Source organism: Amycolatopsis sp. CA-128772, from assembly GCF_002904295.1.
GTDB lineage: Bacteria > Actinomycetota > Actinomycetes > Mycobacteriales > Pseudonocardiaceae > Amycolatopsis.
Map to the genome: position 1 here is coordinate 1 of NZ_PPHG01000098.1, position 176,748 is coordinate 176,748.

At 72.7% G+C, this 176,748-nt stretch carries 178 protein-coding genes and 3 pseudogenes; 112 read left to right on the plus strand and 69 right to left on the minus strand.

Annotated features, from left to right (window positions below; all coding sequences use genetic code 11):
• Positions 1 to 289: 289 nt before the first annotated feature.
• The 4 genes from C2L59_RS45110 (at position 290) to C2L59_RS45125 (ending at position 5,457) form a co-directional block, all read left to right on the plus strand.
• Positions 290 to 1,972, plus strand: coding sequence for a sulfatase (locus tag C2L59_RS45110; protein WP_103355737.1), 1,683 nt, complete (start codon positions 290 to 292; stop codon positions 1,970 to 1,972).
• 118 nt (positions 1,973 to 2,090) lie between these two features.
• The gene (locus C2L59_RS45115) at positions 2,091 to 3,332 is read left to right on the plus strand and encodes a diguanylate cyclase (RefSeq protein ID WP_103355738.1); all 1,242 of its coding nucleotides are present in this window, start codon (positions 2,091 to 2,093) and stop codon (positions 3,330 to 3,332) included.
• Positions 3,333 to 3,678: 346 nt separating this feature from the next.
• A complete protein-coding gene (locus tag C2L59_RS45120; RefSeq protein ID WP_103355739.1) occupies positions 3,679 to 4,806 on the plus strand; it encodes a S1 family peptidase in 1,128 nt (375 codons plus the stop codon).
• A gap of 99 nt (positions 4,807 to 4,905) precedes the next feature.
• A complete protein-coding gene (locus C2L59_RS45125) occupies positions 4,906 to 5,457 on the plus strand; it encodes a dihydrofolate reductase family protein (RefSeq protein ID WP_103355740.1) in 552 nt (183 codons plus the stop codon).
• Between the two features lie 9 nt (positions 5,458 to 5,466).
• Here C2L59_RS45125 and C2L59_RS45130 read toward each other — a convergent pair whose 3' ends face one another.
• Positions 5,467 to 6,303 (minus strand): hypothetical protein, encoded by an 837-nt coding sequence (locus C2L59_RS45130; protein ID WP_233224052.1) that lies wholly within the window; start codon positions 6,301 to 6,303, stop codon positions 5,467 to 5,469.
• 185 nt (positions 6,304 to 6,488) lie between these two features.
• Between C2L59_RS45130 and C2L59_RS45135 the strand changes: the two genes are divergently transcribed.
• Genes C2L59_RS45135 through C2L59_RS50150 form a run of 6 tightly spaced genes read left to right on the plus strand, consistent with a single transcriptional unit; the run spans position 6,489 to position 9,367 of the window.
• Positions 6,489 to 7,070 (plus strand): RNA polymerase sigma factor, encoded by a 582-nt coding sequence (locus C2L59_RS45135; protein WP_103355741.1) that lies wholly within the window; start codon positions 6,489 to 6,491, stop codon positions 7,068 to 7,070.
• Positions 7,067 to 7,759 (plus strand): Rieske (2Fe-2S) protein, encoded by a 693-nt coding sequence (locus C2L59_RS45140; protein ID WP_103355742.1) that lies wholly within the window; start codon positions 7,067 to 7,069, stop codon positions 7,757 to 7,759. The genes C2L59_RS45135 and C2L59_RS45140 overlap by 4 nt, the downstream gene beginning before the upstream one ends.
• Before the next feature lie 38 nt (positions 7,760 to 7,797).
• Entirely contained in the window at positions 7,798 to 8,064 is a 267-nt protein-coding gene (locus C2L59_RS45145) for a hypothetical protein (RefSeq protein WP_103355743.1), read from the plus strand.
• A complete protein-coding gene (locus tag C2L59_RS49645) occupies positions 8,061 to 8,528 on the plus strand; it encodes a metallophosphoesterase (RefSeq protein WP_233224053.1) in 468 nt (155 codons plus the stop codon). The genes C2L59_RS45145 and C2L59_RS49645 overlap by 4 nt, the downstream gene beginning before the upstream one ends.
• Before the next feature lie 21 nt (positions 8,529 to 8,549).
• Positions 8,550 to 8,999 (plus strand): metallophosphoesterase, encoded by a 450-nt coding sequence (locus C2L59_RS49650; protein WP_233224054.1) that lies wholly within the window; start codon positions 8,550 to 8,552, stop codon positions 8,997 to 8,999.
• A complete protein-coding gene (locus C2L59_RS50150) occupies positions 8,996 to 9,367 on the plus strand; it encodes a hypothetical protein (protein ID WP_103355744.1) in 372 nt (123 codons plus the stop codon). Before C2L59_RS49650 ends, C2L59_RS50150 begins: the two co-directional genes overlap by 4 nt.
• A gap of 9 nt (positions 9,368 to 9,376) precedes the next feature.
• On the opposite strand, the gene C2L59_RS45160 is transcribed toward C2L59_RS50150, so the two are convergent.
• The 3 genes from C2L59_RS45160 to C2L59_RS45170 all read right to left on the minus strand — a co-directional run bounded on the left by C2L59_RS45160 (position 9,377) and on the right by C2L59_RS45170 (position 11,627).
• Complete coding sequence (locus C2L59_RS45160; protein ID WP_103355745.1) at positions 9,377 to 10,159, minus strand: crotonase/enoyl-CoA hydratase family protein; 783 nt, start codon at positions 10,157 to 10,159, stop codon at positions 9,377 to 9,379.
• Positions 10,160 to 10,550: 391 nt separating this feature from the next.
• Positions 10,551 to 11,003 carry a winged helix-turn-helix domain-containing protein gene (locus C2L59_RS45165; protein WP_103355746.1) on the minus strand — a complete coding sequence of 151 codons (453 nt, stop codon included), beginning with the start codon at positions 11,001 to 11,003 and terminating at the stop codon, positions 10,551 to 10,553.
• Between the two features lie 84 nt (positions 11,004 to 11,087).
• A complete protein-coding gene (locus C2L59_RS45170) occupies positions 11,088 to 11,627 on the minus strand; it encodes a CGNR zinc finger domain-containing protein (RefSeq protein WP_103355747.1) in 540 nt (179 codons plus the stop codon).
• 124 nt (positions 11,628 to 11,751) lie between these two features.
• Here C2L59_RS45170 and C2L59_RS45175 point away from each other — a divergent pair, with 124 nt between their 5' ends.
• The 3 genes from C2L59_RS45175 to C2L59_RS47290 are packed head-to-tail and all read left to right on the plus strand — an operon-like array spanning position 11,752 to position 13,597.
• Complete coding sequence (locus C2L59_RS45175) at positions 11,752 to 12,387, plus strand: AzlC family ABC transporter permease (RefSeq protein ID WP_233224055.1); 636 nt, start codon at positions 11,752 to 11,754, stop codon at positions 12,385 to 12,387.
• Positions 12,384 to 12,704, plus strand: a complete 321-nt coding sequence (locus tag C2L59_RS45180; RefSeq protein WP_103355875.1) for an AzlD domain-containing protein — start codon at positions 12,384 to 12,386, stop codon at positions 12,702 to 12,704. Before C2L59_RS45175 ends, C2L59_RS45180 begins: the two co-directional genes overlap by 4 nt.
• 11 nt (positions 12,705 to 12,715) lie before the next feature.
• On the plus strand, positions 12,716 to 13,597 hold the full coding sequence (locus C2L59_RS47290; protein WP_146060529.1) for a hypothetical protein: 882 nt from the start codon (positions 12,716 to 12,718) through the stop codon (positions 13,595 to 13,597).
• Between the two features lie 241 nt (positions 13,598 to 13,838).
• Here C2L59_RS47290 and C2L59_RS45185 read toward each other — a convergent pair whose 3' ends face one another.
• The gene (locus C2L59_RS45185) at positions 13,839 to 14,528 is read right to left on the minus strand and encodes an NEW3 domain-containing protein (RefSeq protein WP_233224056.1); all 690 of its coding nucleotides are present in this window, start codon (positions 14,526 to 14,528) and stop codon (positions 13,839 to 13,841) included.
• Between the two features lie 20 nt (positions 14,529 to 14,548).
• Positions 14,549 to 15,211, minus strand: coding sequence for a TetR/AcrR family transcriptional regulator (locus C2L59_RS45190; protein ID WP_103355749.1), 663 nt, complete (start codon positions 15,209 to 15,211; stop codon positions 14,549 to 14,551).
• Positions 15,212 to 15,290: 79 nt separating this feature from the next.
• Between C2L59_RS45190 and C2L59_RS45195 the strand changes: the two genes are divergently transcribed.
• Entirely contained in the window at positions 15,291 to 16,094 is an 804-nt protein-coding gene (locus C2L59_RS45195) for an SDR family NAD(P)-dependent oxidoreductase (protein WP_103355750.1), read from the plus strand.
• Between the two features lie 3 nt (positions 16,095 to 16,097).
• Here C2L59_RS45195 and C2L59_RS45200 read toward each other — a convergent pair whose 3' ends face one another.
• The 4 genes from C2L59_RS45200 to C2L59_RS45215 form a co-directional block, all read right to left on the minus strand.
• On the minus strand, positions 16,098 to 16,727 hold the full coding sequence (locus C2L59_RS45200; RefSeq protein ID WP_103355751.1) for a Scr1 family TA system antitoxin-like transcriptional regulator: 630 nt from the start codon (positions 16,725 to 16,727) through the stop codon (positions 16,098 to 16,100).
• Positions 16,724 to 16,954 carry a hypothetical protein gene (locus tag C2L59_RS45205; RefSeq protein WP_103355752.1) on the minus strand — a complete coding sequence of 77 codons (231 nt, stop codon included), beginning with the start codon at positions 16,952 to 16,954 and terminating at the stop codon, positions 16,724 to 16,726. Before C2L59_RS45205 ends, C2L59_RS45200 begins: the two co-directional genes overlap by 4 nt.
• 305 nt (positions 16,955 to 17,259) lie before the next feature.
• On the minus strand, positions 17,260 to 17,793 hold the full coding sequence (locus C2L59_RS45210) for a helix-turn-helix transcriptional regulator (RefSeq protein WP_103355753.1): 534 nt from the start codon (positions 17,791 to 17,793) through the stop codon (positions 17,260 to 17,262).
• Positions 17,790 to 18,122 (minus strand): hypothetical protein, encoded by a 333-nt coding sequence (locus C2L59_RS45215; RefSeq protein WP_103355754.1) that lies wholly within the window; start codon positions 18,120 to 18,122, stop codon positions 17,790 to 17,792. Before C2L59_RS45215 ends, C2L59_RS45210 begins: the two co-directional genes overlap by 4 nt.
• A 168-nt stretch (positions 18,123 to 18,290) precedes the next feature.
• On the opposite strand from C2L59_RS45215, the gene C2L59_RS45220 reads away from it, so the two are divergent.
• Together C2L59_RS45220 and C2L59_RS45225 are read left to right on the plus strand one after the other, a co-directional pair.
• Complete coding sequence (locus tag C2L59_RS45220; RefSeq protein WP_233224057.1) at positions 18,291 to 19,151, plus strand: helix-turn-helix transcriptional regulator; 861 nt, start codon at positions 18,291 to 18,293, stop codon at positions 19,149 to 19,151.
• 21 nt (positions 19,152 to 19,172) lie between these two features.
• On the plus strand, positions 19,173 to 19,364 hold the full coding sequence (locus tag C2L59_RS45225) for a DUF397 domain-containing protein (protein WP_103355755.1): 192 nt from the start codon (positions 19,173 to 19,175) through the stop codon (positions 19,362 to 19,364).
• Positions 19,365 to 19,412: 48 nt separating this feature from the next.
• Here the strand turns inward: C2L59_RS45225 and C2L59_RS45230 are convergent, their stop codons facing one another.
• The gene (locus C2L59_RS45230) at positions 19,413 to 19,835 is read right to left on the minus strand and encodes a YkvA family protein (RefSeq protein ID WP_103355756.1); all 423 of its coding nucleotides are present in this window, start codon (positions 19,833 to 19,835) and stop codon (positions 19,413 to 19,415) included.
• A gap of 358 nt (positions 19,836 to 20,193) precedes the next feature.
• Between C2L59_RS45230 and C2L59_RS45235 the strand changes: the two genes are divergently transcribed.
• Positions 20,194 to 20,553, plus strand: a complete 360-nt coding sequence (locus C2L59_RS45235) for an STAS domain-containing protein (RefSeq protein ID WP_233224059.1) — start codon at positions 20,194 to 20,196, stop codon at positions 20,551 to 20,553.
• A 24-nt stretch (positions 20,554 to 20,577) separates the two neighbouring features.
• Here C2L59_RS45235 and C2L59_RS45240 read toward each other — a convergent pair whose 3' ends face one another.
• Complete coding sequence (locus C2L59_RS45240; RefSeq protein WP_103355758.1) at positions 20,578 to 21,192, minus strand: SDR family oxidoreductase; 615 nt, start codon at positions 21,190 to 21,192, stop codon at positions 20,578 to 20,580.
• On the opposite strand from C2L59_RS45240, the gene C2L59_RS45245 reads away from it, so the two are divergent.
• The 4 genes from C2L59_RS45245 to C2L59_RS45260 all read left to right on the plus strand — a co-directional run bounded on the left by C2L59_RS45245 (position 21,135) and on the right by C2L59_RS45260 (position 24,556).
• The gene (locus C2L59_RS45245) at positions 21,135 to 21,704 is read left to right on the plus strand and encodes a TetR family transcriptional regulator (RefSeq protein WP_103355759.1); all 570 of its coding nucleotides are present in this window, start codon (positions 21,135 to 21,137) and stop codon (positions 21,702 to 21,704) included. The genes C2L59_RS45240 and C2L59_RS45245 overlap by 58 nt on opposite strands.
• Positions 21,705 to 21,801: 97 nt before the next feature.
• The gene (locus C2L59_RS45250; protein WP_103355760.1) at positions 21,802 to 22,527 is read left to right on the plus strand and encodes a (Fe-S)-binding protein; all 726 of its coding nucleotides are present in this window, start codon (positions 21,802 to 21,804) and stop codon (positions 22,525 to 22,527) included.
• Positions 22,528 to 22,544: 17 nt separating this feature from the next.
• Positions 22,545 to 23,993, plus strand: a complete 1,449-nt coding sequence (locus C2L59_RS45255) for a lactate utilization protein B (protein WP_103355877.1) — start codon at positions 22,545 to 22,547, stop codon at positions 23,991 to 23,993.
• Positions 23,990 to 24,556 (plus strand): LUD domain-containing protein, encoded by a 567-nt coding sequence (locus tag C2L59_RS45260; protein WP_103355878.1) that lies wholly within the window; start codon positions 23,990 to 23,992, stop codon positions 24,554 to 24,556. The genes C2L59_RS45255 and C2L59_RS45260 overlap by 4 nt, the downstream gene beginning before the upstream one ends.
• A gap of 11 nt (positions 24,557 to 24,567) precedes the next feature.
• Here the strand turns inward: C2L59_RS45260 and C2L59_RS45265 are convergent, their stop codons facing one another.
• Complete coding sequence (locus C2L59_RS45265) at positions 24,568 to 25,785, minus strand: hypothetical protein (RefSeq protein ID WP_146060530.1); 1,218 nt, start codon at positions 25,783 to 25,785, stop codon at positions 24,568 to 24,570.
• A gap of 891 nt (positions 25,786 to 26,676) precedes the next feature.
• Positions 26,677 to 27,294 (minus strand): TetR/AcrR family transcriptional regulator, encoded by a 618-nt coding sequence (locus tag C2L59_RS45270; protein ID WP_103355762.1) that lies wholly within the window; start codon positions 27,292 to 27,294, stop codon positions 26,677 to 26,679.
• Between the two features lie 116 nt (positions 27,295 to 27,410).
• On the opposite strand from C2L59_RS45270, the gene C2L59_RS45275 reads away from it, so the two are divergent.
• From C2L59_RS45275 to C2L59_RS45285, 3 genes are read left to right on the plus strand one after another with little or no spacing between them, the layout of a single operon-like run.
• Positions 27,411 to 28,943, plus strand: coding sequence for a long-chain fatty acid--CoA ligase (locus C2L59_RS45275; protein WP_103355763.1), 1,533 nt, complete (start codon positions 27,411 to 27,413; stop codon positions 28,941 to 28,943).
• An 11-nt stretch (positions 28,944 to 28,954) separates the two neighbouring features.
• Entirely contained in the window at positions 28,955 to 29,947 is a 993-nt protein-coding gene (locus tag C2L59_RS45280; RefSeq protein ID WP_103355764.1) for an LLM class flavin-dependent oxidoreductase, read from the plus strand.
• A gap of 11 nt (positions 29,948 to 29,958) precedes the next feature.
• Positions 29,959 to 30,714 (plus strand): SDR family NAD(P)-dependent oxidoreductase, encoded by a 756-nt coding sequence (locus C2L59_RS45285; protein WP_103355879.1) that lies wholly within the window; start codon positions 29,959 to 29,961, stop codon positions 30,712 to 30,714.
• A gap of 50 nt (positions 30,715 to 30,764) precedes the next feature.
• Here the strand turns inward: C2L59_RS45285 and C2L59_RS45290 are convergent, their stop codons facing one another.
• On the minus strand, positions 30,765 to 31,802 hold the full coding sequence (locus C2L59_RS45290; protein WP_103355765.1) for an aldo/keto reductase: 1,038 nt from the start codon (positions 31,800 to 31,802) through the stop codon (positions 30,765 to 30,767).
• Positions 31,803 to 31,867: 65 nt separating this feature from the next.
• The gene (locus tag C2L59_RS45295) at positions 31,868 to 32,326 is read right to left on the minus strand and encodes a VOC family protein (RefSeq protein ID WP_103355766.1); all 459 of its coding nucleotides are present in this window, start codon (positions 32,324 to 32,326) and stop codon (positions 31,868 to 31,870) included.
• Positions 32,327 to 32,435: 109 nt separating this feature from the next.
• On the opposite strand from C2L59_RS45295, the gene C2L59_RS45300 reads away from it, so the two are divergent.
• Positions 32,436 to 33,407: a YafY family protein gene (locus C2L59_RS45300; RefSeq protein ID WP_103355767.1), complete on the plus strand. Its 972-nt coding sequence runs from the start codon at positions 32,436 to 32,438 to the stop codon at positions 33,405 to 33,407.
• A gap of 21 nt (positions 33,408 to 33,428) precedes the next feature.
• Here the strand turns inward: C2L59_RS45300 and C2L59_RS45305 are convergent, their stop codons facing one another.
• Positions 33,429 to 34,289: a LysR family transcriptional regulator gene (locus C2L59_RS45305; protein ID WP_103355768.1), complete on the minus strand. Its 861-nt coding sequence runs from the start codon at positions 34,287 to 34,289 to the stop codon at positions 33,429 to 33,431.
• An 89-nt stretch (positions 34,290 to 34,378) separates the two neighbouring features.
• Here C2L59_RS45305 and C2L59_RS45310 point away from each other — a divergent pair, with 89 nt between their 5' ends.
• On the plus strand, positions 34,379 to 35,221 hold the full coding sequence (locus C2L59_RS45310; RefSeq protein WP_103355769.1) for a TIGR03620 family F420-dependent LLM class oxidoreductase: 843 nt from the start codon (positions 34,379 to 34,381) through the stop codon (positions 35,219 to 35,221).
• Between the two features lie 59 nt (positions 35,222 to 35,280).
• Here the strand turns inward: C2L59_RS45310 and C2L59_RS45315 are convergent, their stop codons facing one another.
• Positions 35,281 to 36,261 carry a PaaX family transcriptional regulator C-terminal domain-containing protein gene (locus C2L59_RS45315; RefSeq protein ID WP_103355770.1) on the minus strand — a complete coding sequence of 327 codons (981 nt, stop codon included), beginning with the start codon at positions 36,259 to 36,261 and terminating at the stop codon, positions 35,281 to 35,283.
• A 202-nt stretch (positions 36,262 to 36,463) separates the two neighbouring features.
• On the opposite strand from C2L59_RS45315, the gene C2L59_RS45320 reads away from it, so the two are divergent.
• The 10 genes from C2L59_RS45320 to C2L59_RS49660 are packed head-to-tail and all read left to right on the plus strand — an operon-like array spanning position 36,464 to position 45,991.
• Positions 36,464 to 37,381 (plus strand): transporter substrate-binding domain-containing protein, encoded by a 918-nt coding sequence (locus C2L59_RS45320; protein ID WP_103355771.1) that lies wholly within the window; start codon positions 36,464 to 36,466, stop codon positions 37,379 to 37,381.
• Entirely contained in the window at positions 37,378 to 38,253 is an 876-nt protein-coding gene (locus C2L59_RS45325; protein WP_103355772.1) for an amino acid ABC transporter permease, read from the plus strand. Before C2L59_RS45320 ends, C2L59_RS45325 begins: the two co-directional genes overlap by 4 nt.
• On the plus strand, positions 38,250 to 39,035 hold the full coding sequence (locus C2L59_RS45330; protein WP_103355773.1) for an amino acid ABC transporter ATP-binding protein: 786 nt from the start codon (positions 38,250 to 38,252) through the stop codon (positions 39,033 to 39,035). Before C2L59_RS45325 ends, C2L59_RS45330 begins: the two co-directional genes overlap by 4 nt.
• Positions 39,032 to 40,171 carry a CapA family protein gene (locus C2L59_RS45335; protein ID WP_103355774.1) on the plus strand — a complete coding sequence of 380 codons (1,140 nt, stop codon included), beginning with the start codon at positions 39,032 to 39,034 and terminating at the stop codon, positions 40,169 to 40,171. The genes C2L59_RS45330 and C2L59_RS45335 overlap by 4 nt, the downstream gene beginning before the upstream one ends.
• Positions 40,168 to 41,406, plus strand: coding sequence for a CaiB/BaiF CoA-transferase family protein (locus tag C2L59_RS45340; RefSeq protein ID WP_103355775.1), 1,239 nt, complete (start codon positions 40,168 to 40,170; stop codon positions 41,404 to 41,406). The genes C2L59_RS45335 and C2L59_RS45340 overlap by 4 nt, the downstream gene beginning before the upstream one ends.
• Positions 41,403 to 42,410, plus strand: a complete 1,008-nt coding sequence (locus C2L59_RS45345; RefSeq protein ID WP_103355776.1) for a 2-hydroxyacyl-CoA dehydratase family protein — start codon at positions 41,403 to 41,405, stop codon at positions 42,408 to 42,410. The genes C2L59_RS45340 and C2L59_RS45345 overlap by 4 nt, the downstream gene beginning before the upstream one ends.
• A complete protein-coding gene (locus C2L59_RS45350; protein WP_103355777.1) occupies positions 42,407 to 43,630 on the plus strand; it encodes a 2-hydroxyacyl-CoA dehydratase family protein in 1,224 nt (407 codons plus the stop codon). The genes C2L59_RS45345 and C2L59_RS45350 overlap by 4 nt, the downstream gene beginning before the upstream one ends.
• 19 nt (positions 43,631 to 43,649) lie before the next feature.
• Positions 43,650 to 44,594, plus strand: a complete 945-nt coding sequence (locus C2L59_RS45355) for a hypothetical protein (RefSeq protein ID WP_103355778.1) — start codon at positions 43,650 to 43,652, stop codon at positions 44,592 to 44,594.
• Positions 44,595 to 44,606: 12 nt separating this feature from the next.
• Complete coding sequence (locus tag C2L59_RS45360; RefSeq protein ID WP_233224061.1) at positions 44,607 to 45,845, plus strand: alpha/beta fold hydrolase; 1,239 nt, start codon at positions 44,607 to 44,609, stop codon at positions 45,843 to 45,845.
• Complete coding sequence (locus C2L59_RS49660) at positions 45,839 to 45,991, plus strand: hypothetical protein (protein WP_233224062.1); 153 nt, start codon at positions 45,839 to 45,841, stop codon at positions 45,989 to 45,991. Before C2L59_RS45360 ends, C2L59_RS49660 begins: the two co-directional genes overlap by 7 nt.
• 15 nt (positions 45,992 to 46,006) lie before the next feature.
• Here C2L59_RS49660 and C2L59_RS45365 read toward each other — a convergent pair whose 3' ends face one another.
• Both C2L59_RS45365 and C2L59_RS45370 read right to left on the minus strand, forming a co-directional pair.
• The gene (locus C2L59_RS45365) at positions 46,007 to 46,387 is read right to left on the minus strand and encodes a MerR family transcriptional regulator (protein ID WP_103355779.1); all 381 of its coding nucleotides are present in this window, start codon (positions 46,385 to 46,387) and stop codon (positions 46,007 to 46,009) included.
• Positions 46,388 to 46,888: 501 nt separating this feature from the next.
• Entirely contained in the window at positions 46,889 to 47,659 is a 771-nt protein-coding gene (locus tag C2L59_RS45370) for an isocitrate lyase/phosphoenolpyruvate mutase family protein (RefSeq protein WP_103355780.1), read from the minus strand.
• Positions 47,660 to 47,834: 175 nt separating this feature from the next.
• Here C2L59_RS45370 and C2L59_RS45375 point away from each other — a divergent pair, with 175 nt between their 5' ends.
• From C2L59_RS45375 to C2L59_RS45385, 3 genes are read left to right on the plus strand one after another with little or no spacing between them, the layout of a single operon-like run.
• Positions 47,835 to 48,551: a dihydrofolate reductase family protein gene (locus C2L59_RS45375; RefSeq protein WP_103355781.1), complete on the plus strand. Its 717-nt coding sequence runs from the start codon at positions 47,835 to 47,837 to the stop codon at positions 48,549 to 48,551.
• Between the two features lie 23 nt (positions 48,552 to 48,574).
• Positions 48,575 to 48,928, plus strand: coding sequence for a YciI family protein (locus tag C2L59_RS45380; RefSeq protein WP_233224088.1), 354 nt, complete (start codon positions 48,575 to 48,577; stop codon positions 48,926 to 48,928).
• Positions 48,925 to 50,130 (plus strand): RNA polymerase sigma factor, encoded by a 1,206-nt coding sequence (locus C2L59_RS45385; protein WP_103355783.1) that lies wholly within the window; start codon positions 48,925 to 48,927, stop codon positions 50,128 to 50,130. The genes C2L59_RS45380 and C2L59_RS45385 overlap by 4 nt, the downstream gene beginning before the upstream one ends.
• Positions 50,131 to 50,548: 418 nt before the next feature.
• Here the strand turns inward: C2L59_RS45385 and C2L59_RS45395 are convergent, their stop codons facing one another.
• Positions 50,549 to 50,755: a hypothetical protein gene (locus tag C2L59_RS45395; RefSeq protein ID WP_103355784.1), complete on the minus strand. Its 207-nt coding sequence runs from the start codon at positions 50,753 to 50,755 to the stop codon at positions 50,549 to 50,551.
• 202 nt (positions 50,756 to 50,957) lie between these two features.
• Here C2L59_RS45395 and C2L59_RS45400 point away from each other — a divergent pair, with 202 nt between their 5' ends.
• From C2L59_RS45400 to C2L59_RS45415, 4 genes are all read left to right on the plus strand, one after another.
• Positions 50,958 to 51,314 (plus strand): hypothetical protein, encoded by a 357-nt coding sequence (locus tag C2L59_RS45400; RefSeq protein WP_103355785.1) that lies wholly within the window; start codon positions 50,958 to 50,960, stop codon positions 51,312 to 51,314.
• A gap of 101 nt (positions 51,315 to 51,415) precedes the next feature.
• Positions 51,416 to 51,649 carry a phosphopantetheine-binding protein gene (locus tag C2L59_RS45405; protein WP_233224063.1) on the plus strand — a complete coding sequence of 78 codons (234 nt, stop codon included), beginning with the start codon at positions 51,416 to 51,418 and terminating at the stop codon, positions 51,647 to 51,649.
• Entirely contained in the window at positions 51,646 to 52,872 is a 1,227-nt protein-coding gene (locus C2L59_RS45410; protein ID WP_103355787.1) for a beta-ketoacyl synthase, read from the plus strand. Before C2L59_RS45405 ends, C2L59_RS45410 begins: the two co-directional genes overlap by 4 nt.
• 11 nt (positions 52,873 to 52,883) lie before the next feature.
• Positions 52,884 to 53,744 (plus strand): alpha/beta fold hydrolase, encoded by an 861-nt coding sequence (locus C2L59_RS45415; RefSeq protein WP_103355788.1) that lies wholly within the window; start codon positions 52,884 to 52,886, stop codon positions 53,742 to 53,744.
• Here the strand turns inward: C2L59_RS45415 and C2L59_RS45420 are convergent.
• Positions 53,698 to 54,366 (minus strand): GntR family transcriptional regulator, encoded by a 669-nt coding sequence (locus C2L59_RS45420; RefSeq protein ID WP_103355880.1) that lies wholly within the window; start codon positions 54,364 to 54,366, stop codon positions 53,698 to 53,700. The genes C2L59_RS45415 and C2L59_RS45420 overlap by 47 nt on opposite strands.
• Positions 54,367 to 54,394: 28 nt before the next feature.
• Between C2L59_RS45420 and C2L59_RS45425 the strand changes: the two genes are divergently transcribed.
• The 3 genes from C2L59_RS45425 to C2L59_RS45435 all read left to right on the plus strand — a co-directional run bounded on the left by C2L59_RS45425 (position 54,395) and on the right by C2L59_RS45435 (position 56,439).
• On the plus strand, positions 54,395 to 55,381 hold the full coding sequence (locus tag C2L59_RS45425; RefSeq protein ID WP_103355789.1) for a YbhB/YbcL family Raf kinase inhibitor-like protein: 987 nt from the start codon (positions 54,395 to 54,397) through the stop codon (positions 55,379 to 55,381).
• 71 nt (positions 55,382 to 55,452) lie between these two features.
• Positions 55,453 to 56,016 carry a hypothetical protein gene (locus tag C2L59_RS45430; RefSeq protein ID WP_103355790.1) on the plus strand — a complete coding sequence of 188 codons (564 nt, stop codon included), beginning with the start codon at positions 55,453 to 55,455 and terminating at the stop codon, positions 56,014 to 56,016.
• Positions 56,017 to 56,085: 69 nt separating this feature from the next.
• On the plus strand, positions 56,086 to 56,439 hold the full coding sequence (locus C2L59_RS45435) for an STAS domain-containing protein (protein WP_103355791.1): 354 nt from the start codon (positions 56,086 to 56,088) through the stop codon (positions 56,437 to 56,439).
• A gap of 16 nt (positions 56,440 to 56,455) precedes the next feature.
• Here the strand turns inward: C2L59_RS45435 and C2L59_RS45440 are convergent, their stop codons facing one another.
• The 3 genes from C2L59_RS45440 to C2L59_RS45450 form a co-directional block, all read right to left on the minus strand.
• On the minus strand, positions 56,456 to 57,349 hold the full coding sequence (locus C2L59_RS45440; protein WP_233224064.1) for a 1-aminocyclopropane-1-carboxylate deaminase/D-cysteine desulfhydrase: 894 nt from the start codon (positions 57,347 to 57,349) through the stop codon (positions 56,456 to 56,458).
• Positions 57,350 to 57,401: 52 nt separating this feature from the next.
• On the minus strand, positions 57,402 to 57,764 hold the full coding sequence (locus C2L59_RS45445; protein WP_103355792.1) for a BlaI/MecI/CopY family transcriptional regulator: 363 nt from the start codon (positions 57,762 to 57,764) through the stop codon (positions 57,402 to 57,404).
• Between the two features lie 108 nt (positions 57,765 to 57,872).
• Positions 57,873 to 58,925, minus strand: coding sequence for a C40 family peptidase (locus C2L59_RS45450; RefSeq protein ID WP_233224065.1), 1,053 nt, complete (start codon positions 58,923 to 58,925; stop codon positions 57,873 to 57,875).
• Positions 58,926 to 59,218: 293 nt separating this feature from the next.
• Between C2L59_RS45450 and C2L59_RS45455 the strand changes: the two genes are divergently transcribed.
• The 6 genes from C2L59_RS45455 to C2L59_RS45475 all read left to right on the plus strand — a co-directional run bounded on the left by C2L59_RS45455 (position 59,219) and on the right by C2L59_RS45475 (position 65,680).
• Positions 59,219 to 59,614, plus strand: coding sequence for a VOC family protein (locus C2L59_RS45455; RefSeq protein ID WP_103355793.1), 396 nt, complete (start codon positions 59,219 to 59,221; stop codon positions 59,612 to 59,614).
• A gap of 133 nt (positions 59,615 to 59,747) precedes the next feature.
• Positions 59,748 to 59,903, plus strand: coding sequence for a hypothetical protein (locus tag C2L59_RS47670; RefSeq protein ID WP_158263159.1), 156 nt, complete (start codon positions 59,748 to 59,750; stop codon positions 59,901 to 59,903).
• A complete protein-coding gene (locus C2L59_RS45460) occupies positions 59,893 to 60,447 on the plus strand; it encodes an RNA polymerase sigma factor (protein WP_103355794.1) in 555 nt (184 codons plus the stop codon). Before C2L59_RS47670 ends, C2L59_RS45460 begins: the two co-directional genes overlap by 11 nt.
• Positions 60,444 to 62,579 carry a tetratricopeptide repeat protein gene (locus C2L59_RS45465; protein ID WP_103355795.1) on the plus strand — a complete coding sequence of 712 codons (2,136 nt, stop codon included), beginning with the start codon at positions 60,444 to 60,446 and terminating at the stop codon, positions 62,577 to 62,579. The genes C2L59_RS45460 and C2L59_RS45465 overlap by 4 nt, the downstream gene beginning before the upstream one ends.
• Before the next feature lie 31 nt (positions 62,580 to 62,610).
• Complete coding sequence (locus C2L59_RS45470; RefSeq protein WP_103355796.1) at positions 62,611 to 63,438, plus strand: AAC(3) family N-acetyltransferase; 828 nt, start codon at positions 62,611 to 62,613, stop codon at positions 63,436 to 63,438.
• A 139-nt stretch (positions 63,439 to 63,577) separates the two neighbouring features.
• The gene (locus tag C2L59_RS45475) at positions 63,578 to 65,680 is read left to right on the plus strand and encodes a DUF6351 family protein (RefSeq protein ID WP_103355797.1); all 2,103 of its coding nucleotides are present in this window, start codon (positions 63,578 to 63,580) and stop codon (positions 65,678 to 65,680) included.
• 66 nt (positions 65,681 to 65,746) lie between these two features.
• Here the strand turns inward: C2L59_RS45475 and C2L59_RS45480 are convergent, their stop codons facing one another.
• The 3 genes from C2L59_RS45480 to C2L59_RS50540 all read right to left on the minus strand — a co-directional run bounded on the left by C2L59_RS45480 (position 65,747) and on the right by C2L59_RS50540 (position 67,418).
• Positions 65,747 to 66,172 (minus strand): ATP-binding protein, encoded by a 426-nt coding sequence (locus C2L59_RS45480; RefSeq protein ID WP_103355798.1) that lies wholly within the window; start codon positions 66,170 to 66,172, stop codon positions 65,747 to 65,749.
• 111 nt (positions 66,173 to 66,283) lie between these two features.
• Positions 66,284 to 66,448, minus strand: coding sequence for a hypothetical protein (locus tag C2L59_RS49665; protein ID WP_233224066.1), 165 nt, complete (start codon positions 66,446 to 66,448; stop codon positions 66,284 to 66,286).
• A 4-nt stretch (positions 66,449 to 66,452) separates the two neighbouring features.
• Positions 66,453 to 67,418, minus strand: a complete 966-nt coding sequence (locus C2L59_RS50540; protein ID WP_370444842.1) for a class II glutamine amidotransferase — start codon at positions 67,416 to 67,418, stop codon at positions 66,453 to 66,455.
• On the opposite strand from C2L59_RS50540, the gene C2L59_RS45495 reads away from it, so the two are divergent.
• Positions 67,401 to 67,742 (plus strand): VOC family protein, encoded by a 342-nt coding sequence (locus C2L59_RS45495; protein WP_103355799.1) that lies wholly within the window; start codon positions 67,401 to 67,403, stop codon positions 67,740 to 67,742. The two genes, C2L59_RS50540 and C2L59_RS45495, sit on opposite strands and share 18 nt — an antisense overlap.
• An 81-nt stretch (positions 67,743 to 67,823) precedes the next feature.
• Here the strand turns inward: C2L59_RS45495 and C2L59_RS45500 are convergent, their stop codons facing one another.
• The 4 genes from C2L59_RS45500 to C2L59_RS47300 all read right to left on the minus strand — a co-directional run bounded on the left by C2L59_RS45500 (position 67,824) and on the right by C2L59_RS47300 (position 70,347).
• Positions 67,824 to 68,477, minus strand: coding sequence for a hypothetical protein (locus C2L59_RS45500; protein WP_146060531.1), 654 nt, complete (start codon positions 68,475 to 68,477; stop codon positions 67,824 to 67,826).
• 95 nt (positions 68,478 to 68,572) lie between these two features.
• On the minus strand, positions 68,573 to 69,382 hold the full coding sequence (locus C2L59_RS45505) for a tetratricopeptide repeat protein (protein ID WP_146060532.1): 810 nt from the start codon (positions 69,380 to 69,382) through the stop codon (positions 68,573 to 68,575).
• Positions 69,383 to 69,469: 87 nt separating this feature from the next.
• The gene (locus tag C2L59_RS45515; RefSeq protein ID WP_103355803.1) at positions 69,470 to 70,102 is read right to left on the minus strand and encodes a hypothetical protein; all 633 of its coding nucleotides are present in this window, start codon (positions 70,100 to 70,102) and stop codon (positions 69,470 to 69,472) included.
• Positions 70,099 to 70,347 carry a hypothetical protein gene (locus tag C2L59_RS47300; RefSeq protein ID WP_146060533.1) on the minus strand — a complete coding sequence of 83 codons (249 nt, stop codon included), beginning with the start codon at positions 70,345 to 70,347 and terminating at the stop codon, positions 70,099 to 70,101. The genes C2L59_RS45515 and C2L59_RS47300 overlap by 4 nt, the downstream gene beginning before the upstream one ends.
• A gap of 154 nt (positions 70,348 to 70,501) precedes the next feature.
• On the opposite strand from C2L59_RS47300, the gene C2L59_RS45520 reads away from it, so the two are divergent.
• A complete protein-coding gene (locus tag C2L59_RS45520) occupies positions 70,502 to 73,519 on the plus strand; it encodes a DEAD/DEAH box helicase (RefSeq protein ID WP_103355804.1) in 3,018 nt (1,005 codons plus the stop codon).
• The gene (locus tag C2L59_RS45525; RefSeq protein WP_103355805.1) at positions 73,512 to 74,273 is read left to right on the plus strand and encodes a hypothetical protein; all 762 of its coding nucleotides are present in this window, start codon (positions 73,512 to 73,514) and stop codon (positions 74,271 to 74,273) included. Before C2L59_RS45520 ends, C2L59_RS45525 begins: the two co-directional genes overlap by 8 nt.
• On the opposite strand, the gene C2L59_RS45530 is transcribed toward C2L59_RS45525, so the two are convergent.
• A complete protein-coding gene (locus C2L59_RS45530; RefSeq protein WP_233224070.1) occupies positions 74,246 to 75,661 on the minus strand; it encodes a M1 family metallopeptidase in 1,416 nt (471 codons plus the stop codon). The genes C2L59_RS45525 and C2L59_RS45530 overlap by 28 nt on opposite strands.
• Before the next feature lie 89 nt (positions 75,662 to 75,750).
• Positions 75,751 to 76,170, minus strand: a complete 420-nt coding sequence (locus C2L59_RS45535; RefSeq protein WP_146060534.1) for a hypothetical protein — start codon at positions 76,168 to 76,170, stop codon at positions 75,751 to 75,753.
• Between the two features lie 82 nt (positions 76,171 to 76,252).
• Here C2L59_RS45535 and C2L59_RS45540 point away from each other — a divergent pair, with 82 nt between their 5' ends.
• The 4 genes and pseudogenes from C2L59_RS45540 to C2L59_RS50545 all read left to right on the plus strand — a co-directional run.
• Positions 76,253 to 76,855, plus strand: coding sequence for a TetR/AcrR family transcriptional regulator (locus tag C2L59_RS45540; RefSeq protein ID WP_103355807.1), 603 nt, complete (start codon positions 76,253 to 76,255; stop codon positions 76,853 to 76,855).
• 9 nt (positions 76,856 to 76,864) lie between these two features.
• On the plus strand, positions 76,865 to 77,998 hold the full coding sequence (locus tag C2L59_RS45545) for an epoxide hydrolase family protein (RefSeq protein ID WP_199199778.1): 1,134 nt from the start codon (positions 76,865 to 76,867) through the stop codon (positions 77,996 to 77,998).
• 73 nt (positions 77,999 to 78,071) lie between these two features.
• Positions 78,072 to 78,641 carry a carboxymuconolactone decarboxylase family protein gene (locus tag C2L59_RS45550; RefSeq protein ID WP_103355808.1) on the plus strand — a complete coding sequence of 190 codons (570 nt, stop codon included), beginning with the start codon at positions 78,072 to 78,074 and terminating at the stop codon, positions 78,639 to 78,641.
• Positions 78,634 to 79,407 (plus strand): annotated as a pseudogene (locus C2L59_RS50545) (helix-turn-helix domain-containing protein); the annotation flags it as partial. The gene C2L59_RS45550 and the pseudogene C2L59_RS50545, both read left to right, overlap by 8 nt.
• 72 nt (positions 79,408 to 79,479) lie before the next feature.
• On the opposite strand, the gene C2L59_RS50550 reads toward C2L59_RS50545, so the two are convergent.
• From C2L59_RS50550 to C2L59_RS45575, 4 genes are read right to left on the minus strand one after another with little or no spacing between them, the layout of a single operon-like run.
• Positions 79,480 to 79,887, minus strand: coding sequence for a VOC family protein (locus C2L59_RS50550; RefSeq protein ID WP_370444846.1), 408 nt, complete (start codon positions 79,885 to 79,887; stop codon positions 79,480 to 79,482).
• 11 nt (positions 79,888 to 79,898) lie between these two features.
• Positions 79,899 to 80,756 carry a hypothetical protein gene (locus tag C2L59_RS45565; protein ID WP_103355809.1) on the minus strand — a complete coding sequence of 286 codons (858 nt, stop codon included), beginning with the start codon at positions 80,754 to 80,756 and terminating at the stop codon, positions 79,899 to 79,901.
• Positions 80,753 to 81,964 (minus strand): RNA polymerase sigma factor, encoded by a 1,212-nt coding sequence (locus C2L59_RS45570; RefSeq protein ID WP_103355810.1) that lies wholly within the window; start codon positions 81,962 to 81,964, stop codon positions 80,753 to 80,755. Before C2L59_RS45570 ends, C2L59_RS45565 begins: the two co-directional genes overlap by 4 nt.
• Positions 81,961 to 82,329: a YciI family protein gene (locus C2L59_RS45575; protein ID WP_103355811.1), complete on the minus strand. Its 369-nt coding sequence runs from the start codon at positions 82,327 to 82,329 to the stop codon at positions 81,961 to 81,963. The genes C2L59_RS45570 and C2L59_RS45575 overlap by 4 nt, the downstream gene beginning before the upstream one ends.
• 162 nt (positions 82,330 to 82,491) lie before the next feature.
• On the opposite strand from C2L59_RS45575, the gene C2L59_RS45580 reads away from it, so the two are divergent.
• The gene (locus C2L59_RS45580) at positions 82,492 to 83,274 is read left to right on the plus strand and encodes a Calx-beta domain-containing protein (protein WP_233224072.1); all 783 of its coding nucleotides are present in this window, start codon (positions 82,492 to 82,494) and stop codon (positions 83,272 to 83,274) included.
• Here C2L59_RS45580 and C2L59_RS45585 read toward each other — a convergent pair.
• A complete protein-coding gene (locus tag C2L59_RS45585; RefSeq protein ID WP_103355886.1) occupies positions 83,258 to 86,236 on the minus strand; it encodes a BTAD domain-containing putative transcriptional regulator in 2,979 nt (992 codons plus the stop codon). The two genes, C2L59_RS45580 and C2L59_RS45585, sit on opposite strands and share 17 nt — an antisense overlap.
• A 191-nt stretch (positions 86,237 to 86,427) precedes the next feature.
• Here C2L59_RS45585 and C2L59_RS45595 point away from each other — a divergent pair, with 191 nt between their 5' ends.
• The gene (locus C2L59_RS45595; protein WP_233224074.1) at positions 86,428 to 88,065 is read left to right on the plus strand and encodes a vWA domain-containing protein; all 1,638 of its coding nucleotides are present in this window, start codon (positions 86,428 to 86,430) and stop codon (positions 88,063 to 88,065) included.
• A 15-nt stretch (positions 88,066 to 88,080) separates the two neighbouring features.
• On the opposite strand, the gene C2L59_RS49675 is transcribed toward C2L59_RS45595, so the two are convergent.
• Complete coding sequence (locus C2L59_RS49675) at positions 88,081 to 88,548, minus strand: hypothetical protein (RefSeq protein WP_233224075.1); 468 nt, start codon at positions 88,546 to 88,548, stop codon at positions 88,081 to 88,083.
• A 604-nt stretch (positions 88,549 to 89,152) separates the two neighbouring features.
• A complete protein-coding gene (locus C2L59_RS45610; protein ID WP_103355889.1) occupies positions 89,153 to 90,226 on the minus strand; it encodes a helix-turn-helix domain-containing protein in 1,074 nt (357 codons plus the stop codon).
• Between the two features lie 198 nt (positions 90,227 to 90,424).
• On the opposite strand from C2L59_RS45610, the gene C2L59_RS45615 reads away from it, so the two are divergent.
• The 8 genes from C2L59_RS45615 (at position 90,425) to C2L59_RS45650 (ending at position 101,898) form a co-directional block, all read left to right on the plus strand.
• Complete coding sequence (locus C2L59_RS45615; protein ID WP_233224076.1) at positions 90,425 to 92,695, plus strand: LuxR C-terminal-related transcriptional regulator; 2,271 nt, start codon at positions 90,425 to 90,427, stop codon at positions 92,693 to 92,695.
• A gap of 165 nt (positions 92,696 to 92,860) precedes the next feature.
• Positions 92,861 to 94,051, plus strand: coding sequence for a serine/threonine-protein kinase (locus C2L59_RS45620; protein WP_103355813.1), 1,191 nt, complete (start codon positions 92,861 to 92,863; stop codon positions 94,049 to 94,051).
• A 72-nt stretch (positions 94,052 to 94,123) separates the two neighbouring features.
• Positions 94,124 to 95,425 carry a hypothetical protein gene (locus C2L59_RS45625; RefSeq protein WP_103355814.1) on the plus strand — a complete coding sequence of 434 codons (1,302 nt, stop codon included), beginning with the start codon at positions 94,124 to 94,126 and terminating at the stop codon, positions 95,423 to 95,425.
• Positions 95,422 to 96,435: a hypothetical protein gene (locus tag C2L59_RS45630; RefSeq protein ID WP_103355815.1), complete on the plus strand. Its 1,014-nt coding sequence runs from the start codon at positions 95,422 to 95,424 to the stop codon at positions 96,433 to 96,435. The genes C2L59_RS45625 and C2L59_RS45630 overlap by 4 nt, the downstream gene beginning before the upstream one ends.
• Before the next feature lies 1 nt (position 96,436).
• Positions 96,437 to 99,463: a tetratricopeptide repeat protein gene (locus tag C2L59_RS45635; protein ID WP_103355816.1), complete on the plus strand. Its 3,027-nt coding sequence runs from the start codon at positions 96,437 to 96,439 to the stop codon at positions 99,461 to 99,463.
• 52 nt (positions 99,464 to 99,515) lie between these two features.
• Positions 99,516 to 100,043, plus strand: a complete 528-nt coding sequence (locus tag C2L59_RS45640; RefSeq protein ID WP_103355817.1) for a hypothetical protein — start codon at positions 99,516 to 99,518, stop codon at positions 100,041 to 100,043.
• Between the two features lie 9 nt (positions 100,044 to 100,052).
• Positions 100,053 to 100,853 (plus strand): DUF3592 domain-containing protein, encoded by an 801-nt coding sequence (locus C2L59_RS45645; RefSeq protein ID WP_103355818.1) that lies wholly within the window; start codon positions 100,053 to 100,055, stop codon positions 100,851 to 100,853.
• 25 nt (positions 100,854 to 100,878) lie between these two features.
• A complete protein-coding gene (locus C2L59_RS45650) occupies positions 100,879 to 101,898 on the plus strand; it encodes a hypothetical protein (RefSeq protein WP_103355819.1) in 1,020 nt (339 codons plus the stop codon).
• 12 nt (positions 101,899 to 101,910) lie between these two features.
• Here the strand turns inward: C2L59_RS45650 and C2L59_RS45655 are convergent, their stop codons facing one another.
• A complete protein-coding gene (locus C2L59_RS45655; protein WP_103355820.1) occupies positions 101,911 to 103,131 on the minus strand; it encodes an alpha/beta fold hydrolase in 1,221 nt (406 codons plus the stop codon).
• 68 nt (positions 103,132 to 103,199) lie between these two features.
• Here C2L59_RS45655 and C2L59_RS45660 point away from each other — a divergent pair, with 68 nt between their 5' ends.
• Complete coding sequence (locus C2L59_RS45660; protein ID WP_233224078.1) at positions 103,200 to 103,823, plus strand: TetR/AcrR family transcriptional regulator; 624 nt, start codon at positions 103,200 to 103,202, stop codon at positions 103,821 to 103,823.
• A gap of 102 nt (positions 103,824 to 103,925) precedes the next feature.
• Positions 103,926 to 104,069, plus strand: a complete 144-nt coding sequence (locus C2L59_RS49680) for a hypothetical protein (RefSeq protein WP_233224090.1) — start codon at positions 103,926 to 103,928, stop codon at positions 104,067 to 104,069.
• A 212-nt stretch (positions 104,070 to 104,281) separates the two neighbouring features.
• On the opposite strand, the pseudogene C2L59_RS50555 reads toward C2L59_RS49680, so the two are convergent.
• Positions 104,282 to 104,698 (minus strand): annotated as a pseudogene (locus C2L59_RS50555) (carboxylesterase family protein); the annotation flags it as partial.
• Between C2L59_RS50555 and C2L59_RS49695 the strand changes: the two are divergent.
• Positions 104,613 to 104,918: a hypothetical protein gene (locus C2L59_RS49695; protein WP_233224091.1), complete on the plus strand. Its 306-nt coding sequence runs from the start codon at positions 104,613 to 104,615 to the stop codon at positions 104,916 to 104,918. The pseudogene C2L59_RS50555 and the gene C2L59_RS49695 sit on opposite strands and share 86 nt — an antisense overlap.
• A gap of 431 nt (positions 104,919 to 105,349) precedes the next feature.
• Here the strand turns inward: C2L59_RS49695 and C2L59_RS45675 are convergent, their stop codons facing one another.
• Positions 105,350 to 106,432: an L-dopachrome tautomerase-related protein gene (locus C2L59_RS45675; RefSeq protein WP_103355891.1), complete on the minus strand. Its 1,083-nt coding sequence runs from the start codon at positions 106,430 to 106,432 to the stop codon at positions 105,350 to 105,352.
• Positions 106,433 to 106,641: 209 nt separating this feature from the next.
• On the opposite strand from C2L59_RS45675, the gene C2L59_RS45680 reads away from it, so the two are divergent.
• The 5 genes from C2L59_RS45680 (at position 106,642) to C2L59_RS45700 (ending at position 112,587) form a co-directional block, all read left to right on the plus strand.
• Complete coding sequence (locus C2L59_RS45680) at positions 106,642 to 107,856, plus strand: zinc-dependent alcohol dehydrogenase (protein ID WP_103355822.1); 1,215 nt, start codon at positions 106,642 to 106,644, stop codon at positions 107,854 to 107,856.
• A gap of 66 nt (positions 107,857 to 107,922) precedes the next feature.
• Positions 107,923 to 108,447: a (2Fe-2S)-binding protein gene (locus C2L59_RS45685; protein WP_199199780.1), complete on the plus strand. Its 525-nt coding sequence runs from the start codon at positions 107,923 to 107,925 to the stop codon at positions 108,445 to 108,447.
• Positions 108,444 to 109,451, plus strand: a complete 1,008-nt coding sequence (locus C2L59_RS45690) for a xanthine dehydrogenase family protein subunit M (RefSeq protein ID WP_103355823.1) — start codon at positions 108,444 to 108,446, stop codon at positions 109,449 to 109,451. Before C2L59_RS45685 ends, C2L59_RS45690 begins: the two co-directional genes overlap by 4 nt.
• Positions 109,448 to 111,538: a xanthine dehydrogenase family protein molybdopterin-binding subunit gene (locus C2L59_RS45695; protein ID WP_103355824.1), complete on the plus strand. Its 2,091-nt coding sequence runs from the start codon at positions 109,448 to 109,450 to the stop codon at positions 111,536 to 111,538. The genes C2L59_RS45690 and C2L59_RS45695 overlap by 4 nt, the downstream gene beginning before the upstream one ends.
• Positions 111,539 to 111,663: 125 nt before the next feature.
• The gene (locus C2L59_RS45700; protein WP_103355825.1) at positions 111,664 to 112,587 is read left to right on the plus strand and encodes an NADP-dependent oxidoreductase; all 924 of its coding nucleotides are present in this window, start codon (positions 111,664 to 111,666) and stop codon (positions 112,585 to 112,587) included.
• Positions 112,588 to 112,617: 30 nt separating this feature from the next.
• Here the strand turns inward: C2L59_RS45700 and C2L59_RS45705 are convergent, their stop codons facing one another.
• Positions 112,618 to 113,472, minus strand: a complete 855-nt coding sequence (locus C2L59_RS45705) for a helix-turn-helix transcriptional regulator (RefSeq protein ID WP_199199793.1) — start codon at positions 113,470 to 113,472, stop codon at positions 112,618 to 112,620.
• A 93-nt stretch (positions 113,473 to 113,565) separates the two neighbouring features.
• Between C2L59_RS45705 and C2L59_RS45710 the strand changes: the two genes are divergently transcribed.
• The gene (locus C2L59_RS45710) at positions 113,566 to 114,522 is read left to right on the plus strand and encodes an SDR family NAD(P)-dependent oxidoreductase (protein ID WP_103355826.1); all 957 of its coding nucleotides are present in this window, start codon (positions 113,566 to 113,568) and stop codon (positions 114,520 to 114,522) included.
• A 57-nt stretch (positions 114,523 to 114,579) separates the two neighbouring features.
• Positions 114,580 to 114,960, plus strand: a complete 381-nt coding sequence (locus C2L59_RS45715) for a VOC family protein (RefSeq protein ID WP_199199782.1) — start codon at positions 114,580 to 114,582, stop codon at positions 114,958 to 114,960.
• A 27-nt stretch (positions 114,961 to 114,987) separates the two neighbouring features.
• Here the strand turns inward: C2L59_RS45715 and C2L59_RS50560 are convergent.
• Positions 114,988 to 115,119, minus strand: a pseudogene (locus C2L59_RS50560) (GMC oxidoreductase); the annotation flags it as partial.
• Positions 115,120 to 115,124: 5 nt separating this feature from the next.
• On the opposite strand from C2L59_RS50560, the gene C2L59_RS50005 reads away from it, so the two are divergent.
• On the plus strand, positions 115,125 to 115,259 hold the full coding sequence (locus C2L59_RS50005) for a hypothetical protein (RefSeq protein ID WP_255410373.1): 135 nt from the start codon (positions 115,125 to 115,127) through the stop codon (positions 115,257 to 115,259).
• Between the two features lie 37 nt (positions 115,260 to 115,296).
• Here C2L59_RS50005 and C2L59_RS45720 read toward each other — a convergent pair whose 3' ends face one another.
• Positions 115,297 to 115,629 carry a helix-turn-helix domain-containing protein gene (locus C2L59_RS45720; protein WP_103355827.1) on the minus strand — a complete coding sequence of 111 codons (333 nt, stop codon included), beginning with the start codon at positions 115,627 to 115,629 and terminating at the stop codon, positions 115,297 to 115,299.
• A 400-nt stretch (positions 115,630 to 116,029) separates the two neighbouring features.
• Between C2L59_RS45720 and C2L59_RS45725 the strand changes: the two genes are divergently transcribed.
• Entirely contained in the window at positions 116,030 to 116,479 is a 450-nt protein-coding gene (locus C2L59_RS45725; RefSeq protein WP_103355828.1) for an ATP-binding protein, read from the plus strand.
• 15 nt (positions 116,480 to 116,494) lie between these two features.
• Here the strand turns inward: C2L59_RS45725 and C2L59_RS45730 are convergent, their stop codons facing one another.
• Positions 116,495 to 117,340, minus strand: a complete 846-nt coding sequence (locus C2L59_RS45730) for a class I adenylate-forming enzyme family protein (protein ID WP_233224079.1) — start codon at positions 117,338 to 117,340, stop codon at positions 116,495 to 116,497.
• Positions 117,341 to 117,500: 160 nt separating this feature from the next.
• Positions 117,501 to 117,821, minus strand: coding sequence for a hypothetical protein (locus C2L59_RS45735; RefSeq protein WP_370444844.1), 321 nt, complete (start codon positions 117,819 to 117,821; stop codon positions 117,501 to 117,503).
• Between the two features lie 351 nt (positions 117,822 to 118,172).
• Here C2L59_RS45735 and C2L59_RS45740 point away from each other — a divergent pair, with 351 nt between their 5' ends.
• Positions 118,173 to 120,839, plus strand: a complete 2,667-nt coding sequence (locus tag C2L59_RS45740; RefSeq protein ID WP_103355831.1) for a SpoIIE family protein phosphatase — start codon at positions 118,173 to 118,175, stop codon at positions 120,837 to 120,839.
• Between the two features lie 15 nt (positions 120,840 to 120,854).
• Here C2L59_RS45740 and C2L59_RS50160 read toward each other — a convergent pair whose 3' ends face one another.
• From C2L59_RS50160 to C2L59_RS45755, 4 genes are all read right to left on the minus strand, one after another.
• A complete protein-coding gene (locus C2L59_RS50160) occupies positions 120,855 to 122,993 on the minus strand; it encodes an FUSC family protein (protein WP_103355832.1) in 2,139 nt (712 codons plus the stop codon).
• Positions 122,994 to 123,329: 336 nt separating this feature from the next.
• Positions 123,330 to 123,563 (minus strand): hypothetical protein, encoded by a 234-nt coding sequence (locus C2L59_RS47315; protein WP_146060535.1) that lies wholly within the window; start codon positions 123,561 to 123,563, stop codon positions 123,330 to 123,332.
• A gap of 645 nt (positions 123,564 to 124,208) precedes the next feature.
• Complete coding sequence (locus C2L59_RS45750) at positions 124,209 to 125,447, minus strand: ROK family transcriptional regulator (RefSeq protein WP_199199783.1); 1,239 nt, start codon at positions 125,445 to 125,447, stop codon at positions 124,209 to 124,211.
• Positions 125,438 to 126,070 (minus strand): TetR/AcrR family transcriptional regulator, encoded by a 633-nt coding sequence (locus C2L59_RS45755; protein ID WP_103355834.1) that lies wholly within the window; start codon positions 126,068 to 126,070, stop codon positions 125,438 to 125,440. The genes C2L59_RS45750 and C2L59_RS45755 overlap by 10 nt, the downstream gene beginning before the upstream one ends.
• Positions 126,071 to 126,208: 138 nt before the next feature.
• Here C2L59_RS45755 and C2L59_RS45760 point away from each other — a divergent pair, with 138 nt between their 5' ends.
• Both C2L59_RS45760 and C2L59_RS45765 read left to right on the plus strand, forming a co-directional pair.
• Positions 126,209 to 126,970: an SDR family oxidoreductase gene (locus tag C2L59_RS45760; RefSeq protein ID WP_233224080.1), complete on the plus strand. Its 762-nt coding sequence runs from the start codon at positions 126,209 to 126,211 to the stop codon at positions 126,968 to 126,970.
• Positions 126,971 to 127,102: 132 nt separating this feature from the next.
• Entirely contained in the window at positions 127,103 to 127,636 is a 534-nt protein-coding gene (locus tag C2L59_RS45765; RefSeq protein ID WP_233224081.1) for a TetR family transcriptional regulator, read from the plus strand.
• A 1-nt stretch (position 127,637) separates the two neighbouring features.
• Here C2L59_RS45765 and C2L59_RS45770 read toward each other — a convergent pair whose 3' ends face one another.
• The gene (locus tag C2L59_RS45770; protein WP_103355837.1) at positions 127,638 to 128,558 is read right to left on the minus strand and encodes a LysR family transcriptional regulator; all 921 of its coding nucleotides are present in this window, start codon (positions 128,556 to 128,558) and stop codon (positions 127,638 to 127,640) included.
• A gap of 122 nt (positions 128,559 to 128,680) precedes the next feature.
• On the opposite strand from C2L59_RS45770, the gene C2L59_RS45775 reads away from it, so the two are divergent.
• Together C2L59_RS45775 and C2L59_RS45780 are read left to right on the plus strand one after the other, a co-directional pair.
• Positions 128,681 to 129,388 (plus strand): SDR family NAD(P)-dependent oxidoreductase, encoded by a 708-nt coding sequence (locus C2L59_RS45775; protein WP_103355838.1) that lies wholly within the window; start codon positions 128,681 to 128,683, stop codon positions 129,386 to 129,388.
• 4 nt (positions 129,389 to 129,392) lie between these two features.
• Entirely contained in the window at positions 129,393 to 129,740 is a 348-nt protein-coding gene (locus tag C2L59_RS45780; protein ID WP_103355839.1) for an SgcJ/EcaC family oxidoreductase, read from the plus strand.
• Positions 129,741 to 129,762: 22 nt separating this feature from the next.
• Here C2L59_RS45780 and C2L59_RS45785 read toward each other — a convergent pair whose 3' ends face one another.
• From C2L59_RS45785 to C2L59_RS47675, 3 genes are all read right to left on the minus strand, one after another.
• A complete protein-coding gene (locus C2L59_RS45785) occupies positions 129,763 to 130,563 on the minus strand; it encodes a methyltransferase domain-containing protein (RefSeq protein WP_103355840.1) in 801 nt (266 codons plus the stop codon).
• A gap of 103 nt (positions 130,564 to 130,666) precedes the next feature.
• Positions 130,667 to 131,617, minus strand: a complete 951-nt coding sequence (locus tag C2L59_RS45790; protein ID WP_103355841.1) for a Leg1-related protein — start codon at positions 131,615 to 131,617, stop codon at positions 130,667 to 130,669.
• A gap of 135 nt (positions 131,618 to 131,752) precedes the next feature.
• Positions 131,753 to 131,929, minus strand: coding sequence for a hypothetical protein (locus tag C2L59_RS47675; RefSeq protein ID WP_158263160.1), 177 nt, complete (start codon positions 131,927 to 131,929; stop codon positions 131,753 to 131,755).
• Positions 131,930 to 132,220: 291 nt separating this feature from the next.
• Between C2L59_RS47675 and C2L59_RS45800 the strand changes: the two genes are divergently transcribed.
• From C2L59_RS45800 to C2L59_RS45815, 4 genes are all read left to right on the plus strand, one after another.
• Positions 132,221 to 134,005, plus strand: a complete 1,785-nt coding sequence (locus C2L59_RS45800; RefSeq protein ID WP_158263161.1) for a serine/threonine-protein kinase — start codon at positions 132,221 to 132,223, stop codon at positions 134,003 to 134,005.
• A gap of 77 nt (positions 134,006 to 134,082) precedes the next feature.
• Positions 134,083 to 134,487, plus strand: a complete 405-nt coding sequence (locus tag C2L59_RS45805; RefSeq protein WP_146060536.1) for a hypothetical protein — start codon at positions 134,083 to 134,085, stop codon at positions 134,485 to 134,487.
• Complete coding sequence (locus C2L59_RS45810; RefSeq protein WP_233224082.1) at positions 134,484 to 135,275, plus strand: FHA domain-containing protein; 792 nt, start codon at positions 134,484 to 134,486, stop codon at positions 135,273 to 135,275. The genes C2L59_RS45805 and C2L59_RS45810 overlap by 4 nt, the downstream gene beginning before the upstream one ends.
• A 1-nt stretch (position 135,276) precedes the next feature.
• A complete protein-coding gene (locus C2L59_RS45815) occupies positions 135,277 to 135,525 on the plus strand; it encodes a hypothetical protein (RefSeq protein ID WP_103355845.1) in 249 nt (82 codons plus the stop codon).
• Here C2L59_RS45815 and C2L59_RS47680 read toward each other — a convergent pair.
• Positions 135,500 to 135,958: a hypothetical protein gene (locus C2L59_RS47680; protein ID WP_158263163.1), complete on the minus strand. Its 459-nt coding sequence runs from the start codon at positions 135,956 to 135,958 to the stop codon at positions 135,500 to 135,502. The two genes, C2L59_RS45815 and C2L59_RS47680, sit on opposite strands and share 26 nt — an antisense overlap.
• Here C2L59_RS47680 and C2L59_RS45825 point away from each other — a divergent pair.
• Positions 135,933 to 136,709, plus strand: coding sequence for a hypothetical protein (locus C2L59_RS45825; protein ID WP_233224083.1), 777 nt, complete (start codon positions 135,933 to 135,935; stop codon positions 136,707 to 136,709). The genes C2L59_RS47680 and C2L59_RS45825 overlap by 26 nt on opposite strands.
• A gap of 20 nt (positions 136,710 to 136,729) precedes the next feature.
• Here the strand turns inward: C2L59_RS45825 and C2L59_RS45830 are convergent, their stop codons facing one another.
• Both C2L59_RS45830 and C2L59_RS45835 read right to left on the minus strand, forming a co-directional pair.
• Positions 136,730 to 136,969, minus strand: coding sequence for a hypothetical protein (locus C2L59_RS45830; protein ID WP_146060537.1), 240 nt, complete (start codon positions 136,967 to 136,969; stop codon positions 136,730 to 136,732).
• Between the two features lie 59 nt (positions 136,970 to 137,028).
• Positions 137,029 to 137,610 carry a DinB family protein gene (locus C2L59_RS45835; RefSeq protein ID WP_103355849.1) on the minus strand — a complete coding sequence of 194 codons (582 nt, stop codon included), beginning with the start codon at positions 137,608 to 137,610 and terminating at the stop codon, positions 137,029 to 137,031.
• An 89-nt stretch (positions 137,611 to 137,699) separates the two neighbouring features.
• Between C2L59_RS45835 and C2L59_RS48400 the strand changes: the two genes are divergently transcribed.
• The 3 genes from C2L59_RS48400 to C2L59_RS45850 all read left to right on the plus strand — a co-directional run bounded on the left by C2L59_RS48400 (position 137,700) and on the right by C2L59_RS45850 (position 140,844).
• Positions 137,700 to 138,629: a helix-turn-helix domain-containing protein gene (locus tag C2L59_RS48400; protein ID WP_199199785.1), complete on the plus strand. Its 930-nt coding sequence runs from the start codon at positions 137,700 to 137,702 to the stop codon at positions 138,627 to 138,629.
• A gap of 86 nt (positions 138,630 to 138,715) precedes the next feature.
• Positions 138,716 to 139,408, plus strand: a complete 693-nt coding sequence (locus tag C2L59_RS45845) for a response regulator transcription factor (RefSeq protein WP_103355897.1) — start codon at positions 138,716 to 138,718, stop codon at positions 139,406 to 139,408.
• Positions 139,405 to 140,844, plus strand: a complete 1,440-nt coding sequence (locus C2L59_RS45850; RefSeq protein WP_103355850.1) for a HAMP domain-containing sensor histidine kinase — start codon at positions 139,405 to 139,407, stop codon at positions 140,842 to 140,844. The genes C2L59_RS45845 and C2L59_RS45850 overlap by 4 nt, the downstream gene beginning before the upstream one ends.
• 86 nt (positions 140,845 to 140,930) lie before the next feature.
• Here C2L59_RS45850 and C2L59_RS45855 read toward each other — a convergent pair whose 3' ends face one another.
• Positions 140,931 to 143,066 (minus strand): MMPL family transporter, encoded by a 2,136-nt coding sequence (locus tag C2L59_RS45855; RefSeq protein WP_103355851.1) that lies wholly within the window; start codon positions 143,064 to 143,066, stop codon positions 140,931 to 140,933.
• Positions 143,067 to 143,245: 179 nt separating this feature from the next.
• Here C2L59_RS45855 and C2L59_RS45860 point away from each other — a divergent pair, with 179 nt between their 5' ends.
• Complete coding sequence (locus tag C2L59_RS45860) at positions 143,246 to 144,451, plus strand: monooxygenase (RefSeq protein WP_103355852.1); 1,206 nt, start codon at positions 143,246 to 143,248, stop codon at positions 144,449 to 144,451.
• A gap of 17 nt (positions 144,452 to 144,468) precedes the next feature.
• Positions 144,469 to 145,422: a TQO small subunit DoxD gene (locus C2L59_RS45865; RefSeq protein ID WP_103355853.1), complete on the plus strand. Its 954-nt coding sequence runs from the start codon at positions 144,469 to 144,471 to the stop codon at positions 145,420 to 145,422.
• Here C2L59_RS45865 and C2L59_RS45870 read toward each other — a convergent pair.
• Positions 145,409 to 146,098, minus strand: coding sequence for a response regulator transcription factor (locus C2L59_RS45870; protein ID WP_103355854.1), 690 nt, complete (start codon positions 146,096 to 146,098; stop codon positions 145,409 to 145,411). The two genes, C2L59_RS45865 and C2L59_RS45870, sit on opposite strands and share 14 nt — an antisense overlap.
• Before the next feature lie 1,013 nt (positions 146,099 to 147,111).
• Positions 147,112 to 147,714, minus strand: coding sequence for a TetR/AcrR family transcriptional regulator (locus C2L59_RS45880; protein ID WP_103355855.1), 603 nt, complete (start codon positions 147,712 to 147,714; stop codon positions 147,112 to 147,114).
• 87 nt (positions 147,715 to 147,801) lie between these two features.
• Between C2L59_RS45880 and C2L59_RS45885 the strand changes: the two genes are divergently transcribed.
• The 3 genes from C2L59_RS45885 (at position 147,802) to C2L59_RS45895 (ending at position 151,468) form a co-directional block, all read left to right on the plus strand.
• A complete protein-coding gene (locus C2L59_RS45885) occupies positions 147,802 to 148,530 on the plus strand; it encodes an SDR family NAD(P)-dependent oxidoreductase (protein WP_103355856.1) in 729 nt (242 codons plus the stop codon).
• A gap of 380 nt (positions 148,531 to 148,910) precedes the next feature.
• A complete protein-coding gene (locus C2L59_RS45890) occupies positions 148,911 to 150,284 on the plus strand; it encodes a glutamate decarboxylase (protein ID WP_103355857.1) in 1,374 nt (457 codons plus the stop codon).
• Positions 150,285 to 150,286: 2 nt separating this feature from the next.
• Positions 150,287 to 151,468, plus strand: a complete 1,182-nt coding sequence (locus tag C2L59_RS45895; RefSeq protein ID WP_103355858.1) for a cytochrome P450 — start codon at positions 150,287 to 150,289, stop codon at positions 151,466 to 151,468.
• A 72-nt stretch (positions 151,469 to 151,540) separates the two neighbouring features.
• Here C2L59_RS45895 and C2L59_RS45900 read toward each other — a convergent pair whose 3' ends face one another.
• Complete coding sequence (locus C2L59_RS45900; protein WP_146060539.1) at positions 151,541 to 156,511, minus strand: tetratricopeptide repeat protein; 4,971 nt, start codon at positions 156,509 to 156,511, stop codon at positions 151,541 to 151,543.
• Between the two features lies 1 nt (position 156,512).
• Between C2L59_RS45900 and C2L59_RS47325 the strand changes: the two genes are divergently transcribed.
• Positions 156,513 to 156,890, plus strand: a complete 378-nt coding sequence (locus C2L59_RS47325) for a hypothetical protein (RefSeq protein ID WP_146060540.1) — start codon at positions 156,513 to 156,515, stop codon at positions 156,888 to 156,890.
• A gap of 107 nt (positions 156,891 to 156,997) precedes the next feature.
• Here C2L59_RS47325 and C2L59_RS45905 read toward each other — a convergent pair whose 3' ends face one another.
• The gene (locus C2L59_RS45905; RefSeq protein WP_233224085.1) at positions 156,998 to 158,188 is read right to left on the minus strand and encodes an amidohydrolase family protein; all 1,191 of its coding nucleotides are present in this window, start codon (positions 158,186 to 158,188) and stop codon (positions 156,998 to 157,000) included.
• 307 nt (positions 158,189 to 158,495) lie between these two features.
• Here C2L59_RS45905 and hutH point away from each other — a divergent pair, with 307 nt between their 5' ends.
• Genes hutH through C2L59_RS45920 form a run of 3 tightly spaced genes read left to right on the plus strand, consistent with a single transcriptional unit; the run spans position 158,496 to position 161,775 of the window.
• On the plus strand, positions 158,496 to 160,103 hold the full coding sequence (hutH, locus tag C2L59_RS45910; RefSeq protein WP_233224087.1) for a histidine ammonia-lyase: 1,608 nt from the start codon (positions 158,496 to 158,498) through the stop codon (positions 160,101 to 160,103).
• Positions 160,100 to 161,293, plus strand: a complete 1,194-nt coding sequence (locus tag C2L59_RS45915; protein WP_103355861.1) for a glutamate--cysteine ligase — start codon at positions 160,100 to 160,102, stop codon at positions 161,291 to 161,293. Before hutH ends, C2L59_RS45915 begins: the two co-directional genes overlap by 4 nt.
• Entirely contained in the window at positions 161,290 to 161,775 is a 486-nt protein-coding gene (locus C2L59_RS45920; protein ID WP_103355862.1) for a phenolic acid decarboxylase, read from the plus strand. The genes C2L59_RS45915 and C2L59_RS45920 overlap by 4 nt, the downstream gene beginning before the upstream one ends.
• 799 nt (positions 161,776 to 162,574) lie before the next feature.
• Here C2L59_RS45920 and C2L59_RS45925 read toward each other — a convergent pair.
• Positions 162,575 to 163,288 carry a hypothetical protein gene (locus C2L59_RS45925; RefSeq protein ID WP_103355863.1) on the minus strand — a complete coding sequence of 238 codons (714 nt, stop codon included), beginning with the start codon at positions 163,286 to 163,288 and terminating at the stop codon, positions 162,575 to 162,577.
• Positions 163,289 to 163,388: 100 nt separating this feature from the next.
• Here C2L59_RS45925 and C2L59_RS45930 point away from each other — a divergent pair, with 100 nt between their 5' ends.
• The 5 genes from C2L59_RS45930 to C2L59_RS45950 all read left to right on the plus strand — a co-directional run bounded on the left by C2L59_RS45930 (position 163,389) and on the right by C2L59_RS45950 (position 168,593).
• Positions 163,389 to 164,015, plus strand: a complete 627-nt coding sequence (locus C2L59_RS45930) for a TetR family transcriptional regulator (RefSeq protein ID WP_103355864.1) — start codon at positions 163,389 to 163,391, stop codon at positions 164,013 to 164,015.
• Positions 164,016 to 164,307: 292 nt separating this feature from the next.
• Positions 164,308 to 165,480 (plus strand): MFS transporter, encoded by a 1,173-nt coding sequence (locus tag C2L59_RS45935; protein WP_158263164.1) that lies wholly within the window; start codon positions 164,308 to 164,310, stop codon positions 165,478 to 165,480.
• A complete protein-coding gene (locus C2L59_RS45940) occupies positions 165,477 to 166,766 on the plus strand; it encodes a radical SAM protein (protein ID WP_103355866.1) in 1,290 nt (429 codons plus the stop codon). Before C2L59_RS45935 ends, C2L59_RS45940 begins: the two co-directional genes overlap by 4 nt.
• Positions 166,763 to 167,377 carry a uracil phosphoribosyltransferase gene (locus C2L59_RS45945; protein WP_103355867.1) on the plus strand — a complete coding sequence of 205 codons (615 nt, stop codon included), beginning with the start codon at positions 166,763 to 166,765 and terminating at the stop codon, positions 167,375 to 167,377. The genes C2L59_RS45940 and C2L59_RS45945 overlap by 4 nt, the downstream gene beginning before the upstream one ends.
• Entirely contained in the window at positions 167,370 to 168,593 is a 1,224-nt protein-coding gene (locus C2L59_RS45950) for an amidohydrolase family protein (RefSeq protein WP_103355868.1), read from the plus strand. Before C2L59_RS45945 ends, C2L59_RS45950 begins: the two co-directional genes overlap by 8 nt.
• 15 nt (positions 168,594 to 168,608) lie before the next feature.
• Here the strand turns inward: C2L59_RS45950 and C2L59_RS45955 are convergent, their stop codons facing one another.
• The 3 genes from C2L59_RS45955 to C2L59_RS45965 form a co-directional block, all read right to left on the minus strand.
• Entirely contained in the window at positions 168,609 to 169,415 is an 807-nt protein-coding gene (locus C2L59_RS45955; protein WP_158263165.1) for an inositol monophosphatase family protein, read from the minus strand.
• A 169-nt stretch (positions 169,416 to 169,584) separates the two neighbouring features.
• Entirely contained in the window at positions 169,585 to 170,700 is a 1,116-nt protein-coding gene (locus C2L59_RS45960) for an FHA domain-containing serine/threonine-protein kinase (RefSeq protein WP_103355870.1), read from the minus strand.
• A gap of 1 nt (position 170,701) precedes the next feature.
• A complete protein-coding gene (locus C2L59_RS45965) occupies positions 170,702 to 171,343 on the minus strand; it encodes an SAVMC3_10250 family protein (RefSeq protein WP_103355871.1) in 642 nt (213 codons plus the stop codon).
• A 133-nt stretch (positions 171,344 to 171,476) separates the two neighbouring features.
• Between C2L59_RS45965 and C2L59_RS45970 the strand changes: the two genes are divergently transcribed.
• The 4 genes from C2L59_RS45970 to C2L59_RS45980 form a co-directional block, all read left to right on the plus strand.
• Positions 171,477 to 172,106 carry a hypothetical protein gene (locus tag C2L59_RS45970; RefSeq protein ID WP_103355872.1) on the plus strand — a complete coding sequence of 210 codons (630 nt, stop codon included), beginning with the start codon at positions 171,477 to 171,479 and terminating at the stop codon, positions 172,104 to 172,106.
• Between the two features lie 2 nt (positions 172,107 to 172,108).
• The gene (locus tag C2L59_RS45975) at positions 172,109 to 175,405 is read left to right on the plus strand and encodes a protein kinase (RefSeq protein ID WP_103355873.1); all 3,297 of its coding nucleotides are present in this window, start codon (positions 172,109 to 172,111) and stop codon (positions 175,403 to 175,405) included.
• Positions 175,402 to 175,761, plus strand: a complete 360-nt coding sequence (locus C2L59_RS47685; protein ID WP_158263167.1) for a hypothetical protein — start codon at positions 175,402 to 175,404, stop codon at positions 175,759 to 175,761. The genes C2L59_RS45975 and C2L59_RS47685 overlap by 4 nt, the downstream gene beginning before the upstream one ends.
• Before the next feature lie 346 nt (positions 175,762 to 176,107).
• The coding region (locus tag C2L59_RS45980) for a fasciclin domain-containing protein (protein WP_103355874.1) at positions 176,108 to 176,748 on the plus strand (641 nt) is incomplete at its 3' end.

The window sequence follows — 176,748 nt, forward strand, 5'->3', positions numbered from 1 at the left end:
CCGCCTTACGCACGCCCCCGCCACTGGCCCCGGCAACGCGGAGGAACTGCTCGGGTTGGTTGCCGGTGTTGCCCCGGGCCGTGAAGGCGGCCGCGCCGAAGAACTGCCCGGCGTAGTCACCCGCGTCGCCCGGGGCAGTGAGCCCGGCCGTCCGGATCGTCCGTGAATGCACCACCAGCAGCGAGGCGCGTGAACCGCGCGGTGCCCCACGCCGTATACCGGGTGAGGATCGCCGGCCCTGCCGCACGGGCCGCGGTCGCCGCCGCGAACCGACTACGTGAGGCCCCGCATGCTCCGACGAACCGGCTCGACCGTTCCGGCCGTGACCCTGCCCGACTTCGGCCTGCCGCGGCTTGCCCGGCGGCACGCCGTCGCCGGGTGGGTGCTCACCGGGCTTGCCGCGCTGCTCGTGCTCTTCGCCCTGCTCGCGCCGGATGACCTCACCGGCCTGTCCGCCGCGGCGTTCGTGCGCGTGCCGGTCGAGGGGCTGCTCGTCGCCGCCGTGGTGCTCGTCCTGCCGCCGCGGCCGCGGCGGGTCGTCGCGGTGGCCGCCGGGCTGGTGCTCGGGCTGCTCGTCGTGCTGAAAGCCCTCGACACCGGGTTCTACGCCACCCTCGAGAAGCCGTTCGACCCGATCTACGACTGGAGCTTCTTCCACGCCGGCGTCGAGTTCCTCGCCGGGCAGATCGGGGACGCGGCGGCGCTGGCCGTGCTCGCCGGCGCCGGGCTGGTCGCGGTGGCCGTCGTGGTGCTCATGGTGCTCGCGATGCTGCGGCTGAGCCGGGTCGCCGCCGGGCGGCGGACCGGGGCGACCCGGGTCGTGGCCGTGCTCGGGGTGGTCTGGATCGTCTCCTCGGTCTTCGGCGTGGAAATCGCGCCGGGCCAGCCCCTCGCCGCGCAAAGCGCCGCGGCGCTGGCCTACGGCGACCTCCGTCAGGTGGGCGCCGACCTGCGGGATCAGCGGCCCTTCGGCGAGGTGGCCGCGGAAGACGCGTTCCGCGCCACCCCGGGCGGGCAGCTGCTGAACGGGCTGCGCGGCAAGAACGTCGTGCTGACCTTCGTCGAGAGCTACGGCCGGGTCGCGCTCGACGACCCCGGCTTCGCGCCCAAGATCGGCGCCACGCTCGACGCGGGCACCGCCGAGCTGCGTGCCGCCGGCATCGGCGCCAAAAGCGCGTTCCTCTCCTCCTCGACGTTCGGCGGCGGCAGCTGGCTCGCGCACTCCACCGTGCAGTCGGGGATGTGGATCACCAACCAGCAGCGCTACAACGACCTGCTCGCCGGCGACCGGCTGACGCTCGGCGGGGCGTTCCAGCGGGCGGGCTGGCGGACCGTCTGGGACGTGCCCGCGCACACCAAGGACTGGCCGGAAGGGCAGCGGTTCTACCACCCGGACGGCTACTACGACGCCCACCACGTCGGCTACCGGGGCCCGGGGTTCGCCTACGCCACCATGCCCGACCAGTTCACGCTCTCGGTGCTGCAGCGCACCGAGCTCGCGAAGGCGACGCCGCAGCGGCCGGTGATGGCCGAGGTCGACCTCGTTTCCAGCCACGCGCCGTGGTCGCCGCGGCCCTGGCTGGTCGACTGGAACCAGGTCGGCGACGGCTCGGTCTTCGCGCCGATGCCCGCGGCGGGCGAAGCGCCGGAGTCGGTCTGGAAGGACCCCGCGAAAATCCGGGACGCCTACCGGGACGCCACCGACTACTCCCTCAAAACGCTGATTTCGTTCGTGCAGCACTACGGCGGTGACGATCTCGTACTGGTGTTCCTCGGCGACCACCAGCCGCCGGTGGTCACCCCGCAGGGCGCGGTGCACGACGTGCCGATCACCATTGTGGCCAAGGATCCGCGGGTGCTGGACCGGATTTCCGGCTGGGGCTGGCAGGACGGCCTGCACCCCGGCGCGCAGGCGCCGGTCTGGAAGATGGACTCCTTCCGCGACCGGTTCCTCACCGCGTTCGCCCACTGACCGTCCACTTCGGACACCCTCGCCGCCGGGGCCCGGGGCTTCCGCCGGCCGCCCGGTGCGCCTATCGTGGGAGGGCCGGGCGGGGGAGCCCGGCCGATCCACGGACACGGGAGGGTAAGTGGATCAGCAGGGGGAGTTCACCGCCGTGCACCCGTCCGGAGGCACCCGGCTGCGCACCGCGCCGCCCGGCGTCCTGCCGTACTACCTGGTGCTGGAGGCCGCCGCCGTCGCGCTGCCGTTCCTCGTCCCGTCGACGGCGCCGACGGCCCGGGAATGGCTGTCCTTCGCGATCCTGCTGGGGTCGGCCGTCGCCCAGGCGGAGCTGTCGGCCCAGGCCGAGCGGATGCAGCGGTTCCTGGCCCGCAACCCGCACGTCAGCCTGAGCTCGGTCTGGATCTTCGCCGCGGCATTGGTGATGCCGCCCGGGCTCGCCGCCGTGCTGACCGTGCTGATCTACGTGCACGCGTGGCTGCGGACGGCCGACGTGCCCGGGGTGCGGCCGTACCGGGTGACCTGCTCGGTGGCCACCTGCGTGGTGACCGCCTTCGCCGCCTGGGCCGTCGCCGACGTCTTCGGCACCGGTGCGGGCGCGCCGGGGGTGGCGGAGACGGTCGCCGCCGGGCTGACGTTCTTCCTGGTCAACACGCTGCTGGTGATGATCGGGTTCAAGCTGCACGAGCCGTCCCGGCCCTGGCTGTCGCTCGCGGGGTCGGTGCCGGAGAACGTGCTCGACGCGGCCACGCTGTGCTTCGGGGGCGTCGCCGCGGTGCTGCTCACCGCGCAGCCGTGGCTGGTGGCGCTGCTGGTGCTGCCGCTCGTGCTGCTGCGCCGCGGCGAACTCGGGCGGCAGCTGGCCCTGCGGGCGCGCGACCACACGACCGGGCTGCTCACCATCGCGGAGTGGCGGGCGCGGGCGGAGGCCGAGCTGGAGCGGGCGCGGCGCACCGGCGGCGCGTGCGGGATCCTGATGATCGACCTGGACCACTTCAAGCGCGTCAACGACACCCACGGCCACCTCGCGGGCGACGACGTGCTGCGCGCGGTCGCCCGGGCCGTCCGCGGCGAGGTGCGGATCTACGACGCGGTCGGCCGGTTCGGCGGCGAGGAGTTCGTGGTGCTGCTGCCCGGCATCGGGCCGGGCCATGCGGCGGCGGTCGCCGAGCGGATCCGCGACGCGGTGGCGGGCCTGGTCGTCGAAACGGCCCACGGCCCCGGCCGCATCGACGGGCTGTCGGTGTCGATCGGGGTGGCGGTGCACCCGGCGGCCGGCCACGGTGTGGACCAGGTGCTCGGGGCCGCGGACAAGGCCGTGTACGAGGCGAAGAACACCGGGCGGAACCGGGTCTGCGTGCGCCGGTGAAGCACGCGCCATCCGGCCGGGGTGGCCGGATGCGCGCCCGCGGCGGTGGGACGGACGGGCACGCCGGTTGCCCGGCAGACTCCCGTTCGGCGCACGGCCGCCGGGCCCGTGTTGTACTTGGTTCAGACCTTTGGCGGCGCGCCGCGCGCGGGCCGGCGCCCGGCTGGTCCTCTTTCGTGTGCGCGCGGCAAACCCTTGTGCGCCAACGCCTTCTCGTGATCACTCTACATCGGACAGTCGGTCCGGACTTCCGGACAGAAGACCGGACAAACCTGGACCAGCCGGGATTCCGCCCGCACACTCGGCGGACGGTGTGTTTCTTTCCCCCGGCCTTGGAGGAGTTCCCATGCGTCGAAGAATCGCCCTGGCCCTCGGCGGCGCCGCCGTCCTCACGGCGTCCCTCGCCTCCGCTTCCCTGAGCCCCGCCGCCGCGCAGGCGTCACCCGGGCTGATCGCCGCCATGCAGCGGGACTTCGGGCTGACCGCCGCGCAGGCGTCGACCCGGCTGACCCAGGAAATGAGCGCCACGAGGGTGCTGCCGGCCGCGCAGCGCGCCGCCGGGGCCGCCTTCGGCGGGGCGTGGTTCGATCCCGCGCTCGGCAAGCTCGTCGTCGGCGTGACCGACCCGGCCGCGGCCGGGGCCGTCCGGCAGGCCGGCGCCGAGCCGGCCACCGCCCGGATCAGCGCGGCGAAGCTCGACGCCACCAAAGCCGCGATCGACGCCGCCGCCAAGGCGGTCCCCGCGCCGGCGGCGGTCAGCGGCTGGCGCACCGACCCGCGGGCCGGCAGCGTCGTGGTCACCGTGGCGCCGGGCGCGCACGGCGCCGACGTCGACGCTTTCCTGGCCCGGGCGGCGAAAGCCGGCCCGGTCACGGTGGCGACCGCACCGGCCGCCGAGCCCTTCTCGGCCGGCACCGTCGGCGGCGATCCGTACTACATCAACGGGAACGTCCGCTGCTCGATCGGGTTCTCCGTGCAGGGCGGGTTCGTCAGCGCCGGGCACTGCGGCGGGGCCGGCAGCTCGGTCGCCGGCTGGGACGGCTCGTGGATGGGCACCTTCGCCGGCTCTTCCTTCCCCGGCAACGACTATTCGTTCATCCGCATCGGCGGCGGCTGGTGGACCGCGCCGGTCGTGCTCGGCTGGGGCACGGTGAGCGACGCGCTCGTCCGCGGCTCCTGGGTCGCGCCGGTCGGCACGTCGGTGTGCCGCTCGGGCTCGACCACGCACTGGCACTGCGGCACCGTGCTGGGGCAGAACGAGACGGTCAACTACGCCCAGGGCGCGGTCTACCAGATGACCCGGACGAACGTCTGCGCCGAGCCCGGCGACTCCGGCGGCTCGTTCATCACCGGTGACCAGGCCCAGGGCGTCACCTCCGGCGGGTGGGGCAACTGCAGCTCCGGCGGGGAGACCTGGTTCCAGCCGGTGAACGAAATCCTGCAGACCTACGGCCTCTCGCTCGTCACGGCGTGAGGCGGACCGGCGGCGGTGCGATGAATCCGGCGGCCGCCGCCGGTAGGTACCGGTGTCCACCGCGCCGCCCGGCGCGGTGCGGGAACACCGGGAGCGGACATGAGCGTGATCGTGGTCGAATTCATCACCCTGGACGGCGTCGTCGACGACCCCGACGGGTCCGCCGGCACGGCCACCGGCGGCTGGGCGTTCCGGCACGGGCGGGAGGCGGTCTCCGGGGACAAGTTCGGGCTCGGGCCCCTGCTGGAGACCGGGACCCTGCTGTTCGGCCGGGCCACCTGGGAGCTGTTCGCGAAGCTGTGGCCGGGCCGGTCGGGCGAGTTCGCCGACCGGCTCAACGCGATGCCGAAGCTGGTGGCCTCGCGCACCCTCACCGACGTCGGCGCCTGGCAGAACTCGGCGTTGCTGCACGGCGACCTCGTCGAGGCGGTGTCCCGCGAGGAGCGCGACGTCATCGTCATCGGCTCGATCGGGATCGCGCAGACCCTCGGCCGGCACGACCTGGTCGACGAGTACCGCCTGCTGGTGTTCCCCAGCGCGGTCGGCGAAGGCCGGCGGCTCTTCGACGGCGCGGCCGCCGACCTGCAGCTCGTGTCGAGCACGCCGGTCGGCGCCGGGGTGCTGGGCACCTACCGGCGCAGCCGCGCGTGACGGCCGGCGTCACGACCGCAGGACGAACGCGGCGACGTCGTGGCCGAGCTGCCGCCCGGCTTCGGTGACCGGCCGCCAGATCCGGTTGTGGTACTTGGCGTCGTAGAAGGCGATCACGGCGTCGGCGAAGCTCAGGTTGAGCCGCGCGAACACCCGGGCCGCGACGAGCAGGCCGCTGCCCGACCCACCGACGACGGCCTGGGCGATCTCGTTCCAGTAGTGCCAGATCGGCGCGGCCCAGAACCGCGCCTGCACGGTCTCGTCGGCGGTGCGGGTGGTGCTGGTGTCGCGCCCCGCCGCGGCCACCTCGTCCAGGGCGTTCGCGTACCGGGCGCTGCTCAGCGCGGGGTACGGGCCGGGCCGGAACTGCCCGGCCCGGCCGAGCACGAACGGCGTCACGGCGGCCCAGTGGGTGAACGCGGCAGGGGCGAACGCGGGCGGCGTCGGCCGGTACTGCCCGGGGGCGGTGCCCGGCGGCAGCGCCGGGGGAGCGGCGGCCGAGCCGTCGCCCGCCCGCAGGCCCAGCAGCAGCCGGGCGACCAGCCGCCCGGCCCGGACACCGGCGTCCCGCGCGGCGGCCGGCGTCACCCCGGCGAGCTGGCTCGCCGGCAGGCTCGCCGGCTCGTCGGCCCGGGTGGGGTAGAGCGTGGCCAGCACCTCGTGGGCGGCCTGGGCCGCGGCCGCCGCGGCCGCCTCGGGCGCCGCGCGCCCGGGCACGTCGACGGTGAACAGGGAGGGCCGCCCGGTGCCGGTGGTCGCGACGACGGCGTCGTGGATCGCCGCGTGCAGCAGGGCGAAGCTGCGGGTGGGGTGCACGGTCGCCGGCTGCAGCCCGGCCGTGCGCACGATGGCCAGCAGCTTCCGGTTCCAGGCGTACTGCGCCGATCGTCACGAATCCGACCACAGCCACGGCCGCATGGCTTCGGAGGAACAGGCACGTCTCGGGGGCGGGCGGCCTGCTTTCGGCCGGATTCGTAACCCGGGCGCGTATCCCTCGGAGGCGGGAAAAGTCGGTGGGGAGAAGGCGGGCGGTGCCGGTGGCACAGCGGTTCCGGCGCAGGCGCGCCGAACAGGACGAAGCGGGCGCGGCACCGCGCCCGCGGCTGCACGCGGTCGGGGCGGACGTCTACCCGGACTGGGGGGCGGTCTACCGCGACAACGTCGCCCGCGTGTACCGGCTGATGTTCTCGAAGGTCGGCAACCGGCCGGACGCCGAGGACCTCACCACCGAGGTCTTCCTGACCGCGTTGCGGCCGTTGCGCGTCTCGGCGAGCGTGGGCGAGGTGCGCGCGTACCTGCTGGCCACCGCGCGGACCGTGCTGGCCGGGCACTGGCGACGCACGCTCGGCCGGGAGATCACCACCCTGGACGAAGAGCGTGACGTCGCCGCTTTCGAAGCGGAGACGGTGGATCCCGGCATCCTGGTCCGCGCCGAAGCGATCCTCGCGCTCCTGCCGGAGCGGTACGGGCGGATCCTGCGGCTGCGGTTCCTGCAGGCCTGTTCGCTGAAGGAAGCGGCAGAGCAGCTGGGCACCACCGTGGGCAACGCGAAGGTGCTGCAGCACCGGGCGCTGCGGCAGGCGGCCCAGCTGGCGGAAGGGATGGAGACGTGAGCACTCGAGGCGTCCGCCGGTTCGTGAAGGACCTTTTGCGGCGGCGACGGCCGCGCCCGTTCGCGGCCGGTCCGGGCGACGAGGCCGAGCTGCGGACCGCGGTGCTGCTGCGCGCGGCCCGGCCCGGGGGTGCGGCGGCGAGCGAGGAGTTCGTCGCCGGGCTGCACCGCCGGCTGGCCGAGGAACTCGGCGAACCCGCGCCCGCACCGGGCGGCAACCGCCGCCGGTTCATCCAGGTGTCCTCGGCCGCCGCGGTGGCGGCCGCCGCGGGCGCCGGCGTCGAATACCTGGTGACGTCGGAGGCCGAACCGGCCGCGACGCCGCCGGCACCGCCTCCGGAGGAGACGACGCTGCGGCCGGGGAACGGCGAGTGGCGGGCCGTCGTCGCGGCGCACGACCTGCCCGAGGGCGGGGCGCGGCCGTTCGACTTCGGGGCGGTGGCCGGGTTCGTGCACCGGTCCGGCGGGCAGGTGCAGGCGGTCTCGGCGACCTGCACGCACCTCGGGTGCCGGCTGAGCCTGGACGCGCCGGCGCGGCGGCTGAACTGCCCGTGCCACCGGACGTCGTTCGCCGCCGACGGCGTGGTGCTGACGCACCAGCTGCCGGTGACGCCGCCGCCGTTGCCGCACCTGGTGGTGCGCGAAGCCGGGGGAGTGGTCGAAGTGCTGGTTCCGCCCGCCGGGGCGTAACCCCCGCGCGTATTCCAGTCGTGAGGATTTCCGTTGCGGTGAAACACTTCCTGCTCGTGGGTGCGGCGGCGCTGGCGCTCACGGCCTGTACCGCGCAACCGCCGCCCGCGGCGCCGCCGTCGTCGTCGATGCCCGGCATGTCGAGCATGGCGCCGCCGTCGTCGTCCGTGGCCGAGAACGCCACCTCGAACGCCCACCCTCCAAACCGGACAGTCCTGTTCGTACACGTTCACCACCCCGGTACGTTCGGATACCTGTGCACCATCCACCCGTTCATGACCGCCACCGTGACGGTGACGCCGTGACCGAAGAGGACCACAGCCTTGAAGGGATGACCCGGCGCCGGCTGCTGCGCCACACCGCGTGGTTCGGCGCCGCGGTGGTCCTGACGGCCGCCGGCGGCGAGGTGATCAGCCGGATCGCCACCCCGGGCGAGGCCGTCGCCGCCGACGACCCGAACGCGCTGCGGTTCGTCCAGACCAGCGACAGCCACCTCGGGTTCAAGGGCCCGGCGAACACCGCCGTCGAGCAGTCGTTCTCCCGGGCGCTGACGCAGATCAACGGGCTCGGTCACCGGCCGGACTTCGTGCTGCACACCGGCGACCTGACCCACCTGTCCACGCCGGCCCAGTTCGACCAGGTCAAGCAGATGCTGGGCACGCTGGACACCGGGCACGTCTCCACCGTGCCCGGCGAACACGACCCGGTCGACGACGCCGGGCAGAAGTACCGGCAGGCGTTCGGGGCCGGCACCGCGGGCGACGGCTGATACAGCTTCGACGTCAAGGGCGTGCACTTCATCGCGCTGGTCAACACCCTCAGCCTGGAAAAGCTCGGCCACCTGCGGCCGGATCAGCTGGAGTTCGTCCGCAAGGACGTCGCCAAGCTCGGCTCGGACACCCCGATCGTGGTGTTCAGCCACATCCCGCTGTTCACGATGTACCCGGCGTGGGGCTGGGGCACCGACGACGCCACCCAGGCGCTGTCGTACCTGCGCCGGTTCTCGTCGGTGACCTGCCTCAACGGGCACATGCACCAGCTGTTCACGAAGACCGAAGGGAACATCACCTTCCGCAGCGCGACGACGACGGCCTACCCGCCGCCGCAGCCGGGCACCCGGCCGGCGCCGACCCCGGTGACGCTGCCCGCCGGCCGGCTCGCCGACGCGCTGGGCATCCGCGAGGTGACCTACCGGCCCGGGCAGCCGGGCCTGGCGGTGAAGGATGTGAAGCCGGCATGAACCTCGTCCTCCGGATCGCGACGGCGGTCTGCCTCGCGCTCAGCGGCTTCCTCCACGCGCAGCTGTACGTCGGCGGGTACCGGGTGATCCCGGTGATCGGGCCGGCGTTCCTGCTGCAGGCGGCCGGGTCGATGGTGGTGGCGCTCCTGCTGCCGGCGGGCGGCCCGCTCCTGCTGCGGCCGGCGGCCGCGGGTCTCGCGGCGGGTGCGCTGGCGGGCTTCGCGTTGTCGCGGACGAGCGGGTTGTTCGGATTCGCCGAGCGGGGTTTCCAGCCCGCGCCCCAGGCGTTGCTCAGCGTCCTGGCCGAGGTGGCCGTCCTGGTCCTGGTGGCGTTCGCGTGGTACCGGGTGCGGCAGGCGCGCCGCTGAACTCCGGCGTCACGCGGGGTCTTCGAACCGCCCGTGCCGGCCCGCGCCGGCGGCGAACCGGGCCGCACCGGAAACGCCCTCGCGCTCGACGATCGGCACGCCGGCCGCGCCCTCGGCGCGCAACGCCTCGGTCAGCGGGAGGTCGAGCCCCGCGTAGGTCGACGCCCGGTCGGCGAGGACGCACTCGAAGGGGAACGCGGCGATCCGCGCGGCGAGCTCCAGGGCGGCGGGGACGGCCTGGCCGGGCTCGACCACGCGGTTGGCCAGGCCGATCGCCAGGGCCTCCTCGGCGTCGACCGGCCGGCCGGTGAGGATCAGGTCCAGGGCCCGGCCCAGGCCGACCACCCGGGGCAGCCGGGCCGTGCCGCCATCGATCAGCGGCACGCCCCACCGGCGGCAGAACACCCCGAACACCGCGTCCCGCTCGGCCACCCGCAGGTCGGCGAGCAGGGCCAGCTCCAGCCCGCCCGCGACGGCGTGGCCGCTGACGGCCGCGATCAGCGGTTTGCTCAGGTTCAGCCGGGTCGGCCCCATCGGGCCGGCCCCGCTGCCGTCGCGGGTCAGCTCGTTGCGGCGGTCCGGGTCGCCGGCCGCGGTCAGGTCCGCCCCGGCGCAGAACGTGCCGCCGGCCCCGGCGAGCACGGCCACCCGCTGGCTCGGGTCGGCCTCGAACGCCAGGAAGGCGTCCCGCAGCTCGCCGGCCATCCGCCCGTCGACCGCGTTGCGCCGGTCCGGGCGGTCCAGCCAGATCACCGTGGTGGTCCCGGCCGTCTCGACACGCACGTCGTCCATCGGTCCTCCGCGATCAGGTGGGTCCAGCCGGGTCAGCATCCCCGACCCTAACGACCCGACCCTCCCGGTACGCGAGCCGACCGTCCCGGCCCGCGAGATACCCCTCCCATCACGCGAGTCCCGGCCCGGATCACGCGAGTTCCGGCCCGGATCACGCGAGTTCCGGCCCGGATCACGCGAGTTCCGGCCCGGATCACGCGAGTCCCGCGTACCGGACGGGACTGGCGAACTCGCGTACCCAGACGGACGACTCGCGTACCTGGAGGGTCGGTTCGCGTGGTCCGGCGCGCATCCGTGTGTCTGGAGGGGCATCACTCGTGATCCGGGGGCGTCTCGCGTGATTGGCGGGGCGACACGCCTGCGGCCGGCGTCCACTGTGGACGGTCGCCGGTCAGGCCAGGACCACCGGCGCCGAGCTTTCGAAGCGGTAGCCGACGCCGCGGACCGTCGTGATCGGGTCCAGGTGCGGGGCGAGCTTGGCCCGCAGCTTCCGGACGTGGACGTCGACCGTCCGGTCGTTGCCGTCCTGGCGGGGCCAGAGCGCGTTCTTCAGGCTGGTGCGGGTGAAGACGCGGTCCGGGTGCCGGCGCAGGAAGTGCAGCAGGTCGAATTCCAGCCGCGTCAGGCGGAGCGGGCGGCCGAGCAGGAGCACGCGCCGGGACCCGGGTTCGATGCGCAGCACCGGGTCCGGCACCAGCCTCAGGTGCGGGGCGGCGCGGACGACGTCGACGCTCGCCAGCCCGTCGAGCGCCGTGGCGAGGCGGGCGGCGATGAGCGCGGCGTCCCCGGTGCGGCTGGTGAGGTCGATCCGGATGCTCACCTGGACTGCCTCGGCGGTCGTCATGCCCGCGATTCTGCGGGGTGGGCCGCCCGGGTGCGTAATGCTCCCGGCGGGCGGAACGACTTGACGCTGCGCCGGCCGCCCGGGTCACCCCGTGGTGGCCGCCCGGCGGGCGCGGTAGGCGCGCATCTTGTGCCGGGCGCCGCACACGGACGTCTCGCACCAGCGGCTCACCACGTTGGGGGAGCGGTCGTAGAACGCCCACCGGCAGTCTTCCGCGGCGCACGTCTTCAGCCGGCGCAGCGATCCGTCGAGGCCGGCCGTGAGCACCGCGGTGAGCACCCGGGTGATGGCCGCGTCCAGTGCGGTGGTGTCGTCGCCGGTGAACTCCACGAGCGGGCCCGCCTGCAGGAGCGGGCGGGTGCCGGTCCGCGCCAGCTCGCCGTTGAGGGTGCTCACCCCGCCCGCGGCGCCGCCCAGCAGCTGCCGCAGCGCCTCCCGGAACCGGCGGACGCGGGTGAGGTCGGCCTGGGTCGGCCGGGCCGGGCACGGCAGGCCTTCGGCGGCGGCCCACGCCACCAAGCCCGCCGGGGTGGTCAGGTCGTCCCGGTCCTCCAGCAGTTCGCTGGTGTTGACCAGGCTCTGGACCACCGCGAGCGGAGGCGGGGCGGCCGGACGCGGAGTCATGCGCCTACGTTACCAACAGCATCCTCTGCTGGTTGCTACGCGGTTTGGCGGCGGAAATCCCGGGTAAGTCTTCGTTACCAGCAAATCGTACTGTTGGTAACGTCGACGCCGGGAGGTGGTCATCGTGGTCGTGCGTCCGGTGCTGCCGGTGGCCGCCGCCGACCTGGCGGACGGCATGGCGTTCGGCGCGCTCGCCGCGTCGGCCGGGATGGGCGTGCTGGCCCCGGTGGCGATGTCGCTGCTGGTGTTCTCGGGCAGCGCCCAGTACGGCGCCGTGGCCGTCATCGCGCAGCACGGCTCGGTCTGGGCCGTGGTCGTCGCGGCGGCCGCGCTCAACGCGCGTTACCTGCTGATGGGCACCACGATCGCCCCCGCACTGACCGGCTCCTTCTGGTCGCGCGCGGGGACGGCCATGCTGATCACCGACGGCTCCTGGGCCCTCGCCCACCGCGGAGACGGACGGTACGACCTGCGAACCCTGCGCCTGGCGGGCGCCCTGTGCCTGTGCGGCTGGACCGCGGGAACGGCGTCGGGCGCGGCCCTCGGCGACGTCATCGGCGACCCGGGAAGGCTCGGTCTCGACGCGGCTTATCCGGTGTTCTTCCTCGGCCTGCTGCGGTCGCACCTGAAGAACGCGCGCGCGTGGGGTTTGGCGGCCCTCGGCGCCGTCACCGCGGCGGCGCTGGTGTTCTGGGCCCCGCCGGGGATCCCGGTGCTGGTGGCGGGCGCCGCGGGCGCTGCGTGGGGGGCCCGGCGATGACGTACCAATGGACGATCGTGCTGGCCCTGGGCGTCACCGCGCTCACGTTGCGGGTGGTGGTACCCCTGGCCGCGGGCGGCCGGGAGCTGCCGGCTTGGCTGCGCAGGGCGCTGACGTGCGCGACCCCGGCGCTCATCGCAGGGTTGGTGATCACGCTGTTGTGGCCGGCTTCGGGTGACGTGGGATCGGCGCGGACGGTCACCGCGCTGGCGGGGGTGGGTGCCGGGGTGCTTCTGCTGGCCTGCAAGCGGTCGATCCTGACGGCGATGGTGGGTGCCGCGATCGTGACGGCTGTGCTGCGGCTGTTTTTCACCTGAAGCTCCGGAAGATGTTGAGCATCTGCGGGGAACCGCGCGGTCTCGTCCGGGTAGCGCCGGTTGACGGCGCTGAGGCCGAACGCGGTCAGCCACGCGGCGGACCCGGTCAGCAGGGGAACGTCGGCGGCCGGCGGGAGGACGTGGAAGCGCCACTGCAGCAGGGCGCCGGCCAGCGGGGCGACGCTGATGGCCGCCGTCGTGGCCAGGCGTTTCGCCGTGGCGATGAGGTAGCGCTCACGGGTGGTTTCGTCCGGCAGCACCAGCGCGGCGCACAGGATTTCGACCGACTGCCCGGCGTGCCGGCAGCGACGCTTGAGCTGGGTGGCGGCGAGCGGGCTGCGGGTGGACATCGTGCGCCACAGCCCGTGCTGAAGGATGCGGGCGACTTGGTGCGTGTGGGTGACGAGCTGGTGCCTGGTGTCCGGCTGCAGGAACCCCTTCCGGTCCTGCGCGAGTTCGATGCAGCGGAACAGGGTGTTCACCGCCTGCGCGGTCGGGTGACGCCGGATCCGGCGCCGGCCGCTCGTCCACGCGACGATCGGCGCCAGCAGGAGGAACCCGGTCAAGAAGAACGAGAACAGGAGGACGGCCAGCGTCCCCGCGAAGACGCCGAGGTTTTCGGGGACGTGCCCGACGATCGCGTGGACCGGCCCCGTGCGCTCGAGTTCGCCGTACACGATCAACCCCGCGGACGACTCCACCGCGACGACGATGAGGATCATGACGAGCACCCCGGCCTTCGGGAAGCGTTGCGACACCCACGCGAGCAGCAGCAGCGGTGGCGACGCGAGGAGGTAGAACACGAGCGCAACGCGCGGTACCGCACCACATCCAGCTCGACCGCCATGCCCAGCTCGGCGACGACCCCGAGGACGACGTCCTGCCGGTCGTAACCCTCCTGCACGGCGGGCCGGAATTCCACCGCCCGGCCCGGCGGGTCCTGGCTCAGCCACCACTCCCGTACCCGCCGGCGTGCCGCTTTCCGCCATGATCGGGCCAGCAGGCGGACGCGGTGCCACCGGGTGCGTTCATCCTCGGCCACGGTCGTGAGTCGTATCCCGCACCCGCATTGCTACGGCCCGGGCCCGCGGTTGTCGCAGCCGGCCGCAACCAGCGGCGACACCCGCAAGAACCTCAGCAGCTGAGGTACGGCGACAACCAGTCACCCCGATCCCCGGCCGACCCGTCGCTCGCATCGTCCACCGCGAGCAATCCGTTGCTGTACGGCGGGTTCGGCGCCGGCAGCAACGGCGACTCCGCCGACACGGCCAGCGTCCGGGCGCCGGCATTCGTCGTGTACGTGACCGTTGCCGGCATCTCGAACGGCTGCGTCGCCGTCGAAATCGGGTGCAGCGTCACCGCCGTCTCCCCCGTGGTGCCCGGGTTGACGGTCGGGGCCGATGCTTCGGTGGCGCTGTCGAACTGCCACTCCGGCGGCGCCGTCAGCTGCAGGTGGGCGCCGGTGATCGGGGTCGAACCGGCGTTGGTGAAGCGGACCGTCGCCGTCAGCGGCCGGGACGGGGGGACCGGGTCGGGCAGCTCCACCGTCAGGGACGTCCGCGGTGCGGCCGTGACGCTCGCCGGCCACCCGCGCAGGACCGTCGCGGCGTGCCGGCCCACCGTTGCGCCCAGGGCGCCGGTCGTCTCGGTTTCCTCGCCCGTCCACAGGTCGCGGACGCGGTAGCCGGGGGCCGGCGTCCGCCACCGACGTCGTGATCGGGGCGGCCAGGTCGCCGCGGTTGAACAGGACCAGCACGGCCGAGCCGTCGGATCGGCCTGGCGGTCGGCCGGGTTCAGGTAGCTGAAGGTGAATGTGCCCGGCATGTTCCGGCCGCCGGGACAGGTCAAGGCGGGCAGATTTCCCCTGCCGCAGCCCCCGCGCGGGCCAGGCCGGCTTCGGCGAAAGCGAGCACTTCGTCGACGAGGTGGGAAAGATCGCTCGTCGCCGACTGGGCCTTGGCCTGGCCTTCGCGTGTCACGTAGATCTCGCGCAGGCCCGTGACCACGGTGACGGCGGCGAGGCGGGGGAGCAGTGCGTCCGCGGGCAGGCCCATGTCCTCGCCGATCCCGGCGGCCACCAGGAGTTCGAGGTCGCGGTAACCGGCGCGGGCGCGGCCGCGGAGGTCGTCGTCGGCCATCAGCAGCCGCGCGCGGAGGGCGCGGCGCTGCCAGATGTGCGCGGGGTCCGCGCCCGATTCGCGGTCGCGTTCGTCGAGTTCGCGCATGGTCTCGTGCATCCAGTCGCGGACCACGTCGAAGGTGCTCCGCGGCTTTCGCTCGCGCAGCCGCGCTCCGAGGGAGTCCGGGGTGAACGGGTCGTCGGCGAACAGCAGGTCGTCCTTGGCCGGGAAGTGCAGCGTGACCGTCCGGGTCGCGACGTCGGCCCGCGCGGCGATCTGCGCGATCGTCGTTTCCCGGTAGCCCTGGCTCGCGAAGAGGTCCAGCGCCGCTTCCTGGACGCGGGAGCGGGTCTGGGCCTTCTTGCGCTCACGGCGGCCGTCACTCATGCCCGACACTCTAGCATCCGACGCATTAATGCAGTCCATGCTACTGTTAGCTCAGAAGGTAGAGAGAAAGGGTTGTGCAGTGACGAAGAACTGGCTGATCACCGGGACCTCGAAGGGCTTCGGCCGGGAGTGGACGGAAGCGGCCCTCGCCCGCGGTGACCGCGTCGCGGCCACCGCGCGGGACGTCGGCAGCCTGCGTCCGCTCGCCGAGGAGTACGGCGACGCGGTGCTGCCGCTGCCGCTGGACGTCACCGACCGCGCCGCCGCCGTCGAAGCGGTGGAGCGGGCGGCGGCCGCGTTCGGGTCGCTGGACGTGCTGGTCAACAACGCCGGCTACGGGCACTTCGGGATGGTCGAGGAACTCACCGAGGCCGAGGTCCGCGCGGAGCTCGAGACGAACTTCTTCGGCACGCTCTGGCTGACCCAGGCGGCCCTGCCGATCATGCGCCGGCAGGGCCGCGGCCGGATCATCCAGGTCACCAGCGAAGGCGGCGTCCGCGCGTTCCCCGGCATCGGCGCCTACCACGCGTCGAAGTGGGCCGTGGAAGGGCTTTCCCAGTCCCTGCGGCAGGAGGTCGCGGCGTTCGGGATCGACGTGATCTGCCTGGAACCCGGCCCGTACCGCACGGACTTCGGCGGCGGCAGCGTCCGGCAGAGCGCACCGGACCCGGCCTACGACGCGGTGCGCGACGCCACCCGGATCGAGTGGGACCTCGGCGATCCCCGGGCGACCCGGGCGCCGATGCTGGAGCTCGCGGACACCGACGACCCGCCGCAGCGGATCTTCTTCGGCAAGTCGTTCGCCGCGGTCGAAGCCGAATACCAGGACCGGCTGGCCGGCTGGCGCAAGTGGGAACCGGTCGCCCTGGCCGCGTTCGGCTGACCGCTACGGCGCCGGCCGCAGGGCTTTCCGTTGCAGCCGCCCGAAAGTGGCCCGGTAACGCTCGACCGTGCGCGGGTCGCCGAGGTGGATCCGGGTGTGTTCGTGCCGGAAGACCACCGTGCACGTGCCGGACGCCAGTTCGAAGATCCGGAAGCCGTGGCTCGTGCCGGTGCCGTCCGGGACGACCTGGACCGTGACGTGGTCCGGCCGCGGGCGGTCGCCGGCCGTCCGCCAGGCCGCTTCGCTCACCAGGAGGGTGTGCCGGCAGCCCGGCAGGACCTCCGGGACGTCCTGCGGGGCCCACTCCCACCCGCGGATCGCGTGCCGCTCGTACAGCTGCTGCAGGCTGTCCGCGTCCGGGCCGAGGTCCTCGATGTACCCCGGCTGCTCGCTCTGGCGGTGCAGGTGCATCAGCTGCCGGTAGTCGGCCGGTTTCGCCTGCAGGTGACCGAGGATGAACGCGGCCGCCTCGGGCGGCGGGCGGCGGGTGCCCAGTTCCCAGGCCGACAGGTCGGCGGCGGCCAGGCCCAGCTTGCGGGCCAGGACGCGCAGGCCCAGGCCCCGCGCGGTGCGCAGGTCGCGGAGCCCGTGGCCGAGCAGGATCGACGCCGGGCGCCAAGGGGGTTTCGTCATGCGGTTTCCCGGTTCGTGGTGAAGAGGGGGCGGGGTGCTGCGACGATTCCGGCGTCGACGTCGTCCGCGTGCGAGCGGAGCAGGTCGGCCAGGTCTTCGGCGTGGTCGGCGAACGCGCGTTGCTCGTCCGGGCTCGCCGTGGCGTCGGCGAGCCGGGTGGTGAGCACGACGAGCCGGGTCTGGGTGGCCCGGAGGAGGTCGACGAGGTCGTGCGTGGCGCGGGGCATGGCACCTCCGGGTGGGACGGGACTGTCCGGAACGGACAGCCGGCGTAGGCCGCGAAGAACTCGGCACAGGAGCACGAACTCCGGGTGCTCGGCGAGCCGCAGGTCGGTTTCCGACGGCCACGCCGGACGGGTCCGGGCGGGCGCGGACGTGACCGAGGGGAGTGACCCGCGTCGGTGACAACCGGCCGCGAGCGGGCACCCGTTCGCTACCGTGGCCGGGCCGGGTCCAGCAGCGCCCGGCACCGGCGGCTTCCTCCCCGCGCGTGGTTTCCCTCCAGTCTCCACACCGGCGGGGAGGGAGCCGCTCACCGCGGCAGCCCGCGGACATGGGCGAACGATTCGTCGTAACACCGCCGGATCACCTCCCCGGGATCGAGGCCGAGTGCGTGGCCGACGATGGCGAACGCGACGAGCGGGATGGCCCGGCTGCCGCGTTCCCAGTGCCCGAGGATCGCCGGGCTGTAGCCGACGCCGCCGGCGGACACGACCTGGGCCCGCGACCAGCCGCGCAGGGTCCGCGCGGCGAGCAGTTCCGCGCCGAGGGCGGCCCGGAACTGCCGGGTCGACATGGCGACCACGGTGCCGCGCGGGGCGTGCAGGGTGGTGGCCCGGGCCGGGTGCGTCCGTCCCGGCGGGAGGGTGCCGGTCTCCTGGAAACCCCGGACCCAGCGCCGGATCGTCGTCGGGGAGACGTTCGCGCGGGCGGCCGCGTCGGCCTGGGACCGGCCGTCGTACCAGGTGCGGACGGCGGTGGCGCGGACGCGCCGGCCGCGGTCGGCGTCCCGGGCGGCGGTGGCCAGGGCGCGGCGCTGGCGGTCCGAGAGCGTGGGGCGGGTCATGGCGTTTCCTCGCCGGGCCAGCCCAGGACGGTGAACAGGACCTCGTCGGGGGCGCCGGCGATCGGGCCGCGCAGCGGGGTGGCGCCGTGGCGGCCCCAGTCGCCGGGGGCGAAGCGGGCGCCGATGGCGTGCATCGGGTCCAGGGCGGCTTCGATGACCACGACGTCATCGTGGGTGGCGGTGGTGTGCCGGCCGAGGAGTTCGGCAGGGGCGGGCGAGCCGGGCGGGCGGGCCCGCCACGTCCAGCCCCGTTCGCCGGCGACGGCGATGGCGCCGCTCGCCCGTTCCCACGCCGCGGGCACCTGGCCCCACGCATCCGGGGTGTTCATCCGGTCCCTCCCGAGGTGGCTCGTCCGCGATCGGAAGCCAGCGTCAAGCAAAATTGCACGCCATGCAAGCCGGGAGAGCTGTAAATTTACAGAGTCAGTCGATCGGGTGACGGCGCAAGTTGTCGCGGCTGACGTAGGCTCGGCGGCGATTCGAGGGAGAGGAGCACCGTGCCCGACGAGGCGAAGGCGAAGACTTCCGGCGTCCGCATGCGGCGGATCGCCCGCACCATCCTGGCGTGGCGGCTGGAGAGCGGTCAGGACCAGGTCGAGGTCGCGAAGGCGGTCGGCTGGTCGAACGCGAAGCAGTCGCGCATCGAGACGGCCAAGCTGCCGATCACACCGGCCGACGTGATGACGCTGGCCCTGCACTTCGCCCGGCCGCCGGACGAGCGGGACGCCCTGTTCCGCGACGCCCAGACCGCGCACAGCGCACGCTGGCTGGAGCAGATCTCGGCCGACGCGTTCGCCGCGGACGTGCGCGAGTACGTGGCCCTCGAGTCCGAGGCCACCGAGGCGCGGATCTTCAAGGTGGATGTCGTACCCGGGCTGCTGCAGACCGCCGACTACGCCAGGGTCATCGACACGACGGTCGCATCGGATGGCGGGCTGTCGGAGGAGCGGGTCCAAGCCCGCATCCGGCGGCAGGCCCGGCTGACGGACGATTTACCGCTGGCCGTGCGGTGCGTGCTGACCGAGGCAGTGCTGCGGATCCAGGTGGGTGGCCGTGAAACCTGGCTCGGGCAGCTGCGCCGGATCGCCGAGCTCATGGAGCTGCCGAACATCGACATCAGGTTCCTGACGAGCGAGCGCGGCGCGTACTACGCGATGGGCTATCCCTTCAGCATCTTGAGCTTCGACGACAACGAGCCGGAGATCGGCTACATCGAACTGCTGCGAACCGGGGTGTACCTGGAGCAGGAAGCCGAAGTCCGCCCGTACGTCGACGCATTCGGCAGGCTGTGGGAGTCGGCGGAGGACGCTGACCGGTCCCGAGCCCTGCTCCTGGGGATAATCGGAGCCGCCGGATGACCAAAAGACTGGAGACCCGACGTGGACGACACGCGGCTGCCGGAGGCAGTGTGGCGGAAGAGTAGTTACAGCGGCGGAGGCGGCAACGAGTGCGTCGAGGTGGCCATCCTCGACCGTGGCGCGGCGGTCCGCGACTCGAAGGATCCGCGGGGCGGGTTCTTCGCCGTGCCGGACGCGAGCTGGTCGGCGTTCCTGGCCGCCGTCGCGAAGTAGCCGAAAGCGGGCGGGTGCCGGGGCTGGCCGGCGCTCGCCCGCCGACGTTCACGCCGGGGTGGCGCCGATCCCGGTCAGGCGGGCCAGGGCCGCGAACCCGTCGTCGGTGCCGGGCCAGTGGGCGCGGACGGCGTCGAGCCCGGCGCGGCGGACGACGCCGCGCAGGACGGCGGTGACGATGATGGCGTCGTCGGCGTAGCCGAGGACGGGGATGAAGTCCGGCACCAGGTCGATGGGCAGCGCGAGGTAGGCCAGCAGCAGCCCGAGCCGGACGCGGACGCCGCGGGGGAGCGTCCTGTCGGCGGCCAGGCGCCGGATGAGGCGCAGGACGTCGGGCAGCAGCCGCAGCGCTTCCCGCAGGAGCCCGCCGCGCGGCCGGACGACGACCAGCGCGACGACGAGCACCAGCCACGCCGGCAGCAGGGCGGCGCCGACGCCGATGAGCAGGTCCCCCCAGAACGAGCCGGTCACGGGCGCCGCACCGCCGCGGAGCTCCGGCGTGCCGCCCAGCCGGCGGCGTCCGGTTCGGGAGTCATCCCCCGATCGTCCACGAAGGGCACCGGATCGTGTCGCCCGGCCCGGTGCCCGGGGGTTGAACGGCGCGGCGAGTGGGCAGTAGCTCAACTGCCGGGGCCCGCCCGGCATCGGCGTCGCGGCTTCCCGCCGGGGCGCTGCGGTTGAGACCACCAGCCGCCGACCGGATCCGAGCTGCCCGCGGGGCAGCCGGCCGCACGGGAGGCGCGGTGGACCCCGGCCTCCCGTCCCGACGAGGAGGCCCTTGATGCTTGCGACGCCCGGCGAGGTAACCGAAGTACCCCACGTTCTCCCGGTGCGGACGCGCGTCACCGTCACCGCCGGCCCCGGGCACACCGCCGTCACCGTGACCGGGGACCTCGACCTGGCGGTCACCGCGTCGCTGCACGAACAGCTGGAAGCCGAACTGCGCGGGACACCGGCCGCGCTCGTCCTCGACCTGACCGGCGTCACCTTCTGTTCCGCCGGGGCGCTGGCCGTGCTGCTCGACGTCGTCACCACCGCCCACGCGCGCGGCATCCCGTGCGCGATCGTCGCCACCGACCGCGCGGTGCTGCGGCCGGTCCGGGTGCTGCAGCTCGACCGCGTCCTGCCGCTGCACCGCGACCGCGCCGAGGCCGAGGACTGGCTTTCCCTGGTGCGCCGGCTGCGCTGACGCCGGCTGCCCGGTCCGCGCGGCTCAGCGGGTGAGGAAGCCGCCGTCGACGAAGAGGTCGTGCCCGTTCATCCCGCCGTTGCCGAGCAGGAAGTCGGTCGCGTCGGCGATCTCCGCCATCGTGACCAGGCGCCCGATCGGGGTGCGGCCGGCCTGCGGGCCGAGGTCGGCGTCGCGCCAGCGGGGGCTGTCGCCGACCAGGCCCGGATGCAGGGCGTTGACCCGGTGCGGCGCGAGCTCGACGGCCAGGGTCTTCACCAGGCCGGTGATCGCGCTGGTGAAGGTGGTGATCACGGTCGAACCCGGGTACGGCCGTTCCTTGGCCAAGCCGCCGGAGAGGACGACCGAGGCCGCCGGGGTGAAGCGCCCGCTCAGCACTCTGACGGCTTCGGTGTAGCCGACCAGCTTGGTGGTCACCGCCGTGACGGCGGCGGCGACGTCGAAGTCCCGCAGGGTGTTCGGGTGCTGGTGGCTGGCGGTGATCACCAGGTGGTCGAGCGGCGGCACGTCCGCGGCCGCGGCGGCGATGGTCTCCGGCCGGGACAGGTCCAGGCCGAGGCCGGTGGCCCCGATCTCCCGCCATGACCCGACGACCCCATCGCCGTGACCCGGAAGGCCATCGCCAGGCCGTCCTGGCAGCCGCCCGCGCGAGCTTCGGTGAGCGCGGCTTCGCCCGGGCGACGGTGCGGGACATCGCTTCGCGCGCCGGCGTCACCCACGGCCTGGTCCTGCGGCAGTTCAGGTCGAAGGAGCAGCTGTTCCTGGCCGCCGTGCCGGGCCACCGGGAGCTCGACGCGGTGATCGCGGGGGATCCGGCCACGCTGCCCGAGCGCGTGGCGCGCGCGTACGTCGAGCGGATGGAGGCCGACGCGGCCGTCGACCCGCTCGTGGTGCTGTTGCGCAGCATCGCGTCGGACCGGCAGGCGGCCGCCAAGCTGTACGCCGCGATGGAGGCGAGCAGCATCCGGGCCTACGGGGAGGTCCTGGAGGGAGAGGACGTCGCGGCCCGGGTGGCGTTGCTGGGGGCGCAGCTGATCGGGGTGACGGTCAACCGGTACATCGCGCGGACCGGGCCGCTCGCGGAGATGGCCGCACCCGCCCTGGCCGGGCACCTGGCCCGCGTGCTGCGCGGGATCCTCTTCAGCACTTGAAACGTAACAATCTGTCGTTGACGAGTTTGTCGACGGCATAGTACGGTCACCGGACCGGAGTTTTGAAACCTTTTAATCGGAGAACGGGGGTGCGCGCGTGAAGGTCGCCGTGCTCGTCACCTGCATCAACGACGCGCTGTTCCCCGACACCGGCAAGGCCGTGTTCCGGCTGCTGCGCCGGCTCGGTGTGGACGCCGAGTTCCCGGTGGCGCAGACCTGCTGCGGCCAGCCCATGGTCAACACCGGCTACCTCGACGAGGCCGTGCCGGTGGTCCGCGCGTTCACCGACGCCTTCGCCGGGTACGACCACGTCGTGACGCCGTCGGGTTCGTGCGCGGGTTCGGCCCGGCACCAGCACGCCCTCGTCGCGCGGCGCGCGGGCGAGCCGCGGCTGGCCGAAACCGGGACGAAGGTCCACGAGCTCAGCGAATTCCTCGTCGACGTGCTCGGCGTGACCGACGTCGGCGCCGCCTTCCCGCACCGCGTCACCTACCACCCGACCTGCCATTCGCTGCGCATGCTCGGCGTCGGGGACAAGCCGCTGCGGCTGCTGCGGGCGGTCCGCGGGATCGACCTCGTCGAGCTGCCCGCCGCCGGCGAATGCTGCGGCTTCGGCGGCACCTTCGCCGTGAAGAACGCCGAGACGTCCACCGCCATGGGCGCCGACAAGGCCCGGCACGTCCGCGAAACCGGGGCGGAAGTGCTCGTCGCGGGCGACAACTCCTGCCTGCTGCACGTCGGCGGCCTGCTGTCGCGGCAGCGGTCCGGCGTGCGCGTACTGCACCTGGCCGACGTGCTGGCCTCGACCGAGGAGGACGCGTGAGCGCCACGTTCGTCGGCATGCCCGCTTTCCCGGCCGCCGCCCGGGAAGCGCTGGCCGACACGCAGCTGCGGCGCAACCTCGCCCACGCGACCGGCACCATCCGGGCCAAGCGCGCGGCCGTCGTGGGCGAGGTCGCCGAGTGGGAGGAACTGCGGCTGGCGGGCGCCGCGATCAAGGACAACACCCTGCGCCGCCTCGACGAGCACCTGCTGACCCTCGAAGCGGCGCTGCAGGCGCGGGGCGCGACCGTGCACTGGGCGCGGGACGCCCGGGAAGCCTGCGCCGTCGTCGCCGGCATCGCGCGCGGCCACGGCGTCGACGAGGTCGTCAAGGTCAAGTCGATGGTGACACAGGAGATCGGGCTCAACGAGGCCCTCGCCGAGCACGGCGTCACCGCGTGGGAGACCGACCTCGCCGAACTGATCGTGCAGCTCGGCGACGACCTGCCCAGCCACATCCTGGTGCCGGCGATCCACCGCAACCGCGCGGAGATCCGGGAGATCTTCCGCCGCGAGATGGCCGGGGCGGGCCGGCCGGCCCCCGACGGGCTGACCGACGACCCGGCCGAGCTGGCCGGCGCCGCGCGGCTGCACCTGCGCGAGAAGTTCCTGCGGGCGAGGATGGCCGTCTCCGGCGCGAACTTCGCCGTCGCCGAGAGCGGCACCCTGGTCGTCGTCGAGTCCGAGGGCAACGGCCGGATGTGCCTGACCCTGCCCGAGGTGCTCGTGTCCGTGGTGGGCATCGAAAAGGTCGTCCCGACGTGGGCCGACCTCGACGTGTTCCTCCAGCTGCTGCCGCGGTCGAGCACGGGGGAGCGGATGAACCCGTACACCTCGACGTGGTCGGGCGTGACGCCGGGCGACGGTCCGCAGGAGGTGCACGTGGTGCTGCTGGACAACGGCCGCACCCGCGCGCTCGCCGACGAGGTCGGCCGGCAGGCGCTGCGCTGCATCCGCTGTTCGGCGTGCCTGAACGTCTGCCCGGTCTACGAACGGACGGGCGGGCACGCCTACGGCTCGGTCTACCCGGGGCCGATCGGCGCGATCCTCAACCCGCTGCTCAAGGGCGTCGGCGTCGACGAGCAGACCGACTCGCTGCCGTACGCGTCCAGCCTGTGCGGTGCCTGCTTCGAGGCGTGCCCGGTACGCATCGACATCCCGGAAGTCCTGGTGCACCTGCGGTCGCGGGTGGTCGACGCGCACCGCGGCGGACCGCCGAAACCCGAGGCGCTGGCGATGAAAACGGCGTCCTGGGTGCTCTCGGACGCCCGGCGGCTGGGGTTCGCCGAACGCGGGCTGGGTGTCGCGAACCGGGCGCTGACCCGGTTCGGCCGCGGGCTGCTCCCGGGCGGCCGCCGCGCGCTGTCCCGGCTGCCGTGGCCCGGTTCACTGTGGACGAACGCCCGCGACCTGCCGGCCCCGCCGCGCGAATCGTTCCGGGCCTGGTGGCGGCGGGCCGGGAAGTGACCGCGCGCGAGGAGATCCTGGCGGCGGTCCGTGGTGCGCTGCGGGAGGCGGACCGGACCGAAGCGGTGGTGCCGCGCGGCTACCGGTCGGTGGTCGCGGACATCGACCTGTTCGCCGAGCGCGTGGTCGGCTACCGCGCCACGCTCACGCGCTGCACCGCCGCCGAACTGCCGGCCACCCTCCGATCGGTGCTGGGACCGGCCCGGAAAGTGCTGATACCGGACGGTTTCCCGATCGACGTCGGCGGCCCCCCGAGCACCACGGCGGAGTTCGACGCGGTCGTCACCACGGCGGCCCTGGGCATCGCGGCCACCGGCACGATCGTCCTCGACCACGGCCCCGGCCAGGGCCGGCGGGAGCTGAGCCTGCTGCCGGACGTGCACGTGTGCGTGCTCCGGGCGGACCAGATCGTACCGGGCGTCCCGCAGGCGGTGGCGGCACTGGACCCGGCCCGCCCGCAGACGTGGATCAGCGGCCCGAGCGCCACCAGCGACATCGAGCTGACCCGGGTGGAAGGCGTGCACGGGCCGCGGAACCTGCACGTCATCGTCGTGACGGAGTGAAGCCGAATACGCTAATCCTTCGCTGACGTCGTTGCATTGGCGGCCAGTCGTTCTTGGAAAGTGGCGTGGCGGAATTGGTAAACCGCGCCGACGGTTCGCATGATGCCCCGGCGGCGGGCATCCTCGAGGAATTTGATGATCCTTAACGGCGTTCGGGCTTGCGCGTGCAGCCAAAGGGCCGCGATCCAGATTTGGCCGGAAGAATGAGCCAAGATCGCGCAGGCTATGCCGGCCAAGGTGTAGTACCCGAGGGCGACCGAGCCGCCGAGCAAGCGGTCAGGACCGAAATCAGTGGTCTCCGAGAACGGGTTCCAGTTGGCCATCACGGCCAGTCCGGCCACGCAGCCGAAGATCGTTCCGACGGTCAGGGCATGGAGAGCGTCACCCCGCCAGGTGGCGATGGGGCGAAGGCTGCTGACGTCGGACCGCAACGTGATCCGGGGTACGGCGAGGATGCCAAGGAGAAATAGCAAACCAAATGGCAATGCCACGACAGGCGTCAAGTCCAGTGCAACGACCAACGTCGCGCCGAACGTGATGAGGAGCAGGACGCGGACCGGCCGGCGTTGCATTCGCCCGGAAAGGCGTGTCCGACTGACCAAAGTGGGTTTACCGGAGCCGAACGCTATTCCGAGCGCGGCGACCATGCCTCGGATGAGCTCATGCTCGCCGGTGGTGAAGTACAGTCCGCTGCAGACAACTCCGACGCAGGCTATCGAGAACTCCATGCGCCCCATTTCCGGGAGGCTGGTCAGGCGCCACTGAGTTGCGAGCGTCGTAAATGCTCCGAACGAAATCGCGGCCAACATGGCCCGAAATATATCGAACTCCCAATTTATCTCCGGGGACCAGCTCCAGCCGATCCCGAGCACGCCGGCTGCCGTTGCGGAGATCAGTGCCACCCTCCAGAGGAGGGGGGTGAGTAGCGGTAGCTGCCACCAGCCGAGGACGCCGGTGCTGCGTTTCTCCATATTGGCGGCAAGCCAGCCGAGTGCATGCTGCGCTCCGGGTCGGTGGCTGCTGGATGGAGCCCCTTTGTCGTAGGCGATGTTCGTGAATCGGTCTATGGGACGACCTTCGAAATCAGTGCTGGTGGCCGAGCTCGGTGCGAGCACCCGCGAAACATCGTCCGAGGGCTCGAGGGTGTCACGGAGGAGGGTGATGGCGAGTGGATTCGACAACGCGCGCGAGGCAGCGCCCTCCGGGTGGTTGTGCAGGTCCTCCAGCAACAGGTCCCAGTTTGCCGGGGCCGGCCCGCCAACTCGTCCGGGCGGGACAGTATGACGACTCGTCCATTCGCCTCGGTTCCCAACGCTTCCAGGAGGGCTGCTCGGGAATCAACGGGAACCTCGTCGAGGCCGTCCAAGATCCAGGACAGGGAACCATTGTGCCAAAGGTCGCGTACCACGCGCGAAGGCTGGGTCTGCACTGCGGGGCATGTCTCGCGTAACTGCTTGGTCAGCCAGCTTTCGAGGGACTGTGGATCCCAAGACGATCCGCTCAAGAGGATCGGAACGGGTGTGTGGTTCCGTGCCTGCTCGGTCAGTCCGGCCCTGTGTTCGAGGTCGTCATGGTGCCAGTGCAATGGTATCGGCGCGGGAACAAGGAGCTTGCGCTCGTTCGCGGCGTCTTTCCATTGCGTGTGAATCGCACCGGCCAGCTCGTCGATCATCCGTGTCGACGCCGTCGGTCGGACCGGCCCTTCACTGAGCTGAGGGTGGCGGTCACCATGCCGATCAGCGCCAGAAAAAATTGACCGAAAGTCGCCTCGTCGCCCCGGCTTTCCCGGGGAAGGAAGCGGATCCATACGGCCCACAGGGCAGCTGTTATCACCACCGATACGCCCAGGCGGAAAAGCCACTTGGTGCGACCTGTGCGCATTCGAGCCCTTTCTCGCTCCGCCGCGGCTTGATCTCGCCAAGGCTACTGGTACAGATCGTCGACACGGCAATCTCTGTTACGAGCGCCCGTGTGCCAGCACATTCGCTGGCTGACGTTTGAGATCGGCAGAATCTCGTACGGTTCGGTCAAGATCTGACAGCAAGGGAGATGCAGCCGAACTCGTATCCACAGCCGGCGAGGGGTCGACTGCTTTCGTCGGGCGACCCGGGCGGTGCCCGTCAGCCGACCAGCCGGGGGAACAGCTCCCGCACCCCGCGCCGCAAATCGTCGAGCGCCGCCTCTTCGCCGGCCAGGTGGCGCAGCAATGCCTGCTGGAACAGCCCGTCGAACAACGCGTACGCGTCCGCCGCGGAGCAGGTCGGCTCCGTGCTCCCCAGGGCCGCGTACGCGCTCACGTTGCGCCAGATCATGTCGCGCAGGCTTTCGTCGATCTCCGCGACGTCGTCGCGGAAGGCCGGCTCGAACAGGGACTGGGTGCGCAGGTCGTACCACATGCGGTGCATCAGGGGCGCTTCGCCGAGCGCGGCTGCGAGGCCGTCCGCGCACGCCGTGGCCAGCTCGCCCGGTGTTGCCGCTTCGCCGACGCCGCCCTCGTAGCGCTGCACGCACGCGGCCTTGTAACGCCGTACGCAGTACGTGATCAGCTCGACCTTGTCGGCGAAGTAGTAGTGCAGCAGCCCGTGAGAGAACTTCGTGTGCTCCGCGATCGTGCGCAGGCTGGTGCGGGCGTAGCCGAGGTCGGCCAGGGCCAGGAGCGCCGCGTCGGCCAGTTCCCGGCGGCGGTCCTCGAACTTGTCGGCTGGGGGCCGGCGCTTCACGGCGGGTGCGCTGGTCACGCTCCCGAAGATACCATCGCCGCCGTTTCTGACCAATCGTCCAAGAAAATCTTGACATTCGTCCAAACGGCGGTCATGGTCGTCACCAGCCGCCGGCGAAGTCGGGAGGGACGACGATGTCTCTGTTCTTCTACCTGGAGAAAGGCGCCTCCCTGGATCCCGGGGCGCCCTGCTTGACCCTCGACGGGGAGTCCCGGTCCTACGGCGAGGTCGTCGCGCTCGCCGAGGCCGTCGCCCGGGCGTTGCGGCGCTCGGGCGTCGCCCCGGGGGACAAGGTCGGCATCCTCTCGGCCAACGACCCCACCGCGTTCACCTGCGTCTTCGGCATCTCCCGGGCCGGCGCGGTGTGGTGCCCGATCAACCCGCGCAACGCGGCCGCGGAGAACGCCGAGCTGCTGGACCTGTTCGACTGCACCGCGCTGGTCTTCCAGCCGGCCTTCGACGACCTGGTCGCCCGGATCGCGCCGCGGCTGCCGAAGCTGACCACGCTCGTCCGGCTCGGCGAAGGCGACGCCCTGGCGACCGGGTTCGACGCGTGGCTCGACGCCGCCCGCGACGACCCGCCCGCCGCGGCCGCGCCGCCCGACGACGTCGTCGCCCTCGTCGGGACGGGTGGCACGACCGGCCGGCCCAAGGGCGTCATGCTCACCGACCGCAACCTGGAAGCGATGTCGGCGATCACGCTGATGAGCTACCCCTTCGAAGGCCGCCCGGTCTACCTGGCTCTCGCGCCGCTGACGCACGCGGCCGGCGTGCTGTGCTTCCCGGTGCTGGCCCGCGGCGGCGAGGTCGTGATCATGGCCAAGCCGGACGTCGGGCGGTTCCTGGCGCTGATCGAACGGCACCGCGTCACCCACACCTTCCTGCCGCCGACGCTCATCTACCTGGTCCTCGGCCACGAAGCCCTGGACACCACGGACCTCTCGTCGCTGCAGTGCTTCTGGTACGGCGCGGCCCCGATGTCGACGGCCCGGCTGGCCGAGGCGCTCGACCGGATCGGCCCGATGGCGCAGCTGTTCGGCCAGTCCGAAGCCCCCATGATGATTTCGACGATGTCGCCCGCCGAGCACCGCCGGCCCGACGGGACTGTCCACACTGGACGGCTGGCGTCCGCCGGACGGCCGTCGCCGCTGGTGACGGTGGCGATCCTCGACGGCGACGGAACGGCCGTCCCGCCGGGGGAACGCGGCGAAATCTGCGTGCGCGGCTCGCTGGTGATGGCCGGCTACTACCGCAACCCCGAAGCGACCGCGGAGGCGTCCGCCCACGGCTGGCACCACACCGGTGACATCGGGTTCCTGGACGCCGACGGGTTCCTCCACATCGTCGACCGCGCCAAGGACATGGTCATCACCGGCGGCTTCAACGTCTACTCCGCCGAGGTCGAACAGGCGGTGCTGGCCCACGACGCGGTCCGCGACTGCGCGGTGATCGGCCTGCCCGACGACAAGTGGGGCGAGCGCGTCACCGCCGTCGTCCAGCTGCGGCCCGGCGCCGGGCTGGACCCCGGCGAGCTGATCGCGTTCGTCAAGGACCGCATCGGCAGCGTGAAAGCGCCGAAACAGATCGAAATCTGGCCCGACCTGCCTCGCTCGACCGTCGGCAAGGTGCTCAAGGCCGAAATCCGCACGACCCTCACCGCCGGCTGAAAGGGAACACCATGAAACTCGCGCTGTACCTGCCGAACTTCCGCGACGAGGTGACCGTGCGGGAACTCGAGGACCTCACCGCGCTGGCCGAGGACCTCGACTTCGACTCCGTCTGGACGCTCGACCGGATCATCGTCCCGGAAACGTCGGACACGCAGGAGATGCAGTACTCCTTCGGGATGATCGAGGGGTTCCCCAAGGGGCTCCCGGTGAGCTCGCGGGGCAAGTTCCTCCAGGGCATGCCGCTCATTCCTTGGCTCGCGGCGAAGACGTCGAAGGTGCGGATCGGGATGAGCATCATCGACACGCCCTACCGCTCGCCCGGCGTCCTCGCCGCCGAACTGGCCACCATCGACCACCTGTCGGGCGGCCGGCTCAACGTGGCCGTCGGCTCCGGCTGGATGCCCGAGGAGTTCGCCGCCGCCAGCGCGTCGCACCTCTTCCCCAAGCGGCACAAGCATGTCCGGGAAACCCTGGAGATCATGCAGGGCATCTGGACCAACGACCTGTTCGAGTACCACGGCGAGTTCGCCGACTTCCAGCGCAGCGGGTTCGGCGCGAAGCCGGTGCAGAAACCGCACCCGCCGATCTTCTTCAGCGGCCTCAAGGACGCCAAGCGCTCGGCCGCCCGGATCGCGAAGTACGGCCTGTCCGGCTGGATCGGCATCCAGGACTCGCCCGAGGACATCCGGCGCTGGCGCACCGAGATCCAGCGCGAGCTGGAAGCCCTCGACACCCCGCGTTCGGTGGACGACCTGGAGATCTCCAGCATGATCTGGTTCGTGATCACCGACGGGGACATGGACCAGAGCCCGCTGGGCAAGGGCACCAACCTGCTCGTCGGTTCGCAGGCGCAGATCACCGACCAGCTCAAGCGGTACAAGGACGCCGGGCTGACGATGCCGTTCCTGTGGCCGCCGTTCCAGGACGTCCCGGTGGCGAAGACCCTCGACGACATGAAGCGCCTCACGGAAGAAATCCTGCCCAAGATCGACGCGATGTGAAAGGGACCAGCATGTCCGAACTCGAAGGAAAGCGCGTCTTCGTCACCGGTTCCGGCGCCGGCATCGGCAAGGCGATCGCCGCGTTGTTCACCGAACGCGGCGCCCGCGTGGTGATCAGCGACGTGAACACCCTCGCGGCCAAGCAGACGGCCGACGAGATCGGCGCGGCCGGGGTCGCCAACTGCGACGTCACCGACGAAACCCAGGTGCAGTCGGCGATCCAGCAGGCGGTCGACCTCCTCGGCGGGCTGGACGTCCTGGTGAACAACGCCGGCATCGAGGTGTCGTCCCCGCTGCTGCAGCAGCCCACGGACAGCTTCGACAAGATCTTCGCGGTCAACGTCCGCGGCACGTTCGTGACGATGAAGGCCGCGATCCCGCACCTGGTGGAGTCCCGGGGCAACATCGTCAACATCGCCTCGATCGCCGGCATCGGCGGCAGCCCCCTGCTGGGTTCCTACTGCGCGACGAAGGCGGCGGTGATCCAGCTGACCCGCGTGGCGGCGGTCGAGATGCGCCCGGCGGGCGTCCGGATCAACGCGGTCTGCCCCGGCTTCGCGGACACGGCCATGGTCGAGCGCCTGGTCCCGGACTTCGAGGCGGCGACCCAGGTCCCGTTCGGCGACCTGGTCGCGGCCAAGCAGGGCCGGCTGGGCACGCCGCAGGACATCGCGGAGGTGACGGCGTTCCTGGCCTCGGACCGGGCGAGCTGGGTGACGGGCAGCCACTACGTCCTGGACGGCGGGCTGACGGCATCACTGGTGTGAGGTGCGGGCCGGTCGCCGCCCGGTGGCGGCCGGCCCGCCGGAGCGCGTCGTCACCGGGCTTCCGCCGCGAGCGACGCCGGCGAGCGGCGGCGCAGGTGCGGCCGGGTGAGGTGCGGCGGCACGTAGGCCACGTCGACCGGCCCGAGGTCGGTGCCGGGCGGCACGATCTCGTCGATCCGGTCGAGCACGTCGTCGCCGGCCGTCCGGCCGGCGCCGGCGAGCAGATCCACCAGCTGGTCTTCCGTGCGCGGGCCGATGATCGCCGACGCCACCGCCGGGTGGGCCGTCACGAACGCCAACGCGAGGTGCCGCAACGGGATCCCGGCCTCTTCGGCGAGGGGCAGGAGGGCTTCGACGGCGTCCAGCTTGCGTTCGTCGGTCAGGTGCCGCGGTACCCAGTGCAGGCGCCCGGCCGAGGCCGGCTCGCCGCCGTTCTTGCGGTACCGGCCGGTGAGCAGCCCCATCGACAACGGGCTCCAGACGAGCACCCCGAGGCCGTACCGCTCGCAGACGGGCAGGACCTCGGACTCCGCATTGCGGTCGAGGATCGAGTAGTGCAGCTGTTCGGTCCGGAACCGCGCCAGGCCACGGCGTTCCGCCACCCACTGGGCTTCGACGATCTCCGAGGGCGGCAGGTTGGAGTGCCCGATGGCCCGCACCTTGCCCGCGCGCAGGAGGTCGGTCAGCGCGCTCAGCGGCTCCTCGATGTCGGTGCCGGGTTCGGGGTGGTGGAGCTGGTAGAGGTCGAGGTGGTCGACGCCGAGGCGGCGCAACGACCCTTCGACGGCCGAGACGATCCAGCGCCGCGAGTTGCCGCGGCGGCCGGGGCCCATCGGGCCGTTGCCCTTGGTGGCGAGGACGACGTCGTCGCGGCGGCCGCGCAGGGCCTTCCCGACGATCCGCTCGCTCTCGCCGTCGCCGCCGTAGACGTCGGCGGTGTCGATGGTGGTGATGCCGAGGTCGAGCGCCCGGTGGACGATCCGGACGCACTCGTCCGGATCCGGGTTGCCGTACGGGCCGAACATCATCGTGCCCAGCGTGTAGGCGCTCACCCGGATGCCGGTCCGGCCGAGGGGACGGGTCTGCACAGGAGTCTCCGGTGGTCGGCCGCGGTGGGACGCCCGGGGGCCTCCCACCGCGACGGGGAAGTGGGTCAGCGCGCGGCCGCGACGTCGATGATCCAGGTGACGCCGAAGCGGTCGGTCAGCATCCCGAACGCCGGCGCCCACGGGGCCGGGCCGAACTCCTCGATCACGGTCGCGCCTTCGGCGAGGCCCTTCCACACCGGGGAGATCTCGTCGACGGTCGTGCCGCGGACGGAGAGGAAGAACGGCTCCTTCGTGATCGTGGTGCCGTGCTCGCGGTGGGTCGTCGGCGCGGCGGGGGTGGCCGGGCCGTCGGTGCCGGGGACGTCGTAGGCCATGACGCTGAAGCCGTTGTCCGCGGTGACCTGGCCGAACACGACCTTGCCCGCGTCGGGCAGGTCGGCGGGCATGCCGAAGTCGCCGTAGGTGACGACGGTGGCCTGGCCGCCGAAGACCGACCGGTAGAACTCGAGGGCCGCGCGGGCCTGGCCGGTGAAGTTGAGGTGGGCGACAGCGGTGAGCGACATGGTGTTCCTTCGAGAAGTGATCTCGCCGCCGGGGGGTTCCGGCGACAAAAGCCACGATGTCAGCGGTAGCGGTCAGGGAACGTCCGCTTCTCGTGGCACCATGAAAGCCATGCCGATCGCCTCCTCGACGGCGACTTCGGGTCGTCTGCTCTCGCTGCTGTCCCTGCTGCAGGTCCGCCGGGACTGGCCGGGCGCGCTGCTCGCCGACCGGCTGAGCGTCAGCGAACGGACGGTGCGCCGTGACGTCGACCGGCTGCGGGAGCTCGGCTACCCCGTGCAGGCGGTGAAGGGGCCGGAGGGCGGCTACCGGCTCGAAGCCGGCGGCCGGATGCCGCCGTTGCTGTTCGACGAGGAGCAGGCGGTCGCGCTGGCGGTGGCGCTGCGGATCGCGGTGGGGACCGGCGCGGGCATCGAGGAGGCCGCCGTCCGCGCGCTGGCCACGGTGCGCCAGGTGATGCCGTCCCGGCTGCGGCAGCGCGTCGACCAGCTGGAGATCACCGCGGCCGGCCGCGAAACCCAGGTCGGCACCGACGTCCTGCTCGCGCTGAGCTCGGCCATCCGGGCCACCGAGGAGGTGCGGTTCGACTACGACTCCCCGTCGCGCCCGGCGGAGCCCGGGCCTCCGCGCCGGGTGCAGCCGCACCACCTGGTCGTCCGGACCGGCCGGTGGTACCTGGTCGGCTGGGACGCCGCCCGCGAAGACTGGCGGACCTACCGCGTGGACCGCCTGCGGCTGCGCGTGCCGAACGGCCCGCGGTTCACCCCGGGGGAGGTGCCCGGCGGCGACGTCGGCACGTTCCTCGCCGCCCGGTTCAAGGGCTCCGGCACGGCCGACGCGTGGCCGTGCCGGGGCGAAGTGGTCCTCGACCTGCCGGTCGCCCGGGTCGCGCCGTTCGCCGGGGACGGCGTCGCCGAGGAAGCCGGCCCCGGGAAGACGAGGCTGGTGACCGGTTCCTGGTCGTGGCCGGCCTTGGCGGCGGGCTTGCTGCGGTTCGGCTGCGACATCGAGGTCGTCGGCCCGCCCGCGCTCCGGACGGCTTTCGCCGAGCTGGCCACCCGCGCGGCGCGGGCCGGCAGTTGATCCACAGCGGACGGTGAACGGTCAGTCGCGGAAGGCGGCGACCGCGCATTCGGCGGCGGCGCCGGCGGTGCCCGCGGCGACGACGATGCTGCCGGCGATCGTGATCGCCGGCTCGAGCGGGATGGACCGCACCCGGGTCGAGCGGATCTCGCCGACCTGGTCTTCGGGCAGCACCGTCCAGCTCCGCGGCTCCGAACCGACTTCGACGATCGTGTCCTGGAGCGTTCCGGTCGGGCGGCCCTCCTTCGGGCACAGCCCGGTGTCGCGCAGGGCCGAAACCACGGCGTCGTGCAGCGGCGGGTCGTGCTCGGGGGCGGGGACGCGCAGCGGGTGACCGGCCAGCTCGGCCAGGCCGGCGGCCGGGCGGTCCGCCAGCGGGTGGTGGCGGGAGACCACCGCGAACAGCCGTTCGGTCCAGGCCGGCAGCACCGTGAGCCCGGGCACCGACCGCACGCCACGGGTCAGCGCCAGGTCGAGCTCGCCCTCCCGGAGGGCGTCGAGCCGCGCTTCCACCGGCAGGTCGACCAGCACCACGTCGAACTCCGGCGCCCGCTCGCGGAGGGCGTCGATCCCGCGTTCCAGGCGGGCCGTCAGGCCGGGGGCGGTGCCGATGCGCACGGTCGTCATGACCTCGGTCGCCGCGATCCGCACCTGGCCGGCCGCGGCGAGGGTGGCGCGCGCCGCGTCGAGCACGCGCTCGCCGGCCGCGGTGAGCCGGACCCGCCGCGGCGACCGGTCGAAGAGCCGGACCCCGAGTTCCCGCTCCAGGCGGGCGATCTGCTGGCTGACGGCGGGCTGCGCGACGTGCAGCCGTTCGGCGGCCCGGCCGAAGTGCCGTTCGTCGGCGACGGTGACGAAACACCGCAGCGCGCGCAGCTCCATGGTCCTCACCTCCGACGATAAGCCAAGCTTATCGCAGCACGTGCCGGCTGGGGCTGGTTCCCGCCGCCGGCCGGTGCTGGAGTTCGATCATGACCATCGAACTGGGACCCCTCGGCGCCTACCTGACCGCCGCCGACGCGACCGCGGCGGAGGCCGTCGCCCTGGAAGAAGCCGGATACGGCGCCGTCTGGCTGGCCGCGTCGCCGGCGGCCGACCTCGGCCAGGCCGCGCGGCTGCTCGACGCGACCAGCCGGATCGTGGTGGGCACCAGCGTGCTCAACGTGTGGCAGGCCGACGCGGACGAGGTCGCGGACGCCTACCACCGGATCGCGCGCGAGCACCCCGGCCGGCTCGTCCTCGGCATCGGCGCCGGCCACCGGGAGGTCGACGCCGGCTACACGTCCCCGGTGGCGAAGGTGGCGAGCTACCTGGACACCCTGACCGCGGCCGGCGTGCCCGCCGAGCACGTGCTGCTGGCCGCGCTCGGGCCCCGGATGCTGCGGCTGGCGGCCGACCGCGCCGCGGGCACGCTCACCCTGCAGGTGACGCCCGAGCACACCCGGTTCGCCCGGGACCTGCTCGGACCGGCCAAGCTGGTGGTGCCGGGACACGGTGCGCTGCTCGACACCGACGTCGAACGGGCCCGCGAGACCGGCCGGGCCGCCGTACGCCCCATGCTGGGGATCGCGAACTACGCCGCCAACCTCCGGCGGATCGGCTTCACCGACCAGGACCTCACCGACCCCTTCGGCGACCGGCTGGTCGACGCGCTCGTGCTGCACGGCGACGCGGCCGCCATCGCCGCGGGCATCCGCGCGGAACTGGCGGCGGGGGCCGACCAGGTCGGCGTGCACGCGATGGGCGCGGATCCGCTCGGTCTCCTGCGGGTGCTCTCGCGGGTGGTGGGGGAGGGGCGGGTCCTGCGCTGGTGAGCCGGCCGCGGCCACCGGCCGGCCGCGGGTTGGTGGCGGGCCGGCTGGTGGCGGGCCGGCTACCGGCGCCGGGCGTCATCCAGGCGGCGGGCTTCCGCCGCCTGCTCGAACGGGGTGTCGCCGGCCGGGTGGCGGTCGCCGAGGCCGGCGAACAATGCGGCCACCTTCACCGAGTCGTGGTGGGTGGCCAGTTCCGCCAGGGCGGGGTCGGTGGCCGCCAGCACCTGCCGGAACCGGCGTTCGGCGAGCGGGCCGAGCCGGTCGTAGATCTGCAGGAACACCTTCTGGGCCCGGTCGCGCGCCCAGCCGGCCGGCAGCAGCTCGGCGGGCAGGTCGGGGTCGGTCTCCGGGAACCGGCGCCAGTCCACGCGCAGCTCGGTGCGGGTGCGCAGCGCCTGCGCCGGGCTGATCAGGCCGGCGTCCAGGCCGGTCAGCACGTCCTCGTAGCGCTCGACGAACTGCTCGTACTCCCGGGCGAGCGGGTCCAGGTCGAAAGCCGTGGCCGCCGCGGCGGGCCCGGGGACCTCGGTGGCGCGGAAGACGGTCGCACTGCGCAGTTCCAGCTCGCGCAGCGCCGCGACGGCCGGTTCGGCGAGGTCGTGCGGGCTGATCCAGACCCCGTCGTACAGCGCGGCGAACCGGAGGACCCGCAGCCGGGACCGCAGGGCCGTGCGCAGGCCCCGCTCCTGCTCCGGCACCGAGAAGGTGACCACGGTCCAGAGGCCGTCCCAGCCGGGCGGGGTCGTGCCGAAGGTCAGCATCCGGTGCGTGCGTTCGATGATCACTTCGGAGGTGCGGGCCGGGATGCCGTACGCCGTCGTCCGGCCGCTGCGGGACACGGTCAGCAGACCGCGGGCGGCGAGCCGGCGGATCGCCGCCCGCGCGCTCGCCGCGCTGATGTCGAACTCGCCCAGCAGCTCGACCAGGGCGGCCGACGGGATGTGCTCGTCGCGCCAGTACCAGAAGTCGCCCAGCAGCGAGGTGAGCAGCAGCTGGGGCTCGGCTCCCTGCTGTGCGCGGGGCAGCGGGCCCGTCGTCATCGCGCTCCTGCCTCTTCCGGGGTCGGTCCCGGCGGCCGGTCCGCCGCGGGGGTCCATGGTGGCAGCTGGAGCGCGGTGGCCGGATCGAGGGGTTGAATCACGCGACACATCATGCGACGATCGGCGCCCAGATAGCAACCAATCGTTCTCCCAGGTTTCCGCGCCGCCCGCTCCGGACGGCCCCCCGCAGGAAGAAAACGACATGGGTTCCTCACTTCGTCAATGGCGTCGAAGCGCGCTCGCCGTGGCCGCCGCGGGGCTCGCGGTGGCCGGCTGCACGGTCGACGACGGGGCGGCGTCCGCCCCTTCCGCCGCCGCCCTCACCGCCGTCCCGGCCCTGCACGACCAGCTGCCGCAGGCGGTCAAGGACGCCGGCGTCCTCCGGTTCGCCGGCGACTCGCACCCGCCGTACCGCACCGTCGGCCCGGACGGGAAGACGGTCACCGGCATCGACCACGACTTCCAGCAGGCGCTCGGCCAGCTCCTGGGCGTGCGCACGGAAACCACCATCGTCAGCGGGCTCCCGGCCGCGCTGCAGGGCATGCTCAGCGGCCGGTACGACGCCTTCAACGGGCCGGTCAAGGCGACCGCCGAACGCGAGAAGCAGTTCGACACCGTCACCTGGATGACCACCCGGACGTCCTACGTGGTCCCCGAAGGGTCCGCCGCGGGCATCAAGCAGGCCGCCGACCTGTGCGGCAAGCGCGTCGCGGTGGTCACCGCCAGCGTCGTCGAAGACCAGCTCGCGAAGCTGTCCGCCTACTGTGAGCGCTCACAAAAGGCGGCCGTGCAGGTGATCGGGCTCGACGACACGAACGCCACCCTGCTGGCCGCCAAGTCCGGCCGGGCCGAGGCCGCCGGGATGACCCAGGCCGCCGCGATCGACGTGACCACCCAGCAGAAGGGTCAGTACGAATACGTGACGCAGACCGAAGAACAGGGCGCCACGAAGGACAACCTGGCGCTCTACACGCCGAAGTCCGCCAAGCTCGGCCCGGTGCTGCAGAAGGCGTTCGAGGAACTGTTCCGCAACGGCACCTACACGCGGATCATGCACCAGTGGGGCCTGGACGAAGTGACCGTCCCGCAGCCGGTGTTCGACGCGGCCTCGGCGAAATGACCGCCGTGTCCACAGTGGAGGAGACGACGGCGGCGCACGACGACGTCGCCGGGGCGCGCGGCCGCTTCCGCCCGCTGCGCTGGCTGTTCGTCCTCGCGCTGGCGGTGCTGACCGCGCAGCTGGCCGTCTTCCTGGCCGGCAATTCCCGGTTTCAGTGGGACGTCGTGGCGAAGTACCTGTTCGAGAAGAGCGTCATCGCCGGCCTGGGCACCACCGTGCTGCTGGCGGTCGCGGCGATGGTGCTCGGGTCGCTGGCCGGCGGCGTGGTCGCGGCCATGCAGCTGAGCGGGTTCGCGCCCGCCCGCTGGGTGGCGACGCTGTGGGTGGGCCTGTTCCGCGGCATCCCGCCGCTGGTGCAGCTGATCTTCTGGTTCAACCTCGCCTACCTGCTGCCCCGGCTGTCGCTCGGGATCCCGTTCGGCCCGGTCTTCGGCAGCTGGGACGCCAACACCGTCATCACGCCGCTGACCGCCGCGGTGATCGGGCTGTCGCTGGTGGAATCGGCGTACCTGGCGGAGATCTTCCGCGCCGGGGTGTCGTCGGTCGACCCCGGCCAGCGCGACGCGGCCCGCGCGATGGGCTACCCGCCGGCCCAGACGCTGCTGCGGATCGTGCTGCCGCAGGCGATGCGGGTGATCATCCCGCCCGCGGGCAGCCAGTTCATCAACGTGCTCAAGGGAACGGCGCTGGTGTCGGTGATCGCGATGTCGGACCTGCTGCACTCGGTCCAGGTGATCTACAACCGCACCTACGAGATCGTGCCGATGCTGCTGGTCGCGTGCTTCTGGTACCTCGTCGTCGTCACCGCACTGACGGCCGCGCAACGCCGGCTGGAACGGCACTTCTCCCGCGGCCACCGGAGTGCCCGGTGAGCGCCCCGGTCCTGCGCCTGGAGGGCGTCCGCAAGCAGTTCGGGCCGGTGACCGCGCTGGCCGGCGTCACCCTGACCGTGCAGGAGGGCGAGACGGTCGTGGTGATCGGGCCGTCGGGGTCGGGCAAGTCGACCCTCGTCCGCTGCGCCCACCAGCTCGAACCGCTCGACGGCGGCGCGATGTACCTCGACGGCGAGCTGCTGGGGTACCGGCGCACGCCGGGTGGCCTGCGCGCCCTGACCGAGCGGAAGGTCGCGGGCCAGCGGCGCCGGATGGGCATGGTGTTCCAGCAGTTCAACCTGTTCCCGCAGTTCACCGTGCTGCGCAACGTGACCGACGCGGCCGTCCGCGTCCACGGCCGCGACCGGTCCACAGTGGAGACGGAGGCCCGCGAGCTGCTGGCGCGCATCGGGTTGGCCGGCCGCGAGGACCACTACCCGCGGCAGCTCTCGGGTGGGCAGCAGCAGCGGGTGGCCATCGCCCGGGCCGTCCTGGTCCGGCCGCGGATCATGCTGTTCGACGAACCCACCAGCGCCCTCGACCCGGAGCTGGTGGAGGAGGTCCTGGCGGTGCTGCGGGACCTCGCCGCCGCCGGAACCACCATGGTCGTCGTCACCCACGAGATGGCCTTCGCCCGCGAGGCGGCCGACCGGTGCGTGTTCATGGAGGCGGGCCGGATCGTCGAAGAGGGTCCGCCGGACGAGCTGTTCTCCCGGCCGCGGACCGACCGGCTGCGTGCCTTCCTGTCCCGTCACCTGTCCGAAAAGGAGGGCGTTTCGTGATCACTGTCGGCGCCGTCGGCGACCTCATCCTGGACGAGCCCGGGCCGGAGTCCTTCCTCGCCCCGGCCGCGCCCGTGCTGCGCGGGATGGACCTGGCCATCGGGCACGTCGAAGTGCCGCACTCGACGACGACGGTCCAGCGCAGCACCGACGTCCCGGCGCCCCCGGCCGACCCGGCCGCGCTGAAGGCCGTGGCCGACGCCGGATTCGCCGTCGTCACGCTGGCCGGCAACCACATCTGCGACGCCGGCGACGAAGGGCTGGCCGACACGATCGCGCACGCCCGCGCGGCGGGCATGCGGACGGCCGGGGCCGGCCCGGATCTCGCGCAGGCCCGGCTCCCGGCGATCGTGGAGCGCGGCGGCCTGCGCATCGGCGTGCTGTCCTACAACTGCGTCGGCCCGCGCGACTCGTGGGCCACCTCCCGCAAGCCCGGGTGCGCGTACGTGCACGTGCTGACCCACTACGAACTCGACCACGCCAGCCCGGGCGGGCCGCCGAAGATCTACACCTTCGCCGATCCCGACAGCCTGGAAGCGATGGCGGACGACGTGCGCCGGCTGCGCGCCGAGGCCGACGTCGTACTCGTGTCGCTGCACAAGGGCGTCGGCCACACGCCGGTCGTGGTCGCGATGTACGAAAGCCCGGTCGCCCGCGCGGCGGTCGACGCCGGTGCCGACGCGGTGTTCTCCCACCACCCGCACATCATGCGCGGCATCGAAGTCCACAGAGGACGGCCCATCTTCCACGGGCTCGGCAACTTCGCCACCGTCACCCACGCCTTGACGCCGGGCGCGGGCGTCGGCGCGGACGAGCTGCGGGCGTGGGCCGAACGCCGAACGCAGCTCTACGGCTTCGCGCCCGACCCGGACATGCCGTTCTTCCCGTTCCACCCCGAAAGCCGCAACACCGCCATCGCTTTCTGCCGCTTCGACGGGACCGGGCTGCGCGAAGCCGGTTTCCTCCCCTGCTGGATCGACGACCGGGGCCGTCCGGTGCCGGTCGGCGGGACGCCGGAAGGCGAAGCGGTCACGAAGTACGTCGAGGACATCACCCGCGGAGCCCGGCTCAACGGCCGGTTCACCACCCGCGGCACCGAAGTGCTCGTCGATCTCTCCGAAGGGGTTCCCGCATGACCGACCAGCCACTGGCCGGCCGCACCGTCATCGACTTGACCACCGCGCTCGCCGGACCGTACGCGACGCTGCTGCTCGCCGGGCTCGGGGCGACCGTGATCAAGGTCGAAAACCCGGCCACCGGCGGGGATTCCTCCCGCAACAACGCACCCTACGTCGGCCGCGACGGGCTGAACCTCGCCCGCCGGCACGAAGACGACCTCTCGGTGTCGATGCTGCTGCGCGGCCGCAACAAGCTCAGCGTCACCCTCGACCTGAAGAACCCGCGCTCGCACGCGGTGTTCACCGACCTCGTCCGCGACGCCGACGTGCTGGTCGAGAACTACAGCCCCGGCGTCACCGAACGGCTCGGTATCTCCTACGAGCGGGTCCGCGAGCTCAACCCCCGGCTCGTCTACACCTCGATCAGCGGATTCGGGGCCCAGGGCGGCCCGGGCTCCGGCAAGGCGATGGACTCGATCATCCAGGCGCTGAGCGGCGTGATGATGACCGCCGGCGAACCCGACGAGGGCCCGGTCCGGTCCGGACTGCCGATCGGCGACCTCCTCGCCCCGCTGTTCGCCGTGGTCGGCACAGTGTCGGCCCTGCTGCAGGCCGAGCACACCGGCGAGGGCCAGCACGTGGACGTCTCGATGCTCGGCGCGCTGACCTCGCTGGTCGCCTGCGAGCCGTTCGACGCCTTCGAGGCGGTCGGCCTGCCCCAGCGCACCGGGTCGATGGTGCCGCGGCTGGCGCCGTTCGGGATCCTGCCGGCGGCGGACGGGTACGTCGCGCTCTGCGCGCCGACCGACGCCTTCGCCCACGGCGTGCTCCGGGCGATCGGCCGGCCCGAGCTGGCCGATGACGACCGCTACCGCACGCGGGACCAGCGGGTCCGCGCGGCCGACGAGCTGCACGGGCTCATCCGGGAGTGGTGCCGGGTGCGGCCCCTGGCCGAGATCCTCGCCGCGTTCACCGCCGAAGGCGTGCCGGCCGCCGAAGTCCGCGAGCCGCGCGAGGCCGTCCGCGACCCGCTGGTCCTGGCCCGCGAAGAAGTCGTGCCGCTGCGGCACCCGCGCCACGGCGAGGTCGCCGACCTGGCCGGCACCGGGGTGCCCATCCGGTTCTCCGCCGCCCGCGTCGCCCTCGACCGGCCGGCGCCGGCCCTGGGGGAGCACAACGAGCACGTCTACCGCGAGCTGCTCGGCTACACCGAACAGCAGCTGGCCGACCTGGTGGCGGAGGCGGTGATTTGAGCACCGTCGGGTACGTCGGCGCGGACGTGCCGGTCGAGCTGATCACCGCGGCGGACCTGCGGCCGCTGCGGCTGACCGGGCGGCCCGGCCAGGACAGCGCGGCCGGCGACCGCTACCTCGGTCGCGGGGTGGACCCGGTCGCCCGGTCGATCCTGACGCGGATCCTCGACCGCGACTACGGCCCGCTCGAGGCCATCGTCGTCTCGCGTGACTGCGAAGCCTCATTGCGCCTGTTCTACGCCCTGCGGGAGCTGCACCGCGTCGAGCCGGCGGGGCTGCCGCCGGTGCGCCTGGTGGACGTGCTGCACCTGCCGCACCACACGACCACCCGGTACGTCCACGCGAAGCTCGCGCAGCTGCGCGAGTGGCTGGGACGGTGGCGGCCCATCGGGGACGACGACCTCGCCGCGGCGATCACCGCGCACGACACCCTGCGCCGCTCGCTCGGCCGGCTCGCCGCCCTGCGCCGGGCGAACCGGCTGAGCGGCACGCGGTTCCTCGAGACCGTCGCCGCGACCACCGCGGTGCCGGTCGCGGAGGCCATCGCCCTGGTGGATCGGGCGCTCGCCGACCCCCGCGAAACCGACGGGGTGCGGCTGTTCCTCGCCGGAAGTTCCCACGACCACCCGGCGGTCTACGAATCGTTGGAGCGCAACGGCTTCCTCGTCGCGGGCGAGGACCACGACTGGGGCGAGCAGCTGTTCGCCCGCACCTGCGCGGCGCCGACGGAACTCGCGCTGGCCGAGCGGTACCAGTACAACGGCCCGTCCGCCCCGCGTGCGTCCATCCGCGATCGCGCGGCGCACACTGCCGCGGCGGCCCGTGCCTGCGGGGCGGAAGTCCTTCTCTCCTACGCGCGCGTGCACGACGACGCGCCGCCGTGGGACTTCCCGGAGCAGCGCGCCGCCACCGGGCTGCCCGCGGTGCTGGCCGAGCGGCAGCCGTACGGCGAGCTGACGGCGGAAGCACTGGCGGCGCTGGTCCCGGCGGGAGCGGCGGCATGACCGCCCGGCTGGCGTCGGCGACCACCGCGACCGCCTACCAGCGCGAGTGGTTCGCCCGGATCCGCGACGAGGGTGGCCCGCTGGCGCTGGTCAACGCGGACGCGCCCCAGGAGATCTTCCGGGCGATGGGCATCCCGTACGTGGTCAACCAGTGGTGGGCCTCGATCGTCGCGGCGAAACGGCAGACCCAGCGCTACCTCGGCCTGCTGCGCGACCGCGGCTACCCGGACTACATCGAGCAGTACAGCGCGACCTCGCTGGCGTCCGCGTTCGAAGACGATCCCGCCCAGGCGCCCTGGGGTGGCCTGCCGAAGCCGTCGATCGTGCTCGGCGAGACGACCGGTGACGCGGCCCGCAAGATCTTCGACGTCTGGGACGCGCAACCCGGTGTCACCTACTTCCCGCTGGAAAGCGCGGCCGAGAACGAGGTTCCCGAGCGGTGGTGGGAGCTCATGCCGCACCGCTGGGAGGAGGCCATCGGCCGCGACCGGCTCGACCTGCTGACCGGCGAGCTGACCGGGCTGATCCGCTTCCTCGAGCAGACCACCGGCCGGGTGTTCTCCGAGACGCGGTTCCGCGAGGTGCTGGACCTGGTCAACGAGCAGCAGGAGTGGAACCGCCGCACCCGCGACCTGATCGCCGCCGCCCGGCCCTGCCCGATCGCCGTCACCGACGGCATCCCGAGCGTCATGGTGCCCCAGTGGCACCGCGGGACGGAGTGGGCGCGCGACGCCGCCCGCGCGTTCCACGACGAGGTCCGCGACCGGATCGACGCGGGGGTCGCGGTGTGCCCGGACGAGCGGCTGCGGCTGATGTGGATCGGCCGCGGGCTGTGGTTCGACCTGGACTTCTACCGGCGGTTCCAGGAATCGCACGGCGCGGTCTTCGTGTGGTCGATGTACCTGGCCATCGCGGCGGACGGCTACCTGCGCTACGGCGACGACCCGCTGCGCGCCCTCGCCGCCCGCTTCGCGGCCTTCGGCGACCAGCTCTACACCCCGCCGTGGTCGGCCGAGTGGTACGTCAAGGAAGCCCGCCACCACGGCGTCGACGGCGTCGTCCACCTCGTCTCCGACGACGCGCGCGGCAGCTACTTCACCACCCGGGCCCTGCGTGCCGCGGGGATTCCGGTGCTGGAACTGCACGCGGACAACGTCGACGCCCGCACGGGCGACGACCTGACCGCGCGGATGACCGAGTGGCTCGGCTCCCTGGCCTGACCTCCCCGAAAGGAACTCCATGCGCAACGCCTGGCTCACCCCGGCCCTCGTCGCCGCGGTGACGGCCCTCGTCGCGATCACGGCGGCGGCCGTCCCCGGCGCATCGGGGGCATCCGGCGCATCCGGCGCATCCGGCGTGGAAGCCGCGGCGCCGCCCGCGTCGGCCGTGTTCCACCCGGTCGTCCGCGAAGCCGCGGCCAAGACGGGGAACTACGCCGCCGAGTACACCGTCTACCGGCCCGCGGACCTCGACACCGTGCGCGGCCGCCTGCCGCTCGTCGTGTTCGGCAACGGCGCGTGCCGGCACACCAGCAACGACGAACTGCTGACCCTCGAGACGCTGCTCGCCGCGCACGGCTTCGTCGTGGTGGCCGTCGGCGGGTTCGACGAGCCCGCCCTGACCGAGAACGGCAGCCCCGAGCCAACGGTGATCACCGACGCAATTACCTGGGCCGAGCGCGAAAACGCCCGCCGGGGGAGCGCACTGCGGAACAAGCTCGACACCCGGCGGACCGGCGTCGCCGGCCATTCGTGCGGCGGCCTCGAAGCCCTCGTCGCCGGCGTGGACCCCCGGGTGCAGTCGGTGCTGTCGCTGGACAGCGGGTTCTTCGCCGACGGCACCCTCGGCTACGGCCGGGAAAACCTGCGGAACCTGCACACGCCGGTCCTGTTCGCCGACGGCGGCCCGGCCGACGTCGCCTACGCCAACAGCGGCGAAAACTACGACCTCGTCACCGTCCCCGCGGTGCGCGCGACCAACGCGGCCGCCGGCCACACCGGCTTCGTCTACGGCCAGCGTGACGGCGACCCCGACCCGAGCGTCCGCGAAGAGGCGGTGCGGGTCCTGGTCGCCTGGTTCGACTTCACCCTCAACGGCAACCGCACCGCGCGCGGCTACTTCCTCGGCACGGGCTGCGGATTGTGCGGCACGCCGGGCTGGACCGTCACGAGCAAGAACTTCTGACAGGAGCGATTCATGCGAACCGGGATCACCGTTCTGGCCGCGGTCGCGGTCCTCTCCGCGGGCGTGCCCGCGACCGCCCGCGCGGCGGACGCCGGCAAGCCGTGCCCGGCCCCGGTCACGGCCGCGCGGTGCACCGACGGGCAGCTGGCCGACGGCACGCCGTACACCTTCGCGAAACCCGCCCGGTGGAACGGGACCGTGCTGGTGGACCTCGACTTCGCCGCCGGCGGCCTGTCGAGCGCACTCACCGCGAGCCTCCTGGACCGCGGCTACGCGGCCGGCGGCACCACGCGCACGATCAGCAGCTGGAACATCGCGCGGGCCATCGACAACCAGGCCGAAGCACTCGGCCGCTTCGAAGCCGCGTTCGGCCGCGCCCGGTACGCGATCGCCGAAGGCCGCTCGATGGGCGGCATGGTCGCCGCCGGCGTGGCGCAGGTGCACCCCGGCCGCTTCGCCGCGGCGATCCCGATGTGCGGCGGTCTCGGCGGCGCGGTGGGCCAGTGGAACCAGAAGCTCGACACCGTGTTCACGCTGAAGACGCTGCTGTTCCCCGGCTCGGCGCTGCCGGTGACCGGCATCCCGGCCGACGTCCCGGGAACCCAGCAGCGGTGGCTCACGGCAGCGGCGTCGGCCCAGAACACCGCGGCGGGCCGGGCCCGTATCGCGCTGGCGGCGGCGATCGGCCAGCTGCCGGCCTGGGGGCTGGCCCCGGACGGCTCGGCCACCCCGGTCCCGGACGACCGCGACACCGCCGGCGTCGAGCAGGGCATGTACCTCGCCCTGGCGGGTGGCCCGTTGCCCTACCTCGGGCAGGCGGTCAGCAGCCGGCGGACGATCGAGCAGCTGTCGGGCGGGAACCCGTCGTGGAACACCGGCGTCGACTACGCGCGCCAGTTCGCCTCGGCTTCACCGAGCGAGCAGAACGCGGTGCGCGAGCTGTACGCGCGTGCGGGCCTGGATCTGCGCGCCGACTTCGCCCGGCTCGCGGCCGAACCCCGCGTGAGGGCCGATCTCGCGGCCGTCCGGTACCTGGAGCGGGGCATCGTGTTCACCGGCGACCTGCGGATCCCGGTGCTGACGGTCAACGGCACCGGCGACCAGATCTCCACGGTGGCCCAGCAGCAGTCCTACGGCTCCCTGGTCCGCAGCGCGGGCAACGCGTCCTGCTCCGGCAGACGTACGTCGAAACCGCGGGCCACTGCACGTACACGACAGGCGAACAGCAGGCGGCCGTCGACCGCGTGCTGACGCGCCTGCGCACCGGCCACTGGCCGGACACCGCGCCCCGCACGATGAACTCCCTGGCGGCCGCGGCCGACGGCGTCCCGGGCCGCTACCTGCCCTACACCCCGCCGCGGTTCAACCGGATGTACCCGGAGCGGAGCCACCGGTAGCCGGCTCCGGCCGCGTCACGACGCCTGGGCCGGCGTCCGGAGGGTGGCGCGGTGGGCGCGGTTGACGGCGATGAGCTGGTCCAGGGAGTCGCGCGTCCGGATCAGCTCGGCGATGTGGCCGGTGAGCCGGTCGCGTTCCCGGGCCATCCGCTCCGCCGCCGCGTCGGAGGTGTCCTCGCCGGGCGAATCGACGCAGGGGAGCAGGTCGGCGATGGTGCGGCTGGACAGCCCGGCGGCGAACATGCGCTGGATGAAGCCGACCCGCTCGGTCTCGGCGGCGGTGTAGTGCCGCTGCCCGCTGGGACTGCGGGTGCTCGTGAGCAGGCCCTGCTGCTCGTAGTAGCGCAACGACCGGACGCTCGCCCCGGTCTGTGCCGCCAGCTCGCCGATCCGCACGCGACCTCCCCGGTGCCACTTTCCTCTGACCCTGATGTCGGATTCTAGGGTGGGCCCCGCTCAGCTGGATCGCCCGGCGTAGGCCCCGGGCTGCTCCCAGGCCGCGAAGTGGCCGCCGACCGGGTGGTCGGCATGGGGAGCGGCTCTTCGGAAGCCTTGCCGGCCAAATCCTCGATCCGGGTTCAGCTCCCGACTGGGGGTGTCCTGGCGGCGTTCCTGGCGTTCGAAGTCGTGGCCGCCTCGTCGGGGGTGCTGGCGGGCCGGCCGGCCATCGCCTGTCCGGCGGCTCACGGCTTAGCTCTCTTCGGGCGCGGCCTCGGGCTCCGGCTTCGGCGTGCTCCGGCGGAGGTCCGCTTCGGTCCGGATCTGGGTGCGGTTCGGGTTGGCGACCAAGCTGGGGTTGTCGTTCACGTTTCGTCCTTTCGACGATCCGGGGTTACCCACGGCCCGGCCCGCCGAACAGTGACCCGCGGCACCGCCCGGCGGAGCTCGCCGGCTGTGTCAGTTGAGCTTGCGGGTGTCGGCCGGCAGCCCGCCGCCGGCGTAGACGTCTTCGGCCAGCTTCGCCAACGCCGTCAGGGCGACGTTCTGGCTCCACGGGCCGTAGGAGACGCGCGAGACGCCGAGTTCCTGCGCGCGGGCCAGGGGGATCGAGCCGGGGATGCCGATGAGGTTGACCTTGCGCTCGCCGAGTTCCCCGACGAGCCGCGCGACCTGGTGCTCGTCCAGCTTGCCGGGCACGAAGAAGTTGGACGCGCCCGCGTCGAGGTAGGCGCGGCCGCGGGTGATGGCTTCGGTGAGGGCGGTTTCCGGGTCGGTCCTGATGAAGGCGTCGGTGCGGGCGTTGAGGACGAAGTCGACCCCGGCCGCCTGGGCGGCCGCGACGGCGGCTTCGACGGCCTTGACGGCTTCGCCCAACGGCTTCATCCGGTCTTCGAGGTTGGCGCCGACCGCGCCGGCCTCGATGGCCCTGGCCACGGTGCCGCCGGGGTCGCCGTAGCCGGCTTCGAGGTCGGCGGTGACCGGCAGGTCGCCGGCGTTGCGCACGATGAGCGCGACCTCGGCGATCATCTCGTCGCGGGGGATCTTCTCGCCGTCCGGGTAACCGCGCGAGGCGGCGATGCCGTGGCTGGGGGTGGCGAGCGCCTTGGTACCGGGCGTTTCGGCGACGACTTTGGCGGTGATGGCGTCCCAGACGTTGACGACGAGCAGCAACTCGGGGGCGGCGTGCAGTTGCTGCAGGAGCCGGGCCTTTTCGGCGGTCGAGATCATGCTGTCCAATGTAGGTGGCGCAGCGGATCTTCGCCGCGGCCTCCCGCCTGGTGGCCGTGCGCGCTGAGGCGGCCGAAACTTTTTCCCCGCCGCATGTCGAGAACCCGTCGACGGCTCCGACTGAAGGACATCGGCGACCGCACCGAGGCCGCCGCCACCAGGAGGACCACGAACCATGACCAAGGTGACCGCCCAGATGTCGGTGTCCCTCGACGGCTTCTACACCGGGCCGCGGGGCTCCCGGGACGTGACCGGCTGGATGCAAGGGCCCGAAGCGCCCGGGTTCTTCCGGGTGACCCGGTGGGCCGTCGACGCCATGGCCTGGCGAGAGCGGCAGGGCTTCGCCGGCGGGGAACCTTCCGTCGACTCCGAAATCGTCGCCGAGACCTTCGCCGCCGCCGGGGCCTACGTGATGGGCCGGCGGATGTTCGATGCCGGCGAGGTGCCGTGGGGCGAAGAGCCGCCGTTCCAAGCTCCGGTGTTCGTCGTCACCCACCGTCCGCGGGAGGTTCTCGAACGCCGGGGTGGTACCTCCTTCACCTTCGTCACCGAGGGCGTCGGGCGGGCCGTCGAACTGGCGCGGGCCGCCGCCGGGGACAAGGATGTCGCCGTTGCCGGGGGTGGGGAGGTGCTGCAGCAGGTGCTGGCCGCCGGGCTGCTCGACCAGCTCGAACTGCACGTCGCCCCGGTGCTGCTGGGCGACGGCCAGCGGCTGTTCGGCACCGGCCTCGACCTCGGCGCCGACGACGGCATCGAGCTCGTCCCCGTCCGGGTGGTCGACACGCCCGGCGTCACCCACCTCCGCTATACCGTCACCGGGCGGTCGAAGCTGGTGCTGGACGATCGCGGCGCGAGCGGCGACCTGGTCGGGCCGGCCACGACCGGGCAGTGAGAGAGGAACGTCCCGTGAAGTACATGCTGCTGATCTACGGCAACGAGGAAGCCTTCACCTCCATCGGGGCGGAGGCCCTCGCCGAAGTCATCCGCGAGACCGACGCGCTCAACCAGGAGCTGTTCGAGTCGGGTGAGCTGGTCGGTGCCTACGGGGTCGCCGACGACGTGAACACCAAGATGGTCCGGGTCACCGGCGGCACGCCGGTGATCACCGACGGGCCCTACGCCGAGGCCAAGGAGTTCCTGGGCAGCTTCATGATCATCGACTGCGACGGCATGGACCGCGCCCTGGAGATCGCGGCTCGCGCCCCGTCGGCGCGCTACTGGGGCGTCGAGGTCCGGCCGCTGATGCACGAGGCCGACGTCGCGCCGTGACCGGCTGGCAGGCCGTCCGGCGGCTGGTCCCCGAGGTGCTCGGCGTGCTGGTGCGCCGCTACGGCCGGTTCGACGCCTGCGAGGACGCCGTCCAGGAGGCGCTGGTCGCGGCGGCGGCCCAGTGGCCGGTGGACGGGTGGCCGGAGAACCCCCGGGCGTGGCTGGTGACGGTGGCTTCGCGCCGCCTCGCCGACCAGGTGCGCAGCGACGCGGCCCGCCGCCGGCGGGAGGAGGCGGATGCCCTCCGCACTCCGCCCGCCGGCGGCGAGGCCGAGGCCGGGGACGACACCCTGACGCTGCTGTTCCTCTGCTGCCACCCGGCGCTCACGCCGTCGTCGCAGGTCGCGCTGACGCTGCGGGCCGTCGGCGGCCTGTCGACCGCGGAGATCGCCCGGGCGTTCCTCGTGCCCGAGGCGACCATGGCCCAGCGCATCACCCGGGCCAAGCACCGCATCAAGGCCGCCGGAGCCGCCTTCGAGCTGCCGCCCCCGGCCGAGCAGGCGGCCCGGCTCGGCGTCGTGCTCCAGGTCGTCTACCTCGTCTTCAACGAGGGCTACACGGCCACGTCGGGGACGCGGCTGGTGCGGGCCGAGCTGGCGGCGGAGGCCATCCGGCTGGCCCGTGAGCTGCACCGGCTGGTCCCCGGCGACGGCGAGGTGGCCGGGCTCCTGGCCCTGCTGCTGCTGACCGACGCCCGCCGCCCGGCCCGCACGGCCCCGGACGGGTCGCTGGTGCCGCTGAGCGAGCAGGACCGGACGCGCTGGGACACCGCGGCCATCGAAGAGGGCGTGGCCCTGGTGACCGGCGCCCTGAAGGCGGGCCCGGTCGGCCCGTACCAGCTCCAGGCCGCGATCGCCGCCGTCCACGACGAAGCGCCCACCGCCGCCGCCACCGATTGGCCGCAGATCCTGGCCCTCTACACGGTCCTTGAGCGCGTCGCCCCGAACCCGGCGGTGACGCTCAACCGCGCGGTGGCGGTGGCCGAGGTCCGCGGACCGGCCGCGGGACTGGCCCTGCTCGACACGCTCTCGGCCGACGAGCGCCTCACCGCGTCCCACCACCTCGTGTCGGTGCGGGCCCACCTGCAGGAGATGGCGGGCGACCGCGACGCGGCGCGCGCCGGCTACCAGGCGGCCGCCCGGCGCACCACCAGCGAACCCGAGCGGCGCCACCTGCTGACCCGCGCCGCGCGCCTGGGGTGAGGCGGCCGGCTACTGGGCGACGTAGCCCCGCCGGTCGCCTTCGGCCGATACCCCGCGGCCGGCTGGCGCATGATGCCCGTGTGGCCCAGGGAATACCGGCTCGGCCGCGGCCACCCGCACAGGCCGTGCGGCTCGTTCCCGGCGGGGGGATCCTGGCCGGCACCGCACCGTCCTCTGCGGACAACACATACACGACCCGGTCGTAGCGTCCGGACAGCCAGAGCTGCGTGCCGTCGGCGGTCACGTTGCCCATGTCCGGGCTGCCGCCGCCCGGGATGTGCCACCGTCACCGGCGCGCCCGTGTAGGCGTCGAGCACGCTGACGCTTCCGGGCCGACGACGAGCACCGCGACCCCGCCGGCCTCCGCGGCCGCGACCTCGTCCGGGGCCGGGGATGCGGTGCCCCGCACCAGAACGGCCTAGGCCCGCGCCGCGGCGGCGAGCGCGACGGCCGCGCCGACGGACTCCGCGCCCACCGCGAGGTAGACGTCCCCGCGCAGCTCGCGGGATTCACCCGGATCCCGCACCACGACGTCGCGCACCGGCACGTCCCGCGAGACCGGGCAGCAGCACCGCCGGACGCCGTACCCGCCGAGGACGTTCACCAGCCGATCCAGCGTGACCATGTCCCGTTCCTACCACCCGCGGCGCCGGCGGGGACGGCGCGGCTGCCACGAACGTGTCAATGACTGCGCGGTCCGCGGGTCGCGGTGCTCACCCGATGGTGTTGCGAGGTGGAAACGCACGCGGGGGCCACAGTAATTTCTGCTCGCGCGTGGCGCAGAACGCTGCCATTTCAGAATTTCGTGATTTCGAGGAGTCTCCCGCATGCTGAAGAAAGTCTTTGCCGTCACCGCCGCCCTCGGGGCCGGGGCGTTTCTCGCCGGTGGCGTCGCCGCCGCCGACACCCCGGACGGCTTCGAGCACCACTACGGCGGCTCCGACTCCCTCAGCCAGTTCAGCCTGCTGAACCTGAACAACACCGACGCGCTGCACAACGTCGAGGCCACGGTCGGGTTCTGCGACAACAACGTGAACGTCCTCGGCGTCCAGGTGCCGCTGCACGACGTCGCGAACGGCATCGACGTGCCGATCCTGTCGGGCGGCAGCTCGGCCGAGGGCGAGAGCCCCGACAACTGCGCCGGCGCCGGCCAGGCCGACGGCGGCACCAGCCAGGGCCACTGAGCCACGGCGGAACGCGGGCGGGAGCGGCCACGACGTGCGCCGGTCCCGCCCGCGGCCGGGCACCGGCCGTCGTGCGATACGGAATGGGAGTCTGCAGCAGAGTGACCGTCACCGAAGAAATCACCACGCTCCTGCACCGGAACTTCGGTGTCGAGCCGGCGGAGGTGCGTTCCGAAGCTTCCCTGCACGAGCTGGGGATGGACTCCCTGGCCCTGGAGGAACTGCGCGTGCTGCTCGAGGAACGCCTGGACATCGACCTGGAAGACGTCCAGCTGACCTCCCGGGAGACCGTGGGGCAGCTGGCCACGGCCGTCGACGAGAAGACCGCGCGGTGACGGCCGCGGCCGTGACGGGGCTGGGCCTGGTCACCGCGGCGGGCGTCGGTGCCGGCGCCGCGTGGCGGGGCGTGACCCGGTCCGGAGCCCCCTCGGGCGTGCGCCACCGGCCGGAGCTCGACGGGCTGTCGTGCGACTTCATGTACACCATCGACGACCTCGACGCCGAAAGCGTGCTGGGGGTGCCGGCGCTGCGGATGATGGACCGGTTCTCGCAGCTGGCCGTGATCGCGGCCCGGGAAGCGGTGGCCGACGCCGGGCTCGACACCTCGGTGTGGGAAACGGACCGCGTCGCCGTCGTCATCGGATCCGCCCACGGCGGCCTTCCGTTCTACGACCAGCAAAGCACCGTCCTCGCGGAGAAGGGCGTCCGGCGGGTTTCGCCGAAACTCGCGCCGATGACCACGGTGAACAGCGCCGCCAGCAGCGTGTGCATGGACCTCGGCGCCCGGGGACCGAGCCTGAGCGTCTCCACCGCCTGCTCTTCGGGCACCGTCGCGATCGGGACCGCGCTGCAGCTGCTGCGCGGCGGCGCGTGCGACATCGTCATCGCCGGCGGCGCCGAATCCGTGTGCTCCCGGCTGCTGCTCGCCAGCGCCTGCCAGATGCGGGCCGTGTCGACGCGCCGGGACGACCCGGCGGCGGCGTGCCGCCCGTTCGACGCCGACCGCGACGGGTTCGTGGTGGGGGAGGGCGCCGGCCTCGTCGTCCTGGAACGGCCCGAGCACGCCGCGGCGCGCGGCGCGCGGATCCGGGCCGGCATCGCGGGGTACGGCGCGTCCAGCGACGCGTACGCGGCGGTGGCGCCGGACCCCGAAGGCACCGGGATCGAGCGGGCGCTGCGGACCGCACTGGCCGACGCGGGGGTGGCCGCGGCCGACGTCGGCCACGTCAACGCCCACGGCACGTCCACCGTGATGAACGACCTGATCGAGGCGACCGTGCTGCACCGGGTGCTCGGCGACCGGCCGCTGGTGACCTCGACCAAGGCGATGACCGGACACGCGCTCGGCGCGGCCGGCGGCATCGAAACCGCGCTCACCGTGCTGGCCCTCGAGCGGCAGCTGGTGCCGCCCACGGCCAACTTCCGGACCCGGGACATCCGGATCCCGGTCGACGTGGTCGCCAAGGAAGCGCGGCCGGCCGCGTTCGACTGCGCGGTCAAGACGTCGATGGGCTTCGGCGGCCACAACGCCGCCCTCGTCCTCACGAAGAGCTGCTGAACCAGGAGATCATGCCCGAGGAAGAGATCCGTCCGCTGACGCTGGACGGAACGCGGTTCAGCTACCGGATCCTCCGGCAGCCCGGCCCGCGGACGGAACCGGTGGTCGTGCTCGGCGGCGGGTTCCAGGGCTGCCGGGGCTGGCCGCACATGGAGGACCGGATCACGCCGGTGGCGGACTTCGTGACGGCCGACCTCCCCGGCGTGGGCACGTCCGACCCCCTGCCGCCCGGAGCCGGGACGGAGTTCGCGGGCGCCGCGGTCGACCGGATCCTCGACGACCTCGGCGCACCGCGGGTCAACCTGTTCGGCTACTCCTACGGCGCCGAACTGGCTTTCGGCTGCGCCCAGCGCAATCCGCACCGCATCGCGCGGCTGATGCTCGGCGGCGTGGTCTCGCACACGAGCGCCGCCCAGCAGGAGTCGCTGCGGCTGGCGGCCGGCCACCTCGAGCGGGGCGACGCCGAGAACTTCGCCGCGGTGGCCGCGCGGATGCAGCTGTGCCTGGACGAGGACCGCCACATCCCCCGGCGTTCCCTGGTGTACCGCTACGTCAAGCGCTCGATGCTCCACGTCGCCGTCCACGTCCCCGACGTGCTGGCGTACCTGCAGCGGTCGCTGATCAGCAGCCCGTCGTTCGACGGCGGCCTGGCCGGGGTGCCGGCCCTGGTGTTCACCGGCGAGCACGACTCCATCACCACCCCGGACCGGCAACGCGCCTTCGCGGCCACGATCCGGGGCAGCCGGTTCGCCGCCGTCCGGGACGCCGACCACTGGGTGGTCCTGGAACGCGCCGCCGACGTCGCCGACCTGACCGTCCGCTTCTTCACCGACCGGCCTTGGGACGCAGCTCCTTACCTGGCGCACTCGTGAGCCCGTCCGCCGTGAGCGTGAGGTGCCGGGTCAGCTCCCCGGCCGCGGCGTCCGCATCGCGGGCCACCGCCGCCTCCTCCAGCCGGCGGTGCTCGGCGAGGTGGTCCCGGCCGGGGCCGTGGTACGCCGACCAGCGGCGAGCCAGCTCGCTCGCGGTCCACAGCCGGTCGAACGTCTCCAGCAGCACCGGGTTCCCGCAGCCGGCCAGCAGCGTGCGGTGGAAAACCCGGTGGGCCTCCGACCAGGCTTCGCCGTAGTATTCGCCTTCTTCGGGAACGAACGCCGGGGTGCGGGCGAGCCGGTGGCCGGCGGCCCGCACGTCGGCCTCCCAGCCGACGTCGCCGCGTTCGACGGACAGGCGCAGCACCACCGGTTCGATGGTCCGGCGGGCCTCCGCGATCTCCTGCCGGCGCCGGTGGGACAGCGCCGGGACGGCGAAGCCGCGGTTGGGCAACCGGTCGGCGAGCCCTTCGCCGACGATCCGCACGAGCGCCTCGCGCACCACCGCCAGGCTGACGCCCTGCTCCCGGGCGAGGTCCTGGGGTTTGAGCGCGTCACCGGGGGCGAAGTCGCCGCGCATGATCGCGGCCCGGAGGTGGGCGTGGACCTGCTCGGAAAGCATCTGCTGCACTCCGCCGAGAGGACCTACGTTGAGCGTCGACGATCCCTTCGCCCGCCTGCCCGAGGCGGCGCCCTTCACGGTCACCGGCGCCACCCTCACCGACGGCGGAGTCCTGCCGCCCGCGCAGCGCTCGGGGCACGACCTGTCCCCGCAGCTGTCGTGGCGCGGGGCCCCGGACGGCACCAAGAGCTACGCCGTCACCGTCTACGACCCCGACGCCCCCACCGGGTCCGGGTCCTGGCACTGGGTGGTCGCCGACATCCCCGCCGGTGTCACCGAACTGCCGGAGGGGGCCGGCGACGACACCGGCTCCGGCCTGCCGGCCGGGGCGTTCCAGCTGCCCAACGACGCCCGCGCGGCCCGCTTCCTCGGCGCCGCACCGCCGGCCGGCCACGGCCCGCACCGCTACTTCTTCGTGGTGCACGCCCTCGACGTCGAGGCCATCGGTGTCCCCGCCGACGCCACGCCGGCGCTGCTCGGTTTCACCATGGCCTCGCACACGCTCGGCCGCGCGGTCCTCACGGCGACGGCGGAAACCCCGGCGGCGCGCGAACGCATCGAGGTCTCCCGGCTGATCCCCGCCTCCGCCGACGCCGTCTTCGCGGTGCTGACCGACCCGGAGGGGCACGTCGACATCGACGCGTCGGGAATGCTCATGGGCGCCGAAGGGGACCGCGTCCGGCGGCCCGGCGACCGGTTCCGGGTGCACATGGACCGCGAGGCGCTGGGCGACGTCCCGCTGGGCAAGTACGAGGTCGAGGTGGTCATCACCACGCTCGTGCCGGACGCGGAAATCGCCTGGACGGTGGAAGCCGGGCTGCGGCCGCACGTCCGCCACCTCTACGGCTACCGCCTCGAACCGGCCGAGGGCGGCACCCTGGTCACGTCCTACTACGACTGGTCGGAGATCGACGAAGAGCGGAAGCGGCGCAACGTCTTCCCGGTCGTTCCCAGGTCCGCGCTCGAGGCCACGCTGGGAATCCTCGAGCGCACTGTCCGCTGCCGGAGCCGTTAAACGTCACTTTCGGTGGACTTTCCGCCCGGTTTCGAATTGCTGGCCGTCCCGATCTTGCCGACACTCGGGGAATGGAGAACACGGTTTCCGAGCCCGAAACGCAGCCCGAGTCCGACGTCCGGTTCCCGATCGTCCTGCGGGGCTACGACCGCCGCCAGGTGGACGAATACGTGCGCGTCGCGGAGAAGCGCGTGGACCGGCACGAGAAGGCCCGGCGGGTCGCGGAGCGCCGGCTGGCCAAGGCCCAGGTGCCCGCACCCCGGGCCGCGGAACCGGACGACGCCGCCGGGCTGGGCCGCCGGATCGAGAAGATCCTCCAGGTGGCGAAGGCCGAAGCGGCGGAGGTCGAGGAACAGGCCCGCAAGGAGGCCGAGGAGACCCGGGCGGCGGCGGAGAAGGCGGCGGCCGAGGCAGAGACGGCTCGCGCGGAAACCGAGCGCGCCGCGCGGCGGGAGGCGCAGGCGATCATCGCCCGCGCGGAGGAGGAAGCCGCCGCGATCCGGGCGGCCCACCGGGCGGTGCTGGCCCAGCTCGGCCAGATCGCCGTCGTGGTCGAAGAGGTGCGCGACCGGTACGGCGACGAGGCCGGGGAAGAGACCCCGGCCGAGCCGGACGCCGTGCCGTCGATCGCCTGACCGGCACGGACGGCGGAACACGATCGAGCCGGCGGCCACCGTCGAGTCCCCGACTGGAGCAGGTTCGCCATGGACGGCACCATCACGGTCACCAGGGCGATCGTCGCCGACGCGGTCGTCCTCACGATCGCCGGCCCGGTCGACGCGGCGACCAGCGGGCAGCTGAGCACGCTGCTCGCCGAAGCGATCGGCGAACGGTGTCCGCGTCTCGTCGTGCTGGACCTGCGCCCGGTCGAGTTCTTCGCGGCCGCCGGGATCCACGTGGTGACCCGGCTGGCGGCGGGCTGCCGGTTCCGCGGCATCGGGGTCCGCCTGGTGCTCGCCACCGGCACGACCGCCCACCGCGTCGTCGGGCTGGCCGGGGGCGACCTGGAGGTCGCGGCCTTCGACGACCTCGCCGCGGCCCTCGCCCGGCGGGAGTAGGGCGTGCCCCGACGGGTCAGCTCAGCACCGCGACGAGCCGGGTGCCCGGCCGGAAACTGCCGGCTTCAACGTGTGCGAAGAGCCCGTAGAGCATCTTCGCCTCGTACACCGGGTCAAGGCTGATCCCGTGCCGGTCCCGGAAGTCTTCGACGAAGCTGTCGAGCGCCGGCTGCCGCTTGGCGTACCCGCCGAAGTGGAAGGCGGTGTCGACGGTCCAGTTCGGGGTGACCTCGCGCAACGCCTCGAGCTGGAGGCGGCGGACTTCGTGCTCGAGGAACTCACCGCCCTTCAGGACCGCGAAGCCGATCGCGCGTTGCGAACCCCGCAGGCCGGCCGCGATCCCGGCCAGGGTGCCGCCGGTGCCGGTGGCGCAGCAGATGATGTCGAAGGCGGTGGTGATCTCGCCGACCAGCTCCGCGGTCCCGCGCACGGCGAGGCCGTTGCTGCCACCCTCCGGCAGGACGTAGCACGGCCTGAACTCCCGGACCAGCTCGGCGAGCACGTCCGGTTCCGCCTTGCGCCGGTAGGTGGCGCGGTCCACATAGGTCAGGGTCATCCCGCGAGCGCGGGCGTAGGCGAGGGAATCGTTGAGGGGCCGGTGCTCTTCGCCGCGGATGACCCCGACGGTCCCGAACCCGAGGTGGTGCCCGGCGGCCGCGGTGGCGCGGATGTGGTTCGAGTACGCGCCGCCGAAGGTCAGGAGCCGGGTGAAGCCCCGGTGCTCGGCGGATTCGAGGTTGTAGCGCAGCTTCCGCCACTTGTTCCCGGGCAGGTCCGGGCCGATGAGGTCGTCCCGCTTGAGCTGGAGGCGGACGGCACGGCGCTCCAGCCGCTCGTCCCGCAGCCCGACGAGGGGCGACGGCAGCTCGGCGAGGCCGGCCATCCGGTCCGCGATGGAGCGCACGGTCACGGGCACACGACCAGGCCGGCGCCGACGACCAGCGGGGCCGGGAGTTCGCGCATCATCGTTTGCGCGCCTTCCGGCGCAGCGCCCGGCGCAGGATGTCGGACTCCTCTTCGGTGGCCGAGCTGACGAAGTGCAGGAGAACGGACTCGCGGTCGTCGGCGGCGTCGAGGAGCTCACGCAGGGTCTGCGCGGTGGCCTCCTCGCGGGTGGTCACCGTGCGGTAGCGGTAGGCGCGGTCTTCCAGTTCGCGGTCCACCCAGCCCTTGCGGTGCAGGTTGGTCAGGACGGTCATCACCGTGGTGTAGGCCAGGTCGCGGTCCTGGTTCAGCTCGCCGAGGACGTCCCGGACCCGCAGCGGCTCCGCCGCGCGCCAGAGCACGTCCATGATCGCCGCTTCGAGTTCGCCGAACTGCCGCATCAGACCTCCGCGGCCGAGGGTACCCGCGGCCGGAGCGGCCGGGTATCGGCTGGTAGCCCGGGACGGCACTGCGGAAAACGGTGCCGTCCCGGACGTTCCCGCGGTGCGTCAGGCGGTCGGCCTGGTGGCGCCGGCGTACTGGCTCTGCAGCGGCGAGATCTTCACGACGTCACCGCTGGTCGGTGCGTGCACCATCTTGCCGTCGCCGAGGTACATCCCGATGTGGGACACCGGCGAGTAGTAGGCGACGAGGTCGCCGGGCTGCAGCTGGTCGCGCGGCACCGGCGTGCCGAACTGCGCCTGGGCGGCGGAGTTGCGGGGCAGCGTGATGCCGGCCTTCTTGTACGACCACAACAGCAAGCCCGAGCAGTCGAACGAGTCGGGCCCGGTCGCACCCCACACGTACGGCTTGCCGAGCCGGCTCAGCGCCGCGTCCACCGCCGTCTGGGCGGCGGCCGTCGGTGCCTTGACGACCGGGGCCTTGCCCCCGGTGTCGCGCTGGGCGGCCCGGTCGGCGGCGCTCAGGTTCCGGTCGGCCGCCTTGACCTGCTCGATCTGCTCGTCGAGCGTCTTCTGCTTGGCCTTGATGTCCTCGGTCAGCTTGGCCGCGGCGTCCCGCGCTTCCTGCGCACGCCGGGCGGCGTCGGTCGCCTTGGCGGCGGCGTCGTCGGCCTGCCGGACGGCGCCGGTGAGGTTGTCCATCGCGGCGTTCTTGCCCGTTGCGAGCACCTCGAGGGCCGAGGAGCGGTCCAGGAAGTCCCTTGTGGACGTGCCGGACAGCAGCGCGGACAGCTTGTTCAGCTGGACGCCGCCGGTGAAGGAGGCGCCGGCGAACTTGTCCACTTCGGTCTGGAACTTCTTCCGGTCCTCGCTGGCCTTCGCACCTTGGTCCTTGGCTGCGGTGACGTCGCCGGTGGCCTTGTCGAGCTCGCCCTGCTTCGCGTCGAGGTCGGCTTGGGCCTTGAGGAAGTCCTCGTTGAGCTTTTCCGCCTGCGCGGCCAGTTCCCGGTATTTCGCGAGGGCCTCGGAGCCGGTCGGGGGAGCTTGGAGGACGGGAGCGGGAGCGGCGGTGGCCGCGGGGAGGCCGACGGTGACGAGGGTGATCACCGAAGCCGCGGCGAGCACGCCGGACATCACGCGTCTGATCGGTTGCGACTGCACGGTCGCGGAGTTCTCCTTTGCCTTGGAGCCGCCGGGAGGGGATCGAGGTCGCCGTGCGGCACCGCACCAGGTGGCGCGCAGGGGTGGTCCGGCATCCCGGCAGCGACCCCGCGTCGCTGTCGGTTCGACAGGCATCGGCCGCGAGATCCCGGCCAGGTTACGAACAATCGGCGTGCCGTCCACCTTCGGGGGGCGTTGATCACGATCCGTTGTGCGCCATGCCCGCGGAACTACTAAGAGTGATAGTAGGTGGGCTCCGGCCGGCGGTGCGGACGCCCGGTAAGGTCGGAGGGGTGCTCGGTCACCTGGGAATCAACGTGCCGGACCTCGGCGCGGCCAAGCGGTATTACGACGAGCTGATGCCCCTGCTCGGCTTCGAACCGTTCCTGAGCACCGACGACCAGTTCGCCTACCGGCCCGTGGCCGGCAAACCGGGCACGTACGTGTTCTTCTACCCGGCGACCGACGAGACTCCCCACCGCGGCGAACGGACGGGGCTGCAGCATCTGGCGTTCATGGTGAGGACCCGCGCGGACGTCCATGCCGTCCACCGCCAGGTGCGGGCGGCCGGGGGCACGGTGCTGCACGAACCGCAGGACTTCCCGCAGTACCCACCACCGTATTTCGCGCTGTTCTGGCTCGACCCCTTCGGCATCAAGCTGGAAGCCGTCTGCCACCACGACCGGTGACGGCTGGGGCGCTTGCGGATCCGCTTCAGCCCGGGAAGTCCTGGCCAGGACCTGACCTGCCGTTTTGATGTTTCGGGCGGCCCGGCTCTCTGATAAGTCATTCGATGGCTCGACGAGACGGAGGGTGGTCCGGATGGATCTCGATGACTGGGGCGCGGGTCCCGAACCGGCGCACTGGGTGGCTCTGCTGAAGGCGCTGGCCCGGCTGCTGCTCGCGCTGGCGTCCGTCGGGAAGCGTGGTCGCGCCCGGGGTGGCTGGTCACCCTGGGAGGGTTCCGGTGCGCGATGAGGAGCGTCGTGCGGGGCCGGAGACCGCGGCTTACCCGGGTGGGTTCGACGCCTTCTTCCGCGCCGAATACCGGAGAATGGTCAAGGCGTTGATGGTCATGGAGGGCGCGTCCCCGGCCGACGCCGATGACTGCGTGGCGCACGCGATGGAAAAGCTTCTCGAACGCTGGCACCTGCCGGCGGCCGATCCGGGCTGGGTGCGTCATCCCCGGGCCTACGCGCTGGAAACGGCGAGGCGCAAGTTCAGGACCGAGCGGCGCCGACGGCAGTCCGTCGTCGAGGATGACGCCTCGAACCTGCCGGCCGACGAAGGGGCGCTGACGGTTGTGGAGGCTCGGCAGGTCGTCGCGGACGTGCTCGAGGGTTTGCCGTCGGCGCAGCGGCAGGTGATGCACCTGATCACCGAAGGCTATACACCCGCGGAAATCGCCGAAATCCTCGGGAAGAAACCCCACACCGTCCGGCAGCTCGCGCACCTGGTCAAAAAACGCCTGCGCCCGGTCTTGGAAACTCCGGCCCCGCGAAGAGAGGAGGAACAGCGGTGAACGACGCCGATGACGACCGTGCCGTGGCCGATGCCCTGCGGGAACGGCTGCAGCTCGCCGACGAAATCGTCGAGGAGTACCTCACCGACGACGGCTTGGAGGCCCGGCTTCGCGCGATCAAGGACAAGCACCGAGGCGGCCCTGCGGGGCTCTTCGGCCGCCGTGCGCTGCTGGACGACCTGCTGGCCCTGACGCGCGGGGCGCAGCCGGGACCGGCCGTGCTCGCCGGCCCGGGCGGCTCGGGCAAGACGACGATGGCCGCCGCGCTGGCCGAGCACGTCCGGGCGCGGGGCGGCCGGGTGTGGTGGGTCCCGGCGCTCGATCCGGTGACCCTGGCGCAGGGCCTCACGGACGTGGCGCGCCGAGCCGGGGGAGCGCCGCACGACGTCGAGGCGATCGCCCGGGGCACGGCGGACGCCGCCGACCGGTTCTGGCGGTTGCTCGAACGCACAGAGCCCGGCTGGCTGCTCGTGTTCGACGAGGCCGACGATCCCCGGGTACTTGCCGGCATCCCGGCCCCGGCGGGCTGGGTGCGTCCGTCCGCGCACGGCCTGGCCCTGGTGACCAGCCGGGAGACCGACCGGCGGCGGTGGGGAGCGGCGCGGATCCTGGACGTCGGCCCGCTGGACGTGGACGACGCCGCCCGGATCCTGCGTGAGCTGGCCCCGGCGGCGGGCACCGAAGACCAGGCCAGGACGCTGGCGCGCCGCCTGGACGGGCACCCGTTGAGCCTGCACCTGGCGGGGAGCTTCCTGCGCTCGCGAGCCGCGCGGGACGTCACCTTCGCCGCTTACGAACGAGCGGTCGGTGCGACGACGGGGTCCCCTCCGCGGGGCAGGAGCACCGCGCGGCGTGCGGTGGAACTCTCGCTGGACGGCTTGGCCCGGCGAGGCGTGCCGCACGCCAGGCCGGTGCTGCAGCTCGCCGGCTGTTACGCCGCCACGGCGATCCCCGAGGGCCTGCTCGACGCGGACTTCCGGTCCGCTCCGCTCGCCCACGCCGGGAGTGCGGCCCCGAACAGGCCCTTGGCGGAAGCGTTGCGGGGCCTGCGGGAGGTCGGCCTGGTCCGGGACGGCTCCCCGGGCGGCATCGTGGTGCACCCCGACGTCGGCCGGGCCAGCCTGGACGGGCCGGAGCCACCCCGGAGCTGGTTCCGGAACACGGCGGTGGCCCTCCTCGCCACCGACGTCGGCAGGCTGCCCCACGACCGGCCGGAGTCCTGGCCGGAGTTCTCCCTGCTCGGTCCCCACCTGCTGAGCCTCCTGGAGAGCACCGCACCGCAGGTCGACCGGGACCACCTCGTCCTGCTGATGGAGACCGCGGCCCGGATGGCCGGGGTGCTGAACCTCAGCGGGGCCGGCCGGGCCGGAAGTGCGCTGTGCGAGCGCGCGCTCGTCCACAGCGGCGAATTGGGCAACGGGCATCCGACCGTGCTGCAGCTGCGCCACATCCTGGCGTGGGCGGTCGCGGACCGGGGTGATCTGGCCGGCGCCGAAGACCTGTACCGGGACGTGCTCCGGCACCGGCTGCCGCTGCTCGGCCCGGAGCACCCGGACGTCCTCAAGTGCCGGCACGAACTCGCCTGGATCGCCGGCTGCCGGCAGGAGTGGACGGCGGCCGAGAACGGTTACCGGGCGGTCCTCCGCGACAGCGCCGGTGTCCTCGACCCCGACGACCCCGACCTGCTGATCACCCGTCACGAGCTCGGCTGGGCGATCGCGAACCAGGGGCGGTTCGAGGAGGCCCGGGAAGTCCTGCGGGCGGTCCTCGCGGACCGGCTGCTGGTGCTCGGCCCCGGCCACCAGCGAACCCTGGGGACCCGGCACGAACTCGCCTGGATCACCGCCCGGGAAGGCGAGTGGGCCCAGGCCGAAACCGCCTACCGGGAGCTGCTCGACCTGCGGGCGGACCTCCTCGGTGCCGAGCACCCGGAGACGCTCGCCGTCCGTCACGAACTCGCGTGGATCGCCGCCCGTCGCGGCCGGACATTGGAGGCGGTGGCGGCCTACGCGGATGTCCTGGACCGTCGCCGCCGGGTGCTCGGTGAAGATCACCCGGAAACGCGAGCGACCCGGGAGGCCCTGGAAGAGCTCCGGCGCGGCCGGATCGTCGACGCCCGCCACCCCGTGTGACAGCCGATCATCCCGTTCGAGGAGGTTCACAGTGATCCTGACCGAGCAGCTCACCAACGCGGTCGACGAGCTGGCGCCACCGGATCGTCCGGTCATGGTGCACGCGTCGCTACGCTCCTTCGGCGCGCCGATCGAGGGGGGCGCCGACGCCCTGCTGGACGCGTTGCTGGCCGGTAACCGGACGGTGCTGGTGCCGTCCTTCACCGAACCCCAGTTCGGTGTCGCCCCGCCGGCCGGCCTGCGGCCCGCGCGCAACGGCGTCGACTACGCCGGGTTCCCCGCGACGCCGGTGCCCGGGAACGGGCCCCGGTACACCGCGGACTGCGGGCTCGTCAACCCGGGACTGGGCGTTCTGCCGGCGGCGGTGATCGGACGGCCCGGCGCGGTGCGGGGCACGCATCCGCTGAACTCGTTCGCCGCACTGGGCCCGCTGGCCGACGAGCTGATCCCGGCGCGAGGTCCGTCCGATGTGTACGGTCCGATCTGCGAGCTGGCCGCCCGCGGCGGGCTGATCCTCCTCATCGGGGTGGGGCTCGACCGGATGACCGCCCTGCACCTGGCCGAGCAGCAGTCGGGCCGGCGGCTGTTCCTGCGCTGGGCGCGCGGCGCCGACGACCGGGTCGCCATGGTCGAGGTCGGCTCGTGCTCCGAAGGGTTTCCGCGGCTCGAGCCCGCCCTGCGCGCGCACGCCCGCACGGCCGTCGTCGGCGAGTCGCGCTGGCGAGCCTTTCCCGCACGGCCGACGCTCGCGACCGCGACCGCGACCATCAGGGCCGACCAGGAGATCACCGGTTGCGCCGACCGCGGCTGCCTGCTGTGCCGCGACTCGATCGCCGGAGGCCCGATTCCGAGCGGGTGACGGTGTTCGCGGGCGCGGAAACCGGGTGACATCAGCGGCGCCGGGTGACCCAGGTCACAAACAACCTCGGACCGCAGGTGCTATACCGGCACCTGCCGGTGTCGCGACGACGCGATGCCCCGAGCGAGCGGAGTGTCTGGTGGCGAACCGTGCTTTGCGCTCATCCGCCGTGGTCGTGGCCCTCGCCGTACCCGTTCTCCTGCCGGGGATCGCCTCGGCCGGAGCCTCGCCGGGGCGGCCGCTGACGATCGAGACGGTGTCGAACCCGCGGCCGGCGCTCGTCAGCGGGGGACAGGTGCTGGTCAAGGTCGTCCCGCCGGAAGGCGCGCAGGTCCGAGTCGGCGCCAACGGGCACGACGTCACGTCGGTTTTCCACGCCCAGCCGGACGGCAGCCTGCTCGGCCTGGTGACCGGTCTGCGCAACGGTGTCAACGACCTGAGCGCCCGGGCGCGCGGGCATGGCTCCGGCCAGCGGGCGAGCCTGCGCGTCACCAACCACCCGGGCACCGGGCCGGTCTTCTCCGGCGCGCAGCAGCTGCCGTTCTACTGCGAGACCCAGGCGTTCGGCCTGCCCGCGGCGACGCAGCCGCTCTGCAGCGCGCCGGCCCAGGTGAGCTACCAGTACCGGACGACCGCCGGGGCGTTCGCGCCGCTGGCCGACCCGGCGGCCCGGCCTGCGGACCTCGCGACGGCCACGGTCGGCGGCCGCCCGGTGCCGTACGTGGTCCGCGTCGAACGCGGCACGATCGATCGCGCCGTCTACGAAATAGCGGCGCTCTACGACGGCACGCCGTCGCCGACCGCGCCGGACCGCGGCTGGAACGGGAAGCTGGTCTACACCTTCGGCGGCGGCTGCAACGCGGGCTACCACCAGGGCAGCGCGACCGGCGGGGTGGTCAACGACCTGTTCCTGGGCCGGGGCTACGGCGTCGCGTCGTCGACGCTCAACGTGCTCGACACCAACTGCAGCCCGATCATCTCGGCCGAAGCGGCGATGATGGTCAAGGAGCACTTCGCCGAAACCTACGGCCCGATCGCCCACACCATCGGCTGGGGCGGCTCGGGCGGGGCGATCCAGCAGTACGACATCGCCGAGAACTACCCCGGCATCGTCGACGGCATCATCCCCGGCGTCTCGTTCCCCGACCCGCTGAGCGTGGGCGGCCCGGTGTCGGACTGCCGTCTGCTCGAGCGGTACTTCGCCGGGCCGGGCGCGTCGTTCACCGCGGCGCAGAAGCAGGCCGTCGCGGGGTTCGCCAGCTACGACAGCTGCATCTCCTGGGACAAGACCTTCGCCAGCCGCGCCACCGCGACCGGCAGCTGCAACGCGGCCATCCCGGTGGCGGCGCGGTGGGATCCGGTCGCCAACCCGGGCGGGGTGAAGTGCAACTCCAACGAGCAGCTGGTCAACCAGCTCGGGCGGGACCCGGAGACCGGGTTCGTGCGCAGCACGCTCGACACCACCGGCGTCCAGTACGGCCTGGCCGCGCTGCGGGCCGGGACGATCACCGCGGCCCAGTTCGCCGACCTGAACGCGAACATCGGCGGCCTCGACCACACCGGAACGCCGGTGCCGCAACGGATCGCGGCCGACCCGAAGGCCCTGGAAGCGGTGTACGCCGACGGCATCCTCAATGCGGCGTCGCAGGGCTTGCGGGAAACGCCGATCATCGACCAGCGGACCGACCTCGACCTCGCCGGGTTCGGCAACGACATCCACACCACCGAGTGGTCCTACGTCCTGCGCCAACGGCTCCTGCGGGCCAACGGCACGGCGGGCAACCAGATCATCATCGAAAACCACGCCACCCCCGCCGAAGCGGCGGCCGCCAGTGCCTACGAGCTCGACGCGATGGACCGCTGGCTCACCGCGATCGACGCCGACCGTTCGCACCGCAGCCGTCAGCAGAAGGTGCTGGCGAACCGGCCGGGCGACCTTGGCGACGGCTGCTACCTCTCGGCCGCGTCGCGGATCACCGAGAAGCTGACGTACCCGGCGAGCGGCCAGTGCGGCGCGCGGTACCCGGTGGCGGCCAACACCCGGCTGGTCGCGGGTGAGCGACTCACCCTCGACGTGCTGAAGTGCCGGCTGAAGCCGCTCGACTTCCGCGACTACCCGGTCACCTTCACCGCGGCGGACCGGCAGCGGCTGCGCGCGGCGTTCCCCGGCGGCGTGTGCGACTACAGCCGTCCGGGCGTCGGGCAGCGCGCCCCGATCGGGACCTGGCTGAGCTATCGGTGAGCGGGGCTGCCTCCGGCCTCCCGGGTGCCCAGCCTGCCGACAAGGCCGGACACCCGGGCCGCGATGTCATCCGCGAGCGGACGGGTCCGCGGGGCTGAGGTCGAGCTCGGCCCAGACGGTCTTCCCGGTGGGCCGTTGCCACTGGCCCCAGGTCACGCTGGTGGCGGCGACCAGCTTGAGCCCGTGCCCGCCGTCGGCCGAAGGCGGCCGCGAGCAGGCCGGGTCGACGCAGGTGTCGTCGACTTCCACGGAGAGCCAGTCACGTTTGCGCAGCAGGCGCACCTGCCGGGGTGGCGTCCCGTGCCGGAGGGCGTTGGACGTCAGCTCGTCGACCACCAAGAGCGCGTCGATCCGCTGTTCTTCGGGCAGATCCTGCAGCAGCCGGTCGGCCCAGGCGCGCACCCTGCCCAGCTCGGCGAGGTCGTCGGCGAGCTCGAGGGCGATCACGCGCAGCGAGTCGTCGGCGTGCGTGGTCTGCTGTTCGGTCGGCATCGGGGCGGAACCCTTCCTGAGCTGCGGCTCCGGACTGTTCCGCGGAGCCGATCTCGGGCCTGGTTACCCCATCATGCGGCGGTGAACCGGCGGCTGTACGCAGATCCGCCCTTAGTGGCCTTGCTGCGAAGCGGCGGCGTGGGCGCCGAGGTCGTCGAGCGTCAGCGGGTGCTTGGGCGGGTGCTCGAGGACCGTCCGGCGGGTGACGACCTGGTCGGCGCCGACGTGCAGCAGGTGGCCGGGCTGCAGGTCCTGCCAGCCGGGGTCTTCGTCCATCCGTTCACTGGCGACGACGACGGCCCGGTGGTGGGCTAGCGGCCCGGATGCGGCCGGCGGCGCTGGCGTGTTCGAGGTGGCGGTCGCCGTGCGGGCCGCCGGGGGCGCGGTGCAGGACGTAGAGGTCGTGGATTTCGGGGTAGCGCAGCGCCCAGAGTTCGGTGGGGGTGGTGAGGACGAGGTCGAGGGCGTAGACCGGCAGGAGGGCGGCGGCCCACCGGGCGGCGGCGCCGATCCCCGCGCCGACGTCGCCGCCGTGGGCGTCGATTTCCCGGGTGACGAGGGCGAAGAACCGCTCGGAGTCGGTGTCGCCTTCGACGAGGTCGCGGTAGTCGCCCAGCAGGTCTTCCAGGGCGGGGAGGTCACCGATGACGCCGTTGTGGGCGAAGAGGCGGTCGTGCTGGACGAAGGGGTGGGTGTTGGCGGGTTCGAGGCCGCCGGTGGAGGCTTGGCGTTCACGGTCACCGGCTCGTCGGGTTCGTTCGTGACGTTCGGCGGCGACCGCTGGAGCGACTTCGCGGGCAACGGTATCGGCTACAACCAGCGGCTGCCGGTGACGTGGTCGGTGGGGCAGGGAAACCACTACGTCCTCAACCCGGGTGCGAAGGCCGATCGGGTGGCGCAGAACGATCTGGCCGGCTGGAGCACCACGGGTGGTGCGGTGAACAGCACCAAGCAGAGTGGCCACAGTGGACGGTGGGCGTTCGCGCAGAGTTCGACGAAGGTGACCGTCTCCGGCATCGCGGTGACGAACGGGTCGATCCAGGTGGGCGTGTTCTCCGACGCGAACGCGGGCAACTGGGTGAACGTCGACGACTTCGGCCTGGTCCAGAACCGCTGACCCCGGCGGGCTCCTGTCCCGCCGGGCGGCAAGTTCGGGAGCAGCTGGACGGCTCCGGCAAGTAGGATTGCCGCTCGGGAGGGCGTTCCCGACACTCGCCGAGGAGAACCGATGCCCGCGATCCACCACGTGTCCGTCGTCGTCGACAACCTGGAAGAGGCCGCCGGGTTCTACGAACGGGCGCTGGGCTTCCGGCGCCGCACCGACCGTCCGGGCGCCCTCGGCCCGGGCGCCTGGCTGAACGTCGGCGACCAGCAGCTCCACCTGATCGAGGGCACCCCGCCGCCGGCGTGCGGCCAGCACTTCGCGGTGTTCGTCGACGACCTGGACACCGAGATCCGGAGGCTGCGCGCCGAGGGCGTCGACGTCAGCGACCCGGCCCCGATCGGAACCATGCGGCAGGCCTTCCTCACCGATCCGGCCGGGAACGCGATCGAACTCCACGGCAAGTAGGTCCACGCCAGCCGGCCCGTGCGAGCGCGCAGTGGGTGGCAATTGCCACGGCGCACCCCTCACGGGCACGTTCGGACGCGATCAGCTGCCCAGCGCCACCTGGTACTGCTTCGCCTGGTCCGGTGTCAGGAACCGCGACACCCTGACCAGGACACCACCCTTGACGTAGTCGTACTCTCCGACCGCGGGCAGTCCTTTCGCCACCGCCTGGATGAAGTCCATCCGTGCTTTGGCGGCCTCTTCGGTGCTGAACACCTCCACCGAGCCGCCGCGCTCGACTGCGTCCTCCTTGAGGTACTCGACGTCGTCGGACTTCACGCGCGAGTCCCCGAACGCCGTCTTCGAGCTGTACCCGTTCGGGCGGCCGAGCAGGTGGTTCGGGTCGTCCTCCGCCGTGTAAGTCTTGATCAGCTTCAGCGTAGCGATCTTCGCACCGAGCGTGTTCGTGACGTCGTCGGCCGTCTTCGGCGTATCGCCGTTCTCTGCAGGGGCAACGACGCCGGCAGCGTCGGTCGACGTCGGCGAGCCGCCCCCGGTGCTGCACGCGGCTGACGAGAGCACAGCCAACGCAAGGGGAACGACCAGGACGGTACGACGGATGTTCACAAACCCCTCCAGCTTGATGGCGGCCAACGCCAGTGATGTCTCGCCGGACAGATCGTTTGTTACGGCAAGCAATGAACTCGTGACCATGGCGCCCGGCGGCGTTCGCCGTCGGGCGGGTTCGACCTGCACAGCGACGCAGCGGGTAGTCGTCCCTGTTGCCTTGGAGGGCTATGGCTGACGAGCTTCGAAAGCCCCTGTGAAAAATCGTGGACGCCTGGCGGACGTCAACCGGCGAGGTATGGTCCACGCAAGTTCGCGCGAATCTCGGCAGCGCGAGGCAGGTCGAATATTTCGTACACCTCCAGCGCCTTCTCCCAGCACGCCTCCGCGCGTTGGCGGTCACCCAGCTCGACGAGTAAATCCGCCATGACGTCGAGGAGCCTGCCGATACCCCTGGGGTGAACACGGCGCTTGTTGAGCTGCGAAAGAGCGGCGTTGCCGATCTCCACAGCTTCCGCGGGCCGGCCCTGGAGCTGGCACGTCAAGGCGAAGTGCTGGGGGCAGGCGAGCTCGATGCCTTCGACGTCGCCGGCACGCTCGCGCAGCATCCGTTCCCGTCCGGCGTGGTGGAGGGCTTGCTGGTGATTGCCGAGATGGGCATGGGCGTCGCTGAGGTTGCCCTCGATGACACCCTCCATGCGCCCGTGCTGATATCCGGAACTCAACGGAAGAGCTTTGTTCAGGTGGCCGACGGCGTCGGTGTAGCGACGCTGGGTGAGACTGATCAGAGCCAGCGTGTTGAGTGCCCACGACATGAGTGATCGTTCGCTGAAGCGCTCGGCCAGCGCCAGCCCCTTTTCGGCCACTTCGATCGCTCGGTCGGCGTCGCGCTCCGGCATGTCCCAGAGGAACTCGGCCAATTGGCAAAGCAAGTGCGCTTCGACCGACTCATCGCGGCTGCGTTGTGCCGCGTTCACGGTCGCCTCGACGACATCGACGAGGTCTGTCCACCGGCCTCGGCGGGTGAAGATCCCCGCTGTCCGTACAGCAACATCACGGTCAGCTTGAGGAGCGCTGCGTTCGTCAAGCTCCACCGCAGGACTGCGGACACGTTCGCGGCTTCGTCGTTCCACCAGGCCGTGACGTCGTCGATCGAAGAGAAGGACAATATGGGCAGGTCGTTATCGGCTCTCGGAAGAGGTCGGCCGAGGACGGCGGGTGCGTGACCAGCTTGGCCGTCGCCACCTGCTTGGCGTACCACTCGACCAGCCGCCGCTCTGCCTGATCGCGCTCGGCTCGGGTGCTCTCGAGACGGTGCTGATATCCGGGCCCGGGATGAGGCCCAGCAGGCGGAACAGCCGCGCCGTGGAGACGTCGAGCATGCGGTACGAGCTGTCGAAGATCGCACGAACCGCAACTTCTTCGTCGTCGGGCATCCTCAGGCTGTCCAGGCTGGTTTGTTCGTCGGCCAGTTCCGCGATCAGGTCGGCGACGGTGAGGTCACCTTCGGCGAGGCGAGCTGCCGCGATGCGCAGGGCCAAGGGCAGTCTCGCGCACAGCCTGATGAGGTCGTCCACCTGGCCGGGGTTCGCCGCGGAGAACGCGGGGCCGGCCAGTGTCCTGAGCATGCTGCCTGCCTCGTCCGAACTCATGAGGTCCAGGGCTTCACCCGGAGCCAAGGGATCGCCGGGCCCGTATCCGCGAAGGTTGACGAAGAGGCTCCCGTCGGGGAACTGCTGCTCGACTCGGCGCGCCCAGTGCAGAGCAAGCATCGTCTTCCCGACGCCGCCGGTTCCATCGACCGCGGTGATCACCACGGTTCCGGACGGACGTCCTGGCGGTTCGCTGGAAGCTGCGCGTCGAGGAACGCCAGTTGTTCCTGCCGGCCCGTGAATCCCGGCGTGGCGGGCGGAAGCTGCCGGGGCACGGCGGGTGCCGACCACCACCGATTCGTTCCGGTGACCGACATCTGATGGATCGTTCCCGCCTGTACCACTGAGCCCAGATCGCGGCCGTCGACGAGATTTTCCGTACGGGCACTGATCGGGTCCGCGGGCATTGATAACACCTCTCTGGTGATGTCTGAATCGGCCCTGCGCTGAAGTGCACAAGCTGTCTGACGGACGGCGCCGGCGTGGTCTCGGCGACGACCTCCATGCCGGCCTGTGCGACGATCTGCAGGAACCCCGGACCGGACGAAGGAGCCTCGACCCTTGCCCTCGGTGCACGCTCTGTGGTCCCCGGGCCGGGGGCTGCTGCTCTGGGCCGAGCACGATCGGGTTCCGGCCGGCACGGCGAGCCGGGCGACGCGGATTGCGTTGTCGCATCCCTTTGCCGTCTCCAGTGCCGATCTGACCGCGCTGCATCCCGGCAAACCGGCCTCGGTGACGTTGCTGCTGCCGTCGCGGGTCAACCGGCCGCTTGCCTCCGCCGAGCTCGAGCTGATGGCGGGCGGCAAGCGGCGCGGTGCGGCGCCGACCCTGCGGCCGTGGTCCGTGCCGGCCTTGGTCGTGGACGCCGCCGAGCTGGATGATCTCGATGACTCGGCGTCGTACGGTTCCTCGGTCACCTACCTGCGGGCCGTGGCCCGCCTGGCCGCGGACCTGGTGCGGCGCGGGCGCGTGCTGCCGACCCTGGTCCGGCGGGGCGATGCGGCCGAGGCGCGGTGGCGGCCGGTGCTGCAGGGTGTGGACTTCGTCGCGTTCGACGCGCTGGTCGCGGCCATGCCGCCGGCCGGGCGGGCCGAGCAGGTCGCGCCGCTCACCGGGGCGTCGCCGCGCGCGCTCGTCACCGATGCGCTGCACACCCTGGTCGACACGGCGGTCCGGGACCGGCTGGCGCGGGCCGATCCGCCCGTCGACCTGCGCGGGCGCCGGGGTGCGGCCGGGGTGTGGCTGGCCGCGCTGCAGGGCGGGGATCCCCGCGTCGAGCTGCCGCTGGACGAGCTCGGGGTCCTGGCCGGCGCCGTCGCCAAGTGGGACGAAGTCGCCGACACCGACGTCGTCGACGGCCGGGCGTGCTTCCGGCTGGCCGAGGTCGCCACCCTGCGGCAGCGGGACGCGGACGATCCCGACGACCAGACCGGCGACGGCACCAAGTGGCAGCTGCAGTTCCTCCTGCGGGCGACGGCCGATCCGAGCCTGCTGCTCTCGGCCGGGCAGATCTGGTCCGGCGAGGCGAACGGGCTGGTCCGGGACCCGCGGGGGCTGTTCGCCGCCGAACTGGGCCGGGCCGCGCTGGTGGCACCGGTGCTGGCGCCGGCGCTGCGCCGGACCCAGCCCTCCGAGTACGACCTGACCGTCGAGGAAACCGAGCAGTTCCTCACCTCGGACGCGACCCGGCTGGTCGAGGCCGGGTTCGAGGTGCAGCTCCCGGCCACCTGGGACGGCCGTCGCCGGCTCGCGCTCCGGCTCTCCGTCCGCAGCACGCCGGCCGAGCAGGTGGTCGCCCGCAGCCGGGTGGGCCGCGACGAGCTGGCCGGGTTCCGCTGGTCGATCGCGGTGGGCGACGACGAGATCGGTGAGGAAGAACTGGCCAAGCTCGTCGCGGCGAAAACGTCGCTGGTGCGCCTGCGGGGGAGGTGGATCAGCGTCGACGCCGACCGGCTCCGCGCCGGCCTCGAGTTCCTGCGCCGCGACCCGGACCGGCGCACCCCGGCCGAGCTGCTGGAGCTCGTCCACCTCGAGCCGCAAACGCCGCTCCCGGTCACCGGTGTCCGCGCCGACGGCTGGGTCGGGGACGTCCTGGCCGGACGGGTCCAGCAGACGCTGCGGCCGGTCGAACCACCGCCGTCGTTCCGCGCCACCCTGCGCCCCTACCAGCAGCGCGGCGTCTCCTGGCTGGCGTTCATGTCGGCGCTGGGGCTCGGCGCGTGCCTGGCCGACGACATGGGCCTCGGCAAGACCGTCCAGACGCTGGCGCTCGAGGCCCTCGAACGGGCGGACGGCGATCGCCGTCCGACGCTGGTGCTGTGCCCGATGTCGCTGGTCGGCATGTGGCAGCGGGAGGCCGCGAAATTCGCCCCCGACCTGCGGGTCCTGGCCCACCACGGCGGCGCCCGGGCGCACGGGGACGCGCTCGCCGGGCAGGTGGCCGCGGCCGACCTCGTCGTCACGACGTACGCCACCGCCACCCGGGACGCCGACGAGCTCGAGACGTTCCCCTGGCGGCGCCTGGTGCTCGACGAAGCGCACGCGATCAAGAACGCCGACACCGCGACGGCCAAGGCGGTCCGGCGGTTCCCGGCCGGGCACCGGCTCGCGCTGACCGGCACGCCGGTGGAAAACCGGCTGGCGGACCTGTGGTCGGTGCTGGACCTGCTCAACCCCGGGCTGCTCGGCAGCCGGTTCGCGTTCCGGCAGCGGTTCGCCGCCCCGATCGAGCGCCGAGGAGACACCGCCACGGCCGCCGAGCTGCGCCGGCGCACGCAGCCGTACCTGCTGCGCCGGGTGAAGACCGACCCCGCGATCGTCCCCGAGCTGCCGGAGAAGATCGAGATCCGGCAGGAATACCGGCTCACCCGCGAACAGGGCACGCTGTACAGCGCGATCGTCGACGACATGATGAAGAAGATCGAGAACAGCCAAGGCATCAAGCGCCGCGGCAACGTCCTCGCCGCGATCACGAAGCTCAAGCAGGTCTGCAACCACCCCGCGCACCTGCTGCACGACGGTTCCCCGATCGGGCGCCGCTCCGGAAAGGTGTCCCGGCTCGAAGAGGTCCTGACGGAAATCCTGGCCTCGGGTGACCGGGTGCTGTGCTTCACGCAGTACACCGAATTCGGGCACATGCTCGTGCCCCACCTGACCGAACGCCTCGGCGCCGAAGCCGGGTTCCTGCACGGTGGCCTGGCGAAGGGCGCGCGAGACGCCCTCGTGGAGCGCTTCCAGTCCGGCGACGGGCCGCGAATCCTCCTGCTGTCGCTCAAAGCCGGCGGTTCGGGGCTCACGCTGACCGCGGCCGGCCAGGTCCTGCACCTGGACCGCTGGTGGAACCCGGCGGTGGAGAACCAGGCGACCGACCGGGCGTTCCGGATCGGGCAGGGCCGCACCGTCCAGGTCCGGAAGTTCGTCTGCCCCGGCACCATCGAGGACCGCATCGACACCCTGATCACCCGGAAACGCGCCCTCGCGGGCATGGTCGTGGGCGAAGGCGAAAGCTGGCTCACGGAGCTGTCCACGGACGCGCTGCGCGGGGTGTTCGCCCTGGGGGAGGACGCGATCGATGACTGAGCCCCTTCCGTGGTGGGCGACCCGGTTCATCCGCGCGCTGACGGTGATCGGCGTCCTCCTGCCGGCCGGCGGCCAGGGGCGCGTCGTCTCCTTGACAGCCGGCGCCGGACGGGTCGACGCCGAGGTGCAGGACGGCGGGCGGCACCAGGTGCGGATCGGCCTGACGGCGTTCGGGAAGGCGGAGTGGGCGGCGATCACCCACGCTCTCGCCGCGAAGGCGTCCCTGACGGTCCAGCTGCTCGGCGGCGAGCTGCCCCGCGAGGTGGAACAGACCTTCAAGGCGGCCCGGCTGCCGTTGTTCCCGTCGTCGGCGCGGGAGGTGTCGCTGGACTGCACCTGCCCGGCCGGCGAGGTGCCGTGCGGCCACCTGAACGCCGTGTTCTCCGCGCTCGTGGCGCAGGTCGCCGACGATCCGTTCACGATCCTCGCGCTGCGCGGCCGGAATCGGGAAGCGCTGCTGGAGGAGCTGAAGAACCGGCTCATCTCCGCCGGGCCGCTCGATCCCGGCGACGGTTCCCCGGCTCTGTCCGACGTCATGGACACGTTCTTCGCCTGCGGGCCGGCCCCGGGCCTGAACGGCGCACCGCCGCTGCCCGCACCATGGACGGCGTCCGACGCGGTGCTGGACCAGGCGGCACCGTTCGCGATCACGGCGGACGGCGACGACGTCGCCGACCTGCTCCGGCCGGTGTACCGGGCCCTCGCGGGAGAACAGGGCGGTGAGCTTCAGAGGGCCGGCTTGCCCGGCTGGTAGAGCCAGGTACGGAAGAACGCGCCGAGGTCGCGGTGGGTCAGCCGCTCGACGAACCGGATGAACTGCTGCGTCGACACAGTGCCGTACCGGTGAGCCGTCGGCCACTCCGAGAGCACCCGGAAGAACGCGCGGTCGCCGATCTGCATGCGCAGGGCCTGCAGGGTCATCGCGCCGCGGTTGTAGACCAGGTCGTCGAAGATGCGGTCCCGGCCCGGGTCGGCGACTTCGCCGCTCCAGTCCTCCTCGTCGGCGTAGGCCTTCGCGAAGGTCTGCTGCACCGGGATGTTGTTGACCTTCTCCTGGTAAAGCCATTCCGAATAGGTCGCGAAGCCTTCGTTGAGCCAGATGTCCGACCAGTGCACCGGGGTGAGGCTGTCGCCGAACCACTGGTGGCCGAGCTCGTGGGCGAGCAGGTCGCCGTCGACGTCGCTGGTGCGCTGGTCGTAGACCGGGCGGCTCTGCGTCTCGAGGGCGTAGCCGACGCCGACGTCGGCGATGATGCCGCCGGTCGAGTCGAACGGGTACGGCCCGTACACCGAGGACTCCCACTGGACGATCTGCGCCGTGGTCCGGTTGAACACCTGACCCTGACCGGGTTTCGTGTCGATCGCCTGGCCGATCGCGGTGATGTCCGGCAGACCGCCGGGTGTCACGCCGCGGGTGACGTTGTAAGCGCCGATCGCGAGCATGCTCAGCTCGCTCGCCATCGGCCGGTTCATGAACCAGCGGAAGGTGCTCCGGTGGTCGCGGGTGGTGGTGGGGCCGGGTTCGCCGTTGGCCAGCACGGTGAGCCCGGCCGGCACGGTGATGGTCTGCGTGTAGGTGGCCTTGTCGTCGGGGGTGTCGTTCACCGGGTAGTAGGTCGCCGCGCCGATCGGCTGGTTGAGCGCGATCGCGCCGTCCTTGGTGGCGACCCAGCCGGAGAGGCCCAGCGCGGGGTCGTCGATCTTCTGCGGCACGCCGGCGTAGCTCACCGAGACGACGAACGAGCTGCCCTTCCGCAGGCCGTACGGCGGGGTGATGACCAGCTCCTGGGCGCCGCTGCGGGTGAAGGTCGCGTCGAGACCGTTCACCGAGAGCTTGCTGATCGTCAGCGGTCCCTGGAAATCCAGGTCGAAGCGGGAGAGGTTCTGCGTGGCGGTGGCGAGGATCGTCGTGGTCGCGTCGATCGCCCCGGTTCCGGGGTCGAACGCCAGCCGGATGTCGTAGTGGCCGACGTCGTAGCCGCCGTTGCCCATGTCGGGAAAGTACGGATCCCCGGCGCCAGGAGAGCCGGGGGAGTACCGCGGCCCCGGTGCGGCCTCCGCGGCCGGGCTCACCGCGGCCAGCAGCCCGGCGGACAGTACACAGGAGACGATCAACAGGTGGCCACGGCCGGCGCCTCGCATCGGTCCTCCTCGGCAGTCATCGACGCTGAAGAGTAGGTCCGATCAGACACCCGATCAACCCTGTTGCGGCGGCGCCGAAGCCGGTTCGGTCACGCGGGCGTCCGGTTCCGCCGCGTTCGCACGAGGCGGTAACCCGCACCACCGAGACCGAGCAGCACCAGCACCGCCCCGGCTCCGACGGAGAAACGGGCGCCGTCGCCGGCCCGCTCGACGCGGTGCTGGTCGGGCCAGTAGCGGACATCCATCCGGTTGCCGACCTGGTAGTGGTGCTTGTTGCCGGTCGTGACATCGGCGCGCACGACACCCTCGGGCCCGGTGAAGGCGACTTCGTAGCTCGGCGCCTTCTGCGCCACCAGGACCTGGGCGGGGAACACCCCGGCCGACCGGTTCTCGTCAGCCACCGCCCGCCCGCCGGCGACCAGCAGCACGGCGCCGACGATCGCCAGGAATACCAGCAGGAAGATCCCGACGTAGCCGAAGACCCGGCTCTCGGCCTCGGATTCCCCCATGTCCATACCCGATGATATCCGGCAGCGGCGCCCGAAGGGGCGGATACCGCGGCGAACCCGACGCTAGTGTACGTTTGTTCTTATGGCTCGTCCCGAGGCGGATGCGAAGGGAGCAGGCCGGCGACCCCGCCGGCACGATCCCGGCCGCCGGGTCCGCATCCTCGACGCGGCCCTGGACGTCCTGGTGGAGCGGGGGCCGGCCGGGATGACCCACCGGCACGTCGCCGCGCGGGCCGACGTGCCGCTCGGCTCGGTCACCTACCACTTCGCCGGCTTGGCCGAGCTGCAGGCGCAGGCGTTCACGCGCTTCGTCGAGCTGCAGACCGCGGTGTTCGAGACGCTCTTCGACGCCGTCGCCACTCGCGCGGACTTCGTCGAAGTGCTGGCCGACCTCGTCCACGCGAGCCCGGCCCGGCAACGCAGCGCGGTCCTCGGGTTCGAACTGCACCTGGCGGCGCTGCGCGACCCCGAACTCCGCGTCCTGGCCGAGGCGTGGACGAGGAGCAGCCAAGCAGTCCTGGCGCGCTTCGTCGGCGCGGACGACGCCGCCCGCCTGGATGCGCTGCTCGAAGGGATGATCATGCACGCGCTGCTGGCGACCGGCCCCGGGTCCCGGGAGGCCGCGCGGTCGGCCATCGAAAAAGCCGTCGAGCTGCCCGGTGCGGACGGCTTTCCGGCGGCGTAAGGAGAAACCATGCTTCCCGACCGGCCCGTGCTCGCCGTCACCGATGCCGAACTCGGCGACCTGCGAAGGCGGCTGGCCGCCACGCGGTGGCCGGCGCCGTGGCCGGTGGCCGGCTGGGCGGCGGGCACCGATCCCGGCGAACTGCGGCGGCTGGCCGGCCATTGGGCGTCCGGTTACGACTGGCGTGCGCACGAGGCCGCCATCAACGCCCTGCCGCACCACTTCGCGGACATCGCCGGAACCCCGGTGCACTACCTGCGGTTCGACGGCGAGACCCCGGACGCCTTGCCGATCGTCCTGACCAACGGGTGGCCCAGCTCGTTCCTGGAACTGGCCGGCTTCGCCCGGCGGCTGGCCACACCGTCGGAACACGGTGGGGCCGCCGCGGACTCGTTCACCGTCATCGTCCCGTCGCTGCCGGGCTTCGCCTTCTCCCCGCAACGCCCATCCCTGCCGGACCCGGTGCAGACCCACGAACTGTGGCACCTGCTCATGCGGGAGGAACTGGGCTTCACCCGGTACGCGGCGCACGGCGGGGACCTGGGTGCGGGCATCACCTCCCGGCTGGCCGAAGCCCATCCGGACGCCCTGGTGGGTATCCACCTGATGGCCGTCGCCGGTCCGGCCGCCTACGACGACGCGAGCCTCACCGCGCAGGAGCGGGCCTACCTCGGCTCGGTGGCGACCTGGTCGGCGCGGGAGGGCGCGTACCAGCACCAGCAGAACACCCGGCCGGTCACCTTGGCCTACGGCCTCGCCGACTCGCCGGCCGGGTTGCTCGCCTGGATGGTCGAGAAGTACCGCGCGTGGAGCGACTGCGGCGGCGACCTGTCGTCGCGGTTCAGCGACGACTTCCTGCTGACGCAGGCGTCGCTCTACTGGTTCACCAACACGATTTCGACCTCGTTCCGGCCGTACTACGAGTACAGCGAGAACCTGACCCGCAGGGTCGAGCGGGTCGACGTGCCGACCGCCGTCGCGTTGTTCCCGGCCGACCTGACCCAGCCGCCGCGCAGCTGGGCGGAGCGCACCTACCACGTCACGAGGTACACGAAGCTGCCGCGCGGCGGCCACTTCGCCGCCCACGAGGAACCGGAACTGCTCGCCCGGGACATCACGGACTTCTTCCGGGAACTGCGCTGAGCCCCGGGAGCCCGGCGGTGTTTACCTCCGAGGGAATTGGTTCGCCGCGCCCCCTCCGGCAAACTCGCCGGACATGACCAGTTACCGGATCCACACACCCGACACCGCCGGCGAAACCGCGAAGGAGCCGCTGCAGGTGCTCGAAAGCGCTTTCGGGTTCGTGCCCGCCGCGGCCGGCCTGATGGCGAACTCGCCGGCGTTGATCACCACGTTCTTCTCGGCCTTCGGCCATTTCCGGGGCGGGGGCACGTTCGGCCCGGACGAGCGCCAGGTCCTGCTGCTGTCCAACGCGGTCGCCAACCGCAGCGAGTGGGCGGTGGCCTTCCACACGCTGGAGTCGCTGCAGGACGGCGTCGAGCCGGCCGTGGTCGAGGCGATCCGCCGCGGCGAAGTTCCCGCGGACCGGCGGATGGCGGCGTTGTCGGCGTTCACCCGGTCGCTGATCGAGAAGCGGGGGCACGTCGAGGACGCGGACGTGGCGGCGTTCAAGGCGGCGGGCTTCACCGACGGGCAGGTCTTCGAGGTCATCACCGGCGTGGCGATCTCGGCGATGACGAACTACACGGCGAACCTCGCGTGGCCGCCGCTGGAGGACGCGGTGGCGCCGCACGCGTGGAAGACGGGATACTCGGCGGGTGCCTGAGGTAGGTCCCCTGCTCAAACACTGGCGTGGTTCGCGGCGGCTGAGCCAGCTGGCGCTGGCCGCCGAGGCCGCCGTGTCGGTCCGCCACCTGAGCTTCGTCGAGACGGGCCGGGCGAACCCGAGCCGCGCCATGGTGCTGAAGCTCGCGGAGGTCCTCGACGTCCCGTTGCGCGAGCGCAACACGTTGCTGCTCAGCGCCGGTTTCGCGCCGGAGTACGCGGAGTCCGCATTGGACGCACCGGTCCTGGCCGCGGTGCGGGACGCCCTGGAGACGATCCTCGCCCAGCAGGAACCGTTCCCGGCGCTGGTGATGGACCGCAGCTGGGACATCCGGCACACCAACACCGCCGCCCGCCGGTTCTTCGCCTTCCTCCAGGACGGCCGGCCGGCGAACCCGCCGGGACGGCCGAACGTGCTGCGCAGGATGTTCCACCCGGACGGCGCGCGGCCGCACGTGACGAACTGGCCGGAGGTCACCGAGGCCCTGGTGCGGCGCGCCCGGCGGGAGGCGATCGGTGGCGTCCTCGACGAGCGGGCCCAGCGCATCCTCGACGAGGTGCTGGACTACCCGGGCGTGCCACCACACCTGCGCACCCTGGACGCGACGGCCCCCACCCTCCCGATCGTCCCGATCAGGTACGAACGCGACGGCCGCCGGTTCGCCTACTTCTCCACGGTGACCACGCTGGGCACACCGCAGGACGTGACCCTGCAGGAGCTGCGCATCGAGTGCTTCTTCCCGATGAACGACGAGACCCGGCAGCACGCCCGCGAACTGGCCGCCCCGGCGGGACCTGACCGACGGCGGCACCCCGCCATCGACGGGGCGCCGCCGGCCTCAGCTCTGCGGGGCGGGTTCGTAGAGGCTGAACGGCGTGCCCTGGTCGTCCTGGCAGTGGGCGATCCGGCCGACGCCCGGCACCGTCCGGACGTCCTCGCCGCGGCCGCCGAGTTCGTGCAGCCGCTTGACCGAGGCGTCGATGTCCTCGGTGGTGAAGTAGACCCGGGGGTGGGTGAAGCCGTCGCCGGCGGCGGTGATCGCGCCGGCCGGGCCGTTGTCGAGCACGTGGTAGTCGCCGCCGAATTCGCTGGTGCCCCAGCCGAAGAGGCCGCCGTAGAAGGTGCGGGCCTTGGCGGTGTCGGGGGTGGGGATTTCGATCCAGTCGACCTGTCCGGGCATGGCCGGTCCTTTCCTTCCTGAACGGTTACGCAGACGAGGACGAACGGCCGGGGCCGATCTCGACATCGCCCGCCGGATCAGGTTCCGATCGCCTGCCGGCCCGCGTCGTAGCTGCGCAGCGCCGCCCCGACGGCCGCGGCGGCGGTCACCTCGAAGAGGACGTCTTCGCGGTAGCTCGCCTTGAGCTCGGCGACGTCGGCGTCGGTGATCCGGTGGGACGCGTCGCGGACGTTCGCCGCGTAGGACTGCAGGGGTTCCGGCAGCCCGGCGCCGGAGAAGGCGGCGGCGCGGGTCGCGGGATCCGTCTCGCCCGGCGTTCGCAGGACGGCGTGCCGCAGGTTCTGCGCGGGGTCGCCGAGGTCGGTGTAGCGGCCGTCGGCGATCAGGAAGGCGGGGAAGCGGTAGCCGAACCGGTGCAGGGACCGGGTGCCGGTCTCGAGCTGGCCGTCGCGCAGGACGAAGCCGAACGCGTTGGCGAGCCGGTTGACGATGTTCCACACCAGGTTCACCCGCATCGCCTCGAGAACGGCTTGCCGGGGCAGCCCGCTCACCACGGCGGCGCCGGGGTGCCGGCCGACGGACCCCAGGAACGCGGCGACGGCGGTCAGCTCGGGACGTGCGGTGCCGGGGTCGTCCGGGTCGAGCTCGCCGGGGCCCGCGATCCGGACGAGCTCGGCGTGGGTGACCGCGCAGAACGGGCACTCGTGCAGCTTCGCGGTGGCCATGGCGAGGTACTCGCGCTCGGCGGCGGTCCAGTACGACGGCCCGCGCATCGCCTCCGCGGTCAGGGCCAGCAGCGGCCGCGCGAAGAGCCCCGGCCGGTACAGCAGCAGCTTCACGATGTCGGGCGTGGCCACCCCCGATTTCTTCGACGTGAGCGCGAAGAACACCTTGGCGCGCCGGCGGTGCCCGTCGTCGAGAATGGACAGTCTCATGGGGACTCCAGGGCGTGCAGCCGGCCGGCGAGGTAGCGGCGGTCGGCGGGTTTGGTGGCGAGGTCGTGGGCACGCCGGTACGCGGCCGCGGCTTCGGTCGTCCGGCCGAGCCGGCGCAGGAGATCGGCGCGGGCGGCGTGCAGCAGGTGGTAGCGGTCGAGGCCGTCGATCCGGTCGAGCAGCGCGAGCCCGTCGGCCGGGGTATCGGTCATCGCGACGGCCACCGCGTGGTTCAGCGCGACCACCGGCGAAGGGCTGATGACGAGTAGCTGGTCATAGAGGCCGGCGATCCCGGCCCAGTCGGCCGGGGTCCGGGTGTGCAGCACCGCGATGGCCGCCTGCAGCTGGTACGGCCCGGGCGCGCCGAGACGCAGGGCCCGGTCCAGCAACTTGACCGCTTCGGCGATCTCGGCGTGATCCCACCGCGAGCGGTCCTGGTCTTCGAGCAGGACGACGTCGCCGCCGGGCGTGTAGCGAGCGGCCGCGCGGGAGTCCTGCAGGAGCAGCAGCGCGGCCAGGCCGAGGGCCTCCGGTTCGTCGGGCATGAGGGTCGCGACCAGCTTGGCCAGGCGGATGGCCTCCTGCTGGAGTTCGCGGAACTCCGGCTGGTCCGGGCCCGCGGTGTAGCCGTGCGTGAAGATCAGGTAGAGCACCGCGAGGACGCCGGAGAGCCGTTCGGGCAGGAGGTGGTCGGCGGGGACGGTGAAGCTGATCCCGGCGTCGCGGATCTTGCGCTTGGCCCGGACCAGCCGCTGGGCCAGCGTCGCCTCGCCCACCAGGAAGGTGCGGGCGATCTGCCCGGCGGTCAGCCCGGCGACGGCCTGCAGGGTCAGCGCGACGCGCGCCTCCTCGGCCAACGCCGGATGGCAGCAGGTGAAGACGAGGCTGAGCCGCTCGTCGCCCACGGCGAGCAGGCTGTCCGCACCGAGGTCCACGGTCGTCGCCTCCGGAGGTGGGTCGAGCTCGGCGAGCTTCTCCCGCCCGCGACGAGCCCGGCGGAGCCGGTCGATCGCGCTGTTGCGGGCCGCGGTCAGCAGCCAGGCCACCGGGTCGTCCGGCACGGCGCCGCCGTCCCACTTGCGCAGGGCCAGCGCACAGGCGTCCTGCAGCGCGTCCTCGGCGAGTTCGAAGTCACCCAGGACGCGGACCAGCGCGGCGAGCATCCGGGACCGGTGTTCGCGGTAGGCCGCCTGCAGGACGGAACTCATGCGCCGGTCGCGGTCCGATGCCCCGGGACGGTGGCGAGCGGCCGGACCTCGATGGAGCCGGCCGCGGCCATCGGGCACAGCGCGGCCAGTTCCAGGGCTTCGTCGAGGTCGCGGCAGTCGAGGACGTAGGCGCCGCCGAGGTGCTCGTGGGTCTCGAGGAAGGGCCCGTCGGTGATCAGCGTCCGGCCCTCCCGCACGGTGACGGTGGTCGCGGTGTGCTCGCCCTGCAGCGGGTGCGCGGCGACGAACGCCCCGCGCCGGCGGCACTCGTCGGCGAAGGCGTTCACCCTGGCCAGCGCGTCGGGGAACCGCGGATTGCCGGGTTCGGGGCGGTCGCAGTTGTAGATCAGCAGCATGTACTGCACGTGTCCTCCAGCTCGGGCGGTGTGGCGGCGTCGAAGAGGATGACGAACGGCACGACGGTAACTCGACAGGGCGCGCCCGGTCACAACCCGGCTGCAACCGGGGTGCGGTACGCATGCCGGGGTGGCTCGCTCCTCCGCGGGCCCGGACGCAAGGGGACTCCGATGAGAACAGCGGTGCTCGCAGTGGTCGTGCTCCTGCTCGGCCTGGGGACGGCGGTGCCCGCGGGTGCGGTGGCCGCCGGCTGTGGGCCCGCCTCCGTGGCGGTCGCCGATCGGACGCTCTACGAGGGCACCCCGGCCGCCGGGGAGCCCGGTCCGGCCTACACCACCTTCGCGTTCACCGTGTCCGTCACGGCGGCCGCGGGGTGCGCGCCGACCGGCTCCGTCGCCTACCAGACCGTGGACGGCGCACCCGGCGCGACGAGCCCGGCCGACTACGTCCCCGTCGCCGGTCAGCTGAGCTGGACCGGCGACGCCAGCCCGCGCACCGTTGCCGTGCAGGTCGTCAAGGACGCCGCCGGGGAGCCGAACGAGCCGTTCCTGCTGCGCCTGTCCGATCCGGTCGGGCTGGTCCTGGCCGACGACCTGGCCGCGGGCGGGATCCTCGACGACGACGGCGCCGCCGGGCCCCCGGTCGTGGTCTCCACCGACGGCGGCAAGATCTGCTGGCGCGTCTGCACGGTCGGGGTGCGGCTCGACGACCCGGCCAAGGCGCCGGTCACCGTGCACTACCGGACCCTGCCCCTCGGCACCGGCGAACCGGCGTACGTGCCGGTCAAGGACGCGACGGTGACCATCCCGCCCGGCGCCTCCGCCGGGAGCGCCGCGGTCGAACTGCTGGAGGGCGAACAGGGCGAGTCCCGGTTCGTGCTGGAGCTGTTCGCGCCGTCGGCCGGCAAGCTGGGGAACGCGCGGACGGAGGTGACGATCAAGCCCGGCGGTTAGCCACCTCGCGGGCTTCGGCCGTCGCGTTGGCCTGGGCGTACAACGCGGCGGCCGTGGCCCAGTGCCGGGCCGCGTCGGCGGGGCGGCCGAGCCGCGCCTCGAGGTCGCCGAGGTCGCGGTGCAGGTGCGCCTGCTCGTAGCCGTCGGGCACGGTGGCCCGCACGGCCAGCCCGCGTTCCAGGTGCTCACGCGCGGCGGCCAGGTCGCTCGCCCCGAGCCGGGCCCGCCCGAGGTGCTCCAGCGCGGCCGCCTCGCCGTGCCGGTCACCGACGTCGCGGCTGAGGCCGAGGGCCTGCCCGAAGTGCTCCGACGCGGTGGCGAAGTCGCTCCGGCTCAGGTGGACCCGGCCGGTGTCGAGCAGTGACTCCCACTCCAGCCAGCGGTCGCCGAGCACCCGGCTGACCGCGAGCGCCTCGCCGAGGTGCGCCAGCGCCGCCCGGTGGTCCCCGCGTTGCAGGTACGCCTCGCCGAGCGTGTCGAGCGTGGCGGCTTCCAGCCGGGCGTTGCCCAGGGCGCGGAACGTCGTCAGCGCCGCCGTCAGCGGTTCCAGGCTCTCCTGGGCGCGGCCCATCCGGACGTAGGTGTGGCCGAGGTTGCGCTGGGACAGCGCGTGCCCGAGGTCGTTGCCGGCCGCGGCGTTGCGGGCCACCGCGAGCCGGTGCGCAGCAATGGCTTCGTCGAAGCGGCGCAGTTCGGCGTAGGCGTTGGCGGTGTTGTTGTGGATGTGCCCTTCGCCCTGGACGTCCTCGGCGGCCTGAGCCGTCCGCAACGCGGCCGCGTTGGTCTCCAGCGCCTCGGGCAGCCGCCGGGTCATGAAGTACGCGACGCCCAGCGCGCGCAGCATCTCCGCCTCGGCCAGCGGGTCGCCCAGCCCGGTCGCGGCGGCGGCGCCCTCGCGGCACAGCTCGACGCGGGTGTGCCAGTGCCCGGCCGTGTCGTAGAAGCTGGTCAGCAGGTACGTCAGCTGCCACGCGGCCTCGGCGCGGCCGTGCTCGCGGGCGAACCGCACGACGGGCAGCAGGTTGTCGCGCTCGGCGGTGAGGAAGCTCAGCGCCGCGTGCCGGTCGGCACCGACCGGCACCTCGGGCGCGGCGAACCGCGGTGCCGGCGTGACGAGGTCGCGGTTCGGGTCGATGGCCCGGTTCGCCGCCGCCGCGGCCACCAGGTACCAGTCGACGAGCCGGTCGGCGACCTCCGCGCGGGCGGCCGGGGGCTCGTCGGCCCGCGCGCACTGCCGGGCGAACTCGCGGATCAGGTCGTGGAACCGGAACCGGCCCACGCCGGCGGCCGTGACTAGGTGCGCGGCGGCCAGCCCGGCCGCGGCGCGGTCGCCGTCGGCGCCCGGCACCTCGCAGAGCGCGGCCCCGAGCGCGGCGCTGAACGTCGCCCCCGGGCCGAGGGCGGCCCGGCGGAAGAACCGGGCCTGCGTGGCGGCCAGCGGGCCGTAGGCGGTGGCGAGCACCGCCCGGACCGTGCGGGAGTCGCCCTCCACGGCCAGGGTGTCCAGCCGCCCGGCCCCGGCCAGCTCGGCGGCGAGCTCGGCGATCGGCCGCTTCGGCGCGCTCACCAGCCGGGCGGCCGCGATGCGCAGCGCCAGCGGCATCCCGCCGCACAGCCGGGCCACCCGCGCGGCCGGGCCCCGCTCGCGCCGCACCCGTTCGGCGCCGAGCACCCGGTTCAGCAGCGCGACGGAGTCGGCGTGCCCGAAGGCGTCCAGGGCGATCGGTCGCACGGCGTGGCGGGTGCCCAGCGCGGCGAGGTGCTGGCGGCTGGTGACGACCAGCAGGGCGGGCCCGGTGCCCGGGATCAGCGGCAGGACGTCCTCGAGCCCGGCGACGTTGTCCACCACGACCAGGCACCGGCGCCCGTGCAGCAGCGACCGGTACAGCGCGGCGCGCCCGGCCTGGTCGCCCGGGATGTTCTCGTCGGGCACGTCGAGGCCGCGCAGCAGGTGCGTCAGCGCCCGGGCGCCCGGCAGCGGCTCGGCCGGGTCCTCGCCGCGCAGGTCGAGGAACAGCCGGCCGTCCGGGAAGCGGGCGGCGACCCGGTGCGCCCAGTGCAGCGCCAGCGCGGTCTTGCCCATGCCCGCCGCGCCCGAGACCACCACCACCGGCCGTTCCGGCTCGTCGAGCACGGCGTCGAGCGCCGCGAGCTCGGTTTCGCGTCCGGTGAAGTGCCCGACGCCCGCGGGCAGCTGCGAGGGCCCGGTCGTGGCCGGGCGGAGGTCCAGGGTGGGGTCCCGCCGCAGGATCGCCGTGTGCCGGGCCAGCAGTTCGGGGCCGGGGTCGACGCCGAGCTCGTCGGCGAGCCGCCGCCGCAGCCGCTGGAAGACGTCGAGCGCGTCGGTGTGCCGCCCGCAGCGGTACAGCGCGAGCATGTGCAGCCCGGTCAGCCGTTCCCGGGTCGGGGCGGCGGCGAGCAGCCGGGGCAGCTCGTGGACGGCCTGTTCGTGGTGCCCGAGCCGCAGTTCGGCGTCCCAGAGGTCCTCCACCGCGCCGAGGCGCAGCTCGTGCAGCCGGTCGACCTCGCGCCGGCCCCAGCCGGAGGGCTCCGCGTCGGCGAAGGCGTCCCCGCGCCAGAGGGTGACCGCGGCGCGCAGGGTGGTGGCCGCCCGCTCGACGGCGCCGGCCGCAAGGTCGGCCGCGCCCGCGCGGACCTGCTGCTCGAAGCGGTGCGCGTCGACCGCCACCGGCGGGACGGTCAGCAGGTAGCCCGGCTCGCGGGTGACCAGGACGCCCGGAAACCCGCAGCCCTCCAGGGCCTGGCGCAGCCGCGCGACGTGGCTGTGCAGCGTCTTGACCGCGGTGCGCGGCGGGTCTTCGCCCCACAGGACGTCGACCAGGCGCGGGATCGGCAGCACGGTGCCCGCGTGCAGCGCCAGCACCCCGAGCACGACCCGCTGCCGCGTCCCGTGCAGGGCCGCGGGCCCGGCCGGGCCGACCGCTTCGACCGGCCCCAGCACGCGCAGCTCCCCGGGTTGGGACACCCCCGCTCCTTCCCGCGCGGCACCACCGCCCAGCGAGCGTAACCAGCGCGAAGGAGGTGCGAAAACAGCCAACCAGCTGATCCGCGCGGGCATCGACAACCGGTTCACAACCGGGCGCGGTGACGCTCGGTTCCTGTTCCCGTCCCGACTCCGAGAGGGAAGACCGGATGAGCACCAGATCGCGGCCCCGGCGCCGCAGACCGTTCACCGCCGCGCTCGCGTTCGCCGCCGCGGCCGCGTTCCTGCCCGTGGTCCCCGCGGCAGCGGCCCCGGCCGTCGCGCCGCAGCCCACGTCGCCGTGCGGGCCGCTCGACGTCGCGTTCGTCATCGACGACACCGGCAGCATGGGCCCGGCGCTGACCAACATCAAGAACGAGCTGGGCAACATCGCCGCGGCCGTGCAGGCCAACTCCGGCAACGACTACCAGCTCGGCCTCGTCACGTTCAAGGACGACGTCACGGTCCGGACCGACCTCGCGCCGCTCAACCTGGCCACGGTCACCCCGCAGATCAACGCGCTGACCGCCTCGGGCGGCGGCGGTGAGCCCGAAGCGTCCGACGAAGCGGTCAACACCGCCGTCAACAACCTGCCCGCCGCCGGGCGCCCGCAGACCGGCAACTTCTCCGGGACCTGGCGCACCAACGCGACGAAGATGGTCATCCTGGTGACCGACGCCCACCCGGGTGGCTTCGACGACGCCTTCACCGCAGCCGACCAGGCCAACGCCCACCTGCGGGCGGTGCAGGCGGCGAACAAGGGCATCAAGGTCTCGGCGGTCTACGTCCAGACGAACACGCTGCCCGGAATCGCGGCGATCATGCAGGACTACGCCACCACCACCGGCGGCACGTACGCGGCGACGCCGGCCAACGGCACGGGTGCGGGCACGGCGATCCTCGACGCGCTCAAGAACTGCCGCAAGACCGACGTGTTCATCAAGGACGCGCCGGCCGACACCGGGGTCGCGCCACACGGCCTGAACCCGATCTGGACGAGCCCGGACGTCAAGGTGTGCTCGACGCCGCCGCCGTGCACGGGGACCAACCCGGTCATCGGCGCGACGAACTACGTGGTCGTGACGCTGAACAACCCGGGCCCGGGCGGGTCCGGCGCGTCGACCGGCCACGTCGAGGTGTCCTACACGGCGCAGGGGGGCGCGGCGCTGTGGCCGATGGACTGGACCTCGATCGGCTCCTCGGCCACGGTGACCGTCCCGGCCGGCGCCACCCAGGTGGCGATCCCGTGGACGGCGGTGCCCGGACCGGGCCACTTCTGCCTGCTCGCCCGCTGGATCTCGGCGACCGACCCGATGACCTACCCCGAGCTGACCGGCTCGAACACGCTGGTCAACACGCGCAACAACAACAACATCGCGTGGCGCAACGTGGACACGGTGAAGCTGAAGCCCGGTACGCCGGTGACGCACCCGTTCACCCTCGGCAACCCGGCCGCCGGCCGGGCCACCCCGACCGACCTGCTCTTCACCCAGCCCGGCAAGCCGTTCGCGGGCGGCGCCGGCAAGGTGGTCGTCGACCTCGGCAAGGTGCTGGCCGAGCGCTGGCGCGCGAGCGGCCAGAAGGGCGTCGGCGTGCGTCCGGTGGGGGAGACTCAGGTCGAAATCACCGGCGGCCGGCAGGCGGTCCTGCAGGGCCTGGTGATCCAGCCGAAGGAGCGCTTGGAGACGGCGGTGACGTTCACGGCGACGGACGCGGCGGCGGGCACGGACTTCGTCGTCCGGGTCTCCCAGTCCAGCGGTGACGAGGACCTCGGCGGCGTCGAGTTCCAGCTCTCGACCGACCGGTAGCCCGAAGCCGGGCGGTCACCTCGACCCGGTCGAGGTGACCGCCCGGCGGCTCGCTATCGGTTGCCCAGGAAGTTCTTCAGCATCTCGGTGGACTGCACTGGCTGCTCCTCGGCCACGTAATGGCCGCAGTCGTCGATGACCGCCTCGGTGACGTCGTCGGCGGCCAACCGCATCGTTTCGGCGACCTGTGTGCCGCAGTACCGCGCGCCGGGTCTCCTTGCGCTTTTCGTTCTGCGCGATGGTCTCGTCCAACGCGCGGTAGTACCCGAAGCTCGCTCGAAGTCCTTTCGGGTCCGCGACGATCGCGTCCACGTAGACCTCGACGGCGTAGGCGGGAATCGCGGCGGGGGTGGCGGCCTTGGTGGCGAACTGCGTGCCGAAGAAGAGCCGCTCCCGCCCGCGGACCAGCCGCTCGTCGAGGTCGGTGAGCCGGTTGAAGGCGAAGCGCCAGAGCCGCTGGTTGACCGCGGCCGTGCCGAACACCGACGGGGCCGGGGATGACGGCGTCGGCGACGGTGAGCGTGCCCACCCGCCCGGGGTGGCCGGCGGCGCGGGCGTAGCCGGTCTCGCCAGGCGTACCAGGTCCGCGGCCACTCGCCGGCCAGCAGCAAGGGCGGCCCGTCCCCGCCGGTGACCGCGTGCCGCCGCAGCCCGTCCAGCTCCACGAACCGGCTGGTGCAGACGTCGGTGAATCCGCCGGGCAGCCGTAGCGAACGCAAGCTGGAAAACCATGGCGGGCCGCAAGCAGTTCGACGTGGACGAGGCGTTGCGAGGCGCGATGTACGTCTTCCGGCGCTGGGGCTGTTCCGAGGCCTCGATCGACCGCCTGACCGCGGGCACGGGCCTGGGCCGGAGCTCGCTTCACGGCACCTTCGGCGACAAGAGCGCGACGCGTTGCGGGCGATGCCGGAGAAGGCGTTGCGGGCAGCGGGGGCCGACGACGAGGAGGCGGCGGAGCTGACGTTGTGCGCGCTGGCCACGAACAAGTCCCTGGCGTATTGAGCCGCGCCGGTTTCTCGGGCGAAATTTGGCCACCGTCGCCACGGTGGCGGCCCGGATCGCGCTGGGAGCCGCGCCGTCGAGCCGCTCACGCTGTCCGTGCGGTGGAGCCGGCCGTTCCGGCCAGCACTCGCTCGGCGCGCAACGCGATGCGCAGGTTCAGCCGTTCCGCGGGGTCGTCCAAGGCGGGGCCGAACAGGGCGCGCAGCCGGCGGAGGCGGTTGCGGGCCGTCTGGGGGTGGATGCCGAGCCGGGTGGCTACTTCGGGGGCGCCGCCGCGGGCGTCGAGGACGGCGGCGAGCGTTTCGGCCAGCTTCGCGCGGCGGCTCTCCGACAGCTCGGACAGCGGTTCGAGGCTGCGCGCCGCGAGGGCGCCCGTCAGCAGCTCGTCGGCGGCCAGCCAGTGGGTGGTCAGGTGGTCGGGCCAGCGGAGGAGACCGGCGCCGGGGAGGATGCCACGGCTTCGCAGTTCCCACGCCCGTTGCGCCCAGCGCAGCGACGTGGCCGCCTCGGCCGGCGGGACGGCCGGCCCGGTCGCGGCCGGACCGTGGCCCAGCAGGCGGGACAGGTCGGCGTTCGCCGGGAGCAGCAGGCGGGGCGGTTCGGCGGTGAGGTCGGCGAGCAGCCCGGCGCCGAACGGCGCGATGCGCGCTCCGGCCGCCACGACGACGGCCACCACGCGCTCGGGTGGGCTCCACTTCGCGCGCACGGCCAGGTCCGCCCACGGCCGGCCGGCCAGCAGCTCGCGCAGCAGTTCGCGGCGCAGGTCGGCGGCGGACGGCGTGCGCGCGGCCCGGAACGCCTCGGTGGACAGGCGGATGAGCACGTCGACGCACCGGAGCAGGGCGTCCACGCCGGTGGCGATGACGCCCGGGTGGGCCCGGCGGCCCAGCCCGGCCATGATCGGGAGCGCGCTCCGGCCTCCCGCCTGGTAGGCGCGGGAGAGGCGGTCGAGGTCGCTTCCCGCCGCCGCGCCGGCCCGGCGGAAGGCGTCCGCGGCGATCCCGGCCGGGGCCGGCCGGGCACCGCTCAGCAGCGCGGCCACGAATTCCGTGGCAGTCGCGTCGAACAGCGCGGCGTGCTCGGGAACGGCGTGCCGGATACCGGCGACGACCGCGCGGGCGATCGCCACTTCGGCTCCGACGGGCAGGGGGACGGTCATCGTCGACCTCCGGAGCGGGCGGGCATCGCTGGCGCGCCGAGTCTGGTCCGGGGGAGCCCCCGGCCGCGTCGGGGAAAACACGTATCCGCGTACGTATGGCATCGGCTGATCGGCGCACGGTGCTGGGCCACATGGACACCGGCGCCGCGACCGATCAGGATGGGGCCGGAGGCAGGGCGGGTGATGGACGAGGACGGCGTGAGCGCGCGACGGGACCTGACGAGCTACGTGGGCCGCGCCGAGGACGAGGCCCGGGTGCGGCGCCTGCTGGGCGAGGCGCGCCTGGTCACGCTGACCGGCCCCGGCGGCGTGGGCAAGACCCGGCTCGCCGGCCGGGTCGCCAGCTCGGTGACCCGGGCGTTCCCCGGCGGCGTGGTCGTGGCCGGCCTCGCCGGGCTGCACGACCCCACCCTGCTCACCCGCACGCTCGCCGACTGCCTCGGCCTGCACGACACGGCCGCCCGGACCGCCCGGGACACCCTGGTGGCCCACCTGCGCGACCGGCGGGCGCTCGTGCTGCTGGACAACTGCGAACACCTCGCCGCCGGCTGCGCCGAACTGGCCGGCGACCTGCTGCGAGCGTGCCCGGACCTGGTGGTCCTCGCGACCAGCCGGTGTTCGCTGGGGGTGGCGGGCGAGCGGATCGTGCCGATCGCGCCGCTGGCCGTGCCGCCGGAAAGCACCCGGACCGTCGAGGACGCGATCACCTACGACGCGGTGCGGCTGTTCGCCGACCGGGCGGCCGAGGTGCTGCCGTCCTTCCGGCTCACCGGCGACGACGTGGCGGCCGTGGTGCGGTTGTGCCGGCAGCTGGAGGGCCTGCCGCTGGCCGTCGAACTGGCCGCGGCGCGCCTGCGCGTGCTCTCGCCCGGGCAGATCGCCGACCGGATGGGTGACAGCCTCGCGCTGCTGACCACCGGCGCGCGGTCGTCGCCCGAGCGCCACCGCAGCTTGCGGGCCACCATCGCGGGGAGCCATGCGCTGTGCACGGACGTCGAGCGCGCCGCTTGGGAGCGCTGCTCGGTGTTCGCCGGCGCGTTCGACCTGTCCGCCGCCGAGGACGTCTGCGCGGTTCCGGGGCTCGCCGGTTTCGCGGTGCTCGACGCCGTGGACGGCCTGGTCGACAAGTCGGTGCTGCTGCGGGTCGACGGCGCGACCGGCGTCCGGTACCGGATGCTGGAGGCCCTGCGGGAGTTCGGTCAGGAACGGCTGGCCGCCACCGGGACCGCCGATGTGGTGGCCCGGCGGCACCGCGACCACCACGCCCGGCTGCTCGAACAGGCCGACGCCGGGTGGTTCGGCCCCCGGCGCGAGGACTGGTTCGCCCGCCTGTCCGAACGGCACGCGGACGTCCGCGCGGCCCTCGCGTGGTCCCTGCGCGACCCCGCCGAGGCCGTGGTCGCGCTGCGGATGGCGAGCGGCGTGCTCGAGTACTGGCTGGCCCGGGGGGCCGCGGGGGAGATCCGCGAGTGGCTCGACCGGGCGCTCGCCGTCGCCGGCGAATCGGCGCCGGGCCGGGCGGCGGCGCAGGCCCGGGCGGCCTTGTGCGCCGCTCTCCACGCCGACCTGGACGGTGCCCGGCACCGGCTGAAGCTCGCCGAGGCAGGCTGCGACGACGACGCGGTTCCCGCCATCCGCCACGCGCGGGCCTTCGTGGCGTTGCTCGCGGTCGAGCCGCACGCCCTGGAGAACGCCGTCGAAGCCGTGCGGATCTTCGGCGCGCGGGGCGCCGTCCGCCGGCAGCTGCACCCGATGTTCATCGCGGCGGTGGCCACGGCGTTCCGCGGCGACCTCGCCGGCGCCCGGCGGCTGCTCGCCGAGATGGTGCGGCTGTGCGACGCGGCGGGGGACGAGTGGTACCGGTCCATGGCCCTGTTCGGGCTGGGCACGGTCGAGATCTTCTTCGGCGGTGATGTCGGCACCGGGGAACGCGCGCTGCGCGACGCGCTGCGGATCGACCTGCGGGGACCGGACGTGCTGTCGGCGGCGTACCGGGTGGACGGGCTGGCGTGGGCATCGGCCAAGCGCGCAGACTGGCCGGCCGCGGCGAGGTCGTTCGGCACGGCGGCGACGTTGTGGGACCGGTGCGGCGCGGAGCCGGACATCGCCGTGTCGCTGGCCCACCGGGAGCTGCTCGCGGCGACCCGCAGCGCACTGGGCGAAGCGCGGTTCGAGGAGGCGTTCGCCGAGGGACGCCGGCGGAATCCGCACGACCTCCTCGCGACACCGGCGTCGGCGGCGCGCGAGGAGCCGGCCGCCGACGCGGTGCTGCCGCCGCTGACCCGGCGCGAGTCGGAGATCGCCCGGCTGGTCGCGACCGGGCTGAGCAACCGCGAGATCGCCGTCCGCCTGGTCATCGCCCAGCGGACCGCGGAAACCCACCTCCAGCACATCCTGAACAAGCTGGACTTCGCGAACCGGACCCAGGTCGCCGTCTGGGTGAACGAGCGGCTCGTCACCCGGAGGTGACCCGGAGGCTTGGTTGGGCGCCAGGTGCCGGGCGCCGGCAAGCGACGGCGCCGAACGTGCCTCGGCCGGTGTCGGTGTAACTGCGGAAGGAGACCGAAGTCGCGTTTGCGGGGGCCGTCGTGGCGGGTATCGAAGGTAGAGCCGAGCCGGATGGGGGCCTGCCCGATGACGAACGAGCTGGCGGATGTGATCGCCGGGAGGTACGAGACCGGGTCGCTGATCGGGCGGGGCGCGACCGCCGGGGTCTACCGGGCCGTCGACCGGGAGCTGGGGCGGGAGGTGGCCGTCAAGGTCTACGACAGCCGGGTGGTGGCCGTGGAGCAGCTGCGCCGGGCGCGGGAAAAGACCCTGCTGGCCAGCGTCCAGCATCCCGGGATCGTCGCGTTGTTCGACAGCGGCACCGAGGGGGACCGGCCCTACCTGGTGATGCAGCTGATCGACGGGGAGAACCTCGCCGAGCGGCTGTGCGCCGGGCCGTTCAGCGCGGCGGAGGTGAGCGAGCTGGCGGTCCGGCTGGCGGACGCGCTGGCCCACGTCCACGCCCGGCACATCGTGCACCGCGACCTGAAGCCGGCGAACGTGCTGCTCGGTCCCGGCGGTCCGGTGCTCACCGACTTCGGTATCGCGCACGAGCTGGACTCCACCCGGATCACCGGCACCGGCCTGGTCACCGGTACGGCCGCCTACCTGGCGCCCGAGCAGATCCTGGGGGAGCCGGCCGGACCGGCGGCCGACATCTACGCCCTCGGCCTGATCCTGCTGGAGTGCCTGACCGCGCGGCTCGAGTTCCCCGGCACCCTGGCGGAGTCGGCGACGGCCCGGCTGCACCGGGCGCCGCGCGTGCCCGCCGATACCCCGGCCCCGCTCGCGGACGCGTTGACCCGGATGACCGCCCGCGAACCCGGCGACCGCCCGAGCGCCGAAGAGATCCCGCTGCTGCTGCGCGCGCTTCCGGCCACCGCGGTGCGTCCCGCCGCGGCGGCGCCCGGGCGGCGGCGTGTGGTGGCCGCGGCCGGCGGCTTGGCGACCGCGGCCGCGGCGGCCGTGCTCGCGGCGGTGCTCACCACGTCGGCCGAGGCCGGGAGCACGCCGGCGCCGCTGCCCGCGGCGGCCCCGCCCACCAGCTCCGTCGTGGTTCCTCCTTCGGTGACGTTGGCCCCGGCAACGGCCGTCGTGGTGGTCACCTCGCAAGCCGCCGCGCCGGCGGGCGTGGTCGACGCCGGGCGCCCCCAGCACCGGGCGGCGAAGCCGGCCGGTGAACCGGTGGCCCTCGACCGCGGCCCGGCGAAGCGGGGCCAACCCCGGCCGAACGCCGGGAAGGGCGCGGGGCCGGGAGGGACGCCGGGCAAGCCGTGACCCCGGCTGGCCCGGATCGGCCGGTTGCCTGCTCACGCCCGGTATGCTGCGGGCGGTGAAGGGGGAGGGCCGGTGGTCGATGCGGGTGCGCCCCGGCTGCGCTCGGCGGTCCTCGCGGCGGCCTGGGCGCGGATCCCCGGCGTCGAGGTCCTGTCGTCGGGTGATGGCGGCCCGCTGACCCGGACCGTCAAGAAGATCATCGACCCGCTCGTGGTGCGGGCGGCGGCGCGGCCGCGGCTGGGCCGCCCGGTGCTGGAGCCGGCCGCGGCGGCCGAGCTGACCGGGTTGCTGCTGGCCGACGCGGCCCGGCTGCGGGCGACGGCCGCGTGGTTTCCGCACCTGAAACGGCAGCGCCGGGCGTTGCGGATCACCGACGGCGACGTCCAGGACGTCTGCTTCCCGCTGGCGTACGAGCTGGCGACGGGGTTCGGCATGCCGGGCCCGGACGCCCCGGAGACGGCCGCGTCCGCGTTGCGCGAGTGGCACGGCGAGGGCGAGGACGCCGGGGTGGCCCGGCTGACCGCGTACCTGGCCGATCCGCGGGTGGCGGCGGACCTGACCGCGAAGCTGCACCAGCGCTGGCACGACAGTCCCGACGCCGGTCTCGCGCCCGAGGACGCCGCCGCGCTGCTCGGCGCGTTCGTGGACCAGCTCTCCGACACCGCCTGGCGGACGCTCGCCGGTTCCGCCGCCGGGCACGCCTTCGGCCTCGCCCTGCGCCGGCGCGAAGGGACCGGCACGCTCGCCGAAGCCGTCCCCGGGCTGCCGGAGCTCGGCCTGCAGCGCGGCGACCGCACCGGGGTGCCGCCGCTGCACCGGCGCGACGAGACCGGCCCCGAGCTTCTCGAACGCAGCGTCGAACGGCGGGTGCGGGCCACCCTGCGCCGGCTGCCGGCCGCCGAGCGGGGGCCGGTCGCCGGTCTGGTCGACGACGAGCTGGCCCGGGTCGCCGCCGGGTTCGGGCTTGCGCTACCCGCCCTGGCCACCTGCTTCGCGCTCGGCGTCGTCCTCGCGCCCGCACTCCGGCCGCTCGACGGGGCCGCCGGTGGCCCCGGATTCGCGCGGCAGCTCAACGCCCAGGTCGCGCGCGAGGGCTATGTGCTGCACGCCCGGCGCGCACTGGCGGGGGCCACGCCGCTGACCCGGCGGCCCGACGCCGAGCTCGTGCGCGAGCTGCGGGAGTTCGCCAAGCAGTTCCTCGGCCGGCTGTGGATCCGGCTGCACGGGTTCGACGTGCGGGGCGATCGCCCGGCCGACGCCGCGGACGTCCGGGACCTCGTCACCGGCGTCGTCCGCTCGACGTCGCTGGATCTGCGGACGAAGGTGCGTCGCGCGCTCGAGGCCCGGCTGCCGGACCTGGAGGCCGTCTCGTGACGCACCCGGTGCACACCCCCGTCGTCGCGGCGGACGGTGGCCTCCTCCGCTTCCCCCTCGCCGACCTGCTCGCCGGGCGGCCCGGGTCGATGCGCGTCGAACTGACCGACGCGGCCGCCGCGGAACCGTGGCTGACCCGGCTCGTCGGCGCCGAACGCGCGCTGGAAGCGCTCACGGCCGGGCACGTCGACGTCCCCGCCCGGCCGGAGCCGGCCACTCTCGCGCTGCTGCTGTGGGCCCGCCGGTGGTGGCCCGCGAGCCCGGCGCTCGGCGTGCCGTCCCTGGACCCGGCGCTGCTGGAGCTGGAAGCCGCCGTCGCGACCGCGGCCGTCGAGGACGTGGCCGAGGGGATGCTCGACGGCTTCGAAGCCACCGCGGGGGAGCTGTTCGACGCCGCGGCCGAGGGGATCGCGGCGACGGCGGTCGCCGAGGAGGTTCGCGGCCTGTGCCGGCGGTTGTCGGCGTGGTTCGACGACCGGGACGACGTCGTGCGCGCCGAAGCCGCGGCCACCCTGGCGGACACCGCGGCACCCGGGCAGCGGGCCTACGCGCTGGCCGCGGGGGCCGAGGCGCCGGTGGCGGGCGCCGGGGTCGTGGCCGGGGGCCGGGCGAGCGTCGACTGGGCCCGGGTGCCGCCGGGTGTCCTCGACGCCGCCGAGGACACCGTGACCTGGCGGATCGTGGCGGCGCCGACGGCCACCCGGCTCGAGGTCGAGGTCGCCGGGGCGTTCGCCGACGCGGTCCTCACCGCGTTCGCGACGCAGGACGGCGAGGTGGTCGCGCAGGTGCCCCTGCACCTGGGCGCCGGACGGTTCGCCGGCGCGGCCGACCTGGCCGGTGCCGTGCCGCCGGTCCACATCGGACTCGTCGTCGGGGTGACCGCCGAGAGCGTCCTGGGGACGACGCGGGAGGACCGGGCCGAGGTCGTGTCGCTCGTGCGGGCGCGCGAGGAGGTGCCGCCGGAGGCCAGGACGCTGGCCGAGCGCGCGGCCGCCGCAGGGGAGTTCTGACGTGCTCGCCGGCCTGCCGCCGCCGCTGCACCCGCCGGACCGGCCGCTGCCGGACGAGCTGGCCGGCGCGAGCGCGCACGGCTACAACTGCCGGTGCGTCGCCGCGCATTTCGGCCTGGACCCGGCTTCTTACGGCGTGCTGGCCGCGTGCTCGCTCACCGAAGCCGAATACGAGGGCTTGCTCGGTGAAGCCCTCGAAGCCCAGGGGGTGGCCAAGCGGCTCGCCGGGGCGCGGGACGTCGTGGGCGCGCACCGGGAGTACGGGCGGATGCGGCAGCTCGCGCAGCGGCTCGACCGGATCGATCTCGAACTCGCCGCCGTCAGCGACCTGGCGACGGTCTGCTATTCCGCGGGCGATCCGGGCAACGCGCGCCAATGCGCCGAGACGGTGCTGGCCGCCTTCCGCGTCGGCACGGCCGCGGCGGTCCACTTCGGACAGTACGCCGAGCTCCGGATGATGGAAGGATCCCGTGAGGTCGCGGACCGCGTGCTCGTTTCACTGGCCACTGAGGACGGTGACGTCGTCCGCGCCCGTGAGCTGATCGCCGGCCAGCGGCACCGGGCGGCCGCCCGGAAGGCGGCCGGGCCGGGGCAGTACCCCCGCCGGCTCCTCGATCCGCACGGCGCCGACGAACTGACGCTGCGCATCCTCGAAGCGCGGGTGCAGGTGGCCGCCGGCGACCCGGCCGGGGCCCTGGTGTCGCTGGAGGAGATCCTCGCCGCCCTCGAACCGCTCGTGGACGTCGGGGAAGTCCGCGACCAGGCGGCGTCGCTGCAGGCGATGGCCTGCGCCGAACGCGCCCGCCTGCGCCAGGCCGGCGGCGAGGACGCCGACGCGCGGGCGGACCTGGTCCGGCTCACCGCCCGGCACGAGGGCCGGCCGGCGGCCGCGAAGTTCGCCGTCGACCTGGCGGCGGACCGGGCGCTCGGCGGCGACTTCGCGGGCGCGGTCACGGCGATCGTCACCGCCCGGGACGAGCTTGCGGCGGCCGGCGTGACCGGTGATGTGGCGGAGGCGAGCTTCGCGCTGGGCAGTTTGCTGTTCTTCGCCGGGGATCCGCGGCAGGCGCGCGAGCAGTTCGAGCACGCGGGCGAAATCTGGCGGGCGAACGGGGACACACCGGGCCGGCGACGGTTCGACGTCGCACTGGCCCGCTGCGCCGCGGCGGAGGGCGGCTGGGCGACGGCGGAAGAGCACTTGACCCGCGCGCGGGAATCGGCGCGGGCTTCGGGGGATTGGCTCCAGTGCCTGCACACGGATTTCGTGGCGGCCGAGCTCGGCTTCGCCCGTGGCGAAGACCTGCGGGCGGTGCTGGACCTGCTGCTTCCGGTGGCGCTGGCGGCGGCGGACTACCGGTTCGCGTTCGCCTCGCCGCGGGCGCGCACGGCCTGGGCCCGCGATGTCGCGGGCCCGGCGGCCGAGCTGCTGATGGCTTTACTGGCCCGGCTGGAGGAACCGAGGCTGGCCGCCGAACTGATCGAGCGCACCTGCGCGGTCGGGGCGTACACCGGGGCCGGGGCACCCGCGCTCGACCTGACCGGCGAGCTGCCGGCCCCCGAGCCGGCGCCGCCGGCCGCCGGGCTGCCCCTGGCCGCACTGGGCACCGTCACGGCGTCGCTGCCCCTCCGCCTGGCCCCGCCGCCCGCCCTGCGCTGGTCGCCGGGCTCGCCGATGGAGCTCGACCGCTGGCTCGATGTCGCCGCCGAGCGGTACGGCTCGTCCCGGCCGGCCACCGCGCCCGTCACGACGTGGCCCGATGCCGGCTTCGCGCGCGAGACGTTCCTCCTGCGCTACGCCGACGCCGGGCACACCTACCTCAGCTGGCGGACCACCGCCGACCTCGACACCGTCCACACGCACCCGGTCGACGCCGTGCTCGTCGCCACGGCCCGCGAGTTCCTGGCGGCCGCCTCGCCGACGCCGTGCGAAGGCGAGAGCGCCGCCGACGCCGTCCGGCGCTCGCTGGGCGACGGCGCCTTCGGCAGCTTCGCCGGTGAACAGCGCCTGGCCCGGGCCCTCGCCCTCAACCTCCTGCCCGCCGACCTCGTCACGCGCCTGCGAGCCGCGGCGGCCGGCGGACGGCGTCCGCTGCTGCGCGTCCAGCCGTCGCCGAGCCTCGCCGCGGTGCCGTGGGGGCTGCTCGCCCTGCCCGACCGGCGGCCGGAACGCGGGCTCGAACCCGGCGAGGAGGGCACTTGCTTCGACGGCGACGAGCGCGTCCTCGACGTCGCCGACGTCTCCCTCCTCGCGCCGGCCGGGATCCCGCGCCGCCCGCCGGCCCCGCCCGGGCCGCCGGTCTACGTCCTCGACCCGCGGATCCCCGGGCAGAGCGCGTTCGGCGAGCTGGGCTCGGTGCTCGGCAGGCAGGAGCCGGCGTCGCCGCTGATCCGGCACCTCGACGCGCAGCTCGCGGCCGGTCCCGTCCGGCCGTCCGCCGCGCGCGGGCTCGACCTGGTCCGGCGGACCGACACCGACCGGCGGCTGCTCGGCCGGCTGCTCGCCGAGCCCTGCTCGCGGCTGGTGTTCGCCGGGCACGTCAGCCAGGTCCGCGACGACCACGGCGCCCAGACCGCGCTGCACCTGTCCTGCCCGGCCGGGCTGCCCGGGACGGCCGAGCCGATCGGGGCGCACCGGCCGTTCACCGCCGCCGATCTCGCGCTGTCCCCGGTGGCTGCGATGCCGGCGCGGGTGGCGCTGATCGGCTGCGCCAGCGCGAGCGACTTCGGCCTGCCCGAGCCGTTCGGCGTGCTGCTCGCCGCCGTCGCGGCCGGTGCGCGGCTGGTCGCCGCCACGGTGTGGGCGCTGCCGACGTCGGCGGCGGTGCCCGGGGCGGACCCGATGGCCGAACTGGTCATCGCCGTCGACACGGCGCTGGCCGGCGACGACCCGGTCACCGACCTGTGCGCCTGGCAGCGCCGCCGGCTCGCCCGGTGGCGCGACCGGCCCGGACCGGCCGGCTCGCCGGCCTTCTGGGCCGCCGTGACCTGCCTCGACGCCACCGACGACGGGCAAACCTGGGTTCGGTAGCACCGCGGTCCGCCGACGCTGTGTGCACACCGCACAGCGAAAGGCAGGACCGATGTTCAAGAAGATCCGCGACAAGGTCAACGAGGCGACCCGGCAGGGCGCGGCCCGCGGCGCCCAGGAGTTCCAGCAGCACGCGGAGCAGTTCCGGCAGGCGGCCGCGGCCCAGGGCCACGACATCACGCCCCAGCTGCCGACCCCGCAGCTGGCCGCGCAGGCGCTGCGGAACCTGTACGCCGACCCCGCCATGGCGGAGTTCATGGCGCTGCCCGCCGACGAACAGCTGCGCCAGCAGCAGGAACTGCAGGCTTACGGCACGGAACTGCGGCGCCTGTACGACACCGGCGAGGCGGCCACCCTGGTCGTGCGGGCCCTTGAGCCCACGCACCGGACGGTGGCCGGGCAGGCCCGCTACACCGCGACGCTGGAGGTCACCCGCGCCGACGGCACCACCTACCGGACGGTGACGCCGCTGATCACGCCGCCGGCGACGATCCAGCAGTACGCGCCCGGCACCCGGCACGAGGCCCGCGTCGACCCGGCCGACCCGGCGAAGGTCGCCGTGTTCGGCCTGATCGCCTAGAGGGCCGCGGTGTTCGCCTTCGGCCTGCTGGGGAAGCCTCGGCCGGTCCGCCGGCCGGGCCGGCGGTGGTGGCTGCTCGGGGTCCCCACGACGCTCGCGTGGGCGGCGGCCGGCTGGTCCGGGGCGCTCGGGCTGCTGGACGGCTTCCGGCTGATGTCGCTGAACCGCGTCGACGCGTGGGGGGTCGACGCGGGCCCGGTGGTTTCGCTCGTGCTGTTCTTCAGCGTCGCGATCACGGTGGCGTCCTCGCTCGGCTTCGCGATGCTGTGGGCCGCCGGCCCGTCGCCGGGGCGGGTCGGCGCCGGCTTCCGGGCGGGTTCCCTGACCACGGCGCTCGGCGTGGCGCTGGGCAGCGGCCTGGCGATCCCGTCGTGGACGCCGCCGGAGTCGGTGGGGCAGCGGCTGCCGGTTTCCGGCGGCCGGGCCGAGCCGTGGTCCGATGTGGACTGGGTCGTGTACTACGAGCCGTACCTGGTGCCCGCGGTGTCCGCGCTGGCGGCCCTGATCATGATCACGGTGCTGCTGCGGGCGTACCTCACCGAAGCGGAGGCGGACGACCGCGTGCAGGCGCTGCGCCACCGCGGCCGCCAGGTGACCGGCTTCGTCACGCACGTCGAGTGCACCGACGTCTGGATCATGGGGCACCCGCAGTTCGTCGTCCACGTCCGCTTCCCGGCGGAGACGGGGGAGCGCACGGTGGTGACGACCCTGGTCACGCCGCTGCTGCAGGCGCCCGCCCGCGGCTCGGCGGTGCTGGTCCGCTACGACCCCCAGGACCCGGATTCCGTGCTGGTGGAACCGGCCCCGTAACCCCGCGAAAGCCTGGAGTACCACCATGTCCGCTGTGCCCGCCCCACCCGGCCCGGCCGCCCTCGCGCGCGGGTTCGCGACCGGCGGCGTCACCGGGGCGACCCTGAGCGCCTTCGTCGCCGGGATCATCCTCGAACGCGTCCCCCTGATCCTGATCGCCTGGGGACTTCCGCTCGGCTACGGCCTGCTGCTCTTCCTGGCCGGCCTGCCGAGACGAGCCCGCGAGGAATCCGTCGTTCCCCGGCTGGCCCTGGCGAGGATCGAGGGCCGGCACGCCGGCGGCACCGAGACGGGGGACGTCCCGCTCACCCTGATGCTCACGATCGCCCCCGGCGACGCACCGTCGTTCCGCACCGAGATCACCGAGCACGTCAACCTGGTCGACCTCCCGCGCTACCGGACGGGCGACGTCCTCGTGGTCGCCTACCCGCCGGACCGGCCGTGGCGGGCCCGGGTCGTGCCGGAGCCGGCAGCGGAGTGGCGGCGCCGGGCGGCCGGCGCGGTCGTCGAGCCGGCGCCGGAATCCACGCTGGTCCACGAGCCACCGGAGGGATGGGCGTTCGCGGTCGCCGTCCTCATCGGACTCGTGCTCGGCGCGGCCGTCGTCCTCGGCCGGTTCCACGGGGAGCTGTTCGCCCCGGAGCCGGCCGTGGAGGAGCCGTCGTCGTCCACGTCGACGACCTCGTCCGCCGGCTCCGCCACGGTCACCGTCACCGGTTCGCTGCTGGACGCGGGCGCACTGCGCCGGGCCGTGGACGCCCTGGCCGGCACGACCGACGTTTCGCAGGTTCTCACCGCCGTCGTCCAGGACCACCGGCTGTCGGTGGTGTTCGCGCCCACCGACGCCCCGGTTCCGCGCTTCGACCTGCGCGAGGTGCCGGTGGACCGGATCCCGGACCTGGTCCGGCAGGCCACGAGCACCCACGACGTCGGCGCACCGCGGACCTGGCAGGTCACGATCGTCCGGCTGCCGGCCGAGAGCACCGTCCGCGCCACCGTGACCGGCCCCGGGGGCAGCGCCTCCGTCGTCCTGCCGCCTCGATGAGCGGCGTCCCGGTCACGGCGACCGAGCCTGCAGGGCCGGGTCGGCGAGCGCGTGGGCGGCGGCGGTGGGGGCGTAGCGGGCCATCGCGGCGACGAGGGCCCGGATGCCCTCACGGACCTCGGGTGCCGGCCGGGCGGTGCGGGCGACGTCGAGCTCGTTGGCGATGGTGAGCAACGCGAAACCGGCGAGGTCTTCGCCGGCCAGGGCAACGACTTCGCCGGTGAAGCGATCGGTGAGCGGGAGCGGGACCGCGCCGAGACGCGCGTACGTCGTCCGCCGTTCGCAGGCGCCGTAACGGTGGACGAGGGCTTCGGCCTCGTCACCGATCGCCGCGCGCAGGCGGGCCCGGCGATCCGGCGCCAGCAGCCGGTGGGGGAAGCCGTCGGTGCCGTAGGCGGCGTGGCAGAGCGCGGCGAGCCGGACGCGACGGCTCCCGCGCCAGGCCGCCACCAGGTCGCGCACCCGCCGGCTGTGGTCGAGGAGGTTCCCGCCGGGATGGGCGAGCCGCTCCGCGCCCAGAGTGCGCAGCAGCGCCAGAGCCGGCCACTCGGCGGTGGCGGCGGCGATGGTCGCGGCGAGTGCCTCCGGCCGGTCGCGGGCGACGAGGTGCCCGGCGTCCGCAACGGCGGTCACCGTGGCCTGCGGGGCCGAACGCAGGAACCCGGTGACGTCGTCGCCGGTGACGGCCGACCCCGGGCCGCCGCGGACGAGCAGCAGCGGCAGGTCGAGCTGCGCGAGGGCCCGGCCCAGCCGCGGGACCTGGCCGAGGATGTCGTCGACGAGCGCGGCGTGCGCTTCCAGCACGCCGAGGCCGGCCAGGAACCGGCGGACCCGGTGCCGGTCGAGCCCGGGCACGACGTCCACCAGCACGAGGCCCGCCGCCCGTACCCGCACCGCCGGATCGCCGAGCGCGGCCACGGCGGCGAGCCCGCCCAGCGAAGCGCCGACGACCACGCACCCGGGCGGCTCGGCGGCCAGCATCGCCCCGACGTCGTCCACATAGGATTCGAACGCCGAGGCTGAGCCACCGCTGTCCCCGTGTCCGCGCTGGTCGTAGGCCACGCACCGGAACCCGGCCGCCGTCAGATGCGCGACGACCGGCGTCCACACCCGGCGGCGTTCGCCCCCGGCGTGCAGCAGCAGGACAGCGGGTCCGCGGCCCGCCTCCGTTCCGTGCAGGACCACGTCGGGGCGCTCGAGGTGACGCGCCCGCGGGGCGGTGGGATCGGCCACGGCGCCTCCTTACCTGGTGATATCAAGGTAAGCCCGTTGCCTTGACTCGTCAAGGTAAGGTGGTGCGGGTGACAGGTGCGCGAGTGCGCCGCCCGGCCGGCGAAGCGAGACGCCTCATCCTGGACGCGGCCGAGGAACTCCTTGCCGAAGGCGGCGCGGCGGCCGTCCAGGTGCGCGCGGTCGCGGCCCGGGTCGGCATGACCGACGCGGGGATCAGCCACCACTTCGGCACCCGCGACCGGCTCCTGGAGGCGCTGCTGCGCCACGGCGGCCGGAAGATCCGGGACGGCGTGGCGGCGGTGCTGGCGTCCTGGCTCGGCCGCCGCGCCGAACCCGGCGAACTGGTCGAGGCCTTGGCCGCGTTCTACCGTCGCGGCTACGGCGAGCTCGCCGTGTCCCTCCACGCGGCGGGGTGGCGGGACGACGGCTCGGGGATGCTCGCCCCCGTCGTCGAGGCGCTCCACGCCCTGCGCCCCGACCGCGACGACGTCCCCGTCGAAGACACCCGGCTCGCCGTCGCCGCGCTGCACCAGGCCCTCGCCACCGAGCCGCTGTACGGGCCGGCGTTCCGCCGCAGTGCCGGCCTCACCGGCGAGGCGGCCGCGGATGGTGACTCGCAGCTCCGCTGGTGGACGACGACCCTCACCCGCGCCCTCGGCCTCGACCCCGGGGCGGCGCGGTTCACCAGGTGACCGGTGAAGGCCTCCTCACTTTTCCGGCGCGGCAGGACGTTCGGGGCGCGGGCCCAGGCGGTCCCACAGGCGGTCGCAGAGGAGCTGAGCGGGATCTGCGTGGTGAGCGGGCTGTCTCCCGCGGCGTCGAGCGACATGACCACCGGGTTGTCCGGGTTGTCCGGCGTGTACGGCTCCCACCGGGGCGTGCCGTCGACCGTGGGGTTGCCGGTGCGGGCGAATCCGGTCCACCGCGCGACCAGCTGACCCGACAGGACCCGCTGGTCGGGGATCAGCTTGGTGCCCTCCGGCAGCAGCAGGAGCCACTCGGCGATGTGGTAGGCCCCGTTGGGGGCCGAGGGGTCCACGAAGAACTGCGGGAGCCCCGCAGGCACGCCGCCGCGGCACCGCAGCCGACTGCGCAACGCCGCCTGCTGGTCCTGGAGCCCGCAGTCACCCACGAGTCCGCCGAAGGCTTCGTGCGCCAGGAACCCGAAGATCCCGAGGCGGTAGTTGACCTCCACGCCGATGACGTTGCCCGCCGCCGTCAGGTGGCTCGCGTCCTGCGGTTTCCACAGCGGGAACCCGCCGCCGTGGATCTGCACCATCACCGCCAGCGGGCCGGGACCCCGCTTGGCGGGGACGCGGACGGTCGGGTTGAGGCAGTCTTCGTCAGCCGACCCCGGCCCGGTGCCGGCGGGTCGCGGACACTGGTTCCCTTCCGTGGTCGCGGGAAACGGCCCGGTCCACGGTGCGGGCCGCCGCGGTGGTTCCCGGCGCAGGTCGCCGGCCGGGGGCGCGGCGTATCGGATGCTCGGCCAGGAACCGACTTCCGTGCCCGCGACTCCGCAGGCCGGGCCGTCGTCGGTGGTCACGGTGGTGCCCGGTGAGCACACCGGGGCCGCCGATGCCGTGGGTGCCGGTATCGCCGACGGCAACACGAGCACGACGGCGGCCGTCAACGCGGCGGTGGTCTTCCGGTGGAAGATCATCCGTCCTCCTGATCCGGAAGGCTCCGATCGCCACGCTGGCCACCGCACCGAAGGGCACAACCTCCGTTCGCTGTCCCGGAACGGTCGATTTCCGGGCGGAAATGGTGTTTTCCGCGGCCCATGACGTCAGCTGCGTTCGCCGATCCGCAGCAGTTCCGGGGTGATGGTGAGCCGCCGATACCGGCGGCGTTGCCAGGCCGCGACGCGGCAGGGCGAAATCGCGCAGGAAGTCCGGTTCGAGGCGATTGACGCCTACCGTTCCGGGCGGCCGCCGTCGTCTTCGCTGTCGACGCCGGGTACGCCAGATACCGCCAGGAAGGCCCGCTGGTCCGCGAAATCTGGAGTAGGGCGCAGCCCGGCACCGGGTCCAGGCTGCGACATATCGCAGCCTGCCGAGCGAATCGCCTGCCCAGTGGCGAACGTTCCTGGAAGTCGAAATCTTCACGGCCGACGCCGCCGACAAGTCCTGAGGCTCACTTCGTCGCAGTACGGCGGCGGCTCGCCGAAGCCGGCAACCTCGCCTGCAGGACGTCATCGCCGCGCTGGCTCGTGGGGTCAGCGGAGGTTGACCGGGCCGGCGTCGATCGGGGTGCGGAACAGGTAGTACGGGTACTGCCGTTCGTCCTTGCCGCCGCGGTACTTGTCCTGGCGGTGAAGCTGGTTCGCGGTGACGTAGAGGTGGCCGTCCGCCACGGACATCGTGTCGGGCCACAGCAGCCGCGGGTCGTGGACGACGGTCTCCCAGCGGCCGTCCGGGTGGCGGCGGTGGATGGCGTTGTGCTCGCCGTCGGTGACGTAGAGGCGGCCCTGGTCGTCGGTTTCCAGGCCGTCGCCGGCGCCGCCCTTGTCGCCTTCGTCGATGAGTGTCGCGGCGACCGCGTCGTCGTCGAGCTCGCGGTTGATCAGGGCCTCGGTGGCGACGCTCCACCACCGGCGGGACGCCAGGCAGCAGTAGTACAGGCGGGCGCCGTCGGCGCCGATGGCGATGCCGTCGGCCCCCATCTTCACCGGGCTGGTGGTGCCGTCCTCGGAGCGTTCGACGAAGTCGCGTCCTTCCACGACCATGCGCAGGTCCGGTAGCAGTTCGGCCTTGGTGCTGGGGTGGTCGTGCAGCCGCCGCCAGGATTCGCCGGTGTTCAGGTCGACCACGATGATCCCGTTGGGCCCCTGGTCCGAGGAGTCCGTGATGAACGCGACCCCGCGGCCGAGGTCGAACCGGACGTCGTTGAGGTAGGTGGTCGGCAGGGCCACGTCTTCGGGGAACAGGATGGTGGCGGTGATTTCGTCGCGTTCGAGGTCGACGCAGACGAGCTTGGGACCGCCGTGGGCGGTGGGCCGGAACAACGGGCTGCCGGTGTCGAGGATCCACAGCCGGTCGCCCGCGTCGACGACGATGCTCTGCACCGACACCAGGGCGGCCGGGTCGGTGTCGCTCTCGGGATCGTTGAAGGCTTGGCCGGGGTAGGGAACGAGGTCGCCGTCGCGCAGTTCGGCGACGGTGAAGCGCACGTCGTCCCCCCACTTCGGGAAGTTGACGAACACCCGCCCCCGGCGCGACACGCTGACACCGGTCGGCATCGGCCCGGTGAATTCGTGGACGACTTCGAGTTCGCCCAGTGGCTGGTCGGTTCCGGGCATGGCGATCACACCGTTCCGATCGCAGTCGGGGCGATTCCGCCGAGGCTTTCCGGGCGGCACTCGAGCAGGGGCAGCGTCATCAGTCGTCCTCCGTCGTGGTGGCGTGGGTGGCGGCGTACCCGGCCGGCGCTGCGTCAATCCCTTCGCCACCGAAGGCGTACCGGCCACCAGGGCGGGTACGCGGGTGGCTTCCGGCCGAAGGAGGAGCAGTGAAGGCAGTGGTCTGGCACGGCATCGGGGACATCCGCATCGACGAGGTGCCCGACCCGAAGATCCTCGAACCCAGCGACGCGATCATCCGGATCACGCGGTCGGCGATCTGCGGCACCGACCTGCACCTGGTCCGCGGCACCATGCCCGGCATGCAGCCCGGCACCATCCTGGGCCACGAAGCCGTCGGGGTGGTCGAAGACTTCGGCCCGGCCGTGCGCGGCCTCTCCCGCGGGGACCGGGTGGTCGTGACCTCGACCATCGGCTGCGGCACGTGCTCCTACTGCCGGGCCGGGTACTTCGCCCAGTGCGACACCGCGAACCCGAACGGCCCTTCGGCGGGGACGTCGTTCTTCGGCGGACCGGAGACGACCGGCCCGGTCGACGGGCTGCAGGCCGAGTACGCGCGCATCCCCTTCGCGATGACGACGCTGGTGCGGATCCCCGATCCGGTGACCGACGACCAGGCGATCCTGGTGTCCGACATCTTCCCGACCGCGTGGTTCGGCGCCCGGCTGGCCGAAGTCGGCCAGGGTGACAACGTGCTGGTGCTGGGCGCCGGCGTGGTCGGGCAGTTCGCCATCGCCTCGGCCAAGCGGCAGGGCGCGGGCCGGGTGTTCGTCGTCGACGGGCTGGCGTCGCGGCTGGACAAGGCCCGGGGGCAGAACGCGGAGACCATCGACTTCACCCGCGAAGATCCGGTTGCGCTGGTCAAGGAGCTGACCGGTGGCATCGGGGTGGACCGGGTGATCGACGCGGTCGGGGTGGACGCCCAGCGGCCGTCGAGCGGGCCGGCGGCCGACGAGCTGGAGCAGCAGGCCGGGCAGTTCGAGCAGGAGCGGGCGCTGGCCGCGCCGGACGCGGCGCCGTCGGGGGAGCAGTGGGTGCCCGGCAACGCGCCGAGCTTGGCCGTGCGGTGGGCGGTCGAAGCGGTCGCGAAGGCGGGCAGCATCGGCGTGATCGGGGTGTACCCGCCCGGCTTCGACCGGTTCCCGCTGGGTGTGGCGATGAACCGCAACCTCACGATCAGGATGGGCAACTGCAACCACCGCCGGTACGTGCCCCGCCTGCTCGGCATGGTCGCGTCCGGGGCGGTCGATCCGCTGGCGTTCATCACCCAGCACGAGGCTCCGGCGAACGCGATCGAGGCCTACGAGGCGTTCGACCGCCGCGAGGAAGGGTGGCTCAAGACCGTCCTGGACGTGTCGGCGTGATCAGCGCGGCGGTTTCGTCCCGTCGCGAACGGGTACGCGGAACGATCCCACGGAGAGGGCGGCCCCATGGTGGCGAGTGAAGACACCGGTGCGGAAAGCACGATCGCGGTGCGGGTCGACGGCACCGAACACCGGCTGGCGGTGGACCCGCGGCGCACCCTGCTGGACCTGGTCCGCGAGCAGCTGGGCGAGCCGGTCGCGAAGAAGGGCTGCGACCACGGCCAGTGCGGCGCGTGCACGGTGCTGGTCGGCGGCCGCCGGGTGCTGGCCTGCCTGACCCTGGCGGTGACCTGCGACGGCGCCGACGTCACGACGGCCGCCGGGCTGGCCGCCGACGGCGGGCTGCACCCGATCCAGCAGGCGTTCCTCGACCACGACGCCTTCCAATGCGGGTACTGCACCCCGGGCCAGATCTGCTCCGCGGCCGGGTTGCTGGCCGAGTTCGCCGAGGGCGCCCCGAGCCACGTCACCTCGCCGGTCGGCGCCGCCCCGGAGTGGTCCGACGAGGAGATCGCCGAACGGATGAGCGGGAACCTCTGCCGCTGCGGGGCCTACGCCGGGATCGTCGCCGCCGTCCGGAACTCGCGATGAAGACCTTCACCTTCGCCAAGCCCGCCACGGTGGCCGAGGCCGTGCGGGCCGTGACCGCGGACCCGGGCGCGGTGTTCCTCGGCGGCGGCACGAACCTCGTCGACCACCTCAAGCTGGGCGTGGCCCGGCCGGACCGGGTCGTCGACGTCACCGGCGTCACGCCGGCGGAAATCCGCGAGGACGACGCCGGCGGCCTGTTCGTCGGGGCCGCGGTGCGCAACAGCGACCTCGCCGCGCACGCCACGGTCCGCGAACGGTACCCGGTGCTCGCCGAAGCGCTGCTGTCCGGTGCCTCGGCCCAGCTGCGGAACATGGCCACCACCGGGGGAAACCCGTTGCAGCGCACCCGCTGCCTGTACTTCCAGGACGTCACGACGCCGTGCAACAAGCGCGAACCCGGCTCGGGTTGTTCCGCGCTCGGCGGCGCCACGCGCCAGCACGCGATCCTCGGCGCGTCCGACGCCTGCGTGGCCACGCACCCGTCCGACCTGGCGGTCGCGCTGGCCGTCCTGGACGCCCGGGTGCACGTCACCGGGCCGGTCGGCGAGCGGGAAATCGCTTTCACCGAGCTGCACCGGCTGCCCGGCGACCACCCCGAACGGGACACCGTGCTGGAGCACGGCGAGCTGATCACCGGCTTCACCCTGCCCGCGGGGCCGTGGGCGCGGCGGTCGGCCTACCGCAAGGTCCGCGACCGGGCGTCGTATGCGTTCGCGCTGGTTTCGATCGCCGCCGGGGTGTCCGTTGTGGACGGAAAGATCGACGACGTCCGGGTGGCCTTCGGCGGGGTGGCGCACAAACCCTGGCGGGCCACCGAGGCGGAGGCCGTGCTGCGCGGCGCCCGGCCGGGCGAGGAGGTCTACCGCGCCGCCGCGGACGCCGAGCTGGCCGGGGCCCGCGCGCTCGACGGCGTCGACGGCGGCAACGCCTTCAAAATCCCGCTCGTCCGACGCACCCTGGCCGCGGTGCTGCGCGAGCTGACGACCGAGGAGCCGACCCGATGACCGAGCTGCTCGAACCCCGCGCCATGGGCACCGCCACCACCCGCCGCGACGGCCCGGCCAAGGTCACCGGAACCGCGCCGTACGCCTTCGAAGCGCCCGCCGACGGGCCGCTGTACGGCCACCCGGTGCAGGCGACCATCGGCCGCGGCCGCTGCGCCCGGATCGCCACCGTGCCCGCCGAGAGCCTCGACGGCGTGGTGCGGGTGATCACGCCGTTCACCGCCGAGCGGCTGGCGAGCACCGACGACGCCGAGCTGGCCGTGCTGCAGGACAACGAGATCCCCTTCCGCGGGCACGTCGTCGCGCTGGTGCTGGCCGAGACGCCGGAGACCGCCCGGTACGCCGCGGAGCTGGTGGAGGTCGAGTACGACGTCGAGCCGCACGACGTCGAGCTCAGCGCCGGCCGCAGCGACCTGTACGCGCCGGACTCGGTCAACCCCGACTTCCCGACCGACACCGCGCAGGGCGACGCCGACGCCGAACTCGGGCGGGCGGAGGTGACCACCGACGAGACGTACACGACGGCGATGCAGCACAACAACCCGCTGGAGCCGCACGCCACCACCGCGTTGTGGGACAACGGGATGCTGACCCTGTGGGACTCCACCCAGGGTGTCCACCCGGTGCGCTCGGCCATCGCGGACGTCTTCGGGCTGCCCGAGGAGAAAGTCCGGGTCCGCTGTCCGTACGTCGGCGGCGGGTTCGGCTCGAAGGGCACCCCGCACGCGAACGTCGTGCTCGCCGCCCTGGCCGCCCGCGCGGTGCCGGGGCGCCCGGTGAAGCTGGCACTGACCCGGCAGCAGATGTTCGCCCTCGCCGGCTACCGGACGCCGACGATCCAGCGCGTGCGGCTCGGCGCGGACCGCGACGGGCGGCTGCGCGCGTTGCGGGTCGACGTCGTCGAGCAGACGTCGCGGATCAAGGAGTTCGCCGAGCAGACCGGGGTGCCCGCGCGGATGATGTACGCGGTGCCGAACCGGGCCACCGGCCACCGGCTCGCCGCGCTGGACGTGCCGGTGCCGTCGTGGATGCGGGCGCCGGGGGAGTGTCCGGGGATGTTCGGCCCGGAGGTCGCGATGGACGAACTCGCCGTCGCTCTGGGCATGGACCCGATCGAGCTGCGGGTGCGCAACGAGCCCGAGCGGGATCCGGAGAACGGGCGGCCGTTCTCCAGCCGCAACCTGGTGGCGTGCCTGCGCACCGGGGCCGAGCGGTTCGGCTGGGCGGAGCGGGACCCGCGGCCCGGGATCCGCCGCGACGGCCGGTGGCTGACCGGCACCGGCGTCGCGGCGTCGGTGTACCCGGCGAAGCGCTCGCCCGGGTCCACGGCGTTGATCCGGTTCGAGGACGGCCGGTACGTGGCCGAGATCGGCGCCGCCGACCTGGGCACGGGAGCTTGGACGATCCTGCCGCAGATCGCCGCCGACGCCCTCGGGGTCCCGGCCTCGGACGTCGAGGTCCGCATCGGCGACACGGGCTACCCGAAGGCGACCGTCGCCGGCGGCTCCTCCGGCACGGCGTCCTGGGGGACGGCGGTGGTCGCGGCGGCGCAGGCGTTCCGCGACAAGTTCGGCACCGACCCGGCCGAGGGCGCCGAGGCGAGCGCGGACACGCCGGAGAACCCGGCCGAGGAGCAGTACTCGATGTACGCCTTCGGCGCCCAGTTCGCCGAGGTGCGCGTCGACGCCGACACCGGCGAGATCCGCGTTTCGCGGTTGTGGGGCACGTTCGCGGCCGGCCGGATCGTCAACCCGGTGACCGCCCGGTCCCAGTTCCTCGGCGGGATGACGATGGGCCTGTCCATGGCGTTGTTCGAAAGCAGCACGATGGACCCGCGCACCGGGCACGTGGTCAACCACGACCTGGCCGAGTACCACATCGCCACCAACGCCGACGTCGCCGACCTGCGCGCCGACTGGCTCGACGAGCACGACCCGCACGTCAACCCGATGGGCACCAAGGGCGTCGGCGAGATCGGCATCGTCGGCACCGCGGCGGCGGTCGCGAACGCGGTGTACCACGCGACCGGGGTCCGGGTCCGGAAGCTGCCGATCACCCTCGACGCGCTGCTGCCCGGGCTCCCGTGACTCCCCTCCCGCCGGGGGCCGCTGTGACCTGCGTCTCGGCCGGTTGCCCCTGACACCGGTGTCACCGGTGAGGATGGCGGCAACGCCCGGAACCACCGGGCGGTCATCCGGAAGGTGGCGGAAAAATGGGGCAGGCGTGGGGTTTCCGGGGTTTCGGCGGCCCGGAGGTGCAGGAGTTCTTCGCACGTCCCGATCCCGTCCCCGGTTCCGGTGAGGTGCTGATCCGGGTCGACGTCGCCGGCGTCAACCCGCTCGACCACCTCCTGCGCGCCGGGCTGGTCCCCGGCCTCGACGGCGGGCGTCCGTTCCCCCGCGTGCTGGGCATGGAAGCGGCCGGGACGGTGCTCGCGCTGGGGGAGGACGTCGACGGGCTCGAGGTGGGGGACGCGGTTTTCGGCTTCGCGCTCACCGGCGGCGGCACGTACGCCGAGACGACGGTGCTGTCCGCGGCGAACACCGCACGCGTTCCGGAGGGCCTGTCCCCGACGGTGGCGGCGACGCTGCCGGTGGCGGGAACGACCGCGGTGGACGCGCTGGACCAGCTCGGCCTCCCGGCCGGCGCCACGATCCTGGTCAACGGCGTGGGCGGCGGAGTCGGTCTCGCGGTGGCCGGGCTGGCCGCGGCGCGCGGGCTGAACGTGCTCGGCACCGGCAGTGCCGCCAAGCGCGCGCAGGCCGAGGCCGTCGGCGTGCAGTTCGTCGACTACACGGCGCAGGACGTCGTCGCAGCGGTCCGCGAGCCGGCGCCGGACGGCGTCGACGGAATCGTCGACCTGGTCGGCGGCCCCTCGCTGCGGACGGTCGCCGCGCTGGCTCGTGAGCCCCGCACCGTCATCGCGGTGGGGGACCAGTCGGTGGCCGAGCTGGGTGGCCGGTTCGTCGAGCGCCGCCTCGACCGCGAGAACCTGGCGCGCGCGGCCCGGCTGGCCCTGGAGGGGGTGCTCGCGCCGGTGATCTCCGCCGTTCACCCGCTGTCGGACGCCCCGGCCGCGCTGGCCACCGTCGAGAACGGGCATGCCGCGGGCAAGGTCGTCATCAAGGTGACCTGAGCCGGGGCGCCGGCGTTCCGGACGTTGTGCTCAAAGCTGGAGCGACTGGGTGCCGAGGACGGCGGCGAGGGCCAGGCGGTCGGCGTCCTCGCTGCCGGGCTCGGCGGTGTAGACGCTGATGCGCAGGTCGTCCAGGGCGACGAGCAGCGTGTCGCAATCGAGGGTGATCGAGCCGACCGCCGGGTGGTCGATGGTCTTGCGCCGGGACGGGTCGGCCGCGGGCGGCGGTGCCTCGGCGTCCCACAGCTCGGCGAACCGCGGGCTGCCGGCGGCCAGGTCGGCGAGCAGGCGGCGCAGCGTGCGGTCGGCGGGGTAGCGCGACGCGGTCAGGCGCAGGTCGGCCACCAGCCGGGCTTCGTGTTCGGCCTGTTCCCGCGGGGTGTGCACGACTCGCGAGGGCAGCCGGGCGACGTTGCGCCAGACGGCGTTGCGTTCCAGCCCGCGCCAGCCGGTCGTGTCGCCCATGAGCGCGTTGTAGGGCGCATTGGCCAGCACGAGCGTCCAGGTGGCGTCGTAGACGACCACCGGGGTGTGCGACAGCCGGTCGAGCAGCCGTTGCACGCTCGGGGCGACCCGCGACGGCACGACGTCCGGACCGGGCGCGACGTGCCCGGCCAGCCGGTAGAGCAGGTCCCGTTCGGCGTCGGCCAGGCGCAGCGCGCGGGCCAGCGACTCCACGACCTGGGTCGACGGCGCCGTCGCGCGTCCCTGTTCGAGGCGGGTGAGGTAGTCGGCCGAGATGCCGGCGAGCGCGGCCAGCTCTTCGCGGCGCAATCCGCTGGCGCGCCGCCGCCGGCCCGCCGGCACGCCGACCGCCTCGGGTGCGGCCCGGTCGCGCCAGCGCCGCAGCGTCCGGCCGAACTCCCACGCTTCCACGTGGTCCATTCTGGACGAGTGCGCCCGGGTTGTCCTGGCCCTGGGAGTCCTACGAAAACCCGACGACTGGCTGCGGCCGCTACGGGCTCGCAGGCTGGAGCCATGACCGAACCCGGAACCGTCCTCATCACCGGCCCGACGCGCAACCTGGGCCGCCACGCCGTGCTGGCCATGGCCGGCCGCCCGGACGGGCAGCGACCCGACCTGCTGCTCGTCGGCCGCGCCGGGCGCGACCTGACCGCGGTCGCCGGCGAGGCGCGTGCCCTCGGGGCGCACGTCCACGAGATCGGCTGCGACCTGGCGAGCCTGGCCGACGTCCGTGCCGCCGCGGCCACCGTCCGCGGCCTGCTCGCCGACGGCGCCGTCCGCCCGTTGCGCGCGCTGGTCGCCAACGCCGGCACCATGTCGGCCGACACCCGCCGGGCCTCGGCCGACGGCTACGAGCTGACCTTCGCCGTCAACCACCTCGCGCACGCGCAGCTCATCGGCGACCTGCTCACGTCGTTCACCGCCCCGGCGCGGGTGGTGCTCGTCGGCTCGAACACCTACCAGGCCAACTTCTGGCGCAAGCTGCTGCGCGTGCCCGAAGCGAAGTGGGCCGACCCCGCCGAGCTCGCCCGCCCGGCCGGCGGCGAGCAAGCCCCGGGCATGGCCGCCTCCGGCGTCGCCTACTCCAACGCCAAGCTCGCGATCCTGTATTACGCCCACGAACTGCAGCGCCAAGCCGGCCCGGGGATCACCGTGTCCGTGTTCGAGCCGGGCTGGATGCCCGGCACCGCGCTGGGCCGCGGCGCCCCCGCGGCGTTCCAGGCGATGAGCCGTGCCCTGGGCCGGATTCCGGGCGTCTCGACCCCGCAGCGTTCGGGGCCCCTGCTGGCCGCGATGGCCCTCGACGAGAAGTGGGCGCACCTGCGTGCCGGCGCGTTCGTGGTGAAGACCAAGCTGACGGAGGCCGAGCCGATCGCGCACGACCGCGCCCGCGAGCGCCGCTTGTGGGAGGCGACCGCCGAGCTGCTGGACCGCGCGGGCGCGTCGAGTACCCGGGACGGCGAGCTGTGACGGGATGAGTTCCCGCAACGCCAGGCGGCATGACCGCGCCTCGGATAGTCTCACGCGGTGCATCGCAGCCGGCTGTTCGGAATCTTCATCGACACGCCTGTGGCGGAAGCCGGTTCGGCGGCGGGTTTCTGGTCCGCCGCCTTGGGAGTTCCGGCACGTTCCGTGGCGGGCGAGGAACAGTTCACCTCGCTGGACGGTGCCGTGCCCGATCTGGTCGTCGACATCCAGGCGGTCGACGACGAGCCCCGCTACCACGTCGACATCGAGACGGATGACGTGGCGGCGGAGGTGGCCCGGCTGACGGCTCTGGGCGCGAAGCCGGTCTCGCGCTGGCTGGAGTGTCACACGCTGCGCGCGCCCGGCGGCCACCTGCTCTGCGTGGTGCCGGTGCACAGCGATCCGGAGACGTTTCGCAGGCTTGCTCGTACGTGGCCGTGATGGTCGCCAGTTGACCGCGGCCGGGGAACCCGGCATCGATGCACCGTCCACACAGTACAGTCCGCGGTAGCCGTGCAGGCGTCCGTGGCCGTCCGTAGCCTGGCCGAGCGGCACGCCGCCGAGGGGGTGGGCCGCGTGCGGGCCCAGCGGGTCGAGCACTCGCCGTGGGGAAGGAGCTGCTGTGGGGCCGCACCGCCCGGCCGTCGCCGCGGGCGGGCATCGCGGCCACCGCCGGTGACGTGACCCGGGTCGAATCCGGTGGAAACGCGATCGCGCGTGGCTTTTCGGAGCGCCGCTGAGCGGTGTACCGCCGAGGAAGGCGGCACACCCACGGTGTCATTCTGTGGGCTGGGGACGGGAATTCTGTTGCTGGGCTTCGCGGAGCTGGTCTTCGAGGGACACGATGCGGCACGCCGCGTCGATGGCGGTGCCGTGGTCGACCAGTTCGCGCACGCGGGCGGCGATCCGCAACTGGTGGCGGGAGTAACGGCGGTGGCCGCCGGCGGACCGTTGCGGGGTGAGCAGCCCGGCTTCGCCGAGGCTGCGCAGGAAGCCTTGGGTGGCGCCGAGCAAGTCGGCGGCCCGGCCCATCGTGTAGGCGGGGTAGTGCTCGTCGTCGAACTTGTCGGCCGCGCTGGGCGTGGCCGGGCCTTGTCGGTCAGGAATCATTCCACCTCCGCATCACAGAGAGCCCCGGGTGCCACTACGGCACCCGGGGCCCTCGGAGGTTGGGATTTCACCATTGCCGACCGGCGCGACCGCCGGCGTTCTGCACCCGCGTCCAGCCGGGAACCGGCTTCCGCGGTGATCGCTTACTCGTGACCGAGCACCACCTCCGAACTCGATGGGACTACGGCACCCGCGCGGCACTACCCGGCCGCTGCGGGCGATCCAATGATGTTCCCGTTCCCTTCTCTTCTGAGTTCTCTCGCTGCGAGGAGAAGACTACACACGCCCGCCGCCGAATGTCTACTCCGGTGAGCATAGATTTTCTGGCCGTGTCGGCAGGCGCGAGTGGGATTCCCGAAACCGGGGTACCCCCAGGTGGACGACAGAAAGGGTCTCGTGCATGACTACCGACTCCCGCGACCCCTTGCCTGACGCGCCCGCAGCCGACTGTGACGGCGATGTCGCCGACCTCCACCGCCGCGGGCTGGAGGCGACTCCGCACCAGCTGGCCGGCCTGCGACGCCAGGTCGGCGAGTGGGCCCGGCGTGCCGGCCTGGCCGTGGGGCGGGTGCCGGACCTCGTGCTGGCCGTGTACGAGGCGATGGCCAACGTCGTCGTCCACGCTTACGCCGGCCACGCCGGGCTGCTCGACCTGAGCGCCCGGCATCACGGCCATCGCCTCACCGTGACCGTCGCGGATCGCGGGCAGTGGGAGCCCGCCCGCGTCCGCGGGCTGTTGCACGGCCGGGGGCTGCCCCTGATCCGCACCCTCGCCGACGAGGTGTCCCTCATCTCCAGTCCGGACGGCACCACCGTCGAGATGACCTGGGACTGCCGCGCGGCGAACTGACCGGGAGCAGCCGCCTCACCGCGGAAGCCTTCTTCCCGGCGCGGTCCGGTCCGGGTGTGCGGTGGCCAGCCGGGTGAGGGTCGTCCGGCTGACCTTTCCCGTCGGGCCCAGGGGCAGGCGGGGCAGGACGAGGAGGCGTTCCGGGAGCTTGACCGGTTCGAGGTCGTGGCGGGTGCGCAGGTACCCGGCCAGTTCGGCCAGGCCGGGTGGTGGGTGCCCGGGGTGGGCCACGATGCAGGCGCACAGCCGTTCCCCCAGGTCCGGGTCCGGAACGCCCACACAGCCGACCTCGGCCACGGCGGGGTGGCCGGACAGGTACGTTTCGACTTCGGCCGGGCTGATCGTGCGGCCGCCGCGGAGGACGATCTGACCGCCGCGGCCGGTCACGTGGAGTACGCCGTCCTCGTCGAGGAAGCCGCGATCGCCGGTGCGGACCCAGCCGCCGGCGGTGCGGTACCGGGAGTTCAGCCCGGGGTCGGCCACGTAGGACATCGGCGTCATCGGGCCGCGGGCGCGGACCTCCCCGGACGTGCCGGCGGGGAGCGGCCGGCCGGCTTCGTCGGTGACGGTGATCGTGGCGACCGCCGGGTCGGGGCGGCCGTCGACGGCGTTGTGGCAGTTCACGCCGTCGGTCGAGCCGTAGACGAGGATCACCGGGGTGCGGAACCGGGTCCGGACCCGCTGTTCGACCGCCGGGGGCATCGGAGCACCGCTGGACACCAGCGCGCGCAGCCCCGGCGGGCGACCGGTGCGGTGCCGCCCGGCCAGGCGGCTCAGCATCGTGGGCACGCCGAACACGTGGGTCGGTTCGTGCTCGTCGATCGCGCGCAACGCAGCGTCGGGGTCGAACCGCCGCGACACGATGAGCGTCCCGCGACGGGCGACCGGCCGGCGGCCAGTGTCGCGACCACGGTGGCATCGACGTCGAAACCCGTGGTGCGCAGCCCCGACCGGCAGGCCGCTTCGGCGAGCGGCAGGCCGGCGTGGCCCAGCCCGACCACGACCAGATCGACCCCGGGCCTCACGCGCCGACCGAGAACGAACCGGTGCCCGGCGCGACGTGCGTGCCGAACCCCGGTCGCACCGAGTCACCCGGCGTCAGGCACAAGGGATCGCCGTAGGTGGTGACCACTTCGTCGGTTTCGTTGATCAGCACGTGCGCGGCGACCGGCAGCTTATGACAGCCCTCCGGAGCTTCCCACGTGTCGAGTTGCTGGAATTCCGTGGAAAACACGACGACCCGGCCGGTCGCCGTGGCGGACTCGGCGGAAGCCGTCGATCCCGCCGGAAACGACACGGTGCAGAGCACAATTGCGGCGGCCGAGGCCGGCAGTTTCCTCATCATTACCTCCACGAATTCACGAACGCCCCGACCGAATTTAGCAACGCCGCCGCGGCGCGTCAGGAGGTCTGCGAACACCGGCCCGAAACGGGTGGGGTGACGGCATCGAAAGATCCGGAGGCGACCACCCAGCGTCGTTTCGGCGCCCGGTTCCGGAATGGATCGTGTACCAAGCGTGCTCTCCGTGATGCGCACAGTAGTCGTAGGTCGAGACCTCGGGCGCGGTGGATGTCGCCGGTGTGACGTGCCGGTGGTGGCCGGACACGGCGCTGAGCCGGTGACCCGGCCCGGCACCCGTTAGGCTGAATGGAGTCGTCGGTACGCCGTCGTTTCGTCGGGAAGCTTGGGAGCATGGGACCGGAGTACTTGCGAGAGCTCGTCGGCACCTTGCCGGTCGTCGTGTGGGAAGCCGATGCCCGCGATGGGCGCTATTCCTTCGTCTCCGGCGGTTCGGCCGCGCTGCTGGGGTACCCGCCGTCGGCCTGGATGGCCGATCCGGCGTTCGCGCTGTCGGTGGTGCACCCCGAGGACCGCGACCGCTACGCGCGGGCCCGGCGGGAAGACCGCTACGACGTCACCTTCCGCGGGATCGCCGGGGACGGCCGCACGGTGTGGTTGCAGGAAGTCGGTGAACGGCAGCCCGGTGGCACGAAGATCCGCGGCGTGCTGCTCTCGGCGTCCGAACGGCGCTCGGAAGCCGGGCGGCAGCGGTTCCTGACCGGCTTCGAACGCGGGATGCAGGACCTGGACGACGCCGAAGGGGTCATGGAGTACGCGGCCCGCAGCCTGGGGGAGTACCTCGGCGCGGACCGGTGCGCCTACGCCGAAGCCGAGGACGACGAAGACCATTTCCTGATGAGCGGCGACCATTCGACCGGGCTGCCGCCGCTGCCCGGCCGGTTTGCGATGTCGGCCTTCGGCGACGGGTGCATGCGGGCGATGCGCGCCGGTCAGCCGTGGGTCGTGGCCGACAGCTTCCACGACGAGCGCCTCGCGCCGGCGGACCTGGACGCGTACCGGGTGACCGGCATCCGGGCGGTGATCTGCGTGCCGCTGAGGCGCGGCGGCCGGTTCGTCGCGGCGATGGCCGTGCACCAGGCCACCGTCCGGCACTGGACCGCCGCGGAGACCGAGCTCGTCGAGCTCATCGTCGCCCGGTGCTGGGAATCGATCCAGCGCACCCACGCCGGGCGCGCGCTGCGCGACAGCGAGCGGCGCCACCGGTTGCTGGTCGAGCGCGCCACCGACGTGATCTGGGTGCTCGACCGCGACCTGTGCTTCGCCGAAGTCAACCCGGCGGCCTGTGAACTGCTGGGGTATCCGCGCGACGAGCTGATCGGCACCCCGATCACCGGCCTGCTCGACGACGACGCCGCCGAGCGGTGGCGGCAGCTGATCGCCGAGCCGGGCCTGGTCCGGGAAAGCACCGAGGTGCACCACGTGCGCCGGGCCGACGGTGAACCGATCGCCCTGGAACTCGGCATCCAGGTGACGCCGTCCGGGGTGCAGGCGATCGGCCGCGACGTCACCGAACGGCGCCGGCGAGAGGCCGAGCGGGAGCTGCTGCTGCAGCGGGAGCGCGAGATCGCCGAGACGCTCCAGCACAGCCTGCTCCCGCGCGAGCTGCCCGCGCTGGCGCGGGTGGCGGCCTCGGCGCGATACCTGCCGGCGGCGGTGCACGCCCAGACCGGCGGGGACTGGTACGAACTCGTCGAGGTGGGGGAGAGCCGGATCGCGCTGTCGGTCGGGGACGTGGTGGGCAAGGGCCCGCGGGCCGCGGCGGTGATGGGGCAGCTGCGCAGCGTCCTGGCCGCGAGCCTGCTCGACGGGCACGGCCCCGCCGCCGCGCTGGACCGCCTCGACGCCTTCGCCGCCCGCACCGAATGCGCGGCCGGGACGACCTGCGCGTGCCTCACCCTGGACTGGCGGACCGGCGAGCTGCGCTGGGCCGTGGCCGGGCACCCGCCACCCGTCGTCGTCGAGGACGGCACGGCCCGGCTGCTGACCGGCGGCGACCGCGTGCTGGGCGGCCCGGACCGCACCCCCTACCGGGAGGAGACGGCCACGCTCCTTCCGGGTGCGTCCGTCGTCCTCTACACCGACGGCCTGGTCGAACGCCGCGAGGAGCCCATCGACGACGGCCTGCGCCGGCTGTGCGGCGCCGCGGCCCGGGCCGCGGCCTCGGGACCGGAACAGCTGGTCGCCTCGGTCACCGGCGAACTCCTCGACGGCGGCCAGGAAGACGACGTCGCCGTGCTGGCGATCAGGCTCCTCCCGGCCCCCCTGCGGCAGCGGGCCCCGGCGACGACCGCGGTGCTGGCGCGGCTGCGCGAGGACGTCGCGCGGTGGTCGGCGCTGGCCGGGTTGAGCGGAGAAACGCACCAGGACCTCGTGCTCGCCCTCGGCGAGGCGGTCGCCAACTCCGTCGAGCACGCGTCCGCCGGCGAGGTGCGGTACTCGGTGTCCCGGACCGCCGACGGTCGCGTCGAGGCCTCCGCGGGCGACGACGGCCGCTGGCGCCCGGAACCGGCCGACAACAGCCACCGCGGCCGTGGCCTGCTGATCATCGAGGCGGTGTCCGAGGAAACCGCCATCGAGCGCGACGGCGGCGGCACGACGGTGCGGTTCCGGATCGCCCCGGACCCGGCTTCGCCGCGGGCGGCGGAACCGGTGCCCGCGGCGGTCTCCGCTCCCGCCACGCTCTCGGTGTCCGAAGTGGACCCCGGCGTCCTCGTCCTCGGCCTGACCGGGGACCTCGACCTGGAGACCACCGGCCAGGTCCGCCCGGCGGTGCTCGCCCAGCTGGAAGCGACGACCGCCGGCCGGGTGGTCGTCGACCTCACCGCCCTGCGGTACCTGAGCAGCTGCGGCGTCGCGCTGCTGCTCGACGTCGCGGTCCTCGCGCGGCGGAAGAACTCGGCCGTCACCGTGCGGACCGCGGAACGCTCGGCGCCCGAGCGGATCGTCCGGCTGGCCGGTCTGGCGTCGGCGTTCACCGTGGACACCGTCACGCGCTGAGGCGCCGGTCGGTGCCTACCGCCACCAAGGGCGGTGGCGCTGGGTCGCCACCACGCCGGCCGGCTCGACGAGTTCGGCGAGCCGGGCGGAGATGTGCTTGAGGTGCTCGTGGACCCACAGTGCGCAGGCGAGGTCGCGCACCGAGGCGCCGGGCTGCCGGAGGAGGTCCGGGAAGGCGGGCGGCGCGAGCATGGGGACGTCACCGTGGTCGGTGCGGTCCAGGCGGGAGGCCAGGTGGTCGTACCAGGCGGCGAGCTGGCCCGCCTGCTCGCCGAGGAGCCGGCGGAACGGGTCCGGGTCGACGTGGGGGTTCGGCAGCCCGGCCAGTGAGTGCGCGGTGAGCCGCGAGCGGACGGTCCCCATGACCAGCCGCCACAGGTCGGGCTTGGGGACGTGCTTGGTGCCCTGCTCGCTGAGGAACCCGCGGAGCGCGTCGTCGAGGCGTGCGCCGGCCGCGGTCGCCGCCGCGGGGGAGGGCGGGTCGTGGCGGAGGCCGAGCGCCCAGTTCGCGGCCGACGCCAGGTACGCGCCGCCGGCGCGGAACGCGTCGGCGAGGTCGTCGGCGACCACGGCCCTGGCGCCGCGGGGCCAGAACAGCGCGCCTGCCACCAGGCACACCGCGCAGCCGATCGCGACGTCCTCGATCCGCACGACCCCGATCTGCCAGCCGGCCGGGGCGAGCAGGTTGAACAGCACCGAGACCGTCACGGTGAAGGCCGCCTGGCCGGCGGTGAAGGGCAGCGCGCCCGGCGCGTAGCCGGCGACCAGCACCGCGATCGGGAGGGCGATCCACAACGCGGGCGCGCTGGTGCCGATGACCAGCAGCAGCACCGCACCGACGACGACGCCGAGTGCGGTGCCGAGCAGCGCCCGCAGCGCGGTCGACCCGGTCGCCGCCGCGTTGCCGCGCAGCACGGACAACGTGCCCAGCACCACCCAGAACCGGTGTTCGACGCCGCTGGCCCCGGCGACGACGACCGCCGCGGTCAGGGCCACCGCGCCGCGGAGGCTGTTGACGAACCACACCGACCGCAGGCTCGTGTGCGGAGAAGCGACCCGGGCGAGCGAGGCCATGGAGAGCCGGCGCGCCGGTCGTCCGCCGGGCACCGCGGCGCGGGCTTCGGTCACCGCCTCGCGGACGGCGAAGGCGCCGGTGCGGGCGTGGAAGGAGAGGTGCACCGCTTCGACGTAGCCGGGATCACCGGATCCCAGCGCGCGCAACCGTTCCACGCTCGCCTGGATCCGGCGGTCCAGCTCGCCCGCGTCGAAGGAGCTGGGCTGACCCGCCACCAGCCGGGAAACCTCGCGCAGGCCGGCGCTGGTTCCGGCGAGGAGTTCCCGTTCGACCTCGGGTGCCCCGCTGAGGTCCGGGTACTCGCTCGTGGTGTCGGCGATGACCGAAGCGCACCATTCGAGCAGGCCGACCAGGGTGTCGAGGGCCTGGTCTTCGGCGGCCAGCCCGGTGGGGCGGTAGGGCGTCGCGGTGAACTCGTCGATCAGGCGGTGTTTGGCTTCGACGGCGGCTTCGTGCGCGGTGGCCACGTCCGCGCCGTCGCGCAGGGCCGCGTCCAGGTGGTCGGCCAGCGCGCCGGCCGCCCGCGACGCCGCGTCCCGCAGGGCCGTGGCCGGGGACCGGGGCGACAGCAGCAGGACGGCCGCGGTGCCGACCACCGAGGCCAGCCACCAGCCGCCGAGGCGGGCCGGCACCATGCTCATCGTGCCGGGGGAGGCGGCCGGGAGGACGTAGGCGAGCAGCGCGGCGACGCCCCCGGCGGCCGCGTTCGGGCCGGCGACCCCGCCGAAGAGCACCAGGAAGGTGACGACGAGCGTGACGACCGCCGCCAGTGGCAGCGACGCGCTGGCGGCGGTGCCGATGACGAGCAGGACGCTGCCCGTGACCGCGAGTCCGAAGTGGGCGCGCAGCTTGTCCCGCCGATCGCCGCCGAACGACGCCATGACCAACGTGGCGAACCCGCCGAAGGCGGCGTACGTCGCCACCTGCAGGTCGCCGAGCACCGCGATGCTGAACGCGAAGAGGACGGGGACCACCAGGGTGGCGCGGACGGCACGCAGCGCGGCGGTCGACGACCACTGCGGGATCCAGTCCCGGGGCGCGGCCCGGCGGGTCTTCAGAGCGGGGGAGTCGATCGCCACGCGCCGAGCATAGACGGCGCCGTCGGCGCGAACGCCCTGCTGGCGAGCCCGCGGCCGGGCACCGGTCCGTGCCGCGCTCAGCCCACGGGTGGACGCCCGCTTCAATCCGGAGCTTGAGGATTCCGGCGGCGAGGCGCCCTGGCGTTCCTGCGGTGACCGGAGGAGGGAACATGGCGGTGACGGCCGCGGGGCGGGGCGAGCGGAGCGCGGTGGCGGTGATCTCGGCCGTCGCCGCCGTCTCGTCGGCAGCACCACGGACGGCTCGGTGTGGCAGCTGGCCTTCGGCTACAACGGACTCACGCGGCTGGTCGGCGGCACGACCGGCATCGGCGGCGGCTACAGCGCCACGGTCGGCGCGGCCCTCGGCGGGGCCGCGGGTCCGCTGCGGCTGTTCGACGCGGAGGTCGGCGGGCAGATCGCCGGGCTGCTGCCGCTCGCCCTGGTGTCCTTGGTCGTCGCCGCGTGCCGCGCTCGCGGGGCCTCGCCGCGGGCGAAGGCGGGCTGGGCGCTGTGGGGTGGCTGGCTGGTCGCGGGGCCGCGGTCTTTTCCTTCACCGGCGGCATCTTCCACGCGTACTACACCGCCGAGCTGGCGGCGGCGATCGCGGCCCTCGCCGCCGCGGGGCTGGTCACGGCCGCCGGCCGGGCCCGGTTCGTCCTGCCGGCCGCGGTGGCGGGGACGGCCGTGCTCGCCTACGTCCTGCTCGACCGGACGCCGGACTGGCTGCCGTGGCTGCGGTACACCGTGCTCGCTGTCGTCGCGGCCTGCTGCGCGCGGCCCGCGTCGCGGCCGCGATCGGGCTGGCCGCCGTCGTGGCTGGGCCGGCGGCCTTCGTCGCCGGCACCGCGGTGCGGTCGGGAAGCGTCTTGGAGAGCGCCGACTCGGTCGCCGGGCCGCCGTCGCGCCGTTCGGCGGTTGTCTCGGCTTCGACCCCGCGCCGCCGGCCGCGGAGCTCCCGCGGTGGGTCGCGGCCGGGAAGCTGCGGTTCGTGCTGCTGCCGCAGGTGTTCGTCGGCATCGCCCGCTCCGGGGCGAGACGGAGCACCCCGGCGGCGGCGGCCGAGGCGGGCGAGCTGACCCGGCGGGTCGGCTGGGAGGCGAAGCACTGCCGCCCGGTCCCGCCGGCGCGGATCGGCCCCTTACGCGGCCACGGCCGGAGTGCTGTTCGGCTGCGGCGTCCGGCCGTGACCTCGACGGCCGCTGTTTCGCGCCCGGATCACCCAGCGGCCGGCGAAACCCGGGGCGTTTCGCCCAACGGATCGTGCAGCAGTTGCGAAAATCCGAGCTCGCCGGCGCCGATCAGGGTGGCGTCGTCCCCGAGAGCCGACACACTCAGGCGCACTTCTTCCTTCGCCACCGGCAGCACATTGCGTGCGACGCGACCACGTACCCGCGGCAATACGCCGGCGTACGCATCCCGCAACATTCCGCCGAAGACGACCACCGCCGGGTTGAAGAGGTTGATGAGATTGGCTACGCCGATACCCAGCCAATCCCCGACGTAATCGAGCGCGTCCCGGGCGGCGGCATCGCCCGCGGCGGCGTCGGCGGCCACCGCCCGCACGGCGTCCCGGCCGAAGACCTCCGGCGGCCGGCGGGCGGCGTCCAGCAGCGCCCGTTCACCGGCTTCCGCCTCCAGGCACCCGCTGGAGCCGCAGCCGCACGGTCGTCCGCCGTGCGGGTTGACGACCATGTGGCCCAGCTCGCAGCCGTACCCCGCGTCGCCGTCCAGCACCGTGCCGCCGACGATGATCCCGCCACCGACGCCGACGTCGCCGTGCAGGTAGACCAGGTTCCGCACCCCCATCCCGGCCCCGCGAAGGTGCTCCGCGAGTGCTCCGAGATGCGCCTCGTTCCCCACCGGCACCCGCAGCCCCAGCCCCAGCCGCCGGGCCAGCTCGGCGCCGAAAGCCTGGTCGACCCAGCCGAGGTCGGGGCCGAACCGGACGGTCCCGTCGCCGGGACGGATCATTCCGCAGTACGAGGCCCCGAGCCCCACGCACGTCGACGTCGACGGCGCCGCCTCGGTCAGCTCGCGGCCGAGCTCGGCGAGCGTCGTGACCACGTAGTCGAGATCGGCTCCGGACCGGCGCCGGGCCGCGACCCGGCGGTCCAGGATGACACCGCCGAGGCCGATCCGGGCGGCGACCAACCGGTCCACCGCGACGTCGAAGGCCAGTACGTGAAAACGCTGGGTCTCCGGCCACACGACGAGCGACGGGCGGCCCTGGTGCCGATTGTCCGTCTGCGCCACTTCCCGAACCAGGCCCGCCGCGCTCAGTTCCGCCGTCAACGCCTTGATCGTGCTGCGGTTGAGGTTCATCTGCCGCGCGAGTTCGGCCCGCGAAATCCCGCCGCTCAGGTGCACCAGGCGAAGAAACGCACCGCGATTGTGCCGACGCATCTCCTCCTGGTCCCAGCCGATTTTCGAGCCGTCCCAGTGCCTCAATTCCATGGCGTGTCCGATGCGTACCGGGCAGCGATGGTGCGGACGGCCTCGTCGACCACCTGCGCGGTGCGTTCGGCGCTCACTTCCCAGCCCGGCACCAGGAGGGTCGGCCAGAAGACGTAGTTGGAGATCATGCCCAGGAACTGGGTGGCGGCGAGGTCCACGTCCTCGATCCGCACCGTTCCCGCGTCGTGTTCGGCCTGCAGGTAGCTGCGTACGGACTCGAAGTAGGGCATCTTGCCGTGCGAGAACTGCGCGTGGGCAAGCTCGGGGAAGCGCGGCAGCTCGGCGATGACGATCCTGAACAGGTCGGTCATCCGGGGCCGGCCCAGCAGGCCGGCGTACCGGCGGCCGATGACGCCGAGCCCGTCGACGACGTTGCCCGCCGGCGGGGGCGTCTCCTCGTCGGCGGTCGACCACGACTCGGTGACGATGGCGTCGAACAGGGCCGCCTTGGTCGGGAACTGCTTGAACAAGGTGGCCCGCGAAACGCCCGAGCGCTCGGCGATCCGCGCCAGCGACGTCCGGTCGTAGCCCAGCTCGAGGAACAGGGCGGTCGCGGCCGTCACGATCAGCGTGCGCTTCTCCTGGGCGACGCGCTGGTGATAGGTCGTCACGGCCTTGCTCATGAACCGAGCATACGAGGTGAGTGGCTTGACTCGCCATCGGCGCCGACCTACTGTCGAAGACATGGTGAGTCGACCGGCTCACCACTGGCCCGTCCCGAAGGAACATCCATGCCCCGCTTCGACAACCAGACCGTGCTCGTGACCGGCGGCGCCGGTGGCCAGGGCTCGAGCCACGTGCGCGCCTTTCACGCGGGAGGGGCGAACGTGGTGATCGGCGGTATCGACGCGGAACGCGGCGCCGCTCTCGCCGGCGAGCTCGGGACCCGCGCTCGCTTCATCCGCCTCGACGTCACCGACGAGAGTTCGTGGTCGGCTGCTGTTTCGGACGCCGAAAGCGCTTTCGGTGCCTTGCACGTGCTGGTCAACAACGCGGGCGTGCAGAATCCGCCGGCGACGATCGAGAACACGGACCTGACCACGTGGTCGCGCATCCTCGATGTCAACCTCACGGGGACCTTCCTCAGCATCAAGGTCGCCGCCCCGGCTCTGCGCCGTGCCGGAGGGGGAGCCATCGTCAACATCGCCTCGACCATGGGCCTGGGCGGCACGGCGCACTACGCGCCGTATGTCGCCGGCAAGTGGGCCGTGCGAGGTCTCACCCGGACGGCGGCGCTCGAGCTCGGCCGTGACCACATCCGGGTGAATGCCATCCATCCCGGCGTGATCTCGACGCCGTTCATCCACGAACCGGCAGCCGGCGCGGTCGCGGCCATCGCCGACTTCTACTCACCCGAGCCGTTCGCCGTCCCCAGGCTCGGGGAGCCGGCCGACGTCACCCGCCTCCTGCTGTTCCTCGCCTCATCGGACGCGGCGTTCGTCACGGGGTCGGAGTACGTCATCGACGGCGGGCTCCTCCTCGGCCCCGCGCTCCAGGCCGAGACCGGACCGGCGGCCGCCTGATGCGCCTCGGCTTCCGTCGGCCGTGGGAGAACCGGCGCTCGGCTCACGATCGCGCCCGGTGGGCGAGCTCCGCGGCAGCCGGGGAGTGGCGACGACCTCGATCGACGTGGCCCGCCGGGCGGGGGAGACCTGGTGGGCGCCGACCCGCCCCTGTGCGCGCAGCACTTCCAGCTGCTTCTGTTCGTCCTCTCGCAGCGCGGCGACATCGCCGGACGGGCCGGCGTGACCGCCCGGACCTTCTTCCGCCACTTCGCCGACAAACGCGAGGTCCTCTTCGACGTGGCGGCCGAGCTGGAGGAGAAGGCGCTGGAGGCGGCGCCCGCCACGGCGTCGGCGCTGGATCTCGTCGCGGCCGCGCTGGCGGCGATGGCCGGCACCACCGGAGACGACCGTGAGCTCGCCCGGAAGCGGCACACGGTGATCATGGCCAACGCCGAGCTCCGGGAACGCGAACTGATCAAGCTCGCCCGGATGACGGCCGCGCTCACCGACGGGCTCCGGCGGCGGGGCATCGGCGCCGCCGAGGCCGACCTGGCCGCCGAAACCGGCTCCGCGGTGTACCGGGTCGCGTTCCGCCGCTGGGTCGACGCCGACGGCGACCTCGAGCTGCGCGACGCCGTCGGCCAGTCGTTCGCCCAGCTTCGAGGCCTGGCCGCAGCCGGCTGAGTCAGGCGGGCCGGACCCGTTCGGCCGCGTGCGGGTCGTCGGCGGGCAGCCAGCCGGCGCCGAGGTCCAGGGAGCCGACGTCCCGGGTGAGGGCCGCGATGGTCGCGTGGACCGGCGGGCGCGTCTCGTCGCGGCGGGACACCAGGGACCACGTCCACCACGGCGCCGGGTCGACCACCGGCCGCCGCCCGAGGTCCGGCGGTGCCGGGGTCGTCTGGCCCTTCGGGTTGTTGAGCACCGGGCGCCGCAGCCGGCGGGCGTGGTCGAACAGCGCCGGGCCCGTGGACCCCCCGTCCTCGGTGTGCACCACCTCGGCGCCCGTCGCGCGGGCGAACTCCTCGGCGTAGGCGTTCCACGACGCCCAGCTGGCCGTGTCGGCGTCGACGAGCACGACGACGTCCCGGGCCGCGACCTCGGCGGTCCCGGTCCCCACCGCGTAGAGCCGGTCCGCGCCGAGCAGCCGGGCTTCCAGACCGAGTTCGGCCAGGTCGGCGGCCCGTGCCCAGCAGATCGCCAGGTCGATGCTCCGGTCGGCCACCCGGCGCAGCTGGGCGTGCGAAGGCAGCACCCACGTGTCGACGTGCAGGTGTGCGACGCCCGCCACCCGGTCGGGCAGGTCGGCCGGGCGCCAGTTCACGTAACCCAGCCGCACGGGCTCACGCGCCGCGATCCCCGCGGCCGACCGGCGTAGCTCGTCCGCCTGCTCCAGCAGCGCCCGCACCTGGGGCAGCAGCGACTCCCCGCATTCGGTCAGCCGGACCGAACGGCGGTCCCGGTCGAAGAGGCGGACACCGAGGTCGCGCTCCAGTGCCTTGATCTGCTGGGACAGGGACGGCCCGGCGATGCGCAGCCGTTCGGCGGCCCGGCCGAAGTTCAGCTCTGTGGCGACGGCCACGAAGTACCGAAGCTGGCGTAGCTCCATAACGGCAGCTTAGTGCGGTGGGAGGTTGCGCCTCCCAAGTGAGAGCGAACCGGTCGTGGCGAAGCGCCCGGGTCCGGCACACGATCGGTTTCGTAACGCACATCCCCAGGAGGTCCACGGAAATGAGCACCCAAAAGGTCGCGGTCGTCACCGGCGCTTCGCAGGGCATCGGCGCGGCCCTGGTCGAGGCCTACCGCAAGCTCGGCTACGCAGTGGTCGCGAATTCGCGCACCATCACCCCGTCGGGCGACGCCGGGATCCTGGCCGTCGCCGGCGACATCGCCGATCCCGCCGTCGGCGCCCACGTGATCGACCAGGCCCTCGCCACGTTCGGCCGCGTCGACACGCTCATCAACAACGCGGGCGTCTTCGTTGCGAAGCCGTTCACCGACTACACCGCCGCCGACTTCGACCTGGTGACCGGGGTGAACCTGCGCGGCTTCTTCGAGGTCACCCAGCGGGCGATCGCCGCGATGCTCGAAGTCGGCGGCGGGCACATCGTCAACGTCACCACCAGCCTGGCCGACCACGCGAACAGTGCCGTGCCCTCGGCGCTGGCGTCGCTGACCAAGGGCGGCCTGAACTCGGTGACGAAGTCCCTGGCCGTCGAGTACGCAACGCGCAACGTTCGCGTGAACGCCGTGTCGCCGGGCATCATCCGCACCCCGATGCACCCGGCTTCGACGCACGAAGCCCTGGCCGCTCTGCACCCGGTCGGGCGGATCGGCGACCCGGGCGACATCGTCGACGCGGTCGTCTACCTGGAGGGCGCGCCGTTCGTCACCGGCGAGATCCTGCACGTCGACGGCGGCCAGAGCGCGGGGCACTGACGTCATGGACATCCTCACCGGAGTGCTGGACGCGTGGAAGGCGGCGGTCGACGCGCACGAGCCCGAGCGCGTCGCGGACGTCTTCACCGAAGACGCCATCTTCCAGGGCCTCCACCCGTACAGCGTGGGCCGCACCGGCGTGGCGGCGTACTACGCCTCCCAGCCACTGGGCATGACGGCGGACTACCGGATCGTGGAAACCCGCCGCTTGGCCGAAGACGTGATCCTCGGCTACGCCAGTGTCACCTTCGCCTTCACCGACCGGCCGGCGCTCTCGGTGCACCTGAGCGTCGTCGTCCGCCGCGCCGGCGACCGCTGGCTGATCGCCCACTACCAGGTCTCGCGGCTCTGAAAGGGAGTGGCCCGGCCGGCGTTCAGGCGCGGGCGAGCAGTTCTCCGTGCGGGATCATCAGCCAGCCGTCGGGGTGCGCCGCCCACTCCGGCCACGCCCGGGCGATGGCGTCGAGGTCGGCCTGCGTGGCCAGCCCGCGGTCGAGGGCCATCCGGCCGACGGAGGAGTGGATCCGCTCGGCCCACATGTCGCCCCACGTCGCGCGTTCGTCGGGGGTCGCGTAGCACCACACGGAAGCGGACGGCGTGACCTCGGTGAACCCCGCCTCGTGAGCCCACGCGAGCAGCCGCCGGCCGGCGTCGGGCTCGGCGTCGTTGCCGCGGGCCACGGCCCGGTACAGGTCCTGCCAGTGGTCGAGCCGCGGGTCCTCGGGCCACCACCGGAACGCGCCGTAGTCGGCGTCGCGCACCGCGACGACTCCGCCGGGGCGCGTCACCCGCCGCATCTCGCGGAGGGCGGCGACGGGGTCGGACAGGTGCTGGAGCACTTGGTGGGCGTGGACGACGTCGTAACTGTCGTCGGGATCGGAGAGCGAGTACGCGTCGTCGACGGCGAACTCGACGGACACCCCGCGCCGGGCGGCGTTCGCCCGGGCGGCGGGCAGCGGATCTTCGGTGATCTCGACCCCGCGTACCCGCCCGGGCGCGACGGCTTCGGCGAGGTCGACCGTGATGCTGCCCGGTCCGCAGCCGACGTCGAGCAGGTCCAGCCCGGGGCGGAGCAGCGGCAGGAGGTAGGCCGCCGAACTGGCCGCGGTGCGCGCGGCGTGGCTCGCCACGACGACCTCGGCGTGGCCGTGGGTGTAAACGTCCTTCCCTGCCATAGCCCACCCCTCATTCTCAAATTATGAGACGATGCGTCCGCATGGTGAACGGTACTCCTGGCCGCCCGGCCCGGGCAACGGAAGGGCCGGCAACCGGCCTGGGTCACGGACGCAGCAGGTGCCCGAGCATCCGCCGGCGGGCGGCGGCGTTGTCCCGCCGGGGGGCGAATAAGGCGTCGAGCAGGATCAGCACCTCGTCCCGGGCGGCCCTGGTGCGCATGATCCGCCGCCACAGCCACAGGTTCAGCGCGTAGCGGCGGGGCGAGGTGGTGGCCAGGCGGATGACGTTGGCGACGTTGCGCCGGACCCGGTCCGGAAGTGTGCGCAGGTCGGAACGCTGCTCGAGCAGGATTTCCGGCAGCACGTCCAGGCCGTGCTCGGTCATGAAGCCGAAGTCGGTCCGCCAGGCCGCCGCCCCGAGGTAGTCGACCATCCGGCACCAGCCACGCAGGAACGTCAGTTCGAGCGGCGAACAAGGAGCCGGGTCGATGTCGGCGATCTTGGTGACCACGACGTCGAGACAGGTCTTGTGCGCCTTCCACAGCGCGACCCGGAGCGGTTCGAGGTCCGTCGTGGCCGGGGTGCCGGTGACCATCGCGAAGTAGCGCCGCCACTGCTCGACGCTGGGCGCGAGCTCGTCCGGGACCGCGCCGCCCCGCACGTACCGGAACCGCGCCGCGCCGGGGGCGTCGGCGATTTCGAGCGGAGCGACCACACCGGCCTTCTCGGCGCCGAGCCACGGGACCACGCTCAGCGTGTAGTTGCCGTAGGCCCATGGCGCGTCCGGATCGATGGTTCCGTCGACGTGTGTGGTGGCTCCCAGCCGCCCGGTGCGGCACTGCCACTGCAGCTGGAAAGCCCAGGCCCACAGGGGATTGTGCCGGTTGTCGGCCCCGAACAGCCCGCCCGAGTTCGTGGCGTCGATCAGGCGCCGGTAGGCCGCCATCCGGTGCTCGAACCGGAACGGGTCGAACCGGTCGGTCAGCTCCGCCGCGGAGACCCAGACCGCGTACAGATCGAGGTCGGCGAGCTCCCGCGGGTGGATTGAGGTCACGCAGTGAATGTAGCGCGGTCAACCTTGCTTGTCGGGCGAGCATCCCACGCGACAATCGGCAAACTCCCGATGAAGCATCCGCAAATCCGGAAAGCCGTATAGGGGAATTAGAAGCCAAAAGCGTTTTTCGTCCTGTCACCAGTGGCGGAGGCGGTGGCCGGTGTCACCCCAGAACGAGGTGAGCCGGACACCGTCGTCGGTGAAGAAGAACATCGCTCCGACGACCGCCGCGCCGAGGCCCAATACTTCGGTGACCATCGGCAGCACGTACGGCAGTGCGTCCGGTTTGCCGAGTGCGGCAGAACTGAACACGCGCACCCGCAGACGGCTTCCGCACGAGCCGCAAGTCGCGGTGGCTTCGACGAGACCGGTGCCAGGTCGCGGAACCGGGATGTCGCTCAGCGAGTACCGGATGGTGGTCGTGGCCGTGACGAGCTACTCGCCGTGGACGCAGGCCGGATGCACCCGCGGGTACTCGCCGGTCTTGGTCACCGCTGCCTCACAACTCCCCGCTACGGGTGCTGCTTGCCGAGTATCCGGCTGGATGCGGGGACCGGTAACGCGGGGTTAGCGGTCCGACACGGGATTTCGTACACTCCCGGGGTGGACAAGGGGAGGGTCGTGGCCAACCGTTACCGGTTGGAGGAGGAGCTCGGCCGGGGTGGCATGGGCGTTGTCTGGCGGGCGGTCGATCTCGAACTCGGCCGGCAGGTAACGCTCAAGCGGGCCCTGAGCGAGGACGCCGGGCAGATCCGCCGCGAGGCGCGGATCGGCGCCGGGCTGCTGCACTCGAACGTCGTCACCGTGTTCGACACGGTCGGCGACGGCGACGCCCAATGGCTGGTCACGGAATACCTGGCCGCCCGGAGCCTCGAGGAGCTGGTGGACGACGGGGGCCCGCTGCCGGAGGACCGGGTCCGGCGGATCGGCGCGCAGCTCGCCGCGGCGCTCGCGGACATGCACGCCCGCGGCATCGTCCACCGCGACGTCAAGCCGGGCAACGTCCTGGTGACCGCGGACGATGTCGCCAAGCTGACCGACCTGGGCATCGCCCGCTGGACCGAGGTCACCCGCACCGGCGGCGCGCAGCTCACCGGCACGCTCGGGTACGTCGCGCCGGAGGTGGCCGACGGCGCCGAAGCCGGGCCCGCCTCGGACGTCTTCTCGCTGGGGGCCACCCTCTACGCCGCGATCGAAGGCCGCTCGCCGTGGGGATCGGGGGAGGACGGCCCGTTCGCGCAGATGCGCCGCGCCGCGGGCGGACGGTACGCGCCCGCCGAACGCGCCGGGCGGTTCGAGCCGGTGCTCGCCGCGCTCATGGCCCGGCATCCGGCCGATCGGCCTGGCGCCGCCGAAGCGGTCACGCTGCTCACCGCGGACGCGCCCGCGCCCCGGCGGCCCCGACGCCGCCTGCGCCGGCGGCTGCTCGCCGGGGCCGCAGTGGCGGTGGTGGCCGCGCTGGTGGCCGGGTTCGTCCTGGTCCGGTGGCTGGGGACGACCACCACCGGCGGCGCCTCGGCCGGAGCGAACACCCTCGGCGCCGATCCGGCCGCGACGGACCCGTGCGCGGCGATCGCGCTCAACTCGCTCACCGGGTTCGGCAAGCCGTTCGTGGACCCCGAGGTCCTGAACTTCAGCACCTGCATCGTCACGACCACGCTGGCCGACAAGACCGGGCAGGTGCAGACCCGGCTCGATCTGACCGGCCCGCTGCGGTACCCGCCCCGCCCGCCGGTGCCCGGCAAGATGGGCGAAATCGAGTATCCCGAGGCCCACGACGGCTCCTGCGAGCGCGCCATTTCGCTGGCCGACGCCAACCGGATCGTCGTCACCTCGCGCGCGGTGACGGACGCGAAGAACGCGCCGTTCTGCTCCTTCTCGGAGTCGGTGCTGTCCGGTGTGCTGGCCACGCTCGCCAACGGTCCGCTGCCGCGGCGTACCCAGCCGTTCCCGGACTGGTCACTGGCGCGCGTCGACGCCTGTGGCCTGCTCGACGAAGCGACGACGTCGGGGGTGCTGGGCCGGGTCAAGGAACCGGACCGCGGGTTCGGCGGCTGGAGCTGCAGCTGGGAACACGTTCCGCGCACGATCACCGTCGAGTACAGCCGGGAATGGCCGATCGAGGCGGACGAGGACGTGCCGGGCGACCGGATCCGCATCGGGAACCGCACGGCCGTCGTGGCGCCGGTACCGGGCGGGAACCCGGAGTGCGCCGTCAAGGTCGTGCACCGCCCCTATACCGCGCCCTTGGCGGTCCTGCCCGGCACTCCCCAGCAACGGGAGGAGGTCGCCGCAGTCTCCGTCGAGGACACCGCGGCGGCCGGTGGGGACGCGCTGTGCGCGACCGCGCGCTCGCTCGCGGAGGTCCTCGTCCGGCGGCTGCCGTGAACCGGGGACCGGTCCCCGGCACCCCCGGCTAGAAAGAGCGGGGGCCGGGAACCGGCCGCAGGAAGACGGGACGAGAAGTGTCGATACGGGTACTGGCCGGGGTGGCGCTCCTGGCGGTGGCCACCGCCGGTCCGACGGTCGAGGGGGCCGCCGGACCGGGACCGCGCACCCGGCGTGTCGGCCCGCACGGGACGGACCCCAGCGTCCAGGCGGCGGCCGACGCGGCCCGGCCGGGGGACACTGTCGCAATCGAGGCGGGTGGCCATGCAGGCGACCTGGCCACCCAAGGCGACGGGTCCCCCGGCCACCCCATCCGGTTCCGCGGCGCCGACCGGTTCGCCGTGCGGAACACCCTGCGGAACAACGTGTTCGGTGACGGGCCGGTCGGCGCCGACCACAACTTCGCCGGGAACCCGGGATTCGCCGACCCGGCTCACGGCGGCTACCACCTCGTCGGCGCCGGCGAACGGAGGCGGCCGTGACCACCGGACGTCTCGACCCGCACCGCCGGCGGAGCCTGCGTCACGGCGTCGACGGGGGCGTGCCGGGCACGTTGAGCGCACTCGCCGTCACCGGCGGCGTCGCGGTGCCGCCGGTGACGGGGACCCGGTTGACCTTCGGGCGCAACCGGCTGGAGGTCGACGTCTGCGTCGGCGAGGAGGACGTGCGGATCAGCCGGGTCCACGGGCTGCTCGTGCGAGAGAAGGACCGCTGGTGGCTCAGCAACACCGGCCGCTCGCCGATCCGGCTGTCCGACAACGTCCTGCTGCACCGCGACAGCGAACCGCTGCCGCTGGCCGACGGCTACACCGCGCTGTTCCTGCGCGGTTCCCGCGAGCACGTGCTGGAGCTGCTCGTGTCCGACGGCGAGGCCGGCGCCGCCACGCGCCGCCCGACGCACCCGACGGCCCCGCCGAAACGCTGGCGGCTGTCCCCGGAGGAGCACGTCGTGCTGGCAGTGCTCGGGCAGCGTTACCTCGGCTACGACCCCCACCCGCTGCCGCTGTCCCGTCAGCAGGCGGCCGCCGAGCTCGCCGAACGACGGCCTGGCGAGAACTGGACGGCCAAGCGCGTCGAACACCTCGTTTCCCGGGTTCGGCAGCGGCTTTCCGACGCCGGGGTGCACGGGCTGCGGCGGGAGGAGGTGGGGGAGCCGGTGGGGCTGACCCTGACCGTGAACCTGCTGCGGGAGCTGGTGCTGTCGACGACGCTGGTGCCGATGGACCTGGAATGGCTCGAGCTCCCCGACACCTCGCTCTTCCCCGGATGAGGTGTGGTCGCGGCCCGAAGAGGGGCTGCGGGTTTCGCCGTTGCTTGTCGCGGCCGTCGCGCATTCGATGCTCTGCCTGGCCGAGCGTGGCCGGCAGGTGCAGCTCACGGGCGTGGCTGTGTCGGTCATCGTCGTCGAGGTGGTCGGCTTCGTGTCCACGGTGATCGGGTTGGTGCTGCTGTACTTGCCGGCGAGCAACGCCTACGTCGAAGGGGTTCGCGCCCTCAGGTCCGGTCGTGGGCGCGGATGACCGGGTTCCTGGACTGGTCGTGCGTTAGGTCGGACAGGAACGTCGCGTTGTCCATGGTGGCGGCGAGGATCGCGAGGACGGCGGTCGCGAGCAGGTTGCCGACCGGGACGCCGGCCTGGGGCCGGCCGGCCCAGAAGCCGCGGCGCTCGGCGGAGCCGTCGAGGAAGAAGTCGTACCACTCGGCGGTGTGCCGATGAGGCTGGCGGCGACGACGCGGCCCCGCACCCGGCGTCAGCGTGTCGGCGATCCGGGACGCGACCGGCGCACCGGTGATCGCGCCGTCGCGCGAGGGCTGGCGGGCCCCGTGGCTTCGGAGCGGGCAGGATGTGGTGCGGGGGAGTCGTGCTCGTCGGACGCGCGATCCCCTTCCCGGCCCGAGGATTGGACGCGCAATGGGACGCTCGTCGGTGTTCACCTTCCAGTACATCGCCATTGACACGGAGGCTGGTGTCACGCCGGAGGAGTTCGAGACCTTCGTGCGTGATGAAGGCGTTCACCTGCCCTTGTACCCGGGGTGGCGGTGGACTCTGCTGCGCGGGTTGCGTGGGGACCGGACCGGGCAGTACCTGATGTTGTACGAGATCGAGAGCGCCGAGCAGCGCGACCGCTACGTCACCGCCCGGGGTGAGCAGACCGACCTGGCCCGGGCGTTCTGGGCGCGGCACCCGGAGGCGGAGGCGGTGCTGGCGCGGTGGCGGCGGCTGGGCACGTTCGCCGAGCTGCCGACGTTGTTCACCGACTACCGGCTGCTGGCCGACAATCCGCGCAGCACGGTCACGCCCGGCCCCCGCTACCGCGACCGCCCGGGGGAGGAGCCCGTCGCCCGGGTCGTCGGGATCCACAACCTGGCGTTGCGCGCCGGTGTGACCGAGGAGGTGTTCGACCGGTTCATCGCCGAGAACCACCACCGGATCGACGACTACCCGGACTGGCGGTTCCACGTGCTCAAGGGCGAGCGGGGCAACCGCCTCGACCAGTACGTGATGATGATGGAGATCGCGAGCCTGGACGCGCTGGACGTCTTCTACCCCGAGCCCGACATCGCCACCGGCGAGGCCGCGGAGTTCGCGGCTGCCCACCGCGACACCAAGCAGATGTACGAGGAGTGGAAGCAGCTGGCCTCGTTCTCGGGCTCACCGCAGATCTACACGGACTACCTCGCCGTCGCGGAGAACCCGGCGTAGCCCCGCACGACCCCGGCGTGTCAGTCGGACCAGTAGACAGCGCCCTCCCAGTGGAAGTTCTGGTGTGCGCAACCGACCCAGGTGACCAGGTAACCCTGGGCTTGCTTCTGCTGGGCCAGCTGGTTTCCGGCCGCGTTGCATTCGGCTTGGCTTGCGCCCGAGACGGACTGCTGGTGGTACCTCGTCGCCCCGTGGGCGGGGGCGGCGAGGGCGATGGCGGCTGTCACGACGGCCACCCCGGTGGCCAGCTTCTTCACCATGCGGGCAATGAAACACGCCGGGACCGGCATCGTGGTCGGTATTTTTGCCGGGAGCCCGGCTACCGCGTGCGGTCGCCGGTGATGCGGGCGGCCGCACGTGCCGCGGTCTCGACACGATCGTGGAACCCGGACCCCCCGTCGGGAAGGTTGCTGACCGTGGGGTGGTAGCCGGCGCGGCCGTCGATGAGCTCGCGGACGATGTCGGCGTGCCCGGCGTGCCGGCAGGTCTCGGTGATCATGTGCACGAGCATCCAGTGCAAGGTCACCTCGCGCATGCCTTCGGGGAAGTGGGGCACCTTGCCGGGTGAGTCGAGATCGAGCGCCGCGATGGTGGCGTCAGCGTGCTCCCACGACCGCTTGTACTGCGCGATGATGTCCTCGCGCGTCTCCTCGGGACGGGCGAGGAAGTCCTCTGATTGAGTGCGGTCGACCAGCCACTCGCCCGCGTGCGCGGGCCGGTCGAACACTTCGCCGAAGTAGCCGAACTCGTTGCCCGTCAGGTGTTTCACCAGCCCGAGCAGGTTGGTTCCGGTCGGGGTGAGCGGCCGGCGCGCATCGTACTCGGACAGGCCGTCGAGTTTCCACACCAGGACGTCGCGCACCTGCTGCAAGTACAGGTGCAGATAGGTTTTCGGATCCACGTGCCGACCCTAGGAAGCCGTTGCCCCCGCGGTCTTGGACACGCGTGCCGTCCCGATCGACGATGCGTGCCACGTGGTTGGATGGCCGGGTGGACTCGGTACGCGGCTCGGTTCGGCTGGACACCGAACGGTTCGGGGTCGACGCCTTCCGCGACGGCTGGGAAGCGCAGGTCGGCGACGGGTTCACGTTGCCCGCGTTCCACCACGAAGCCACCGCCGGAGCCGTCGTTCGTGGTCTCGCTTCCCGCGTCGGGGACTCGGTCATCACCGACTTCGAAACCGCCACGCGGGTACGGGTCGATTCCGCGCTTCCCGACCTCGGCGAACTGCGGCTCTACGTGGTGCACCGTGGCGCCTACGTCCTCAGGCGTGAACGCGACACGATAGCTGTCGACGCCGGCCGGTTCCTGCTGAGCCGCTCGACCGGGGTCACCGGCTACGACGTCGCCGCGGGCACCACCGCCCAGGTGATCGGGCTGCCCGCCGGGGCGCTGGGCTTGTTCGCCGACGGCACGCAGGCGACCGGCCCGGTCGCCGCCGCGGAAGTTCGTATGCTGCTGGCACACACGACTGCCGTCCACGCGACACTCGGCGACCTCAGCGAAGGCGGCGTCCACGCCGGCCGCAACGCCTTGGTGGAGCTGGTCCGCGGGGTGTTGCACGGGTATTTCGACGGCACCGAACCCGGCCTGGCCGGCCCGCTGGTCCAAGCGGCCCGCGACCTCGCCGATCAGCTGCTCACCGGCCCGGACCTGACACCGGCGCTGCTGGCGCGCCACCTCAAGGTTTCGCTGCGAACGTTGCACCGGGCGTTCGCGTCAACCGGCGAGCCCGTCGCGGCGTACATCCGCCGACGTCGCCTCGAGCAGGCGCGCCGCGCGCTCCTCTCGCCGTCCCCTCCCACGGTTTCGGAGCTCGCGGCACACTGGCAGTTCGCCGACAGCAGCCACTTCATCCGGATGTTCCGTCGCCACTACGGCCGGACGCCGGCCCAGTTCGCCCGCGATCACCATCACTGAGCGTTTTCAGCCCGGCTTTAATGCTGGCTTCAGGTTGCTCGGGGAGGATGAGCGGCAAAGCGTCGACGGAAAAGGGGCGGGCCGGCGTGCGGATCATGATCGCGGATGACGAGGCGGCCATCCGTGAGTCGCTGGAGCGGGTGCTCCAGGTCGAGGGTTACGACACCAGCACCGTCGCCAACGGTCTCGCCGTGCTCAGCGAGATCGAGGGGATCGGTGACGACGCGCCGGATCTGCTGATCCTCGACGTGATGATGCCCCGCCTCGGCGGGGTGGAGACCTGCCGGCGGTTGCGGGCGGCGGGCCGGGACCTGCCGGTGCTGATGCTGACCGCCCGGGATCAGGTCTCCGACCGGGTCGCGGGGCTGGACGCGGGCGCCGACGACTACCTGCCCAAGCCGTTCGCCACCGAGGAGCTGCTGGCCCGGGTGCGGGCCCTGCTGCGCCGCCGCGCGCCGGGCGACGACGAGTCGCAGATCCTGTCGTTCGCCGACGTCCGGGTCGATCCCGACCGGTTCGAGGCGTGGCGGGGCGGGCGGCCGCTCCGCCTGACCCGGACCGAGTTCTCCCTGCTGCAGGTCCTTGTGCGCAACGCGACCCGGGTGTTGACCCGCGACGCGCTGTTCGAGGCGATCTGGGGCTTCGACATGAGCACCACCGCCAACAACCTCCAGGTGTACGTGAGCTACCTGCGCCGCAAGATGGAAGCCGGGGGCGAGCCGCGATTGCTCTACACGCTGCGCGGCTTGGGGTACACGTTGCGGGAGACTCCTCCGTGAGCAGGCGGGGCTCGCGCCGGCTGACCCGGTGGTGGCGCCGGCGGTCCCTGCGGACCAGGATGACGGTGATCGCGGCGACGGCCATCGCGCTCAGCGTGTTCGTGGCCTTCCAGGTGGCCATCGAGCTACTGGACCGGGAGCTGCAGGACACCGCCGAGAACGAGCTGCGCGCCGACTCCCGCGTCCTGGCGGCGAACGCCGAGCGCGCCGGTCTGGCGCAGGTCCCGCTACCGCCGTACCCCGGATCCGGTGGGCTGGTGCGGGTCATCCTGCCCGACGGCTCGACCCGGACGCCGCCCGGCCAGCCCGCGCTGCCCGCCGTCAGCGAGCCCGCCGGGCGCGTGGCGCAGGGCGCGTCGGCCGACCTGGTGGAATCGACCGGCAGCGACGACGACGGCTACCTCGTCTACACGCTGCGGGCGGGCGACGGCGCGGTCCAGGCGGCCCGCGTCACCGATGGCAGCCGGAACAACCGGTTCGGGTGGGGCATGCTGCTGATCGGGCTGTTCTGCGTGGCCGGCGGCGCCCTGGTCGGGCGGACCGTGGCGCGGACCGGGCTGGCCCCGATCGACCGGCTGGCCGCCGCCGCGGCCCGGGTCGCGCACACCCGGGACCTCGACGCCGCCATCCCGGACGAGGGCGGCGGGGAGATCCGGCGGCTGATCCGGTCGATCAACGACATGCTCGCCGCGCTCCGGGACTCCCGGCGGGCCCAGCGGCTGCTCGCCGAGGACGCCGCCCACGAGCTCAAGACCCCGCTCACCAGCCTGCGCCTCAACGTCGAGCTGCTGATCCGGCTCGATCGGCGCGGCACCCTGGACAGCGCGCTGCCGCCGGAGAGCCGGACCCGGCTGCTCAACGACCTCGGCGCCCAGGTGGCCGAGTTGAGCACCCTGGCCGCCGAGCTGACCGACCTGGCGCGCGGTGACGTCAGCGACGAGAGCACCGAGGTGCTCGACCTCGCCGACGTGGTGGTGGCCGCCGCGACCCGGGCGCGGTCCCGGGTGCCCGACATCGAGGTCGCGCTCGACGTGACCTCCGTGTGGGTGAGCGGGCGTCCCGCCGGCCTCCAACGGGCGGTGCTCAACCTCGTCGACAACGCCGGCAAGTGGTCTCCCGCGGACCAGCCGGTCGGAGTCCGGCTCCGTGCCGAGGGCGCGTCGGCGGTGCTCGAGGTCGACGACGCCGGGCCGGGCATCGACGCCGCCGACGTGCCGCGGGTGTTCGACCGGTTCTACCGTGCCGACAGCGCCCGGGCGTTGCCGGGATCCGGCCTGGGGCTGTCGATCGTGCAGCGGGTCGTCGACGCCCACGGCGGCCGGGTCACCGTCGCCCGCTCCGCACGCGGCGGCGCACTGCTCCGGGTCGACCTTCCGGCCGCGGCCCCGCCCGCCCCGATCGCGCGGCTTGCCGGGGAGGACACCGCGGTGCGCTGACCCGCTCCGGCGGCGCGGCTCTCGGGCCCAGGAAGATCCGGGACGGGCCTGGAGCCCCGTCCCGGGTCTCGTCCGTGCCGGCGCGCTCACCGTTGCAGCGCAGGCTCCTCGTCGTCCGCGAGCCGCCGTTGACCGCCTGGCAGCTCCGCCGGCCGGGACAGCCGGCTCGGCCACCACAGCCGCCGTCCGATCAGCAGGGTGAGGGCGGGCACCAGGACCGACCGCACCAGCAGGGCGTCGAGCAGCACGCCGAAGGCGACCAGGAACCCGACCTCGACCAGCATCACCAGCGGGAGCGTGGTGAGGACCGCGAACGTGGCCGCCAGGACCAGCCCGGCCGAGGTGATGACGCCACCGGTGGCGGAGAGCGCTTTCAGCATGCCCTCCCTGGTGCCGAGACGCACGGTTTCCTCCCGGGCCCGGCTGGCCAGGAAGATGTTGTAGTCGACGCCGAGCGCCACCAGGAACAGGAACGCCAGCAGCGGTACCGAAGAGTCGATGCCCTTGAACCCGAGGATCGTGTCGAAGACGAACACGCTGCCGCCGAAGGCCGCCGCGAAGGAGACGATCACGGTCGCCATCAGGATCAGCGGGGCCACGATCGCGCGCAGCAGCAGCCCGAGGACGAACAGGACGACGATGAGCACCAACGGAATCACCAGCCTTTCGTCGCGGCTGGTGGTCACCTCGGTGTCGAGGTGCTCCGCGCTCGGCCCGCCGACGATCGCCTCCGCCCCGCTCACCGCGTGCACCGCGGTGCGCACCCGGTTGATCGTGTCGTACTCCTCGACGGTGTCCGGCGCGTCCGCCGGGAACACGGAAATGTCGGCCCAGCCACCCCTGGACTGACCCGGGACGGCCACGGCCACACCGGGAGTGCCCTTGACGATGTCGAGCACCCGCTCCTGGTACGCCGGCCGCGTGAACACCGTCATCGGCTGGCCGCCGAGTTCCGGGAAGTGCTGGCGGAGAACGGTGAAGCCGGTGACCGACTCGGGCGCGTCCGGGAACTGGTCCTGCTGACGCAGGGCGCCGGTGTTGCCCGCCAGCCCGATGGCGAGCACGCCGAGGACCCCGACCGAGCCGAGCGCCGCCACCCAGCGGCGGCGGCTGATGGCGGTGCCGAGCCGTCCCCACAACCCGGGCTTCGCCGCCACGGTCGTGCCGAACCGCGGGATGGCCGGCCAGAAGATCCGCCTGCCGAGCACCACGAGCAGCGCCGGGAACAGCGTCAGCATGGCCACCAGCGCGCACAGGATGCCGGCCGCACCGATCGGGCCCAGCCCGCTGGTGCTGTTCAGGTCCGCGAAAAGCAGGCAGAGCAGGCCGGCGACCACGGTGGCCGCGGACGCGACGATGGCCGGCGCCGCGCTGCGCAGCGCGTGGACCATCGCGACCCGGACGTTCTCGTGGTGGTGCAGTGCTTCCCGGTATCGGGCGATGAGCAACAGCGCGTAGTCCGTGCCGACGCCGAAGACCAGGATCGTCAGCAGCGCCGAGTTCTGGTCGTTGACCACGATGCCGAAGCCCTTGACGAGCAGGTAGACGGTCGCCATCGCGGTCAGCGCGGCCGCACCCACGGCCACCAGCGGGATGAACCACAACACCGGGCTGCGGTAGGTGATGACGAGCAGGAGCGCGACGACCAGGACGGTGATGAGCAGGACCTGCAGGTCGATGCCGTCGAAGACGGATTCCATGTCACCGTCGATCGCGGCGGGGCCGGTCACCTCGAGTTCCAGGCCGGCGGGGCGGTCCTTCGCGGCGTCACGCACCGGGCCGACGATGGCCTCCGGTGCGCCGTAGGTCGTGCTCACGTCGAGGGTGAACATCATGGCCTCGCCGTCGGCGGAAGGTCTCGTCGGCGGGCCCTCGTCCGCGCCCGCCACCTTCGGCGGGTACCGCTTGGCCAGGGTGTCGTAGTGGCGTTCGACGGTCGCGCGGTCGGCGTCGGTCAGGCCGCCGGCGCGGTGGTACACGAAGACGAACGTGTTGTCCTCCCCGCCGGGGAGACTGTCCGCCAGCACCGCGACCTTCGTGGACTCGGCGCCGGCCGGCAGGGTGACCGCGGCGCTGTCGGCGGTGACCGAACTCAGCTTTCCGCTCAGGGGCACCATGAACACGGCCAGCACCACCCACAAGCCGATCACCAGCCACGGCACCCACCGGCTTGCCCACCGACCGGGCGGCAGATCGCCGGACGACGCTGTGTTGACTGCCATCACTAGCCTCCTACGCGTTGTATCGCTTATCTGACGCCGACTTCCTACCGGGCGAATCTGAAACGACCGTTAAAACGGGCGTGATTTCGGGCCGAGTAGTACCGTCGTACCGCCGTCCTCCCGAAAATGCCGACCGCAGTACGACGAAACGGGACGGAATCGGGTCTAGCGTTCAGGCCATGACGAAACCTGATAGTCCACTGTGGAGGTTCGGGGCGGCCACCATGGCGCTGGCGACGGCGGTCGCTCTTGCCGCCTGCGGGTCGAAGGCCGATACCAGTGCGGCGCCCCCCGCGGCCGGCTCGCACACCGGGCACGCGGGCCAGCCGCCGGCTGCACCGCAGCCGCTGCGCGCCGGCGAGCGGTTCGTCGACCTGAAGATGGCCGAGGCCTACACGCCCGCGCCGCCGGAAGGCGGTGGAACGGACGAATACCGGTGCCAGGTGATCGATCCGGGCCTGACCAGGACGGCGTTCCTGACCGGGACCCAGGTCATGCCGGAGAACGTCGCTCTCGCGCACCACGCCATCGTGTACACGGTGCCGCCGGGCGGCGCTGCCGCGGTGCGCGAGCAGGACGCGAAGACCCCCGGCCCCGGCTGGCAGTGTTTCGGCGGGACCGGCGTGAAAGGCGCCGAAGTGGAAGAGGGGGAGGCGACGTGGGCGGACACCTGGGCGCCGGGCGCCACGGAGACGCTGTTCACCCAGGACGCCGGCTTCAAGCTGGAGCCGGGCAGCCTGGTCATCCTCCAGATGCACTACAACCTGCTCGCGACCGACGGCAAGCCGGGCGGGTCGGACCGCACGGCGTTGCGGCTGCGGCTGACCGACGGCACGCCGCAGACCAGGGAACTCGACACGTTGCCGCTCGACGCGCCGACCGACCTGCCCTGCCCCGCCGGCGAGTCGGGTCCGCTCTGTGACCGGGCGGCCTCGATTGCGGACGTGACGAAGCGGTTCGGGCCGGAGGTCGGCGGCACCGCGGACCAGCAGGTGGCGGAGTGCGGCCAGAGCGCGCCGAAGCCGGGCGACACCCAGACGTGCGACCACAGGGTGGAGGCGCCGGTGACGCTGTTCGCCGGCTTCGGCCACATGCACCTGCTCGGGCGGGCCATCAAGGTCGAACTCAACCCCGGCACACCGAACGCCAAGGTGGTGCTGGACGTGCCGCAGTTCGACTTCGACAACCAGCGGCTGGTGAAGCTCCCGTCGCCGGTGGACATCGATCCGGGGGACACGCTGCGGGTGACGTGCACGCACGACGCGGGGCTGCGCAAACGGCTGCCACAGCTGAGCAAGCTGCCGCCGCGCTACGTGGTGTGGGGCGACGGCACCAGCGACGAGATGTGCGCGGGCATCATGACGGTCTCGCCCCGCAAGTCCTGACGAAAAGGTGACTTCTCTTGTCCACCAAGGCTTCCCCCAGCGAAACAACGGATCGAACCGATGCACCACCACGGACACCGATCTGGACGCTCCTGCCGCTGCGTGTCTTCCTCGGCGGCACATTCCTCTACGCGGGCCTCTCCAAGATCTTCGACACCCGCTACCTGGACGACACCTCACCCCTCGGCGTCCACGCTCAGATGCTGCACGCCGCGACCCCCTCCCCGATCGGCCCGCTGGTGTCCTTCGCGGCCGAAAACTCGACCATCTTCGGCCTGGTCATCGCCTTCGGCGAAGTCGCTGTCGGGCTGGGGACGCTGCTCGGGCTGTTCACCCGCATCGCCGCGCTCGGCGGGTTTCTGCTGGCGCTGAGCTTCTTCCTCACCGTCAGCTGGACGACCAGCCCGTACTACTTCGGCGCCGACATCGTCTTCGCAGCCGCCTGGACGCCGCTGTTGATTGCCGGCGACGCAGGCTTGTTCTCCACGACGGCCCACCTGCGGGCCGCGATACGACGCCGCCGGCCGAACCGCACCCCGGACGACGAGCGACGCATTCTGTTCTGGGGCGGCCTGATCACCGCGGCGGCCGCTGCCCTCGGCGGCGGCGTCATCGCCCTCACCCGTCGCACCACCACCAATCCGGAACCAAGCCGGCCGGCGGACCCGGGAACGAACTCCGGGACGGTGATCGCCGCGGTCTCCGCCGTCGCCGTCGGTTCTTCGACGAGCTTCACCACGCCGGACGGTACCGCCGCGTACCTGGTGCGCCCCTCGGCCGACACCTTCCTGGCGTTCCTCGCCGCCTGCACCCACCAGGGCTGCCCCACCACGTCCGCCGGCTCCGGCTTTCGCTGCCCGTGCCACGGCTCCACCTTCGACGGCGACGGCCAGGTCACCGGCGGGCCGGCGGCAAAACCCCTGACCAAGGTGCCGGTGCGAGTCGTCGACGGGCAGGTCACCACCGCATGACCGGGCCGCGCTGAACCGGCCGGGTGAGTCTCAGGTCGTAGGCGAGGATGACGGCCTGGACCCGGTTCCGTGCGCCGATCTTGGCGAGGACCCGCCCGACGTGGGACTTCACCGTCGACTCCGAGAGCGTGAACCGTTGCGCGATCTCGCCGTTGGTGAGGCCGTGGCCGATGGCGACGAGGATCTCGCGCTCGCGGCCGGTCAGGGAGCCCAGCCGGGGATCCTCCCGCACGGGCCCGAAGAGGTCGTCGCCGAGCCGGTCGCCGAACGCGTCGAGCAGCCGCCGGGTCAGCGCCGGCGCGATCACCGCGTCCCCGGCGGCGACGGCCCGGATGCCGGCGAGCAGCTCCTCCGGGCGGGTGTCCTTCAGCAGGAACCCGCTCGCCCCGGCCCGCAGAGCGGCGAGCGCGTACCGGTCCACGTCGAACGTCGTCAACACCAGGATCCGCGAACGCCCACCGGTGGCGGCGATACGCCGGGTGGCCTCGATCCCGTCGGCGCCCGGCACGCGGATGCCCATCAGCACCACGTCGGGACGCAGCTCGGTGGTCGACCGAACGGCCTCGGCGCTGTTCTCGGCCTCGCCGACGATCTCGGTGTCGGGGGTGTTCTCCAGCAGCATGCGGAACCCGAAGCGCTGCAGCGGCTGGGTGTCCACCACGAGCACAGAGATCATGAGTGGCTGCCTTTCAGGGTCGCTGACCGTCTTCCTATCGAGCGAACCTGAAACGACTGTTAAAACGGCACTGAGGCCGGTAGACGTCGGCGCGGGTCCGTCATCGGGTGGGCTGCCGTCGCGCACGACGATGTGGCGACGCGCCATCCGGGCCGGCTACCGGCGGCCGGGCGAGGGGGCCACCCGCCTGACCACCGTCGGCGGCCCGGCGGTCCGGGCGCTCCACCCGGATGGTGCGAGCCCGTGCGGCATCGGGTTGTGGGCAGGCGGGCCACGATGGTGCGCGGTGCAGGGTCACCCGCGACGGGTGACGACTCGGGGCCGCCCGGACCGCAGGGTCGGCCGGGGAGGTGCGGTGATGGCGAAGCGGGCGGACGGGCAGCCGGCGGTCACCCGGCAGGTGTCCGCGGCGATATCTTCGGCGGCGGGTGTCCTGCTGCTCAACCCGCAGTCCGGCCACGGCAGTGCCATCGCGTCCCGGCTTGGTGAGCGCGCCCGGGCGCTCGGGATCCGGCCGATCGAGCTGCACTTCGACGACGACCTGCGCGAACTCGCGAAACAGGGCGGTGGCCGACGGCGCGGATGTGCTCGGAATGGCCGGCGGCGACGGCAGCCAGGCCGTGGTCGCCGACGTGGCCTGCCGACACGACCTGCCCTGCGTCTGCGTTTCCGCGGGAATGCGCAACGGTTCCCCATGGTCGTGGCTGCGGCACATCGGCTGCGGGGCTTACCGGTCTGGAGGGGCCGCGACGCGGTCGATCCGTCCTCGGTGGCGGAGACCGGTGCGGCAGATCCATGCGGGGAGCCGCCCGGGTTTCGGTGGCCGGGTCGACGAGAAGTTCCGCGCGGACGAGGAGGCCGGCCAGGGGCAGCTGGACCAGGCGATCGCGCGTTTCGTCGTCGCCGCCCGGCGGATCTGCGCATCGGCGGCTCATGGGTCCCACTGCGCGCGGCCGGACACTGAGCGTGCTCCTGCTTCGGGCAAGGGCTTGCCGTGCCCGCAACGCCGCCGGCTACGTCCAGTCCGGTGCCGGCCGGGGGAGCGGGCTGGCGCCCTCCGGCCGGAGGCCGTCGAAGATGATCGTGAGGTAGCGCAGCCACAGGTCCGAAGGGGCGCCGGGCAGGTTCTCGGCGACGTGAACCGGCGCGCAGATCAGCAGGAACACGTCGGTGCCCGTGACGTCGTGGCGGAGGGCGCCGCAGGCACGTGCCCGGTCGACCAGCGTGTTCACGTCCGCCTGCAGGCTGTTCCTGATTTCCGTGACCGTGGCGTCGTCGGCACTGGCCGAAAGGAGGAACGTCAGGTCGCGTTGCCGGCGGCGGTCTCCTGCCACCGTCAGGAACTCCAGCAGCGCCGCGCCGGCGTCCGGCGCCTTCGCCAGCCGCTCCGCGACCTCCCTCAGTTCCGCCAGGTGGTTCGCCACGACCGCGACGATCAGCTCCTCCTTCGTGGCGAAATGACTGAACACGGTCCCCTTGGCGAGCCCGGCGCGCCGGGCGATGTCCGAGACCGACGCCTCGATGCCGTGTTCGGCGAACTCCTCCTCGGCCGCAGCCAGGACGCGTTCACGGTTGCGCATCGCGTCGGAGCGCAGGCGACGGGTGGGAGACGGCATCGCAGCATCCTACCAACTTGACCCGCCGGTCATTTTGGATGTAGCGTCGCCGTTAACTTGACCGATCGGTCATCTTATGGAGGACACATGAAGCTGCACGGCGCGACCGCGCTCGTCACCGGCGCGAACCGCGGACTCGGCCACCACCTCGCGAAGGAACTGTTGCGGCGGGGCGCCAAGGTCTACGCCACCGCACGGCGGCCCGAGCTGGTCGACCTTCCGGGCGCCGAGGTGCTGCGCCTCGACATCACCGATCAGGCGAGCGTGGACGCGGCGGCGTCGGCCGCCACGGATGTGGACGTCCTGATCAACAACGCGGCCTTCACGGCCGGAGGCAACCTCACGACCGGCGATCTCGGTGCGATCAGGCAGGTGATGGACTCGAACTACTACGGCACCCTGGCCATGATCCGGGCGTTCGCCCCGATCCTCGCCCGCAACGGCGGCGGCGCCATCCTCAACGTCCTCTCGGCCGCGGCGTGGACGACGGTCGACGGCAACACGTCCTACGCCGCCGCGAAGTCCGCCCAGTGGGGGTTGACCAACGGCGTCCGCGTCGAGCTCGAGCCGCAGGGCACCCTGGTGGCCGCGCTCGTCCCCGGCCTGATCGCGACCGAGACGCTGCGCGACTACGTGCGGGCGGCCGGGCTCGAGCTTCCCGCGGAGGTCATGAGCGACCCGGCCGATGTCGCCCGATCGGCGCTCGACAGGCTCGAAGCCGGCGACATCGAAATCCTGGACCGCATCGGCGCCGAGGCGAAGGCGACCCTCGCCGGCGCACCGCGGACTTTCGATCTCGCCGCACTCGCCGGGTGACGCGGACCGGGCCGCACCCCTCAGGGTGAGCTGCGGGACGCCTCGGGTGTGCGCGTCAGGGAGCCGCGGGAACCGTCTGTCCACATAAGACAGAAAGTCGTTCGGCCGGTCCGCGAACCCGTGGCCCACTGCCCGGGCGGGTGATCCGGGTTGGGCCGTTCGTGCCCTTCGGAGGGGCGGCAGCGGGCCGCGTGAACGGTCCGTGAGTCGTGGTCAGCCAACGAGGTCTGACGCCGACCCGTCCGGGTTGTGCTGGGCCGGCGCTGTTCCCTTGCCTCCCACCGACCTGCCACGATCCGAAGAGGTCGTCTTCCGCCGATCCGGATCGACGAGGGCCTGGCCGGATGCCGAGACCGTTCCCGAACGCTCCGGAGGTTGCCATGAGCTTGCAGCGCGTGATCACCGACGACCGCGATCTGCAGATAGCCCCGCTGTTCGCCCAGCGGATCGACGAGGACGTCGTCCCGAAAGGGCGGCTCGCGGAGAACCCGATGCCCGCGGGTGTCGCGGCCGGTATCGTCCGGTCCCGGCTGCTGCTCGACGGCCGCGCGGCGCTCAACCTGGCCACGTTCTGCACCACTGTCGCCGAGCCGGAACTGGAGCAGATCTACGCCGAGACCGCCTCGATCAACCTGATGAACCGGGAGGAGTACCCGGCGAGTTCCCAGATCGAGCAGGAGTGCATCAACGCGCTCGCGGATCTTTGGCACGACGACGACGGCTCGTTCGTCGGCTGCTCCACCAGCGGGAGCTCCGAGGCGGCCATGCTCGCCGGCCTCGCGATGCTGCGCCGCTGGCGGGAACGCGGTGGCACCGGGCGGCCCAACATGGTGTTCGGCACCCACGTTCACGTCTGCTGGCCGAAGTTCTGCAACTTCTGGGACGTCGAAGCGCGGATGGTGCCGCTCGCGCCGGGCCGCACGACCCTGGACCCGGCGCTGACCGCGGACGCGGTCGACGAGAACACGATCGGCGTCGTCGCGGTCCTGGGCAGCACGCAGGACGGCCGCTACGACCCGGTCGCCGACATCGCGGCCGCCCTCGACGGCGTCGCCCGCGACAGCGGCGTCGATGTCCCGCTGCACGTCGACGCCGCGAGCGGTGGCTTCGTCGCGCCGTTCCTCGACGTCGACTTCGCCTGGGACTTCGCGCTGCCGCGCGTGGTGTCGATCAACGCGTCCGGCCACAAGTTCGGCCTGGTCTACCCGGGCTCGGGCTGGTGCCTGTGGCGCGACCCGGAGTACCTGCCGACGTCGCTGATCTTCGACTGCAACGTGCTCGGCGGCCACCACCCCACGTTCACGCTGAACTTCTCCCGCCCGGCGTCCGGCGTGATCGCCCAGTACTACCAGTTCCTGCGCAACGGGCTCGCCGGCTTCCAGCTGATCGCGCAGCGGTGCCAGGAGGTCGCACGGCAGGTCGCGGCCGGCATCGGGCGCATCGCGCCGTACGAGGTCATCGCCGACGGCGAGGACCTGCCGGTGGTGGCGTTCCGCCTGCGGGACCCGGAAAACGTGGGCTTCACCGTGTACCACCTGTCCGAGGCGCTCAAGGGCGACGGCTGGCACGTGCCCGCCTACAGCCTGCCGCCGGACCTGGAGCACGTGGACGTGATCCGCGTGGTGTGCCGGCAGGGGTTCACCCTCGACCTCGCGGAGAGGTTCCTCGAAAGCCTCCTCAAGCACACCGAACGGCTGGCCGGCCACCCGTTCCCCCTGCCCGAGGTGGCGAGCGCGCTGACGTTCCGGGATTGACCGTGGTCGCCGTCGCCGAACTCGAGGCCGACCCCTACCCGGTTTACGCCCGGCTGCGCCGGACCGAGCCGGTGAGCTGGGTGCCGGAGGTCCGGCAATGGCTGGTGACCGGCTGGGACGACGTCCACCGGGTCCTGACCGACGGGGAACGGTTCACCACCGAACAGCCGGGGTCACCGATGCTCGGCCTGTGCGGTGGAACGCCGCTGCTGATGCGGGAGGGCGAGTCGCACCGGGACGTGCGAGCGGCGGTGGAGCCCGGCTTCGAAGCCGAGCGGATCGGCGGCTTCGTCGACGCGGTCGCCCGGCCCGTCGCGTGCCGGGTCGCCGCCGAACTGCGCCCGGCCGGCCGGGCCGACGTCGCCGCGGACTACTTCGAACCGGTCGCGGCGATCGCCGTGTCCGCGCTGCTCGGGCTCGGCCGGGACACCGGCGCGGAAACGCTGCGCCGGTGGGGAAACCTGCTGACCGGGGTGGCCAACGACTTCGGCCGCGACCCGGCGGTGGCCGCGGCCGCGGCCGCGGACCTGGCCGCCGACAGCGCCCTGACCACGGTCGTCCGGCGGCTTCGCGCGGAGCCGGACGGGTCGGTGATCTCCGCGCTGCTGCACGCCCACCGGCCGCGCGGCGACTCGCGGCCGGACGCCGACGTGGGGCCGGTGGTCAAGCACCTCGCGCTGAGCGCGGTCGAACCCGGCTGGCTCGCGGGCTGGACGCTGGCGGCGCTGTGGTCGGCGCCCGCGCAGCTCGCCGCGGTCCGCGCCGACCGGGCGCTGCTCGGCGCGGCGGTGTCCGAGGCCCTGCGGTGGAGCGGCCCGGTCGGCGTGCTGGGCAGGCGCACGAGGTGCGCCACAAGGCTGGCGGGCCGCGAGCTTCCGGCGGACACCATGATCGCGGCGGCCATCGCCTCGGCCAACCGCGACGAGGCGGTGTTCACCGAGCCGGACCGGTTCGACCTCCGGCGCGAAGCCCGCGTCCACCTCGGGTTCGGCGCCGGACCGCACCATTGCCCGGCGTACCTGCTGGTCACCGCGCTGGCGCGCACCGCACTGGAGGTGCTTTTCGAGACCTTGCCGGGCGTGCGGCCCGCACCCGGCCACCGGGCGGCGCCCCACGGCTGGAAGCTGCGGCTGCCGGGACCGCTCGAGGCGGTGTGGGAGGTGAGGCCGGCCTCGGTGCCGTGAGCCGCGGCCGTCGCCAGGGCGACGCGGCGGCAACAGGCCATCGATACGCCTCGGAGTGGAGACGTGCTCCGGTCAAGGACGCTTTCGGCCGCAGCCGGAATGTGTTGTGTCGGAGGGCCTCGCCTCGATGGGTTCCGCTCCCGGTTGGCCGTGTGCCGGGTCGATGATGTCCGCTAGCTCGGAAACTCCCACGATATCCGGGTTGCGCGCACCGAACGAGCGTAGCCGGACGGAGTGGGCGCGCCGCAGTATCGGGCTGCCTTGGTCGGCGACCTTCCGACCGAACCACATCGCCTCGTCGGGGTCGTTGCCGGCGAGCAATAGAACTGCCGATATCAGGTCCCAGGTCGCGGCGTGAGTCCGCAGCTCAGGTGCAGCCGTGGCGATAGCCTTCAGGCGAGCGACGTCACCGGCTTCGATGGCGTCGAACGTTGCCTCCTCGGCGTCGACAGGATCCGAGACGATCGCGTAGGCCTGATGGACCGTCAAGAGGGTAGCCAGGCGAACTATGGCGCTGTGTTGCCTGGCCACGTCACTGTCGATGGTGGACAGCATGCGATGGAATTCGGGGTCCGTGATCGCTTCGCGGTGCTCGTGGAAGAACTCGGCTGACTCTCGCCACGAAGTCTTGGCGGTCCAAGCGCCGATCAATCCAGTCCGGGTGTGGATGGTTTGTTGCTTGTCGATGTAAATGTCATAGCCGTGCTCTTGAATTCCTTCCAGTACATGTCGAAGTATGTTCGGTGTCGGGTCGGTGGGATTCAGTGCCTGAAATGCGTTCAGGGTGGCGGCCCATTCGGATGATTCGAGGACGTCGCGACGTTCGTCCAGTGCGATTCGCAGTGAGGGCCAATCGGCCGTGGCTCCGACCGTGGCGAGTAGGTCGAGGTGGGCGTCGGGTAGTGCTGTGGTGACCCATGCCGGGAAATCATCGACATCATGGTTCCCAACTGCGTTTCGCACGATTTGCCGAGCGAGGCCGACCAGGGCGGGGGATACGTTTTCCGGCTGCGCGTCTGCTTCTTGGGCGGCAAGCCGAAGGTGTTTCCTGGCCTGGTCCGAGGCGCCGGCGGCCGCGGCCCACCGCGCCAGTTCCGTACGTAGTACGGCGCGAATGTGATCGTCAGGGGTCGACGTGAATGCCTCGGTCCACGTGGTGCGCGCCGCCTCGACGTCGGGGAGTTGCCGAAGGGAATCGATGAGACATGGCAGGCTGGCGGCGGGATCGACGAGAATTGTCTCCAGGAAAATTTTCACTGCCTCATTCAGGTGTCCCAGTGCTTGCTCGTGCCGCTCCGCGGCGGCTGATATCGAACCGGTATTGCTCAATGCGCTCGCGAGACCCAGCCGGTAGGCAGGGTTTGCGTCCGACACTTTGCGGAAGAGGGTCAGTGCCTCGTTGCTGGAAGTCAGTGCACCTTCATGTTGGTCCGTTCTCGACAGGAGAAGGCCGAGGTTGCTCAACGATGCGGCAAGGTCGGGCAGGTGATCTGCGTTGCCGGCGGTCAGATCGCGCCGGAGGTCGACGGCTTCCTGGATGGGTGCCAGTGCTTGCTCGAAGAGTCCCGATTCCGAAAATCTGGCACCGAGATTGTTCAATGATCGTGCGAGGTTCGTCAGCTGTTCCGCTTGATTCCCTTCGGCCAGCCTGCGATACAGGTCAACGACGGATTTGCTCGGTTCGACTGCCTGCTCGTGACGCCCCAGTTCGCACAGTGCCACAGCGACGTTGTGCAGGGCGCCGGCGAGGTCGGGCAAGTATGCGCCCGGAACGGCGTCCGTGAGCAGTTGGTAGCACGCGGCGGCGTCCTGGCTGTGCTCCAGCGCCGGCTCGAACCAGCCTGCCCGCAGCAACACGGTGGCCAGAAGGTCCGACGAGGCGGCGAAGTCCGCAAGTCTCCCAGCGGGATCGTGATTCGCCATGATGCGGCGTAAGGTGACGGCTTCCTGGCAGAGAGGTAGGGCCTGAGCGAAGCGCTCGAACCCCACAAGGATCTTGCCGAGGTCGTGTAGCGACGCGGCCAGGTGTGGTAGATAAGCGTCTGAAACGTTGGTGGCGAGATGCCTGTAGAGACCGACCGCCTCGGTGCCGGGTGGCCACGCCTGCTCGAAGTCCCGGGCCTCGATCAGGGCTCGGGTGTAGTTGTGCAGCGATGCTGCCAGTTCGGGGAGATATGCGGTGGGATCTTCGACTCCCAACGCGCGAAAAAGGTCAAGTGCTTCCTGGAAGTTCGCCAGTGATGACTCCGGGCGAGCCGCGATCGACAGTGCGGCGCCGAGATTGTTCAAGGCGCGCGCGAGGTCCGCGCGGAAACCTTGATTTCCTTCGGTCATCGCCCGGTATCGGGTGACGGCCTCCTGGAGGACGATCAGGCTGTCCTCGTGCGAGTTCGTTCTTGTCAGTACGGCGCCCAGGGTGGTGAGTGACATCGCGAGTTCGGTTTGCCACGCCGAGGATTCGGTGGCCAGCTCGCGGTAGATCGCGACTGTCTCCCGGCTCGCGGTCAAGGCCTCCTCGTAGTTGTTCACTCCGACGAGTGCGCTCGCGAGGTTGTTCAGGGACATCGCCAAGTCGGGTCGGTGAGCCGCGGATTTCAGCCGTTGATAGATGCCTACAGCTTCGAGGTTGGGTTGGAGTGCGAGTTCTGCGCGTTCCAGTTTTGTCAGCGTGCCACCGAAGTTGTACAGTGACTGCGCGTAGTCCGGCAGGTATCTGTCGGGATTGTTCGCCGCCAGTTCCCGGTAGAGTCCTACGGCCTCCGCGCAGTGTTCCAGTGCCGTATCATAGCGTCCCAACCTGAGCAGCATCGCACCGACATTGTTCAGGGATTCGGCGACTTCGGGGAGACGGCGGAAGTCGTCGCCGGCGATGCGTCGGCGAGACTCAAGGACTTCCGAACTGCATTCGAGGGCCTTGGCGTACTGTCCCGACCTCGACCACGCCCATGCCAGGGTCTGCAATGACGTGTTGAGCTCCCGCAGATGTGCGTGTGGATCATCAGCCATGAGGTCGCGTATCAGCTCGACAGCCTCGTGACAGTACCGGAGAGCCTCGTCGTGCCGCCCAAGCCTCGACGACGAGTTGCCCAGGTTGGACAGCGATGTCGCGAGGCGTGCGGAATGCCCCTGCGGGTCCCGCCCGGCGAGCTGGCGAAGGATATCGATGGCCGCACGGCTCGATTCCAGCGCCTCGTCGTGGTGGCCGAGGGTCAGCTGCACGGCACCGAGGTTGTTCAGTGAGGCGGCAAGAGGAGGAAGGTAGGTGGCTGGATGCTCGCCAGCGAGATCCGAGTACCGATCGGCGGACTCGAGAGCACAGCGCAGGGCCCGCGCGTAGTTGCCGGCTCCGAACGCCCGCTGAAAAACCTCTGCCAGCAACCGGCTCAGCACCTCGTCGGGTGCGGGCAGCGCCCGTGCCCGGGCGAGCCGACGTTCATCGACGATCAGGCCCAGGTCGCACAGCGACGACGTAGGGGGGATGGCTGCCGACAGCTCATCGAGTGGCACCGGGCTGTCCGGCCGGTCGGCGAGACGTTCCAGGGCGTTCTTCGCGGCGCCGGCCCGCTCCGCCGCGACCGTGAGCAGTGCCGGCCAACGACCGGTACTCGCCTCGACCATCGTGACGAGCAGTTCGGTGACGACGTCCGGTTCGTCCTGGCCGGCTCTGTCCATGACCAGCAGGGCGGTCTCCAGCTGGCTGTCCGAAGCTCGCGTCAGTACGCGATGCACGAGCGCGTCGTCGCGCCACAGCTCGCGGAGCAGGTGGTCGGCGACCGGGTCAGGGCGGACGGCGAGGCCTTCTCCGGAGGCCGGGCTGAGGCAGGTCTGCAGGGTGCGCCGGACCGTACGCCGTTCCGGGGGATCCTCGCGGAGGTCGCTGATCGCGGCAAGCACGTTGTCGACGTCCTGCTCCGGCGGCGAGACCAAGGAAACACACGCCGCGGCTCGGCGGAGGAGGGCACGCTCGGGGACGCTGTCGGTGCGGAACCGGTTGTAGACCGTGCACCAGTAGTTCTCTTCGTGCCGCAACACCTCGTCGTAGAGCTCCTCACTCGTGGTGGGCAGAGTGGTTTCGCCCGCCGCGGTCATCCAGCCCAACAGCACCAAGTCCAAGGTCGTCCAGCGGGTGTCCGGGGCCGGGACGGGCAAGTCGGGTCGTTCCTCGACCTCCGGCCGGAGCGCGGCGACCGTGCGTGCGTAGATGCCGCGCGGGTTCGGATGGTTGTCGGGTAGGCCGATGTCTTCTCGCCGGTACGCGTGCCGGTCGTCGTCGAGTGAGCCGATGATGTCCGTCAGCCATTGGCCGCTGGACGACCGTGCGGTGAACACGACGATCGCCGGGGGACCCGACCGCATGCGCAGTGCCTTCAGCACAGCGATCGCGTCCTTGACCCGGCCGTCGGCGTAATCGAGCACCACGAGCACGCGCCCCTTTTCCGACGCGAGCCGGCTGGGATCGGTGGCCTTCGGCAACACGCCGGCTGTCCACGCCTCGCCCCGAAGGCTCTGAGCCAGCTCCAGCGCCAGCCGGGTCTTGCCCGCACCGCCGATGCCGTGCACCACGGCTATGCCTGTCCGATCACCGTCGGCGACTTTCCGGCACCAGTCCAGCAGGACGATCAGCTCGTTCCGCGCGGCGAACGGCACAACCGCGTACTCCGCCCGGAGTAGCCGGACCGGGGTTTCCGCTGTGTCCGCGGCGCGATACGGCTGCCGTAGCGGACCATCGGCGAACTCCGCAGGTAGCTGCCGACTTTGCTCATATTCGCGTCTCCAGCGCGACAGATCGGTCAATTCGGGCGGGATTCGCTGCTTGCGGCCGTTGGCGTACCGCCGGCAAGCCAGCACGAACGTTGCGACGGTCGTCCACCGCGGCGACCTTCGTCCCGTCAACAGTTCACTTGTAGTCGCCTTGGGCAGGTCCGGCCCGCTGGCATGACTTGCCTCAAGCCGCAGTGCCTCGTACGAAGGGTCGCCGACTTTTGCGCGCAACTCCCGCAGCCGGGCTCGGAACTCCGGTATCGGATCAGCTGGACCGGTCACGTTGCCTACCGCGTCCGGTTTCCGGCACCGGACCGAACCGGACGACCGAACCGGCAAGCTCGACCGTGACAACACCCAGGCAACCGGTCAGGAGACGACCATGGCGAATCCATTGCCCACCTCTCTGAGTCGGGCCGGCGTGCTCGGAGCCGGTGCGTTCGCCGCGGCGAACGCACCCGTCCTGACGGCGGCGGTCTTCGGCGTGGGACTCACACTCGTGACCATTCTGGCACTCACTGGTGTCCTGGCCGGGCGCAAGGCGCGCCGCGATGCCGCCTACAAGGTGTTGACGCTGTTGCTGGCCTGCCCGACGGTGCCGCCCAAGGGCTCATCGGCGAAGCCCGGCATAGCCGGTTGCGGGTGTGCGTTCCCGAATTGAGTCCGCTTTCAGGTGGCTGATTTGCCCTTCGCTGCGACTTCGAGCGCCGGCCTCCACCGGCCGGGCCGGTGGTGTCCATCGAGACGGCCACACCTGATCGTTCTGCGTCAGGAAGGGGTGTGCCGCTTGATTCGGCCGTCTTGCATGACGAAGTCGACGTTTCCGGTGCAGTCGATGTCGTCGAAAGGATTGCCGGGCATGGCGATGAGGTCGGCGAGCGCGCCGGGGCGTACGGTGCCGCGGTCGGGGGTGGCGAGCAGTGGTGCGGCTTCGGAGGTGGCGGCGCGGAGCGCGCGCAGCGGGCTGATGCCCGTGGAAACCATTGCCGGGAATTCACGCCAGTTGTCCCGATGGGGCAGGACGCTGGCGTCGGAGCCGAACGCAATCCGGACCGGGGAGCGGGCGGGGTGGGTAGCGCACTCACGGAGCCGCTCCTCGTGAGCGCGGAAGGTGCTCCGGAGATGGCCGGGTTTGTCCGCCCAAAAGGAGTCGTCGTCGAGGTGTCGCAGGAATTCGACGGTGACGACCAGGGTGGGGACGAGCCAGATGCCTTTGTCCGCAAGCGTCGACAACGTAGCGGCGGTGGCGAGCGAAGCGTGTTCGACCGAGCGAACGCCGGCGTGGGCGGCTCGCCGGATGCCTTCGTCGTTGAACGCGTGGACGGCAGCGGGTTTGCCCAGGTCGCGAGCGGTGGCGACGAGGACGTCGACTTCGTCCTGGGAGTAGGTGATCAGCTCGGGATCGTCGTTTTCGGAGCCGAACCCGCCGGTGCCGGCGAACTTGATCCAGTCGGCACCCTGTCTCGCTTCGGTGCGGACGGTGCGGATGACCTCGCCGAGGCCGTCCGCGAGGGCGCCCAGTTCGATGCCGAAGCGTTCGGGCAGGCCGGCTGACTTGTCGCCGTGGCCCCCGCGGGCGGAAATGATGCGCGGCGCCACCACCATGCGCGGACCCTCGACGACCCCTTCCCGCTGTGCCTGCTTCAGGTCGGCGGTGATGGAGGGGGATGAGCACCCGAGGTCGCGCACCGTGGTGAAGCCGTTGTCGAGCAGGGTCCGCAACGCCGTCACCGCGGCCAGGGTCTGGGCGCTGATGGACGTGCCGGGTGCCAGGTCCGGCACGACGTGGACGTGGCAGTCGATGAATCCGGGAACCAGCGTGCGGTCGCCCAGATCGATCACCTCCGCTTCCTGGGGCCCGGCCGGAGCGACCTCCTCGATGTGGCCCCTTTTGACGAGCACCGCGGTTCGTCCGGCAGGACGGTCGGCGATCCCGTCCCAGAACCGGTCGGCGACCACGACCAGCGAGTCCGTTTCGGTGGGCATCTGATCCTTTCCGGGTGTTTCGACTACGCCTCAGCCGGCCACTGTTGCTACTTTTCGCGGGCCGTACACCCGAAGAGCGCAGTGGTGGATGATCAATCTCTGCCGCGCGTGGTTCCCTGCTTCTTTTCGGGTGAAAAACGAATCAGTTCTGTTCCAGTATATCAACTCCAAATCACTGTGAAACGTGGGTTTACGGCCACCGGCGAGGGGTACTGCAATTCACAGATCCGCGACGAAATTCCACGTAAGACCGAATGTTCCCGAACATGGGAGGGCGACGGTGGGCGACGCGACGACCGAGGACCGGCCGGTGATCCTGGGGGAGGGTGCCCTGGACCCGCGAACCGCGGCGCGGGTGGCCGCCCGCGAGTTCCGAGGTGAGGTGCGGTTGTCCGACGAGGCGGCGCAGCGGGTGAACCGCAGTGCCGAGCTGCGCCGGCAGCTGGTCGAGGCCGGGCAGCCCCTGTACGGGGTGACCACCGGTTTCGGTGACAGCGCCCGGCGGGTCGTGTCGTCGGACAAGGCGGTGGAGCTCCAGCTGGGCCTGGCCGAGTACCACCGGGCGGGGGTCGGTCCGCTGACGCCGCCCGAGGTGGTCCGGGCGGCGATGCTGATCCGGGCCAACTGCCTGGCCCGAGGTTCTTCGGGGGTGCGCCGCGGCCTGGTCGAGCTGATGCTTTCCTGCCTGGCCGCCGACCTGGTCCCGGTCGTGCCGCAGCGCGGTTCGGTCGGCGCGAGCGGTGACTTGACGCCGTTGTGCTACATCGCGAACGCCCTGCTGGGGCGGGGGGAGATCGTGGCCGGCGGTGAGCGCCGTCCGGCGTCCGAAGCCCTGCGGGAGCGCGGATTGACCCCGTGGGAGCCGGAGCCCAAGGAGGTCCTGGCGCTGATCAACGGCACGTCGTTCTCCGCAGCCTTCGCGGTCGTCACGCTGGAGCGCGCCACCCGCCTGGCCGACGCCGCCGAGGTGTGCACGGCGATGGCCTGCGAAGCCCTCGACGCCGACCGCAGCCACTACGACCCGGTGATCCACCAGCACAAGCCGCACCCCGGGCAGCGGGCGAGCGCCGCGACCCTGCTGTCGCTGCTGGACGGGTCCCGGCTGGCCGAGGACCACCCCGCGTCCCTGGGCGAGGAGGAGCAGGTCGACGACGACTACGAAGAACTGGACCAGCCGATCCAGGAGCCGTACTCGCTGCGGTGCGCCCCGCAGGTGGTCGGGGTGCTGCGTGACACCCTCGACTGGACCACCCGCTGGCTGGAGGTGGAGATCAACTCCGTGGACGACAACCCGCTGTTCGACCCGGACACGGGCAAGGCGTACAGCGGCGGCAACTTCTACGCCGGTCACGTCGGCCAGGCGATGGACTCGCTCAAGGTCGTGCTCGCGTCCGTCGGCGATCTGCTGGACCGGCAGGTGGCGCTGCTGGTGGACGAGAAGTACAACCGGGACCTGACCCCGAACCTCATCCCCCGCGTCGATGACGACGACCCGCACGCCGGGCTGCGCCACGGCTTCAAGGCCGCCCAGATCACCTGCTCCGCCCTGGCCGCCGAGGCGCTGAAGAACACGATGCCCGCCACGGTGTTCTCCCGCTCCACCGAGTGCCACAACCAGGACAAGGTCAGCATGGGCACCATCGCCGCCCGCGACGCGTACACCGTGGTGGAGCTGGTGGAGAACATCGCCGCGGTCCACTTGCTGGCGTCCTGCCAGGCGTTGGACCTCCGGGGCGCGGACCGGGCGGCGCCCGCCACGAAGGCGGTGCACGACGTCGTCCGCGAACACGTGCGGCCGGTCGAGGACGACCGTGGGATGGAAGGGGATTTCCGCGCTGTCGCGCAGTTGCTGCGCACCGGGGCCGTCCTGCGGGCCGGTGCGCGATGAATGCCGGCGGCACCGCCCTCGAGGCATCGACCACGCTGGTCGAAGGCACCGGCGTGACGATCGGAGTGGAGGAGGAGTTCCTCCTGGTGAGCCGGCGATCGCTCCTGCCCGCCGGCGAAGCCGCGGCCGTGCTGGCGGGGGTGCATCCCGCGGACCTGGCCGGCGAAAGCTGTGCGGCCCGCGAACTCTGGGACACCGAGGTCGAGACGAGCACCGGGATCTGCTCGGACCTCGCCCAGGTGCGGGACCAGCTCGCCCGCAACCGGGCCGCACTGCGGCGTTCGGCCCGGGCACAGGGCCTGGAGCTCGTTCCGGTCGGGCACCCGCCCTTCGGCACGGAGACCGCACCGCCCCGGCGCGACGGCCACTACGAGTGGATGAGCGACGCCTACGCGGGTGCCTTGGCCGACCAGGAGATCTGCGGCTGCCACGTCCACGTCGGGCTCGGAGACCGGGAGGCCGGCGTCGCCGTGCTCAACCACCTGGCACCGTGGTTGCCGACGTTGCTGGCGCTCACGGCCAACTCGCCCTTTCGCCGAGGCCGGGACACGGGGTTCCACAGCTGGCGGATGATGGTGCAGACCCGCCTGCCCGCCGCCGGTCTCCCGCCGTGGTTCGGCTCGGCCGCCGAGTACAACGCCGACCTCGACCGCCTTCGGGAGTGCGGGCTGCTGCCCTCCGATCACGGCGGCCTGCGCCTGGCCCGGCTGTCCGACCACCTGCCGACCATCGAGGTCCGCGTCGCGGACACCACGATCACCACCGACGAAGCGCTGCTCTACGCCGCCCTGGTCCGCGGCCTCGTGCGTACCGCGCTGGACGAGTTCGACGCCGGGCGGGAAGCCCGCCGCTGCACCGACACCGTGCTCGGCGACGCGTTGTGGTCGGCCGCCCGGCACGGGCTCGACGGTCCGGCTGTGGACCCGTGGACCGGCACGCGCGCCTCACCGCATTCGCTGGCGTTACGCCTCTGTCGGCACGTGGAGGACGCCTTGGCCGCGACCGGCGACCTCGGCGAGGTACGCACCCTGCTCCATGGGCTGCTCGCCCGCGGCAACGGGGCCATGCGACAGCGTCTCGCGGCCGCTCGGAGCGGCGTGCCGGGCGTGCTCGACATGCTCGTCGAGGACACGGAGCCCGAGACACCGTCACCGGCCGGACCGGTGACCCCGCGCGGGAGGCGGATGTGAACGATGCCCTGCTCGGCAAGCACCTGATCTACACCTACGACAGCGGGTGGCAGTACGAGCTGTACGTCAAGAACGCCACCACGATCGACTACCGCATCCACAGCGGGCCCGTCGGCGGGCGGTGGGTCAAGGACCAGCCCGTCCACTCCGCCCGCCTCCGCTCCGGTGCCGGCACCCTGTCCTGGACCGAACCCACCGGCACCTCGGTTGCCCTGGCCGTCGACCTGGCGCACCGCGAACTGCACGGCGTGATCTTCTTCCCCCGCTGGGTGTGGCAGGACCCCGCCCAGACCGTTTGCTTCCAGAACGACCACCTCGACCGGATGACCGCCCTCCGCGACGCCGGACCGGCCTATCCGATCGAGGTGGTCGACGAGACAGCGCGGATCACCTTCGTCGACCAGCGCGACCCCGACGACGACGGCGTCATCGACCGCGCACCCGGCGAGCTGCCCGACGGGTACGCCGACCGCACCCGGTGAACCGGCCGCCTCACGTGAGGTCCGCGCAGAGCCGGTCGACCAGGTCGGTGGTGACGTGCGGCATGACGGACAGGTGCGCGCGCCCGTCCGCCTCCAGCAGGTGCCACGCGTGCATGACCTGCTCGTCCGGCGGTCGAACAACACGACGTTGCCACCCGGGAAGCGCTTGTGCCGCTGATCGACACGCTGTCCGCCCCGTCGGGGAACGACCACGGCCACGATCGCCGGCCCGCCCCGGCTCCCGATCTCGCGCCCGGGCGCCGCGAGGTCCATCGCGCCGTCGTCGGCCACGTCCACCGCCACGTGGGGGACGCGCAGCAGCCTCGCGATCTTTGGCATCGAGTAGTGCGCCTCGCTCGACGCGAGCAGCACGCCCCCGGGTACCGCTCACGCGCCACGTAGACCGCGAACAGGTCGGCCTCCGTTTCCCCGTGCGCCAAATGGCGAACACCTCGTCGCCCCGGCCACCGGCCAATCCGGCGAAGAACGCCGTGACCGCCCGTTCGAACGGCTTGGTGTCGAGCCCGTACTCGCTCGCCTGCCGCGGACTGCCCGCGTTGTTCCTTCGGCCGAGGCCGCGAAGCGGCGCAGCAATTCGACGTCCGGTCGCTGGTCGCCGTCGCCGCGCCTGGGGATCCGCAGTTCTTCCGCTTCGGACATGGAGACCACCTCGAGGAGCGCAAGGAACGATGTCGTTGTGCCGCGCCATGTTCCATCATGCCCGGGGATCTGCATGCAGGCGCGGTAGCGGGAGCGGCCGGTCGGCACCGACATCGGACCATCGCGATCCGGCCGCCGGTCAGGGCTTTCCGCCGACCCCGGGGAGCACGCCCATCCTCAACCGGGCGGGGTGGACGAGGTCGCGCTCCGGGTGGATCCACCTGCGGCCGGCGGCCCAGGTCAGCGCGCCGGCGACGAACCCGTAGACCGCGACCAGGCCGTGGCCGTTTTCCTGAACGAACCACAGCGTCAGGCCGAGCGCGACGACTGCGGCCGCGGTCAGCCGTTCCTTGAGGGCACGGGTGCGCACCAGGAGCGGAGCGGCGAGGGTCGCGCCGAGGAAGTAGGTCGCGCCGGAGCTGCCCGCGAAGTTGCGGGGGTCGACCGGACCGGCCGCGAGCCCGAGCAGTGCATCGACGTGCTGCGGCAACAGGATGCCCGCCAGGAAGAGGACGAGGGTCAGCGAACGGCCCCAGAACCATTCGGCGAGGGCGGCGACGAGCGCGAGCGTCGCGATGTTCCACGCGGCTCCGGCCACGCCGCCGTTCTGCATGAACACCGAGGTGAGGACCCGCCACCACCCGGGCTTGGCGGGATCGCTGTCGAGGACGTCCATCGCGCCGGGCCGGCACAGCTGGAGCACCACTCCGGCGACGGCCGGCGCGGTCAGGGCGATCGCGAGCCAGGGCAGCCGGCGCCGGGGGATCGTGTCCCGGCCGACCAGGGCCAGGCCGGCCGCGGCGATCAGGACGAGCAGCAGTGCCGTGGTCAGGTTGAAGACGATCGCATCCATCGTAAGCCCCAGTTTTGAACGGTGTTCGAATCAGTCGACCGCAGCCTAGCGGCACCCGGGGCAGATTCAAACAGTGTTCGAATCGAGGTAGGCTTTCACGATGAAGCTCACCACGATCCGTATCGTCGAGGCGAGCATGGCGGTGTTCCAGGAGGTCGGGTACGCGGGACTGTCGATGCGCCGGGTGGCGGACCGGCTCGGGGTGCACGCGGGGAGCCTCTACTACCACGTCCGTGACAAGAACGCGCTGCTCTGCCTGATGGCCGACCGGGTCGCCCAGGAGGCTTACGACGACGGCACCGCGGCCCTGGAGGCGCTGCCGGAAGGAGCGGGCTGGCCGGATCGGATCGTCGCGCAGGCGGAGACGTTGCGCAGGGCACTCCTGCGCCATCCCGGCGGCGCGGTGCTGCTGACGGTCAGTCCACGCACGCTCAGTCCGGCCGCGCTGGGACTGATGGAACGGTTGTTGCGCACGCTGAGCAGCGCTGGGGTTCCCGGCTCCCTTCGAGGTGTCGCGGCGGATGCGGTGCTGAGCCACGTCACCGGTTTCGTCCTGCAGGAGCAGGCCGAACCGGTGACGCCGGACCTGCGGTCGGTGGACGTCTCGGATCTGGCCGAGCGGTTCCCGTTGACCTTCGCCGAAGCCGGGGCGGGCGACCAGGACGAGAAGTTCCACCAAGCTGTCCGGATCCTGTGTGCGGCGTTCCGGACGACAATCGCGGACTGAGCGCCGAGCTGGGCAACGGGAAAATTGTCCACAAAATGGTCACTTTCTGCGGCTGCGAGAAGCGCTTTGCAAGCGGTGACGGGGAAATGCCGATCTTGCCAAGAACTCGCGTGCCCTGATCAATTCACGTGAATCGTTTACCCTTCTGGCGGTCCCGGCCGTGGTGGAAGCTGCGTAGCGTCACGGGGCGGGATCCAGCGGCGGATCCGCGCGTGGGGTGAGCCTGGAAGGGGGACGCCCGGCCGGGGCGTTGCGGGGGATGGTGCGAGGACGAGGGTGGTGGCCGCCCGCGGTGACGGTTGCGGCCGGTGGTGCGGCGGCGGCCGCGCTGGGGAAGGTCGCTCCCGTCTCCGGCCCGGTGCGCGGTGCGTTCGGGCTGTCGGCCACCTGGCTGGGACTGGTCATTTCGATCATCACTTTCGTAGCCGCTCTGTTCGCGTTGCCCGTCGGGGAGTGGCTGCGGCGCCGGGCGGCGGGTGCCTGGGTGGCCGCCGGGCTGGCCGTGCTCGCGGTCGCCGGCGGCCTGATGGTCGCCGCGGCGCCGGCCGCCGGTGTGCTCGTCGGCCTGCGCGTCGCCGAAGGCGTGGGCTACCTGCTGGTGATGGTCGGCGGCCCGGTCGTGCTGATGTCCCAGGTGCCCGAGCGGCGCTTGGCGCCGGTGCTGGCGGTGTGGGGCGCCTGCATCCCGGCCGGGCTCGCGTTGAGCGCTTTCGCCGGCGGGGTGCTCGGCTCGGCCTGGGGGTGGCGTGGCTGGTTCCTGCTGCTGGCCGTGGTCTGCGCGGCGCTGGCGGCCGTCGCCGGAGTCACCTCGCGCGGTGACCGGACGCCGTCCTCGCCCGGCTCGCCGGGACACCGGGTGGCGGCCGGGCCGCTGCTGCTCGGGACCGGGTTCGCCTTGACCGCGCTCATCAGCGTCGCGGTGCTGTCGTTGTTGCCGCTCTACCTGGGGTCGGCGTTCGGCCTTCCGCCGGGCACGGCCGGCGCGCTCACCTCGGCCGTCGCCGTCGCGAGCGTGCCGGGCAGCCTGCTCGCCGGCGCCCTCCTGCGACGCGGCGTCTCCCCGCAGGCCCTCGGCACGGCCGCTCTGTCCTGCCCGGTGTTCGCAGGCCTCGCCTTCGGTGGGGCGTTGTCCCCGGCCGCCACCGTGGTGATGGCGGTCCTGCTGCTGTTCGCCGCGGGGATCGGGGTGGGAGCCGCGTACGGCGCCCTGCCGTCCGTGGTGGCGCGGCCGGACGCCCTGCCCGCCGCCAACGGCGCCCTCGTCCAGCTCGGGAGCGCCGGGACGCTGCTCGCGCCGCCCCTGTTCGCCGCCGTGACCGGCCTCGCGCGCTGGGAGCGCGTCGCTTTTCTGGTGCTGCCCGCCGCCGTGGCCGGGCTGGCCCTGCTCATCCGTGCCACCGCGCGAAGTTCCCGCGACGCCGGAGATCCCGTGCCCGCGGAAACCGAGGAGAAAGGGAACCGATGACCCTACCCAGCCTGAAGGAGTTGTTCACGGCTCCCGGTGAAGCCCGGGCGGACCTCATCCGGCGGACCCGCTGGCGGCCCGGCCCGCTGCCGGACCGGGGGTCGAGCTTCTTCATCCACCTCAGCGAGCTGTGCCCGGTCGCCTGCAAGCACTGCATGTACTCCTCCGACCTGGAGCGCAAGTCCGAAAAGGACTCCTTGAGCCCGGCGGAGCTGGAAGACGCGATCGCCTTCATCGACGAGACCGGCTCGGAGAAGCTCAACATCACCGGCGGCGGCGAGCCGTTCCTCAAGCTGCCCAGCATCCTGCGGCTCCTGGAAACCGTGCGGGTGCCACGCATCGAGCTGGTCACGGCCGGGTACTGGGCGAAGACGCAGGCCGCGGCCGACCGGATGCTCGACCGCCTCGTCGGGGCACTGGCGAAGAACCCGCGGAAGCCGGAGCTCATGCTGCGGCTGAGCCTCGACCGGTACCACCTGAACGCGCCGTACCCGGTGCTGATCGAGCACTACGGCAACGTTGCCCGCGCCTGGGACCGGGGCGGCCACGACATGCTGCTCGGCTTCCGCGGCATCCAGCCGGACCTCGGGTACGTCGATCGCCTGCTCGCCGAAGAGGTCGGCGGCGAACTGACCGAGATCGACGCGTGGAACCGGCGGCTGAGGATGCCCGGCGGCCGGTCGGCGCCGCTGACGTTCAACGTGTTCCGGCTCAGCGGCAAGGCCGGCGAACTCGTCGAAGGCGCCGAACTGAGCACGCACTCGAAGACGATCCGGGAGTACTACGGGCCGTTCGAGAAGCGCCAGGGGCAGCTGGTCCTGGCGACGGCGGTCAACGACGCGATCCGCGGCAGCTACACCGACACCGGCGGGCTGGCGATCACCATGAACAGCGACGGCAGCTTCTGGATCTTCTGCGGCACCGCCCCGGACCGGCGGCTCATGCTCGGCGAGACGGATTTCGCGGGCGCCATCGAACACTTCTTCGCCGACCCGGTCACGCGCCTGCTGGTCGACGACGGCGTGTGGGCGCTCGCGGACGTCGTGGCCGAGCTCGACCCGCTCTGCTGCACCGCCGCGGTGGCCAAGAACGACGTCGCCTCGCTGGTGGAAGACCTGCTGGCCGACCCGGCGGTCCGGCTCGCCGTGACACTCGTCGCGCTGCACCGGCTGCTGGGCGAGGACCGGCTGAGTGTCGACGGTCTTCCGGCCGGGCACGAGATCCTGTTGCCGGAGCCGGACCTCGTCCGGTCGTGCCGCGGCGCGATCGCGGGGGAGGGGGCGTGAGGGCCGAGGTCGTCGAGCTCCCCGACAGCGAGGGCCTGTACGCGGCGATCACCGTGGCGGACGTCCCGAAAGATCTGCTGCGCAAGCGGATCGGCCGGCTGGGCCGCGGACTGGCTCGCGCGGTCCGTGACGCGGGAAGGCCCGGCGAGCGCGTGCTCTGCGTCGTCGTGCTGCGGGGCGGGGCGCTGCTGTACCCGGCGTTCGCCGACGAATTCGGCGACGCCGCGTTCTGCATGCTGGGGCTGCGCCGCGTCGGCGGCGACGTGGTCACCGAGTACCGCACCGAGGTTCCGGGGGGTACCTACGACCGCGTCGTGTACCTCGACTGCGTGGCCGCGACCGGGCGCACGATCTTCGCGGCGCGCCGGGCGATCGCGCCGATCTGCCACGCCGCCGAAGAGGTCGTGGCCGTGGTCTGCGCGGCCACGACCGCGACGCGGGCGCTGCGCGCGGCGGAGCTGGCGGTGATCGGCTTCAGCCTCGACGAGGCGGAGACCAGCGGGGTCGTCGCGCCCGACTTCGGGCGGCTCGACGCGGGCGAAGTGTTCGCGGACGGCAGCACCGGTTCCGAGCCACCGGTGGACGTCGCGGCCCGGCGGCCGCATGGGTGAGACGCCGTCGCTGGTGCTCGGCGGCGTGACCTTGCCGGACGGCCGCCTGGCCGACGTGGCCGTCAGCGGCGACCGGATCAGCGCGGTCACCGAGCCGGCGGATCCGGCGGCCACGGGAACCGGGGCCCGGGTCGAGCTGCGCGGTCACCTGCTGCTCCCGGCCCCGGCCGAGCCGCACGCCCACCTCGACAAGGTGCTCACCGCGGACCTGATCGAAAACGCCACCGGCGACCTCGAAGGCGCCGTCGAAGCCTGGTACCGCTTCCGGGCCACGGCGCCGCACCGGGACATCGCGGACCGGGCGCTCCAGGCCTGCCTGAGGATGCTCGGGCACGGGTGCACCGCCGTGCGCACCCACCTGGACGTCGGCACCCGGACCGGCCTGCGGTTCCTCGACGCGGTGGTGGAAGCCCGGGAAGAGCTGCGCGGGCGGCTGAACCTCGAGATTGCCGCGTTCGTCGACGTGCCCTCCTCGGGGCCTGCGGGCGCGGAAAACCTGGCGGTGCTGGCCGAGGCGATGGCGCGCGGTGCCGACGTCGTCGGCGGGGCACCTTACCGGGATCCCGACCCGGTGGCGTGCCAGGAAGAGCTGCTCGCCGTCGCGGCGCGGCACGGTGTGCCGGTGGATCTGCACACCGACGAGACGCTCGACGAGTCCGTCTCGTGCCTCGGGGAGCTGGCCGCCCAGGTCACCCGATCGGCATTCCCGTACCGGGTGACCGCGAGCCACTGCGTCAGCCTCGGCGTGCAGACGCCCCGCCGGGTGCGGCGGATCGGCGCCGGGCTGGCGGCGGCGGGGATCGGCGTGGTCTGCTGCCCCGCGACGAACCTCTACCTGCAGGGCCGGGACCACCCGGTCGCGACGCCGCGCGGCCTGACCGCGCTGGCGCCGCTGGCGGCGGCCGGGGTGACCGTCGCGGGTGGCGGGGACAACATCCAGGACCCGTTCAACCCGCTGGGCCGCGGCGACCCGCTGGACACCGCCGTGCTGCTGGTGCTCGCGGGACACCTGCCGGTCGAAGCGGCGTACGCGGCAGTCAGCGAGAAGGCCCGCTGGGTCATGGGCTTGCCCGAAGTCCGGATAGCGCCGGGCTTCCCCGCCGAACTGCTGGCCGTCCCGGCGCGGGATGTGCGCGGTGCGGTCGCCGATCGCGACCCGCGGCGCATCGTCGTCCACCGCGGACGAATCGTGGCCGGGAACGTCGGCCGGGCCTGAACCGGTGGCCGGGTGTCACCCGGCGGCGATCCGGCGCAGCCACGCGGCCGTTGCGGCGGTCCTCGCCAGCACGAGCGGCGGCCGCCGATCCACGGCCGCCGGGAATCCGGGCCCGTCCGCGGTGGCTGCGTACCCGCCGGTCTCCTGGTGCAGCAGGACGCCGGCGGCGTGGTCCCAGACGTTCGTCCAGCCGAACACCGCCGCGTCGCGCCGTCCGAGCGCCAGTTCGAGGTACACCACGCCGACTCCGCTGCACGGCACCAGGCTCAGGCCGGCCCCGGCAAGCCGCGCTACCGCGGCATCGTCCTCGGCGGTCCGGTACGCCGGATCGGTGACCACGACCCGGCGCGGAACCCGATCACCGCCCGGCACCCGCAGCGTGCGGCCGCCGGCCACGGCGCCGGCGCCGGCACGGGCCATCGCGCTCAGGCCCAGCGCGGGTGCGCACAGCCACGCGCCGAGCACGCTTCCGCTCAGGGCCAGCGCCACCATGACGCAGAACCGCTCGTTCCCGCGCACGAAGTTCGCCGTCCCGTCCAGCGGGTCGGCAATCCACACGGGACGCTCACCGCGCAGCAGCTCCAGCTGCCCGCGGTCTGCGGCGACGCCCTCTTCCCCCACGAAGACCGACCCCGCGACCATGCCGCAGAGCTCTTCGGCCAGCCGCCGCTCCGCTGCCACATCCGCGGCCGTGACGAAATCACCGGCGGCCTTCTCCCAGACGTCAGCCGCCCGCAACCGCCGGAACCGGCTCAGCACCTCCTGCCGCGCGACCTCGGCGACGACCGCCGCGACCGCACCGAACCGAACCGGCACGCCCACCACGCCAGCCTAGTCCGGCGGAACCCGGAGCAGGGAGAGAGCGGGTTTGACCAGCTCATCCGCCGGCGGGCTGCCCGGATGCCCGGTCAGTCGGAAATGCCCGCGAGCGCGGATCGCCCGCCGGTGGTGGATGAGCCGGCCGCGCCGCCGAGGCCCGTCATGCGACTTGTCATTCCTGTACCTCACTGAGTGCTTTCGCGAACTCCTCCGCGGACGCCGGGGACTCCTCCTCCAGGATCCGGTCGATCAAGTCGGCCAGCGGGCGCGGCACCGAGGGTTCGCGTGCCCGGATCGGGACCGGGTTTTCGCGGAGCACGACCGCGACCGGGTCGGCACCCGGTGGGAAGTCACGGGGCGCCCGGCCCGTCACCATCCAATACAGCGTCGCCGCCGCGGCCCAGACGTCCACCCACGGCGGCGCGTACCGGTAGTTCAGCACCTGGGCGCGCGGGAGGAACTCCAGGCTGCCGCCCAGCTCGCCGGTGCGGGTGTGGCCGGAATGCCCCGCCAGGTCGAACGCCTTGGCCAGCCCGAAATCCGCGAGTCGCGCGGTGCTGCCGTCGAGCAGGACGTTCTGCGGCTTCACGTCCCGGTGCACGAGCCCGCGCGCGGTCGTCGTCGTGCGGTCGGCCAGACGGACCTCCGGCAGCTCCGCGCCGTGGGCGTATGCGAGCCCGGCGAGGATCCCGAGGGTGATCGGTACGGCTTCGCCGGCGGTCAGCTTGCCCAGGCGGTCGACGCTGCCACCGGGGCAGTACGTGCTCACCAGGAACGGCACCGGTTCGTCGCCGACATCTCGGAACTCCACGATGTTCGGATGCCGCAGCGCGCGGACGTTCGCGATCTCGCGCAGGAACAGCTCGGCTGTGTCCGGCCGGATGTCGTGCAGGACCTTGAGCGCGACCTGCTCGCCGGTCGTGGTGTCCCGCGCCAGGAAGACCGTCCCCTGAGCGCCGCGGCCCAGTTCGTATCCGAGTGCGTAGCCGGGGAACTCGGCCGGCGACACGGTGATCCGAAAGGTCGTCGAGCCGATGCGGACCTCGTCCCCGTCGGCCAGCTCGCAGCCTTCCACCTCGACACCGTTGACACGGGTTCCGTTGCGGCTGTCCAAATCCCGCACTCCGACGTGTGGAGGATCGATCGTGAACCGGCAGTGCACGCGCGACACCTCCAGGTCGCGCACGCGCAGCCCGCACTCCGCACCGCGACCGGCCACAACGGACCGGGTGTCCGTGAAGACGTGACTCCCGGTGTCATCGACAGTGATGCGGACTGCCCAGCGCATGTCAGTCGACGAGCGCGACGTAGAGCGGGGAACCCAGGAGCACGGTTTCGCCGTCCGCGGTCTTCCCGTGCAGCAGCCGTTTCGCGATGAATTCCATGTTCTGCGCGGGCCCGCGCAGGCCGGAGGTGGCTCGGCGAACATCCTGGCACGCCTCGGCATCGCCGTCGCCTTCGGTGACCGCGGCGGCTATCCCGGGGGCCTTGACGATCCCGTCGAGCAGGGAGGGCAGCAGCGACCGGCTCAGGGGCGGGTCGAGTTCGCCGCTGGGCGGAGCGCCGAAGACGTGGCGGCGAGAGCCGCCGAGCCCGAGCACCGTCCGTTCGCTGCGGCCGCCGAAGTACACGAGCGACAGCCCGTCCGCACCGACGAGTGGTCCCCAGCGCAGCGGCAGCAGGCCCCAGAAGAACTGGCCGGGCTCGTCGACCGAGCCCAGGTCGCCGAAGTCGGTCAGGTACCGGACGACTCGCTCGAGCCGTTCGGTCCGGTCCGCGCCGACGGCGGCCTCCACGCCGCGCTTGCCCTTGAGCACCTTGAGGTCGACGCTCACCTCCGCGGTGCGCTTGCGGGTCGCGCCGGGATCGATCTGCTGCAGCAGCATGTCGACCTTGCTGTCGCTGATGTAGACGAAGTACCGGAACGACATCCGCCTCCCCCTCGTGGCCTGCGGTGATTCTCCCACGACCGCACCGATCTTTCACCCGCCTGGCTCCTGCGCTGCGTCCACTCGGTCGGGTAATCGTTGATCCGTGGCGTGAGGACCGGGGAGGGAGGCCGCCATGCACCTGACGCCGTCCGCGATCGAAGGCGTCCGCGCGGAGGTGAAGAACTTGATGCGGGCGGGCGCTGTTCTGCATCCCGTCATGGACGAGGACGCGCAAACCCGCTTCGGCCGGGTGTGCGCCGCTCAGCTCGTCGACCTCGCCCTCCGCCGCCACCTGTGGTTTTCCTACGGCGGCGAGCACGTCGGCGCCCCCGGGCTCCGCGCGCACCGGCGTCCCGACCCGGCGGACACGGCGGATCCCGACGAACAACGTCTGCTGGACGTCGTGTTCGGTGGTGCGGATGTGGCACGGATCGCCAGGCCCCAGCCCTGGAAGCGCTGGCAGGACATGGCCACCTCGGTGCGCAGAGGTGTGAAGGCGGATGGCCTCGGCTGGCTGAAACGTGACCGGTACCGGGTGCAGCGGCGGATGAAGGACCTCCGGACGGCGATGTCCGTTCACGCCCGCCGCACGTCGCGGAAGTGGAGCGACGCGCCCACCCTGTACCGCGCGGGCTGCTCCTTCGCGGTCCTGTTCAACCTCGACACCGCCGTACCCCATTGGCCGATGCCGCCCGAAGAAGACCTCTTCGTGCCCTCGCTCCTCGCCGTGGCCTGCCACCGGGCTCACCTCGACGCGACCTGACGATGCCGGACGACGCCACCCTCGACCCCGCACCGACCACGACCGGGTGGCACGTCGGCGACCGGATCGCCGGCCAGTACGAGATCACCGCCATCCACCGCGGCGGCATGGGCGTGGTGCACCGCGCCCGCCACCTGGGCTGGGACACCGACGTGGCGATCAAGCGGCCGCGGCCCGAGCTGTTCCGCACCGCCGCCGACCGAGACCGCTTCGTCCGCGAAGCCCGGACGTGGATCGACCTGGGGCTGCACCCGCACGTGTGCAACTGCCACTACGTGCGCACCCTCGACGGTGTTCCCCACGTCGTCGCGGAGTACGTGCAGGGCGGCAGCCTCGCGGACCGGATTCGCGACCGCCGGTTGTACGCCGGTTCCGGGCGCGAGGTGCTCGCCCGGATCCTGGACTTCGCGATTCAGGCCGCGTGGGGGCTCGCGCACGCTCACGCGCTCGGTGTGGTGCACCGTGACGTGAAGCCGGCCAACATCCTCGTCGGCGCCGACGTCAAGGTGACCGACTTCGGGCTGGCGGGTGCGGCCGCCGGCCCGTACCGCGGAACCCGGCACTACGCTTCCCCGCAACAGGCGGCCGGCGAGCACACCGGCCCCGAGGGCGACGTCTGGAGCTTCGCCGTCAGCGTGCTCGAGATGCTGACCGGCGAGGTCACCTGGCTGGCGGGGCCGGCGGCGGGTGGGGCGCTGGACGGCGCCGCCGCGGCGGCGCCGCTGGAAGGTGTGCCCGGCGACCTCGCCGAACTGCTGGCCCGCTGCCTCGCGTGGGAGCCTGCGGACCGGCCCGGCAGCATGGCCGACATCGCTGCCGCATTGATCGCCCAGTACACGGTCGCATTCGGGCCGTACCCCCGTGATCCGCCGGCCTTTGCCCGTCCGCGCGCCGCCGAGCTGAACAACCGCGCGCTGTCACTGCTCGACCTCGGCCAGGACGAGGACGCCAAGCGGCTCCTGGACGAGGCCCTCGCCGCCGACCCACGGCACCTCGAAGCGTCGTTCAACTCCGGCGTGCTCCGCTGGCGCGCCGGTGAGCTCACCGACGACGCGCTGCTCGCCACCCTGGAGGCGGCCCGGGCGAACCTGGCCGAACCCGCGCGCGCCGACCACCTCCTCGAAATGGTCGGCGCGGAACGTGGCGCCGCGACACCCACCTTCGGCCGCCCAGTCGGGCCCCGCCGGACGGTGGCTCCCGTGTGCGTGACCCCGGACGGTGCTCACCTGCTGGCCGCCGACGCCGCGGGCGCGGTGCACGTCGTCGAGGCCGCGACCGGCCGGCGCGTTCGTCTTTTGCACGGTCACCGGGACGTGGTGGACGCGATCGCGGTCAGCTCCGACGGCCACCGCGCTCTCACCGTCAGCGAAAGCGGCAGGTCGGTGCTGTGGGACTTGCGCGACGGCCGTCCGCTGCGCCGGCGGGCCGGACGCGGTGACGTCTTCCACGTCGGCCTGGCCGCCGACGCCGGGCTCGTCCTCGCGACAAAGCTCCTCGGCGACCCCTGCGTCCTCCGGGCCCGGAAGCTCGGCCGTGGACCCGGCCACCGGCTCCACACGGGCGCGAGGGTGACGGCGCTCTGCGTGTCCCCCGACGGTGGGCGCGCGCTCGTGGGCGACGCGAGCGGACGGGTGCGGCTTTGGAATCCGGGCACCGGCGCCGTGCTGTGGTCCGTCATCGGGCACGCGCGCCCGGTCGACGCGATGGCCATGGACTCCACCGGGCGGCGCGCGGTCACCGTGGCCGCGGACTTCGAGGACTTCGCTGCGCGCGTCTGGGACCTGAGCACCGGCCGGCTGCTGAACACGCTCGGTGGCCACACCGGCCCGCTCACTTCGGTGCACGTGTCCCCGGACGGGCGGCAGGCGCTGACCGGGAGCGGGGACCACACCGCGCGGTGGTGGGACCTCGACACCGGGCGGTGCCTGCGCGTCCTGTCCGGGGCCACCCAGATCATCCGATCCGCCGCCTTCGCCGGCGAAGTCGCGGCGACCACCGAGCTGACCGGCACGGTGCGGATCTGGGAGCTGCCCGGTGGCCGGTGCCTCCGGACGATCACGGAGGGCACCGAGTTCGGCGACACGGCGTTGCTCACCCCGGACGGCCGGGCGCTGGTGCACGCCGGCCGCACCGCGGTCCGGCTGTGGCCGGTTCCGGTACCGGTGGCCGGCCCGCTGCAGATCTCCCGCTCCCGTACGGCCGTCGAGCTGCTGACGGCCAACGCACGCGTGGACGACCTCTTGGCCCGCGCGGCCCGAGCTCGCGAGCCCGGCGACGCCCTCGATCTGGTACGCCGAGCCCGCGGCGAGCCGGGCCACGAACGCTCGAGTGAAGTCATGGACGCCTGGCACCGCCTGTCCCCGGGTGCGGCGCAGGGCGAGCTGAAGAACGTGTGGCTGAGCCGGGTGCTCGACGGCGGGGGCAAAGCCTCGACGGCCGTGTGCGCAACCCCTGACGGCCACGTGCTCTCCGCAGGCCATGAGGAAGGCGCCGTGTGGGTGTGGGAACTTGCGTCCGGCCGACGCGTCGCCACGCTCACCGGCCACGGCACCCGGGTGCTGTCGGCCGCCGCCACCGATCAGTTCGCCGTGGCCGGAGCCGAGGACGGGACCACCCGGGTGTGGCGGCTCCCCACCGGTCGTCCGATGTGGACGCTGCGCGGGCACGACGGCCCGGTGCGCGCGGTGACCACCACACCCGGCGGCCGGTACGCCGTCACGGGCTCCGCGGATGGCACGGCCCGCGTCTGGGACCTGTGGGACCTGTCGTCCGGCCGCCCGGTGGCGGTGCTCACCGGTCACCCGGGCATGATCACCGGCGTCGCGACGGACGGGCGGTCCTGCTTCACCGCCGCCGCCGACGGTTCGGTGCGGCAGTGGGACCTGCGCGACGGCCGCTGGACCGGCGTCCCCGAGACCACCGCCGGGACCGGCCTCACGTCGCTGTGCCTCACACCGGACGGTCTCCTGCTGACCGTCTCCTTCCCGGCCGCGAAGGGCGTCCGGGTCCGCGACGCGGAGACCGGGCGGTTCGTCCGGGCACTCGACCCCGACGGCGCGCCGGGCAAGGAGTCCGTGTGCACGACACCGGACGGCCGGATCGCCGTGGTCACCGAGCTGGCCGCGACGGTGCGGCTGTGGGAGGTGGCCACCGGCCGGTCGCTCGGTCACCTCGAAGGACTCACCGGCGGAGTCGCCGACGTCTGCGTGACCCCGGACGGCAATCACATCGTCGTGGCCGGCCGGGACGGCAAGCTCAGGATCTGGGCTCTCGACCGCGAACTGGAGGCACCGGGATGATCGCCGTCCGGAAGGCGTTGTTGGTTCTGGCGGGTCTGGCCTTCTGGACCGGCGAAATCATGTCGTTGTTCGCGGCAACGCTCACGACCCTGGGCTGGGGAATCGGCTTGATCGTAGGCGCGCTGCTGGCGCTCCTGCTGATCACCGGGCGGGCGGCCACCGTCGCCGGGATCGTCGTGGGGGCGGTCGCGGTGGTGCTGGGCATCTTTCAGGGCCGCGGTATCTCGGTGTGGGTCCTCTCCGAGCGCTGGGTGGTCCTGCCGCTGGTGTTCGTTTTCATCCTGCAGATGCGGACGGCGTTCGGAGCCATCGAACGCGCCGAGGTCAAGTGGATCATCGGTCACCTCCACCAGTGACCGCGTCGGAAACTGATCACGCACCGCGAACCAGCACTGGACAGGGCACCGGCTCGGGTGTCGGCTGTGTCCGCGGATCGCCCGGTTGCAGGCCGCGCGCCCACACGAAAACGCAGTGAAAACCGTGCCGAGCACACCGGACATGAGCAACGATCACCGCGCCCGGCACCGGCAGAAGCACCTCGGCCGCGATTCTCGTCTTTCGTTGCCTTGGCCGAGCCGACATCGCAGGACCCTGTCACCCGATGGTGTGTATCGCCAATCCGTTCCTCGCTTCGGCCCGAACGCACTACGACAGACACTTCCGCCATGGAATGTGCAAGCCGCTCTCCTTGGAGTGATTTTTGTGAACAAGCTTCGTGTCGCCGGCGTCGGCATCACTGCGGCCGCCGCGCTGACCATGACCGCGTGTGGCAGCAGCGACACCGCTTCGTCGGGCAGCTCGAGCAGCTCGATGGCGCCCTCTTCCTCGATGTCCGCGCCGATGACCAGTGCGGGCGCAACCGGATCGCCGGATGGCGTGACCACGAACGCGGACGTGTTCGGCCCGGCCTGTTCGCAGCTGCCGCAGGGTTCGGCGCCCGGTTCGCTGGACTCGATGGGTCCGCAGCCGGTCGCCTCGGCCGCGTCGACGAACCCGTTGCTGACCAAGCTGGTGGCGGCGGTCAAGGCCACCAACCTGGTCGACACGCTCAACAGCCAGGAGGCCATCACGGTGTTCGCGCCGGCCGACCCGGCGTTCGCCGCGCTGGGTGACGCCAAGTTCGCCGAGCTGGCCGGCAAGCCCGCCGAGCTGGCGCCGATCCTGCAGTACCACGTGGTCGGCAAGCGTTACGACGCCAAGGGTCTCGCGAGCGCGGGTTCGGTCGACACGCTCAACACCGCCGGCGGCCCGGTGAAGATCGAGGGTTCCGGCGAGAACATGACGATCAACGGCGCGAAGATCCTGTGCGGCAACATCCCCACGAAGAACGCCACCGTCTTCGT

Coding starts and splice junctions, on each gene's coding strand:
- C2L59_RS45110 (WP_103355737.1), top strand. CDS start 290: ATGCTCCGACGAACCGGCTCGACCGTTCCGGCCGTGACCCTGCCCGAC.
- C2L59_RS45120 (WP_103355739.1), top strand. CDS start 3,679: ATGCGTCGAAGAATCGCCCTGGCCCTCGGCGGCGCCGCCGTCCTCACG.
- C2L59_RS45125 (WP_103355740.1), top strand. CDS start 4,906: ATGAGCGTGATCGTGGTCGAATTCATCACCCTGGACGGCGTCGTCGAC.
- C2L59_RS50150 (WP_103355744.1), top strand. CDS start 8,996: ATGAACCTCGTCCTCCGGATCGCGACGGCGGTCTGCCTCGCGCTCAGC.
- C2L59_RS45160 (WP_103355745.1), bottom strand. CDS start 10,159: ATGGACGACGTGCGTGTCGAGACGGCCGGGACCACCACGGTGATCTGG.
- C2L59_RS45165 (WP_103355746.1), bottom strand. CDS start 11,003: ATGACGACCGCCGAGGCAGTCCAGGTGAGCATCCGGATCGACCTCACC.
- C2L59_RS45170 (WP_103355747.1), bottom strand. CDS start 11,627: ATGACTCCGCGTCCGGCCGCCCCGCCTCCGCTCGCGGTGGTCCAGAGC.
- C2L59_RS45180 (WP_103355875.1), top strand. CDS start 12,384: ATGACGTACCAATGGACGATCGTGCTGGCCCTGGGCGTCACCGCGCTC.
- C2L59_RS47290 (WP_146060529.1), top strand. CDS start 12,716: ATGTTGAGCATCTGCGGGGAACCGCGCGGTCTCGTCCGGGTAGCGCCG.
- C2L59_RS45185 (WP_233224056.1), bottom strand. CDS start 14,528: ATGCCGGGCACATTCACCTTCAGCTACCTGAACCCGGCCGACCGCCAG.
- C2L59_RS45190 (WP_103355749.1), bottom strand. CDS start 15,211: ATGAGTGACGGCCGCCGTGAGCGCAAGAAGGCCCAGACCCGCTCCCGC.
- C2L59_RS45200 (WP_103355751.1), bottom strand. CDS start 16,727: ATGACGAAACCCCCTTGGCGCCCGGCGTCGATCCTGCTCGGCCACGGG.
- C2L59_RS45205 (WP_103355752.1), bottom strand. CDS start 16,954: ATGCCCCGCGCCACGCACGACCTCGTCGACCTCCTCCGGGCCACCCAG.
- C2L59_RS45210 (WP_103355753.1), bottom strand. CDS start 17,793: ATGACCCGCCCCACGCTCTCGGACCGCCAGCGCCGCGCCCTGGCCACC.
- C2L59_RS45215 (WP_103355754.1), bottom strand. CDS start 18,122: ATGAACACCCCGGATGCGTGGGGCCAGGTGCCCGCGGCGTGGGAACGG.
- C2L59_RS45245 (WP_103355759.1), top strand. CDS start 21,135: ATGACCCGACGACCCCATCGCCGTGACCCGGAAGGCCATCGCCAGGCC.
- C2L59_RS45255 (WP_103355877.1), top strand. CDS start 22,545: ATGCCCGCTTTCCCGGCCGCCGCCCGGGAAGCGCTGGCCGACACGCAG.
- C2L59_RS45275 (WP_103355763.1), top strand. CDS start 27,411: ATGTCTCTGTTCTTCTACCTGGAGAAAGGCGCCTCCCTGGATCCCGGG.
- C2L59_RS45280 (WP_103355764.1), top strand. CDS start 28,955: ATGAAACTCGCGCTGTACCTGCCGAACTTCCGCGACGAGGTGACCGTG.
- C2L59_RS45285 (WP_103355879.1), top strand. CDS start 29,959: ATGTCCGAACTCGAAGGAAAGCGCGTCTTCGTCACCGGTTCCGGCGCC.
- C2L59_RS45295 (WP_103355766.1), bottom strand. CDS start 32,326: ATGTCGCTCACCGCTGTCGCCCACCTCAACTTCACCGGCCAGGCCCGC.
- C2L59_RS45300 (WP_103355767.1), top strand. CDS start 32,436: ATGCCGATCGCCTCCTCGACGGCGACTTCGGGTCGTCTGCTCTCGCTG.
- C2L59_RS45305 (WP_103355768.1), bottom strand. CDS start 34,289: ATGGAGCTGCGCGCGCTGCGGTGTTTCGTCACCGTCGCCGACGAACGG.
- C2L59_RS45310 (WP_103355769.1), top strand. CDS start 34,379: ATGACCATCGAACTGGGACCCCTCGGCGCCTACCTGACCGCCGCCGAC.
- C2L59_RS45315 (WP_103355770.1), bottom strand. CDS start 36,261: ATGACGACGGGCCCGCTGCCCCGCGCACAGCAGGGAGCCGAGCCCCAG.
- C2L59_RS45320 (WP_103355771.1), top strand. CDS start 36,464: ATGGGTTCCTCACTTCGTCAATGGCGTCGAAGCGCGCTCGCCGTGGCC.
- C2L59_RS45325 (WP_103355772.1), top strand. CDS start 37,378: ATGACCGCCGTGTCCACAGTGGAGGAGACGACGGCGGCGCACGACGAC.
- C2L59_RS45340 (WP_103355775.1), top strand. CDS start 40,168: ATGACCGACCAGCCACTGGCCGGCCGCACCGTCATCGACTTGACCACC.
- C2L59_RS45350 (WP_103355777.1), top strand. CDS start 42,407: ATGACCGCCCGGCTGGCGTCGGCGACCACCGCGACCGCCTACCAGCGC.
- C2L59_RS45355 (WP_103355778.1), top strand. CDS start 43,650: ATGCGCAACGCCTGGCTCACCCCGGCCCTCGTCGCCGCGGTGACGGCC.
- C2L59_RS45360 (WP_233224061.1), top strand. CDS start 44,607: ATGCGAACCGGGATCACCGTTCTGGCCGCGGTCGCGGTCCTCTCCGCG.
- C2L59_RS45370 (WP_103355780.1), bottom strand. CDS start 47,659: ATGATCTCGACCGCCGAAAAGGCCCGGCTCCTGCAGCAACTGCACGCC.
- C2L59_RS45375 (WP_103355781.1), top strand. CDS start 47,835: ATGACCAAGGTGACCGCCCAGATGTCGGTGTCCCTCGACGGCTTCTAC.
- C2L59_RS45380 (WP_233224088.1), top strand. CDS start 48,575: ATGCTGCTGATCTACGGCAACGAGGAAGCCTTCACCTCCATCGGGGCG.
- C2L59_RS45395 (WP_103355784.1), bottom strand. CDS start 50,755: ATGGTCACGCTGGATCGGCTGGTGAACGTCCTCGGCGGGTACGGCGTC.
- C2L59_RS45400 (WP_103355785.1), top strand. CDS start 50,958: ATGCTGAAGAAAGTCTTTGCCGTCACCGCCGCCCTCGGGGCCGGGGCG.
- C2L59_RS45415 (WP_103355788.1), top strand. CDS start 52,884: ATGCCCGAGGAAGAGATCCGTCCGCTGACGCTGGACGGAACGCGGTTC.
- C2L59_RS45420 (WP_103355880.1), bottom strand. CDS start 54,366: ATGCTTTCCGAGCAGGTCCACGCCCACCTCCGGGCCGCGATCATGCGC.
- C2L59_RS45430 (WP_103355790.1), top strand. CDS start 55,453: ATGGAGAACACGGTTTCCGAGCCCGAAACGCAGCCCGAGTCCGACGTC.
- C2L59_RS45435 (WP_103355791.1), top strand. CDS start 56,086: ATGGACGGCACCATCACGGTCACCAGGGCGATCGTCGCCGACGCGGTC.
- C2L59_RS45445 (WP_103355792.1), bottom strand. CDS start 57,764: ATGCGGCAGTTCGGCGAACTCGAAGCGGCGATCATGGACGTGCTCTGG.
- C2L59_RS47670 (WP_158263159.1), top strand. CDS start 59,748: ATGGATCTCGATGACTGGGGCGCGGGTCCCGAACCGGCGCACTGGGTG.
- C2L59_RS45480 (WP_103355798.1), bottom strand. CDS start 66,172: ATGCCGACCGAACAGCAGACCACGCACGCCGACGACTCGCTGCGCGTG.
- C2L59_RS49665 (WP_233224066.1), bottom strand. CDS start 66,448: ATGGACGAAGACCCCGGCTGGCAGGACCTGCAGCCCGGCCACCTGCTG.
- C2L59_RS45495 (WP_103355799.1), top strand. CDS start 67,401: ATGCCCGCGATCCACCACGTGTCCGTCGTCGTCGACAACCTGGAAGAG.
- C2L59_RS47300 (WP_146060533.1), bottom strand. CDS start 70,347: ATGCCCGCGGACCCGATCAGTGCCCGTACGGAAAATCTCGTCGACGGC.
- C2L59_RS45525 (WP_103355805.1), top strand. CDS start 73,512: ATGACTGAGCCCCTTCCGTGGTGGGCGACCCGGTTCATCCGCGCGCTG.
- C2L59_RS45530 (WP_233224070.1), bottom strand. CDS start 75,661: ATGCGAGGCGCCGGCCGTGGCCACCTGTTGATCGTCTCCTGTGTACTG.
- C2L59_RS45535 (WP_146060534.1), bottom strand. CDS start 76,170: ATGGGGGAATCCGAGGCCGAGAGCCGGGTCTTCGGCTACGTCGGGATC.
- C2L59_RS45540 (WP_103355807.1), top strand. CDS start 76,253: ATGGCTCGTCCCGAGGCGGATGCGAAGGGAGCAGGCCGGCGACCCCGC.
- C2L59_RS45545 (WP_199199778.1), top strand. CDS start 76,865: ATGCTTCCCGACCGGCCCGTGCTCGCCGTCACCGATGCCGAACTCGGC.
- C2L59_RS45550 (WP_103355808.1), top strand. CDS start 78,072: ATGACCAGTTACCGGATCCACACACCCGACACCGCCGGCGAAACCGCG.
- C2L59_RS50550 (WP_370444846.1), bottom strand. CDS start 79,887: ATGTCGAGATCGGCCCCGGCCGTTCGTCCTCGTCTGCGTAACCGTTCA.
- C2L59_RS45565 (WP_103355809.1), bottom strand. CDS start 80,756: ATGAGACTGTCCATTCTCGACGACGGGCACCGCCGGCGCGCCAAGGTG.
- C2L59_RS45570 (WP_103355810.1), bottom strand. CDS start 81,964: ATGAGTTCCGTCCTGCAGGCGGCCTACCGCGAACACCGGTCCCGGATG.
- C2L59_RS45580 (WP_233224072.1), top strand. CDS start 82,492: ATGAGAACAGCGGTGCTCGCAGTGGTCGTGCTCCTGCTCGGCCTGGGG.
- C2L59_RS45595 (WP_233224074.1), top strand. CDS start 86,428: ATGAGCACCAGATCGCGGCCCCGGCGCCGCAGACCGTTCACCGCCGCG.
- C2L59_RS45610 (WP_103355889.1), bottom strand. CDS start 90,226: ATGACCGTCCCCCTGCCCGTCGGAGCCGAAGTGGCGATCGCCCGCGCG.
- C2L59_RS45620 (WP_103355813.1), top strand. CDS start 92,861: ATGACGAACGAGCTGGCGGATGTGATCGCCGGGAGGTACGAGACCGGG.
- C2L59_RS45640 (WP_103355817.1), top strand. CDS start 99,516: ATGTTCAAGAAGATCCGCGACAAGGTCAACGAGGCGACCCGGCAGGGC.
- C2L59_RS45650 (WP_103355819.1), top strand. CDS start 100,879: ATGTCCGCTGTGCCCGCCCCACCCGGCCCGGCCGCCCTCGCGCGCGGG.
- C2L59_RS49695 (WP_233224091.1), top strand. CDS start 104,613: ATGCTCGGCCAGGAACCGACTTCCGTGCCCGCGACTCCGCAGGCCGGG.
- C2L59_RS45675 (WP_103355891.1), bottom strand. CDS start 106,432: ATGCCCGGAACCGACCAGCCACTGGGCGAACTCGAAGTCGTCCACGAA.
- C2L59_RS45685 (WP_199199780.1), top strand. CDS start 107,923: ATGGTGGCGAGTGAAGACACCGGTGCGGAAAGCACGATCGCGGTGCGG.
- C2L59_RS45690 (WP_103355823.1), top strand. CDS start 108,444: ATGAAGACCTTCACCTTCGCCAAGCCCGCCACGGTGGCCGAGGCCGTG.
- C2L59_RS45695 (WP_103355824.1), top strand. CDS start 109,448: ATGACCGAGCTGCTCGAACCCCGCGCCATGGGCACCGCCACCACCCGC.
- C2L59_RS45700 (WP_103355825.1), top strand. CDS start 111,664: ATGGGGCAGGCGTGGGGTTTCCGGGGTTTCGGCGGCCCGGAGGTGCAG.
- C2L59_RS45705 (WP_199199793.1), bottom strand. CDS start 113,472: ATGGACCACGTGGAAGCGTGGGAGTTCGGCCGGACGCTGCGGCGCTGG.
- C2L59_RS45710 (WP_103355826.1), top strand. CDS start 113,566: ATGACCGAACCCGGAACCGTCCTCATCACCGGCCCGACGCGCAACCTG.
- C2L59_RS45720 (WP_103355827.1), bottom strand. CDS start 115,629: ATGATTCCTGACCGACAAGGCCCGGCCACGCCCAGCGCGGCCGACAAG.
- C2L59_RS45725 (WP_103355828.1), top strand. CDS start 116,030: ATGACTACCGACTCCCGCGACCCCTTGCCTGACGCGCCCGCAGCCGAC.
- C2L59_RS45735 (WP_370444844.1), bottom strand. CDS start 117,821: ATGAGGAAACTGCCGGCCTCGGCCGCCGCAATTGTGCTCTGCACCGTG.
- C2L59_RS45740 (WP_103355831.1), top strand. CDS start 118,173: ATGGGACCGGAGTACTTGCGAGAGCTCGTCGGCACCTTGCCGGTCGTC.
- C2L59_RS45750 (WP_199199783.1), bottom strand. CDS start 125,447: ATGGAATTGAGGCACTGGGACGGCTCGAAAATCGGCTGGGACCAGGAG.
- C2L59_RS45755 (WP_103355834.1), bottom strand. CDS start 126,070: ATGAGCAAGGCCGTGACGACCTATCACCAGCGCGTCGCCCAGGAGAAG.
- C2L59_RS45770 (WP_103355837.1), bottom strand. CDS start 128,558: ATGGAGCTACGCCAGCTTCGGTACTTCGTGGCCGTCGCCACAGAGCTG.
- C2L59_RS45775 (WP_103355838.1), top strand. CDS start 128,681: ATGAGCACCCAAAAGGTCGCGGTCGTCACCGGCGCTTCGCAGGGCATC.
- C2L59_RS45780 (WP_103355839.1), top strand. CDS start 129,393: ATGGACATCCTCACCGGAGTGCTGGACGCGTGGAAGGCGGCGGTCGAC.
- C2L59_RS45785 (WP_103355840.1), bottom strand. CDS start 130,563: ATGGCAGGGAAGGACGTTTACACCCACGGCCACGCCGAGGTCGTCGTG.
- C2L59_RS47680 (WP_158263163.1), bottom strand. CDS start 135,958: ATGGCGATGTACTGGAAGGTGAACACCGACGAGCGTCCCATTGCGCGT.
- C2L59_RS45830 (WP_146060537.1), bottom strand. CDS start 136,969: ATGGTGAAGAAGCTGGCCACCGGGGTGGCCGTCGTGACAGCCGCCATC.
- C2L59_RS45855 (WP_103355851.1), bottom strand. CDS start 143,066: ATGGCAGTCAACACAGCGTCGTCCGGCGATCTGCCGCCCGGTCGGTGG.
- C2L59_RS45860 (WP_103355852.1), top strand. CDS start 143,246: ATGACGAAACCTGATAGTCCACTGTGGAGGTTCGGGGCGGCCACCATG.
- C2L59_RS45870 (WP_103355854.1), bottom strand. CDS start 146,098: ATGATCTCTGTGCTCGTGGTGGACACCCAGCCGCTGCAGCGCTTCGGG.
- C2L59_RS45880 (WP_103355855.1), bottom strand. CDS start 147,714: ATGCCGTCTCCCACCCGTCGCCTGCGCTCCGACGCGATGCGCAACCGT.
- C2L59_RS45885 (WP_103355856.1), top strand. CDS start 147,802: ATGAAGCTGCACGGCGCGACCGCGCTCGTCACCGGCGCGAACCGCGGA.
- C2L59_RS45890 (WP_103355857.1), top strand. CDS start 148,911: ATGAGCTTGCAGCGCGTGATCACCGACGACCGCGATCTGCAGATAGCC.
- C2L59_RS45915 (WP_103355861.1), top strand. CDS start 160,100: ATGAATGCCGGCGGCACCGCCCTCGAGGCATCGACCACGCTGGTCGAA.
- C2L59_RS45925 (WP_103355863.1), bottom strand. CDS start 163,288: ATGGATGCGATCGTCTTCAACCTGACCACGGCACTGCTGCTCGTCCTG.
- C2L59_RS45930 (WP_103355864.1), top strand. CDS start 163,389: ATGAAGCTCACCACGATCCGTATCGTCGAGGCGAGCATGGCGGTGTTC.
- C2L59_RS45940 (WP_103355866.1), top strand. CDS start 165,477: ATGACCCTACCCAGCCTGAAGGAGTTGTTCACGGCTCCCGGTGAAGCC.
- C2L59_RS45950 (WP_103355868.1), top strand. CDS start 167,370: ATGGGTGAGACGCCGTCGCTGGTGCTCGGCGGCGTGACCTTGCCGGAC.
- C2L59_RS45960 (WP_103355870.1), bottom strand. CDS start 170,700: ATGCGCTGGGCAGTCCGCATCACTGTCGATGACACCGGGAGTCACGTC.
- C2L59_RS45965 (WP_103355871.1), bottom strand. CDS start 171,343: ATGTCGTTCCGGTACTTCGTCTACATCAGCGACAGCAAGGTCGACATG.
- C2L59_RS45970 (WP_103355872.1), top strand. CDS start 171,477: ATGCACCTGACGCCGTCCGCGATCGAAGGCGTCCGCGCGGAGGTGAAG.
- C2L59_RS45975 (WP_103355873.1), top strand. CDS start 172,109: ATGCCGGACGACGCCACCCTCGACCCCGCACCGACCACGACCGGGTGG.
- C2L59_RS47685 (WP_158263167.1), top strand. CDS start 175,402: ATGATCGCCGTCCGGAAGGCGTTGTTGGTTCTGGCGGGTCTGGCCTTC.